Raw genomic sequence first — 226,242 nt, forward strand, 5'->3', positions numbered from 1 at the left:
CAACTCCTTGAATAATCCTAAATCCGACTGATTTTGCCCGGCCTTGGCACTAAAGCTTTGGCCGCTTCTGTCGATAAAAAGATCAAGAACCCGCCATTTTTGCCTGTCACCGTAATGAGGTCGAAACATGAACCCGATGCGCGCCCTTCGTCAGTATCAGAAGGTTAATTCCCACGCTCAAATCTCCGAAGCCAGCCCCCATCGCTTGATTCAAATGCTGATGGAAGGCGGTCTGGATCGTATGGCCCAGGCCAAAGGCGCGATGAGCCGTGGGGATATCCCGCAGAAGGCGATGTTGATCACCAAGGCCATCGACATCATCACCGGCCTGCGTCAGGGTCTGGATGAAGACAAGACCGATGACAAGGAAGCGCTGCAGCAGCTGGACAGCCTGTATGAATTCATGACGGTGCGTTTGACCCAGGCCAATGCCAAGAACGACCCTGAAATCATCGATGAAGTGGCTCGCCTGCTGATCACTGTAAAAAGTGGTTGGGATGCCATTGCCCCGCAATAAGCCCGAGGAGTGCGCCATGAGCCAACTGCAACGAATTCAAGAAACCCGCGTAGCGCTGATTGACGCTCTGGCCGAGCGCAATTGGGATGCCATCGGCGAGCTGGACTCGGCGTGTCGGGTGTGTGTCGAGAGTGTTCTGGATGAGGCGCCGCTGGATGAGGCGGTGTTGCGCGAGAATCTGGAAGGGCTGTTGGTGGTGTATCGCATGCTGCTGGAAGCCGCGACTGATGAGCGTCAGTCAGTCGTTGAGCAAATGGGGCAGATCAATCAAGCAAAAAATGCGTCAAAGGTTTACCATCTATTCGGTTAAGGCCTAAAGATTATGTGGTTAATTGCGTTTTAAACCGCCATAAATTTGACTCTGCACAGTTTTTTGACTTAACTAGCACGTTATTCTGTATTCAGTCGTCTTAGATATCCAACAGGGTTAGGGCGTCTACATATGTCCTGCCATCCGGGGCATTGAGTTGACTAGGGAAGTTGCTATTGCATGTGGCGTGAAACCAAAATTCTGCTGATCGATGACGATAGCGTCCGCCGCCGCGACCTGGCGGTGATTCTGAATTTTCTTGGCGAAGAAAATTTGGCCAGCCCTAGCCACGAGTGGGAGCAAGCCGTCAAAGTCTTGCCGTCCAGCCGTGAAGTGCTCTGCGTGCTTGTAGGCACCGTGAGCACTACGGGTGGTCTTTCTGGCTTGCTTAAGACACTGGCTGTGTGGGATGAGTTCCTGCCGATCATGCTTTTAGGTGAAGTTTCTTCGGTCGACCTGCCTGACGACCAACGCCGCCGGGTGTTGTCCAGCCTCGAAATGCCCCCCAGCTACAGCAAATTGCTTGATTCCCTGCACCGTGCCCAGGTCTATCGCGAGATGTATGACCAGGCCCGTGAGCGCGGCCGCCATCGTGAGCCCAACCTGTTTCGCAGTCTGGTCGGTACCAGCCGGGCGATTCAGCACGTGCGCCAGATGATGCAACAAGTGGCCGACACTGATGCCAGCGTCTTGATCCTCGGCGAGTCCGGGACCGGTAAGGAAGTGGTTGCACGCAACCTGCATTACCACTCCAAGCGCCGTGACGCGCCATTTGTACCCGTTAACTGTGGGGCGATTCCTGCCGAGCTGCTCGAAAGCGAGCTGTTCGGGCATGAGAAGGGCGCCTTCACCGGGGCAATTACCAGCCGCGCCGGGCGTTTTGAACTGGCCAATGGCGGCACGCTGTTCCTCGATGAAATCGGCGACATGCCGCTGCCCATGCAGGTCAAGCTACTGCGGGTGTTGCAGGAACGGACCTTTGAGCGTGTAGGCAGTAACAAGACCCAGTCCGCCGATGTGCGGATCATTGCCGCGACCCACAAAAACCTCGAAAGCATGATTGAAGTCGGCGCTTTTCGCGAAGACTTGTACTACCGCCTCAACGTGTTCCCGATCGAAATGGCGCCCCTGCGCGAGCGGGTCGAAGACATTCCGTTGTTGATGAACGAGCTGATTTCGCGCATGGAGCACGAAAAGCGCGGCTCTATCCGCTTCAATTCTGCCGCCATCATGTCGCTGTGCCGTCATGCTTGGCCGGGCAACGTTCGCGAGCTGGCCAACCTGGTGGAGCGCATGGCGATCATGCACCCGTATGGCGTGATTGGTGTCGTTGAACTGCCCAAGAAATTCCGCTACGTGGACGACGAAGACGAGCAGATGGTCGACAGCCTGCGCAGCGACTTGGAAGAGCGCGTGGCAATCAACAATGTCAGTACCGACTTCGTCGCCAGCGCCAACGCGATGCTGCCGCCCGAAGGGCTGGACCTCAAGGACTACCTTGGCGGTCTGGAGCAAGGCCTGATCCAGCAGGCGCTCGACGACGCCAATGGCATCGTCGCCCGCGCGGCAGAGCGCCTGCGGATTCGTCGCACCACCCTGGTGGAAAAAATGCGCAAGTACGGCATGAGCCGTCGTGAAGGCGAAGAACAGGCTGACGATTGACGCTAATCCTTGTAGCAGCTGCCGAAGGAACGAGGCTGCGTTCGGTTGCGAAGCAACCGTAAAATCTGAATTCGAGATTTCCCTGGCTGCAAGCAGTGTTCGTGATTACGACGGCTTCGCCGCCGGACGCAGCCTCGCGGAGTTCGTCAGCTGCTACGGAGCGCTTACCTCTGCCATTCACCCCTATCAGGCACGGGTATTGCTTCGCTTGGTTCAACGAACCGTTTTATGACGGTCAGCCAAGCGAGAACGCACCATGTCTCAAGCCGCCCTCCAGTTATCCTCCGCTGCTGATCCCTACAGCCTGCTCCAGGCCCGCGTCTCGGAGCTTACCGGTGAGCTGGCGGTGGTCAGCGCGCAGCGCATGGCCGAGCTCGCGGAAAAAGAGCGGCTGGCCAATCGCTTGCAAAACCTTCTTGATCTGCTGCCGGGTGGAGTCATCGTTATCGATGATCGCGGACGGGTGCGCGAGGCTAATCCCGCGGCTTGCGAGCTATTGGGCCTGCCGCTGGAAGGCGAGTTGTGGCGCCATGTGATTGCCCGCTGCTTTGCACCCCGCGAAGACGATGGTCACGAAGTCTCCCTGAAGGACGGCCGGCGCCTGTCGATTGCCACCCGCTCGCTGGATGCCGAGCCGGGGCAGTTGGTATTGCTCAACGACCTGACAGAAACCCGGCGCCTGCAAGATCAACTGGCCCGCCATGAGCGTTTGTCGTCTTTGGGACGGATGGTGGCCTCCTTGGCCCACCAGATTCGTACACCGCTTTCGGCGGCCCTGATTTACGCCAGTCATTTGACTGAGCAGGCGCTGCCGCTGGAAACCCAGCAGCGTTTTGCCGGGCGCCTCAAGGAGCGTCTGCATGAGCTTGAGCACCAATTACGCGACATGCTGGTGTTTGCCCGGGGTGAGTTGCCGCTCACAGATAAGGTCAGCCCCAAAGTCCTGATGCAAACCCTGCAGGCCGCCGCCCAAACCCATGTTCAGGGCGTGCCAATCCGCTGGCAGTGCGACGCGTATACCGGCCAGTTGCTGTGCAATCGCGACACCCTGGTCGGCGCGCTGCTGAACCTGATCGAAAACGCCTTGCAAACCGGGGCCGTGCAGGTGCGGCTTAAAGTCCATTTATACCATCGCGATAACAGCCTGAGGCTGTGTGTAAGCGACAGTGGCACGGGTATTGAACCTCGAGTCCTGGCGCGTTTGGGCGAGCCGTTTTTCACCACCAAAGCGACCGGCACCGGCCTTGGGTTGGCGGTGGTCAACGCGGTGGTGCGGGCCCATCAGGGCCAATTGCAATTACGTTCGCGGCTGGGGCGTGGCACGTGCGCCTTGCTCAGCTTGCCGCTGATTCCCGGTGTGGCGGAGGCAAACTGATGGTGATGCGAATTAACGTGCTGTTGGTCGAAGACGATCATGCGTTGCGCGAAGCGCTGGCGGACACGCTATTGCTGGCCGGTTACGGCTTTCTGGCGGTCAACTCGGGGGAAGAAGCACTGGCGGCGGTCACGTCGCAAGCGTTCAGTCTGGTGATCAGTGACGTCAATATGCCGGGCATGGATGGCCATCAGTTGCTCGCCCGCCTGCGCACCAGTCAGCCGCAATTGCCGGTGTTGCTGATGACGGCCCACGGCGCCGTTGAGCGAGCGGTGGACGCCATGCGCCAAGGGGCGGTGGATTATCTGGTCAAGCCGTTTGAGCCCAGGACCTTGCTCGATTTGGTGGCCCGCCATGCCCTGGGCAGTCTCGGTGTGGCGGACACAGAAGGTCCGGTGGCGGTTGAGCCGGCCAGTGTGCAGCTATTGGAGTTGGCGGCGCGGGTGGCGCGCAGTGATGCCACGGTGCTGATCTCGGGTGAGTCAGGTACCGGTAAGGAGGTCCTGGCGCGATACATCCACCAGCATTCCCGTCGGATTGATCAGCCGTTTGTGGCGATCAACTGCGCGGCCATCCCCGACAACATGCTCGAAGCCACGCTGTTTGGTCATGAAAAAGGCGCGTTTACCGGTGCCATTGCGGCCCAGGCGGGCAAGTTTGAGCAGGCGGATGGCGGCACCTTGCTGCTCGATGAAATTTCCGAGATGCCCTTGGGTCTGCAGGCCAAACTGCTGCGTGTGCTGCAAGAGCGTGAAGTGGAGCGAGTGGGTGGGCGCAAGCCGATTGTGCTGGATATCCGCGTAGTCGCCACCACCAACCGTGATCTGGCGGGCGAAGTGGCGGCTGGGCGGTTTCGCGAGGATTTGTTCTATCGCCTTTCAGTGTTTCCGCTGGCCTGGAGCCCGCTGCGCGAGCGTACCGCCGACATCCTGCCCTTGGCTGAGCGGCTGCTGGCCAAGTACATCAGTAAAATGAAGCACACCGCAGTAAGGTTTTCGGCCGATGCACAGGCGTGCCTGAGCGCTTACTCGTGGCCCGGTAATGTGCGCGAGCTCGATAACGCGATTCAGCGGGCGTTGATTTTGCAGCAGGGCGGCATGATCCAGGCGGCAGATTTTTGCCTGGCCGGGCCGGTGGCTTGCGCGCCCTTGCCGTCTTTGTCGCGTATTGAACCGTTGCCGGTCGATGCCGTGGAGCCGGCAGGGGCCTTGGGCGATGATCTGCGCCGGCGTGAGTTCCAGATGATCATCGACACCTTGCGTGCCGAACGTGGTCGGCGCAAGGAAGCCTCCGAGCGCCTGGGCATCAGTCCGCGTACCCTGCGCTACAAGCTGGCGCAGATGCGCGATGCGGGGATGGATGTTGAGGCTTATCTGTTTGCTTCAGGTTGACAGGTCGCCTCCTGTTTTGTGGGAGCGAGCCTGCTCGCGAAGCGTTTACCAGGTGCATACGGTGATGCCTTCGCGAGCAGGCTCGCTCCCACAAGGTTGAGTGACGTTTTACCTGCGACGTTTTGTAACGTTAATAGTTATAGAACGACAAAGAGCTGGCACTCTTGTTGCTATACCTCGGTAAGCGCTGTGAAAGTGTCAAAAAAATGCGGGTCGTCGGAGGCAGTTGTCCATGAGCCAAGGTATTGAATTTAATCGATTGATGTTGGACATGCGGGCCATGCAGATGGACGCAATGGCTCAGCCTAAATCGGCTGTGCAGGCCGTTCCTGAAGCGGGTGCCAGCAGTTTTTCCGACATGCTCGGCAACGCAATCAATAAAGTCAGCGATACGCAGCAGGCATCGAGCCAGTTGTCGAACGCATTCGAGATCGGCAAAACCGGTGTAGACCTGACGGATGTGATGATCGCTTCCCAGAAGGCCAGCGTTTCTTTCCAGGCGTTGACCCAAGTCCGTAACAAGCTGGTTCAGGCATACCAAGACATCATGCAGATGCCGGTTTAAGGGCGATATCAAGTCATGGCAGATGCACTCCCGGATAACGTTCCGGCCCAAGCAGGCTCAGCCGGCGGCAAGTCGCCGCTGTTTGGCTTGTCTTTTATGGACAACCTGGCCGACATGACCATGCTGCGTCAGGTCGGCCTGATGGTCGGTCTGGCGGCGAGCGTGGCGATTGGTTTTGCCGTTGTGTTGTGGTCCCAGCAACCTGATTACCGGCCGCTGTATGGCAGCCTGGCCGGTATGGATGCCAAACAGGTCATGGAAACCCTGGCCGCCGCCGACATTGCCTACACCGTTGAGCCCAACTCGGGTGCCTTGCTGGTCAAGGCCGACGACATCTCCCGTGCCCGCCTTAAGTTGGCCGCCGCAGGTGTTTCGCCTACCGACAGCAATATCGGTTTCGAGATTCTCGACAAGGACCAGGGCCTGGGCACCAGCCAGTTCATGGAAGCCACGCGCTATCGTCGCGGTCTGGAAGGGGAGCTGGCGCGCACCATTTCCAGCCTCAACAACGTCAAGGGCGCGCGGGTTCATCTGGCAATCCCGAAAAGCTCGGTGTTCGTGCGTGATGAGCGCAAGCCCAGCGCTTCGGTACTGGTTGAGCTCTATGCGGGCCGCTCGCTGGAGCCGGGTCAGGTGCTGGCGATTGTCAATCTGATCGCCACCAGCGTGCCTGAACTGAGCAAGTCCCAGATCACCGTGGTCGATCAAAAGGGCAACCTGCTCTCGGATCAGGGTGAAAACTCCGAACTGACCATGGCTGGCAAGCAGTTCGACTACAGCCGCCGCATGGAAGGCATGTTGACCCAGCGTGTGCACAACATCCTGCAGCCGGTGCTGGGTAATGACCGCTACAAGGCTGAAGTGTCGGCCGACGTGGATTTCAGTGCAGTGGAGTCCACCTCCGAGCAGTTCAACCCCGATCAACCGGCGCTGCGCAGCGAACAATCCACCAGCGAGCAGCGCACTGCCAGCAACGGCCCGCAAGGCGTGCCCGGTGCCTTGAGCAATCAGCCGCCGAGCCCGGCCACGGCCCCGCAGCAAGCCGGTCAGGGTGCTGCCGCAGCGGGCATGATCCAGCCGGGTCAGCCTTTGCTCGATGCCAACGGTCAGCAAATCATGGACCCGGGCACGGGCCAGCCGATGCTGGCTCCGTACCCGGCAGACAAGCGCTCGCAGTCGACCCGCAACTTCGAGCTGGACCGCTCCATCAGCCATACCAAGCAGCAGCAGGGCAGGGTCAATCGTCTGTCGGTGGCCGTGGTGATCGACGACAAGATCAGCGTCAACCCGGCCAACGGTGAAATCACCCAGGTGCCGTGGACCACTGATCAGTTGGCGCGGTTTACCCGTCTGGTGCAGGACGCCGTGGGTTTTGATGCCAGCCGTGGCGACAGTGTGAGCGTGATCAACGTGCCGTTCTCCACCGAGCGCGCCGAAGTGATCGCCGACATCCCGTTCTATTCGCAGCCCTGGTTCTGGGATGTGGTCAAACAAGTACTGGGCGTGCTGTTTATTCTGGTGCTGGTGTTTGGTGTGTTGCGCCCGGTGCTCAACAACCTCACCGGCAACGGTCGCAACAAGCAAGTGGCAGGCATTGGCAGCGATGCCGAGATGGGCGGCCTGGGGGGACTGGATCGTGAGTTGGCCAACGACCGTGTCAGCCTCAGCGGTCCGCAAAGCATCATGTTGCCAAGCCCGAGCGAAGGCTATGACGCTCAGTTGAACGCCATCAAAAGTCTGGTCGCAGAAGATCCGGGTCGTGTGGCCCAGGTAGTAAAAGAGTGGATCAATGCCGATGAGTGATAACCGCGCCGCTGCCAACGCCAAGTTGACCCGTGTCGACAAGGCGGCAATTTTACTGCTGTCCCTCGGTGAGTCCGACGCGGCCCAGGTTCTGCGCCACATGGGCCCTAAAGAGGTTCAGCGGGTGGGTGTGGCGATGGCGCAAATGCGCAATGTGCACCGTGAGCAGGTCGAGCAGGTGATGAGCGAGTTCGTCGAAATCGTCGGCGACCAGACCAGCCTTGGTGTGGGCTCGGACAGCTACATCCGCAAAATGCTCACTTCGGCCCTGGGCGAAGACAAGGCCAATGGCCTGATCGACCGCATCCTGTTGGGCGGCAACACCAGTGGCCTCGACAGCCTGAAGTGGATGGAGCCCCGTGCAGTGGCCGATGTGATCCGCTTCGAGCATCCACAAATCCAGGCCATTGTGGTGGCCTATCTGGACCCGGACCAGGCGGGTGAAGTGCTGGGTCATTTTGACCAGAAGGCCCGTCTGGACATCATCCTGCGGGTTTCGTCGCTCAATACCGTGCAGCCGGCGGCGCTCAAAGAGCTGAACCAGATCCTCGAAAAGCAGTTTTCCGGCAACTCCAATGCGGCGCGTACCTCTCTGGGTGGCGTCAAGCGGGCGGCCGACATCATGAACTTCCTCGACAGTTCGATGGAAGCGCAGTTGATGGACTCCATTCGCGATATCGACGAGGACCTGTCCGGTCAGATCGAAGACCTGATGTTCGTGTTCAACAATCTGGCCGACGTCGACGATCGGGGCATCCAGGCGCTGTTGCGCGAGGTGTCTTCGGACGTGCTGGTACTGGCGCTCAAGGGCTCCGACGAAAACGTGCAGGAAAAAATCTTCAAGAACATGTCCAAACGGGCTGCCGAACTGTTGCGTGACGACCTGGAAGCCAAAGGCCCGGTTCGCGTCAGCGATGTTGAGACCGCGCAGAAAGAAATCCTTACCATCGCCCGCCGAATGGCCGAAGCCGGAGACATTGTTCTCGGCGGGAAGGGCGGCGAAGAGATGATCTAAGTGAGCAGCGGCGAGTCTCCCGGTGATGTGATCCGTGCCAAGGATGTAGGTGCCTTCGATGTATGGGGGTTGCCCAGCTTTGACCCTTGGCGCGAGCCCGAAGAACCTGAGCCCGAACCGGTCGAAGAGCTGCCGGTGGAGAGCGAAGAAGTGCCGCTGGATGAAGTCCAGCCGCTGACCCTTGAAGAGCTCGAAAGCATTCGTCAGGAGGCCTGGAACGAAGGCTTCGCCACGGGTGAGAAAGAAGGCTTTCACAGCACTCAGCTCAAGGTTCGCCAGGAAGCCGAAGTCGCCTTGAGCGCCAAGGTTGCCAGCCTTGAGCGGTTGATGAGTAGCCTGCTGGCGCCCCTTGCTGAGCAGGACCAGCAGCTTGAAAAAGCCATGGTCGGGCTGGTCGAGCACATGACCCGGCAAGTGATTCAGCGTGAACTGAAAACCGATTCGACCCAGATCGAGAAAGTGCTGCGCGAGGGCTTGAAGCTCTTGCCGATGGGCGCCGAGAACATTCGGCTGTTTATCAATCCACAGGATTTCGATCAGATCAAAGCCTTGCGTGAGCGCCACGACGAGCACTGGCGAATTGTTGAAGATGACACCCTGCAGCCCGGCGGTTGCCGCATTGAAACCGAGCACAGCCGGATCGATGCCAGTATCGAAACTCGCATCAAGCAGGCCATGAGCCAGTTGCTCGATCAGCTCCACGAGCAGGCACTGCACCCGGCGGCGCCTGATATCGACATCGACCTCGATGCACCTTAAGCGCACCAGCTTTGCCAAGCGCCTGAGCACCTATGCCCCGGCCGTGACTTTGCCCGTGCAACCGGTGGTTGAAGGCCGCTTGCTGCGCATGGTCGGCCTGACCCTTGAGGCTGAAGGCCTGCGCGCCGCCATGGGCAGCCGCTGCCTGGTGATCAACGACGACAGCTTTCATCCGGTGGAGGTCGAAGCCGAGGTGATGGGGTTTTCCGGTGGCAAAATCTTCCTGATGCCCGTGGGCAGCGTCGCCGGGATCGCGCCGGGCGCCCGTGTGGTGCCCCTGGCCGATAATGGCCGCTTGCCGATGGGCATGAGCATGCTGGGGCGGGTTCTCGACGGCGCCGGGCGTGCACTGGACGGCAAAGGCCCGATGAAGGCCGAAGACTGGGTGCCGATGGACGGCCCCACCATCAACCCCCTCAAGCGTGACCCCATTAGCGTGCCGCTGGACGTGGGCATTCGCAGTATCAACGGGTTGTTGACGGTGGGTCGCGGTCAGCGTCTGGGCCTGTTTGCCGGTACGGGCGTGGGCAAGAGTGTGTTGCTGGGGATGATGACCCGCTTTACCGAGGCCGACATTATCGTGGTGGGTCTGATTGGTGAGCGGGGTCGTGAGGTCAAGGAATTTATCGAGCATATCCTCGGCACCGAAGGTCTCAAGCGTTCGGTGGTGGTGGCATCGCCTGCCGATGACGCGCCACTGATGCGGTTGCGTGCGGCCATGTACTGCACGCGGATTGCCGAATACTTTCGCGATAAGGGCAAGAATGTACTGTTGCTGATGGACTCCCTGACCCGATTCGCCCAGGCCCAGCGAGAAATCGCCCTGGCCATTGGCGAGCCGCCTGCCACCAAGGGTTATCCGCCTTCGGTGTTCGCCAAGCTGCCCAAGCTGGTGGAGCGGGCCGGTAATGCCGAAGCGGGTGGCGGTTCGATCACTGCGTTTTATACCGTGTTGTCTGAAGGCGATGACCAGCAAGACCCTATTGCCGACTCGGCCCGGGGCGTACTTGACGGTCATATCGTGCTGTCTCGGCGTTTGGCCGAAGAAGGCCATTACCCAGCCATCGACATTGAAGCGTCCATCAGCCGGGTCATGCCGTCGGTGGTGACGGAAGAACACATGCGCCGGGCGCAGCAATTCAAACAGCTGTGGTCGCGCTTCCAGCAGGCACGGGACTTGATCAGCGTGGGCGCCTACGTGCCGGGTGGCGACCGTGAAACCGATACTGCGATTGCCTTGCAGCCGGCGATGGTGGCGTATCTGCGCCAAGGGCTGAACGACAATATCAGCCTGGCCGAGAGTGGCGGCCATCTGGGCAGCATCTTCGCTCCGGCAGCGGGCGGTTAATCGACGATGGGCGCAGATTCAAGAGCGGCGCGCCTGGCGCCCGTGGTCGATATGGCCGAAAAGACCGAGAAGGCTGCGGCCCAGCGATTGGGGCACTTTCAAGGGCAGGTCAACCTGGCCAACAGCAAACTGGGCGACTTGGAAAACTTCCGTGGCGAGTACCAGTCGCAATGGGTTGATCGCGGCAGCCAGGGCGTATCGGGTCAATGGTTGCGCAACTACCAATACTTCCTCAGCCAGCTGGAGACGGCCGTCGGCCAGCAGCGCCAAAGCCTGGTGTGGCACCAGAACAACCTCAATAAGGCCCGCGAAACGTGGCAGCAGGCCTATGCGCGGGTTGAGGGGCTGCGCAAGTTGGTCCAGCGCTACGCTGACGAAGCCCGCCAGCTCGAAGACAAGCGCGAGCAAAAACTGATGGACGAGTTGTCCCAGCGGCTGCCGCGTAAAGACGTGTACTGACCCCCAGTCCCGCTCCCACGCAAAGCGTCTATAGTTGCTGGGTCAACCACGGGAGTATCCATATGGCAGTGACGTCTGAAGTCTCCGCAGATGGCAGCAAGCTGACAATCGCAATCAAGGGCCGTTTTGACTTCGCCAAACACCAGGAATTCCGCAGTGCCTACGAGGAGCTGAGACCGCGGCCCGTCTGCGTGATCGTGGATTTGAAAGATGCGACCTACCTCGACAGTTCGGCGCTGGGCATGTTGTTGCTGTTGCGTGAACATGTGGGCGGTGATGATTCCGATATCCGCGTGGTCAACAGCAGTCCGGATGTGCGCAAGATTCTCGGTATTTCCAATTTTGACAAGCTGTTCGATATCAATTGAGCCGTTCAATGGAGCGCTTGCGGCGGTTGCAGCAAACCGTGCTGCAGCAGCGTGACTTGATAGCCGAGCACAACGACTACCTGCTCAATGAGCAGCGGGTAGCCAAGGCTGTTTTTGATCGGGTGGCGCACTCGGGCTGCCTGGATGCACCCAATATCCGCTTTCTGCAATCGCCGTATGCCTTGTTCAATGGCGACCTGCTATTGGCGGCTTACACTCCCGCAGGGGATACCCACCTGCTGCTCGCTGATTTCACCGGCCATGGTTTACCGGCAGCCATTGGCGCAATGCCGCTGGCCGAAGTGTTTTACAGCATGACGGCCAAAGGCTATGGCCTGGCCGAAATCCTCCGTGAAATGAACGCCAAACTTAAGCGTATCCTGCCCGTCGATATGTATTGCTGTGCCACGTTGCTGTGTATCAGCGCCCAGCGCCGCAGTGTCGAGGTGTGGAATGGCGGGATGCCCGACGGCTACTTGCAGGCTGGCGGGAAGCGTATGGCATTGACCTCGCAACACCTGCCATTGGGTGTGTTGCGTGCTGACGCGTTTGACCATGCCACCCAAGTGTGGCCGATGCAGCCGGGCGATCAGGTGTTTCTATTAACCGATGGTGTGATCGATACCTGTGGTCCGGATCAGCAGTTGTTCGGGGTCGAGCGTCTGGAGCGGGTGCTCGATGCCAATCGTCATCCGTTGCAACTGATTGCAGAGGTCGAACAGGCCTTGCGCGACTTTCAGGGGCAGGCCCGGGATGACGTGAGCATGGTGCAGATCACCTCCCAGCTGCCGCAGTTTTTGGGCGTGCCGGCCATCGTCTATTCAGACAGCGGCCTATGCAGCCCGCGGGACTGGTCATCCAGTTTCGAGTTTCGGGCATCAACCCTCAAGCAGTTCAATCCACTGCCTTTCCTGCTGCAGTTGCTAATGGAAGTTCATGGGTTGCGTACCCAGGGGGCGGTGATCCATGCCGTGCTGTCCGAGCTTTACAGTAATGCGCTGGAACACGGTGTGCTGGGGCTCGATTCTCGGCTCAAGCGCGATACAGAAGGATTTGCCCATTACTACCAGCAGCGCAGGGAGCGTCTGGCGACACTTAAAAGCGGATTTGTGCGGGTGTCGTTGCAGGTCGAACCGATCGGGGAGAGCGGGCGGGTTCTTATCCAGGTTGAAGACAGTGGTGCCGGCTTTGATGTCACCAAAGTGATGGCTAGACCCCTTGATGCAGACCGTCTGTCGGGGCGTGGCGTGAGTCTGGTACGTCAACTGTGCCCTGCAGCCCGCTGGGCCCCTGATGGTCGTAGTGCGACCGTAGAGTTTTCATGGGGGGGTCTGGCATAATCCGGCCATTCTTGATCAAGGAGTGAACAAGTGTCTGACATTCATATGGACCCGAAAGTGGTCAATGCATTGCGCGACGTGATGGAGGGAGGTTTTGTGGACTTGCTGGATACCTTCCTATCTGACTCCGAAGAGCGCATTGGCCAATTGCACAACACTCGCGAAGCCGGCGATCTGACACTGGTAGCCCACAGCTTTAAAGGCAGCAGCAGCAACATGGGTGCCATTCGTTTGGCGCACTTGTGCGGCCTGCTTGAAGAGCGTGCGCAAAAGAGGCAACTGGCTGGTATCCAGGAGCTGGTGATCAAGATCGATGACGAATACCAGATGGTACGGCGACTTTATCGCGCCGAGCGCCATCGCTCCGGGCCGTCGCATTTCGCGGTCAGCTGATTCTTCAAAAGCTGGCCCGAACCTTGCTCTGACTCTCTGACCTGTACCCATGCCAGCCGTACAGCGGAGACCCGTTAATGCCCGTTGCCGCCCAACCTCTTCTTCAGACACCTGCCGCCGCTGCCCCCAAAGCAGTGGCGGGCAACCCTGCGCAACCTGCCAGGCCCGAGGCTCAGCCCTTTGCCAAGGTGTATGCCAAGGCGTCTGACCCGGCGCCCTCGGTTGCCGATAGCGGCAACACCTTGCCTGGCGGCAAGCCCAAGGATGCAGCCATCACCGATCAGGATGACAGTGCTGGCCAGTCGGGCGATGACATGGCAGTGGTCGATCCGCTTGCCCCGCAGCCTGTGACGGCAGCTTCCGTGCCGGTTGTTGAGGCCGCACCTGAGGTGCCGGTTACTGCACAGATACAAGCCGCACAACAACAGGTTATTCAAGCACAGCCCCAGTTGCAGCCGGCTGCCGACGACACCTTCGACCCCGAGGCAGATCCTCTCGACGCGATGCCTGCTGTGCGCCTGGCGATGGAGCAGGGTGGGCATGTGTCGGCCAGCAGCCAGAGCCCGGTCAAAAACCAGCCGAGTGAAAGCACGCCTGCCGTGGCTCAGGGGCAAGCCAGCGGCATCGCTATGCTGGTCGATGGGGAGGCCGACGAGCCGGCCACCGGCGAGGGCGGTGAGAAGGCCTTTAAAGGGTTGCTCGAAGACGGCCTCAAGGATCTGAAAAGCACGTCCAGCGATACGCGGGTCGATGACTTCGCCAACCGCCTGGCGGCACTCACCCAGGCTGCAGTGCCCAAAACCGTGAATGCGCTGCCGGTCAATCAGCCCTTGGCCATGCACCAGGGTGGCTGGTCTGAAGAAGTGGTCAATCGTGTGATGTACTTGTCCAGTGCCAACCTCAAATCCGCCGATATCCAGCTGGAACCGGCGGAACTGGGGCGCCTGGATATCCGGGTCAACATTGCCGCCGATCAGTCGGCGCAGGTCAATTTTGTCAGTGGTCATGCGGGAGTGCGCGAAGCGCTGGACAGCCAGATGCACCGTTTGCGCGACATGCTGGCGCAGCAGGGCATGGGGCAGGTGGACGTTAACGTGTCCGACCAGCCGCGCAACTGGCAGGGGCAGCAGGGTCAGGAGCAACAGGACCGCAGTGGGAGCGATGGCCAGCGGCTGGGCAGCGTCATTGATGACGAGCCAGCGCAGGTCGCGGCGGTAACGCCAAGCGTAGTTCTGGGCTCCAGTGCAGTGGATTACTACGCCTGAGTACAAATCCTGTGGGAGCGGGCTTGCTCGCGATGGCATCGGCGCGGTGTAACGGTAGCGCCCCATAGCCTGTATCGCGAGCAAGCCCGCTCCCACAAAGTCACCCACCGTCCTGCTTCTGGCATAACACTTGCTGTGCCTACCCCAGCATCTGTGAAAACCAAATAGTGACGGATTATTGGCATGGCGACGAGCGACGCGGTAAGTGAACCGGCCGGCAAAGGCAAACTCAAGCTGATTATCCTGATCGTCGTGGCTGTGCTGCTGGCGATTGGTCTTTCCGTAGGTGCCACCTGGTATTTCATGCACAGCCCCAAGAGCGAGCCTGTGCCGCAAGTGGATAGCACCGTCAAATTACCCGCGCTCTATGAGCCCATGGCCCCGGCCTTTGTCGTCAACTACACCGCCAATGGCCGTCAGCGTTACATGCAAGTGAGCGTGACCTTGCAGGCTCGCGATGCTGGCGATCTGAAAGCCCTCATGGTGCACATGCCGGTCATTCGCAACAATCTGGTGATGCTGTTTTCCGGGCAGGCCTTTGACGATCTCGCAACGCCAGTGGGTCAAGAAATACTGCGCCAGAAAACGACAGCCAGCGTGCAGGAAGTCGCACAGAAAGAACTCGGAAAAGTGGTTATCGATCAGGTGCTCTTTACTAACTTTGTATTGCAGTAGGATCACGACATGGCCGTGCAAGACCTGCTGTCCCAGGATGAGATCGACGCGCTGTTGCATGGCGTGGATGACGGTCTGGTACAGGCCGAAACAGCTGCCGAGCCCGGCAGTGTCAAAAGCTACGACCTGACCAGTCAGGACCGTATTGTCCGGGGCCGCATGCCGACCCTGGAAATGATCAACGAGCGTTTCGCCCGCTATACCCGCATCAGTATGTTCAACCTGCTGCGCCGCTCGGCGGACGTGGCGGTGGGCGGGGTGCAGGTCATGAAGTTCGGCGAGTACGTGCATTCGCTGTATGTGCCTACCAGCCTCAACCTGGTCAAAATCAAGCCGTTGCGTGGCACGGCACTGTTTATCCTCGACGCCAAGCTGGTGTTCAAGTTGGTAGACAACTTCTTTGGCGGCGACGGCCGTCACGCCAAGATTGAAGGTCGTGAATTCACCCCCACCGAATTGCGGGTGGTGCGCATGGTGCTGGAGCAAGCCTTCATCGATTTGAAGGAAGCCTGGCAGGCGATCATGGAAGTCAATTTCGAGTACATCAACTCGGAAGTTAACCCCGCCATGGCCAATATCGTCGGCCCCAGCGAAGCCATTGTGGTTTCTACGTTCCACATCGAACTCGATGGGGGCGGCGGCGACCTGCACGTGACCATGCCGTACTCGATGATCGAGCCAGTACGGGAAATGCTCGACGCCGGTTTCCAGTCCGACCTCGACGATCAGGACGAGCGCTGGAGCAAGGCCCTGCGCGAAGACGTACTCGATGTCAGCGTGCCGCTCAGTGCCACGGTGGCCCGTCGTCAATTGCGACTGCGGGACATTTTGCACATGCAGCCCGGGGACGTGATCCCGATCGAGCTGGAAGATGAACTGGTAATGCGCGCCAATGGCGTGCCTTCGTTCAAGGTCAAACTGGGCTCGCACAAAGGCAATCTTGCCTTGCAAGTGGTTGAGCCTATCGGTCGACGCTAGGCGTCAGGCCACACGAATTTGCTGTGCTAATGATTGAAATGCTCGCCGAGGACACCCCATGGCTAACGAACACGATACAACTGCTGCAGATCAGGCGCTGGCTGATGAATGGGCAGCGGCGCTGGAAGAAACCGGCGATGTTGGCCAGGCAGATATCGACGCTTTGCTGGCGGCTGATGCGGTCACCAAACCGGCACCCAACCGTCTGCCAATGGAAGAGTTCGGCAGTATGCCGCGCAACAACCAGCCAGTGACGCTGGATGGCCCTAACCTGGACGTGATTCTGGATATTCCGGTATCGATTTCCATGGAAGTGGGCAGCACCGACATCAATATCCGCAACCTGCTGCAACTCAACCAGGGCTCGGTGATTGAACTGGATCGCCTGGCGGGCGAACCGCTGGACGTGCTGGTGAACGGCACCCTGATTGCTCACGGTGAAGTGGTGGTGGTCAACGAAAAGTTCGGCATCCGCCTGACGGACGTGATCAGCCCAAGCGAACGCATCAAGAAGCTGCGTTAAGTGAAGCGGGTTCTCGGCGGTTTACTCGCGTTCCCCGTAAGCGTGCTGGCGGCTGAACCGCTGGCTGGCGCCACGGCAGCGGCCGCGCCGGTTGTGGGCAGCAGCATCGGCGGGCAATTGACACAGTTGGTACTGGGTTTGCTGTTGGTGCTGGGTCTGATTTTTGCCCTGGCCTGGTTGCTGCGCCGTGTCCAGCAAACGGGGCCGCGCCAGGGGCAAGTGATCGAGCTGATCAGCTCCCGGGCCCTGGGGGCGCGGGATCGGCTGGTGCTGGTGCAGGTCGGCAATGAACAGATCTTGCTTGGCCTGACGCCTGGCCGTATTACCCCGTTGCATGTGCTCAAGGAGCCCGTGCAAGTGCCGGCTACTTCAGCGCAGGCAACCCCCGAATTTGCCAAGCGGCTGATGGAAATAATGGGCCAGCAAAAGGACAAGCCGTAATGCGTTTAGTTGTCGCGCTGTTGTTGGCGCTTGTCGCGCCGTTGGCGTTAGGGGCTGATCCACTGTCGATTCCGGCCATCACCCTGGGCACCGGGGCCAACGGCCAGCAGGAATATTCGGTCAGCCTGCAAATTTTGCTGATCATGACCGCGCTAAGTTTTATTCCGGCGTTCGTCATGCTGATGACCAGTTTTACGCGGATCATCATTGTGTTCTCGATCCTGCGTCAGGCCCTGGGTTTGCAGCAGACCCCGTCCAACCAGATCCTGACGGGCATGGCGTTGTTTCTGACGATGTTCATCATGGCCCCGGTGTTCGATCGGGTGAACAACGACGCCCTGCAGCCCTATCTTGCTGAAAAGCTCTCGGCCCAGGATGCGATTCTCAAGGCTGAAGTGCCGATCAAGGATTTTATGCTGGCCCAGACACGCACCAGCGACCTTGAACTGTTTATGCGCCTGTCCAAGCGCACCGACATCGCCACACCGGATGCTGCACCCCTGACCATTCTGGTCCCTGCATTTGTCACGTCAGAACTGAAAACTGCGTTCCAGATCGGTTTCATGATTTTTATCCCGTTTTTGATCATCGACCTGGTAGTGGCCAGTGTGCTGATGGCCATGGGCATGATGATGCTCTCGCCGCTGATCATTTCGTTGCCATTCAAAATCATGCTGTTTGTGCTGGTGGATGGCTGGGCGCTGATTATCGGCACGCTGGCCAGCAGTTTCGGCGGAGTGTGAGTCATGACCCCAGAAGTTGCGGTTGACCTGTTTCGCAGTGCGTTGTGGCTGACCACACTGATGGTCGCCGTACTGGTAATCCCCAGTTTGCTGGTCGGGTTGCTGGTGGCGATGTTCCAGGCCGCGACCCAGATTAACGAGCAAACCCTGAGTTTCCTCCCGCGATTGCTGGTGATGCTGATCACCCTGATCGTGGCAGGGCCCTGGCTGGTGCAGACCTTTATGGAATACATCCTGCAGTTGTACGGCAGCATTCCGCAGTTGATCGGCTAAATGTCTCTGCTCGCTCTGACAGACGCGCAGATCAGTACCTGGGTCGCCAGCTTTATGCTGCCGCTATTTCGGGTGGGTGCACTGCTGACTACCATGCCGATCATCGGCACGACCCTGGTGCCGAAGCGCATCAAGCTGTTTCTGTCATTGGCGATCACCCTGGCGATCATGCCCAGCCTGCCGCCGCTGCCCACTGTCAACCCGCTTGATCTGAGCGGCCTGATGCTGATTGCCGAACAGATCATCATTGGCGCGCTACTGGGGTTTTCGTTGCAGCTGTTTTTCCAGGCGTTCGTGGTGGCCGGGCAAATTGTCGCGATTCAGATGGGCATGGGCTTTGCGTCCATGGTCGATCCGGCCAACGGCGTGAACGTGGCGGTTATCGGGCAGTTCTTCACCATGCTTGTGACCCTGTTGTTTCTGTCCATGAACGGCCATCTGGTGGTGTTTGAGGTGCTCACCGAGAGCTTCACCACATTGCCGGTAGGCGGTGGGTTGCTGACCAATCACTACTGGGAAATCGCCAACAAACTGGGCTGGGTCCTGGGAGCTGCGCTGCTGCTGGTGCTGCCAGCCATCACGGCGTTGCTGGTGGTCAACATCGCGTTTGGCGTCATGACCCGGGCTGCACCACAACTGAATATTTTTGCCATCGGCTTTCCGCTGACCCTGGTGCTGGGCATGGTGATTCTGTGGATCAGCATGGCGGACATTCTCAACCAGTATCAACCGCTGGCCTCCGAGGCCCTGCAGTTTTTACGTGAACTGGCACAGGCGAAGTAGACCGCTATGGCAGAGAGTGAAAGTGGTGCCGATAAAACAGAAGACCCCACGGAGAAACGGAAAAAGGACTCCAGGGAAAAGGGCGAGATCGCACGCTCAAAAGAGCTGAATACCTTGGCCATCATGTTGGCCGGGTCTGCGGGCTTGCTGATTTTTGGCGGTGCGCTGGCGCAGGACATGATGGAGCTGATGCGCTACAACTTCAGCCTGAGCCGCGAGGTGCTGCTCAATCCTGACTCCATGGGCCTGTTTTTACTGCATTCGGGCAAAATCGCACTGCTCGCCCTGCAACCGGTATTGGTCACCTTGCTGATCGCCGCTCTGGTCGGCCCGATTTCCCTTGGCGGCTGGCTGTTCGCCGCTGGCAGCCTGGCCCCTAAATTCAGCCGTATGAACCCCGCTGCGGGGATCAAGCGCATGTTCTCGGCCAAGGCACTGGTCGAGCTGCTCAAGGCCCTGGCCAAGTTCTTCATCATCCTGATTGTGGCCTTGCTGGTGTTGCAGTCTGACATCGACGACCTGCTGCGCATCGCCCATGAGCCGCTGGAGCTGGCGGTGATTCACAGCCTGCAAGTGGTGGCCTGGAGCGCTTTGTGGATGGCCTGCGGGTTGATCTTGATCGCTGCGGTGGACGTGCCGGTGCAGCTGTGGGAAAGCCATCAGAAACTGCTGATGACCAAGCAGGAAGTGCGCGACGAGCACAAGGACCAGGAGGGGCGCCCTGAGGTCAAACAGCGGATTCGCCAGTTGCAGCGCGACATGTCCCAGCGGCGGATGATGGCCGCGATCCCGGATGCTGATGTCATCATCACCAACCCGACGCATTACGCCGTGGCCCTCAAGTACGATGCGGAGAAGGGCGGGGCGCCGATGTTGCTGGCCAAGGGCAGTGATTTTCTGGCGCTGAAGATTCGCGAGATTGGTGAAAAGCACAACATCCTGCTGCTTGAATCCCCTGCGCTGGCGCGTTCGATCTACCACTCCACAGAGCTGGAACAAGAGATCCCTGCCGGGCTGTATCTGGCCGTGGCCCAGGTGCTTGCTTACGTGTATCAGATCCGTCAGCACCAGGCGGGCAAGGGCAAGCGCCCGGATCCGCTCAAGGACCTGCCGATTCCGCCGGATTTAAGGCGTGATGAGTGATGTGGATAAGGTTGGGGTGATAGGTCTTTAGATTCTTACTGGAAGTGGGTGTTAAGATAATAGTGTGTTGTTGTTTTAAAGATAGACATGAAGTGTATATTCAAGTCTGTGTTGAGGCGGGTGTTGTTAACTATAATCAGTTGCTTGCGATATGTTTTTAAGTGAGTGGCCCGTAGGGGGTTGTCGGGGCGGTTTTTTTATCGAGACCAGCAACTTCCTACTGTGAATCTAGAGTGCTCCTTCAATTTTTCAATAAAATCCATTCGGATTAATAGGCAATTTCCTGCATATTCTTGAGTGTTAAATTGTTAGTTTTCCAATGCTCTTTTTGGAGCGTTTGCCAAACTTAATATGCTCTGGACTCTTAATAGACATGAAGGCCCCTACAGGTTTCATGTTGAGTCAAATACTTATGTGCAGGGGATCTTTAATGAATGCTGTAATTAAAAAGGCCATGGCTTCCATGGCGTTGCTGGCTGCTTCTTTATCGGTTGTTCATGCGGCGGGAGCCGGGTCAGGAACAATCACGTTTGAGGGCGAGATTCTGGAAGCTGCCTGCTCCATCAAGCCGGGCAATAGCGACCAGACCGTTCCACTGGGTGAAGTTGCCAAGTCTCAACTGGAAACGGGCGGTGCAAGTACTCCTAAAGTCTTTGAAATTGAATTGACCGGATGCTCTCCCTCGAGTCTTGCCGATAAAACGGTATCGACCACCTTTACAGGTGCCGAATCCGTCGATGTGCCCGGTGCGCTGGGCATTACCGGGACGGCAAGTGGGGCGGGCGTCATGATGATCGATGGCTCCGGCACGGCTGTAACGTTGGGGACACCAACCAAGACGCAACTTATTCAAGCCGGTGATAACACCCTGAGTTTTAGTGCCTTTCTCAGAGGTAAGGGCACGGGAACCATCACCCCGGGCGCGTTCGCTGCAGTGACCAATTTCTCCTTGACTTACAAGTAAGTTATTTGCCCCGTTGCAGTCGGTTCAGTGGCGGGGCAAGTTTCAGCGGGGTCGGGTGTGAGAGTGCTCACGATGTTAGTCATGACTGGTTTTATCGGTATGTTAACAAGTTCGTTGATGTCTATTGCTGCAGCGCGTGAAAATCAAGGTAATGGCCGTATCAACATGGCCGGAGAAATACTGGATTCTGCTTGTGCACTGGATGCGAGCAGCGCTTATCAAGTCATTGATATGACTCCTTTGTCAGTGGGCGGCCTTATTCGCCATAACGCGGGTGAGCCCAGTGTGTTTTCATTGCGCCTGGTCAAATGTTCATTAACGCGTCCCGATCCTGATCGTCCTGGTGCCTACTTGCCCGATTGGCAGCATGTAAGAGTGACCTTTGACGGGTTGACTGACATTAGCGGGCGTCACTTTGCAGCATTAGGTACTTCAAGTGGTATGGCCCTGCGCATAACCGATGTGCAAGGGCAGGAAAGTATACCGGGCGTCCCGATGTCACTCATCGCCCTGACCGAAAATCACCAAGAATTACGTTACTCCCTGCAATTGGTTGGCAATGGCCGCCCCATGGTTGTTGGATCTCACCGCACCGCGTTGCGATTCAGACTGGAGTATTTTTGAATGCATGGGTTGCTTGCATTACGAGATTTTTCAACTGCGAAGACAATTCTGCATACCAGTGTATTAAGTAGTTTGATGTCGATTGCCTGTGAAGTGTCGGCCGCAGAAGACATCCAATTCAATACCGATATTCTCGACCTGAACGATCGCACCAATATTGACTTGTCTCAGTTCTCGCGCAGCGGCTTTATCTTGCCGGGTACTTATCCAATGCAAGTACAGGTGAACACGCTGGTGCTGCCTGAACAGCGCATCACTTTTTATCCTCCGGACGATGATCCCAAAGGCAGCCAGGCCTGCTTGTCATCCAATCTGGCAAGCCAGTTGGGCTTAAAGGAAAACAAGTTGACGGAACTCTCCTGGTGGAAGGAGGGAACGTGCCTGGATATTCGCAGCCTTGCGGGGATGGAAGTGAGCGGCGATCTGGGTACATCTACGCTCTATATTTCTGTGCCCCAGGCCTATCTGGAGTACAACGCTCAGAACTGGGACCCGCCTTCACGTTGGGATGAAGGCGTACCTGGCCTGCTGGTTGATTACAACCTTACGGCACAGTCCATCAATCAAAGAAACACTGCCAGCCGAACCGACCTGACCGGCAATGGTACTTTCGGTGCCAACGCAGGCCCTTGGCGGCTGAGGGCTGATTGGCAGGGTCGTATTGAAGATGAGGCCGTCAATAGCAGGAAGAACCTTGAGTGGAGTCGCTTTTACGCCTATCGCGCTGTTCCCTCACTCGGGGCACGTCTGTCGCTGGGGCAAAACTACCTGTATTCGGACCTGTTCGACAGCTTCCGTTTCACCGGCGCCGCACTCAACTCGGATGACAGTCAGCTACCTCCCAACTTGCGAGGCTATGCCCCAGAAGTCGTCGGGGTAGCTAAAACCAATGCCAAGGTCATCATCAGCCAGCAAGGCCGTGTGCTGTATGAGGCATTGGTCGCGGCCGGCCCCTACCGCATCCAGGATCTGAACGATGCCGTCACCGGCACTCTGGATGTCCGCGTGGAAGAGCAGGACGGCAGTGTCAATACGTTCAAGGTCGAGTCGTCCAGTATTCCCTATCTGACACGCCCCGGCACTGTGCGCTACAAGCTGGCCACCGGTCGGCCGTCCTATCTGCATGATGGAGGGCAGGGCAGTGTCTTTGGTGCGGGGGAGTTTTCCTGGGGTGTGAGCAATGGTTGGTCAGTATATGGAGGGGGTATCAGTGACAGCTACTACAAGGCTTTTTCCCTCGGTGTAGGCCGCGATCTGCTGGCGTTTGGTGCCCTTTCATTCGATGCTTCGCGAGCCAGCGCCACCCTGCAGGACGATACGTTGTCCGGCGCCTCCTACCGCCTGAGTTATTCGAAAAAATTTGAAGAATACGACAGCCAGGTCACCTTCGCGGGATACCGGTTTTCCGAGAAAAACTACCTGAGCATGAGCGAATACCTGGATGCGCGACGCTACGGCGAGCGTGTGGGCGGCAGCAAATCGCTCTACACCGCAACGTTCAACAAGCATTTTCGAGAGGCTGGCCTCTCCGCTTATGTGACCTACACCGACCAGTCCTACTGGGATCGCCCGCGCAGCAACCGCTGGAACGTGTCGTTGGCGCGCTATTTCAATGCGGGGTCGGTCAAGAACATCAATCTCTCATTGAACCTGTTTCGAAATCAGGAACACAACCAGCGTACTCGTACGCAAAATAATAATTCCGGGATGTATCTGTCACTCACTCTTCCCCTTGGCAGATCCGGCACTTTAACCACCAGTGCCAACAATTCGCAGAATAAAAGTACGTATTCGGCACGCTTCAGCGATCAGGTGGATGAACGCAACCACTATCAGTTGGCAGTCAGTAACACCTCCATTGGCGGTTATCTAAGTCATACCGCTGATCAGGCTGATCAGGCTGATCTGACCTTTAGCGCCAGTCGACAAGAAAACAACCACACCAGCCTTGGCATGTCTGCGCGAGGCGGCGCCACACTCACACCGTACGGGGGTGCGGGGCATCGAAGCGCAGGAGCGGGCGGCACTCGACTGATGGTCGACACCAGCGGTGTTCCGGGAGTGCCCGTTCGCGGTTATGGCAACCCAACGCGCAGCAATGCCTTCGGCAAAGCAGTGATCCCTGACGTCAACAGCTACTTGCGTACAGCAGCCAGTATTGACCTTGAAAGTCTGCCGGCCAATGTCGAGGCGGCTCAGTCCGTGACTCAATTGACCCTGACGGACGGGGCCATTGGCTATCGCACGCTGGATGTGATTGCCGGCTACAAGGCCATGGTTGTGCTGCGCCTGTCCGATGGCCGCGTGCCGCCGTTTGGTGGCACGGTGAAGAATGAAAAACAGCAGGAGACCGGCATCATCAATGACGGTGGCAGTGTCTATCTAAGCGGCATCCGGCCTGGGGGAATGATGGTTGTCTCTTGGGGGGGGGCAGAGCGTTGCACGCTGGTAATGCCTGCCAATTTACCGGACGACGGTTTGGCCACCACCCTGGATCTGCCCTGCCAGATGCTGATACCTGACAACGCTGCACCTGCATCGGGGATCCGGCTTACCAACACAGAGATCACACCTTCATGATCAAGATATTCAGCTTTGCACTCTCGGTTCCTGCCCTTGTGGCCATGTGCCTGATCAACAACGCCAATGCAGCCATTGGTCTTGATCGCACCCGGGTTGTGTTTGATGGCAACAAAGAAGCCGTCAGCATGAGCATCACCAATAACAACACACAGTTGCCTTATTTGGCCCAAGGCTGGATAGAAGATGAACAGGGCAACAAGATCACCTCGCCGCTGATCGTGCTTCCACCCGTCCAGCGTCTGGAGCCGGGTAAAAACAGTCAGGTAAAAGTCCAGTCGTTACCTGCAGTCCAGTCGCTCCCTCAGGACAGGGAGTCGGTGTATTACTTCAACCTGCGCGAAATTCCTCCGCGCAGTGAAAAGACCAACAGCCTGCAGATTGCCCTGCAAACCCGAATCAAGTTGTTTTACCGTCCTGCCGCGTTAGTTCAGAGCCGACAAGAGCGGTCTGCACCTTGGCAGGAGGAACTGACCCTCACCCTTGTGGGGGATCAGTATCAAGTCAACAACCCCACTCCGTACTACGTCACCCTGATTGATGCCCGTCGCAGTAAGGAGGCAGAAACCGTGACGGGTTTCGAGCCCCTTATGCTGTCACCAAAAGAATCGCTAAAGCTGGGCGGGAGTGTGGCTGCGCTTGGTACTAAACCGCGACTGACCTATGTAAATGATTACGGCGGTCGCCCACCTCTGGTTTTCAGTTGCGAAGGCAATACCTGCAAGGTGGACGTGGCGGCGTCCTCAGTCAATGAGTAGTGCGCGAGGTGTGTGTACGGTCACGACCCTGTCATGCTGGCTACTGGCGTCGAGTATCCACCAGGCCCGGGCCGAGGCGGTCGACGGCATGAGTGGAGTGCTGGATGTTATTGGCGAATTGCACAACACCCCCTGTGCCGTGGACATGCCTTCGGCCTATCAAGAGGTAAACCTGGGGACTGTATCTCGCAGCCAGCTGCTGCGCCCTGGCGATCAGGGAACGCCTGTGGCTTTCCAGTTGCGCTTTGTCGACTGCCAGCGCGCTTCGGGCAGTATTCAGAGTGAGCGCACTGGCAATCTGGTGTGGAGTGCCTATCAGCCGGTGGTATCGGTTGCCTTTGTGGCGCCAGCCGATGCGGATGACTCAAGGCTGGTCAAGGTGAGGGGGGTAACCGGGATGGGGCTACTCCTGACCGATGCCCTTGGCCGGAACGTAGCTTTGGGCAGTCGCGGCGAGCCTTTGTTTATGCAGCATGGCAACGACACACAGACCTGGCACGTGCAGCCTGTGCGCACTTCGGCTGCGCTGGGCAATGGCGCCTTTCGGGCGGCCGTTGATTTCAGGCTTGTCTATGAATGAAAGCGCAACGATGAGTCAGTTAAAGCATTGGCGGGCACTCATTGCGGTGGGCGGCCTGTTGTCGATGTGCTGTCAGGTTGCATGGGGGGACGTCAGTGTGAGCATCAAGGGGGTCGTCCTTATGCCTCCACCCTGCAAGGTCAACGCAGGGGGCACGTTGAATGTACCTTTTGGAGCCGGCCTTCTGACCACCAGGATCAACGGCGTTAATTACAGCCAAACAGTGGCTTATACCGTCACATGCGGACCGCAGCCAACCAACTTTATGACCCTGGAATTAAAGGGAACTGGCGCCGGGTTTAACAGTGCGTTCCTGGGTACCAGTAAAAGTGATCTCGGCATCAGTTTTACTGTTGGGGGTGTTACCTGGCCCCTCAATAAAACCGTGAACTTCACCTATCCCGCCCTGCCGGTTGTGAAGGCTTATCTCGTCAAAAAAACCGGTAGCACGCTCACGGGCGGGTCATTTTCTGCAGCGGCTACCTTAGTGGTTGCACTGCGATAAGAGAGACATATTGATGAGATTCAAGCAACGATTTGCCCTTTTAACAGTGTCTATGCTTGGCTTTTGCACTAACGCAATGGGCAACCTCACGTTTAGTGGCACCCTGGTAGAGCCGCCGCCCTGCACCATAAACAGTGGTTCCACTATTGCTGTCGACTTTGGGGATATAAGTGTCAAAAGTGTCGATGGGGTCAAGAACCGCAAAGGGCTGAATTACACCATTACTTGCACTTCCAGCACTCTGCCGTGGGGGCTGAACTTGATGTTGACGGGTACGGCAACGAGTTTTGACTCTTCAGCCGTGCAGTCCAGTGTTCCTGATCTTGGCATCAAGGTACTGCGAAATAACCTGGCATTTGTGCTCAACACTAAGCTTTCAATTAGCCTGTCAAGTCCACCGGTACTGGAGGTGGTTCCAGTCAAGAGGTCGGGCTCAACGCTGGGTGAAGGCGATTTTACGGCCACAGCAGTTCTGCTGGCATTTTACGAGTAAGGAGGGCATCCCATGCGAGCCGGGAGCATGAGTAAGCGCTGGCAACCTGCTGTGATCGTGCTGCTGCTGGGTGTGTCCTTGATGCGGTCAGATGATGGCGTGGCGGCGAGCAACTTGACGCTCAAGGGCGCATTGGTTGCGGCAGCCTGCAGGATCAAGGCGGGCGACGAGGCGTTGGCGATTGATCTGGAGGCGGTCACTAACGCAGAGCTTTATCTAAATACCCGGACGGTCGGCAAGACTTTTCAGATCCGCCTTGAAGAGTGCGACACCAGTATCAGTGACGCTGTGACGACTACCTTTAGCGGCATCGAGAACACCAAGCTGCCGGGCTTGCTGGCGCTGGACGCAAGCCCTGAGAAAGGAGTGGCGCTGGGGCTAGAAACACTTGCGGGCTCACCGTTGCCGTTAAATATCGCCAGTGGTAAGCAGGCATTGAGTAATGGCGCCAATGTCATTGCTTTTAAAGTGTTTTTGCAGGGGGAGCCGCAAGCCATTATTAATCAAACGATAGTGGCCGGACACTTTACGGCCGTTTCGACATTTACATTAGCCTACCCTTAAAAGAGTAGTGATTTTAGGGTGCTGTTTTATTAAATATCAGGCTACATGATTGCATTTAAGGTATCGACCAAAGTTAAGCCACGGATCGTTGTTAATCAAATAATAAAGCCTGAGGTATTTGCTGTAGTTCGGTTTTTGCATCGGGCTACGCCCATAAATATGCACAGCTGCAAGGGCTGTTTTATAGCGGAGGGATGTATATGAAGTATCTGATGGGTCTGCTTTTTTTACTGCTGATGCAAGCCGTCAGTGCAACGGAATGCCGATTGAATGGTGGCAACTGGGTAAATCCTGAAAGGCATGGATTTAACGCGTATGTCAATCTTGTGCCGAACCTTGCAGCTGCAAAAGTTTTTCTGGATGGTTACACGTTTGAATGCAGGCATGGATTGCAAACGACTTTTCCTTTTGATCCTTACGAGCAAGTGCTGACCGACCCCGATACGATGATGCTGTATCCGCAACCTGGTTATTTTGCTGAGGGTGGATTGAATGTGACGGGTACTTATTATCCGACACCTGTGAGGGCCGGTATTGTTCTCTCCGTGCAGCGAAATGAGCCCCTCGTGAGTGTGCTGGGGCGGCCATATCTCAATATTGTAAGAGCGCCGGGCAGATACGTTAGAATCTCGTCCGGGGCGCTTGTCGCTACTGTCAGATTAAGGGTACGCACTTATTTGAACGGCTCGACACTTCGGAACTTTGTGACCTTTGTGAATGTGTATGCGCGTCATTCACTTAATTTGAACCCGTCCACCTGCACGATTAATAATAATGCGCCTATTAATGTGGACTTCGGTTCGGTGGATCCCTTGGCGGTCGGGGCGAATCCACTGGCTACGCCAAATAATAAAAATTTCGTACTGATCTATTCATGCCCTGATGCGGGGATTTCCTCACCCATCAAAATCACATTGATGGGCAGTGCCTCTTCGTTCTTCTCAGGTGGCCTTGTGATGAGTAATCCTGATCTCGCGACTGTCATGTACCGTACCAGTACCCGTGCGCTAGTACCTCCGGGCGGCTCATTCGCAGGGACTATCACCAATAGCTCGGGAAGGGACGGTGTGACTTTTGCACTTATTCGAAAACCCGGCAGCTTGCCTGCCGCAGGGCCTTTTACGGGCAGTGCGACGCTGATAATGGGCCTACCTTGAACCTAGTGTTTTATCTCGCAAATACTGATCCTCTTTTAACGGCATCTGTTGTTGCCATACTGCGTTGCCGCTCCTGCCCATAGTTAGCTATGAGTCGTCGCTGCGCCTTGCCTGGCAATAACAGCCACTCGTCAAAAAAGGATCAGTACTTGTGAGGCAGGGCACTAGAAATGCCGTACCCCGACAGTCGGATTTAACCTGGAAACACGTTCGATTAAACGATCCGTTCATGCGCCGTGTTACCAGGATCTCACCCCCACAACTGCTGGTAATTGAACGATCGGCCGCAGTACAGGCTGAGCCAAAGCCGAGTCAATTAGCTGTGCGTCACGCTGAGCGTGACTCATGGCCCACTCCGAAACCCTTGGCCAAATCGGCCATGCTTGAACGAGTGGCCAAAGTTGGAAGGTTTCTTGCAGAGGCAGGCTCTACGGCGCGCATGGCGTCAAAAGTTTGCTAAAGGTTTGACGCAATGTCCTTGGATCGCTCTCAGTTAATCAACACCGCGCGCAGCGGTCTGGCCGGCTTGGGCCAGGGGCAGTTAGGTGTGCCGTTGTTGTTGCTGGTGATGCTGGCGATGATGATGTTGCCCGTTCCGCCGTTTTTGCTGGATGTGTTCTTCACCTTCAACATCGCGCTGTCGATTGTGGTGCTACTGGTCTGCGTCTATGCGCTGCGGCCACTGGATTTTGCTGTTTTCCCCACCATTTTGCTGGTCGCGACCCTGATGCGCCTTGCCCTGAACGTGGCTTCCACCCGGGTGGTGATGCTCCACGGTCATGAAGGCCACGCGGCCGCAGGCAAGGTGATCCAGGCCTTCGGTGAAGTGGTGATCGGCGGTAACTACGTGGTTGGTATCGTGGTCTTTGCGATTTTGATGATCATCAACTTCGTGGTGGTGACCAAAGGTGCCGGGCGTATTTCCGAGGTGAGCGCGCGTTTCACCCTCGACGCCATGCCCGGTAAACAAATGGCCATCGATGCCGATCTCAACGCCGGCCTGATCGATCAGAACCAGGCCAAGATGCGCCGTCAGGAAGTTGCCCAGGAAGCCGAGTTCTACGGCTCGATGGACGGTGCCAGCAAATTCGTACGCGGTGATGCCATCGCCGGTCTGTTGATTCTGTTTATCAACCTGATCGGCGGTATGGCCGTGGGTATCTTCCAGCACGGCATGACCTTCGGCGAAGCCGGCAAGGTCTATGCCTTGCTGACCATCGGTGACGGTTTGGTGGCGCAGCTGCCCTCTCTGCTGCTGTCCACTGCCGCCGCGATCATGGTGACCCGCGCCTCTGGCTCAGAAGACATGGGCAAGCAGATCAATCGTCAGATGTTCGCATCGCCCAAGGCGCTGGCTGTGTCGGCAGGCCTGATGGCCGTGATGGGGATGGTGCCGGGCATGCCGCACTTCTCCTTCCTCAGCCTGGCCGCAGTGGCCGGTGGCGTGGCGTACCTGATGTGGAAAAAGCAGAACGTGGTCAAGGTTCAGGCCCTGCAAGAGGTCAAGCGCCAGCAGGAACTGCTGCCATCGCCTGCCCGCGCCCAAGAGACCAAGGAGCTGGGCTGGGATGACGTGACGCCCATCGACATGATCGGCCTGGAAGTTGGATATCGGTTGATCCCGCTGGTTGACCGCAATCAGGGTGGCCAACTGTTGGCGCGGATCAAGGGCGTGCGCAAAAAGCTGTCCCAGGACCTGGGCTTTCTGATGCCCACCGTGCATATCCGCGACAACCTCGACTTGGCTCCCAGTGCTTATAGGCTGACGTTGATGGGGGTTATTCTGGCCGAGGCCGAGATCTACCCGGATCGCGAAATGGCGATCAACCCGGGGCAGGTATTCGGCACGCTTAACGGCATTACCACCAAAGACCCGGCCTTTGGTCTGGAAGCCGTGTGGATTGAGGTCAGTCAGCGCAGCCAGGCGCAATCGCTGGGCTATACCGTAGTGGACGCCAGCACCGTAGTGGCGACTCACCTTAACCAGATTCTGTACAAACACTCCCATGAGCTTATCGGTCATGAAGAAGTGCAGCAGTTGATGCAGTTGTTGGCCAAGTCTTCGCCCAAGCTGGCCGAAGAACTGGTGCCGGGCGTGCTGAGCCTGTCCCAACTGCTCAAAGTATTGCAGGCCTTGCTGGCTGAGCAGGTACCGGTGCGCGATATCCGCAGTATTGCCGAAGCCGTCGCGAATAATGCCCATAAGAGTCAAGATACTGCCGCTTTGGTTGCCGCTGTACGGGTCGGCTTGTCGCGCGCCATTGTGCAAAGCATTGTAGGAGTTGAGTCTGAGCTGCCTGTGATCACCTTGGAGCCAAGGTTGGAACAAATATTGCTCAATAGTTTGCAGAAGGCCGGACAAGGCCAGGAAGAGGGCGTTTTGCTCGAGCCAAGCATGGCAGAAAAGCTCCAGCGCTCGTTGATTGACGCGGCTCAGCGTCAGGAGATGCAAGGTAATCCAGTGATCCTGTTGGTGGCAGGCCCGGTACGCGCGATGCTTTCGCGCTTTGGCCGTCTGGCGGTGCCCAACCTGCATGTACTGGCTTACCAGGAAATCCCTGACAACAAGCAGGTCACGATCGTTGCGACAGTAGGCCCTAACGGCTGAGGGTTTGGTTTATGCAAGTGAAGCGATTTTTCGCCGCCGATATGCGTCAGGCCATGAAGCTGATCCGTGATGAGCTGGGGGCTGACGCCGCCATCATTGGCAACCGCCGGATTGCCGGGGGCGTTGAGTTGACCGCGGCCCTGGACTACAAGCTGTCCGCGCTGGCACCCCGTGTACCGAACATTGAGCTCGAAGAAGAGCTGCGCAAGACCCAGTCGCGGATTGTCTCGGCCCAGGCCGAGTTGAGTCTGCGCGGTGAGGGCGAGGCGGGCGATAACCGTCAGCTGTTTGCCGGTCTGCCGCTGACCGCCGCCGAGCCATTGATTGAACCGACGCTCGAAGAGCCACCGCGCCCTGCGCCTGCGCCGGCCGCCCCGACGATTGATCAGCGCGCGTTCGACAACATGCGTCATGAGCTCAACGGTTTGCGCGAGTTGCTCGAAGTGCAGCTGGGCTCGCTGGCCTGGAGCCAGTTGCAGGATGCCAAGCCTGCACAAGCCAATCTGTGGCGTCGCCTGCAGCGTATCGGCCTGTCCGGACCGCTGTCCCGAGATCTGCTGGCGCAAGTGGCCGGTATCGAAGAGCCGCGTCAGGCGTGGCGGATGTTGCTGGCGCACTTGGCGCGCATGATTGCCACACCTGAGCTGGAGCCGCTGGAAGAGGGCGGTGTGATCGCGATGGTCGGTCCTGCCGGGATGGGTAAGACCACCACGCTGGCCAAGCTGGCGGCGCGTTATGTGCTCAAGTACGGCGCGCAGAATATCGCGCTGGTGAGCATGGACAGCTTTCGTATTGGCGCTCAGGAGCAACTCAAGACTCTGGGCCGGATTCTTAACGTCCCGGTGACCCACGTGGCCCCCGGTCAGTCGTTGGGCCAGACCCTTGAGCCGCTGGTGCGCAAGCGTGTGGTGCTGGTGGATACTGCTGGCTTGCAAGCCAGCGATCCGGCGTTGCGCCTGCAGCTGGAAAGCCTCGCGGGGCGCGGGATCAAGGCCAGAAATTATCTGGTATTAGCCACCACCAGCCAGAAACAGGTGCTGACGGCGGCGTACCTCAGTTACAAGCGTTGCGGGCTGGCCGGTTGCATCCTGACCAAACTGGATGAAACGGCGAGCCTGGGCGAAGTGTTGAGCCTGGCGATCAGTAACGCGCTGCCGGTGGCATACCTCACCGATGGTCCACGGATTCCGGACGACCTTCACCTGCCGCGTCGTCACCAGTTGGTGAGTCGCGCAGTGAGTGTGCAAATGCAGGAAGAACCCAGCGAAGAAGCCATGGCCGATATGTTCGCTGATATCTACCACAGCCCTCCCAAGCGGGTAGGTTGAGGTAGTCAAGATTACGTTGCAATGTACCTACATCTGATGGTCTGAAGGTTTTGTTCCATTCGGGAACGGGCAGCCAACGCATGTAGCCGCGTCTAAGTAAGACAAGGTAAAAAAAGATCATGGGCAGCATGCATCCCGTACAGGTGATCGCAGTGACCGGCGGCAAGGGTGGCGTCGGTAAAACTAACGTGTCAGTCAACTTGTCCATCGCCTTGGCCGAGCTGGGCAGGCGCGTTCTGTTGATGGACGCGGACCTTGGGCTGGCGAACGTCGATGTCCTGTTGGGCTTGACCCCAAAATTTACCCTGGCCGATGTGGTCGAGGGGCGTTGCGAGCTGCGCGATGTCTTGCTCCAGGGCCCGGGCGGGATTCGTATCGTGCCCGCGGCCTCGGGCACCCAGAGCATGGTGCACTTGAGCCCGGCGCAACATGCCGGACTGATCCAGGCATTCAGTGACCTCGGCGACAATCTGGATGTGCTGGTGATCGACACCGCGGCCGGGATTGGCGAGTCGGTGGTCAGCTTTGTGCGCGCCGCCCAGGAAGTGCTGCTGGTGGTCTGCGACGAGCCGACGTCGATCACCGATGCCTATGCGCTGATCAAGTTGCTCAACCGCGATTACGGCATGAACCGCTTTCGGGTATTGGCCAACATGGCCCAGAGCCCGCAGGAAGGGCGCAATCTGTTCGCCAAGCTGACCAAGGTCACCGATCGTTTTCTGGATGTGGCCCTGCAGTACGTGGGCGCCGTCCCGTATGACGAATGCGTGCGCAAGGCCGTACAAAAACAGCGGGCCGTCTACGAAGCGTTCCCGCGCTCCAAGTGCTCCCTTGCGTTTAAAGCCATCGCACAGAAAGTTGACACCTGGCCGTTGCCCGCCAACCCCCGCGGGCATCTGGAGTTCTTTGTCGAGCGTCTGGTGCAGCAAGCAGGGGGGCGCTTTTAATGACCGCCAGCGGCTATCGCATGTACAGCAAGGCGTCGCGTGACAGCCAGTACGAGCTGATCGAGCGCTACGCCCCCTTGGTCAAGCGCATCGCCTATCACCTGTTGGCGCGCTTGCCCGCCAGCGTGCAGGTGGACGATCTGATCCAGGCCGGAATGATCGGATTGCTTGAGGTGTCGGGCAAATACGACGCGACCAAGGGCGCGAGTTTTGAGACCTATGCCGGGATTCGCATTCGTGGCGCAATGCTCGATGAAGTGCGAAAAGGCGACTGGGCCCCGCGTTCTGTCCACCGCAATACACGGATGGTCAGTGACGCAATTCGGGTAATTGAAGCAAAAACCGGTTGTGACGCTAAAGATCATGAAGTTGCAGCCGAACTCCAGTTAAGCCTTGATGATTATTACGCCATCTTGAATGACACCCTGGGCAGCCGCCTGTTCAGTTTTGACGACTTGTTGCAGGACGGTGAACACGAAGGGCTGCATGAGGATGGCGCAAGTGCTCACCCGGAGCCGTCGCGTGACCTTGAAGACGAGCGCTTCCAGGGCGCACTGGCCGATGCAATTGCCCATCTGCCCGAGCGTGAGCGACTGGTGTTGGCGCTGTATTACGACGAGGAATTGAACCTCAAGGAAATCGGCGAAGTGCTGGGGGTCAGCGAGTCCCGTGTGAGCCAGTTGCACAGCCAGTGCGCCGCACGACTGCGTGCACGCTTGAGCCAGTGGCGAGCGCACTGACGGGAACACGCGTACTTATTGTGGGAGCGGGCTTGCTCGCGATGGGATCGACACGGTGAATCAGAAAAACCGCGCCGCCAGCATCGCGAGCAAGCTCGCTCCCACAGTCGATTCTGGCGGTGTTTGAAAACGAATTGATTGAATGGCGTGTCCCCAGACCGGACGCGTTTAAGACTGCTTGGAGGTCGAATTGGACAAGAACATGAAAATCCTCATCGTTGATGATTTTTCAACGATGCGGCGGATCATCAAAAACCTGTTGCGTGACCTTGGTTTCACCAACACGGTCGAGGCGGATGACGGCATCACGGCGTTGCCGATCCTCAATCTGGGTCACATCGACTTTTTGGTGACCGACTGGAACATGCCCGGCATGACCGGTATCGAGCTGCTGCGCCACGTGCGTGCAGACGAAAAACTCAAGCACTTGCCGGTGCTGATGGTGACCGCTGAAGCCAAGCGTGAGCAGATCATCGAAGCGGCCCAGGCCGGTGTTAACGGTTATGTGGTCAAGCCGTTCACGGCTATCGCACTCAAAGACAAGATCGAGAAGATCTTTGATCGCATCGGTTGATCGGTTGCCTTGGGGGCGCTATGGAGCATAAAGAATCCACACAGGGCGATTTTGAGTCGACCCTGAAAAAACATGCTCACGAATTGGTCGAAAGCCTTGAAAGAGGTCAGTTTGGCGATGCAGTGCAGCTGATTCACGAACTTAACCAGACCCGTGATCGCGGGTTGTATCGCGAAGTCGGCAAACTGACCCGTGAACTGCACAGTGCGATTGTCAATTTTCATATTGACCCGAGCATGCCGCAAGCCGAAGAAGTGTCGCAGATCACAGACGCCACTGAACGCTTGGCTTATGTTGTGAAACTCACCGAAGCGGCAGCCAATCGCACCATGGATCTGGTGGAAAACAGCACGCCGCTGGTCAACGGCCTGGGGCAGGACGCCAAGGCCTTGAGTGCCGACTGGGGTCGCTTCATGCGCCGTGAAATCGGTGCCGAGGAGTTTCGTGAGCTGGCGCGTCGAGTTGACAGTTTTTTGACGCGTAGTGAAGAGCAAAACCAGGTCGTGTCTGCCAACCTCACTGACATTTTGCTGGCTCAGGATTATCAGGACCTGACCGGTCAGGTTATCAAGCGTGTGACGCAACTGGTCACCGACGTTGAAAGCAACTTGCTCAAGCTGGTGCTGATGGCCAGCCAGGTGGACCGCTTTGCCGGCATCGAACACGACCGTGATGCACTGCGCGCTGAAAATAATTCGCAAAAAAACCAGGCCAAGGGTGAAGGTCCGCAGATTCATGCCGATACACGTAATGACGTCGTATCCGGTCAGGATGATGTTGACGATTTGCTGTCCAGTTTAGGTTTTTAGGACTCGATAGACGTGCGGGCGCTGTTGCCTGGCGTCGCGGGCCTATATCAAGGAGCACGTACATGAGCTTCGGCGCCGATGAAGAAATCCTTCAGGATTTCCTGGTTGAAGCCGGCGAAATTCTGGAGTTGCTGTCCGAACAACTGGTCGAGCTGGAAAGCCGACCGGATGATGCGGATCTGCTCAATGCAATTTTTCGCGGTTTTCATACTGTAAAAGGGGGCGCCGGCTTCCTGCAGCTCCATGAGTTGGTGGAGTGCTGTCACATCGCCGAAAACGTCTTCGACATCCTGCGCAAGGGTGAACGCGGCGTCGATGCGGAGCTGATGGACGTGGTGCTTGAAGCCCTGGATGCGGTCAACGGCATGTTCAGCGAAGTGCGCGAGCGTAGCCCGATCACCGCAGCGACTCCCGAATTGCTGGCGGCGCTGGCACGTCTTGCCGAGCCTGCAGCCGCGCAAGCAGTTGGCGCACCTGAGCCTGCGCCGGTGTCTGCGGTTGCAGCCCCGGTGACCGATATCACCGACAGCGAGTTTGAGCAGCTGCTGGAGTCCCTCGATGCGGTCAAGGCCGCTGCGGTCGAGCCTGACCCGGAACCGGTGGTGGCAGACATCTCGGCCAGTGACGAAATCAGCGACGCCGAGTTCGAGTTGCTACTTGATCAGTTGCACGGCAAGGGCCAGTTTTCTGCGGCAACCGCAGTGGTTGCCCCGGTGCCTGACGAAGTGCCTGCAGCTGCAGCCGAAGTCAGCAATGAAATCACCGACGACGAATTCGAGGCCTTGCTGGATCAGTTGCATGGCAAGGGGTCGTTCAACACCGAAGCGCTGGGCGCTGCGGTCGCCGAGACCGTAGCCACTGCCCAGGAGCCGGCTGGCGACCCGAACCTGATCAGCGATCACGAATTCGAAGCCCTGCTCGATGAGATGCACGGCAAAGGCAAGTTCAGCCCCGACTCGGCAGCGGTAGTCGCTGCGGCTGTACCCGCCAAGCCGGTTGCAGCGGCGCGTCCGGCACCGGCACGGGCGGCAGCTGCACCTTCGGAAAAACCGGTTGCTTCTGAGGCGGAAACCACCGTACGGGTCGATACCGCACGCCTTGACGACATCATGAACATGGTCGGCGAGCTGGTGCTGGTGCGTAACCGTCTGGTGCGCCTGGGCCTGAACAGTCATGACGAAGATATGGCCAAGGCCCTGTCCAATCTCGACGTGGTCACCGCCGACCTGCAAACCGCCGTGATGAAGACCCGCATGCAACCGATCAAAAAAGTATTCGGGCGCTTCCCGCGTCTGGTGCGGGATCTGGCGCGTCAGCTGAAAAAAGAAATCAGCCTGGAACTGGTGGGCGAAGAAACCGATCTGGACAAAAACCTCGTCGAGGCCCTGGCCGATCCGCTGGTCCACTTGGTGCGCAACGCAGTCGACCACGGTTGCGAAACACCGGAAGAACGTGCGGCTGCGGGCAAGCCAAGCTGCGGCCGGGTCATTCTGTCGGCCGAGCAGGAAGGCGACCATATCCTGCTGTCGATCTCCGATGACGGCAAAGGCATGGATGCCAACTTCCTGCGCTCCCTGGCGGTGAAAAAAGGCCTGATGGACAAGGATGCAGCCGATCGCCTGAGCGAAAGCGACTGCTACAACCTGATTTTTGCGCCGGGTTTTTCGACCAAGACCGAGATCAGCGATGTGTCCGGACGTGGCGTGGGCATGGACGTGGTGAAAACCAAGATCGCCCAGCTCAATGGCTCGCTGAGCATCGAGTCGGTCCTGGGGCGTGGCTCTAAAATCGTCATCAAGGTACCCCTGACCCTGGCCATCATGCCGACCCTGATGGTGATGCTGGGCAACCAGGCGTTTGCCTTCCCGCTGGTCAACGTCAACGAAATTTTCCATCTCGACCTGTCGCGCACCAACGTGGTTGACGGTCAGGAAGTGGTGATCGTGCGCGACAAGGCGTTGCCCCTGTTCTATCTCAAGCGCTGGCTGGTGGCGTCTGCCGCCCATGAAGAGCAGCGCGAAGGGCATGTGGTGATTCTGTCGGTCGGGACCCAGCGCATCGGTTTTGTGGTCGATCAGTTGGTCGGCCAGGAAGAAGTGGTGATCAAACCGTTGGGGAAAATGCTCCAGGGTACGCCAGGCATGTCGGGCGCCACCATTACCGGTGATGGCCGTATTGCCTTGATTCTGGATGTTCCGAGCATGCTCAAGCATTACGCATCACGGCGTATTTGATTCTGGTGAGCCGGGGCTTTTACGCCCCGCACCGCCTAACGGAGTGTTTATGGTAGTCAAGGTCCTGGTGGTGGATGATTCCGGTTTTTTCCGCCGCCGCGTCTCGGAAATTCTGTCGGCTGACCCGACGATTCAAGTGATCGGCACCGCCACCAATGGCAAGGAAGCGATTGATCAGGCGCTGGCGCTAAAGCCGGACGTGATCACCATGGATTACGAGATGCCGTTGATGGATGGCATCACGGCTGTGCGCCATATCATGCAACGCTGCCCGACCCCGGTTTTGATGTTTTCCTCGCTGACCCATGAGGGCGCCCGCGTTACTCTCGATGCGCTGGATGCCGGGGCAGTGGATTTTTTACCGAAAAACTTTGAAGACATCTCGCGCAACCCCGAGAAGGTCAAGCAAATGCTGTGCGAAAAGGTTCACAGCATCTCGCGCAGCAACCGTCGACTGTCCAGCTACAGTGCGCCAGCACCAGTGGTTTCAGCTCCTGCCCCGGTGCCTCGGCCTGCGCCCGGCGGTTTTGTGTCATCCGCTCCGACGGCTTCGATAGCTCCAGTGCGCACCACGCCGATTGCCAGCCGTGGCGCGCCTGCGCCGTCATCCACGTCCGGGGCTCCCAAGCGCAAAGCTTACAAGCTGGTAGCCATCGGTACTTCGACTGGCGGGCCGGTGGCCTTGCAGCGGGTACTGACCCAGTTGCCGGGCAATTTTCCGGCGCCGATCGTGCTGGTGCAGCACATGCCGGCGGCGTTTACCAAGGCGTTTGCCGAGCGTCTGGACAAGCTATGCCGTATCAGCGTCAAGGAAGCCGAAGACGGCGATATCCTGCGTCCCGGCCTGGCCCTGTTGGCACCGGGCGGCAAGCAGATGATGATTGATGGTCGTGGCGCGGTACGCATCCTGCCGGGCGACGAGCGCTTGAACTACAAACCGTGTGTGGACATCACCTTCGGCTCTGCCGCCAAGTCCTTTGGTGACAAAGTTTTGGCGGTGGTCCTGACCGGCATGGGCGCGGATGGCCGTGAAGGTGCCCGGATGCTCAAGCAGGGCGGCAGTCAGGTCTGGGCACAGGACGAAGCCAGTTGCGTGATTTATGGCATGCCGATGGCCATCGTCAAAGCCAACCTGGCCGATGCGGTGTACAGCCTTGATGACATTGGCAAACACCTGGTGGAGGCCTGCCACTGATGGATGTGCTCAGCCTGATTGGCATCATCATGGCGTTTGTCGCGATTATCGGCGGCAACTACCTGGAGGGCGGTCATTTGGGCGCCCTGGCCAATGGTCCGGCAGCCCTGATCGTGCTGGGCGGGACGGTGGGCGCGGCGCTGTTGCAGTCGCCCATGAGTGCGTTCAAGCGGGCGATGCAGACCGTGGTCTGGATCCTGTTCCCGCCGCGTATCGACATGGCGGGCGGTATTGACCGTGTCGTCAACTGGAGCCTGACGGCGCGCAAGGAAGGCTTGCTGGGCCTGGAAGGCGTGGCCGACACCGAGCCCGACAATTATTCGCGCAAAGGCCTGCAATTGCTGGTCGACGGTGTGGAGCCAGAAACGATTCGCAGCGTGCTGGAAGTCGATTACATGACCCAGGAAAGCCGCGATATCGAGGCCGCGAAAGTATTTGAAAGCATGGGCGGTTATGCGCCGACCATCGGCATTATCGGCGCGGTCATGGGCCTGATCCATGTCATGGGCAATCTGGCCGATCCGGGGCAACTGGGCAGCGGTATTGCGGTGGCGTTCGTAGCGACCATTTACGGGGTGGCCAGTGCCAACCTGGTGTTGCTGCCCATCGCCAGCAAGCTCAAGGCCATAGCCATGCGCCAGTCGTTGTACCGCGAGATGCTGCTCGAAGGCATCCTGTCGATTGCCGAAGGTGAGAATCCACGGTCTATCGAACTCAAGCTTCAAGGCTTTTCGGGTTAACTATGAGCCGGCGCCGTCGCCCTGCGGATGAACACGTCAATCACGAACGTTGGCTGGTGTCCTACGCGGATTTCATCACCTTGCTGTTTGCTTTTTTCGTGGTCATGTACTCGATTTCTTCGATCAACGAAGGCAAGTATCGGGTCATCTCCCAGGCGCTGGTCGGGGTGTTCAGTGACACCGAGCGCAGCATCAAGCCGGTACCCATAGGTGAAGAGCGCCCGCTGACGATTCCGCCTGCCGAACCGTTGATCAAAGACAGTGAACATACCGACGCCGGCCTTGGGCAAGTACCCGATGACCCGCTCAAGACCATTGCCAATGACATCACCCATGCGTTTGGCGACTTGATCGCGACCAAACAATTGACTGTGCGTGGCAATGAGTTGTGGGTCGAGATCGAACTCAATTCGAGCCTGCTGTTCGGCAGTGGCGACGCGATGCCCAGCAATGCAGCGTTCAACATTATCGACAAGGTGGCGGCGATCCTGAAACCGTTCGAAAACCCGATTCACGTCGAGGGTTTTACCGACGATCTGCCGATCCGCACTGCGCAATACCCTACCAACTGGGAGCTGTCGTCGGCGCGTTCGGCGAGCATCGTGCGGATGCTGGCGATGCAGGGCGTGAACCCCGGGCGTATGGCGTCGGTGGGGTATGGCGAGTTCCAGCCGGTGGCCAATAACGCTACGCCAGAAGGGCGCGCGCTCAATCGCCGGGTGGTGCTGGTGGTGTCGCGCAACCTGGAAGTGCGTCGCAGCCTGACCGGTACGGGGACCGCCAACGCCACACCGGATGCGGCCCTCAAGCGTGCTGGCACACAAACTGCACCGCCACAGACACAGCCACTGGTTCGTGGGGATGCCGTCAATTCCCCGTCACCCACCCTATAGTCTCGGCCGGCACGCATGCAGCCGGGAGGAACAACTGAATGAGAGTCTGGGCAGTAGCCAATCAAAAAGGTGGGGTCGGCAAGACCACCACATCCATCGCTCTGGCCGGTTTGCTGGCAGAGGCGGGCAAGCGCGTGGTGATAGTCGATCTTGACCCGCACGGCTCCATGACCAGTTACTTCGGGTATGACCCCGACGGTCTGGAACACAGCGTCTACGACCTGTTTCTGCATCAGGGCCAGGTACCGGAAGGTCTGGCTGCACAGTTGCTGTTGCCCACCAGCCACGAAAAGATTGCCTTGCTGCCGGCAACCACCGCGCTGGCGACCCTGGAGCGTCAGGCGCCGGGGCAAAGTGGCCTGGGCCTGGTGATTGCACGCAGCCTGGCGCAACTGTGGCAGGACTACGACTACGCAATCATCGACAGCCCGCCGATCCTGGGCGTACTGATGGTCAACGCATTGGCGGCCAGCCAGCAATTGATCATTCCGGTGCAAACCGAGCATCTGGCGCTCAAGGGCCTGGAGCGCATGGTTCACACCCTGCGCATGATCAATCGCTCGCGAGCGCAAGCGTTGCCGTTCTGCATCGTGCCGACCTTGTTTGACCGCCGTACCCAAGCCTCGATGAGCACCTTGCGGGTCTTGCGCGATGTGTATCCCGACACCTTGTGGCAGGGCTTTGTCCCGGTCGACACCCGCTTGCGCGATGCCAGCCGGGCAGGGCAGACGCCTTCGCAGTTTGATGACAAAACCCGGGGGGTCATCGCCTATCGTGCGTTGCTCAAACATGTACTGACCCGCCAGCTTGCACCTCAGGTCGCTTGAGGTGGACGGTTATTCAAGTATCGGTCGCGTGTGGCCGATAACGTCTACAAGTCTCTGTCGCGAGGCTGTTGAGTGGGGCACTTTATGACGCAGCCGATAGCACTTTCCAATCGATCGCAAGTGGCGTTGCAGTCGTATCTCGACGACCTGCTGTTTGATGCAACGCAGGCGCTGGAGTCGGTTGAGCCCGTTGCGCTGGAGCAGGAACAGGCCGTTGAGGCGCCTGTTGAAGCGCCGGTGGCGATGCCGGTGGAGCTCTCGCAAGTGGGCGTGCCCGCTGAGGCGCTGGCCCATCCGCTGGTCGAGGTTCATCGGCCAAGTGCGCCCGGTGCGCATTTACCGATACCCGATGATGGCCGCCCCGCGTGGGCCGCAGAACCCTTCGAGTGCCTGTTGTTCGACGTGGCCGGGTTGACCCTGGCAGTGCCATTGGTGTGCTTGGGCTCAATCTATTCGCTGGCCGGGCGTGAACTGACTCCGCTGTTTGGTCAGCCGGACTGGTTTCTGGGGATACTCCCGAGCCAGAGCGGCAAGCTCAACGTGCTGGACACCGCGCGCTGGGTGATGCCCGAGCGCTATCGCGATGATTTTCGCGAAGGCCTGCAATACGTTATTTCCGTACAGGGCTACGAGTGGGGGTTGGCGGTGCATCAAGTCAGCCGCTCATTGCGCCTGCACCCGAACGAAATTAAATGGCGGTCCCAGCGTGGGCAGCGGCCGTGGCTGGCAGGCACAGTGATTGAGCACATGTGCGCATTGCTGGACGTGGCGCAGCTGGCCGAGTTGATCGCCAAGGGCAAAGCATAAGAACACGTGTGGTTGATGCTCATCTGCAAGGGTGAGCCGCCAGTTATCAGCATTCAGCGGTATTTCAGTCAGGGGTTTGGGGTATGAAACAGTCAGCGGCACAGGGTTTGGAAGATCCGATCCTGCAATGGGTTACCTTCAAGCTCGATAACGAGACCTACGGCATCAATGTGATGCAAGTGCAGGAGGTGCTGCGTTACACCGAAATCGCCCCGGTCCCCGGCGCACCTTCCTACGTATTGGGCATTATCAACCTGCGCGGCAACGTGGTGACGGTCATCGACACGCGTCAGCGTTTTGGCTTGTACAACGCAGAAATCACCGACAATTCGCGCATCGTGATTATCGAAGCGGACAAGCAAGTGGTCGGGATTCTGGTCGACAGCGTGGCGGAAGTGGTTTACCTGCGTCAGTCTGAAATCGAAACGGCGCCCAATGTGGGCAACGACGAGTCGGCCAAGTTTATCCAGGGCGTATGCAACAAGAATGGCGAACTGCTGATTCTGGTTGAGCTGGACAAAATGATGACCGAAGAAGAATGGTCGGATCTGGAGAACATCTGATTGATCCTTGAGGTGGCGGTAATCGTCCTGGGCCTGTTGTGGGCTGTGACCCTGTGGCTGTTCGTAAGCCATGTTCGCCGCCAGCGCGTGCTGGCGGCGCAGCAGGTCGCGGGCGATGAACAGCGTGACCGGCGCCTCAGGGAGCTGGCGCGGCGACTGGACACCTATCAGAACGGCAATGTGCAGATGGGGGAAGACCTGCACGAACTGCGGGCGGTGGTAGCGCCGCTGCCCGAGAAGCTGACCCAGCTCGAACAGCGCGACCCTACCAGCCTGTCGTTCAACCAGGCAGCACGCCTGGTCAGCATGGGCGCCAGCGTTGACGAATTGACCCAGTCTTGCGGGTTGACTCAGGCCGAGGCCGAGTTGATGAGCAAGATGCACAAGGGCTGAGGCTAATCCTGTGGGAGCGGGTCATGGCGTCTTCTCCTGCAGCGCCTGCTTCAACGCCTCAACCATTCGTACCCTTGCACCTTGTGCATGGCTGATCAGCACAATCTTGCGGTCATAGCGTTCATCACCCACATCCTCCACCACACAACTTTCTGTCCAGCGCTCAATCCCCGACCAGCAAGGCACCAGACTGACCCCCAGCCCTTGCGAGGTCAGCAGGGCGATGGTTTCCAGGGCATCCAGATCCAGCAGGGCGGCAGGTGTCAGGCCATGGTCTTGCAGGTACTGCACGGCATGGCGGCCACCCCAGGCATCGGGGTCATATTGAATATACGGACAGCGTTGCAGGCGGGCGTCGATAGTCTGCGTCGAGTGCTCATTGGAGAGAAACACCAAGGGCTCCTTGCGCAGCAATACGGCATCGAACGTTCTGGGAAGCGCAAATGGCGGCGCGACCACCAGGGCGGCATCCAGCTCGTTGGCTTCAAGCGCCTGATACAGCGAACGTGACGTCCCTGGGACTATCACCGGTTTCAGTTGCGGAGTTGATCGGGTCAAGCTGCGCAAGGCCTGTGGCAGAAGGCCCGTGAGAACCGTTGAAACAGCACCGATGCGCAAGGGGCCGGTCAGGCCTTGTGTGTCGACGTCACCTGCCAGAAGCGCCACTTCATTGACGATGGCTCTGGCCCTTGGCAGCAGGTCCATGCAGGCCAGGCTGGGTTTGGCTTCGTGGCCAACCCGCACCAGAAGTTCGAGCCCCAGCTGTCGTTCGAGCGCCACAATACGCTGGCTGACCGCCGCAGCCGTCAGGTTTTCCAGGCGGGCTGCCTTGGCGATTGACCCGCATTCCACCACGGCGATCAGGCTTCTGAGATAGCGCGTATCCATAAGAATTTCTTTCGTTGATGGAAAAAATAACAGGTTATCTCTTTTGTACCACCCGTAGCATGATTTCCCGCCTGGTCATTTGGCCAGGTCCGGGTTCAGGAGGTTACTGTGCAATCGCTTTTTCATTTTGCTTACCACGTTCATGACCTGGTGTCAGCGCGCAGCTTTTACTGTGATGTGCTGGGCTGCGCAGAAGGTCGCAGTACCGACACGTGGCTGGATATCGATTTTTTCGGTCACCAATTGTCATTGCACCTGGGTGAGCCATTTTCTGTCAGCAACACCGGGAAAGTGGGTGACCACTGGGTACCCATGCCGCATTTCGGGGTGGTGCTGAGCATGCCTGATTGGTTGGCCCTGAAGCAGCGACTGGTGGAGCGCGGCGTGAACTTTGTTCTGGAGCCTACCTTTCGCTTTGTCGGGACCCCGGGTGAGCAGGCGACGATGTTTTTCCTCGATCCGTCAGGCAACCCTGTCGAGATCAAGGGGTTTGCAGAGTGGGCGGCGGTTTATGCCCAGTAACGTATTCATGAACCGAGGTTGAAAACAGCATGAGTTTTCTCGACACAGCGGATGCCCACTCGATTGTCGAACAGGTCCGCACTGCACGCCTGAGCCCCGGCAGAGTGGCCGAGCATTTCCTGACCCAAGCAAGCGCCCGTGAGTCAGCGATCCAGGCGTTTGTCGCCCTCGACCCGCAGGTCGTGCGCAAACAGGCACAGGGGCTGAGCAGCCCAGGGATCAACGGCTTGCTGGCCGGAGTGCCGATAGGGGTCAAGGACATCATTGATACCCGCGACCATCCCACGGGTTTTTACTCCCCGATCTACGACAACAATTGGCCATCGCGCGATGCCCATGTGGTTGCGCTGCTGCGTCAGGCGGGGGCGGTGATCATGGGCAAGACCCACACCACCGAATTTGCCTATATGCACACCGGGCCGACCCGCAACCCCGTGGACCTGAGCCGGACCCCGGGCAGCTCCAGCGCCGGTTCTGCTGCGGGTATGGCTGCAGGGTTTTTCCCCGTTGCGTTGGGCACGCAAACAGCCGGTTCATTGCTCAAGCCTGCGGCTTATTGCGGTCTGTATGCGTTCAAGCCGTCATACGGGCTGGTGTCCCTGGAAGGGGTCAAACCCCTGGCGCCGAGTTTCGACACGATGGGTTGGTACGGGCGCTCAGTTTGTGACCTGAGGCTGGTCGCACAGGTGCTGATTCCCGGTTTGCCACATGCCACGCGCCCCAGCGGCCCGCGCACGTTTGGTTTTTGCCGCACCGCGCGTTGGGATCAGGTTGAACCTCTTGTGGCTGATGCGTTGCTGGCGGCGGTCGATAGATTAAAAGCCGCAGGGCACAGCGTGACCATGGTGAACCTGCCGGATGATTTTGCGCAGGTGTTTGACGACCACCTGTTGATCAATGACTGCGAGGGCGCACGGTCGCTGTCAAAAGAGTGGCAATCCAGCCCTGAACTGCTGAGCCCGTCCGTCGTGGCCATGATCGAGCGGGCCAAGGGCACAACATGGGAGCAGGAGTCAGCGGCCAAGGCGCGCCTGGCTGCGCAGGCACCGAGACTGCAAGCGATTTTTGCACCCTTCGATGCGATGCTGAGCGTCACCTGCGGCATGGTTGCGCCCCTGGGTCTGGAAACGACGGGTCCATCGGACTTTTGCAAATGCTGGATGGCATTCGGGCTGCCGCAAATCAACATTCCCTTACCCAGACAGCCGGGTGAACTGCCGGTGGGGTTGCAACTGATTGGTGGTTTTCGTCAGGACAGTGTGCTGCTGGACGCGGCCGGGCAAGTAGATTTGGCGTTGCGGGGTTAGTTGCTTGTGTGGGAGCGAGCCTGCTCGCGAAGGCATCACTGCGGTTTGCCGGAAAGATCGCGTCGCCTGCTTCGCGAGCAGGCTCGCTCCCACTTCAAAGGGTGCTGTTTAAAATCTGCTTATTGCCTTTGTCTTTGCTGTAGCCACGGGACTGTTCAAACAACGCGAACGCTCATCACGACTCTCCTGGCCCCGCATCCGGATCAAACCCTTCCGGGAATTTGCCTTTGAGCTGCCAGGCAAATGCAATGATTTCAGCCAGGGTTCGATACAACTCTTGCGGGATGCTGTCGCCCAGCTCCATGCGCGCCAGTAGGTTGACCAGCTCGGCATTTTCATAAATCGGCACCTCATGCTCGCGGGCCAGACTAAGGATGGCTTCAGCCAATTCATCGTCGCCTTTGGCGGTAAGAGTGGGCGCTTGTTTGCCGTCATATTTGAGGGCGATCGCCTGGCGTGGTGCGGGCTCTGTCTTCATGCGGTTTCATCGACCCAGCGTTGTTCAAGTCGGGCAGGGCCACTGTGTGGCGGGGTGCCCTGGTGGCAGTCCAGATCGGTCACGCTCAACCCCGCGTCGTTTAAACGCTGGCGCAAGTCGCCCAGCTGGCTCTCGATCAAGTGCGCCGTAGAGGCCCGTTCGGCCCACAGCTGGCCTGACAGGCTGCCGCGCAGCAGTTGCGCCTGGACATGCAGCGGGCCTAAGGGCGTGAGGTCGAAGGCCAGTTCTACCCGCCACAGTGGGTCCTTGATTTCCCGGGATTCGGGCGGATCGTGTGGCTCTTTTTCGGGCGGGTCTTCTCGCTGAAACTTGACCTGTAAAGGCACGATGTCGTGGGCATTGCGCATGGGGATTTCCAGTTGCCAAGTGGTTAGCACGCCGCCATCGGTGGTTCGCCCGCTTTGCTCCAGACTCGACAGCTGGTGGCTTTGCAGGCGAGAAATGGCCGCCGCGGCCAGTTTCAGCAAGTTTTCCAGGCTGTCTTCACTTTCGCCGTTTTGCACGGAGCGCTGGGGCAGGGGAAAGCCTGCGGGTGGCGGCTTGGCGCTGACCTGACCGAGCATTCCCAAGGCATTACGCACAAAAGTTGGCAGCGCCTGGGCCTGAGTGCTGGCGGCCATGCCGGGGTTGAAGCTGGTGCTGGCCGGCAGGCCGGGCAGAATCTGCGCAATCAGCCGTAGTAGAGAGGCTTTCATGTCCGGGGCCATTGCGTGTGCCTGACCGCTGAGCAACTTGGCTTCCAGGAATGCGCCGCTGTTGAGCAAGGCAGTGCCCAGGGCTTTGGGGTTGCTCAGTTGCGAGGGTGTAGGCAATTGAGCCAACAGCGTGTCGATAGAGGCACGTAGTTCAGGAGGCATCTGTGCGTTGGCCGGTAGTTTTTGCAGGGCGCTGAGCAGTCCCTCCAGTGACCCTTGGCGGCTTAGTTGTGTGGCCAATTGCTGCGCGACGGCCAGTTGTTCCTGGCGTCCGCTGAGCGGGACGAAATTCAAACGTTGCGCATCGAGGACCTGTGCGCTCAACAAGCTGCCGATACGCAAGGGCTGCGGGCTGTCCAGGGTCAGGGTGCTACCGCTCAGGGTGCTGTTGAGCAGGGTCACCAATGAACGATAGATCGCCGGTTGGCCCGCTGGCTGCGCCAATGCCTGAGTCGTCAGAACCTTGCCCTGGAGCAGGGTGCCCACCGGCACTTGCTGAGTATCAAGGCGAGTCAGGGTGGCGACGCTGCTGCTCAGGGCCTGTTGCAGACTGATCGCAAGATTGCCTGCTGAAGGCTGGGTCACGGCCAGTTGTGTGCCCACCGGCAAAGGAAAGTTACTGCTGGCCTGCACGTTGGTTTCCCGGCCACCGGCCAGGGTCAACTTGAGTAGCAACTGGAACGCTAGGTCGTTTTGCTTGAGCGATATCACTTCTGCCTGGGCACTTTGGCCGGGTCTTATCAGACCTTCGGCAGGCTGTAACAACTTGAGTACTTCACCGCCCACAAGACCAGGGCGCACACTGCTGGGGGTGGCTTGCGGGATGGGTGGAATATTCATGTCGCCTTTCATCGTTACAACCTGTCGAAATTGCCCTCTTTAGCGTAGGACATGGCATGTATAATGCTGCCCCGTCGTTCAGAGGGGATGAAAACATTGCAATTGTTTGATCCAGCTCTCTGAAACCGGCCGCAAATGCATTTATTCTGCATCACTTTAACGGCCGCGCCTGAGCCGACTTGAACCGTGAAGGCCTCAATTACGTGACCAGCCCTCTTTTAGAAGCCGTATCGCTCGCCTGCGAGCGTGACTGGCGGATGTTGTTCGAGAACCTCGAATTGCGTCTGGCCAGCGGTGACATGCTGCAAATCAGCGGCCCCAACGGCAGCGGTAAAACCAGCCTGCTGCGATTGTTGGCGGGCCTGATGCAGCCGACGGCGGGCGAAGTACGACTCAACGGCCAGGCCTTGAGCAGCCAGCACCATGAACTGACCACGAACCTGCTGTGGATCGGCCATGCTGCCGGGATCAAGGATTTGCTCACCGCCGAAGAAAACCTCGGCTGGCTGTGCGCCCTGCATCGACCGGCAACCCGCGAAGCGATCTGGACAGCACTGGCTGCGGTAGGGCTCAAGGGTTTTGAAGATGTACCGTGCCACACCTTGTCGGCCGGTCAGCAGCGGCGTGTGGCGCTGGCCCGTTTGTATCTGGAAAGCCCGCCGTTGTGGATTCTCGACGAGCCGTTTACCGCGCTCGACAAACAAGGGGTCGCGCAACTTGAAGAACACCTGGCCCGCCATTGCGAAGGCGGCGGCATGGTGGTGCTTACCACGCACCATACGTTGCTCCGGATGCCGGCCGGTTATCGCAATATCGACCTGGGGCAGTGGGCTGTATGAGTGTGTTTGGAACGTTGGTGGCGCGTGAGGCGCGTTTGCTGTTTCGCCGTCCGGCCGAGTTGGCCAATCCGCTGGTATTTTTTGCAATCGTGATCGCCATGTTCCCCTTGGCGGTCGGACCCGAGACTCAATTGTTGCAAACCTTGTCTCCGGGGCTGCTCTGGGTCGCAGCACTTTTAGCGGTTTTGCTCTCGCTGGACGGGCTTTTTCGCAGTGATTTTGAGGATGGATCGCTGGAACAGTGGGTCCTTTCGTCGCACCCCTTGCCACTACTGGTCTTGGCCAAAGTGCTGGCACACTGGCTGTTTTCCGGACTGGCACTGGTCATCCTGTCGCCGCTGCTGGCCATGATGTTGGGGCTACCGGTAGCCTGCCTGCCGGTGTTGCTGATGACATTGTTGCTCGGGACGCCGGTGTTAAGCCTGCTTGGGGCCGTGGGGGCTGCGCTGACCGTCGGCCTCAAGCGTGGCGGCCTGCTGCTGGCGCTACTGATTTTGCCTTTGTATATCCCGGTGCTGATTCTTGGCAGTGGCGCCTTGCAGGCGGCATTGCAAGGCATGCCCGCAACCGGTTATCTGCTGTGGCTTGGTAGCCTGACCGCCCTGGCAGTAACCCTGACACCTTTTGCTATAGCCGCCGGGCTGAAAATCAGCGTCGGCGAATAATGAGGTCTGGTCCCCGTGGACCAGTAAAGACCCTGGCTGGCATGACACTCAACCCGTCGTGACCGGCACCGTGATGGAAACAGCGTGATGAACTGGACTTGGTTTCACAAACTCGGCTCGCCCAAATGGTTCTATGCCATCAGTGGGCGGCTGTTGCCGTGGTTAAGCATTGCCGCCGTGTTGCTGATCACCTGCGGGGTGGTCTGGGGCCTGGCGTTTGCACCGCCGGACTACCAGCAAGGCAACAGTTTCCGGATCATTTATATCCATGTTCCGGCCGCCATGCTGGCGCAGTCCTGCTATGTGATGTTGGCGGTGTGCGGCGTGGTGGGTCTGGTCTGGAAGATGAAGATCGCCGACGTTGCGCTGCAGGCGGCTGCGCCCATCGGTGCCTGGATGACCGCCGTGGCGCTGGTCACCGGCGCCGTTTGGGGCAAGCCGACCTGGGGCTCGTGGTGGGTCTGGGATGCGCGCCTGACCTCGATGCTGATCCTGCTGTTTCTGTACTTCGGCTTGATTGCCCTGGGCAATGCCATCACCAACCGCGACAGCGCGGCCAAGGCCTGTGCGGTGTTGGCGATTGTTGGCGTGATCAATATTCCGATCATCAAGTACTCGGTGGAGTGGTGGAACACCCTGCATCAAGGTGCGACGTTCACCCTCACCGAAAAGCCGGCCATGCCCATGGAAATGTGGATGCCGCTGCTGCTGACAGTGGTGGGCTTTTATTGCTTCTTTGGCGCGGTGCTGCTGTTGCGCATGCGCCTGGAAGTGCTCAAGCGCGAGGCTCGCAGCAGTTGGGTCAAGGCTGAGGTGTTGAAGGCACTGGAGGGCGCGCGATGAGTTTTGCTTCTTTTGGTGAGTTCATCGCCATGGGCCATCACGGGGTGTATGTCTGGTCGGCCTACGGCATTTGCCTGGCGGTACTGGCGTTGAACGTGGCGTTGCCGATCATGGCGCGTCGACGTTATTTGCAACAAGAGGCGCGTCGTTTGCGTCGGGAGAATGTGAAGTGAATCCGCTGCGTAAAAAACGTTTGATCATCATCCTGGCGATTCTGGTGGGGGTGGGTGCTGCCGTGGCCCTTGCCCTGAGCGCCTTGCAGCAGAACATCAATCTGTTCTACACCCCGACTCAAATCGCTAATGGCGAAGCGCCACTGGATACCCGTATTCGTGCCGGCGGCATGGTTGAAGCCGGATCGCTCAAGCGCACGGGTGATTCGCTGGACGTGCAGTTTGTGGTCACCGATTTCAACAAATCCGTGACCATCACGTATCGCGGCATCCTGCCGGATCTGTTCCGTGAAGGGCAGGGCATCGTCGCGCTGGGCAAGCTCAATGCCCAGGGCGTGGTGGTGGCCGATGAAGTGCTGGCCAAGCACGACGAAAAATACATGCCACCTGAAGTGACCAAGGCGCTGAATGAAAGTGGCCTGTCCGCGCCTGTACCGGGCAACTCAGCACCGGCGAAAGAGGTTAAGTACTGATGTCTGGACTCTATATTCCTGAATTGGGCCATCTGGCCATGATTCTGGCACTGTGCTTTGCCATTGTGCAGGCCATCGTGCCGCTGCTGGGCGCCTGGCGCGGCGACAAATTGTGGATGAGCCTGGCGCAACCCGCCGCCTGGGGGCAGTTCGCTTTCTTGTTGTTCTCATTCGCCTGCCTGACCTATGCCTTTATGGCCGATGATTTCTCGGTGGCGTACGTGGCGAGCAACTCCAACAGCGCGCTGCCGTGGTACTACAAGTTCAGTGCCGTGTGGGGCGCCCACGAAGGTTCGCTGCTGTTGTGGGCCATGATTCTGGGTGGCTGGACCTTCGCCGTTTCGATCTTCTCCCGGCAATTACCGCAGGTGATGCTGGCGCGGGTGTTGGCGATCATGGGCATGATCAGCGTGGGCTTCCTGCTGTTTTTGATCCTGACCTCAGACCCTTTCGTACGTTTGCTGCCACAGATTCCTTCGGACGGTAATGACCTTAACCCGCTGCTGCAGGACATCGGCCTGATTGTTCACCCGCCGATGCTGTACATGGGTTATGTCGGTTTCTCCGTGGCGTTTGCCTTCGCCATTGCCGCCTTGCTCGGTGGTCGACTGGACGCCGCATGGGCGCGATGGTCCCGTCCGTGGACAATCGTGGCGTGGGCCTTCCTGGGTATCGGCATCACCCTGGGTTCGTGGTGGGCTTACTACGAACTTGGCTGGGGCGGCTGGTGGTTCTGGGACCCGGTGGAGAACGCCTCGTTCATGCCGTGGCTGGTGGGTACTGCACTGATTCACTCGCTGGCTGTAACCGAAAAACGCGGTGTGTTTAAAAGCTGGACCGTGTTGCTGGCCATTGCCGCGTTTTCGCTGAGTCTGCTGGGCACCTTCCTGGTACGTTCCGGCGTGCTGACCTCGGTGCATGCGTTCGCCTCCGACCCTGAGCGCGGCGTGTTTATCCTGATCTTCCTGCTGTTTGTGGTGGGCGGTTCGCTGACCCTGTTCGCGTTACGTGCGCCGGTGGTCAAGAGCCACGTCAGCTTCAAGCTGTGGTCGCGTGAAACCTTGCTGCTGGGCAATAACCTGGTGTTGGTGGTGGCCGCGTCGATGATTCTGCTCGGCACGTTGTACCCGCTGATTCTGGATGCCATCAGTGGCGCCAAAATGTCGGTGGGCCCGCCGTACTTCAACGCATTGTTCATTCCGCTGATGGGGCTGCTGATGGTGGTGATGGCAGTGGGCATGCTGGTGCGCTGGAAAGACACCCCGGTCAAATGGCTGTTGGGCATGCTGACCCCGGTGTTGCTGGGCAGCGCGGCCCTGTCGGCGATTGCCGGTGTGGCCTATGGTGATTTCAACTGGGCGGTGCTCACCACCTTCATGCTGGCGGCCTGGGTGCTGCTGGCCGGGGTTCGCGACATCGGGGATAAAACCCGGCACAAAGGCCTGGTCAAAGGCGTTCGCAGCCTGACCCGCAGTTACTGGGGCATGCAGATCGCCCACCTGGGTATCGCGGTGTGCGCCCTGGGTGTGGTCTTGTCGAGCCAGAACAGTGCCGAACGTGACTTGCGCCTGGCGCCAGGCCAGTCGATGGAGTTGGGCGGTTATCAGTTCATCTTTGAAGGTGCCAAGCACTTCCAGGGCCCTAACTTCACGTCAGACAAAGGCACCGTGCGGGTTATCCGCAACGGCAAGGAAGTCAGCGTGCTGCACCCGGAAAAACGACTGTACACGGTGCAGAACTCGATGATGACCGAAGCCGGGATCGACGCCGGTTTCACTCGTGACCTTTACGTCGCGCTGGGCGAGCCTTTGGGCGATGGCGCCTGGGCGGTGCGGGTGCATGTGAAGCCGTTTGTACGCTGGATCTGGTTCGGCGGTCTGCTCACAGGTTTTGGTGGGTTGCTGGCAGCGATGGACCGTCGCTACCGGGTCAAGGTTAAAAGCCGCGTGCGTGAAGCATTGGGCATGACAGGAGCCACGGCATGAGACGTTGGTTAATGCTGGTCCCGCTGGCCGCTTTTTTGGGCATGGCGTGGTTTCTCTACAAAGGCTTGTACCTGGACCCGACCGAGTTGCCGTCGGCGATGATCGACAAGCCGTTCCCGGCATTCAGTCTGCCTGCAGTTGAGGGCGACAAAGTCCTGACCGAAGCTGACCTCAAGGGCAAGCCCGCGCTGGTTAACGTGTGGGCCACCTGGTGCATTTCGTGCCGGGTCGAACACCCGATGTTGACCAAGCTGGCCGAGCAGGGTGTGGTGATCTATGGCGTGAACTACAAGGACGTCAACGCAGACGCGAAAAAGTGGCTCAAGGAATTCCACAACCCGTACCTGCTGGACATCAACGATGCTGACGGCTCCCTTGGCCTGAACCTCGGTGTGTACGGTGCCCCCGAGACATTCCTGATCGACAGCCAGGGCATCATTCGTCACAAATTTGTCGGTGTGATCGACGAAACCGTGTGGCGCGAGCAGCTTGCGGGTAAATATCAGGCACTGGTTGACGAGGCCAAACCATGAAGCGCTGGTTAGCCGCTGTGGTATTCGGGTTGACGTTGACGGGTGTTGCCCATGCCGCCATCGACACCTATGAGTTTGCCAACGACGCCGAGCGCGAACGTTTTCGCGAACTGACCAAGGAGCTGCGCTGCCCCAAGTGCCAGAATCAGGACATTGCCGATTCCAACGCACCGATTGCCACTGACCTGCGCCGCGAGATCTTCCGCATGCTGGGCGAGGGCAAGGACAACCAGCAGATCCTCGATTTCATGGTCGCCCGCTACGGCGATTTCGTGCTCTATAAACCGGCCCTGACCAGCAAGACGGCAGTGCTCTGGTTTGGCCCGCTGGCCCTGCTGGTGGGAGGTATGGTGGTGATTGGCGTCATCGTAGGGCGCCGTCGTCGCACAGAGCAGACCGAAGGCTCGGACACACTTTCTGTCGAGGAGCGCAAGCGCCTCGACACTTTGCTGGATAAAACCAAAGATGATTGATTTCTGGCTCGCAGCCGGCTTGCTGCTACTGATCGCCCTCAGCTTTTTATTGATCCCGGTATTGCGTGGTCGTCGCGCCCAGCGCGAAGAAGACCGCACCGCACTGAATGTCGCGCTGTACCAGGAGCGCGTCGCCGAGTTGCAGTTGCAGCGCGAAGAGGGTGCTTTGACCCCCGAGCAATTTGAAACCGGTCGCGCCGAAGCTGCCCGCGAATTGCTGGCTGACACTGAAGGCGTTGCTCCGGGACGGGTGTCCAGTCTCGGCAAGGCCATTCCATTACTGGCAGCCGTGCTGGTGCCGGTATTGGGTTTGGGGCTGTACCTGCACTTTGGCTCCAGCGACAAGGTCGAACTGACCCGCGAGTTCTCGCAGCCGCCGCAATCCCTTGAAGAAATGGTTGCGCGCCTTGAGCGTGCCGCCGTGGCGCAACCGGAGTCGGCCGAAGGCCTGTACTTCCTGGGCCGTGCCTATATGGCGCAAAACCGTCCGGGCGATGCGGCCAAAGTGTTTGAGCGCGCTGCCAACCTGGCCGGGCGTCAGCCCGAACTGCTGGGCCAGTGGGCTCAGGCGCAGTACTTTGCCGACGATAAAAAATGGAGCGACAAGGTTCAGGCGCTGACCGACGAAGCCTTGAAGGCTGACCCGAAAGAAGTCACCAGCCTTGGCCTGTTGGGCATTGCCGCTTTTGAAGATCAGCGCTACCAGGAGGCCATTGGCTACTGGCAGCGTTTGATGGACGAGCTGCCCGAAGGCGATGCTTCACGTTCTGCCCTCGAAGGCGGTATTGCCAAAGCCCGTGAGCAGTTGCTGGCCAGCGGTGGCAAGGTTGAAGCGGCGCCTGTCGCCAAGGCCCAGGCCTCGATCAAGGTGAACGTTGACTTGGCCGACGCGGTGAAAGCCAGCGCGCTGCCGGGTGATAGCGTCTTCATTTTTGCCCGTGCCGTGTCCGGCCCTCCGGCCCCTCTGGCGGTCAAGCGTGTGACTGTGGCGGACCTGCCGATCACCGTTGAGCTGGGGGACGTGGACGCAATGATGCCGCAATTGAAACTGTCCAACTTTCCTGAAGTCCAATTGATGGCACGCATCTCCCGTGCTGGTCAGCCGACGGCGGGCGAGTGGGTAGGGCGTAGCCAGCCGTTGTCCAGCAGCACCAAAGAGCTGCAACAACTGACCATCGACAGCCCGGATAAATAGAAATGCATCCACTTGCACGCATCACCTTGCTCACACTGGCTTTAGGCCTGAGCGCCTGTGCGGTAAATCAGCCTTACGAACCGACAGCGCCTTCAACACCGATGCCGATGCCGCAACCGTCGCCCCAGCCCTCCGGCAAACCCCTGCCGGACATGCCCATCCCCAAGCCGCCAAAACCGTTGCCGCGTACTTCGGCCACCTTTGCGCCGCCGCCGGGTGGCCCGAGCCATTGGGATGCGCGCATGGGCGTGTACGTGCTGGATAACCAGACCAACATCTTCTACCGCCAGCGTGCCTACTACCGCTGGGACAACGGCTGGAGCCGTTCGGTAAGCCCCAACGGGCCTTGGGAAGAGACTGACATCAGCGGCGTACCGCCGGGTTTGAGTCGGCAGTTCAAGTAACGCAAAACGGCGACCTCTGTGGGAGCGAGCCTGCTCGCGAAAGGCGTTAACAAAAGCCAGTGCTTACTGCCTTCGCGAGCAGGCTCGCTCCCACGGTTTAGTTTGAACGAACAGTTTTACGCCCAAATACGTCTTCTACCGCCAGCGGGCCTTGGGAAGAGACTGACATCAGCGGCGTACCGCCAGGGCTGAGTCGGCAGTTCAAGTAACGCAAAACGGCGACCTCTGTGGGAGCGAGCCTGCTCGCGAAGGGTGTTAACAAAAGCCAGTGCTTACTGCCTTCGCGAGCAGGCTCGCTCCCACGGTTTAGTTTGAACGAACAGTTTCACGCCCAAATCTGTATACTTCCTATCCGTTCGCGTCAGGGCTTTACGCTTCTGATGTAGGACTTATCTTCCGGCACACGCCGGCCATTGCTGCAAGCACCGGGTTCAACGTGCTAGCGCACGCTTTACCTTTTGACGTGGGACGCCTCTTGCGTTCCGTCACTTGCCAGCCATCACTCTGACAACCCACGGACCTCTGTCTGTTATCGCCTGCCTGTCAGGAATTCCGGGTTGTTGCGCTTGCCGTTTTTTGGCCTTTCGTTGCGTCAGTGGCGATTGCGCGCACATAAAAAGGAGAAAGGAATGTTTCAACTTTCCACCCTCACTGTGTTGCTGCTTATGTTCTGTTTTTATGGCCTGACGTTTCTGGTCTCTTTGCGCGTGGGTCGCAAGGAAGAAAATGTCGACGGTTATATGGTTTCCAATAACTCCATCGGTTTTGGCATGTCAGCCGCCAGCATGACGGCGACCTGGATTTGGGCGGCATCGTTTTATGCCGCCGCCACTGCGGGTTACAAATTCGGGATCTCGGGGGCGCTGCACTACGGCTTCTGGGGCGCGCTGATGATCTTGTTCATTTACCCTTTTGGCCGGCGATTTCGGCAACTGGCACCCAAGGCTCACACGCTTGCTGAAATCATGCACGCCCGGCACGGGCGCTCGAGCCAGATGATTCTGGCGGGTTCCAATATTGTCGGCAGCCTCATCAGCCTGATGGTCAACTTCACCGCCGCCGGGGCGTTGGTGGCAGTACTCTCGCCACTGAGTTTCACCCACGGGGTTTTGATTGCGGGTGTCGGGATTCTTACCTACACCATCTGGTCGGGGTTTCGCTCGTCGGTACTCACGGATTTCGGTCAGTTGTTCGCCATGATTTTCGCTGCCGTGGTGATTATTCCGATTATTTTCTTCCAGCTAGGCGGCCCGGAAATCTTTGCCCAGGGCATGCCGAAGATCACGCCTGAGCAAGCCAGTTTCTATTCCAAAACCGCGATTCTTGAACAGGGTGCACCGTACTTCGTGGCCGTGCTGGCCTACGCCATCGGTAACCAGACCATCGCCCAGCGCCTGTTTGCGGTGCGTGAGGACTTGATGAAGTCGACCTTTGTCACGGCCACCATCGGTTATGCCTCAATCGTGATCGGGCTTGGCATGCTGGGCTTTCTGGCGTTGCTGGCCGGTATCGAACCGCTGGATGGCGACCTCAATAACTTGATCCCGCAAATGGCGTCGACCTACTTGCCGCCGTTTGCGGTGGGGCTGTTTTTCATCATGGTGATTGGTTCGCTGTCATCCACTGCCGATTCGGATCTGTCCGCGTTGTCGGCGTTGGTCATGACCGACGTGTATGGCAAGAACATCGCCAAGGGCAAGCCAAACCCCAAAACCATGTTGTTTGTCGGGCGCCTGACCATGGTGCTGGCGACAATGCTGGCAATGATTTTTGCCAGTATGAAACTCGACATATTAACCATGCTGATTTTTGTCGGTGCGCTGTGGGGTGCCATCGTGTTCCCTGTCATCGCCAGTCTGTATTGGGAACGGATCACCAATGCAGCGTTTACCAGTGCGGCAATCGCAGGCTTTGTGATGTTTTTGGTGGCGCGGTTCGAGCTGCTGGAGATGCAAGGGGTGGTGGCACTGTTTTTCGAACTCTGCGCTTCGATTGGCGGCGGGGTGGTGATCGGACTGATGGCATTCGGCTTTTTGGGTAAGCGCGCCGGGTTTGTGCTGGGTGCGCTGGCCTTTATGGTGTTTGCGCCCTTTGCGTTTGGTTTTTTACGTGATTACCCGGTACTGCTCAGCTCACTGACGGCCTATGGCGTCAGTACGGTGGTGTGTGTGCTGGTGAGTTTACGTTCCAACCAGACATTTGATTTTGACTGCATCAACGAGCGGGTGGTGGCGTTTCACCACGACGCTGAACCTGACACTGTGAACGGAGCCTCCCCATGTCCAGTTTCGCTTTGACTGCTTACGTATTGATCTGGCCGGCCATCGCGGCCACGGTGATGGTGACACTGTGCGTCAGCCTGTGGCGCGACATGCGCAAGGCGAAGCGTGACGGTACGGATCTGGTTTAACCCGTGTAACAGCGTTTGAAACGAGGAAGCCGCGATCTGCTTGTAAAGCCGATCGCGGCTTTTGTGTTTCTGCAGCGGTTACAAAACGCGCGATATTTCCCCGGATTGTGTAGGGTGCTTCTGGTCGTTATCAGGAGCTGGCCATGAGCCTATTTGAATTCAAGCAAGTTGATGTCTTCAGTACGGTTGCACTTAAGGGCAACCCGGTCGCTGTGGTGTTGAACGCTGACAGTCTGACCGACGGGCAGATGGCCGACTTTGCGCGCTGGACCAATCTGAGTGAAACCACCTTCGTACTGAAACCGCAAAATCCTGAAGCGGATTACCGCCTGCGCATTTTCACCACCCTTCACGAACTGCCGTTTGCCGGGCACCCGACGCTGGGTAGTTGTCATGCCTGGCTGGAAACCGGGGGCGAGCCCAAGGGTGAAGAAATCATTCAGGAATGCAGCGCGGGCTTGATCAGAATCCGCCGCGACGGGGAGCAACTGGCCTTTACAGCACCGCCTTTGTTGCGTGATGGCGCTGTCGAGGATGAGTTGTTGCAACGTATCTGCGGTGGCCTGGGCATACAGTCCAAGGCTGTGGCGCTGGCGCGTTGGGTCGACAACGGCCCGGGCTGGGTAGCGCTGATGCTGCACGACCGTGAGCAGGTACTGGCTTTAAACCCTGATTATGCACAATTGCTTGGCCTGTCCATTGGCGTGGTCGCTCCCTGGAGCGTCGAGCGCCATGGGGATGAAGCTCAGTTTGAAGTGCGTGCGTTTTGTGCCGGTGAAGGCATGCCCGAAGACCCGGTCACTGGCAGTCTGAACGCCGGGCTGGCCCAGTGGCTGATCGGCGACGGCCTTGCGCCGGCACACTATGTGGCCAGTCAGGGCACGGCCATGGGGCGAGCGGGGCGCGTCTCCATCGAACAGGTTGGCGATGATATCTGGGTGGGCGGTTCAGCCGTGACCTGTATTTCGGGGCAACTCACGCTTTAACATTCATGCCCCTTTGGCTTTCACCGCGCGTTTTGGCTTGGCCTTGCCGGTTGCGGCCTTGCGTTTCTTTTTCCAGGCAGGTGCTGCACCCGCCGGGCTGGCAGGGCCGCTGATGGTCAGCGTCAGGGCGCTGCAGCGCTCGATGTGCTTGCTCATCCAGGCCGCCTGCTTGGCGACGAATACGTCGAGGGTCATCTCGCCGCTTTGCACCATGTCCAATGCCTGTTCCCAGATGGCCGTGGTGCCGGGGTCGGCGATGGCGCGGGGCACGGCGTCGATCAGGCTGAATGCAGGCGCTGTGGCGGCCAGGGCCTTGCCGTTTTTGATCAGGTAGCCGCGGTCCAGCAAGCCCTGGATGATTCCGGCCCGGGTGGCTTCGGTGCCGATGCCCGTGGTGTCCTTGAGCTTTTGCTTGAGCAGCGGATCTTGCACCAGCTTGGCGACGTTTTTCATCGCCTTGATCAGATCGCCTTCAGTGAAAGGCTTGGGTGGCTGGGTCCACAGGTCTTTAAGGTTGACCGCCGAAATTGCGCAGTCCAGGCCTTCGCGCATTATCGGTAAAGGTTGTGGCGCTGGGGCTTCGCGGCCTTTTGCCGGAGCCAGGGCTTCGGGCAGCGCGCGCTTCCAGCCGGGCTCAACGATCTGTTTGCCCACGGCACGCAAGTGCTGACCTGCGCAATCGAAGTCGGCCTGGGTGCGGTCGTACTCGTGATTGGGCAGAAATTGCGCCAGGTAGCGTGCGCGAATCAGCGTATACACGGCGCGGTGTTTGCCGCTCAGACGCTCAAGGTTTTTCGCTGCCACGGTAGGAATGATGCCGTGGTGGGCGCTGACTTTGGCGTCGTTCCAGGCCCGTGAGCGGCGCTGAGGGTCCAGATACCCGGCTAGCGCTCCCAGTGTCGGGTCTGCCTGCTGCAATGCCGCCAGGATCGACGGTGCTTCGCTGTGCTGGCTTTGCGGCAGGTAGCCACAATCGCTGCGCGGGTAGGTGATCACTTTGTAGGTTTCGTACAGTGCCTGGGCGACGTCGAGGGTTTCCTGAGCGCCGAGGCCGAGTTTTTTTGAACACACCTCTTGCAGGGTGCCGAGGTCGAACGGCAACGGCGCCACTTCACGCATGCGCTCGGTTCGCAGCGTGGTCACCCGGGCGCTGCTGGCGCTGTTGATCGCCGCGGCAGCCTGCTGCGCATGGGCCTGGTTGAGGCAACGGTCCTGGTCGTCGCACGTGTCGGGATTAGCGCGCCATTGCGCGGTGAACAACTGCCCCTCGTGTTTGAGTTGCACATCAATGGCCCAGTACGCCACGGGGATGAAGTCGCTGATGCTGCGATCCCGGTCGACCACCAGCCGTAGCGTCGGGGTTTGCACCCGGCCCACTGGCAACACGCCCTGATAGCCGGACTGGCGCCCGAGCAGGGTGAACAGGCGGCTCATGTTCATGCCGATCAACCAGTCGGCCCGCGAGCGTCCCAGTGCCGAGTGGTAGAGGTTGAAGGTTTCGCTGCCGGGCTTGAGTGCAGCCAGTGCCTTGCGAATGGAGGCGTCGTCCAGGGCTGACAGCCACAGGCGCTGGATCGGGCCGCGATAGCGGCAGTGCTCGACCAGTTCGCGGGCGATCATCTCGCCTTCACGGTCGGCGTCGGTGGCGATCACCAGTTCGCTGGCTTCACCCAGCAGGCGCTTGACGGCCTTGAACTGACTGGCAGTCTTGGGCTTGACGCGCATTTTCCATTTGTCGGGAATGATCGGCAGGTCGGCCAGTACCCAGCGCTTGTAGCGCTCGTCGTAGGCGTCGGGCGGGGCGGTTTCGAGCAGGTGGCCGATGCACCAGGTGACGGTGGCATTGGGCCCGACCCAGCAGCCGTCTCCGCGTCGGCTGGCACCGAGTACGGCAGCGATATCTTTGGCCTGGGAGGGTTTTTCACACAAAAACAACCGCATCGCTCAACTCATTCAGGGTGCGCAGAAGACGCACAGCATGGGCAGAGACGGGCGCGAGGGCAAGTGTTTTTACTGTTGATATGTACAGGTTTAATTGTTGAGTAGCCGTTGCCGAAGGGACGAGGCTACGTTCGATTGCGAAGCGATCGTAAATTCTGAGAATTGGATGTAACGGGTACACCCCAGTGCCTGATTCTGCGACGACTGCGTCGTCGAACGCAGCCTCGTCCCTACGGCAGCTGCTACGAGTAAATCCTGTGGGAGCAAGACAGTTGCTCCCACAGGAGGCGGGGATTATTGACCGTTATAGATCTGGTCGAAAACGCCACCGTCGTTGAAGTACTTTTTCTGCACGTCGCGCCAGTCACCGAAGGTTTTCTCAACCGACAGGAAGTCGACTTTCGGGAAGCGGTCGTTGTACTTGTCCAGCACTGCCTTGTCCCGTGGGCGCAGGTAGTTGTTGGCAGCGATTTCCTGGCCTTCAGGCGACCACAGGTACTTCAGGTAGGCTTCGGCTGTTGCGCGGGTGCCTTTTTTGTCGACCACTTTGTCGACCACGGTCACTGGCGGTTCGGCTTCGGCCGATACGCTTGGGTAGATCACTTCGAACTGGTCGCGGCCAAATTCACGGGCGATCATTTCAGCTTCGTTTTCGAAGGTCACCAGCACGTCACCGATCTGGTTGGTCATGAAGGTGGTGGTGGCTGCACGGCCGCCGGTGTCGAGTACCGGAGCTTGCTTGAACAGCTTGGCGACAAAGTCCTTGGCCTTGGTTTCGTCACCGCCGTTTTTCAGCACATAACCCCACGCCGAAAGGAAGGTGTAGCGGCCGTTACCCGAGGTTTTCGGGTTGGGCACGATCACCTGAACACCGTCCTTGAGCAGGTCAGGCCAGTCGTTCAGGGCTTTTGGGTTGCCTTTGCGCACGATAAACACAGTGGCCGAGGTGAACGGCGCGCTGTTGTCAGGCAGGCGTGTGACCCAGTTTTCCGGGACCAGTTTGCCGTTGTCCGCCAGCGCGTTGATGTCGGTGGCCATATTCATGGTGATCACGTCTGCCGGCAGGCCATCGATTACCGAACGGGCCTGTTTGCTGGAGCCGCCGAAGGACATTTGTATGTTGAGCTTTTCGCCGTTGTGCTCTTGTGCCCAGTGCTTCTGGAAGGCCGCGTTGTAGTCCTTGTAGAAGTCACGCATCACGTCGTAGGACACGTTCAGCAACGGCGGAGGGGTAGCTGCGTGAGCAACGCTGCCCAGGGCCAGGCCTACGGCCAGAATTGAAGCACCAAAGAGTTTTTTCACTGCGAATTCCTTGTTATAGGGAGCAATAAGGGCAATTTGCCAGCAACTATAGCGGTTGGCGCATAGTCCTTAAAAGATTAAAAAGTGCTGTGGTTATGCATTTTTAGTAAAGAGAGCATTGCCACAGCGTGAACAAAAAGAAGCCGAGGGTTCGTGGTTGTTCTTCTTGCAGGTGGGGCAGTCGTGCTTGAGCTGTTCGCCGCGCATGGCGTTGGCCAGTTCTGCGGTAAAGATGCCAGTGGGCACGGCAATGATCGAGTAGCCCGTGATCATGACCATGGCCGAGATGATTTGCCCCAGTACGGTTTTGGGCACGATGTCACCAAAGCCGACTGTGGTCAGGGTAACGATGGCCCAGTAAATGCTGACCGGGATGCTGGTAAAACCGTTTTCCGGGCCTTCGACCACGTACATCAGGCTGCCAAACACCGTCACCAGAGTCGAGACGCTGACCAGAAACACGATGATCTTTTGCTTGCTGCCACGCAGGGCCGAGAGCAGGTAGTTGGCCTGGCTCAGGTAGGGTCGCAGTTTGAGGATGCGGAAAATACGCAGCATGCGGATGATACGAATGATCAGCAGGTACTGCGCGTCGCTGTAATAGATCGCCAGAATCCCCGGCACGATGGCCAGCAAATCCACCAGCCCGTAAAAACTGAACGCGTAACGCAGCGGTTTGGGTGAGCAGTACAGGCGCAGGCCATACTCGATGGCAAATACAAAGGTAAAGCCCCACTCGATATAGGCCAGCAGGTTGGCGTAGTCGCGGTGAATGCTGTTGATGCTGTCGAGCACCACCACCACCAGGCTGCACATGATGATCAGCAGCAGCGCGGTATCAAAACGTCGGCCCGCGGGGGTGTCGGCCTGGAAGACCATGACGTACAGGCGTTGACGCCAATCCTTGTTATCCATGCAGGTTGCTCGATGCCCAAATGTCAGAAGGTTCGAGTATTAACGCTCAATGCGCAACCTGCATTGTTCTTCTGCATCGGGCGCCTGGGGGCTGAGTATCCGAATGCTGGCATGCACCAGCCAGCAACTGAGAATAAACGGTGCGGTTAATGGCGCCAGCCCCAGGGCGATAAATCCGGGTGTGAGCAACAGGGTGACGATGATGCCGACCAGTGGAAGCCAGGGCCGCCGTCGTTGCTGGCTCAGGGCCAATGCGGCGAGTGCCGGGTTATAACCCGCCAGACCGCTCAATGCGCCAGCCGTATCCTGTTGATACAGGCCGAATGCCAGACCCGCCAAAGACCCCGTGATGGCCCAGAGTGCTGCCCGCGTGCTGCTCAGCCACACGCCGAGAACAATCAGCAGCCCGGCAATTGGATGCTGCAACAGCATGACTTGGGCTACGCCTTTGAACAGGCCTTGTATCAGCGTCAGGCTGTTGACGGTCTGATCGTGGTTCAAGGCAGTGGCAGAGGCGTTGTTGACGTGCAGCAAAATCCAGCCAATAGCCACGAACGGCGCGGTATAGGCCATCAGGCTTTGCCCGTGGGCGGCGCGTTTTAACCATTGGTGGACGAGCATGGTGCTCAACCCGGCGCTCGCGATAATCAGCAAGGGCAGCAGGGCCGACCATTCCAGTTGGTGGCTCAATAGCAACCCCAGCAAGATGCCGTTGTAACTGTAGATACCTGCCTGGCGTTCGGCTTTGGGGTAGTCGCGGCGTTGCGCGGTAAGGAGCCCCGCAACACCGCCCAGCAAGGCGCCACCGAGCAGGGTGGGCGCACTGAGCAAAATCGCCAGCAGGCACATCACCCCGCACAGTGGATGGCGTTGAAGGAAGATTTGGCTGAAACCGGCGCACAGGGCAGTCGCCCAGTCGGGACAGGGATGTGAGCTCATGGTGATGGCTACGCAGTGTGGCGGTTGGAACCCGTAAACCCTGTAGAAACTATGTGTGGGAGCGAGCCTGCTCGCGAACGTCCTTCGCGAGCAGGCTCACTCCCACGACTGAAGTTTCTCTGCAGAAGTCGTGCAGATTACTTGTCGCGAATCGAGAAGTTGGCCATGTGTTCCAGACCTTTGATCAGCGCCGAGTGGTCCCAGTTGCTGCCACCGATGGCGGCGCAGGTGCTGAACACTTGCTGGGCGTTGGCGGTGTTGGGCAGGTTGATCCCCAGTTCGCGGGCGCCCGCCAGGGCCAGGTTGAGGTCCTTCTGGTGCAGGCTGATGCGGAAACCCGGATCAAAGGTGCCCTTGATCATGCGCTCGCCGTGGACTTCAAGGATTTTTGACGAAGCAAACCCCCCCATCAGTGCTTCGCGAACCTTGGCCGGGTCAGCCCCGTTTTTTGCGGCAAACACCAGCGCTTCTGCCACTGCCTGAATGTTCAGGGCAACGATGATCTGGTTCGCTACCTTGGCGGTTTGACCGTCACCATTGCCGCCGACCAGGGTGATGTTTTTACCCATGCTCTGGAGCAGGGGCAGGGCGCGGGCGAAGGTTTTTTCGTCACCGCCGACCATGATGCTCAGGCTGCCGGCCTTGGCGCCGACTTCACCGCCAGACACTGGCGCGTCCAGGTACTGCGCGCCCTTGGCGTTGATTTTTTCAGCGAAGGCTTTGGTTGCTGTCGGCGAGATCGAGCTCATGTCGATCACGACCTTGTTCGGGCTCAGACCTGCCGCGATACCGTCTTCACGGAACAGTACGTCTTCGACCTGAGGGGTGTCCGGCACCATCACGATGATGAACTCGGCTTCCTGGGCGACTTCACGAGGGCTGGCCAGGGCGATTGCGCCGGCGGCGACCAGATCGGCCGGTGCGGCGCCGTGATGGGTCGATAGAAACAGGCTGTGCCCGGCCTTTTGCAAGTTGCTGGCCATAGGCGAACCCATGATGCCTGTGCCGATAAATCCGATTTTAGCCATGACAAATCCTCTTGTTTTTCTTAAGGCGATTCAGAGTAGGTGGGCTGATGTGGGAGCGGGCTTGCTCGCGAGGGGAGCGCTGTGGAGTGACAGGTACACCGCGTCGTTGCCATCGCGAGCAAGCCCGCTCCCACAGAGTTACACCGCGTTATGGGTCTTGAGCCACGCCAGACCGGCTTCGGTGCTGGTCAGTGGCTTGTATTCGCAACCCACCCAGCCCTGATAGCCAATGCGGTCCAGGTGATCGAACAGGAAGCGGTAGTTGATTTCGCCGGTACCCGGTTCGTGGCGGCCGGGGTTGTCGGCCAGCTGGATATGGTTGATCTGCGGCAGATGGGTTTGCATGGTGCGGGCCAGATCGCCCTCCATGATTTGCATGTGGTAGATGTCGTATTGCAGGAACAGGTTGGCGCTACCGACCTTGTCCTGAATGGCCAGGGCCTGCTTCGTGTTGTTCAGGTAAAAGCCGGGAATGTCGAGGGTGTTGATCGACTCCATCACCAGCTTGATGCCCACCGCTTGCAGCTTGTCGGCGGCGTACTTGAGGTTGCTGACGAAGGTTTTTTCGATCAGGGCCTCGTCTGCGCCTTGTGGGCGAATCCCCGCCAGACAGTTGATCTGGTCGTTGCCCAGTACTTGGGCGTAAGCAATGGCGAGGTCGACCCCGGCACGGAACTCCTCAACCCGATCCGGGTGGCAGGCAATCCCGCGTTCGCCCTTGGCCCAATCACCGGCCGGCAGGTTGAACAGCACTTGGGTCAGCTTGTTGGCATCGAGCTGCGCCTTGATCTCGGCAGAGCTGTAGTCGTAAGGGAACAGGTATTCAACGCCATGGAAACCAGCGTTGGCAGCCGCTTGAAAACGGACAAGGAAATCCTGTTCGGTGAACAGCATGGACAGGTTGGCGGCAAAACGCGGCATGGTGAACTCCTGCAAATAGGTGGCCCCTCTCCCTGAGAGAGGGGCAGTCAATTAATCCAGCATCGAAATGGCGGTCGGTGCATCGTTACCCACCAGCGCCAAGTCTTCAAATTCATTCACGGCGTTAATTTCGGTGCCCATCGAAATGTTGGTCACGCGCTCCAGGATGATTTCCACCATCACGGGCACACGGAACTCCTTGATCAGCTCCTGGGCCTTGCGCAGTGCAGGCTGGATTTCACTGGGTTCGAACACGCGCAAGGCCTTGCAGCCCAGGCCTTGAACGACGGCCACGTGGTCTACGCCATAACCGTTGAGCTCGGGTGCGTTGAGGTTGTCGAAAGCCAACTGCACGCAGTAGTCCATTTCGAAACCGCGTTGCGCCTGACGAATCAGCCCAAGGTAGGAGTTGTTTACCACTACGTGGATATACGGCAGGTTGAACTGTGCGCCCACCGCCAGTTCTTCGATCATGAACTGGAAGTCATAGTCACCGGACAGCGCTACGACGTTGCGGGTCGGGTCGGCCTTGACCACGCCCAGCGCTGCAGGAATGGTCCAGCCCAGTGGGCCGGCCTGGCCGCAGTTGATCCAGTGACGCGGCTTGTAAACGTGCAGGAACTGCGCGCCGGCGATCTGCGACAAGCCGATGGTGCTGACGTAGCACGTGTCTTTGCCGAACACCTGGTTCATCTCTTCGTACACGCGCTGGGGCTTGACCGGCACGTTGTCGAAGTGAGTCTTACGCTGCATCGTGGCTTTGCGTTGCTGACAGTCTTGCAGCCAGGCGCTGCGGTTTTTCAGCTTGCCGGCGGCTTTCCATTCGCGGGCCACTTCGAGGAATACCTTGAGCGCGGAACCTGCGTCGGAAACGATGCCCAGATCCGGGTTGAAGACGCGGCCGATCTGGGTGGGCTCGATATCAACGTGTATGAACTTGCGACCTTCGGTGTAAACGTCGACCGAGCCGGTGTGGCGGTTGGCCCAGCGGTTGCCGATGCCCAGTACCACGTCGGACTTGAGCAGGGTGGCGTTGCCGTAACGGTGGGACGTTTGCAGGCCGACCATGCCCACCATCAGCGGGTGATCGTCAGCAATCGTGCCCCAGCCCATCAGCGTCGGTATGACCGGGATGCCGGTCAACTCGGCGAACTCCACCAGCAGATCACTGGCGTCAGCGTTGATCACGCCTCCGCCGCTGACCAGCAGCGGACGTTCGGCCTGATCGAGCAAGGCCAGGGCTTTTTCGGCCTGGAGCCGGGTTGCCGATGGTTTGGCCAGTGGCAGCGGTTCGTAGGCATCGATGTCGAATTCAATCTCGGCCATTTGCACGTCGAACGGCAAGTCGATCAGCACGGGACCTGGGCGGCCGGAGCGCATTTCGTAAAAGGCTTTCTGGAAGGCGTAGGGCACCTGGCCCGGCTCCATCACGGTGGTCGACCACTTGGTGACGGGTTTGACGATGGTGGTGATGTCGACGGCCTGGAAGTCTTCTTTATGCATCCGTGCCCGTGGTGCTTGGCCGGTGATGCACAGAATAGGGATCGAGTCGGCTGAGGCACTGTAGAGGCCCGTCACCATGTCGGTGCCTGCCGGGCCGGAAGTGCCGATGCACACGCCAATATTGCCGGCCTTGGTGCGGGTGTAACCCTCGGCCATGTGCGAGGCGCCTTCTACGTGGCGAGCAAGGACGTGATCGATGCCACCGACCTTTTGCAGGGCCGAGTACAACGGGTTGATGGCGGCACCCGGGATACCGAATGCGGTATCGACACCTTCGCGACGCATCACCAGAACGGCGGCTTCGATTGCTCTCATTTTGCTCATTTTTTGTGCCTCTTACGTTTTGTAATTGTATACAAGTGGCTGTTGAGCGAGTGTATTCATCCTCCGGCGTGCAGGTCAATGGCTTTTGTTGATTCAGTGATTGATGGCTCTGGAGCCCTGCATTCTGGTCTTTGGTTTGATTTTTGATTTAATGCCCAATAAAAATTGTATACAAAACAGATTTGTATTGTGTTCTATTGGCTGTATTGAATGCGCCTGAAAAAACGCGCGAAAGGCTTTCCATAACAAGATAAGGACGGCAACCATGAGTGCTTTAACCTTGAAAGTCGCTTTAGAACTTACTGCTCAGGCCTTGAGCACAGGGCGCCAGATCAGCGCGGCACCGTTAACGGTGGCGGTGCTCGACTGTGGCGGGCATCTGTTGGCGCTGCAGCGCGAGGATGGTGCGAGCTTGCTGCGCCCCAGCATCGCGATTGGCAAAGCCTGGGGCGCGATTGCCCTGGGCAAGGGCTCGCGTTTGCTGGCGCTGGACGCACAGCAGCGCCCGGCGTTTTATGCCGCCCTTAACGGGATGGGGCAGAGCGACGTGGTGCCAGCGCCGGGTGGGGTGTTGATCCGTGATGAGTCGGGGCAGGTGATCGGTGCGATCGGCATCAGCGGCGACACCTCGGATATCGACGAGCAGTGCGCGATCAACGCGGTCGAGGCACTGGGCTTGAGGGCGGATGCGGGGGTGGTGGTCTAAACGCTTTCGCGAGCAGGCTCGCTCCCACATTTGAAAGGCCATGGTGGGAACGAGCCTGCTCGCGTAGACATTCCTCTAGATACATCATGCTAAAAAACTACCCATCTGAGTCGTACTTACATGGCTAGCCTTTTCATGAACTCACTCTGAAAGGGCAAAGGAATGCCATCTCTGGCTGCTTCACACCGTCTGCGCACAGGCCGCTTCTCTGAAAAAAATAGAATGTACCTGCTGAGCACCAATACGCTCTGTAGAGAACCCATCTTCAATGATTTTGCTTTGGGCCGATTGGTTGTCGCACAATTTCGCGTTGCACAAGACCAGGGTTTTGCTGACTCACTGGCTTGGGTCGTCATGCCCGATCACTTTCATTGGTTGATCGAGTTGCGCCGGGGGACGCTCAGCGGATTGATGCAAAGAACCAAGTCCTTGAGCACCAAAGCGGTGAGCCTGTCCATCGATCGCAAAATCAGTCTTTGGCAGAATGGCTTTCATGATCGGGCATTAAGGCGTGAGGAGGATCTAGTGAAGTTAGCTCGTTATGTTGTTGCCAACCCATTGCGGGCAGGGCTTGTTGAGAAGCTGGGTGACTATCCGTTGTGGGATGCTATCTGGATTTGACCGCGTTGCAGCTTTCGCGAGCAGGCTCGCTCCCACAATGGCTGATCAAGGGTGGGAGCGAGCCTGCTCGCGAAGGCCCCGGCTCGGTCTACCGGTCTGGAGTACAGACCTTGAGCACCAGCCGGATAATGGTCTGGGTCGCGGCCCGGATGCTCCCGCATGGCTGATCAAGGGTGGGAGCGAGCCTGCTCGCGAAGGCCCCAGCTCGGTCTACCGGTCTGGAGTACAACCCTTGAGCACCAGCCGGATGATGGTCTGGGTCGCGGCTTCGTAGTCGCTGTCTTCGAGTTTGGCCTTGCCGGTGATGGCGGTGATCTGCCAGTCAAAGTCGGCGTAGGTCTGGGTCGCCGCCCAGATGCTGAACATCAGGTGATGGGGGTCGATCGGGGCAATCTGGCCACGGTCGATCCAGATCTGGATGCAGTCGATGTTGTGCTTGGCCTGGACGTTGAGCTGTTCGACCTGTTTTTCGCTCAGGTGCGGGGCGCCGTGCATGATCTCGCTGGCAAACACCTTGGAGGCAAACGGCAAGTCGCGGGAAATGAGGATTTTTGAGCGGATGTAGTTGCTCAGCACTTCGTTCGGTTCGCCATCGGCATTGAACGGTGTCGAAGCCCGCAGAATCGGGTCGATAATGCTCTCAAGTACCTCGCGATAGAGGTTTTCCTTGGATTTGAAGTAGTAGTAGACGTTGGGCTTGGGCACGCCTGCCTTGGCCGCGATATCGCTGGTTTTGCTGGCGGCGAAACCCTTGTCAGCGAACTCTTCGCTGGCGGCACGCAAAATCAGTTCTTTATTACGCTCGCGGATACTGCTCATAAACCCGATATGTCCTTGCCTGCTGGGGCGGTCGGGCATGGTAGCACCGGGCTTGCAAGTGGCTCAAGATTGCAGCTTTCGGGCTGGCACGCGCTATGCTTGTGGCCATTCAATCTTAAAGGACGTTTTTCTATGGCTGGCAGTAGCTTGCTGATGTTGCTCGACGATATCGCCGCTGTACTCGATGACGTCGCACTGATGACCAAAGTGGCCGCCAAAAAAACCGCCGGGGTGCTGGGCGACGACCTTGCGCTTAATGCCCAGCAGGTCTCTGGCGTGCGGGCTGACCGGGAGTTACCGGTGGTGTGGGCCGTGGCCAAGGGCTCGTTTCGCAACAAGCTGATCCTGGTTCCCGCAGCACTGGCCATCAGCGCATTTGCGCCGTGGGCGGTCACGCCGCTGTTGATGGTGGGCGGTGCTTATCTGTGTTTCGAGGGCTTCGAGAAGCTCGCTCACACCTTTATGCACAGCAAGGCCGACGCCCAGGGCGAACGTCAGGCGCTGCATGACACATTGGCCGGTACTGACGTCGATCTGGCGGCGTTTGAAAAGGACAAGGTCAAGGGTGCCGTGCGCACGGACTTCATCTTGTCAGCCGAAATCATCGCCATCACCCTGGGGATCGTGTCCGAGTCACCGCTGATGCAGCAAGTGGTGGTGTTGTCGGGGATCGCCATTGTGATGACCATCGGGGTGTATGGCCTGGTAGGGGGTATCGTCAAACTCGACGACGCTGGCCTGTACTTGAGCAAGAAGACCGGCGAAGGCGTGTGGCCCCGTTTTCAGCGCAGTTTCGGTCGCGGGGTGCTGAACACGGCCCCTTACATGATGAAAAGCCTGTCGGTGATTGGCACGGCGGCGATGTTCATGGTCGGCGGCGGCATCCTGACCCACGGCGTACCGGCGCTGCATCATTGGGTTGAAGGCGTGGCGCAAAGCAGCGCGCAATGGCTGGGCGTGGTCTCGGCAATCGTGCCGACTTTGCTCAACGCCGTGGCCGGCATTATTGCCGGCGCGGTGGTGTTGGCGGTGGTGTCTGGTGTGAGCAAGGTCTGGCGCGCGGTCAAAAGCTAAGCTGTCAGGTCGCTACGGCACGCGGTGAGGTGCTGTCCTGCAGCAGGCGATAACCCAGAACGGCAAACAGCAGCATGGCGCCCCCGGCCGCCAGCGACACTGTGAACCCGGTCTGGGGGCCGTAGGCGTCAATTACCCAGCCGCCAACGACTGCGCCCAGGGCAACTCCCATGCCCAGACCGGTAATCATCCAGGTCAGTCCTTCGGTCAGTTTGGCGGGCGGGACTATGTTTTCCACCAGACCCATCGCAGTAATCAGGGTAGGGGCGAAAAACAGCCCGGCGAACAACATTCCCACGGCCAGCGTGGCGATGCTGTCGACCCACATCAGCGGCACCATGGTGATCGCAGTGGCCAGCGCGCCCAGCACAAACAATTTTGGCAGTGGCATGTTCAACTTGAGTGTGCCGAACACCAGCCCGGCGACGCACGAACCCAGGGCATACACCGACAGCACAATGCTTGCAGCGGCGGGTTGGCCCTGATGTTGAGCGAAGGCCACGCTGACCACGTCCACAGTCCCCACAATCGTTCCCAGGCCCAGCAGAGCCATGAGCAAAATCAGCACGGCGCCCTGACGCAATACGCTGCCGCCGTGTTCGCTGCTGCGTGGGTGTACCGGTGGTTCGGTTTTGCGTTGCAGCACAAATGCGGTAACGCCGATAGCCAGCAGGATGGCAGCGACCAGTGGCCCGGCTTGCGGAAACAGCGCCACGCTCAGCCCCACGGAAATCGGCGGGCCGACAATAAAACTCACCTCATCAAGTACTGACTCGAACGAGAACGCCGTGTGCAGTTTGGGGGAGCCGCGATACAGCTCGGTCCAGCGTGCCCGCACCATGGCCGGCATGCTCGGGATGCAGCCCGACAACGCAGCGAACACAAACAGTGTCCAGTCAGGCGCCGCAAAATGGCTACACAGCAACAAGGCCAGCATGGCGCTAACGCCAACGGCAGTGACGCCGGGTAATACCCGGCTTTGACCGTAACGGTCGACCCAGCGCGAGATTTGCGGGGCCAACAAGGCCATGGCCAGGGCAAAGGTGGCTGCGACGGCGCCGGCTAACCAATAGGAGCCGTGCAGTTGTGCAAGCATCGTGATGATGCCGATGCCGACCATGGAAATCGGCATCCGTGCGATCAGCCCCGCGCCACTGAAAGCCTTGGTGCCAGGGGTACTGAAAATCTCGCGGTAAGGGTTAGACATACAAGCTCCGGAACGGTATTGGGGGCGCTTACGTAGCAGCTGCCGCAGGCTGCGTCCGGCGACGCAGTCGACGTAAAACCAGTGAATGCGGTTCTTCAGGAAAACGGCATTCACTGATTTTACGGTTGCTTCGCAACCGGACCCAGCCTTCGGCAGCGGCTACGGGAAATGTGTAATTGCCGAATGTCACATACGTGGCGTATGTAGAAATATACGCATACATGGCGTATGTCAATTAACATACGCCGTGTATCCCAAAAAAAGGTGGCAGACATGGCGCCCAAAGCGCGGTCGCAAATGATCGAAGAAACCCGTGGCAAGCTGATTGAAGCAGCACGGCTGGCTTTCGGTACGGTGGGCTATGCCCAGACCTCGATGGATGAGTTGACGGCTTCGGTGGGCTTGACGCGCGGCGCGTTGTATCACCATTTCGGTGACAAGAAGGGGTTGTTTCAAGCGGTGGCCCAGCAAATCGACGCCGAGCTGGATGCGCAGCTGGCGCAGGTGCTTGAGCTAGCCGAAAGCCAGTGGCAAGGGTTTCAGGATCAGTGCCGGCTGTATCTGGAGATGGCCCTGCAAATCGAAGTGCAGCGCATTTTGTTGCGTGATGCGCCCTCGGTGCTGGGGTCGCAATACGTGCAGAACACTCAGTCAGTGTGCTGCCTGTCCATGGCGGCGATGCTGCAAGGCTTGATGGACACCCACGTGATTCAACGCACCGATCCCGAGGCGTTGGCACGCCTGATCCAGGGCGGCTTGATGGATGCATCGTTCTGGATTGCCGAGGCTGACAACCCGCCGCAGCGTCTGGCGGCTGCGCTGGACAGCCTTGACCTGATGTTGCGGGGTTTGTTGCAGGTGCCTCAGGCGCGCTGACGCGACTGAGGCCCAGGCATCAGAAGTGGTACTTGACCAGCAGGCTTGCAGTGTCCTGGTTGGTTTTGAATGAACCGCTGTCTTCGATACCGTATTTGTTTTTCCAGTAGTCGTACTCAACACCTACGTACAACTGCTTGGCGCCCCAGCTCAACGCCTTGCCCAGGTCATATTTGATCTGTGGGTTGAAGTGCAGGTTGGCGTGGTAGGTGCCGCGGGAATTCTGGTCGTTGTCGACCACCCAGTCCATGTAGCCGTCGATCAGCACATCGGAATTGCCCACGGGCAGGGTGTAGGACCACACCGGGGTGATCTGCCAGACGCCTTTGCCAGCACGGTTGCCTTCAGGGAAACGCTGGTAGAAGTTCAACTGGAAGTAGTCAAAGCCCGGCACGTTCAGGTCGAAACCCGGGCCGATCAGGTAGGCCTCGGTGTCGCCTTCGCCAAACTCGTAAGTCATGGCCAGCAGTACGTCTTTGATCGGGCCAAACTCAAACTTCTGGTCGAAGATTTTGCCGAACGACAAGCGTGGGGTGAATTCGCCGTAATAGGTGTTCGGGCCAACGTTACCGTCTTCTTTACCGTTATAGAAAATACGGTCGAGGAAGAAAAAGTTATCGCCGTACTTCCAGCTGTCAGCGTGCTCGAAGGTGAGGGTTTGCTGAATCTTTGGATTGACCTGGAAGTCTTTGCCATACAAGTAAGTCAGGCTGTTGGTTTGCCATTGCAGCAGGTCGCCGGCGACTGCCGGAGCCCCGCCCAACATGCTCCCCGCAAGCATCAGGCTGGTAAGAGTGCGCTTCATTCGGTTAGCTCCAAAAAAGTAAAAAGGTGTGCAGTAGTGAGAACGTGGCGCTCTGTTTTGGCGCCTTGGTCCGTCTTTATAAAACTTGCCCTTACGGTCAGCTTTATTGTTTAAAGCAAGTACGGGGCCATACCTGTTTGGGGGCCAAAAGAATCCCCCGGCAGTCATCTGACAATCGCGTGAAAGGTGATTGATACAGGCACTAAACCTTTGATTTAAAGGCATTAAGTTGGCTTTGAAGTCAGCTTTAAAACAGCACTCGCGTTTGAGCGGCCGCGGAGAATACTGGCTCAGACGTTTGCACTCAAGCGCTCTGTTATCACCCGGGTCGAGCGATAACAGAGCGTGCACAGCCTTTAACTTAGAAGTGGACTTTGATCAGGGCACTGGCCGTGTTCTGGTTGGTGTCCAGGCGGCTGCTGCTTTCGATGCCGTACTTGTCTTTCCAGTAACTGTATTCAATCCCCACATACAGCTGTTTCTCACCCAGGTTCAGGGCTTTGCCCAGGTCATATTTGATCTGAGGGTTGAAGTGCAGGTTGGCGTGATAGGTGCCGCGTGAGTTCTGGTCGTTGTCGACCACCCAGTCCATGTAGCCATCGATCAGCAGGTTGGAGCGCCCCAAGGGGATGGTGTAGGAAAACGACGGAGTGATCTGCCAGACCCCGGTGCCAGGGCGTGGCCCCTCGGTATGGCGACGGTAGAAATTAAGGGTGAAGTAGTTAAAACCCGGCACTGCCAGATCAAAGCCCGGGCCGATCAGATACGCTTCGCTGTCACCTTCGCCGTACTCATAAGTCATGGCCAGCAACACGTCCTTGATAGGGCCGTACTCAAGCTTCTGGTCGAAGATCTTGCCAAACGACAGGCGTGGGCTGAACTCGCCGTAGTAGGTGTGCGGGCCTTTGTTGGGGTCATCCTTGCCGTTGTAGAAAATGCGGTCGACAAACAGGAAGTTGTCACCGTATTTCCACTTGTCGGCATGCTCGAAGGTGACGGTTTGCTGGATCGAGGGGTTGATCGCGAAATTCTTGCCGTAGAGGTAAGTCAGGCTGTTGGTTTGCCACAAAAACAGATCACCTGCCAGGGCCTGACCGGCAGCCAAAAACCCACCCGCGAGCGTGACGCCCCAGTGTTTGCAGTTCATGGGTAACTCCTTTTTTATTGTTGTTTTCTTAACCAGAAGCGGGTGAATCTGTGGGAGCGAGCCTGCTCGCGATGGCATCAATGCGGACGTTCAGAAATACCGCATCGTTTGCATCGCGAGCAGGCTCGCTCCCACAAGGGGGGTAGTCGGATCAGTGCTGATGCACGTGCCCGCTCATGGCTGCGCGCTCGGCGCCGCCTAGTACGTTGAACATCAAGTTCAGGCAGACCGCGCTGACGGCGGCCATGGCGATGCCGCTGTGGGTGATGGGGTCCATCCACAGTGGCAGGTGGGCGAAGAACTCGGGGCGTACCACCGGGATCAGGCCCATGCCGATGCTCACAGCCACCAGCAATTGATTGCGGCGGTCGGCAATGTCGGCTTCCTGGAGAATCTTGATCCCTGTGGCCGCGACCATGCCGAACATGGCGATGGCGGCGCCGCCCAATACCGCAGGCGGAATGGAGGCCACCAGATACGCGGCCTTTGGCAGCAGGCTCAGGGTGATCAAAAATACACCGGCCATGATCGTCACCGAGCGGCAACGTACGCCGGTCATTTGCACCAGACCAATGTTCTGGGCGAATGAGGAATGGGTGAAAGTGTTGAAGAAACCGGCAATAAACGACGCCCCGGCATCACACAGCAAGCCACGACGCAGCATGCGTGGAGTGACTTCCTGATCGGTGATTTTGCCCAGCGCCAGGAACATTCCGGTGGACTCGACAAAGATGATCACCACCACCAGGCACATCGAAAGGATCGGGGCCAGGTGAAACTCAGGCATGCCGAAGTGCAGCGGGGTGACGATCTGGAACCAGGGAGTGTTGTCCAGGCCGGAGAGGTCGACCATGCCAATGGCGCCTGACAGTACATAGCCCAGGGCCATGCCGATCAATACCGAAATGTTGACCCAAAAGCCACGCATGAAGCGGTTGATCAGCAGGATGGTTCCCAGCACCAGTGCAGCAATGGCCAGATACGTCGGGGAACCGAACTGCGCAGCAGTACTGCCACCACCGGCCCAGTTGACGGCAACGGGGAACAGGGACAAACCGATCGAAGTAATCACGGTGCCGGTGACCAGCGGTGGAAAGAAACGAACCACCTTGGACATGAACGGCGCAATGATCATCCCGAAAAAGCCTGCAGCGATGGTGGCGCCGAAAATCCCGGTCAGGCCGATACCCGGCATCCCGGCCATAGCCACCATGCTGCCGACGGCGGCAAAACTGGCCCCCATCATGACCGGCATGCGAATACCCATGGGGCCGATACCCATCGATTGCACGATGGTGGCGACACCCGCTACCAGCAGGTCAGCGTTGATCAAAAAGGCGATTTCTTCCCGACTCAGGCCTGCGGCTTGTCCGATGATCAACGGCACTGCAACCGCGCCGCCGTACATCAGCAGTACATGCTGCAAACCGACCAGGATCAGTTGCAGCATGGGTAGCCGCGCCAGCGGGGGCGGCGCGGTTATGGCGGGTATGCGCGGTTCGGATAAATCGGACATGCAACACCTCGGTCATTTTTTATTGTTGTGAGCTAGTGGTGTGTTCATGCGGTCGCAGCATGGCTGCGACCGCATAGCGCGTGCGTCAGTTGGTCTGGGCTCCTGCACTGATCCAGGCGCCGACCAGATCACGTTCCTGCTGGGTCATCTGGGTGATGTTGCCCAACGGCATGATCGGGGTGGCGACGGCCTGGGCCTGTATGCGGGGAGCCATGAGCTTGATCTGTTGCGCGGTGTCGAACATCACGCCTGCCGGGGCCGCACTGAACAGCGGGCTGGTGGGGGTGGCGGAATGACAAACCGTGCAGCGCTCCTGAATCACTACATGGACTTTTTCGAAGTCAACGCTGGCCACTGGTGCTGCGGGTGTTGCAGGTGCTGCGGGTGCAGACGGTGGAGCATCCTGCGCCCTGACACCGCCCAGAGCGGTTTCCGGGAGCGGTTGGTATTTGATTACCTTGGCTGTTTCAGGTGCAGTCGACACCGGCTTTGGACCGGTGACGTACGCCAGGCAGATCATGCCCAGTGCCGCGACAGGCAGTGTCCAGGCATATTTGTGGCTGTCGTGACGGGTGTTGAAGTAGTGACGCACCAACACCGCGAACACCGCAATCCCGGCCAGGATCAGCCAGTTGTACTGGCTGCCGTAAGTGCTCGGGAAGTGGTTGCTGATCATGATGAACAGCACCGGCAAGGTGAAGTAGTTGTTGTGACGCGAACGCAGCAGGCCTTTGGCCGGCAACGCCGGGTCGGGTGTGCGGCCTTCCTTGATCGCGGCGACCAGAGCGCGTTGCGCGGGCATGATGGTGCGGAACACGTTACCGACCATGATGGTGCCGATAATGGCGCCCACGTGCAGGTATGCACCGCGCCCGCTGAACACCTTGCTCAGGCCGAACGCTGCCGCAACCAGCAACACAAACAGGACGAAGCCGAGCAACGCCGGGCGTTTGCCCAGGGCGGAGTCGCACAGAAAGTCATAAATGAACCAGCCGGCAATCAGCGAACCGATACCGATGGCAACGGCTTCTGGACCGCTCAGGCTGGAGCCTGGAGCAATCAGGTACAGCGCGGGGTTGAAGTAGAAGACCAGGCAGAGCAGGGCGATGCCTGACATCCAGGTGAAATAGGCTTCCCATTTAAACCAGTGCAGGTTTTCCGGCATGGTGGGAGGAGCCAACTTGTATTTTTCGAGGTGGTAAATGCCGCCGCCGTGAATCGCCCATAGATCGCCGGCCAGGCCATCCTTGGGGTTGGCCCGGTTGAGGTTGTTCTCCAGCCAGACGAAATAAAACGATGCGCCGATCCAGGCCACACCCGTGATCATATGAATCCAGCGCACGCTCAGATTCAGCCATTCCATTAGATGTGCTTCCACAGTCTTTACCTCTTGCCCGTCACTCTTTTATGAGTGTTGGACCTTCTCTTATTGGTGGGGGGCGAGGAACAACAACTGATCCTCTTTGAAGAAATGCTCATCGCAGTTATTGCCTGTGCCACTGCGATCAACCACCAGGAAGTCATCCCGCTTTTCGATCGTCAGCACCGGATGGTGCCAAACGCCGCGATGGTAATTAATGCCCTGCCTGCCATTACTGACAAAGGCGCGGACCAAGCCTGATACAGGTTCATCGCCAACTGGCGCGACCACGATCAGAAAGGGGTTGCCGAGCAGCGGTATAAAAGCCTGGCTGCCCAGCGGATGGCGCTCCAGCATGCGTACGGTAAACGGCATGTCCTGCGCTTGGGCGCGGAAAATGCTGATGATCGCCTTGTCTTCTGGCGTAGCCGTTTCGACCTCTGCCAGACGGTGAAAGCGCATGGTCGAACCGTTATTGATCATGAAGTGGTCGCTGCCATCGGTTTCGATTACGTCACCGAAAGGGGCGAAGGCTTCTTTGGTCAGCGGTTCAATCATCAATGTGCGCATGGTGGTCTTCTTATTCGGGTTTCTGTGGTGTCAGTTTTTGTCGCTATCGCGGGCAAGCCCGCTCCCACCGGGTGAATGCATTTCAAATGTGGGAGCGGGCCTGCCCGCGATGGGTTCAGCGCTTATTTGGCGACTTTACCCAGTACGCGAATGCGGCTTACACCACCGTCCGGGAACAGGTTCAGGCGAATATGAGTAATGGGGCCGAGGTTTTTGAGTTGCTCGCTGTAGGTGTGCTCAGCGTGCATCTCCATTTTTTGGCTCGGCAGCAGCTCACGCCAGAACAGCGACTGGGTTTCGATCTGGCTGTCGGTACCGCCCTTGACGAACGCGCCCTGGATCGAGCAGCTGTCCGGGTAGTTGCCTTTGAAGTGCAGGGTATCAACGATGATTTTTTCAATCTCGCCGGCATGGCCCAGAGCCACGATGACCCAGTCATTGCCCGGAGTACGACGGCGTGCGGTTTCCCAACCGTCGCCCATGTTGATGCCGCGACCCGGGTTAAGGATGTTGCTCATGCGCCCGAAGTGTTCGTCGGAGCAGGCCAGGGCGCGGCCGCCATTCAAGGCAGCTGCCAGGTCGATCTGCTCGTTGTCGCCCACCGCCGACCAGTCACGGAACGGCACGCCATACACACGCAGACGTGCTACGCCGCCATCCGGGTAGATGTTGAAGCGCAGGTGGCTGAAGGCCTGGTCATTGCTGATTTCGTGGTAGTGATGGCTGTTGCCTTGCAGCTCGACAGCCGACAGCACTTCAACCCACTGGGTGTTTTCGTTGGGTTCGCCCGAGGCCAGGAAACAGGCTTCCAGCGAGGCAGACGGCGGAAAGTTGCCGGTGAAGAATGAAGTGTCGATGTCCACACCCTTGATCGAGCCCGGAACGCCAAGGCGGATCACTGCGCTGTCATAGCCTTCGAAGCGCTTGCGACGGGACTCCCAGCCGTCCATCCACTTGCCGTTGTCATCGAAAACGCCCTCCTTCCATACGGCCGGGGTAGGCTGGAACAGGCGGTTGGCGTCGGCGAACCAGTCATCGGTGACCGAAACGATTTTGGTGCCCAGGCGGGCATCGGCCAGGTTGACGAACTTCTCGAAAGGTACGGCGTAAGCTTTCATTCTTCTTGTCTGCCTTTAAATAAGTGGCTGGAGATGCGTCATCGGCAGGTGCCGATTCGGCTTAGAGCTGGAGTAATCGGAACAGGGCAATCTTGTTGATTTCTGCCAACGCGCATTTGAACTCGACGTCTGCCGGGTTATGGATGCGGGTCTCGAACGCGGCGAGGATCTGGTGCCGGTCGCTGCCTTTTACCGCCATGATGAAGGGAAACTTGAACTTGGCTTTGTAGGCCTCGTTCAGCTCGGTGAAGCGTTGAAACTCTTCGGCCGTGCATTGGTGAATACCGGCGCCAGCTTGTTCATGGGTGCTGGCTTCGGTGAGTTGGCCCTGGACGGCTGCTTTGCCGGCCAGGTCCGGGTGAGCATTGATCAGTGCCAGCTGGCTGGCGTGATCGGCGCTCAACAACAGGTCACTCATGCGCTGGTGCAGGGTTTCGATTTGATCGACGCTGCTGTCCAGGCCCAGGTCATAAGCTTTTTCGGCTACCCAGGGCGAGTGTTCGTAGATATCGGCAAAGGCTGCCACGAACGCTTCACGGCTCAGTTGTGAAGGCTTGAGGGTCTTGAAGGCGCTCATTTGGCTGTCTCTGCAACAAAAGGGTGGGTGGCGTGCCAGTGGCGGGCGATGTCCACCCGGCGGGTGAACCAGACCTGTTCATGACCCTTGGCGTATTCAATGAAGCGCTTGAGGGCGGCGAGACGCGCAGGGCGGCCAATGAGGCGGCAATGCAGGCCGATGGATAGCATTTTCGGCGACTCTGCGCCTTCGGCGTACAGCACATCGAAAGCATCCTTGAGGTACTGGAAGAATTGCTCGCCGGTGTTGAAACCCTGCACCTGGGTGAATCGCATGTCATTGGTGTCCAGGGTGTAAGGGATCACCAGATGCGGCTTGCCGGTAGGGTTGTTGGGCTCCCAGTAAGGCAGGTCGTCGTCATAGGTGTCGCAGTCGTACAGGAAACCGCCTTCTTCCATCACCAGGCGCCGTGTATTGGGGCCGGTGCGTCCGGTGTACCAACCCAGCGGGCGTTCACCGCTGATGTCGGTGAGGATGCGGATGGCTTCGAGCATGTGTTCACGCTCAAGGGCTTCATCCATGTACTGGTAGTCGATCCAGCGATACCCGTGGCTGCAAATCTCATGCCCGGCGGCCACCATGGCGCGGATCACATCCGGATGGCGCTGGGCGGCCATCGCGACTGCAAATACAGTCAGCGGGATATCAAACTCGCGAAACAGCTTGAGTACACGCCATACGCCTGCGCGGCTGCCGTACTCGTAGAGAGACTCCATGCTCATGTTGCGCTCGCCTTGCAGCGGCTGCGCCGAGACCATTTCGGACAGGAAAGCTTCAGACTCCTTGTCGCCGTGGAGAATGTTGCGCTCGCCGCCTTCTTCGTAGTTGAGTACGAAAGACAGGGCGATACGGGCGTTGTCCGGCCAATGCGGATGCGGGGGGTTGGGACCGTAACCAATCAGGTCGCGTGGGTAGTCAGCGCTCACTACAGTCTTCCTTATTGTTCGTGTTAACAGTCGATTGGCCAGACCTGGCGTCACTGCGATGGCCTGATTGTATACAACTTTATAATCTATTTGTAACCCTGATTTTATCTATTTCTACCATGCTTCGCGCCTCAAGGGTACTTGCAAGAAACCTGCCTGATTGGTCAGCTTATGGATAAGAAGTCTGCTAACCCTGCGGCTTTGACAGTAAATACCGTGCAGGCGGCGTGGCTCAAGGGTTGGCTGAAATTGTGCTTTTTAATTGTGTACAATTTTTTTGATAAATGTCTTAATCGTGTTCTCGCTGATGCTTTTGGTGCGCCAAAGGGGTGCAGTGGCCATTTTTTTACCGATTCGGGAGGTCGCACAATCTATGGGACGTTTGACTACGCACGTTTTGGATGCCGCACATGGCTGTCCGGGCAGCTCGATCAAGGTCGAGCTGTATCGGGTTGAAGGTTCGGGGCTGGAGTTGGTCGCTACAGCACTGACCAACAGCGATGGCCGGTGCGACGCGCCGCTGCTGGAAGGGGATACGTACCGTTCGGGGGTTTACCAGGTGCAGTTCAGTGCCGGTGACTACTACCGCGCAAAGGGTGTGAAATTGCCTGAGCCGGCGTTCCTGGACGTTGTGGTGCTGCGTTTCGGGATCAGTTCGGAGCAGGATCACTACCATGTACCGCTACTGATTTCGCCCTACAGCTACTCGACCTATCGCGGTAGCTAGAAGCTTTCGATCTGCGCATGTGGTTATTTGCCCGCTCACACTGCGGGCTTTTTTTTGCCTGTCTATACATGACCTGTGGGAGCGGGCTTGCTCGCGATGGCATCGACGCGGTCATCCAGACACACGGCGCTTGAATCGCGAGCAAGCCCGCTCCCACACAGGCGGTGCTGTATCAGCGGCTTAGCAGTGACGCCGTTCCCGCTACACCAAACAACCCGGCGCTGATGCGGTTGAACCAGCTCTGGCCCTTGCCGCTGCGCAGATAACCCGCCGCGCCATGGGCACCAAGGCCGTAGGCCAGCTTGCACAGCAGGTCGAGTACGGTCCAGGTGGCGATCATCACCAGCAACTGGTTAAGGAACGGCAAGTCGGGGTTGAGGAACTGCGGCAGGAAGGCGGCAAAGAACAAAATATCTTTCGGATTGCTGGCGCCCAGTACAAACGCGCGCCCGAACAGGGCGCTGAAGCGTGGTTTTGGTGCAGCTTCAGGCACGTTGGTGACCGTGGCCGGCTGGCGCGATTGCTTCCAGCTTTGCCAGGCAAGGTAAAACAGGTACAGCGCACCGACGATTTTCAGGGCGCTAAAGAGTTTTTCCGAAGCCAGCAGCAAGGCACCCAAGCCGAGAGCTGAAGCGCTAAGCAGGCAAATCGAGGCAAACACTCCCCCCAGAAATGCCGGATACGAACGGCGCAAACCGTAGTTCAAACTGTTGCTGATCATCAATAACGACAAAGGCCCCGGAATCAGGATTACCACCAATGCCGCGCTGCTGAACAGCAGCCAGGTTTCCAGACTCATCACTTCCTCCCATAACACAAAGACCCCGCATCATTGGCGGGGCCGGTTGATATCGCCCGGTCTACAGGTAAATAAACTTGGCGATGAAAATAGCGCAGAGCACCCACAAGCTGACAGAAATTTCGCTGTATTTGCCGGTGCCCGCCTTGAGTGCGACATAGGTGATAAAGCCCAGAGCAATCCCGTCGGCGACCGAGAAGGTCAACGGCATCATGATCATGGTCACAATGGCAGGGATGCAGTCAGTGGGTTCGTCCCAGTTGATGTGGGCCATGCCACCCATCATCAGCATGGCCACGTAAATCAGTGCGCCAGCAGTCGCGTAAGCGGGGATCATGCCAGCCAGGGGGGCAAAGAACATCGCGGCTACAAACAATACGCCCACGGTGACTGCGGTGAGTCCGGTTCGACCGCCGGCGGCAACACCCGCGGCGCTTTCGACATAGCTGGTTACGGGCGGCACGCCCACCACAGCGCCGAATACGCTCGAAGCGCTGTCAGCCTTGAGTGCCCGGGACAGATTTTCGATCTTGCCGTCAGCCTTGACCAGGCCGGCACGCTGGGCCACGCCCATCAGGGTTCCGGCAGTGTCGAACATGTGTACAAACAGAAAGGCAAATACCACGCTGATCATGCTGATATTGAACACACCCTTGAGGTCCATGGCCATCCAGGTGGGAGCCAGGCTAGGCGGCGCAGACATAATGCCGTTGTAGTGGACCAGGTCCAGGCTCCAGCCAGCCAGGGTGACGGCAATGATGCTGATCAGGATCGCGCCGAATACACGGTGATAGCTAAGAATCGCAATCATCAAGAAACACACGGCGGCCAGCAGCGGAGCAGGATCATGCAGCGATCCCAGCTTGATCAAGGTGGCCGGGCTGTCGACGATAATGCCCGAGGTTTTCAGGCCAATAACCCCCAAAAACAAGCCGACCCCCGCACCCATCGCATGGCGCAGGCTGACAGGAATGCTGTTGAGCAGCCATTCGCGTATCCGCGACAGGGTCAGAAACAGGAACAGCACGCCAGACACAAATACCGCACCCAGGGCCGTTTCCCAGCTGTAACCCATGGTTCCGACCACTGTGTAAGTGAAGAACGCATTCAGGCCCATGCCTGGCGCCAGGCCTACTGGCCAGTTGGCGTAAAGCCCCATCAGCAGGCTGCCTAGCGCGGCGGCGATGCAGGTCGCCACAAAGGCCGCGCCATGATTAATGCCTGCGTCAGCCATGATGTTGGGGTTGACGAAGATGATGTAGGCCATGGTGATAAAGGTGGTCAGCCCGGCGATCAGCTCGGTTTTGACCGTGGTGCCATGCAGCGACAGTTTGAACAGGCGCTCCAGCCACCCGCGGGAGGTGGGAGGGGAAAGTTCAACGGCGGGGATTTCTGACTTTTGGCTGTCCACGGTTATTTCCTCAGGCTTTTATTGTTTTTAAGGGCACTGGTGAGGCGAGCGGCAGTTTTCTGACCTTTGGGTCAAGAATGCAGGCGAGATGAATTATGCTTTTGTATACAAAAAAAGCAATTAATGTTTTCGATGTTGTAGACGAAATGCAGGGTGCATGAGGACGTTAAGGTGGGGGCAGGCTAGGGCTGGCGGCTTTGGCCCAAGGCATGGTTGATTGCCAGCCAGCCATTGACGGCGTCGTCACCCGCTTGGGCGAACACCCGCTGCAATAGCTTGACCTGCTCGCGACGCAGGTTTTTCTCGAAGGTGACGCCGTCAGCGGTCAACTCCAGCAGGCGTTTGCGCTTGTCGGTCTCGGGGGCGACGCTGCGCACCAGGTCCATTTCGATCAACTGGCGTAAAGGCGTGTTAAGGGCTTGTTTACTTACGCCCAGCAGCGTCAGCAGTTCCTTGACGCTTACACCGGGATGGTGGGCGATAAAGAAAACGATGCGCTGATGCACCCGACTTAGCCCACGACGTGCCAGCATTTCGTCCGCCTTGGCGGTAAATGCTTGATAGCCAAAGAAGAAGGCTTCCATGGCGGCACGCTGAGTGGTCGGATTTTTAAGGTCAAGCATATTGACGTATCTAGGCTTCGCGGCGTAGTTTCGGTCAACCAGTTTGACTTATTTCCAATTACTTCCGCTACCGGTGATCTGTATGGCCTTCTCCGAACGTGTTTCCCGCCTGAAAAGCTCTTTGATTCGTGAAATTCTGGCTGCGGCCCAACGTCCGGAAGTCATGTCTTTCGCTGGCGGGCTACCGGCCGAAGCCATGCTGCCCAAGGTCGACTGGACCGATATGCCGGCCTCGATGGGGCAATACGGCATGAGTGAAGGCGAGCCGGCATTGCGTGAAGTACTGGCTGCCGAGGCCCGTGCATTGGGCGTTGATTGCGACGCGAGCCAGGTCATGGTACTGAGCGGCTCGCAGCAGGCACTGGATCTGGCTGCCAAGCTGTACATCGACAAAGGCACTGAGATCATGCTTGAAGCGCCGACCTATCTGGCCGCGCTGCAAATATTCCAACTGTTCGGTGCCGAGTGCCTGACGTTCCCGCTGCAAGCCGATGGCCCGGACCTGGCCGCGTTGCGTGTGCAACTGGAAAAACACAGTCCCGCTTTCATCTACCTGATCCCGACGTTCCAGAACCCGTCTGCCGTGCGTTACAGCGAAACCAAGCGCGACGCCGTTGCGGCCTTGCTGGACGAGTTCGGCGTAACCCTGATTGAAGATGAGCCGTACCGCGAACTGAATTTTGACGGCGGCAGCGCCACGCCGATTGTCAGCCGCCTGAAAAAAGCCAGCTGGATCTACACCGGCACTGTGTCCAAAACCCTGTTGCCGGGTTTGCGCGTTGGCTTCCTGATTGCCAGCCCTGATCTGTTCCCGCACCTGCTGCGCCTCAAGCAATCGGCGGACCTGCACACTAACCGTGTTGGCCAATGGCAGGCATTGCAGTGGATCGGCACCGAGAAAATGAGCAACCACCTGGCCGAATTGCGTGACTTCTACCGTGTACGTCGTGACGGCTTTCAGCTGGCGCTCGAAGAGCACTTCTCGGACCTGGCTGACTGGCATGTACCGCAGGGCGGTTTGTTCTTCTGGCTGACCCTCAAGCAGCCGTTCGATACCCGTACGTTGCTCAAGCCTGCGCTGGAGCAGAACGTGGCATTCATGCCGGGTGAGCCGTTCTTCGCCAACCCGGACCAGAACGTTGGCAGCCTGCGCCTGAACTTCAGCCACATCGACCCTGCGCGTCTGCACGAAGGCCTCAAGCGCCTGGCTAACGTTATTCGTCAGGCACAGGCTGCCCAAGCGGCCTAAAGGAGGCGCGATGCTCAAGGTTTATGGCGATTACAATTCGGGCAACTGCTACAAGATCAAGCTGATGCTGCATTTGCTGGGCCTTGATTATCAGTGGTTCGCGGTGGACATCCTCAAGGGTGAAACAGAAACCCCGGATTTCCTGGCGAAAAACCCGAACGGCAAAGTGCCGGTGCTGGAGCTGGAAGACGGTACGTGCCTGTGGGAGTCCAACGCGATTCTCAACTATCTGGCCGACGGCAGTGAGTTCTTGCCGACCGAGCCGCGCTTGCGCACCCAGGTGCTGCAATGGCAGTTTTTCGAACAGTACAGCCATGAGCCTTACATTGCTGTGGCGAGGTTTATCCAGTTTTACCTGGGCTTGCCTCAAGAGCGTCTGGAGGAGTACCGCAAACTGCAGAAGCGGGGTTACAAAGCGCTGGACGTGATGGAGCAACAGCTCAACCGCACACCGTATCTGGTGGGTGATCAGTACTCGATTGCAGACGTGACCCTGTACGCCTACACCCACGTGGCGGATCAGGGTGGCTTTGATCTTAGCGGTTACCCGGGTATTCAAGCGTGGCTGCAACGAGTGGCCAGCCATCCGCGGCATGTGGGCATGCTCGATTGAGTTGATTGCGCACACAAAAAAACCGGCCTAGTGCCGGTTTTTTTGTAAGTGGAGCGTGATGTTTAAACGTTGGCAAAGCGTTGGTTCAAGTACTCAATGATCACCTTGGAGTCGTACATCCAAGTGGTCTTGCCATCTTCTTCGATGCGCAGGCACGGGACTTTGATCTTGCCGCCTTGCTCCAGCAGGGTTTGACGGTCCTGCTCGTTGTTTTTCGCGTCACGCAGGGCTACCGGCACATTCAGGCGACGCAAGGTGCGGCGGGTTTTTACGCAGAACGGGCACGCGTGGAACTGGTACAGGGTCAGGCTTTTGGCAGCGTGATCGACCTGCGCCTGTGCGGCTGCAGGGCGCTGCTTTTTGCTGGGGCGGGTAACAAAATCGCCAGCGATGATGAGCTGACCCAGGCCTACGCGAAGCGCTTTGATAAACACAGTAAAAGCCTCATGGGCAAGTAAGAAGGGGCGCAGCTTACCTGAAAACAGACATACGAAAAAAAACCGGCGATAAACGCCGGTCTTTTTCGGGACGCCAGTTACTTGATCAAGCTGAGAAACTCGCTACGGGTGGCGGCGTTTTCGCGGAACTCACCCAGCATCACCGATGTGATCATCGACGAGTTTTGCTTCTCGACACCGCGCATCATCATGCACATGTGTTTGGCTTCAATCACCACGGCAACGCCCAGGGCGCCGGTGACTTGCATCACTGCGTCGGCGATCTGGCGGCTCAGGTTTTCCTGGATCTGCAGGCGGCGGGCGTACATGTCGACAATGCGCGCCACTTTAGACAGCCCCAGCACTTTGCCGCTCGGAATGTAAGCAACGTGGGCCTTGCCGATAAACGGCAGCAGGTGGTGTTCACACAGCGAGTACAACTCGATGTCTTTCACCAGCACCATTTCGCTGTTGTCAGAGCTGAACAAGGCACCATTGGTGACTTCTTCGAGAGTTTGTTCATAGCCACGGCACAGGTACTGCATGGCTTTGGCTGCACGCTTTGGCGTATCCAGCAGGCCTTCACGGGAAACGTCTTCGCCGAGTTGACCGAGGATGGCGGTGTAGTTTTGTTCCAATGTCACAGGGCTATATTCCATGCGGGTTTCATAGTGGCACCTCGTCGGGTCGTGCCAATTTTGTACCAATCTTGCTGTTTTCGAGTTTCCCGAGCTCGCTCCAGTCTGTGCTGGAAATGAGCCATTTAGCATACGTTGAAAGCAACATTTGTACGCTGTGACTTAGCTGATTGGCGATAAACGCAGGGTTCATGCCTGCCATGAGGCACATGGTAGCGTAGGAATGGCGGCAGTTGTATTGTCAGCGCACTCTGATGATCAGTTTTGATGGCGCTTCTTGGAAAATAAGCGTGATTCGGTCGAGTGCAGGCTCAATGCATTATCGGGATCAGGCCTGCGCGAATCGAGGGCTGACCCCGCTGGAGGCCTGCGAGGGCGTGTTCATCCAGCCGCCTTTACAGCGTCAGGGCGTGGGTCCTGGCCTGGACCACGGCGTGTATCACCTGGGAAACACTGGCCATATCCTCATTGCTTAATATATCGAGGGTTTTGAGCGCTTCGCTAAAGCCTTCTGCGCGCTCACTTGCCAAGCGTACTTGCAGGCTGTTCCGGGCGCTATTGATAGCCTTTAGTTGACGGTGTAAACCGACCCTCACCGCGTCCGGCATGCAAATAGTGATAAAGGAGCCAAAACCTTTGCTGTAGCGTATGTTCATCGCTTTAGAGACTCAATCCATGTGATTTTAAAGCCAGCGCTAACTGTGTTCTGTTGGAGGCGCCTGTTAAGTTCAGTATTTGTGAGATATAGAGCTTTACGGTATTTGGCGTAATGCCCATGTCGCAGGCGATTTCGTAGTTTGTTTTACCTTCGCTGACAAGGTGTGCCGCTTGCAGTTGGCGAGGGGATAACTTGCTGAATAGAAAATTTTTATAATCAGCTTGTTCGGTATTTGATGAGCTTTTAGTGTTCTTTACACGGGTGGGGTGTGTTTTTTTTATATCGCTGTGTATGTCGCTTATGGAATTTATCAAGCCTTGCAAGCGCCTGCTCAAGGCGTCAGTGCTCTGATTGTGTGTGGCGCTTTCTGTTTGCTTTTCTTCCAGTTTTTTTAGCGTTTGAAGCAGCGAGTCGGGGTTAACAGGTTTTTGATGGTAGTCGGAGAAGCCTTCCCGCAGAGCGCGGACCAAATCCTGTTTTTCGCCCTGGGCGCTCAGCAGGACGGCATCGAAGACGCGATGCTTCTTGGAGTATTGCTTGAGCTTCTGGATGAGCTCTATTCCATCGAAACCGGGCATCAACAAGTCGCACACCACCAAGGCGATCGACGGGTCCTCGTTGAACAGGTCAATGGCTTGGCGGCTGCTGTAGCTGGGAATACAGGCGAAACCATTACTCTCAAGAAACTCACACATCTCTTCAACGATAAGCGGTTGGTCGTCGACAACTAATATGCGTGTTTTGGGAGGTCGTGGAGTCACAAAAAGTTATCCATGTGTGGAGGGCTAAAGCAGCGCCGAGTACCCCGTATTATCCAGCAGGTTTAAAGGGGAGGGTAGCCATACTTTTTGTATAGTTAGTTAGTTTGAAACCTATAAAGTTAAGCGGGTAACTTAAGGGTGCCGTAAAACGCTACAGCCAGCCCCGACCACGAGCTCACGAAGTTTTAGTGTGTGCGAGGAGAGTGCCACTGAACTAAGGGGTTATTGAGCAGTTGGAGGGCTGCTCGATATGACGGCTTTGCCTAGAGCGAAGCGGGTTCTACACCCATGCCGGGTTTATTGCTCGTCGCGGCCTTCCATCATGGTGCGTTTGAGCATGACATACACCGCGCCGGCACCCCCATGCTTGGCCTGGCAGGAGCAGAACCCTAGCACCTGTGAGTGTTGACGCAGCCACGTATTGACGTGACTTTTGATCATCGGGCGCTTGCCGTCCAGACGCACAGCCTTGCCGTGGGTGACGCGCACGCAACGTACTTCTAGCCGGGTGGCTTCGCTGAGGAACTCCCAAAGGGTTTCGCGGGCTTTTTCGACAGTCATGCCATGCAGGTCAAGGCTGCCCTCAAAGCTGATCTGGCCCAGCTTGAGCTTGCGCATCTGGCTTTCTTGCACGCCGTCACGGGCCCAGCTCAGTTGATCTTCGGGGCCGACATCAATCACGAATTGGTCTGACAGGCCGTCGATGATGGTCGCATTGGTTCGCACAGTGGCTGACTGACGCAGTTTTGCCAGCTGTGCACGATCAGCTTTGGGTTTACCGGTGTCCGCTCGATCATGCTTGATCGGTTTAACGCCGCGGATCTCGTTTTTGAACAGGGAAAAGTCGTCGTCTTGCATGTCAGCCTCCGTGAAGGGCGGCTAGTTTACCCAAGTCGACGACCATCGGGCGGCGGATATGCTTCAGTCGTGCTTTTTCATGAGGTGTGGAGCCATGTTCAGCCCAAACGGTTTTCGCATCAGGCGCCGACGGCGACGCCACATCCAGATCCCTAGCCAGCAGATCAGCATGCCCGTCACCAGCACCAGCGATGCACCAGCGGGGCTGGCATTGAGCTCGCCCAAGGCATCTGGATGGCCAATCAGGCTGGTAGCCCCCGCCACAAACATTAGTGCGCCAAGCAGCGCCAGCAGCGCCGCAAACATCAGAACCAGGCGCGAGCGCCAATCACTGTGGGCCTTGGGGCGTAAGCGTCGAGCATCAAAACCATCGGAGATCTTCATTCCGATCTTTCCTTAAAGGGTATCGGCCCTTCGACAGGGACTTGGGCAGGTTGTTCCTGGGAGGGGTGAAATAGGAAGCTGCGTGCAGGTGGAAGGTGTTTATTGATGGGCGGTTGGAGAGACCGCCCGTCAGAAGCCGATTCAGATCAAATCAGGTTTTTGGTCAGGGTCAGGGTGGCGAAGTTGTCGTTCATGATCGCCATCTCGGCTTTCTGAACGAGCTCTGCACTGATAATGCCGTCCGGGGTAGGCAGGTCTCGGGTGGCGCAGGCATCTTCGACCAGGGTGCAGCGCAGGCCATAGTCCTTGGCTGCACGCACGGTGGTGCTGACGCTGGAATGGCTCATGAAGCCGCAGACGATCACATCCAGAGAACCCAGGTTTTCCAGTGCCTTTTGCAGACCCGTGTCATTGAAGGCGTTAGGCATGCGCTTTTCGATAATCAGTTCATCGCCCTGGGGCTCCAGGCCCTTGATGAACGCGCCGCGCTCGCCCTGAGGGTCGAACATGCCGCCAACGGTGCCCAGGTGACGGATATGAATCACCGGGCGCTTGGCCTTGCGGGCAGCCTCCAGCAAAAGTGCGATGTTGGCGGTGGCAGCGTCCATCCCGGACAAGGCCAATGGCCCGTTCAGGTATTCATTTTGCGCATCGATGATCAGCAGGCTGGCATTGCTCAGATTGGCCGCGGCATAACCACGTCCAGTGAGTTGAAACATCGTCTTTAAAGCGGGCATTCGGGGGCTCCTTTGAATGGGGCTTTTGCGACATTCTCCACTGGCGGAGCGTTTATGTGAATGGCCTGTCGTGTAAGCGGTGTGGTTGCTGGCCTGTAGCGATGTCAAGGGGTAAGGCAAGAACCGGAAAATGTACAAATTGGAGCGATTTCATGTTTTTCCGGGACGCGTTCTGACGTTTTAAAACAGCGTTGCGTGTAAGCGTAAGGCACAACTTTGGCGCGTCGGAGTTTGGCTGTTAGAATCGCCAATCGATTTTGAGGAGTAAGACCATTGATCACTTCCCGCCTGCGCACTTTGCGCGACCATATTCGCTGGGCCGTTAGCCACTTTCATGGGGAAGAGCTGTTCTTTGGTCATGGCACCGACAACGCGTGGGACGAAGCCCGTCAATTGGTGTTGGGTGCGTTGAACCTGCCCTGGGAAATTGCGGACAGTTACCTCGATTGCCGTCTTGAAGACGATGAGCTGGTCAACCTGCAACACTTGCTCAAGCGCCGTATCGAAGAGCGCGTGCCGACGGCCTATTTGTTGGGCGAGGCGTGGTTCTGCGGCATGTCGTTCATCGTGGATGAGCGTGTACTGATTCCGCGCTCGCCCATTGGCGAGCTGATCGAAAAACGTTTTGAGCCATGGCTGGCACAAGAGCCTGCGCGCATTCTTGACCTGTGCACCGGGTCGGGGTGTATCGGCATCGCGTGTGCCTATGAGTTCCAGAACGCCGAAGTGGTGTTGGCTGACTTGTCCTTTGAAGCCCTTGAAGTGGCTAATCAGAATATTGAGCGTCACGGCGTTGACGAGCGCGTCTATACCGTTCAGGGCGATGGCTTTGATGGCTTGCCGGGGCAACGCTTCGACTTGATCGTGTCCAACCCGCCGTATGTCGATGCTGAAGATTTTGCCGACATGCCTGCCGAATATCAGCATGAACCTGAGCTGGGTCTGGCCTGCGGCGACGATGGTCTGAACCTGGTACGTCGGATGCTGGCCGAGGCGGGTGACCACCTGACCGAAAAAGGCCTGCTGATTGTTGAAGTGGGCAATAGCCAGGTTCACGTTGAGTCGCTGTACCCGGAAGTCGATTTTGCCTGGCTAGAGTTCGAGCGTGGGGGGCACGGCGTGTTCATGCTGACCGCCGAGCAGTGCCGCGAGCATCAGGCGCTGTTTGCTTCGCGGATCTGATGGCTGATGCAGATACGCAGCGTGGGAGCGACCCTGCTCGCTCCCATGGTTGAAGTCTTTCTGTAGCCGTTGTGTTAACGGTGTGTCGCAATCCAGATCAACAAGCCTGCCTGGAACACTGAAAAGGCCACCAGGCAGGTAATGGTAAAGCGCAACCCGGTCTCTTCGCGCCGGAACCTGCTGAGCTTTTCATCCTTGTCCCGCAACTTGACGTCCTGCTCCTGCAGATTCTGTTCGGCCTGCTGCAGCATGTGTGCGGCATCGAGCACTTCCAGGAACTGAAGTTTCTCGACGTTCCAGCTGTCCAGTATTTCGCCTGCCTGGACGTCTTCGATGCGCGCTTTCAGAAACTGGGCGTCGGCATACACCACATCAAACCCATGCACGCGCAAAAAATGGTCGCGGCGCAGGCGGCTGTCTTCGTTCAGGGCATCCCTGCTGGGCAGGTCGGTCCCGTCAATGCGGTAGTGTGACCACTTTTTTTGCACCCATTGAGCGGCTTGAGCCAGCAGAAAACGGCCAATACCGCGGTTCAAGGGTTCAACCTGCAGGCCGCGTTCGGGGCTCAAACGTACACGGTGAGTGACGTGGTCGACCCACACGTCGAGATGGTTTTGCTCATTGCGCACCCGTTGGCCGGGCAAGGTGACAGTCAGGCGCAGGAGGCTGAGTTCTTTGCTGTTGCGCTCGGCATACCCGAACTGCACAAAACGCAGGGGCCGCGCCCCGGTGGTGCGGTCAGTTTGCAGGGGGGCGAGGCGCAGCATCCTGAATTGCTCGGGCTGCACGTCAGCCCAAGGCAGGAGCGGCGCCTCGGGCACTGCCGGTGCCTCAGGCCCGGCGGGGTGTGATGGGGTGTCGCTCATAGCGGCTCAGTCCTGTGCTAGCCCGAAATGTCAGCAAAGCAAAGGCGGCCGACACCGGTTTATCGGCCGTTATGCGCAGGACTGTAGGGCTGGCCAGCGTTCACTTTCGTGATAAAGCGCACAGTTCGATCCCCCAGTTCGCCAGCCAGACGCTGATTGGGGTCGTTGTAGGATTGTATCTGGCGCTTCATGTCCATCGGTACGATGCGCATCACGTGGTTCATGCCATTGATCAGCGTGAGGACGGCATCGGGCTTGGCCGCCTTGAGCAGGCGTGCATCCTTGACCTCGACCTGAATATCGTGAGTGCCTTGAATGATCAGTGCCGGCATTTTCAGTGCAGCAAAGGCAGTCGCAGGGTTGTAGCGCAGAAGGCTGATCATGTAAGGCTGGACGCTGGGACGAAACACCAGTTGCAGGTCGTTGGGTACATTGTCGTCGGTGCGACCGGCTTCAAGTGTACTGATCAATTCAAAACTACGTTTGAGCAGCGCAGGTGGCAGGTGATTGCGTTGCAACTGTTCGCGCAACAATACGCCCACCGGGCGTCCCGTCCCCGCAATGGAAATCACCCCGGCGGCGCCAATTCTGGGGGCTGCCAGGCTTGCGATCAGCGCGCCCTCACTGTGTCCGAGCACAAACACCTTGCCAAAGCGCGGATCGCTTTTGAGCTTCTCGCCCCAGGCCACCGCGTCGGTGACATATTGATCAAGGTTCAACTGTCGTTCGTCAGGCCCGGCTGGTCGGCTTTGAGCAATGCCACGCTTGTCGAAACGCACGCTGGCGATATTGCTCTGGGCCAGGCGCCATGCCAGTTTTTTCAGGGCGTCATTGCGCCCGCCTAGGGGGTTGTTGCCGTCGCGGTCAGTGGGGCCGGAGCCTGCGATGATCAATACCACGGGGACAGGTTTGTCGCTCTTGGGCAACACCAGCGAGCCATACAGCGTGCCGGAGCCGGTATCCAGCTCAATGGGTCGCAGCAAGACATTGGAGGGGGGGGCTGCCAGGGCCTGGGAGCCAAAGCCAAGCAGGGTCAGTGCAAAAAAGAGTATTCGCAGCATCATAGCGCCATCATTGTCTAGTGTGCCGGTTGGACAAACCCGGATGAGTAAGGTTCGAGGATGAACTACGGAGGTAGCCTGCGTATACTGGCGCATTTGGTTATCTGGGATCTGTTCAACTTCTGTTGTGGCTGCAACAAGATTTGAACGGATTCCGGGCTGAATTTTATCGGCTGATTTTCGCGGAGCGCCCTGCATGTCCGGCAATACCTACGGCAAGCTGTTCACTGTCACCACCGCTGGCGAAAGCCATGGTCCGGCGTTGGTCGCCATTGTTGATGGCTGCCCGCCAGGGCTGGAGCTGTCCCTTGAAGACCTGCAGCGAGATCTGGATCGACGCAAGCCCGGCACCAGCCGTCATACCACCCAGCGTCAGGAAGCCGACGAAGTCGAAATCCTTTCCGGTGTGTTTGAAGGCCGCACCACGGGTTGCGCCATCGGCCTGTTGATCCGCAACACTGACCAGAAGTCCAAGGACTACTCGGCGATCAAGGATCTGTTCCGCCCGGCCCACGCCGATTACACCTACCACCATAAGTACGGCGAACGCGATTACCGCGGTGGCGGTCGCAGTTCGGCCCGTGAAACGGCGATGCGTGTGGCCGCAGGTGCAATTGCCAAAAAGTATCTGGCCACCCAGGGCATCGTGATTCGTGGCTACATGAGCCAGCTGGGCCCGATCGAAATCCCGTTCAAGACCTGGGACTCGGTCGAAGAAAACGCCTTTTTCAGTCCTGATCCAGACAAAGTGCCGGAGCTTGAGGCCTACATGGACCAACTGCGTCGTGACCAGGACTCGGTCGGTGCAAAAATCACCGTGGTCGCCGAGGGTGTGATTCCCGGTCTGGGCGAGCCGATTTTCGATCGCCTTGACGCCGAACTGGCCCATGCACTGATGAGCATCAACGCAGTCAAGGGCATCGAGATTGGTGCGGGCTTTGCCAGCGTTGCCCAGCGTGGCACCGAGCACCGCGACGAGATGACTCCCGAAGGCTTCCTCAGCAACAACGCGGGCGGCATTTTGGGCGGTATTTCGTCGGGTCAGCCGATCGTTGCGCATTTGGCTCTCAAGCCAACATCGAGTATTACCACCCCGGGCCGCTCGATTGACGTGCATGGCAACCCGGTGGACGTGATCACAAAGGGCCGTCATGACCCGTGTGTCGGCATTCGTGCCACGCCGATTGCCGAAGCGATGATGGCCATCGTGCTGATGGACCATCTGCTGCGTCATCGAGGCCAAAATGCCGACGTGCGCGTAAGCACGCCTGTGCTGGGCCAGCTGTAATGCAGGGGCTGCTGAGCGCCATGGTCTGACGACCGTGGCGACTCTTCCTTACTGGCGACTGTCAGGGTTCTATCTCTTCTATTTCGCCTTGCTCGGCGCGACAGCGCCGTTTCTGGCGCTGTACTTCCATCACTTGGGCTTCTCCAGTGCGCGAATAGGCGAACTGGTGGCCATCCCGATGCTGATGCGCTGCGTGGCCCCCAATTTGTGGGGCTGGCTGGGGGACTACACTGGCCAGCGCCTGTTGATCGTGCGGTTGGGTGCGCTCTTTACCTTGCTCAGCTTTGCCCTGATTTTTGTCAGCCAGAGCTACGCTTGGCTGGCGCTGGTGATGGCGCTTCACGCTTTCTTCTGGCACGCCGTACTGCCGCAGTTCGAAGTCATCACCTTTGCCCATCTACGCGAGCAGCCCGAACGTTACAGTCAGATTCGCCTGTGGGGTTCGATCGGTTTTATCCTCACCGTGGTGATTTTGGGACGTCTGTTTGAGTGGCTGAGCCTGGATATTTACCCGGTAGCGCTGATCGTGATCATGGGCGGCATCGTGTTGTGCAGCCTCTGGGTGCCGAACGCGCAACCTTCGAGTCAGGGTCGTGTAGCCATCGTCGGCGGCTTTTTAAAGCAATTGTGCAGCCCCGGTGTCCTGGCGTTTTATGCCTGTGTCGCGTTGATGCAAATGAGCCACGGACCGTATTACACCTTCCTGACCCTGCACCTTGAAGACCTGGGTTACAGTCGGGGAGTGATCGGTTTGCTCTGGGCCCTGGGAGTCGTCGCCGAAGTCCTGATGTTTTTGGCCATGCGCCGTATCCTGCTCAGGTTTTCGGTGCGTCGTGTGTTGATGTTCAGTTTCTTGCTGGCCGCATTGCGCTGGCTGTTGTTGGGCTCTTTTGCGGAGCACTTGTGGGTATTGCTGTTGGCGCAACTGCTGCATGCTGCCACGTTCGGCAGTTTTCATGCCTCGGCCATGACCTTTGTACAGCGCAGTTTCGGGCCGGGCCAGCAAGGGCAAGGACAGGCTTTGTACGCCACCCTGGCCGGGATTGGCGGCGCAGTGGGGGCGCTGTATTCCGGCTACAGCTGGAACACCCTGGGCCCCACGTTCACCTTTAGTATGGCAAGCGTCGCAGCGCTGACCGCAGCCGTTATCATTGCCACTCGATTGCAAGAGGGCAGGCGTTAATCACTGTCCGTAACAGCCGAATGCACGCCCAAGTCAAGGAACCACATCCCATGAGCAGCCTGTCCGTTTATCACGTATCGAGCCCTGAATTACCCAACAAAGTGCTGACCCACTTTGAAGACATCGTTTCTACGCTGGCCGAGCAGGGTGTGCGTTATGATCGTTTGCAAACCACGACACCGATCCGGCCGGGAGCCAGCGAGGACGAAGTGGTCCAGGCCTGCCGTGAATCGATTGATCGGCTTATGAGTGAACACGGTAGCGTCTGTATAGAGGTTGTCAGCGTCAACAGCGAACACCCGCAAAAAGCCGAGTTGCGCGCAGGGTTTATGAACGAGCATCGACATGGCGCTGATGAGGTACGTTTTTTTGCCGCCGGACGCGGACTGCTTGCGCTGCACATCGGCGATTACCTGTATGCGGTGCTGTGCGAGCGGAACGATGTGGTCTCGGTGCCTGCCGGCACTGCGCAATGGTTTGATATGGGTGAGCACCCGCACCTTGTTGCCATCAGGATGTACAGCAGCACGCAGGGCATGGTTGCGAATCCGACTGGGGCAGACATCGCCAGCCACTTCCCAGGTCTTGACGATTAGATCGTGCACCTGCCGGACACAACAAAAAGCCAGCAATCGCTGGCTTTTTTGCATCAGTCGTTCTGACTAGCGCGTGTGATAAGTCGGCAGTGCGAAGCGATGCTGGCTTTGCAGCAGCGAAATCGTCGGCAGTTCACTGGCGGTGCCGGCTAGATCGCGGCGAATGGCGCTGATGGCCCACGTCAGTTGTTCGGCGGTGTGCAATTGCGCGTATGAAATCGTGCGCTGAGTCTGCTTCCCGTCGCTGTCACACAGGGTCAACAACACTCCGCCATCTGGACGGGGTTTGACGGTAACTGTGTAATTGGAGAACAACGATGCGAATTTTTCCTGAATCAGGCTCATGTGTTTGGCTCCATAGCTCTTGAAAGGCTTCTATGGAGGGGTAGTTGCAGTGATTGTGCCACTATTCTGATTTTAAAAAATCCTTATTAATCAATGACATAAAATTTATTAAAAGTGAAGGTGTCGTGCAATTTGCATGAAGGGCCATCGTGCATCCTGCATTTTGCCCAGTTGATATGAGGCCTGAATCTGCGATTGATTGCTTCTATGGCCATGTTGAGAAAAAAAGGGATGACACCTTTGCTCTGTCTCAGGAAACTAGGTTTTTTTGTAGCGAAGGTGGAGCCTTACATGTCAGACAACAAGCCAGCAGATCAAGCCCGGCAGATGACCCCGGAAGAGGCCGCCGACTTTGCCGAGCAGGTGTTCAACAAAGCGCGCGACGGCGATGCTGCAATGTTGGCCGCCTTGCTGAGCAAGGGTTTGCCGGCTAACTTGCGCAACCATAAAGGCGATACTTTGCTGATGCTGGCCAGCTATCACGGGCACGCAGAGGCGGTCAAGGTGTTGCTTGAACACAATGCCGACCCCGAAATCCGCAATGACAACGGCCAAAGCCCGATTGCCGGTGCAGCTTTCAAGGGAGATCTGCAGATGGTCAAAACCTTGGTCGAGGGCGGCGCACAAGTTGAAGGTGCTTCGTTTGATGGCCGAACCGCACTGATGATGGCCGCCATGTTCAATCGCACCGAGATCATCGATTACCTGATCAGCAAGGGCGCTGACCCTAAAGCCAAGGATGCCAACGGCATTACTGCGCTGGATGCCGCCAAGACCATGGGCGCAACCGACGCCGTGGCTAAACTTGAGAAGCTGTTGGGCTGATTGCCCGTGAAGGGCGCAATTGTTATATCCTTCGCGCCCTTAAATTTCCCAGTGACAGGCCTCGCCCATGAAAACCACTCTCGTTGAACTCATCAGCAAAATCAGCTCTGGGTGCATGGGCGACGACGAAATCGCCACAATCGCTGACGAGGCGGCTCAAGCTTACGCTGATCAGGATGCGTTTCTGGCTGCCAATCCGGACATCAACTACGACGACAGCTTCCCTATCCCTCTGGGTGAGTGGGTAATTGTGGGTAGCTTGCCGGACACTGTTTTGTTCCAGGCAGATACCTACATGGACCTGTTTGCCCAGATCGTTGCTTCGTTTGGTCCGGACGTCGCGTTCAACATCAAACCCAAGCAGTTGGCCAAGACCGAGCCGCTGACGGCGCTGAACCGCATCCAGATCCAGATGGGCAGCATGAGCGCCGAGAAGGGTGGTTATGTGTTGTTAAACCTGAGCCAGCCGCTCGATGATGAGATTCAAGTGGTGCTGGTGTATGGCAATGACGTGCCTCGCGTGCTGGAGTTGTGTGCCGAAGCGGGTATCGCGGCAGCACCTTCGCTCGAAGCCTTGAAGGTTGCCGTGCACGTCTGAAGCTGTGCCGGTGCAATAAAAAGCGGAACCCTGGCTGCGGGTGACTATCCTATGTGCACACGTACTCACTCAGGAGCGTCATCATGGGTTCAACGTTTAATGGACTGATCGGTTTGATTATTTTGGCCCTGGATATCTGGGCCATTATCAACGTGCTTAAAAGTGGTGCCGGGACCGGGGCAAAAATCCTTTGGATCTTGCTGATTCTGTTGCTGCCGGTGTTGGGGCTGGTCATTTGGGCCATCGCCGGGCCGCGGGGGAATGTGCGCATTTAAGCAACTGGGTTATCAAGCCGCGGTGCCGACACTCAACGGCTGTGCAAAGACTGGAAAGGGCCTGATGGCCCTTTCTTATGTTTCAAGATGTGCTTTGAACGAAATTTTCACGGAATCTTTAAGACAATTCGCACGCAAATTATCGGCTACATAACTTGCAAACACCTCTAGCGCGGTGTTTTGCGGTGAGTGTCGGGCCAAATCCTGCTTAAAGAAGAGCGATGTACCAGTGGAAATCCACCGGTGATCATGCAACATTTGCCCCCCCAATGCGTGACCTCTCTGCCTGTGCCAACGCGCACGGGTGCCAAGGGCAGGGCAATGCTCAATAAAGCCACTTCAACATGAACCAATGGGTCCTAAAACGACATGGCAAACCCGGACGCCCCAAGTCAACAACATGCTGCTACGCGTGTGTTGCAACCGACCGTCAAATCGCATCTGGCGTTTACGCTGCTCTGTGCCTTGATCATGATGGTGATGTTCACCCTGCTGCGGGTGGCATTGCTGGTTTATAACCGGGAAATGATCCTCGATACCCCGGCCTCGACTTTCCTCGAAGCGTTCGCCAACGGCCTGCGTTTTGACTTGCGTATTGTCGTTTACTTCAGCATTCCATTGCTGTTGGCGCTGCTCAGTGCCAAGGCAATGACCATGCGCGGTGTATTGCGCTTCTGGCTGCTTGCTGCTTCCAGTCTGGCGCTGTTTTTGGGCCTGATGGAGATGGATTTCTACCGTGAATTCCATCAACGCCTTAACGGCCTGGTTTTCCAGTACGTTAAAGAAGACCCGAAAACCGTCATGAGCATGCTTTGGTACGGCTTCCCGGTAGTGCGCTACCTGTTGGCCTGGGCCGTTGGCACTGTCATTTTGTATTTCGCATTCCGTGGCGCAGACCGCATCACCCGTTCAAGCACTGCCTCGGGCGCCTCCCGCGCTGTTGCGCCGTGGTATGGCCGTGTAGCCGTGTTTATGGTGTTGTTGCTGGTGTGCGTGGTCGCGGCCCGTGGCACCCTGCGCCAGGGTCCTCCGCTGCGCTGGGGTGATGCCTACACAACTGATTCCAACTTCGCTAACCAATTGGGGCTCAACGGCTCTCTGTCGTTGATTGCTGCTGCCAAAAGCCGCTTCGGTGACGATCGCACCAATATCTGGAAGGCTACGCTGGAGCAACCGGTCGCTCAGCAGACCGTACGCGACATGCTGCTGACCGAGAACGACAAGCTGGTCGACCCGGATACTGCTCCTGTGCGCCGTGATACCACGCCGCCTGCGGAAAAAACCCTGCCGATCAAGAACGTCGTCGTGATCCTGATGGAAAGCTTCGCCGGTCACTCGGTGGGCGCCTTGGGTCGTCCGGGCAATATCACACCGTACTTCGACAACCTGGCGAAGGAAGGTTTGCTGTTCGAACGTTTCTTCTCCAACGGTACCCATACCCACCAAGGTATGTTCGCCACCATGGCCTGCTTCCCGAACCTGCCGGGTTTCGAATACCTGATGCAGACGCCCGAAGGCAGCCACAAGCTGTCCGGCCTGCCGGAATTGCTGAGTGCCCGTAAGTTCGATGACGTGTATGTCTACAACGGTGATTTTGCCTGGGACAACCAGTCAGGTTTCTTCAGCAACCAGGGCATGACTACTTTTGTGGGTCGTAACGATTTCGTTGACCCGGTGTTCTCGGACCCTACCTGGGGCGTGTCCGACCAGGACATGTTCAATCGTGGCCTCGAAGAGCTGAAAAAGCGTGAAGGTAAAGAGCCTTTCTATGCGCTGTTGCAAACCCTGTCCAACCACACGCCGTATGCCTTGCCTACGCCGTTGCCGGTTGAGCCGGTGACTGATCGCGGTTCGCTCAACGAGCATTTGACTGCGATGCGTTACTCGGACTGGGCATTGGGCCAGTTCTTCGAAAAAGCGCGTAAAGAGCCGTACTTCAAGGAAACCCTGTTTGTTGTGGTCGGTGACCACGGCTTCGGCAACGAACAGCAAATTTCCGAGATGGACCTAGGGCGCTTTAACGTACCCCTGCTGCTGATCGGGCCTGGTATTCAAGAGAAGTTTGGTGCCCGCAATGACACGGTGGGTACTCAGGTCGATATCGTTCCGACCATCATGGGTCGTCTGGGTGGCGAGTTCCGTCAGCAGTGTTGGGGGCGTGACCTGCTGACCCTGCCGGAAGGCGACAAGGGCAGCGGTGTGATCAAGCCGTCTGGCAGTGACCAGACCGTGGCGATCATCAGCGGCGACCATTTGCTGGTTCAGCCCAAGGATATGCCGGCCAAGGTTTGGCAGTACAAGTTGGGCGCCAATGCCGAAGCAAAAGTGGTAACCGATTCGCCTGAAGCGACCGAGCTCAAGCAAAAGCTCGAATCCTTCCTGCAAACCGCTACCAAGAGCCTGCTGGACAACACCGCAGGCGTGGCTGATCCGAAGTAATCAGCCGGGTAAATAAAAAAGAGGCCTCAGGGCCTCTTTTTTATTGTGTTGCTGGCGTCAGATCTTGCCGAGCAACAGCAATATCAACAGCACAACCAGTACTGTCCCGATAATCCCCGACGGTCCATATCCCCAGCTTTTTGAGTGTGGGAATACCGGCAGTCCACCGACCAACAGCAAAATAAGAACGATCAGAAGAATCGTGGTCATGAGCATTTCCTTCTTGTTGTGTTGCACCAATATGCAGGTTTTGGGGCGCCGCTTGAGGAGCAAGGATGGGCAGTGCTTATAAAATCCGACTCAACTGACAGGCGAATAATTCAACTTTTATGCGCTTCAGTTGAAAAACACTTCCACCTTGATCGGCAGCAGACCCGCAGGTAGGGTGCGCGCTGCCTATCTGGAGACACACGCATGCTCAACTACGTATGGTTTTTTTTGGCAGCCTTGTTTGAAATTGCAGGCTGTTACGGATTTTGGATGTGGTTGCGCCAAGGCAAAAGTGCATGGTGGGCATTGCCGGCGATCGTGAGCCTGGTGCTATTTGCCTTGCTCTTGACCAAAGTCGAAGCGGCTTATGCCGGGCGAGCATATGCCGCCTATGGCGGTATTTACATTGTTACGTCCATCGCCTGGTTGGCGGTCGTGGAACGTATTCGGCCGCTGGGGTCCGACTGGATTGGCGTAGGGTTGTGTGTGATCGGCGCAACTATCATCTTGCTGGGGCCGCGCTTTTCAAGCCCGTAAAAGGCTTGTTTGTCAGTTAGTCTGTAGGAGGTATCTGAGGAAGCAGTAGGCGTGCGCTGAATTCATTTGTAGGGATTGATGGGGTGTTTTACGCAGTGCAGTCTTTATGCCTACTCAGATCCTAGGATGACAGCCATGCAGATACTCACCCGTGCCGCAGGCGAGCGTATTTCAATCGGATCAGAAATAACGCTGAGCGTTATTGCCGTAAACGGTACTAACGTGCGCTTGGGGGTTGAGGCCCCCAAGGCCATCAGTGTTCATCGCGCTGAAATCTATAAGCGGATAAAAGATGGCAATGCCGGGCACCTGGCAGGTGGCGCGCTTGCAAAGGATTAATCAAAGAACTCTTTTGGCACGGCGTGCTTGGGCATCAGCTGGCACTGCTGGCTTTCGAGGTCGAAAAAAATGACGGCTTGCCCTTTGCTCAGCGCATGCCGGACACGCAGCACGCGGGTTTCCTGGGGTGTGTCATCGCCGTTGTCAGTACCATCACGGCTGACGAAATCTTCGATCAGACTCGTGAGGGTGTCGGGTTCAAGCTGGTCGTAGGGAATTAGCATGGGGCGGTCTCGCAAAAAGGCAGAATTGGGCGGCCAGTTACAGCATCAAATCGATTTGTCACGATTATCCCAATAGCGCTGGGCCAGCTCAAAGGCTTGCTCTCGGGGCGTGCCCAACCCTCTGAGTGCCAAGGCGATGGTTGAAAGCAGAGCCAGTTGGGGGTAGCTGTCTTCGACTTCGCCACGCCATAGCGCCTTAAGGTGCTCCGGCTCCAGCGATGCGGGTTTGACATGGCGTTGTGCAGACAAAGCGGGCCACTCTTCATCCCAGTTCACACCTGCCGTTGTGCCGTAGAGATGGCTCAGCGTGTCGGGGTTGATTTCGACCTCGCCGCCATCACCCTTGATCACGATGCTGGTGTCTCCCAGTAAGCCACTGGCTTCGCGGTGCACACTTTGATAGCCCGGATGGAAAATGCTTTGCAGGCCGCAGCGTGCACTAAGGGGATTAAGAATGCGTGCCAGAGAGTGAATCGGCGAGCGCAGGCCCAAGGTGTTGCGCAGGTCGATCATGCGCTGCAATTGTGGCGCCCAGTCCTGTAGCGGCATAAACGCCGGGTTGCCTGCATCCAGGGCTTCGTTAACGCTCTGCCAGTTGCGGCACAGTGGAATGCCAAGCGTCTCCAGAAGCTGTTCACTGTACATTCGGCCCGCCGTATGGGCGCCACCACCATGCATGAAAATGCGCACGCCGTTCTGGGCCAGGCACTTGGCAGCCAGCAGATACCAAGGCAAGTGACGCTTTTTACCTGCGTAAGTCGGCCAGTCGATGTCGACCTTGATCGCGGGCGCTGTCAGACGCTCCCTCACAGCCTCAGTGAAACCTGCCATTTCTTCGGAGCTTTCTTCCTTGTGACGTAACAGCATCAGGAAGGCACCCAATTGGGTGTCTTCTGCCTTCTCGTCAAGCAGCATGCCCATGGCCTCGCGAGCTTCTTCGCGGGTCAGGTTGCGAGCACCACGTTTACCTTTGCCCAGAATGCGTACAAATTGCGCAAAAGGGTGTTCGGCCGGGGTTTCGAGCGTCAGCGCAGCGGGAGTGTTCATAGGCAATTGGTCGGCTTGGGCAGGCCCGCCAGCTTGGCGGCGAGTTTGGCTGGGGTGCCATTAAACAGTCGGTTGAGGTGCAAGCTGTTGCCTTTTTCAGGCCCCAGTTTGAGAGCGGTGTACTTGATCAATGGGCGCGTGGCGGGAGACAGTTCAAACTCCTGATAAAAGCGGCGCAACAACTCAAGGATTTCCCAGTGTTCGGGACTTAGCTCGATACCTGCTTGAGCGGCCAGTGCCTGGGCAACTTCAGTAGACCAGTCGTTGAGATCAAGCAGGTAGCCGTCTTTGTCCAGTTCGATGCTTTTACCGCTCAGCGTAAGCACATTCATAGCCAGGTGTTGACCTTGTCATAATGAATCGACAGCTCGACAAAGGCCGGGTAATCAACACCAGTCGCCCATATCGGGCACTCAAGGTTGCGCACCAGCAAGTCCTCTTCAAGGATAAAAACGTTTTTGTCTTCCAGGGATGTGAGAGCGCTGCCTTGAAGCTGCAGGGCGTATACCGCATCGCCGCAAAGCAGCAGGGCATCTTCACTGCCCAGCAAGCGCAGGCAGCTACCCAGGCGGGTGTCAGAAAAAGGTGAGTGGCTCACAACGTGTAGGGTCGACATCAGAGGGTGATCACTTGGTCATAACGGTCAATAACTGCACGGACTTCCTCTGCGGACAGTGGCTGCACATCTGCTACCGCAAGGCCTGCGGGCGAGATGCCGCGTTCGTTGAGGCTGTGACGGCAAGCATACAGATCTTCAACACCAAACATGGCCAAGGCTTGCAGATTGGCAGTGAGGTTTTTTTGTTGAAGGGCGGCAGCGTTTTGTTCGGGCACGAGCTGAAAAGTACCGTCATCCATAAACAGCAGGCCAATCGGCAAATCGAAAGCACCGCCAGCCAGAACGATATCCAGCGCTTCTTTGGCCCCGGGGCCAGACCATGGCGCCTGGCGGCTAATTATCAAAAGCGACTTGGTCATTTCAAGGCCCTCCGAAGCAGATCAGTCTATCTGCCGATTGAATGGCATCGTGTAACTGCCCCAGCCCCGACAATTCCCACGGAGCTTTCAGGTTGACCCCGGGACGTTGATAGCGCGCTGCTTCGTCTTCATTAAGCACGCCTCGGCGCAAGGCAGCGGCAATACACACCACGCCATCAAGCTGATGCTGACTTATGAAGGTCGTCCATTGTTGCGCGATATCCTGCTCGTCTTGCGGCGTCACGATATTGCTCGAAGCGCTGTGAACACCGTCTTGATAAAAGAACAGCCTTACAATTTCATGGCCGCCCGCCAGCGCTGCCTCGGCAAAACGCAGGGCGCGACGGGAAGAGGGCGCATGGGCTGCCGAATATAGGGCAATGGCAAATTTCATGGTGGGCTCTGTCAGCAAATCTGCGGTAATGATAAAGCCAGAAGCCCAAAGATGCTTGCAGCAGACAACAAAAAGCCCGCCGAAGCGGGCTTTTGTGTAGCGGTTGTTGATCAGTCGTCGCGGCTCATGATGCCGAAAATTTGCAGCAGGCTGATGAACAGGTTGTAGATCGAAACATACAGGCTGATGGTAGCCATGATGTAGTTGCGCTCGCCGCCATGAATGATGGCGCTGGTCTGGAACAGGATGCACACCGACGAGAACAGTACAAAACCTGCGCTGATCGCCAGTTGCAGGCCACTGACCTGGAAGAAGAAGCTAGCCAGCGTCGCGCCCAGCAGCACAAAGAAGCCGGCAGTGATGAAGCCGCCCAGGAAACTCATGTCCTTGCGGGTGATCAGCACATAGGCGGACAGGCCACCAAAAACCAGAGCGGTCATTGCAAATGCAGAACTGACAACTTCAGCGCCGCCCTGCATGCCCAGAAAACGGTTAAGAATAGGGCCCAGCAGGAACCCCATAAAACCGGTCAGGGCAAAAGCAGACACCAGGCCCCATGCCGAATCACGCAGCTTGTTCGTCAAGAAGAACAGGCCGTAGAAACCGATGAGGACGACAAAAATATTAGGGTAGCCGACTCGCATCTGCTGCGAGACGTAAGCCATCACACCGCTGAAAGCCAGGGTAAGAGCCAGCAAACCGTATGTGTTGCGCAGGACGCGGCTAACCTCTAGCTGCTCGGCCTGCACGCTGTTATTAACTGCGTAATCCTGTTCGCGCATGGCGATACTCCTGTGGTTTGAAATGTTAAGTAGCAAAGATCATAGCAGAGGCTCTGAAACAAGCGATCAAGAGAGTTTGACAACGTGTTTCATTCAGGTATTATGGCGCCCGAAACAACGTTAGGAGGTGTGGCCGAGTGGTTTAAGGCAACGGTCTTGAAAACCGTCGACTGTAACAGGTCCATGAGTTCGAATCCCATCGCCTCCGCCATATTGCTACACCGCAGAGCCCGCCTTTTGGCGGGCTTTGTCGTTTCTGGGGGGTGGGGAAACTCAGCGTTTGCCCCATCCCTTGCTCACCCCGAGCAGTTTTAGAGCCCGATCCAGCGCTCTGGAAAGTAGCTTCTCTATCGCATCGGGCGCGTAAAAAAGCGGCCGCAACTGGATGCGTCTATATCCAGCCCGGCCAACAATTCCGAACTTGAGTCCTGCAAGGGACGGGTGTTTATCTCAAATCATTCTCTAGAGGTCTGAATAGAGGCTCGAAAGAGGTGACAGGATCTCCTTCCACACCTTGTCACGCAGATGAGGCAGTTGACTCTTTTCCAGCTCGGTCAGGCCGTAGTGGTCTGGGTTGCTCAGGACATTTTCGAACTTGACGATGCGGCAGTTGTAGTCGGTCGTGTCCCGTTTTTCGTTAACGATATAGATGGGCAGTACCTTTAGGTTATACAGCCGAGTCACCCCAAGGGTTTTGCCAATGTCGAACTTTACGGAGTAGGCAAGTTTTGAGTTGCGACTCTCTGGATGGAAGCTCACAAAGTCGCCGAAAGCGTAGATGACCAACGCATCCTGTTTGCCATGCCGTGGAATCATTTGCGCTGGCTGGCTGACGTGCGCGTGGTTGCCGAGGATGGTGTCCACGCCGCACTCGATAACCTTGTGCGCGGCATCAACAATTTTTGCATGGGGGTACATTTCGAACTCCCACCCCCAATGGCAGTAGGCGATGATCCAGTCAGCGCCCTTGGCCTTGGCGGCAGCGACCTGTTTTTTGATCAGGGCGTAATCCGGAGGCGGGTCAACGTCGTTGAATCGCACTTCGTTGGCCAGGTAAAGCTCCCCATCCCGTGAGTGACCGTTGAGGTCAAATGTGTAAGACAGGAGAGCGACTTTGATGCCGTTTTTTTCCACCACGACGACATCATCCTGCTCGGCCTGACTGCGGGCAGTGCCGGAATAGTAGGCCCCTGACTTCTCAAGTACTTTGAGTGTGGCCTCCACGCCTTCCTTACCCCAGTCCATCGCGTGGTTGGTCGCTGTGCTGAAGAAGTTGATCTTCGCTTCATGGCGGAACTTGTTGAACATCGCTTCAGAGGTGTTCATTTGCGCCGGCTTGCCAGTTTGCTGGTGGCGCCCTATAGGCTTGCTCTCATCAACGGTCGACTCCAGGTTGGCACTAACGATGTCAGCGGTGCTGTAAAAATCTGTGATGTCGTCGAACAGGTGCGGTGTGTTTTCAGGCGTCAGCACATCCACCGCAAGCAAGTCACCCGCACATGAAACTGAGAGGACGGGAATAACCGGGAACACACCCCCTTGTTCAATTGAGGGGTCACTCAGGTTACGGAACTTCAAGGTCTGGTCAGCGAAGAATCCTTCGAGCCCCGACTCTTTTTCGGCAACTTCAAGTTGATTAAGCCAGTAGCGGTAGAGCCACTTGGTCTTCTGGAAAGTATTGCCCGAGATGTCATACACGCCTGTTTCGGGCTGCGGGTAATGAAACTGCTCATAGCAGATGTAACTCATCAGCAAAACACCAAGTCTGAGCAGGGTGCGCTGGTGTATCGGGTCCTTGAGGGCAGGGGGGAGTACTCCAAATCCGGGATCATCAAGGAATTCCTCGAGCAAGATCTCTGCCTTGAGTAATTGAGATGGATCGGCGAGCACCGGCTCAAGCCTCTCCCAGACCCGCTTCGGGCCCTGTTGTGCAATCCAGCCGAACAACGCCCGCGCGTAAGCCTCTTCCTCGGGGCTGATGGTCTCGACCATTTCCAGGTCGCCATCAGCGACGCGCCGCAGTATGTCGATGGTCTCGGCTTCGTGCCCATCCAGGCAGCATTTGATTGACCGTACAAGCTCCTTTAATGCTTCAAACATATAAGCATTCATCCTGAATATCCTCTGGGTTTGCTTGGTGATTACAGCGCAAGTCGATTTTAACTACGTACTTTCGGGGTGCCGGCCAGCCCGAGCCGGGTGAGTTCAAGCACGTCTTGCGCCTGCTGCAGCACCCGGCGTTTCCATGGGTCGGTATCAATATAGAAGGCATCGCGCAGTTGGCGTTTGATCTGCATTAACCGTTCTGCTGGGACAGCGGCTTGGTTGTGCAACCACTGATCGGCACGCAGCGCTTTGAGCACCATTGGTCCGGGTTTGGTGCCGTACTCCAGGGTCAATCCGTTGTATTGCGCGTCGGGGCATTCCTGCATCACGGCTAAATCAAGGGTGCCGTTTAAAACGGCTGATGAAGAAGTACCTTGTGTGCTGAGGGTGACCTGTTCACCCCACCAGCTTCGTGCCCGTGCAATCGCGTCCGGGGTATCGTGTCCTTTATAAATACGCTCTCCCACGCCACTGGGACCAAGCCCTGTATGCACATCGATCCAGCCTATGCGCCGACATTGGCTGCCATAACGTCGAATGATCTGGCGAACCTGTACGTTGCTCCAGGTGGGCTGGGTGCCCGCAAAAAACAAGCCGTCAGGGTCGTTGTGTTGACCTCGGGTGATGGCTGACTGTAAGGCTTTGGTGCCGTGGCGTAACGCGTACCCAAGGAGCCCGAGGGTACTGAGCAGCGTGGGCGGTTGACGCCGGGGCACCAGTAACGGGGCGATCGAGGTGTATTCGGGGTTACCTGGCAATGGCCGGTTGAAGTCCATGAAGTTGCGATTGATATCGACATTGTCTTCGTTGACGCGACGCAGCCAGGAGAAGCCATAAGGGTTGACCGCATGCACATAAAGCACGGCCATATTCTGATCCCGGCACTGCCTGCTCCAATCATGATTGCGCAGATGATCCACCTGAACAGCCGAGCCGCAAAAGCCTTCAACGCCATGCACGCCGCTACTCACTACCAGCAGGTTGGCTGCTGTGGGTGAACCAAGAAGTGCGACATCAATTGCCAGCTCTTCTCCATCGCGACCGGGTAACGGGTGAGCGCGGGATTCAACTTCCAGATGGGCATAGGCGCAAGCCTGCAGGAATTTTTGCCGAGCTTCGGCGTAGCTTTGTGAAAAGCAGGATACGTCCATCAAGGATGTCCTATTAACAGTCGTGCCAAATTTGGCGATCAGGGAGTGGGGGTAATCACTGCGCGATGTGGGCCGGGCAGGCAGTTGAAGGGGCGGGCTCGGGAAGGTTGGCGTTAAGTTCGCGACGACTGCGCTCAGGGTCGATGAGCACCAGGCCAAGTACGGTGAACACTAAAAGTGCGATCCCGAACAGGCCAATCGCCAGTTCGAAACCGGTGACTAAATCCCCCCCCTGCCAGCCGATGGCCTGACCCACCAGAAGAGGCGCGAGCATGCCTGCGGTGGTCAGCAAGGCGATGTGGATGGCCAGCATACTTCCGCGTTGGCGGGCCGGTGCGATGTGGGCGACGATGCTAAAACCAAAGGCTGACAGCAAGTTAAGAAGGATACTGCCCAGAAGAAACAGCCCCAGCGTGACCGTCAGCGATGTCGAGCTAAAGCCCATGATGATGTAAGCCACGGCTGCGATCAGGCATGCCACGAGGGGCGGAATAACCATCGCTTTGCGGATGCTGGCGCCACGCTTCATCGCTCGTTGGGCCAGGCTGGACACCAGCAAGTTCATGAAGATCACCCCCAGCGTGGTGGCGAGCACCAGATAACCGGACTGCATCGGCGTCATCCCCAGCCCTCTTTGCAGGTAGGTGGGCAGCCAGCTGTAAAGCAGAGCATTGGGCAGATAGCTACAGAAAGCGACCAGAGTAATGCAGACAAACGTGCGATTGAGCAGCAGTCGGCTGTAGGGCAGTGTGGGCAACAGGCTGCCATTGGCGGTTTTTGTATCGTCATGCTGGCCTTCGCGGCCAAACAGTTGCCACAGCAGCAGCCACACCAGGCCAACACCTGCCAGCAGCACATACCCCGTACGCCAGCCGTAATGCTCAATCAAGGTTGGCAGGGACAGGGCGCCTGCGATGGCACCTAACATGATTGCGACTTGAATCAGCGCCGCTGGCAGCACCCGCTCGCGGGTGGCATACCATTTGAAACAGGCGTGCTGGGTGACGGCTGTACCAGGGCCGCAACCGGCGCCCAGCATGACGCGGCTGATGAGCAGGGTGACGAAGCTGCTGGACAGGGCGGCGAGCAATTGCGCGGCCATCCAGACCAAGGCCATGCCCGAAAGGATCCAGCGGCTTGGCATGCGGTTGGCCAGAAAGCCCACCAGTACCCCAGAGATGGAGTACAGAAAAAAGAACGCGCTGCTGATAAAACCGAACTGCTCGGGCGTCAGTTTCAGCTCGTCAATAATCTGCGGGCCGGCGAAGGCAAAAATGGTTTTATCCAGCACGCTGATAATCACCACAGTCATCAGCAAAGCAACAACGAACGGACGTCTTTTATCGGGAAGTAAATGCATGGGTATGGCCTTTAATTGAGGAGCTTTTTTAGAAGCGCATGCCGACACTGGCTTCTAACATGCTTCGGTCTGCAACCATGTTGTAATCGCCACCCCCGGTGTTCAGGTAGTTGAGCTCAAAGTTGTAGTCGCTTTTGTACTCACCCTGCAGTCCGAAAATTTGTGCATAACGCCCTTCGGAAAACACGCCGTCATAGGCGTGCCCTTTAACGTCATACACCAGGGTTAACGAAGGCGTCAGGTCAAGTCCGGGCAAAACGTTTCTATAACGAATCTCCCCTTTGGAACGGGTTCCCCACGAGAAAGGTGTGACGAAACCATCGATTGCACATTTTGCCGCCGGGCCTGTGCATTTCGAACTGTTGCCGTAAGGCGCGCTGCCGAAGCCGGGGCGTCCGTAACGGATGTCGTCAGTGTCGGGCAGGTCGTGGACATATTTGAATCCCGCCTCGGCTGACAACTTCATCTCGCCGCCCAATACAGTGCCAAAAGGATGGCTGGCGCCGAGATTAAGCTGGCTCACTCGAAACCGGTCGAAACCGCTGGCCACATAGCCTGTGGGCGTTTTGGACAGGTAGCCCATGGGCCCGTTGCCTCCTAACAGGCCAGCAATGAAATCGGAACCGTTCCAGGCGATCGGTTGATTGGGACGATAGCTGTATTCAGCGTAGATACCTGTGCCACCTGGCAGTCGCGTTTTGAAATTAAGGGCGTACATCCGGATGCTGGTCGGGAAGGCGCGTTGATAATAAGCAGCAATCCCCGAGGGTTTGGCCTGGCCGAGGTTGGCGGCGGGCGGCGTCAGAACGCCGGGGCCGGTACGTACCGCCTGGGTGACTGCTTCGCGGCTGGTGTAGTCAGCGAAATACAGCCCGAACATGCCGACGTCTTGCCATAAATATTGCAGGCTGGCGCCGAACTGATTGTTACTGGGGCGATGGTCCGGGCCACGGGACACGTAATCCAGAGGGTTGTTCAAGGCCTGGCCGTCGGTGGTGTAAATCGGGCGCCCGGCCAGGGAGCTCAAAATACTGCCATTGAGAAGAAACTGATCGCACCCCGGTTGAGCGTAATCGCTGGTCGATAGAAAGGTACCGCAACCCGGATAAGCGCTGGGACGGAACTCAAACTGGTTGAACGCATCGACCGACAGGTTTTCAGTCAGCGCCAACTTGGCGTAAAGGGTTGGCATCGCCACGGTGCGAGCTTCTGCAATTGAAGTGGCTCGACGTGCCGCGGCCCAATCAAAAGCGTTCACTGCCTGTAAGCCGCCGCCGATGGTGGTTGGCGTGACCCAGGGGATCGCCTGATCGCCGAGTCGCACCAGCAGGTTGTGCCCGCCAGGCTGGAACGTGCCGTAAACATACGCGTCGTTGATGACTGCATTGGAAAACCGCGCCAGCGAATCAAACCCTGCATCGCTCAGCGGCTCACCGGATTGATAGCCGTTCGGAACGCTGCCGTAGTCCACGTTCTGGTGTTTTTGGGTGTAGTCGTACCAGCCTTTGGCGCTCACAAACATGCCAAGGTTTCGGTGGCTCAAATCCGCTTGCAGGTAAGCCTCGGTGGAAGTAGAAACCGCATCGCCGCGCTTGTAGTTGAGGTTGCCGTCATTGAACAAATTCATGCCGTACTCGGTGCTGGTCAATCGATGGCTCGGATTGTCCATGCGCCACACGGAGCCCAGTGAAAAAGCACCTTTCACGTTCAGGCGAGTGTCGTCCTGCTGCCATTCGATACCTTTGCCCAATCCTGACTTGAGATCGCCGAAAACAAGCTCTCCAGCCACAGCGGATGCCGTCATGCCAACGGTCAATAAAGACGTGGCCAGCCCTGCAAATACGGGGTTTCGGGTCGCTGCCCACTGTTTTCTTATTGTTGTTGTCACTGACTAATACCTTTGTTTTTGTTTCTCTTGTGAATGCCAGGCGTTTTTCAGTCTAGCGCTGAACTATTTTTCTTAATACGGCGAATACCGACAGCGATGGGGTCAATATCGCCAGCAGAAAACAGGCATTAAGGCCCCTTATTTGAGCGCTCAAAAGAAGCGAGCCCACCCCTGAGTCAGCCTACTCATACGCTTTGATATCCAGTGTTCTGGCAGGGAGGGGGAATAGGGCAGGGCAGCGAGTACGAGCCGTAGGCAGACAGCATTTGGAAGTAGGGCTAATATCGCCAAAAATAAATCCAATAACGCCAGGTGGACCGATGAACGTCCGAATAGATTTATTGCACAGCCCCCATGGCATGGCCGGGACGCTGTTCAGTGTGATCGACATTCTGCGCACCTTTAATAACCTGTGGCAGATGCGTAATCCGGATAAGCGAGGGGCCTTTTTTCACTGGCGATTGATTGATGCAGCGGGCCATGAACTGCCGCTTCCGGACTGGTTGTCAGGGATGCAATCGCCTGCCGGAGGGCGCAAAGCGTTGCGGCCTTCGCAGACCGCGCTGTTTGTGCCAGGGGTGCAGATGAAAAGCGTGCCGGATCTTAAGCATGTGCTCGATCAATGCACCGAGGAACTGAATTGCATCGCGCGTTATCACTCTCAAGGACGTGTCGTTGCAGCCAGCTTTAACGGCCCGGTGATGCTGGCTCGAGCGGGTGTGCTGGACGGCAGGCGTGCGACGGTCACCTGGATGATTGCCAATTGGTTTGCCTCCAGCTTTCCTGCGGTGCAGTTGGCAATGGAAGGCCCGGTGGTGGTTGACGGGTTGGTCTTTACCGCAGGTGCCCCGGCAGCCGTATGCGATTTGATGGTGGAGTTGATTCGTCATTTTGCAGGCGAAGAAATGGCGCAGATTGCGACCAATGGGTTGCTCTATCATCCAATGCGTTTTGAGCATTCGAGCCTTAATTTCCCTGGCATTTCGGTAAAGACCCGTGACAGCGTGGTGTTCCGTGCCAAGCACTGGATTCAGCAGCACATCCAGACGCCTTACAGCCTGGAACGCGTCGCTCAGGAAGCGGCAGCGAGTCCTCGCACCTTGCTGCGTCATTTCAAAGAAGTAGAAGGCATGACGCCGCTCGACTATCTGCACCGACTGCGGGTGGAACGAGCCAAGCAATTATTGGAAGTCACCCTGGTAGATCTGACTGAAGTGATGGAGTACTGCGGCTATCAGGATGCCAGCGCTTTCCGTCGCCTGTTCCGTCGCGCAACGGGAGTCACGCCTTCAGAATATCGCCGTCGCTACACCATGCGCATATCTAGTCGTTGGTGGCGGGCTGACGAGTCTGGCCCCAAGGACAGAGTCGATGACTTGATAAAGGGACTGAGCATTGGGCCTCAGCTCAGGTCAGATCAGTGATAACGCAGCGGGGGCGGGACAGTCTTTTTGCCCATTGCATCTATCAAATACTGCGGTCATGGCTGACGTTATGCACGATCAGCCCCGGCCAGCAAACATCTAACGACGTCGCTCAACTGGGGGCTATATGGACGAGCTAAGGGTTTTCAGGAATTCCCACTGGGTGGTGAGCCATCGCAGAGACGCACGTCACGACGGGTACTTGATCATTTCATCTGAAGAAACAGCATCGGATCTCGGTGAGTTGAGTTGTGAAGCCCTTTCGTCTTTAGGGTGGGTAATGAAAACGGTGGAGCGTGTACTAATAATGGCGTATTCCCCCTACAAAGTGATGTTCTACAAATTAGGGTTCTCGCCTGGTTTTAATGTCCATTTTCATGTTGCACCTGTCACGCAAGACTTGCTGGCAGCGATATCCAGTCACCCCGGTTATTCCTCAAATCCTGACGGTAATGACGCAATTGTCTTTCTCAGTCGAGAATGCTGCGAAAGACCTCTCAGCGCGCACGAGGCGCAAAAACAACTGTCGGCGGTTCGTCTGCTTAAAGGTCTTTTTGGCTAAGGCATACCCGCATTAACGCCGGAAAAATCAGGCTCAGCGCGCATTCCAGGGTCGATACAACACATCAGTACTTTAGCCTCTGTCAAAAAAATAAAAATGTACTAGAGTAAGATCCGAACAACTCGCGGGTCTGTTTTTTTACAAGTGCCATAGCACTTGCTGGCTAGGTATATGGGGTGATTGGATGTTAGCGTTATTAACCATGCGATCAAAAAAAGAACGAAATATAACAGCGGCTATTCGGGTGGGGGTAGTTGCCGGTATCCTATCCGCGCTCGTGAAATCAGGCGTTGAGACATTGATTCCACCCAGAACCTTCAGTACACCACCGCCCCCTGTAGTGCTTCTGGAAAAGCTTGGCGTTAACGTAGACGTCCTGACTTATGACTGGATGGGATACAGCATTAATTGGGGCGGCAATGGGGTTCATATAATGTTCTCTATGGTGATTGCCGTCATCTATTGTGTCGTTGTTGAGTTTTTACCAAGGGCCAATATTCTTCACGGTATTGTATTTGGCGTGGGTGTTTCTGTTTTTGCCCATGGGTTGGTTGTTCCTCTTCTGGGGCTGTCAGGGTGGTTATGGAGTGCTGGTCCTCAGGCACTGATTTCGGAATTTGTAGGCACGGCTTTTTGGATTTGGACGATCGAGGCGGTGAGGCGTGACCTGCGTGATCGGCTATCACTGAATCGCACTTGATTATCTTCACAACCTGACATTGAACTTCGAGCGGCGTTGGCGGCTTGGAAACTTTAGAAAAAAGGGAACGTTATGAAAACTAAAATCCACAAGAAACACATATTTGTAATTGCGCTGGTTGTGTTTGCTGTGTTCAGTTTTTTAATGACTAACTGGGATCAGTCATTATGACTCGCCTCAAGTTCGCAGGCGCACCTGATGCGTTGACGGTCACAGACGTTCGGCCTCATGGGCGTATTTAAGCGCTTGGCCATACGCATTTGGATATGTTCCGTGGTTTGTTAGCTGTTTATCAGCTCGATACGGGAGCTGGTCGTCGAGGCCTGGTTGCTGCTGCCTGATTGAGGCGGGTGTTCTGGCAATAAAGACCGCCACCTACGGACAAGCGACTCAGGTCGCGAAGTACCGGGTAGGTGGTCAAGGCCTTTAGCCTGTGGCAAGGGAATATCAGTGTCGAGCAAACGGTCGACATGGGCGTCCTTGCTGACGCCAGGGCAGCGTTAACACGAGTGGCCTGTAAATCAACTTTCGCAAGGCGTGGTCGGTTCCTGACTGGTCTCGGCTGCCAGCTTAAGTCGGTCAGCTTTGCTGATGTATTTGGTCTTGTTTTTCGGTGCCAGCTTGGCACTGGCTTTTTTGGCGTGAGCCTTCAATAGCTGCGTTATTTTCTTGCGACGATTCATGTTTTCTACTCAGCATGTATGTTCTTGATTTTTGCCTGACCGTGTCTTCGAGAGTGTGCCGCCACATTGAAGGGAGCCGCTCGACTTACGGTTCCAAAGGTCATCCATCACCCCGTCCCCCCCCTTGAGCCGCCAAGCGTTCGCAGGTTTTGAGTCCCTAGTGCGCACAAAAGTTGATGGGCGTCATGGAGTTGCGCTCTGTAAAGACGATTGTCAGTTATTTTTGCACGGGACGCTCAGCTAATACCCCGATTTTTTGCATCTGGCTTGACCCTGTGAGGGTGGTGCCTCAGGACTGTATCCATGGGTCTGAGCGTCTGGCGTTTTTGCCGATATCGGCTAAGTGCTTGATTTGTAAAAGCCTACTTGTTTCATAATGTTTCAATTGATTTTGCGGTGAATATTGCCATGTTCGGTATCTATTTGCTGTTAAATCATGAAGTGCGCCATGTTTAAGCTGTTATTTGTGATTTTTATGGTGAAAATAACTGCTCAACACTTCCTATACTGCGCTCGGCGTCTGCGTACCTGCACAGTTCGAAAAACCACGATGTTTTTTTGGACTGCTATGGAGATAGTCGCTCTGCGGAAATGTTAAGGCGTAGATGGCCTCACTTTTCCCGTGCACCTAATAAGTCTAAGAATGAGAAAAGTGTAATGAATAAACAGTCGATCCAGATTGCTCTTGCATACATGTCTGTCGTCATTGGCGGTGGCTTCGCCTCCGGGCAGGAGGTGCTACAGTTTTTCACCGGCTATGGGCTGATAGGCATCGTAGGCACTCTGGTGAGCGGTTTGATGTTCGCTTTCCTCGGTATGCAGATCGCTCGAATGAGCTCGAAGATGCAGGCGAAGTCCCACAAGGACGTTCTTTATATTCTGTTCGGCGCTCGTCTCGGCTTGGTAGTTGACGTGGTGCTGTCCTTCTTCCTGTACGGCGTCGGTGTGGTGATGCTGGCCGGTAGCGGTTCGATCTTTTCCCAGCAGTACGGTCTGGATCCGTTGGTCGGCGGTGTGCTGATGACTGTACTGGTGATCGCGACCCTGTGCATGAACGTCAAGCGCATCATTGACCTGATCAGCGCGGTGATGCCTTTCCTGTTGGCGATGGTACTCATCATCACCACCTACTCGATTTTCAGCTACAACGCCCCGATCGAAACCCTCGATGCTGTTGCTCGTGAAAACAACGAGACCGTTACGGGTAACTGGTTTGTCGGTGCATTGCTGTACGCATCGTTCAATATCGCCGTAGGCTTCCCGATGCTGGCTGTGATTGGCGGCATGACCAAACAGCCCAAGGCTGCTGCAATCGGCGGCGTACTTGGCGGTCTGGGTCTGGGTGCGCTGATCCTGCTGTTGAACATCGGCCTGTTTGCCAACATTAACCAACTGCAAGGCATCGAAATGCCATCCCTGGCACTCGCAGGCCGCATCTCGCCAATCCTCTCGGTGGTGATGTCGGTGGCGTTGGTGTGCATGGTCTACAGCACTGCGGTGGGGATGTTCTTTGCTTTCAGTGCACGATTCTCCAAACCTGAAACAAGTCGCTTCAAAATCGTCAGTGCCGTGACCGTATGCGTGGGTCTGGGCTTGAGCCTGGGCGGTTTCAGCAAGCTGGTAGGTACCGTCTATCCGCTGCTGGGCTACGTGGGTTTCGCCCTGATCCTCGCTATCTGCTTCAACTGGCTGCGTGGTCGCTCAATCGCCAAGGCGCAAAAAGCCGCCCTGGACGCCGCGTCCTGATCCAACTGCCGCCGAGCTCAAGCTCGGCGGCATCCTCTCTCAGTCCAACCGGTCAGCACCTCAGACCGATGCAGGCACAGTCGTCCCTTTTGCTGGCGTCGCCACATCATGTAGCGAAATCCGCGAAGTCTCGGGCAATGCCAGGCCACCGACCAGAGCCAGCAATGCCACAGCCATCAGGTAAAACGCAGGCGACAGATTGCTGCCGGTAGAGCTGATCAGCCAAGTGGCTACCAGCGGTGCCGTGCCGCCGAAGAGGGTGTAGGCCATGTTGTAGGTGATAGCCGACGCCGTATAGCGAGTACGTGTAGGAAAGGTTTCCGAAAGCAACGCTGCGGTCACCACGCCACATAACACTGCGCCAATGGCCAGGAGCATCACGCCGATGATGGACGCTGCGAACCCCCCGGAACTGGCCATCATGAACGACGGATACACCGCGATAATCAGCAGGCCGCACGCCGTCACCACTGTAGCCCGACGCCCGACCCGATCCGAATAGAGCCCGGCCAGTGGGCATATTGCGGCGGCGAAGATCAGCGCTATCAACGACACCAGCAGCGCGGTTGCACGACTCAATCCTCCTGCAACTTGCAGATAGGTTGCGAAGTAGGTGGTGAACATATAGAACGACAGCGCCGTCAGCGATACAAAAGCCCCCAGACAGCAGATGGCTGCGCCATGATTGCGCAACGTTTCCTTGAGCGGGGAGTGGGCAACCGCGTGTTCCTCTGTCACCGCCTGAAACGCCGGGGTCTCGTCCAGCCTCCAGCGCATGTAAAGACCCACCAGGCCCAGAGGTGCGGCAATCAGGAACGGCAGGCGCCAGCCCCAGCTACCCATGGCCTCGGCCGATAATGACGCCTCGAGCGCATAGGCCACCACGGCAGCAGCGGCAAAAGCGGAAAATGTCGATACCGGCAGAAAACTTCCATACCAAGCCCTTTTATCGTTGGGCGAGTGCTCCATCAGATAGGCGCAGGCTCCCGCATATTCGCCTCCGGCCGAAAACCCTTGGGCGCATCTGATCAGGGTCAGAAGGATTGGCGCCATAACCCCGATAGCGGCATAACTGGGCAGCACACCGATCAAGGTCGTGGCACCGGCCATCAGCAGGATGGTCATCGCAAGCGTGCGCTTGCGGCCGATTCTGTCCCCCAGCATGCCGAAGAAAATGCCGCCCAATGGCCTGAAGGCGAAAGCCACTGCAAACACGGCAAACGTCTTGAGCAACGCGGCGCTGGTATCGCCACTGGGGAAAAACTGCTGGGCGATGGTTGTGGCCAGAAACCCATACACTGCGAAGTCGAACCACTCGACGAAATTACCGATGGTGGCGGCGGCAATCACTTTTCTCAGCGTTTTCGGGCTGACCTGCTCTGTGGATACGCTCGTCATGCTGAACCTCGACCTGTCATCAGTAAGTCGTGATTATCGAGGCAGCGCTGGAGGTGATTCGCTCCAAAAGTGTCATCGGCATATTCAGCACCGACGATCCTTCGGTTAATACCTGTAGGGCAGGTCTGCGAACTGACAGAATCACCGCACCGGGGACGTTAAACGTTTACCGGTTTGACTGTGGCTGTCAGTCCAGGCTGTTTTGTTCGAGAAATCCGGGTGGTTGAGTATCGTCTTCAGAAACTCACTGACGGGCATGGGTTTGGCGAAGAAATAGCCTTGCATGTAATCCACGCCGCAGGCACCCAGGTAGTCGCGTTGTTCTTCCGTTTCAATGCCTTCGGCCAGCACTTGCAGGTCCAGTTTAAGTGCCAGGTCTAAAATCGAATCAAGGATGTGCACGGACAGGGCATCCGCTCCGATCATCGAGATAAAGCTCTGATCGATCTTGATGAAGTCGACTTTGAAACGCTGCAAATAGCTCAGGCTCGAATGACCGGTGCCAAAATCATCCAGCGCAATTTTTACGCCAAGCTCATGGAGCCTTTCAATGAGTTCAAGTGCGGTGGGTGTCGGTTTTACAAGTTCGCGCTCGGTCATTTCCAGCACCAGGATCACAGTGCCGGGTTTGAACGCTTTCAAAAATAAAATGCATTCATCCACCAGGTCAAAGTTCTCAAAGTGTTTTGCGCACACATTGAATCCGATGTGAAAGGGCTGCTCCAGTCTCGACGCGTGTGGCGCGAGTTGTTGTGCAGTCTTGTGCATAAGGCGCCGGGTGATGGCAATGATCAGATTGGAGCGCTCGGCCAGCGGGATAAAACTATTGGGCGTAATAATCCCTTCATGAGGGTGGTTCCACCTGACCAGGACTTCGGCCCCGATACATTTGCCAGAGGTTGAAGAGAAGACAGGTTGTAAAAAAGGAACGAACTCATCGGCGGACAAAGCCCGCTGAAGCTCAATGCTGGGGGCCAGCACGCGCCCCAGCATCCAGTAGGTGAGCAGGCCGGAAAACATGCCCAAGGCCAGCAATAGGCCAAGAATAATCGAATAGGTCTCAAGTGTATGGCTGAAAAGGGTGCCTGCCGGGTAGGCCGCAGAGACTGTAAACCCATATTCGTTGGACACTACCGAGCGGGGTGCCGTCGGTTCGTTTTCGAACGGAGGGTTATCCACTACCCCGTTTTGGGTCATCCAGTGGTTACCGACCTTAAGTGACAAATTACTTTTTTTATCGATGAGGTGAAGGGCGTCCTGAATATGGCGGCCATCAATGCTGACCAAGGCGCTTTTATGTGCTTGCTGGGTTCTTAGAATGAGGGCTGCGGTTTTGGAGCCTGAGGCTGTCTGGTCAATCAGTCGCAGACGGCCACGCAAATAATCGTGTGGGTTCACGGTAATGTTTACATCGGACCCATACAGCGAACTGCAATAAACCTTGTTGTCAGTGGCCAGACTTGTTGCCCGCAAGAATCGATAGGTGGCAACGGCTTCCCGAAGTGGCTTGGCCGCTTGCGAACAGGGCAACCCGGTTATGTCTGACAGTTCTTTGGCGGCCGCCTCTGCCTCGCTGAGCATCACATTTATCTGCCTGAATGCCTCATGCGCCGCAGTGTTTGATGTGCGAGATAAATCCGAGACAGATTTCAGGTAGACCAGAGGAATGCCCAGGGCCAGTGGAAGAATGCCGATGACAAGCGCTATTAAAAAAACCTTCTTCGAGGAATAACGTATTGCTCGATTCATGGATCATTCCTGCGAAATTCGGTCGGATAGAATACGGGTAAGGTAAGAGAGGGCGAACATGATAAATGGCAGTTTCAGGCTGCAATGTTAAGCGCATCGGACCTTGAATAATACCCGTGCACTGTGTATTTCCGATGCAGTAAGAAGAAGTAAGGTCCGGAAAGTCTATATAAGAGCGATGCCGGGTTAAGGGCGTAGCGCTGTGGGAGCATGGCGTTAGAACTCTTCCTGGGCAGGGCAGCATGCATTCACGTCTATCAATTCCCATCGTGGGCAGAAACTTCGGATTTAAAGCCGCCTTGGCCATTCAGGATGAAAATACCGTCAGGAATATCGATGTTAGAAATGCCTTGCGCTTTCTTGATGTATTGATTCGTCAAGGCTGCCTGGCTAGCGAGCAGGAGATTGAACATGTCGCTAACACGATTGCTGCGCATATTTGTCAGTGCGGGAAGTACCCTCCCTTGGTCTCCTTTACGCAGTACAGCAGTGCGCTAACGAGCGTGGTGAAGTTTGTGCATGGATCAAGTACTGATGTGCCCAGGGCTGCAAGTACTGTCCGGCACTTGTTGTCGGTGCTCGCCAAAGCAAAAAGAGCACGCGTGCCGTTGTACGAGCATGGGGAGAGCACCTGTTTATCCGTATTTGTTCAGCGCGAATGTCTGCAAGGCATCCGCGTATCAACTAGAAAAGAATGGGCGGGTTTGAAGGGTTGCACTTACCCTGCAGTGCTCAAGTGGGGACGTGGCATACACCCGTCAGAATATTATTGATGTTGTAATAATATTCAACGTCCGAGAAACGTGAGAAGGTAATAAGTCCGCCCTCCAGCCCGCGACGCATGAAGAGTGCATGTTTAAGGCTGTTGTCACTTTCGAATACCGTGGCGTTCAGGGTTTTAAACAAAAAACGTGAACTGTCCAGCGTGTCAAACTGCACGTCGAGCCTGCGGTTATATAGAAACTCTTGCTGCTCAGGATCTTTGAGGTTGAAGTAAAGATAGATTTCTTGCGCCTCCATGTTGATCGACATGTCTCCTTTGCCCGTCCAGCGCTGGCCGTTGTCTAACGTGTAGATGAAGTCAATGGCGGCGTAGCACGGTGCCTGAGGCGTGTCCTCATGGTAGGTGTAGGCTTGCAGGGCGATGAGGGTTCCGAACACGAGAGTGGAGGCAAGGCTCAGGAGCAGTATTAATTTTTTTGTTCGATAATGAGGTGGTTTGTGCACAGCGCCTCTCCTTTGCTTTCTGGTTTTTCGCAGTTAACTAACAGTTCGGATAATGTTTTATGGACATAGTAATTTGTTCCCGTTGCACCCACAGAAGAACCAAACCTGGCCATGGTTGAAAGAATGCTGTCTTTGGTTTTTTTCTCTCCCCGTTCGATATACAGTTTCGCCTGGGGGGTTTCCCATAACAGTCGCCACCCTTCCAGTTGGACCGGCTTGTTGAAAAGCATATAGGCATAATAAACAGGCAACGTAATGCCAAGGAAAAACGTCGCGTAAAAAAATGCTTTATAGAAATACTTCCTGAACACGGCACTTGAACGTGGAAGGGCGGGGGGGCTCTGTTCTTCGGTTGTAGCGGTCAAGGGTATTTCACTGTTTTCAAGTGGGTCACTGATGGCGAGTAACGGGGTGGCTACTTCTGAGGGAGGCGTAGCGATTTCAAAGGTTTGACTGTCGGGGCGTGCGGGCTTCAGGTCGCCGGGTACGTCGTGGTTGCTGTTATCGCCGCAAACACGTTCTATGTGCTGCAATAAAACAACGCCTCGTCGTGGCAGTGTTTTTAAGATGGACCTGTCGAGCCCCACTTCGGAGAGGTAATGCCTGAGAGTGTGGAGCGCTTTATAATAACTGCTGTCCGATACAATGAGCCCCCGGTCGCCCCAGACACGGCTAATTAAATCTTCCTTGTCGGTAACCCCCTCAATCAGGGCTAATAATAAATGGCCTTCATTGCTGGTGAGGGTTGTTTGCAGGGGAGGGTAACTCAGTAACAACTTGTCGTGATCATAGGTGCATTTGGCCGTGTGTAATGGTGTTGGCGTTTCACGGTCACCCTGCATCTTACTTACCTTTGATATAGTCTTGTGCAACTACACCATGGTGAGGCGTTATGAGTCAAGTATGGATGTAGGAAAATTCCTATTTTCCCCCTTTGCTGGATTGTTCGAGGTGGTAATGGGGTGAGTTTGGGGGTAAGTAAGATTGATTAAGATTAAAGTGATGTATGAGTAAGGTCGGGTGAGGTGTTGCGTCGCGAGAGTGTTTATACTGAAGTCTTTATTTTTAATCGGGTAGTGTGTGGGGGTGCGGTTGGGGAGTTTAGATATAACAGGTGTGTCCGTTTGTTGGAGTGTCATTATTATAAATAAACACTCCGTGTACAGTTTAAGCGCGATCCGTGACGGAAAAGTGGCTGTCGAACGGTCAGCGCAAGAGAACATTTAGCATTAAACTCCTCGCACCTTGTCAATTAACAAGGTGTCTTAGTTGGCAAATTTCCTGGCCGAAATCACACACAGAATCACCGCTGCTGTCACGCCAAACATGCCCATGCTAACCGTTTCATGCAACAAGGTAGCTGCCAGTGCCAACCCGAAAAAAGGTTGTAACAACTGTAGTTGCCCGACGGCTGCAATTCCGCCCTGGGCCAGCCCCCGGTACCAGAATATGAAACCGATCAACATGCTGAAAACGGATATGTATGCCAGTCCAAACCAGGCGGGGGGGCTGATGCCTGCAAATGAAGACGGGGCACTCAACCCTGCAAGTGGAGCCATGACGGGGAGCGAAAGTACCAGCGCCCATGAGATCACCTGCCAGCCGCCTAGCGTGCGGGACAGCTTTGCTCCTTCGGCATACCCCAGGCCACACATCAGGACTGCCAGAAGCATCAGGATGTCGCCTTCGGGAGCGACTGTCAGGCCTTGTGACAGGGCATACGCCACCACGATCGCGCTGCCCAGCATTGAAAAAATCCAGAACGCCGGTCGAGGGTGCTCACCGCCACGTACGACGGCGAAGGCTGCCGTGGAAAGAGGCAACAGGCCGAGAAAGACAATGGTGTGGGCCGAGGTCACATGCTGCAAAGCCAGTGCGGTCAACAAGGGGAAGCCGACGACAACGCCGGTTGCCACGAGCAACAGCGAGAAGAGATGGCGACGCTCCGGTCGCTTGGCCTTGAGCACCCCAAGCAGGGCCAGTGCGATTACGCCGGCAATGCTGGCGCGGGCCAGGGTCAGAAACACCGGGTCAAACTCCAGTACCGCTACCTTGGTTGCGGGCAGTGAAGCACTGAAAATGACCACGCCAATAAACCCGTTGATCCAGCCACTCAGGTTTTTTTCAGCGCCGGGGTTTTGCAGGTTGGAGGTACGTTCCATCGAGTCTCACGCTCAGGTCTAATCGCGGGATTGCATGCAACGCATCCTAGGGCTGATGATTAATGACAATCAAAATATTGTCATGGATACAAGTCGATGTCTCGATCCCGGTACAAGTCGCTGGTTGACACTTTTGCAGTCGATATTCGTTCAGGATGCTTGCCTCCGGGAACACGCCTGCCTACGCACCGTCAATTGGCGGCCAGTGAAGGGCTGGCCCTGGTCACCGCAAGTCGGGTCTATGCAGAACTGGAGGCTATGGGGCTGGTGAGTGGCGAAACCGGGCGTGGCACGTTCGTCAGGGAAACCTCGCTGCCACCCGGTCACGGCATTGACCAGCCCGACGTGACGGCCGGGATGCTGGACCTCAACTACAACTATCCCTCCTTGCCGGGCCAGGCCGATATGCTGCGCACCGCGTTGCGTCAGCTTGCGTTGTCCGGTGATCTCGAATCGTTGTTGCGCTACCAGCCCCATGGAGGACGCCTGCATGAGCGGGCGTCGGTGGCGCGGCATCTGGCCATGAGCGGCCTGAACGTGCCTGCCGAACAGGTGCTAATCGTCAATGGCGCGCAACACGGATTGACCGTGGTCCTGATGGCCTTGCTGCAACCGGGTGATGTCATTGCGGTCGATGCCTTGACCTACCCGGGGTTCAAGGCGCTGGCGCTCGCACTGCATCTTGAAATCCTGCCCATCCCGACAACAGACCACGGGCCCGATCTTGATGCCCTTGCAAAGCTCTGTTGTAGCCGCTCAGTGCGCGCGATCTACAGCATGCCCACTTTGCACAACCCGTTGGGCTGGGTGATGGGTCTTGAGCAGCGCGAGCAGTTGGTAGCGATCGCACGCAAGCATGATCTGCATATTATTGAAGACGCGGCCTACGCTTTTTTGGTTGAAAACCCACCTAAGCCGTTGGCTGAGTTAGCACCTGAGAGGACGGTCTACGTTTCCGGGTTTTCCAAAAGTGTTGCGGCGGGTCTGCGGGTTGGGTTTATCGTTGCGCCCGCACACAAAATTGGTGCTTTGGAGCGAATCATCCGGGTTACAGCCTGGAACGCCCCCGGCGTGATGACCGCCATCACCAGCGCCTGGCTTGACGATGGCACCGTTAGCCGACTGGAGGCGCAAAAGCGTAAGGACGCACAAGCAAGGCAATTGATCGCTGACGAACGCCTGGCCGGACTGCACACAGTTCGTCATCCATCCTCCTACTTTGTCTGGTTGCCTCTGTCGGAGGACGCCAGAGCCGATCAGGTGGCGGCGGCCTTGTTGCGTGAGCAAGTCTCGGTCTCCACCGCTCAGCCGTTTGCCACCTCAGCCCACGTGCCCCGTGCGATCCGGCTGGCGCTGGGTTCGGTGGACATGAACGCGTTGCGAGAGGGGCTGGCCAAAGTGAAATGGGTGGTTCAAGCCCATGCTTAGGGGCTGGCCATGACCTCAACCGTGGGAGCTCACCCCATGGGTGGCAGGCGGCGTTTAACCGGGCTTTTCTTGATAATTGCGGTATTGGTTTCGGCATAGGCATTCAAGCCATCGAGCAGGCTGTCCAACTGTTCGATGGAACGCACATGCAGTCGAGCGATAAAACAGTCATCCCCCGTGACCTTGTCGCATTCAGTGAACTGGGGCGTGTTCTGGATCTGGCGTTCTACCTCCTGCAACTGACCGGGCAGCGGGCGAATGCGGATGATGGCCTGGAGTTGATAGCCAAATGCTTTGGGGTCGACGTCCACGGTATAACCGGTGATGACTTTGCGCTCCTCCAGTTTATGTATGCGCTGCGCCACACTGGGTGATGACAGTCCGCTGATGCGGGCAAGCGTTTTCAGGGAGCTGCGGGAGTCTTGCATCAAGGCGCTAATCAATAGCTGATCTATCTCGTCGTTCATTTTTGCTCCTTAGGCGAAACCAGCAGAATGCCTCAACACTAAAGGCAAATAGGTCTATTTACCTTTTTTGGATTATGGAGCTGCGAGCGTCGAGATTGCCATACTGTTTCCTACTTTGAGGGAGGCAATTATGGACAAAACAACGCAACGCGGTTCGCTGGAAATGGTCGCCGCCATGCTGATTTCCGGCACCATCGGCTGGCTGGTCATGCTCTCCGGGCAAGCGGTACTGGACGTTGTGTTCTGGCGATGTGTGTTCGGTGCGGCCACGTTGCTGGTGATTTGTGCGCTGATGGGGTTCCTGCGCCCCGGCGTATTGAATCGCCATAGTTTTTTAATGATTGTGCTGAGCGGGGTGGCCATCGTCGCCAACTGGGTACTGTTGTTTGCCTCTTACTCGCGGGCCTCAATTGCCATTGGCACTGCCGTCTATAACGTCCAACCGTTTATTTTGCTTGGGCTGGCAGCGTTGTTTCTCGGCGAAAAAATCACCCTGCAAAAACTGGCCTGGCTTGCGGTGTCATTCGCAGGAATGCTGGCCATCGTCAGCGCCCATCACGGCAAAGGGGAGAGCGGGACTGAATATTTGCTGGGGATTGCCTTGGCCTTGAGTGCGGCGTTGATGTATGCCGTGGCCGTGTTGATCATCAAGCGTCTGCGCGAAGTCCCCCCGCACCTGATCGCGCTGATTCAGGTCAGTACCGGCATCCTGCTGCTGGCTCCGATGGCCAACATCACGGAACTGCCCACTGGCACACAGGCCTGGAGTACTTTGCTGACGCTTGGCGTAGTCCATACCGGCCTGATGTACGTGCTTCTCTACGGAGCAATCCAGAAATTGCCCACGGCATTGATCGGTGCCCTGAGCTTTATCTACCCCATCGCCGCGATATTTGTGGACTGGTTTGCCTTTGGCCATCGCCTTGAGCTTTTGCAATGGATCGGCGTTGCGGCGATTTTGATCGCTGCGGCCGGGATTCAACTGGGGTGGCGAGTGGGAGGGCGGCGGGTGGTGATTTAGTAATGGGTTAGGGTCTCGATTTTAGTTTCAGCATCTCGGCTCTTTCCTACAGCAGTTACTTTCTGCTTACGTTGCCAGGTAAATTTCCCTACCTTGAGTGCCTACGCATAGGTTCATAAGGATAAGGTGATGTCGGACGGTTGGAGTGACAAGGAACTTGCGGCCTCGGTTGAGGCATACCGTGAGATGTTGAAGAAACAGGCTAAAGAACAAACCTTTGTAAAATCTCATATTTATCGTGGCTTAGCTGAGCGGTTTGGGCGCGATGAGGGTGCTTTTGAGCGTCGGATGCAAAACATTTCGGCGATTTATGAAGCCAGCGGCCAGGAGTGGGTTAAAGGGCTAAAACCACAAAGAAATATCGGCACAGCGATCAAGGCTAGGCTGATTGAAATGATTAACTCACGCTCTGATCTCAGCCCTGCAGCTCAAGAGCTTGCGTTAGCCGAAGCCCAAGCAGATCAAGATGACGCGTTCGACCCCATAAACATTGAAGATGCTAGAAACCGAGTAGTGGCGAGTATTGTCCGTCGTCGCGGACAAGCTGCGTTTCGTAAGGAACTATTGGCAGCCTATGGTAAATGCGCCATCACAGGTTGCGACCAAGTCGAAGTGCTAGAGGCAGCCCATATTCATCCTTATATGGGGCAGCAAACCCACTCCGTTTCCAACGGCTTATTGCTTCGCGCCGATCTTCATACATTGTTCGATTTGTACTTGATCGCCATTGAGCCAGGTACTCGGCTTATTCGTCTGGCCCCAGCGCTCAGTCAATCGGACTATGCCCAATACGAAGGCATGCCACTGAATACACCAGCATCGCCTTCAGCGATGGCGAGTCTTAAAGCATTGCAGTGGCATGCGGACCATTGTACTTGGCTTAAATCCCCGACCGACTCATCGGGCTGATCATCCGGACTCCCAAGCTAAGCGCTTGTGTTACCAGGGCTCTGAGGTCCGTGGTGTTTTCGTCCTTGATGCACTGCGCCAGCCTTTCACCCAGGGTCGGGGCGGTGTCTGTGCCTTCAGGGTAGGCGCGCAAGATCAGTAGCCCGCTATTGGTCAGCACGACTTCGTAGAACGCTACGCCAGACATACCGTCGAAGTGGATGTAGCCGATATCGGCCAGCCATTTGACGGTGGCCAAAAACAGGTTTTCTTCCTTTTCCAACGCTTCGCGGTTGCTGTCGCCGAGCGTTTTGTAGTCGATAAAGCTTTCTGCGGTGAGGGTGATCGGCAAGGGAAAGTTGCGGTACAAATGGCCCAGGATCAAGCCGGTATAGCAGTCGAACAATTCAATGTTGTTGGACGGCAGGGCGTTGATCGAGTGGACGTTTTTATCTTTGAGGTGACCGGCTAATCCTTTAAACATGCGAACCTCTGTCAGTTGAGTCTGTATCCCGTGACGGAATAATCTTCCCCATTGGTATAGCACAGTCACACGCATGAAACCTGACCTGCAGCAATTGTTACAAAGTGATGCTGGCAGGCCGGAAAACCCCTAAAAAATCAGATGGATAACTGGCTATTTAGAGTCAGACTGCTATTACTGTTGGGCGCGATAACGCGTGTACAGCCGCTTATCAGGCCTTCTGGCCAGCCTATTTATGATCGGGAGGATAGATGTCAAAGACTGCATGGATGCGTAACACCCTGGTGGCGGCTGCTTTGCTCAGTGTCATGGCAGCGCCGGCTTATTCGTCGCAGGACCGCACTCTGCAACTGGCTATTGGTGATGAGCCGACCGAGGGCTTTGATCCTATGTTGGGTTGGAGCCATGGCAGTTACCTGCTGTTGCACAGCCCATTGCTCAAGCAAAACGAGGACTTGTCCTGGAGCAGTTTTCTGCTGAGCGATTATCAGACCAGCGACGATGGCAAGACCTGGACCTTGAAGCTCAAGCCCGAACTCAAGTTCTCTGACGGTTCACCGCTCACAGCCAAGGACGTGGCCTACACCTACAACAATGCAGCGGCCAGCGGTGGCAAGGTCGACATGGGCAACTTCCTCAAGGCCGAGGCGGTTGATCCGCTCACGGTGCGTATTGAGTTAAAGGCGCCACAAAGCACGTTCGTCAATGTGCTCGGCTCGCTGGGTATTGTTTCAGCGGATAAATACGATGCCAAAACCTACGCGCAAAAGCCGATCGGTGCAGGGCCCTACCGACTGGTCAGCTATCAGCCGGGCCAGCAGTTGATTGTTGAGGCCAACCCGTACTACGCAGGGCAAAAAAACGATTTCAATAAACTGGTGTTCGTTTTCCTGGATGAAGACAGCGCTTTTGCTGCCGCTCAAAGCAAGCAGCTGGGCATTGTGCGCATTGCCCCTTCGTTGGCGGTGACCCCGGCCGCGGGCATGAAGCTGTGGGTGCGGCCCAGCGTTGAAAACCGCGGCATCGTGATGCCGACCATCGCCTCCGGTAAAAAAGACGCCAACGGCTATCCCATTGGCAATGATGTGACAGCAGATGTCGCCATCCGCAAAGCCATCAACTACGCAATCAATCGGCAACTGCTCGCCGATCAGATTCTCGAAGGGCATGCGGTCCCGGCGTATTCCGGCGTCCAGGGCTTGCCGTGGGCTAATCCGGATGCAGCCTTCAAGGATGGCGATATCGCCAAGGCCAAGCAGATTCTGGATGAAGGCGGCTGGGTAGAAACCCCGAGCGGTATCCGGGAGAAAAATGGCCTGCCGGCCAAAATCACCCTGTGGTACGCCAGTGGCGATGTGACTCGTCGTGATCTGGCCCAGGCCGTGCGCTCAATGCTCAAGCCCGTCGGCATCGACGTGGACCTCAAGTCCGGCAGTTGGGAGACCGTCGAGCGCAACATGCACGCCAACCCGACCCTGTTTGGTTGGGGCAGCCTCGACCCGATGGAGCTTTACCATCACTACAGCAGCAAGGCCGCAGGCGTTGAGTACTACAACCCTGGCTATTACAAAAATCCGGTCGTCGACCAGCATCTCCAGCAAGCGCTGGATGCCCCGACCTGGCAGCAGGCGGTGCCGTTCTGGCAGCAAGTGGAGTGGGACGGCAAGACCGGCGTTGGCGTCAAAGGTGATGCGGCCTGGGCCTGGCTCCTGAACGTGCAGCACACCTATTTGACCGATGAATGTGTTGATCTGGGCAAGGGAGCACCGGAAATTCACGGGTCCTGGTCGCTGCTCAACAGCGTTGATGGCTGGAAGTGGACCTGCAAGTGATACGAGGGCTCTCGTTCTTCGTTGTGCGTTTGATGGGCCTGCTGCTGGTGACAGCAGCAGGCACCTTTGCCTTGCTCAGTTTTTCTCCGGTGGACCCGATTCGCGCCTATATAGGCAACGACTTGCTGCACGTGCCGCCCGAGCAATACCCGTTGATTGCTGCGCGCTGGGGGCTCGACCTGCCGTTGTGGGAGCGTTTTTTGCGCTGGTTTGGCCAAATGCTGCAAGGGGACTTTGGCTACTCGATGCTTTATAACGCGCCGGTTTCGCAGGTGATCGGCGAGCGTTTCGCCACCTCATTTGCCCTGTTGTTTTCGGCGTGGCTGTTTTCCGGCATTGTCGGCCTGGTCATGGGGCTGACGGCAGGGCGCTACTTGAATCGCTGGCCTGACCGACTGATTTCGACCTTGTCCTATGTGCTCGCCTCCATGCCAACCTTCTGGATTGGCCTGCTGTTGCTGTCGTTGTTTGCTGTGACCCTCAACTGGGCGCCGATCTGCTGCGCCTGGACCCCCGGCAGCAATGCCGAAACGGCCACGTGGGGTGACAAACTCAGGCATCTGATTCTGCCCATGTTGGCACTAGGCATGCTGGGCGTAGGCAATATCGCCCTGCATACCCGCTCCCGGGTGGCGGAGGTGATGCACAGTGAGTTCATTCGTTACGCCCATGCTCAGGGCGATAAAGGCTGGCCGTTGATCAACTTCCATATCGTGCGCCATGCCCTGACGCCTGCCTTGTGCCTGCAGTTTGCTTCGGTAGGAGAGCTGATTGGCGGCTCGTTGCTGGCTGAAAAAGTATTCGCTTATCCAGGCCTGGGGCAGGCCACGATTGATGCAGGATTGCGCGGTGATATTCCGTTGCTGATGGGGATCGTGATGTTTTGCGCGGTGCTGGTCTTTACCGGCAACAGCATTGCCAACGCGCTGTTATTGCGCCTCAACCGTGGGGCGGCGCGCCAGTCATGACGTACGATCCGAATCGCGCCTTGCTAAGGCTCTGCCTTTCGCTGTTGATGTTGCTGGTGTTGATCGCCTATGGCGTTTCGATCATCAATGTCGATGTCTCCATGGACCTGCTGGCGCGACGTCTGCCGCCGTCGGCCGAGTACTGGTTTGGTACTGACAGCCTGGGGCGCGATCTTTGGTTGCGCTGCTTTCAGGGGATGACCACCAGCTTGCAGATCGGCCTGACCGCGGCTTTTAGCAGCGGTTTTCTGGCGATGCTGGCCGCCAGTTTGTGTTCGCTGAACAAAACCCTGGACTACCTGATTCGCGGCCTGATCGACAGCATGCTGGCGTTGCCGCATTTACTGCTGCTGGTGCTGATTTGTTTCACTCTGGGTGGCGGTAAACAGGGGGTGATCCTGGCGGTGGCGCTGACTCACTGGCCGCGGCTGGCACTGATCCTGCGTGGCGAGATCCTGCGTATCCGTGAGACGGATTTCGTGATGCTCTCGCACCGCCTGGGCAACAGCAGTTTCTACCGCTGGCGCCATCACTTGCTGCCCTTGCTGTTGCCGCAGTGGATCATCGGCACCTTGTTGATGTTCCCCCACGCGGTGCTGCATTCAGCTGCGTTGAGCTTTCTGGGCTTTGGCCTGGCACCCCATGACCCGTCTCTGGGCCTGTTGCTGGCCGATGCGCTAAGGTACTTGAGCAGCGGCGCCTGGTGGCTGGCGTTTTTCCCGGGTTTGATTCTGGTAAGTCTGGTGTTGGTTTTTGACCAATTTGCACGGGCATTGCAGCAGCTCTGGATAAGGATTACCTGATGCTGAAATTCGACCAGTTTTCGATCGATGTTGCTCACTACCACTGGCTGGGCCTCAAAACCTGGCATCCGCTGTTGAGCACTATCTCCCTTGAGGTCAAACCCGGAGAGCTGGTGGCGCTGGTGGGCTCCAGCGGCGAGGGTAAAAGCCTGCTGCTGCAAAGCACCCTGGGCTTGCTGCCCGAGAACATGCGCTGTCGCGGTGACATTGTGCTCGACGGGCAGGTGCTGGGTGATACCAGCAAGGTCGATCAACGCGGCAAAACGGTGTGTTACGTGCCTCAGGGCGTCAGCGCCCTGAACCCGCTGATCAAGGTCGGGCCGCAATTGATGCGTGCCGCGCGCCTGAGCGGGGTCAAGTTGGGAATGGAGGAGGTGGCTGATCAACTCAAACACTACAACTTGCAGCCGCAGTTGGTGGATGAGTTCCCGCGCACCCTGTCGGGCGGGATGGCCAAGCGCGTACTGGCCAGTTGCGCGGCCCTGACCCGTGCGCGCTATATCCTCGCTGACGAGATCACGTCGTGGCTGGATGACGAGCATGCCAGCCAGTTGCTGACGCACCTGAAGGGTTTTTGCCAGCAGGGGCGCGGGATCTTGTGGGTGACCCATGACCTGGCGCTGGCGGCACGTTTTGCCGACCGCATAGCCGTACTGCATCAAGGCGAGCTGCACGAAACCCTGAGTGCTGCAGAGTTGCGCGAGAACGGTGGCAGCCCGTGGTTGCAGTCGCTGTGGGCGGCGTTGCCCGAACAGCAGTTTCTGGCGCGCAGGGTGCCTGAATATGCTTGAAGTCCAGCAGTTGAGTATCGTGCAGGATGGACGCCGGCTCTGGGATTCGGTGTCGTTCCAGGTCCGGCCCGGTGAGCGCCAGGGCATCTCGGCGCCCAGCGGCTACGGTAAAACCACCCTGGGCCGGGTGCTGGCGCAATGGCAGTCAGCAACGTCGGGCAAGGTCACCGTGGGCGGCAAACCGCTTTCACAAAAGGGTTATTGCCCGGTTCAGTTAGTGCCGCAACATCCCGAGCAGACCTTCAACCCTTATCGCACCACGGGCGAAAGCCTGCGCGATGCCTGGTCCCCGGATGCCGCCTGGCTGGAGCGTCTGGCCGTGAAACCCGACTGGCTGGCGCGACGCCCGGATGAATTGTCGGGCGGTGAGTTGGCACGTATCGCCTTGCTCAGAGCGCTTGATCCGCGCACCCGTTACCTGATCGCAGACGAAGTGACGGCCCAGCTGGACCCGCATATTCAGGCGCAGGTTTGGCATGTCCTGCTGGAAGAAGCCCGTCATCGTGAGTTGGGGCTGATAGTGTTCAGCCATAACAAAGTCCTGCTGGAGAAGGTGTGTTCGAGTATCTGGATGCCGCAGCGGGTGCTGGGTGTGAATGCTGCTACGCCCTGCCAGCAGTGAATCCACCACGCCGCTTGCCATTTCGACACCGTATATCAAGTTCCACAGCGGCTCGGCGTCAAAACCCCTGAGGTGGGAGCGGATGTCGTCGGCAGTGGTTTCAGCCCCCTAGAGCAGCAGCGAAATAGGCAGCAAGGCGTCGTGGGCGTTGATACCGGGTTGATGCTGAAGAGTGGCGTGCCCGGATGGGCTGTGGTTTCGAGCGTGTCGAGGGAAAGGGATCAGGCAGGTGCAGGCGTTGCAATTTGTGTGGGAACCACCGCAAATCCACTGTGGGAGCGAGCCTGCTCGCGATGCAGACGCTGCGGTGATTCTGATGACGTGTGGAGCGTATGTAATCAGCGCCCCTCAAGGCCATGCAATTCGCAGTATTCTGCCCAGTCCATGCCCGCCATTTGCGCCACTTCACGGTGAACTTCCAGGCGCTGGGCCTGAAATTCTTCAGCATCGGCACTGGTCAATTGCAGCGTCAGCTCCCAGGCAAAAAAGCCCAGGCGTTCGGCCTCGGCCTCAAAGGCTTCATTCAAGCGTTCCTGGCGATATTCCTTCATGGACTGGCCAACAGCGCGGGCAGCCAGGGGGTTTAACGTTTCAAGTTCTGCAGCCAGATCAGGGTGTTCGTCGAGAAAGCGATCAAGGGCTTTTTGATGATTGGTTCCGGGTTCGGTCACACAAGTCTCCAGATTGAAAAAGGGCGAGAACATAGCGTAGACGCGTTCGACGCCGCTCGTGTCGTTTGCACCCGGGGTCTGGCCATTCAACGGTGTAGTCGTGTTGGCTGCATCGCGGGATGGAGATCAGTTTTTGGTGAGTTGTCCATTGCCGGTAGGCACGATGACAGAGGGCGATCGATACAAGGTGTGGCGACCGTTAAGGATATAGAGCACATCGGTGCCGAGCAGGGTGATCAACGCCAGATAGTCGGCTCGGGGAAGGCTAAGGTCCCGCTCATACAGGCTTTGCGCGTTGCGACCGATACCTCCGGCCAGAGCCATTTGCTGCTGCGTCAGGCTAAGGCGCAGGCGCTCTTCTCTGAGGCGTTTTCCGTAGGTACTCATGTGCGTAACCTGATAGGAGCATGGGTGTCATGCAAAGATTAATTCAAGCGGTGAAAGAGGGAAAGGGCGGTCGTCAATAGTCTCTGCAGGTTGTGTGATTTCAGACAAAAAGAGGCAGGAAAGCGCCAAGCGTTCCTGCCTCTTTTATTTTGCCTACAGCGCCGGCTTTTTCTCGGCTTCCGGCAGGAACCAGTTCAGCAGCAGGGCGCAGATACCGCCTGTGGCCACGCCGGATTCCAGCACGTTGCGCAGGGCAGCGGGCATGTGGGCGAGGAACTCAGGTACCTGAGACACACCCAGACCCAAGGCCAGGGAGACGGCAATGATCAACAGGGCGCGACGGTCCAGGTTGATGCTGGCCAGAATATTGATCCCCGACGCCGCTACGGCACCGAACATCACCATGGCTGCACCGCCCAGTACCGGCTCGGGCACGGCCTGAATGGCACCGGCCACGCTTGGGAACAGGCCCAACAGGATCAACATGCCTGCAATCCATACGCCAATGTGGCGGCTGGCAATGCCGGTGAGCTGAATCACGCCATTGTTCTGGGCAAAAATCGAGCTGGGGAACGTGTTGAAAATGCCCGCCAGGAACGAGTTGGCACCGTTGACCAGAACGCCGCCCTTGATGCGTTGCATCCAGATTGGGCCTTCGACCGGCTGGCGCGACACTTTGCTGGTGGCGGTCACGTCACCAATGGCTTCCAGCGAGGTGACGAGGTAAATCACCAGCATCGGAATAAACAGCGACCAGGAGAAGCCCAGGCCGAAGTGCAACGGCATTGGCACCTGGAACAGTTCTGCTTCGTGCATGCCGGTGAAATCCAGACGCCCCAGATAACCCGCCAGCGCATAGCCCACTGCCAGGGCGATGACGATGGCGCAGCTGCGCATCCACACCAGCGGGATGCGGTTAAGGATCACGATGATTGCCAGCACTACGCCCGACAGCATGAGGTTTTCGCCGTTGGCGAACGTACCGTTGCCCATCGCGGTAAAGCCGCCGCCCATGCTGATCAGACCGACTTTAATCAGGGTCAGGCCAATCATCAGCACCACAATGCCGGTGACCAGCGGGGTGATCATGCGTTTTACGAAGGGCAAAACCCGGGAGATACCCATTTCGACAAACGAACCGGCAATGACCACGCCAAAGATCGCAGCCATCACAGCTTCAACCGGCGTGCCTTGCTTGACCATCAGCGCGCCGCCCGCAATCAGCGGCCCGACAAAGTTGAAGCTGGTGCCTTGCACGATCAGCAGCCCGGCGCCGAAAGGACCAAAGCGCTTGCACTGAACGAAGGTGGCGATGCCGGAGATGACCAGCGACATGGAGACAATCAGGTTGGTATCGCGGCTGGACACACCCAGTGCCTGGCAGATCAGCAGGCCGGGGGTGACGATTGGCACGATGATCGCCAGCAGATGTTGCAGAGCTGCCAGAAAGCCGATCCACGGCTTGGGCCGGTCTTCAAGACCGAAGACCAGCTCGCTGGTCTGGGACTCGGCTTCAGGCGGTGTGTTGAGAGAGGTCATGGCGAGCGCCCTGGAAAAAAGAGCGCGATTCTACTGGTCTTGGGCCATTACGCCCAGTGTTGGTTGGTTATTGACGCCGCAACTCACTTCGGTGGGAGCGAGCCTGCTCGCGAATGCCTGCACGCGACCTTCGCGAGCAGGCTCGCTCCCACATCAGACATTACAGATGCAAGGCATGCCCCAATGCGCGCAGGGCGGCTTCCTGTACGGCTTCACCCAGTGTGGGGTGGGCGTGAATGGTGCCGGCAATGTCCTCCAGGCAGGCGCCCATTTCCATTGACTGGCCAAAGGCGGTCGACAACTCCGAAACACCCGCACCCACGGCTTGCCAACCGACGATCAGGTGGTTGTCGCGGCGCGCCACAACTCGCACAAATCCGGTTTTGGATTCCAGGGTCATGGCCCGGCCATTGGCCGAGAACGGGAAGCTGGCGCTGATAAAGTCCAGCCCGGCCGCTTCTGCCTCGGCCGGGGTTTTGCCCACCACGACAATTTCCGGATCGGTAAAACACACCGCAGCAATGGCCGTGGGGCTGAACTCGCGCTGTTTACCGGCAATGATCTCGGCAACCATCTCGCCCTGGGCCATGGCTCGATGTGCCAGCATCGGCTCACCCGTCAGGTCACCAATCGCCCACACGTTGCGCATGCTGGTGTGGCAGCGGTTATCCACGCGAATGGCCGGGCCGTTCATGGCCAGAGCCAGGGTTTCAAGGTTGAAGCCTTGAGTGCGGGGGCGGCGACCGACCGCCACCAGCACCTGATCGGTTTCCAGGGTTTGGCTCTCGCCCATGGCGTTGCGCATGGAGAGGGTTTTGGTGCTGGCCTGGAAGCCTTCGACGCTGTGGGACAGGTACAGAGTAATGCCCAGCGCCTTGAGGGATTCGGCCACCGGCAGCGTGAGATCCTTGTCGTACGTTGGCAAGATCCGGTCACGTGCTTCAACCACGGTCACTTCGGCGCCGAGCTTGCGGTAGGCGATACCCAGCTCCAGGCCGATATACCCGGCTCCGACCACGGTCAGGCGCTTGGGAATGGCGGTTGGCTGCAGGGCTTCGGTAGACGAAATGATCGCGCCGCCAATGGGCAGAATCGGCAGGTCGACGGTCTGCGAGCCGGTAGCCAGCAACAGGTGTTCGCATTCGATGCGCTGTCCGTCGACTTCAACGGCCTTGCCGTCGAGGATCTTGGCCCAGCCATGAATGACCTTCACGCCATGTTTTTTCAGGAGTGCGCCGACGCCGGTGGTCAGGCGGTCAACGATGCCGTTTTTCCATTGCACGCTTTGGCCGATATCCAGGCTCGGGGCTTGAGTCTTGATCCCCAGCGGTGAATGGCTAGTGCTGTAGCGCTGAGTCGTGTGGAACTGCTCGGCAACGTGAATCAGCGCCTTGGACGGAATGCAGCCCACGTTAAGGCAGGTACCGCCCAGGGACTGGCCTTCGATCAGGACCGTCGGGATCCCCAGCTGGCCGGCGCGGATCGCCGCGACATAGCCGCCAGGGCCGCCACCGATAATCAGCAGCGTGGTGTGTTGTGTTGGCTGCATGTTCACTCCAGAAACAGGGTGGCAGGTTGTTCGAGCAAGCCACGCATGGCCTGGATAAATTGCGCCGCGTCCATGCCATCGACCACGCGATGGTCGAAGGAGCTGGAAAGGTTCATCATTTTTCGCACCACGATCTGGCCTTTGACCACGACCGGACGCTCGACGATGCGGTTAACCCCAATAATCGCCACTTCAGGCAGGTTGACCACCGGGGTGCTGACAATGCCGCCCAGCGCGCCCAGGCTGGTCAGGGTAATGGTTGAACCGGAGAGTTCTTCGCGGGTGGCTTTGCCGGTGCGCACGGCGTTGGCCAGGCGAGCGATTTCATCGGCGGCACCCCACAGGTTCAGGGTTTCGGCGTGACGAACCACGGGCACCATCAAGCCGGCGTCGCTCTGCGCGGCAACGCCGATGTGGGCGGCGCCAAAGCGGGTAATGATTTGTGCTTCGTCGTCATAACGCACGTTGATCTGCGGGAAATCGCGCAAGGCGACGACCATCGCCCGTACCAAGAATGGCAGCAAGGTCAGCTTGCCGCGGCTGTCGCCCCATTTTTGATTGAGCTGGGCGCGCAGTTCTTCAAGGGCGGTGACGTCCACTTCCTCGACATAGCTGAAGTGTGCAGCGCGGCGCTTGGCGTCCTGCATGCGCTGGGCGATCTTGCGGCGCAGGCCGATCACCGGGATCTGCTGCTCGTCGTTGCGTTTGGCGTAACCACTGGCAGGCGCAACGCTGGTGCTGGAGTCTTGTGCCAGATAAGCATCCAGGTCGTCATGCAGCACACGACCCGCAGGGCCGCTGCCCACCACAAAGCGCAGCTCGATCCCGGCATCCCAGGCACGCTTGCGCACGGCCGGGGAGGCCAGCGGGCGTTCATTGGCTTCGCGGGCGACAGGCGCCACACGCTGCATTGTTGCGGTTTTCACCGAAGGCGATGACACCACGGCGACCTCGACCCGGGCCTGGGGCGCAGCTTTAGGGGCGGCGACCGCAGGGGCTGGCGCCGCGGCAGGCTGGGCGCTTTCACGCAGGTTGCCCGCGCCTTCGACTTCGATGCGGATCAATTCACTGCCCACGGCCATGACTTCACCGGGCTGGCCACCCAGAGCCAGGACTCTACCGGCCACGGGGGAGGGAATGTCCACGGTGGCCTTGTCGGTCATCACATCGGCCACGACCTGGTCTTCGCTGACCATGTCGCCGACTTTGACAAACCACTCCACCAGTTCAACTTGAGCAATGCCTTCGCCAATGTCCGGCATCTTGATAACGTGCGTACCCATTCAGACCTCCATAACCCGTTGTAAAGCAGCACCCACTCGCGCCGGGCCGGGGAAGTAGGCCCACTCCTGAGCATGGGGATACGGCGTATCCCAGCCGGTTACACGCTCGATTGGTGCTTCCAGGTAGTGGAAGCAGTGCTCTTGAACCAGTGCGATCAGCTCGGCGCCGAAACCGCAGGTGCGGGTGGCTTCGTGCACGACAACGCAACGGCGGGTCTTCTTCACGGAGGTGACGATGGCGTCCAGATCCAGCGGCCACAGGCTGCGCAGGTCGATGACTTCAGCATCGATGCCGGTTTCTTCAGCGGCCACTTGGGCGACATAGACGGTGGTGCCGTAGGTCAGGATGGTGACTTCAGTGCCGGGGCGCACAATGGCGGCGCAGTCCAGCGGCACGGTGTAATAACCGTCGGGTACGGCGCTGGCCGGGTGTTTCGACCACGGGGTGACAGGGCGATCGTGATGGCCGTCGAACGGACCGTTGTACAGGCGTTTTGGCTCAAGGAAGATGACCGGGTCATCGTTCTCGATGGCGGCAATCAGCAGGCCCTTGGCGTCGTAGGGGTTGGACGGCATCACGGTACGCAGGCCGCAGACCTGGGTGAACATGGCCTCCGGGCTCTGGCTGTGGGTCTGGCCGCCGTAGATCCCGCCACCGCAGGGCATGCGGATGGTCATCGGGGCGATAAATTCACCGGCCGAGCGGTAGCGCAGGCGCGCCGCTTCGGAAACGATCTGGTCGGAAGCCGGGTAGAAGTAGTCGGCAAACTGGATTTCGGCCACAGGGCGCAGGCCGTAAGCACCCATGCCCACTGCAGCGCCGACGATGCCGCTTTCGGAGATGGGGGCGTCGAACACCCGCGAGCTGCCGTACTTGGCCTGCAGGCCTTCGGTGCAGCGAAACACGCCGCCGAAGTAGCCCACGTCCTGGCCAAATACCACCACGTTATCGTCGCGCTCAAGCATCACATCCATGGCCGAGCGCAGGGCCTGGATCATCGTCATGGTGCTGGTACTCACGGCGTTCTCCATCTGAATTTTATTGTTGTCGTTCATCTGGTTATAACCCCAATTCCTGACGTTGCCGGCGCAAATGCTCGGGCATTTCCTTGTACACGTCTTCAAACATCGAGGCAGCGCTGGGTATTTGCCCACCGGCCAGGGTGCCGAAACGCTCGGCTTCCTTTTGCGCGCCAATGATTTCAGCTTCGAGTTCAGCGCTGACCGCGACGTGCTCTTCTTCCGACCAGTTGCCAGTGGCAATCAGGTGCTGCTTGAGACGAATAATCGGATCACCCAGCGGGAAGTGGCTCCAGTCATCGGCAGGACGGTACTTGGATGGATCGTCAGACGTGGAGTGCGGGCCTGCGCGATACGTGACCCACTCGATCAGGGTCGGCCCCAGATTGCGGCGTGCCCGCTCGGCGGCCCAGGCCGAGGCGGCGTACACCGCGATAAAGTCGTTGCCATCAACCCGCAGCGAAGCGATACCGCAACCTACCCCACGCCCGGCGAAGGTGGTGGATTCGCCGCCGGCAATGGCTTGGAACGTCGAAATCGCCCACTGGTTGTTGACCACGTTGAGGATCACAGGGGCGCGGTAGACGTGGGCGAAGGTGAGGGCGGTGTGAAAGTCGGACTCGGCAGTGGCACCGTCGCCAATCCAGGCCGAGGCGATTTTGGTGTCGCCCTTGATCGCCGAGGCCATACCCCAGCCGACGGCTTGCATGAATTGGGTGGCGAGGTTGCCGGAAATACTAAAAAAGCCGTAATCGCGAACCGAATACATGATCGGCAATTGCCGGCCCTTGAGCGGATCGCGTTCGTTGGACAGCAATTGGCAGATCAGGTCGACCAGAGGGACGTCGCGGGCCATCAAAATACTTTGCTGACGGTAGGTCGGGAAGCACATGTCGTCGATATTCAAGGCCAGGGCCTGGGCGCTGCCGATGGCCTCTTCGCCAAGGCTCTGCATGTAGAACGACATTTTCTTCTGGCGCTGGGCGACCACCATGCGGGTGTCGAAAATGCGGGTTTTGAGCATGGCGCGCATGCCTGCACGCAACACCTCGGTGGATACGCCTTCGGCCCACGGGCCAAGGGCCTGGCCCTGATCATCGAGCACGCGAATCAGGCCCTTGGCCAAATCAGCCGTGTCGGCAGGTTCTACATCGATTGGCGGTTTGCGTACCAGACCGGCATCGGTCAGGCGCAGGTAACTGAAGTCGGTCTTGCAGCCTGGGCGGCCAGACGGTTCGGGAACGTGCAGGCGCAACGGTGCATATTCATTCATGGCTTTCTCTACGCTCGATCTTGTCGTGATTATTAGGCGCGGGAGCTAGGTAAAACGTCGAAGATCTGTCTGATATAAGACCAAGATCTTGTCCTACAACAATCATATTCCTGACGCTGAAGAATATTTCTCTGTAGTTCATTGTGCTTTGCAGCATTTAAGGATAAGAATTCTTTATAAACATAAAAAACAGGTGTTTTTATCTCATGCGTAAGCTAGATCGAACGGATATCGGGATTCTCAACAGCCTTCAGCAGAATGCGCGCATCACCAATGCGGACCTTGCGCGCTCGGTAAACCTGTCACCGACGCCGTGTTTTAACCGGGTCAAGGCGATGGAAGAGCGTGGCCTGATCCGTGAGCAGGTGACCTTGCTCGACGCCGACATGCTGGGGCTGCACGTCAATGTGTTCATCCATGTCAGCTTGGAGAAGCAGGTCGAAGAAGCCCTGCAACATTTTGAAGCGGCAATTTCCGATCGCCATGAAGTCATGGAGTGCTATTTGATGGCGGGCGACCCGGACTACCTGATTCGGGTGCTGGTGCCGAGTATTCAGGCACTTGAGCGTTTCATGATGGACTTTCTGACCAAGGTTCCAGGGGTGGCCAACATCCGTTCAAGCTTCGCTCTCAAACAGGTGCGCTACAAAACCGCGTTGCCGCTGCCTCCGGGTGGGCTAATGCTGGAGGAGTGATTCACACCCGCAGCCGCCAGCGCTCAGTGAAGCGCAGGTCAACCACCGACAGCGGCTCAACGTCAATCAGGTTGAAGGACGCCGTATTTGCAGCAAGCGCATGCAATATGGCGGCACGGATGACAAAGGGGTGAGTCACTACGGCAAAATGGCCTTCTTCTCGAAACTCATCGAGCCAGGCGCTGACTCGCAGGCAATGGTCCTGCACGGATTCGCCGCCGTGGGGCGCTGAATACGGGTTGTTGATCCAGCTTGTGAGCACTTGCGGCATGCTTTGCTGCAAGTCCGACAGGCGCAACCCCTGCCAGTCGCCGACATCGTAGTCCCCCAGGGCGGGTACAATTTCAATCTCGCCGCCCAGTGCCTGGGCGGTTTGCAAGGTTCGGGTTTCGGGCCCGCAGAGTATGCGCACCGGCTTTTTCAGCCGCGCCCTCAGTTCAGCTGCCAGCAGCAAACCCTTTGGTTCAGCCGGTTCATCCAGTGCAAAGCGTCCCAGACGCTGGGCTTCAGTGCGGGCATGACAAATAAAGCTGAGGCGGGTGGGCATGCTGGGGTCCTTGCGGGGGAGGCGTCGTGTTGGGTGCCGGGAGACTGCGTGCGCTCGCCCTTGAATCAGTTTAGGCGAGTATTATGACCGCGTATTTCACTCTCAAGGTACTGTGCAATGGCTGCTGCTCTGTTGAAAAAAGTCCTTAATACCGCTGCATTACTGACACTGATGGCCGGTGCCAGTGCGGCGTTCGCCCATGCCCATCTGGAACAGTCGACACCCGCTGCCGGTAGCATCGTCACGAGTGCCAATGAACTGCGACTGGTGTTCACCGAAGGCGTGGAGCAGGCGTTCACCAAGGTCGTGCTGACCCGTGACCAGGCGCCGGTTACTGTGAGCAGCATCAAGACCGAGCCTGCCAACAAGAAAGTCCTGATTGTGACCCCGGCCCATCCGTTGCCTGCAGGTACCTACCAGGTGAAGTGGAACGCAGTGTCTGTGGATACTCACAAGAGTGCTGGCGATTACAGTTTTACGGTGAGCAACTGAGTTGATTGTCAGTGCAATGGTCATCTGCCGTTTTGTGCATTTTTGCGTTGTGCTGCTGATGTTCGGGGCCTGTGCATTCAGGCCTCTGCTGCTGGGTGCCTGGCCTTGCGTCGAGATTGATCGAAAGCTGCGCAAGGTCAATCTCGTTCTGGCATGGGTTGGGCTTGGCAGCGGGGTGGCGTGGCTGGTGTTGACCACCCATTCGATGGCCGGCAGTTGGCCAGAAACACTTGACCTCGGCACATTGTGGCTGGTGCTGGGCAGCACTTTTTTCGGTCAGGTCTGGGCCTTCCATCTGTTGTTCTGCGTTCTGTTACTGATCACTTTGTACGCCCCGGCCCGTTTTTACGTCATCTGGCTGTTGAGCTTTTTGTTGCTGGCCACATTGGCGCCGGTTGGTCACGGTGCGATGCTGGATGGCTGGCGTGGGCAACTGTTGATGCTCAACCAACTGATTCATCTGGTGTGTGTCGCCATCTGGCTTGGCGGTCTGATGGGGTTGCTGCTGATCCTTGGGCGTCCTGCGGGGCATGCCGTGAGTGCGGTTTTACAGCGCTTCAGCAATCTGGGTTTTGTGCTGGTTGCCGGGATCATGCTGACCGGGCTCATCAATACCCGGGTGCTTACGGGGGCGCTCTGGCCTACACCGTTGTTTGAAGGGTTCGCACTGATTCTGTTGATCAAAGTGACGCTGGTGGGGGTGATGTTACTGCTGGCACTGCTCAATCTGGTCATGAGCCGTTTGGGCCGCATCGCACTGTTACGCAGCAGTGTTGCCCTTGAATGGTTTTTCGGATTGGCGGCAGTGGCTGCGGTTTCGTTGCTGGGCACTTTGCCGCCGCTGGTGGTGGGCTAACTGTTTTTAATGCCTGCACTGCCTCGTGGGAGCGAGCCTGCTCGCGATGCAGGCGATGCGGTTTATCCAAATGATCGCGGTGATGCCTTCGCGAGCGGGCTCGCTCCCACTTCAACTTTGGCGCCCTGAAGAGTCGAGCTTGCAGGGATTATTGTGGGAGCGAGCCTGCTCGCGAATGATCTTCGCGAGCAGGCTCCCCAGGGAGAAGTCTAGATCAGTAAAAAAACGCCCAGCAAACCGCCAAACACCAGCCACTTTTCCAGGTAGTAGCGCGCGCGGTTGCGCTTTTTCAGCTCCTTGCCGCGCAGGCGAATCTTGTACAGCTTGGTAAATGCGCGGTTCAGACCACCGGTCTTATCACTGCTACCGTTGGGTGAGCTGGCAGAAGCCATGACCGTTCGGCTGAACCACTGGTTGAAGGCGCTGGCCCAGCGATATTTCATGGGCCGCTCTACATCGCAGAACAAGATGATGCGGTTCTTGTCGGTGGTGTTTTCGGCGTAATGAATAAAGGTTTCGTCAAACATCACCGCTTCGCCGTCACGCCACGCGTAGTTCTGGCCGTCGACATTGATGTAGCAGCCCGGATCATTAGGCGTATCCAGCCCCAAGTGAAAGCGCAGCGAGCCTGCATAAGGGTCGCGGTGACGCACCAGTTTCGAGCCGGGTGGCAACTCGGCAAACATGGCGGCCTTGATGGTGCCGATGCCGTTGAGCAACTCAATGGTTCTTGGGCACAGTTCGACCGCTGACGGGTGGTTGTCGCCATACCACTTCAGATAAAAGCGCTTCCAGCCGCTTTTGAAAAACGAGTTGAACCCCACGTCGTTCGGCTGTTCGGAGCGTTTGATTTCGCCCGCTTGCATCAGGTTTCGCGCTTCTTCGCGGATCTCCTGCCAATGCGCTTGCAGAGGCTGTAGCTCGGGGAAATCTGAAGGTTTCAGGTAGGGCTGGCTCGGTACTTTGGAAAAGAGGTACAGAAAGCAGTTGATGGGGGCCAGAAAGGTGGAATGGTCGCTCAGTTGACGTCCAAGTTTATGGCGCACAGTGCCCCGCAGGTGGACATAGGCAATGGACAAAACATAGAGAGCAATAATGATGAGTTTCAAAAGTATCGTCACAAGTCAGGAGAAACGCAGCCCTGCATACACGCAAATAGCCCGATATCCTGTAGGAGTTATCGGGCGCTGGTGTCGCTTGATGGGAGCCAAGGCGTAAGGTTAGTGCAGCACTTTAGGCATTTTCCAGCTTTTCATGATGTTTTTGAACATATTTGCTTACAGTCTTTGGTCGTGTTGCGGGTGGGGATTTTCTATTTCCCTCAGTAAAGCATCTACTTCGTCGGCACCTGGCGACGTGGCGGGTCCGTGGCGGGTGACGGTCAGCGCCGCTGCGGCATTGGCGCGTGTAGCTGCTTGCACCGAGCTATAGCCCGCCGCCAACGAGGCAATCATCACTCCGGCATGCGTGTCTCCGGCACCGTTGCTGTCGACGGCGTGTACCTTGAACCCGGCCATGTGCTGCGCACCATGGCAATCGCTGATCCAGCACCCCTGCGGTCCGTCGCGCACAATCGTGAGGCAGTGGCGGGGCAAGCGTGCAGGCAGGAGGGACAGGGCGCCTGCCAGCGTAGTGCTGGAGGTGAAGGTCTGTGCTTCACTGCGATTGCTGGTCCAGAGGTCAAGACGCGGTAACAGAAGGTCGAGAAGGTGCGGATCGATGTCGGCCACTAACGGACCGGGGTCGAACGACACATGTACGCTCGACGGCAGGCTCTGTATCCAGTTCATTAGCGCCAGAGCCTTGTCGACATGGAGCAGGCTGTAACCGCTGACATAGACGTAGTCGTCAGGCTGGACGGTGACGTTCGCCAGATCCTGGGCGGATAACCCGCCTTCGGCACCGATACAGGAAATAAACGTGCGCTCAGCACTGGCTTCCGTGAGGGCGACGCACAGTCCGGTGTCCTTGTGCGGGTCGATGGGCAAGGTCATCTGGATGCCCTCGGCATTCATGGCCTGCCGGGCCAAATCACCGAACTGCCCCTGGCCGTGGCGTCCCAAATACAACGTTGGTAGTCCATTGCGCTGGGCCGCGGCCATCACGTTGAAACCACCACCTGCATGAAAGTGGGCGCTGTGGGCCAATGTATCGCCACCGGAACGGGGCAGCGTGTCGAGGGTCATTGCCAGGTCGACGATGACCTGGCCGGTATGCAGCAATCTAGACATGGGCGGTATCCGGAGCAGACTGACGGCGGTCTTTGGCACCGCCCAGCAGTGCGTACAAGCCACCTGCCACGACGAATGTCACCACCCAACTCAAGCCGTTATGGCCCAACCAGGAGTCGGCCAGTGGTCCGACAAACCAGTCCGCGTCACTGCTGCCCACACGGGTAAAGCAAAACCCCAGCACCAGGGCCAGTGCCCAGGCACCCAATGCTCTCCATTCGATGCCGCCGTTGTACCAGTAGGCGCTGCTTGCGCTGACGTCCAGCAGGTCTTTGGGGCTGTAGTACTGGCGGTGAGCAAGGTCGACGACAAAGATGGCCACCCAGGCGGTAATCGGAATGGCGGTGAGTGAGATAAAGGTGATGAAGGGGCCATAAAAGCTGCCAGCAAACAGCATGAAGTAAATCGAGCCACAAAAAATTGCCACGATATCGACGACGACGGCCTGTACCCGTTTGATGTTCACCCCTAGGGTCAAGGTGGTCAGGCCTGCGGAATAGACTGACAGATGGTTGGACAGTAACAGGCCGCCAAAGGCGCTGAGCAGGTAGGGAACAGCCATCCACGAGGGCAGCATGTTACGGATCGCGGCGATAGGGTCGGTGGCGGAGGCCAGGTCGTGGTTGCCGACAGACAGCAAGCCGCCAAGGCTGATCAACAAGACCAGAGGAATCCCGGCACCCCAGGCCGCGCTCGCGATCAGTTGCGAGGCCCTGACGCTGCGCTTCTGGTACCGCGACATGTCGGCGCCGGCGTTGGCCCAGCCAATGCCGGTGCCTGCAGCCATGATGCCGATCCCAATAATCACCGCGCTCAGGGGCGCAGGGCTGGCGCTGAACACGGTTTGCCAGTCGATGGTGGCGCACAGGAAGCCGCCTACCAGCAGGTTGAGCGCGCCAAACACGTAGGTTGCCCATTTCTGAATAAGCAGCAGGGTTGCATGCCCCAGGCCGGAAACGCAGAGGGTAAGCACTGTAAAAATGCCGATACACAGCAGGGTAAGCCACGGTGCGTGTTTGGCTTCGGCAGGGGTGTTGAAGACGATTGAGGACAGTGCGAGCAGCACGAATGCGGCGGTGGTGGTGTTCACTGTTTCCCACCCTACACGTGAAATCAGTGAAACCAGTGTGGGGCCAATATTGCCCCGTACGCCGAAGATGGCTCGCGACAGCGTCAGGCTTGGCGCGCGGCCACGTCGTCCAGCAATCGAGATGACACCGACCACGGCAAACGAGCCGGCAGCACCGATCAGGGCGACGATGACGACTTGCCAAATGGCCAATTGATGAAAGGCCACCAGGGTTGCCCCCAATGGCAGACCGAGAATGCTGATATTGGCTGCAAACCAGACCCAGAACAGTTGCAGGGGATCGCCGTTGCACTCGTTTTCGGGGACGGGCTCAATGCCGCGTGTTTCCAGTTGCCCGGCGCTGTGCCCGGCGTTAGGCGATGTCATGGAGAGTGGCTCCTGATGCTGTGTTCTCGTTGTAAGCCGCGTGCGTCCAGGACGGGCCTCAGAAGCGAGGCCGATCGTTTGCTGTCCATGGCAGATTTTTTACAGGTTACGAAGGGCCAGCAGTTGGTGCACCAACGGCTCCAGTTGCAGGCTGTTGACCGCAGTGATCTGTTCGATCAGCTCAGCCGGCCATTGATCCAGCCCAGCACAGGCGCCCAGCATGGCGCCGAGAATGGCGGCAATGGTGTCGGTGTCGCCGCCAAGGCTGGCGGCCATGCACAGGGCGTCGAAACTGCTGAGGTTGGCGGTTGCCACTCGCTGGGCGATGGCGAACGCTGCGACGACAGATTCCTGGGACGCGACGGACGTACCGATCACGTCATACAACAAGTCGCCAAGGTTGTCAGGGTTGCACTCGGTGCTTGCCTGTCTGGCCCAGCGAATGCGCGGGCCCATGCGCCCGCCCGCAACCCAGTGGCCGTGATGCTCCGCAATGAATGCCATTTCGGTGCCCGCATTAAGGGCGTGTTCCAGTTTTTTGCCATTGATCCCGCTAGAGACCACGGCGGCGACTGCAGCTGCACTGGCGATCCCCAGGCTGGTGTTGTGAGTGACCTGGCACGCCTGAATCACGGTATTGATAAAATGTTCCGGATGGGAAATGTCGCTGGCGATACCCACTGGGGCAATGCGCATTGCGGCGCCGTTGGTGGTGCCGTAGCGGCCTGACTGCTCGGGGCTGTGGCCAGCGAGGATCATCTCGATCGCGCGCTTGGTGGATGGCCCAAGCAGATCTTGAGAGCCTTTTGCCTGCATGCCGGATTCCCAACTGATCAGGCGCTGGGCAAGCTGGTTGGGGTCAATGCTGCCTTTGCCTTCGACCAGTAGTTGCCCAACCAGAATGGCTTGCTCGGTGTCATCGGTGACTGAGCCTGCGACCATGTTCGGGGCAATGGGCTGATCGGCCGGGGCGCCTTCAAGCGTCGTAATGTGCCCGAAGCGGACCACAATTTGCCTTCGGCTCAATGACTGGGTCGGCATGCCCAATGCGTCACCCAAAGCCAGGCCATAAAACGCACCCAGCGCACGATCCGTCGCCGTCATGTGGGCGTTCCAAACGAGTGGTACATGCGAAAGTGCACGGGATCAAGCCAGCTTTCGACCAGCTCCATAAAGCGTCCGTGGCGGTCGTAAGTGGTACGTAGCGCCTTGAGAAAAACGGTTCCGGCAGGGCGCCCAAGCAACAGTGCGTCTTCCTCGTTGAGAGGTTCGGCGCCAATCCATTGATCGCCCCGGTCGCCGACAAAGCCGTACGCCGCCAGGGTGATGGTGAGTGAGTCGTCGATCAGACCTACTCTTGGCAGGCCTTCAAGGCCGCCAGTTGCGGGCATGAGGGAGCGCTCCAGCGAAATCGCGGTGCCATCGTCGCGCCGGCGGCGTCGCTCCAGCATGACAAATTGACTCAAACCGAATTGATGGAGCAGATCCGGGCGCTCAATGGCCTCTAGTCGAAGCAGCTCTGTATGGATGCGGGCGCCCGTATTGGCCAACGCCTGGGTCCAGCCGTTATGTTGGTCGAGCGTAATACCGTCATACGTGACGATGGCGCCGCCTTCGGTCCGCGTAGCGATATATTTTCGCCTTTCCAGTTCAGTCAGTGCTGCGCGCAACGTACTGTGGCTCACACGCAGTTCTTGAGCTAATTGGTCTTCTCCCGGCAGCAGATGTCCATCTGCCAGAAGCCCGCTTTCGATACGGTGGACGAGCTCGTCGACCACGCGTTGTTTTTTAGTGAATCGAACCTGTTTAATCATCCCGCAAGTAATAGCTCAGCAATGCAGGTTCAGCAATGTGAGCCCCCCTGAAAAAGCCATAATTCATTGGCTGTTGGTGGACATTCAATGGCAGGAGAAACGCCTTGAGCCTGCGCTGACATCAGGGCTCAAGGCTGTTGCAGTCGAGCAGAGGGGTTTCAGCCACAGGCCTTGAGGTTGACCGGGCCAACAAACTCGTTGCCGCGACCCATCACGCAGGCGACCGCCTGATTGCGCTGACGCTCCCAGGCTTGAACGGGATAGGACTTGTCCCAGGCCTCGTAGAGCTGACGGTCTTGCTTGGAAAGGCGCAAGTTGTAGCGCTTGCTCATGTAAAAGTAGGTGCGGGCGATCATGCCGCGAATGTTGGGGCGGGGCATGACCTTTTTGGATTTGAAGTCGACCTGTGTCAGGCACGAGCCATATTGGCCCTTTTTCTCGGGTAGCCAGCCAAAGCTGAAGTTGCTTCTGTCCCCGTTGACCTCACCAATGCTGGGCACGAGGTTGTGCAGGTCTGCTTCGGCCACTTTGTATACCGGGTCGTTACGGGTGCAGTTTTTCCGCCCGCCACTTTGCCAGCATTGGCGCTGATGACCGATTTGCCAGGCCGGAACGATGTGTTCCCACTCGATGCGAGCGGCCCGGTTGGCATTTTTGCGTGGGATGTAGCCACAGGCTTTCAGGTCGATGCGGTTGCCGCTGTATTTGCAGCCGCAGTAGAACTCGGTGGACTGCGGTGCGTAGAGTTTCCAGGCGACCTTCTTGGCTTCACTGAAGGTTTGCGGGGCTGCAGCGTGTGCGCTTACAACGGTAAAAAGACTGACCAGTGCCAGTAAACAAAACCTCATCGACTCAGTCTTCCTCGGGCACAGTCCAGAAAATATTGACGCTGCCATCATCGCGATGGGCAACGGTTACGTTGTCGTTTTCACCAATTTCTTCCAGCAGGCGTTCCCAGAACTCAGGATTGTCGCCTTCGAGTCGCTCAAGCACCGCCATTTTGTCTTTTTGAGCTTTGGGCGAACTGATGATTTTTTGTATGCGTGTGCCGAAAATTTCGTAGGGGCTCGGTGGGGTAGGCGCTTTCGCCACTTTTTTAGCCATGATGCGATCCTTGGTGTGCTGTATGCGCATACAGTATTTAACTGTGTCAGATTTGGCAACTGTTTGGTGCACGGGGGAGCGCATCCGGCGGTTATTCAGGCCCCAATAAAAAGGCCGCCTCCCTGAGGGAGGCGGCCTTTTCGAGTTCAACCGCAGGCGTTAACGCGTGCGACTTAGTATTCCCAGAAGATCCGCTGCAGCTCTTTGCTGTCTTGGGTTTTGGTCAGTGCGACCATGGCCAGGATGCGAGCTTTCTGAGGGTTCAGGTCGTGGGCTACAACCCAGTCATTTTTGTCGTCAGGTTGTTCTGCGTTACGCAGTACGAACCCGCCGTTATTGACGTGGGAAGAGCGAATGATTTGTACGCCATCCTTACGCAGAGCTTGCAAGGCCGGAACAACACGTGAAGACACCGAACCGTTGCCTGTGCCCGCGTGGATGATGGCTTTGGCGCCGGATTGTGCCAATGCCTTGTAGGCTGTGTCATCGACGTTGCCGTAGGAGTAGGCGATGCCTACGTTTGGCAGGCTCTTGATGTCTTTAATGTCGAACTCGGAATCCATGGTGTGACGCTTGGCTGGCAAGCGGAACCAGTAGGATTTGCCTTCAACGACCATACCCAGTGGGCCCCATGGGCTTTTGAATGCTTCGGTCTTGATGTTGATGGATTTGCTGACGTCACGGCCGGACTGGATCTCGTCGTTCATGGTGACCAGCACGCCTTTACCGCGGGCGTCTTTGCTGCCGGCAACGGCAACGGCGTTGTAGAGGTTCAACATGCCGTCAGCCGACATGGCGGTGCCCGGACGCATGGAGCCGACAACAACGATTGGCTTGTCTGTTTTTTCGACCAGGTTCAGGAAGTAAGCGGTTTCTTCCAGGGTGTCGGTGCCGTGGGTGATCACGATGCCGTCGACATCCTTGCTGTCAGCCAACTCGGCTACCCGGCGGCCCAATTGCAGCAGGTTGTCGTTGGTGATGCTCTCGGATGCAATTTGCATCACTTGCTCGCCACGAACGTTAGCCAGCTGGCTCAACTCGGGTACACCGGCAATCAGTTTGTCGATACCGACCTTGGCTGCTGTGTAAGTTGCACTGTTTGCAGCGCTTGCGCCTGCACCGGCGATGGTGCCGCCTGTAGCCAGAATGACAACATTGGGCTTGGTGGCGGCTTCTTCGGCTTGTACAGCAGTTGGCAGTGCAAGCAGAAGGGCCAGAGCGCCCGGAACGAAGGTTTTCAACACAGCATTTTTCATTGTTTTTTCTCTTATTAGTGAGTGTGCCGGTGTACGCACACCAAACACGGCACAAGCGATTCATTGGCCGTGAGCGGTGTATGGGAGAGCATTATTTATGCCAGTGCGCGCGGCCCTTGTGTCGATATGTAAGTTATTGATTTATAAGTATAAAAATATAATTTGAAATTTCTTGTATTGAAATTGGCCGGTTTCCCGAACAAAAAAGCTTTTTCCGTTCGGAGATTCGAATGCCAGTCCGTTTTACGCGGTCTTTTTTTCACATTGACAAATAACAAGCGGCTTTCCATAGTGAGGTTCAAGCAAACGTTTGCGCGGCGTTTTTTGAACCTGCCCCGGCAGTTTCTGAATCATGACCTATTGCCAGAACACGGCTGTTGGCACTCAGGCTTGGCGCGAGCAGGACGTTGCTCACAATAATCATAAGATCGGAGTTACTTCCATGAAGCTGCCATTCGCTGGACGCCTTCTTGCTGTCGCCATGCTGGCTGCGGCATCCCTTACCCTCCCTGTTGCTCATGCAGATACCCCTGAAAAACCCAAAGTCGGCCTGGTGATGAAGTCGTTGGCAAACGAGTTCTTTGTCACCATGCAAAAGGGTGGCGAGGACTATCAAAAAGCCCATGCGGCCAGTTTCGACCTGGTCTCTAACGGGATCAAAAATGAAACCGACACCGCAGGCCAAATCGACATCATCAATCAGATGATCATCGCCAAGGTCGATGCGCTGGTGATTGCACCGGCGGACTCCAAAGCCTTGGTGTCGGCGATCAAGAAAGCCAAGGACCGCGGGATCGTGGTGGTCAACATCGACAACCAGCTGGACCCCGACGTGCTGAAAAGCAAAGGTATCGAGGTGCCGTTTGTGGGGCCTAACAATCGCCAAGGCGCCCGTGAAGTAGGTGAGTACCTGGCGACAAAACTTCAGGCAGGCGATGAAGTGGGGATCATTGAGGGCGTGTCGACCACCACCAATGCTCAAATGCGCACCGCAGGTTTCAAGGACGCCATGACCGCAGCCGGCATGAAAATTGTGCCCGTGCAGTCGGGTAATTGGGAAATCGACGGCGGCAACAAGGTTGCGGCGGGCATGCTCAGCGAGTACCCCAATCTCAAGGCCATCCTTGCAGGCAACGACAGCATGGCTCTTGGCGCTGTGTCGGCCATCCGTGCAGCAGGCAAGGTCGGTAAGGTCCAGGTCGTGGGCTATGACAATATCGATGCGATAAAACCGATGCTCAAAGATGGCCGGGTACTGGCCACTGCAGACCAGGCAGCAGCCAAGCAGGCGGTTTTTGGCATTGAAACCGCCCTCAAGCTGGTCAAGAAAGAGCCGGTTGAAAACCTGAAGGATGGTGTCATCGACACCCCAGTCGAACTGGTCATCAACAAGTAACCCCCTTCGGTGTTGCAGGCATCCGCCCGTTTGGGCGGGTGCCGGGAGAAATAATATGTCTGCTCCTGATGCCGGCGTGGTCCTCACGGTCAGCGGGATTGGTAAAACGTACACTCAACAGGCAGTGCTGGCAGGCATTGATCTGTCGCTGTATCGCGGCGAAGTGCTGGCCTTGACGGGTGAAAATGGCGCCGGAAAGAGCACCCTGTCGAAAATTATCGGCGGCCTGGAAGTGCCGACTCTGGGGCAGATGCAATTCAATGGCCAGGCCTATGCCCCGAGCAGTCGCTCACACGCTGAGAAGCAGGGCGTGCGCATGGTCATGCAGGAGCTGAACCTGCTGCCCACCCTGTCAGTGGCTGAAAACCTGTTTCTGGATAAACTGCCCAGCCGCATGGGCTGGATCAGCCGTAAACAATTGCGCAAGTCAGCCATTGAAGCCATGGCCCAGGTGGGGCTGGAGGCGATAGACCCTGACACCCTGGTCGGAGAGCTTGGGATTGGTCATCAGCAAATGGTCGAGATCGCTCGCAACCTGATTGGTGACTGTCATGTGCTGATCCTGGATGAGCCTACTGCGATGCTCACGGCCCGTGAAGTTGAAATGCTGTTTGTGCAAATCGAACGGCTTCAGGCCCGTGGCGTGGCAATTGTGTATATCTCCCATCGACTTGAAGAGTTGGCGCGTGTGGCGCAGCGGATTGCCGTGCTGCGTGATGGTTGCCTGGTGTGTGTCGAGCCCATTGCGGATTACAGCAGTGAGCAACTGGTCAATCTGATGGTGGGCCGTGAGTTGGGCGACCAGCTGGATTTAGGGCCGCGTACTTTGGGTGACACGGCGCTCAAAGTCTGTGGGATCGGTCGTTCGAACAAGGTGCAAGATGTCTCGTTTGAAGTGCGGCAGGGCGAAATATTTGGCATTTCGGGGCTGATCGGAGCAGGGCGCACCGAGCTTTTACGATTGATCTATGGCGCCGATCTACCCGATACCGGCAGCGTTGCGGTGGGCACGCCGGCGCAAGTGGTGAGCATTCGCTCGCCAGCCGATGCGGTAAAGCAGGGTATTGCCCTGATTACGGAGGATCGCAAGGGCGAGGGGTTGCTTTTGACTCAGTCGATCAGTGCCAACATCGGCCTGGGCAATATGCACCGTATCTCCAGCACGGGGGTGGTGAATGGCCAGCAGGAAGCCGCGCTGGCCCGACGCCAGATAGACGCAATGGGGATCCGCAGCAGCGGTCCTGATCAAGTTGTGTCACAACTGTCCGGCGGGAACCAGCAGAAAGTCGTCATCGGCCGTTGGCTGGAGCGCGACTGTACGGTCCTGCTGTTTGATGAACCCACTCGCGGTATCGACATCGGTGCCAAGTTCGATATTTACCGACTGTTGGGTGAACTGACGCGCAAGGGCAAGGCGTTGGTGGTGGTGTCGAGCGACCTTCGTGAGTTGATGTTGATCTGTGACCGCATTGGCGTGCTGTCTGCGGGGCGTTTGATCGATACGTTCGAGCGTGACAGCTGGAGCCAGGAACAATTGCTGGCAGCAGCGTTTGCCGGTTATCAAAAAAGAGATGCGTTGCTTACAGAAGCCGCGCCAAAGGAAGCCTCATGAAAGCCACCCTCGTGCCGCAAAAAAATGCACACAACTACTACGGAATGGGCACTTATCTGGGGTTGGCGGGCGCTTTGCTGGCCATGATTGTGCTGTTCTCAAGCCTCAGTGATCACTTTTTCTCTTATGACACGTTGAGCACGCTGGCCAACCAGATTCCGGATTTGATGGTGCTCTCTGTCGGTATGACGTTTGTACTGATTATCGGCGGCATCGACCTGTCGGTTGGATCGGTATTGGCCCTGGCTGCGTCAGCGGTCAGTGTCGCGATTCTGGGCTGGGGCTGGAGTGTGATGCCTGCCGCCTTGCTGGGCATGGGGTGTGCAGCCCTTGCGGGTACGATTACAGGCTCAATCACAGTGGCCTGGAAAATCCCCTCTTTTATTGTGTCGCTGGGGGTTCTGGAGATGGCCCGGGGTGCGGCCTACCAAATGACCGGCTCGCGCACGGCCTATATCGGTGATGCGTTCGCCTGGCTTTCAAACCCGGTTGCCTTCGGTATTTCACCCTCTTTCATCATCGCATTGCTGATCATTGTTATCGCTCAAGCGGTACTGACGCGCACGGTGTTTGGCCGCTACCTGATCGGTATTGGTACCAACGAAGAAGCTGTACGTCTGGCCGGTATCAACCCCAAGCCCTACAAGATACTGGTCTTCAGCATGATGGGGTTGCTGGCAGGAGTCGCGGCCCTGTTCCAGATCTCTCGCCTTGAAGCTGCCGACCCCAATGCCGGTTCGGGTCTTGAGCTGCAGGTGATTGCCGCAGTGGTGATTGGCGGTACGAGCCTGATGGGCGGGCGCGGCTCGGTAATCAGTACCTTTTTTGGTGTGCTGATTATCTCGGTATTGGCCGCAGGGCTTGCCCAGATCGGCGCGACAGAGCCTACAAAGCGTATTATTACCGGTGCTGTCATAGTGATAGCAGTGGTATTGGACACATACCGCAGTCAACGTGCACAGCGACGGAACTAAGCGATGGCAACTATTAAAGATGTCGCGGCAATGGCGGGCATTTCATATACGACGGTTTCTCATGTTCTGAATAAAACCCGCCCAGTGAGCGAGCCGGTTCGCTTGAAAGTTGAGGAAGCCATCGCGCGCCTCGATTATGTCCCCAGCGCTGTAGCGCGCTCGTTGAAAGCCAAGACCACGGCGACTATCGGTCTGTTGGTTGCCAATAGCCTGAACCCGTACTTTGCCGAGTTGGCGCGGGGGATTGAGGACTATTGCGAGCGCAACAATTACTGCGTGATTTTGTGCAATTGCGACGATGACCCAGACAAACAACGCAATTACTTACGGGTACTGCTTGAAAAGCGGGTGGACGGGCTGGTGGTTGCTTCGGCCGGTGGCGATCTGGGGATGGCCAGCGGCCTGGTCGGGGTTCGAACGCCGATGGTCATCGTCGACCGTAGCCTTGAGGGCGTGGAGGCTGATCTGGTGCGAATCGATCACGAGCTTGGCGCTTATTTGGCGACCCGTCACTTGCTCGATTTGGGGCACCGTGACATTGCCTGTATCGCAGGGCCGGCAATCACTCGCGTTGCACAGCTGCGCATGGCCGGGTATCTGCGGGCGTTGGCCGAGGCGGGCGTTATGGCGGATGAACGCTGGCTGGTCGAAAGCGACTTCAGCAGCGTGGGCGGCTATCAGGCTGCTGTCGGCCTGCTCGAGCACAACCGGCCCTCGGCTATTTTTGCCTGCAACGACATGATGGGTATCGGTGTATTGCGGGCGGCGGCGGAGCGCAACATTCGAGTACCGGAGCAGTTGTCGGTCATCGGCTTTGATGATGTGCAGATGAGTCGTTACGTCTATCCCTCCCTGACGACGGTGGGGCAGTCGATTTTGCAATTGGGTGAAATGGCAGCACAACTGTTGTTGCGCCGCATTGCCTCGCCGGAGCGAGCGATAGAGCAGCGGATCGTGAAGCCTGACATCGTGTTGCGAGAGTCCACCAGAGCCTATGTCGAGGCCCCTTTCAAGTCCCCCCAAAATATCAATGGATGAGTGCCGATACATGCAAGCAAATGTAGTAGTGGTTGGCAGTCTGAACATGGACCTGGTCACCCGCACAGAGAGATTGCCTCGCCCGGGAGAAACGGTTTTTGGGCAGTCCTTTGGCACAGTGCACGGAGGCAAGGGGGCTAATCAGGCGGTGGCGGCTTCGCGCCTGGGGGCCCGCGTGGCCATGGTCGGGTGTGTCGGCAGTGACGCCTATGGAGTGCAACTGCGCGAAGGGCTGCTGGCTGACCGGATTGATTGCCTGGCAGTGCGCACCGTGCCCGAGAGTGCAAGCGGTGTGGCGCTCATCACCGTCGATGCCAACAGCCAGAACACCATTGTGGTCGTGGCTGGTGCCAATGGTTGTCTCGAGCCTGAAGATCTCAAGGCGTGTGATCAGGTTTTGCAAGTCGCAGACGTGATTGTCTGCCAGCTTGAAGTGCCGATTGAGACTGTAGGCTACGTGCTCGGCCGTGGGCGTGAACTGGATAAGATCGTGATTCTAAATCCCGCCCCGGCGAGTGGTCCTTTGCCCAGGCACTGGTACGGCGCCATCGACTATTTAATTCCGAATGAAAGTGAAGCCTGGGCGCTTAGCGGTGTGACAGTCGACTCCCTTGAATCGGCAGAGCTGGCAGCTCGCCAGTTGATCGAGTTTGGAGCGCGCAAGGTGATTGTGACCTTGGGTGCCAAGGGCGCCCTGTTTGTCAGTGCCCAGCGTGTAGAGCACTTTGCTGCGCCCAGGGTTGAGGCGGTAGATGCCACAGCGGCAGGGGATACCTTTGTCGGGGGCTTTTCTGCTGCACTGGCGGCGGGTATGGATCAGGACGATGCCATTCGCTTTGCTCAAGTAGCTGCCGCGTTGTCGGTAACCCATGCAGGTGCTCAGCCTTCGATTCCTTCATTGCGTGATGTCCAGGGCTTTGCCACACCATGAAAAAAACACCTCTGCTTAATATTGCCCTGTCGCGGCTTGTTGCTTCGCTTGGGCATGGCGACATTGTGGTTATTGCGGATGCCGGATTGCCGGTGCCCAAGGGAGTGGAGCTGATTGATCTGGCGCTGACCCAGGGCATTCCGGATGTCGCCAGTACCTTGCGTACGTTGCTCAGCGAGATGCAGGTGCAAAGTCATGTACTGGCCAACGAGCTGCTGCATGCACCGTGTCCTGCACTCTCGTGCATCGAGGCGCTAGCCGGTAGCGGTGAGTTGGGGTCGAGGCTTCTGCTCACCCACAGTGCTTTCAAGGAGTTGTGCCTACAGGCAAAGGTGATTGTTCGTACTGGAGAGTGTCGTCCTTACTGCAACATTGCCTTGGTCTCAGGCGTAACCTTTTAACGAAATAATCCAGGGAGTTGGTCATGTCGCGTTTTACACAGGTTTTTCAGCCATTGCTAAGGAGTGTCCTCTTCTTGTCCGCCATTACGATCTCGAGTGTTCAAGCCGCAGACAAGATTGATTTGATTATCGATACCGACCCCGGTGCCGATGATGTTGTTGCGCTGCTGTTGGCGCTGGCTTCACCCGAGCAATTGAATGTGCGGGCGATCACCACCGTGGCGGGCAATGTGCGGCTGGACAAGACTTCTCGTAATGCCCGTTTGGCGCGGGAGTGGGCAGGTCGTGAGGAGGTTCCTGTTTATGCAGGAGCGCCAAAGCCTTTGGTGCGCACCCCGATTTATGCCGAGAATATTCATGGTCAGGAAGGTGTGACAGGTGTGCCTGTCCATGAGCCTGCAAAAGGGCTTGAATCGACCAATGCCGTTAACTATCTGATCGAGACATTGCGTGCGGCGAAGCCTGGCAGCGTGACGATTGCCATGCTCGGCCCACAGACAAACCTGGCGCTGGCATTGATCCAGGCACCTGATATTACTCAGGGCATCAAGGAAGTCGTGGTCATGGGCGGCGCTCACTTCAATGGGGGCAATATCACTCCGGTCGCCGAATTCAACCTCTATGCGGATCCCCATGCAGCCGATGTGGTGTTGAAAAGCGGCGTCAAGCTGACTTATGTGCCGCTGGATGTTACGCATAAAATCCTGACCAGCGAGGAGCGTCTCAAGCAGATCGCAGCGTTGCGCAATACGGCCGGAAAGCTGGTCGGCGATATTCTTAATGAATATGTCAAAGGCGATATGGCGCACTACGGATTACCGGGTGGGCCCGTACACGATGCCAGTGTCATTGCCTACTTGCTGAATCCGGGTCTGTTTTCCGGGCGTGAGGTCAATTTGGTAGTGGATACCCGTGAAGGGCCGACCTTTGGCCAGACAATTCCTGACTGGTACAACACCTTGAGCCAGCCCAAAAACGCTTTTTGGGTCGAAAACGGCGACGCACAAGGTTTCTTCGATTTACTGACGGCGCGGCTGGGCCGGTTGAAGTGATTTGATGTCGCGCAGAGTCAAGTCAGCTTGGACAGTTCAGTCGGTTTGTACTTTTCGAAAACCTGGCTGACAAACGCTCGGGCAGCCTCTGTCCCGAGCTCCTTGACTAAAAGGTCGATGCCGATGATGGCCAGCTCTTCAGGGCTGCCAGGGCTGTAGGAGCATTGTCCTTGATGCCATTTGGCCTTGATATCTGCATCGATGCTGACTGTTGTCATTGGCTGCTCATGATAAGGGTGCGTGAAACAGGGATTTTAGCAAAAAGTCGTCTCGAAGCTATCAAGAGACCACCGTAAATCGTGTGAATGATATTTCGGGGCCTCAACTTTCCCATGAGACCCATGCCACACTTGCACTTTTTGAAAGTGGGGCAGGCCATGCAAATTGATCTAAACGACCCAGAAGCTTTAACCCTTGCTGCTGTACGTCAACTGCTGGCTTCAGCCAGTGATGATGCGCATACCCAATTGCGTGTTACCAAGGCAGGTATTGCCTACATTTCATCAGGTGTAGTCGGCGGAGTAGATATCGACGGGCTGCTTTTCAGGCTGGAGACCTGGGCGGCAGGTTCCGGCTATGTCGGAAAGGTTGCGGCAAGTGATGAGGTCTGGGTTATGCAGATTTCCAATGCCCTCAAAGACAACTGGCCCAATCCGCCCTTTGACTACATTGATGTGTACTGATTCCTACACATATTTGGCAATGATTGGGTGAGTGCTATAGAGGCCGGCTCGGGCACACTTGTTCGCGCATTGATCTAAGAGAAGATGCTGTCAGGCACCATGCAACCTAATTGCGAAAAAGCTGTCGCAAGGGTTCGGACTTTTTATTTTAAGGAGGCTTCATGTCTTGGAAGCTAGTGTCATTGGGTTCGTTGTTGGCGGTCGTAGCGCTATCAGGGTGCACCACCTCAAATTCGGATAAAGAACCCGCCGTGGAGGCAGGGCATAGCCGCTGTGATGCTAAAGCAGCATCATTTGTGATTGGTCAGAAAGCGTCGGCGCAGCTTCTGGAGCAAGCCCGCGTCAAGGCCGGTGCGCAGAATGCACGCCTCCTGTCGCCACACGACGTCATGACCCTCGAGTATCGGTCGGATCGCTTGAATCTTAATACGGATGACAATGCAGTCATCACCCGCGTGAACTGCGGCTAAGCAGCAGGCCTGGCTTTGTATCAGGCATAAAAAACCCCGTCACATGGACGGGGTTTTTTTGTTCGAGGGAGATTTACTCCGGACGAACCTGTGCAGCTTGCATACCCTTTTGGCCTTTCTCAGCCACGAAGGAAACGGTTTGGCCTTCTTTCAGGCTTTTGAAACCGTCGCTTTCGATAGCTTTGAAGTGTACGAACAGGTCGTCACCGCCACCTTGAGGAGTGATGAAGCCGAAGCCTTTTTCATCGTTGAACCATTTTACGGTGCCGGTTTGGCGATTAGACATGGTGTATCTCCAAGAAACTTATATTTTCAGTAGTACTGTGCTGCTCAGGCCAACTGGGCACACCGAGCTATCATAGTCGAAATGTGCGCTTTGGGAGCCCCCCTGAGTCACAGATTGCTGCAATGTTCGCTCTTTTTTGTGAGTGGCAACACTCTAGGCCCCCGGTTTACGGGGGTTTGAGGGTTAAAAACACTTAGAAAAAAAGCAGTCGCGAATACATTTTTTTTACGCAAAATAGGTTTTTAGGCCTGTTTCGCCCTGAATCAGGACCCAATCAGCCTTGGGGGTGAGGTCTATTTTGTAGCTCTGCAGGCCTGTATTGCATCCAGAGCTTTGGTTCTAAGCTCTGCACTCGGCTGCGTCGTCTTACTCATCAACTGCTGGATCTCTGCAGTCGAAAACTTCTCGGACAGTTTGTCCGCACCGCACGCGCAATGTTGTTGAGCGGTCTTCAGGTCGACGCTTTGGCTTGCCGCCGCTACGCAGTCCTTCATGTAGTCTTTTTTTGCTCCGGCTGGCCAGTTGTCGGCCTGGGCGGTGAGGGGTAGCAGCATTGCCAAAGGTGCTGCGAAGGCGAGTAAGCGGATCTTGCGCATAAGATGCTCCTTGTAAGCATTAAAACCGAGTGTGTATCACTGAGTATCTGAGAGGTTAGTGCAGCTCAAGTTCACCAATATGTAAAAAAGCTGCCTTTCTTTTAGATGCAGGGCCGGGCGCACAACAGTGATCATGCATCTGTGCTAGCATGCCGCCCTTGGCTATTTTGTGTGTTTGCATGCTCTCTGAGTTGCAGGGCAGTGCCATTAACCTTATTGATTTGAACTCCAGTCACTCTGGTTCGGTTTTTGGTTGGCCGCAAGGCTCCTGCCACTGTGAGGCAGGCATACCACCGAATCGCGTACTGGCTCATCCCAACCCACGTGACCTTTGGTAGGGGTCACCACTAGGAGAGGAGGCGCCATGCCAACTATTACTCTTCCCGACGGCAGTCAACGCTCTTTCGATCATCCTGTATCTGTTGCTGAGGTCGCCGCTTCAATTGGCGCGGGCCTGGCTAAAGCCACCGTGGCCGGCAAGGTCGACGGCAAACTGGTGGATGCCTGTGATCTGATTGAAAACGACGCCACCCTGCAAATCATCACGCCCAAGGATGAAGAGGGGCTGGAGATTATTCGCCACTCTTGCGCTCACTTGGTCGGTCATGCAGTCAAACAACTGTTTCCGACAGCCAAAATGGTGATCGGGCCGGTGATCGACGAAGGTTTTTATTACGATATCGCTTATGAGCGTCCGTTTACTCCGGATGACATGGCTGCTATCGAAAAGCGTATGCAGCAGTTGATCGAAAAAGATTACGACGTCATCAAGAAAGTCACTCCGCGTGCCGAAGTGATCGATCTGTTTGCCGCTCGTGGTGAAGACTACAAGCTGCGTCTTATTGAAGACATGCCGAACGAGCAGGCCATGGGTTTGTACTTTCACGAAGAGTACGTCGACATGTGCCGCGGGCCTCACGTCCCGAACACTCGCTTCCTGAAGTCGTTCAAGCTGACCAAGCTGTCGGGCGCCTACTGGCGTGGCGATGCCAAAAACGAGCAGTTGCAGCGTATTTACGGCACAGCATGGGCTGACAAGAAGCAGCTGGCGGCCTACGTTCTGCGTATTGAAGAAGCTGAAAAACGCGATCACCGTAAAATCGGCAAGCGTCTTGGCTTGTTTCATACTCAGGAAGAAGCCCCGGGCATGGTGTTTTGGCACCCTAATGGCTGGACGCTTTACCAGGTGCTTGAGCAGTACATGCGCAAAGTACAGCGCGAGAATGGCTATCTGGAGATCAAAACTCCCCAGGTAGTGGATCGTAGCTTGTGGGAAAAGTCCGGGCACTGGGCCAACTACGCCGACAACATGTTTACGACTCAGTCGGAAAGCCGCGATTACGCAATCAAGCCGATGAACTGCCCTTGCCACGTGCAAGTGTTCAATCAAGGCCTGAAGAGCTACCGTGAGCTGCCGCTGCGTCTGGCAGAGTTCGGCGCTTGCCATCGTAACGAGCCGTCGGGTGCCTTGCACGGCATCATGCGTGTTCGAGGCTTCACGCAGGACGATGCGCATATTTTCTGCACCGAAGAACAGATGCAGGCCGAGTCTGCAGCCTTTATCAAGCTGACGCTGGATGTCTACGCTGACTTCGGATTCAAAGACATTGAGCTCAAGCTGTCGACACGTCCTGAAAAGCGTGTTGGGTCTGATGAGCTGTGGGATCGCGCTGAGAGCGCACTGGCTTCAGCCCTTGATAGCGCTGGCCTGGCTTATGATTTGCAGCCGGGCGAGGGTGCCTTTTACGGACCCAAGATTGAATTTTCTCTGAAAGATTGTCTGGGTCGTGTCTGGCAATGTGGTACCCTGCAGCTCGATTTCAACCTGCCGATCCGTCTTGGCGCAGAATATGTGTCCGAAGACAACAGTCGAAAGCAACCCGTTATGCTGCACCGCGCGATCCTTGGATCGTTCGAACGCTTCATCGGAATTCTGATTGAGCATTACGAAGGTGCGTTCCCTGCGTGGCTAGCGCCGACTCAGGCAGTGATCATGAATATCACTGATAAACAGGCAGATTTTGCTGCTGAAGTTGAAAAAACTCTCAATCAGAGCGGATTTCGTGCCAAGTCTGACTTGAGAAATGAAAAGATCGGCTTTAAAATCCGCGAGCATACTTTGCTCAAGGTTCCTTATCTCTTGGTTATCGGAGATCGGGAAGTCGAGATGCAGACTGTCGCTGTGCGTACACGTGAAGGTGCTGACCTGGGCTCGATGCCCGTCGCGCAATTCGCTGAATTCCTCGCACAAGCGGTTTCCCGGCGTGGTCGCCATGATTCGGAGTAATTATTATTAAGCGTGAAATGAGACAAGATAAACGAGCTGCACCGAAAGCCCCGATCAACGAGAATATCTCTGCACGCGAGGTTCGGTTAATTGGGGCTGAAGGCGAGCAGCTTGGGATTGTGTCAATTGAAGACGCGCTTCTTAAAGCTGAAGAGGCCAAACTGGATTTGGTGGAAATTTCCGCTGATGCAGTACCCCCAGTTTGTAAGCTGATGGACTACGGCAAATCTATCTTCGAAAAGAAGAAACAGGTTGCCGCTGCAAAGAAAAACCAGAAACAGATCCAGGTTAAAGAAATCAAGTTTCGTCCAGGGACGGAGGAAGGGGATTACCAGGTAAAACTGCGCAACCTGGTACGTTTCCTGAGTGATGGGGACAGGGCCAAGGTATCGTTAAGATTCCGCGGCCGTGAGATGGCCCACCAGGAGCTGGGTATGGAACTGTTGAAGCGGGTTGAAGGTGACCTGCTTGAATACGGGACCGTCGAACAGCATCCTAAGATGGAAGGACGCCAACTGATTATGGTCATCGCCCCGAAAAAGAAGAAGTAATCACTAGGGCACGGCAGGCCTTTTGATTATGTTTATCAACTGAATGCGGAGTACCGAACATGCCAAAGATGAAAACTAAAAGTGGTGCTGCTAAGCGGTTTCTGAAAACTGCTAACGGCATCAAGCACAAGCACGCTTTCAAGAGCCACATCCTGACCAAAATGTCGACTAAGCGTAAGCGTCAATTGCGCGGTAGCAGCTTGCTGCATCCGTCTGACGTGGCAAAAGTGAAGCGCATGCTGCGCCTTTGCTAATTTCGGTCAAGAATAGAGGAAGTAACTCATGGCTCGTGTAAAGCGTGGCGTTGTCGCCCGTAAACGTCACAAAAAAATTCTGAAACTGGCTAAAGGCTACTACGGCGCACGCTCACGCGTATTCCGTGTTGCCAAGCAAGCGGTAATCAAGGCAGGCCAATACGCCTACCGTGACCGTCGTCAGAAAAAACGTCAGTTCCGCGCTCTGTGGATCGCTCGTATCAACGCTGGTGCACGTATTAACGGTCTGTCCTACAGCCGTTTCATCGCCGGCCTGAAAAAAGCTTCCATCGAGATCGACCGTAAGGTTCTGTCTGATCTGGCAGTGAACGAAAAAGCGGCGTTTGCTGCGATTGTCGAGAAAGCTAAAGCCACTCTGGCTTAAGTACCCCCGACATTCACTTGGGCTTGCCTGTGTGAGCCCAGGTGCTAAACGTCTTAAATAGGGGAAGAGCCTTCAAGCTCTTCCCCTATTTTGTATCTGGAGTCTGTACATGGAAAACCTGGATGCGCTGGTCTCTCAAGCACTAGAGGCTGTGCAAAGCGCTGAAGATATCAATGCCCTGGAGCAAATCCGGGTTCAATACCTTGGCAAAAAAGGTGAATTGACTCAGGTGATGAAGACCCTGGGCAATCTGCCGGCAGATGAGCGTCCGCAAGTAGGTGCTCTGATCAACGTTGCCAAGGAGCGTGTCACAGAGGTTCTCAATGCGCGCAAGGCACTGTTTGAAGAGGCTGACCTGGCCGCCAAACTGTCTGCCGAGTCCATTGATGTGACCCTGCCTGGCCGTGGCCAGACCTCCGGCGGTCTGCATCCGGTTACCCGGACTCTGGAACGTATCGAGCAGTTCTTTACCCACATTGGCTACGGCATTGCCGAAGGCCCTGAGGTTGAAGACGACTATCACAACTTTGAAGCGCTCAACATCCCAGGCCATCACCCGGCCCGGTCGATGCATGACACCTTCTACTTCAATGCAAACATGTTGTTGCGCACCCATACCTCGCCGGTACAGGTCCGCACCATGGAATCGCAGCAACCGCCGATCCGCATCGTCTGCCCGGGCCGTGTGTACCGTAGCGACTCCGATATCACCCACTCGCCGATGTTTCATCAGGTTGAAGGCCTACTGGTAGATCGCGATATCAACTTCGCGGACCTGAAAGGGACCATCGAAGAGTTCCTGCGGGTGTTCTTCGAAAAAGAACTGGCCGTGCGCTTCCGTCCCTCGTACTTCCCGTTTACTGAGCCTTCAGCTGAAGTGGATATGGAATGCGTGATGTGCAGCGGTAAAGGCTGCCGTGTCTGCAAACAGACGGGCTGGCTGGAAGTTATGGGCTGCGGCATGGTTCACCCGAACGTGCTGCGCATGTCCGGAATTGATCCAGAAGAATTTTCGGGCTTTGCCTTCGGTATGGGCGTTGAGCGTCTGGCCATGCTGCGTTACGGCGTGAATGACTTGCGTCTGTTCTTCGACAACGACTTGCGGTTCCTCGCGCAATTTCGCTAGTCGTAACTAATTCTTAGGAGAGCAGGATGAAATTCAGTGAACAATGGCTGCGTGGTTGGGTAAACCCGCAGGTAGGTCGCGACGAGCTGGTTGCTCGTCTGTCGATGGCCGGTCTTGAGGTCGACAGCGTTACGCCGGCCGCCGGTGTATTCAGTGGTGTGGTCGTGGGCGAGGTGCTGAGCACTGAGCAACACCCTGATGCCGATAAGCTTCGTGTTTGCCAGGTCAGTAATGGTTCTGAGACTTTTCAGGTAGTTTGCGGCGCGCCTAACGTGCGTCAAGGCCTGAAGATTCCGTTCGCCATGATCGGCGCCGAACTACCGGGTGACTTCAAAATCAAGAAAGCCAAACTGCGTGGTGTCGAGTCCAACGGCATGTTGTGCTCCCAGGCAGAGCTGCAGGTGGGTGAAGGTAACGACGGTCTGATGGAGCTGCCGGCTGATGCGCCGGTTGGCGAAGATATCCGCGTTTACCTGAACCTCGAAGACGCTAGTATCGAAGTGGACCTGACCCCTAACCGCGGTGACTGCCTGTCGCTTGCAGGTCTTGCCCGGGAAGTGGGTGCTTTGTACGCGGCGCCGGTGACTCGCCCTGTTGTGGCTGTTGTACCGGCTGTACATGACGAAGTCCGTTCTGTCGAAGTACTTGCTCCTGCCGCATGCCCGCGTTACCTGGGCCGTGTAATCCGCAATGTTGATCTGTCCCGGCCCACGCCGTTGTGGATGGTTGAGCGTTTGCGTCGTGCCGATGTACGTAGTATCGATGCAGCTGTCGACATCACCAATTATGTGATGCTGGAGCTGGGTCAGCCGTTGCACGCGTTTGACCTCGCCGAAATCAATGGCGGTATCCGCGTACGCATGGCCGAAGATGGCGAAAAGCTGGTGTTGCTCGACGGTCAGGAAGTTTCCCTGCGTAGCGATACACTGGTGATTGCTGACCACACCCGGGCCTTGGCGATTGCTGGCGTAATGGGTGGCGAGCACAGCGGTGTAACCACCAAGACCCGCGATATATTTCTTGAAAGTGCCTTCTTTGATCAGATTGCTGTCGCTGGCAAAGCACGTTCATATGGTCTGCATACTGACGCTTCGCACCGCTATGAGCGTGGCGTTGACTGGAAGCTGGCCCGTGAAGCGATGGAGCGCGCCACTGGCCTGCTGCTGGACATCACTGGCGGCGAAGCCGGCCCGATCATCGAAACTGTCAGCGAGCAGTATCTGCCATCGATTGCACCGATCACTTTGCGTGCAGCTCGTATCAGTCAGATGCTGGGTTTGGAAATGGATTCGGCAGAAATTGAGCGCTTGCTCAGTGCCCTGGGTCTGACCATTACCGCTGAAGGGGCAGGGCAGTGGCGTGTAGAAGTGCCTAGTCATCGCTTCGATATCAGTCTGGAAGTTGACCTTATCGAGGAGCTGGCCCGTCTGTACGGCTACAACCGTTTGCCGGTTCGTTATCCGCAGGCCCGCCTGGCACCGCAAGCCAAGGCTGAAGCCCGTAGCGACCTGCCTGAGCTGCGTCGTTTACTTGTAGCGCGTGGTTATCAGGAAGCGATCACCTACAGCTTCATCGACCCGAAACAGTTCGAACTGTTCAGCCCGGGTGTTGAGCCACTGCTGCTGGCTAACCCGATCTCCAACGACATGGCCGCTATGCGTGCCTCGTTGTGGCCAGGACTGGTCAAGGCATTGCAGCACAACCTGAACCGTCAGCAAGACCGCGTTCGCCTATTCGAAAGTGGTCTGCGTTTTGTAGGTCAGCTGGAAGGACTTAAGCAAGAGCCCATGCTGGCAGGTGTGGTTTGCGGCAGTCGTCTTCCTGAGGGTTGGGCGCAAGGCCGCGACGTCGTTGACTTCTTCGACGTCAAAGCCGATGTAGAGGCAGTGTTGGGTTTTGCTGGTGCTCTGGATGCATTCAGCTTCGTGCCAGGTAAACATCCTGCGCTGCACCCTGGTCAAACCGCCCGTATCGAACGTGATGGTCGAGAAGTCGGCTATGTCGGTGCAATTCACCCGGAACTGTCAAAGAACCTGGGTCTTGACCGACCAGTGTTTGTTTTTGAGCTGGTTTTGGCTGAAGTGGCGCTGGGTAAAATGCCTAAATTCCATGAGTTATCGCGCTTTCCTGAAGTGCGTCGTGACTTGGCCTTGTTGGCCGACCGTGACGTTGCAGCCAGTGCTGTACTGGATGTAATTCGTGAAAATGCAGGCGAGTGGCTCACGGACCTAAGGTTATTTGACGTTTACCAGGGTAAAGGTATTGATCCGCATAGAAAAAGCCTTGCAGTTGGCTTGACCTGGCAGCATCCATCGCGCACTCTTAATGACGATGAGGTGAACGCCACGACGCAAAACATTCTCACCTCGCTCGAAAAAAGGTTGAACGCCACGTTAAGGAAGTGACGTATGGGGGCTCTGACGAAAGCTGAAATGGCGGAACGTCTTTATGAAGAGTTGGGCCTGAATAAACGTGAAGCCAAAGAATTGGTGGAATTGTTTTTCGAAGAAATCAGGCACGCTCTTGAAGACAACGAGCAAGTCAAATTGTCAGGTTTTGGCAATTTTGATCTGCGTGACAAGCGACAGCGGCCAGGCCGCAATCCGAAAACGGGAGAAGAAATCCCGATCACGGCTCGCCGTGTAGTCACTTTTCGTCCAGGGCAGAAGTTGAAGGCCCGAGTAGAGGCTTATGCTGGAACCAAGTCATAACGACGAGCTCCCGCCGATCCCAGGCAAACGCTACTTCGCCATTGGCGAAGTCAGCGAGCTCTGTGCGGTAAAACCGCACGTGCTGCGCTATTGGGAGCAAGAGTTTCCTCAACTCAACCCTGTGAAACGTCGCGGAAATCGCCGGTATTATCAGCGTCAAGATGTGCTGATGATCCGGCAAATTCGTGCACTGCTTTATGATCAAGGATTCACCATTGGAGGAGCGCGTTTGCGACTTTCTGGTGATGAAGCCAAAGATGACACCACACAGTACAAGCAACTGATTCGCCAAACGATCTCCGAGTTGGAGGATGTTTTGCTAGTCCTTAGAAAGTAACTTCGGCGTTTAAAATACTTTCGTATTTCAAAAGCTTAGGGTATATTTCTCGACGTTCTAGAAAGTTGTAACGCCTAGTCGGGGCGTAGCGCAGTCCGGTAGCGCACTAGCATGGGGTGCTAGGGGTCGAGTGTTCGAATCACTCCGTCCCGACCATATTATTCAATGACTTAGGCCAATGTCCCCGACATTGGCCTTTTTCATTTTCGGGAGATTTTCGGGGCTTTTCCGCTTTTCATCCCTGCCTCCTCTTCAAAATTGTCAGAACCAGACCTCGTGAGTCGGTTGCTGATACCATATTTGCAGCCTCAATCAGTTGCCCCAGTTCAGCGCCGGAGTAGTGACTGGTGATGCTGCCGTTCTTGTGTCCGAGCAATGCCTTGCGGTCTTCCTCGGTTACACCTGCTGCTCGTAGCCGTCGGCCAAACGTGTGCTTCAAGTCGTGAATCCTGATCGACTGGTAGCCAGGGTCAGCACGGCGAAGGTTTTTCTCCTGCCAGAGTTTCGCCGCTCTCACTCGCGCTTTCTTCTAGGCTGAATCGTTCATTTGGTGCATCGCGGTACCGTTGTAAGGAAACACCCATTCCTTGCTGATACCACGCTGCTTCTCAATGATCGACTTGGCCACGGTGTTGAGCACCACCGGGCGCTCATCACATCGCCCGCCAAAATTGATCAAAGGCATGCCACCGATATACGGATCGAGCTGCGAAAGGTGGTGAGCTGACAACTTGATCAATGGCTGGTCGCGAATATCCAGAAGGAAACGCATGGCTGCGTCCCGCCACGTTCTCACCTGCTTGACGCCATACACCTTTTGCTGCCGGATTTGCTTCAGCCGGTGGATCAGGTACCGCTCTGTTGCTTACCGTTGACTAGCTCCAGTACTTTCGCAAATTCGTTCGCCGTTGATTTTCTTGTCGATATGCCGAGCCCGTTCCTTTGGGAAAGGCCTGTGATTGTTTTGCGCGCCATGTTGTTACTCCGATGCGCCTTTTATATCAATTGCCCTGGTTTCGACGTAAGAATAGGCCCACTCATCAAGCTCCAGCCGGTCAAAGCCAAGGCCGCGCTCGCCAATAAGAAACTCACTGAAGTAGGGCGGACTTTTTCGTTAAACAGGACCAGGGTCTACGGTATCGAAAATCCCGATCAGGAACTGCTCATGAGCAGATGCGAACGGGTTCCAGTCGAGGCAGTGACACTCGCCGTCGTCATACGGGTGAAGACATCGATACCTGGCATGTTGGGTTAACCCACCATCCGTCGTTGTCACGTTCGACGCAAACCGGCTGGATCAATACTGTTTCTTCAGGCATGACTTCGTCCTTGTCGCTGTAGCGGCTGGCTTTGAATTGAGGGCGGGCGAACTGGTATAGCTGGTAATACGCATGTATTTTGTTAGGTTGGATCACAACGCCTATAAGGAATGTAAAGCCATGATTCAGAAAATGTTTTTGTTTCTCGGGGGGGCTTTTTTATTGTCGGTGTTAACGGCATGTAAACAGTCTCAGCCTGTTGGTGATGTAGCTGAATTCCAAGCATCCAAGGCAAGTTCATCTCAGAAAATTGAGTCGAGCGGACTGGTTAGAGAGTTCGTTGCAAGAGGTAATGAACCGTTCTGGACGATCAAATCCAACGGAGCCACATTGACCTGGATAACGCCTGAAAACTTACAGGGTAGTCAGCTCAAAGTTGACAAGGTTATTTCGGCAGATAACGTTAAATACGTCGGTGTCGACGGTGATAGCGACTTTACCTTGCTCATCATCCAAACGCCCTGTGTCGATACAATGTCGGGAGAGACCTTCGACTTCGCATCCGTCTGGACGCATGGTCGCGAAAGGAATGTGGGCTGCGCTGCAACGGGTGGTTGAGCTATAACCGCAATTCACAAAACCCTGCCTTTGGGGCCTTCATCTTTGGGAGGGTGAGTCATCACTTCTCCCGTGCGCGGGTGATTTGCCGCGTTTATAACAGATGGTGTGCAGATCAAGCGGCCGCATGGGGGGCGTCGAAATATTACGATTCGGCTAAGGGCGGTCATGCTGCAACCGCCTGATGCTCAATCGCGCGCCACGGATCGTTTGCCCGGGCAAGCGCTGCCATCGGTGGAGGGGTGACTGAATCGCTCTGAACTTCTTAGAGAGTGAGCGATCGCTTTTGGCCGAAAGCATACTACCGGACCTATGAGGTCATACGGAGTTATGTAGGCCGAAGCCGGACTTGAACTGGCGTAGCCGGATTTGCAATCCGAATTTTTTTACATGCAAATTAGTCATGTATGGATAATTAGATTCCGCAAGCGTTTCAAATTTAATTTACGCGAGAGGACGAGGCATTTGCTTTTTTAAGCCGTTCGATACGGCTTTTTTTAGCGTATTCGTCACGCGCTTGTGCAGCACCCCCCACTGCTTGAATCCAGTCTCTGGTCGTGCATCCTGAAATACTGACAGTGAACATAAGGGCGCCGGCAAGTAAAATCTTAAGTTTCATGATCACTCTCCCGACGACTCAGATACCGATAGCAGCAATAAACGCGTAGCCAACTCCATATCACTAACATCCAGGGCGGGGTTTGACGCCCGCATAGCATTGATTGACGCCTCCAGGTAAGGGCCGTGGATAGCACCACCGCTTGCAACAAAACTGCTCGCATCACCAAGTACCGACACGTTCAGTTTGTTGTCCTTGGACGTGAGATAGGTTGATCCACCGGACGTACTGGATATGAACGTTTCAAGCCAAAAATTATTCATGGCCACTGCCGAACTGGCAAATGTTGCCAGTGCGTAAATCGACATAACCTTAACCCATGCATTACTCATACTGACGCTCATTATTTAATAACCGTTCACTACTAATCCGCAGTCGCGCGAGCCAATTGTCTGCGAGCGTGATGCAGTTTCTCTCGACATACCATAACTTTACTTGGCTCGTCCTCTTTCAGCGCTTTTTCAAGTTGCTCACTTCTGTAAATAACTTCAGCCACAGCGCTCTCTATTTTATTTTGACGACGTTCAATCGCATCGTCCTGACAGTATCGCTTTACGTTGTGCAGGGCTGTTTCCAGCCCCGACTGCTTATACCGATTGCCACTTTGTTTGGCTTGCTCTAATTGATACAGTATTTCATCACGACGCTCAGCACAGGTGCTGTCATTATGACCCGCAGAGTAACCACTCATAAAGAGGCAACCCAATCCAATCCCTATTGTCCATTGGCTGACTACTTTCTTACGCATTGATAGACCTGTTCATGGTAACTTTAATTAAATACACATATCTAACATGACTTTCAATAATGCTCAGGGAACCGTCCGCCGCATGTAGCTGATGAGTACGAGACAACTGTCTACTGCAGACCTAGCGCATCTAATGAGTCCTGGGGGGATTGAACAGCCTCTTTACTAACAGAGTTGCATTCTGGCTATGGCAGGCGCGAATGTTAAAAATGCGAAGCGCTTCCATCACGATAAGTTAAAACCTCAGTCTAGACAGCGGAAAATATTCCAGCAACCAATCCACAGGTACCTACACGTGACCGAAACAGACAAGCGCAGGTACTATCTTGCGCAGGGTTAATAAGACCGATTCTTGTTCTTCCGCGTCGACTGCTGCAGTCACGAACAAAATCCCTTTTTTATTTACGGCCATAGAACACTTCCCGAAAGTGCACCCTCCAATTAGCTTTATTTAGAGTTGCTTTATACCCACTCGACGCTCGTTGCACGCCAGCATCGTAGAAGGCAGTTCTATATAAGTCCTTAAGTGCCTATTACTCAGTATTACTCAATCTTACTGGCTTGCCGTGCGCCCTACACGCACCCGCCATTTGCCTGCTCTGGGCATAGATTGTTCAATCACTTTACCCACTGACGAACAAGGGTTGGTACTGCCTAAAAGTTGCCTACAGTAATACCTCTGAGCTAACGGCACAGGCGTGCGGCATACCAGTATCATTAAGAAATTTACGATAAGCTAATCTGCCCAGTGGGGTAGTGTAAAGGCTAAGTCTTAGGCTGAAAATTATTTTCTCCTGAGTTGTAAATAACCGACTGATCTGAGGTAGGCATATTGCCTTCCAAATTATCAAACATCAAAGCCTTCAGTTGATTAATATATGCTATTAATCTAAAATGGGCTGAAGTATTGGTTTTAATAAAGTTTCACTCTTTCTGATCCTCTTGGCTCAATCCATGAGTTCTTGCTGGCGGTTTGAATCTAGCACTGGCATGTTTTTCCGTGCCGACCTTTAGGTTTTTCTATTTTAAGGAAATAACGCTTGAGTCAAATCTCTCTTGGCTGAGACCTTACTTGACTCAACCTTAGGGAGGGTAAAATCCACTGTGCTATGGTTTTTAGTTTGAGCGGGCAAACGTTCAGTTAGATTTACCGCCTCGCTATGATTTTCCCTTAATTCCCCCATCGTCTGGATCCACCCGACTCTGTTCGGGATTCAGGTGGGCATGCAGGTTTTGCAGAGTCAATATGGGAGTGTTTAATACATTATGTGGAGTTGACTCATTTCGTTGTTCAGCGAGTTAGATTTCGAATTGCCAATGCCATAATTTCTCTGGCTGTGCTCAGTAACCTGAGCTTTTAATAAGCCCCTAGCCTCAGCAGTAGTCTTCAAAACAGCTTTAAGCTCTGGTGTGTTTAGCGGTGGGGGACGTCTCAACAGCTTCCCCAAGTCTTTATATTTAACCCCGCACGGTTGGCCCGGCTTATGCGTCTCTTCGATAACTCTGGAGAGCACCCTTTGTGTACGAATTGGGGCACGTCCAAATAAACTTCTAACGCCCATTTGTTGCTTCAGATGCATGCTCGGTTCAATGAACATCCCACTTCGGATAGCTAAGCAACAACCAACGTCCGGTAGGCTGAAGGGAAGAGTGTTATTAAACGGCTTTGATGCAGATGACACGCGTTGCGCGGTGCCCAAGTATTCTGCATGGGAGTGGGATCTACCTGATGCTTGTCCGACGTTGCTCTCGCGCTGGCGGGCGGCATTCAGATCACACTCCGATGCGACCTCCCGTGAGGGATCGGGCAGTTACCGACAGGCTGTCGTTGGCGCTGGTTGTTCACTGCAAACCTTTATATTCAAGTGAAGCTTGATTACGTGAATCTGCACTGTTTTCAGCATAATTATTTGCATGCGGCCCCTGTCCTTCGGTGCCACAAACACCTCGATGAGGACTTCGTGTGTGATGTGCAGGGCATCTCAAGCAATGCCGGATTTACAGGTGCCAGCAGGCACGGTAGGGGAGATGCCCAGTGCAGGCGGCAGATTGCTTGTTTATAGCTATAGTGAAAGCCCACTGCCTCAATAAGAGAGAGCGTTATGAAACGATCAGTTTTGTTTGTTCTAGCGGGCCTGGTAGCAACGCCTATTTTTGCTGCCGATGATTTATGCACCATCAATCTGCAGAAACTGTCTGACTACAAGGCCACTGCCAGCACTCTTGGCCAGCCGCTGCTTGGGCAAATCCACGACGCGAGAGTTGAGGCTGAAAAAGCGCAGGCTGAAGGTGACACGCAGAAGTGCATCAGCCTCACGAATAAAGCCCTGCAGGATGTTGTCAACTCACAAAAAGGTCAGTAGTCGAGGGGAGGCGGACGGTCATGCTACCAAGGTCGCTAGCCGTCCGCGCTTTTCGGTTGAAGATTGGCTTCTCGACAGGTTGAGTGGCGTATCAAGTTCGCAGCACGGGCTGGGCAATCGCCAAAACGACGCATACATCAGATGAACGCCAGTAAATCGAAGTCGCGCCACGCACTCAGCTTTAGTCTTCGCAATCTCTCTGCTTGAGCTCTTCTGAAATCACCTTAAGCCGGGCAACGTCTTCGTAAAGCTTTGTGATCAGCTTGAGAACTTCTATGAGTTCTGCGCCCTGATATTCCTTCGCTTGGCCAAGCGCATCATTTGCGGCCAGCTCAAGCTTGCTACCTATTATTTCGAGCTTGCGACTAAGCTCCTGATTGGGCTGGATTCGTCTCATGAGCTCTCCTGAGAATGTGTATCACGGTGGATCATTCTGCCGGATTTTTCCGACTGCACCGAATGAACATTCTCAGTGCACAGAAGGGTTCTCGGTCCGCAGGTAAAGCTCCGCCTCCAAAACTTGCACGCGAGTCAGGCTGTGCCTGTCCTTAAGCTCGGAGTGCTCGTTCTTTTCTTCAGGTGTCGCGTTTCTCATCGGCTCGCTTAGAGCAAGGTATCGTCTGGACTCTTCATGGGTGAGCCCCACCAAAACCTCTCTGTCATTCAGGTCGGTGGAGAGCGAATAAATCTTCTTTAAAAACGTTCTATTGCTATCTGTAAGGTTAAGCATGCAGATATTCACACAGGGTATTGGTTGAAGTGTGACCGAGCGCCTGTCCAATAAGTTCAGTGCTCAGGGGGCTGTGCGACCTTGGACGATTCATGACAATCAAGCTGTTCGCCAAGGACGTATGGAAGGTGCCTACTGGACTGAAACAGTCTCTGTTGAGGCTCTGGCAAATTCAAAAGCTGCAGTGATGGCCGCTCGGGCTTGAGGGCTGTTTTTCCAGCAAGTCGATCCGGTTGCCGCGGATGCTTGGGTGAGGATGTCACTGACACTCGCCTTACTCAGGTCAGCCAGGGACTCGATGCCCATTTGCTCAAGCCGAGTGATGACGGTTGGCCCTATACCCTTTAGCCCTAACAGAGCGATTCTTTCTTCCAGTGAAAATGACATCCGTAAAGTCCTTTTTGGTCAGTTATATTCGGGTTCAACCCAATTCCGTGAAGGGTTTTGAAACAGCGTAATAGCTCAGCGCCTGAGTGACTCCAAGGCGCAATTCAAGATTGTGAAACCCAGGCAACGCTGCATCAAGTATTCATTGCACTGGCGCCGGATCAGCGCAGCTGACGTGATCCTCACACGTTGCTGAACCGTCAATGTATGGGCGTCATGCCCAGTCATCCTGGCGCCCGCACGTCTCATCAGAAGCTGACTTGCGCAGACAGGCGCAACGTACGTCCTTCTCCCCAGCTCACTCGCCGAGTGTTGCCACCTGAAGCCACAAAGTAGCTGCGATCGGTCAGGTTGCTGGCATTGAGTTGCAGCGAAGTCTCCTTGCCCAACAGATGGCTAGAATTCCAGGATGCGAAAGCGTCCAGCGTGGTGTAGTCCGGCAGCTCGAAAGAGTTGCTGATATCGCCTGCGCGTTTACCCACATAGCGAGCACCGGAACCCAGGCGCAATCGACCCGCGAAAATATCGGCCGGGACTTCGTAGGTGAGGTAAGCACCGCCCACATGACGTGCCACGTTGAACAACCGATTGCCTTCGGTTTGTTCGGTGTCTTTTTTGATCCGGGCGTCGGTGTAGGCATAGTTGCCAATCACGCTCCATTGCGCGTTCAGGCGTCCGGTCATGCTCCATTCCAGTCCACGAGACTGCACTTCACCCGCCAAGCGCTGCACCATGTTGCCGAACTCGTCCAGTTCGCCGGTGTTCTGCTGCACATTCTTTTTCAGGATGTCGTAAAGCGCCAGCTGGCTGGTCCAGTCGCCGTTGTCATACTTGAGGCCCACCTCGTACTGGCGGCCGGTCTCCGACTTGTAAGTGCCTTCGAAGGTGGTGCCGGACTCCATCTCATTGGGTGCGAACGACTGGCTGTAATTGGCATAGACAGAGAGGTCATCGCGCATCTGATACACCAGCCCCAGAAACGGCAGGAGCTTGGACTCGCCCTCATCAGTGGTTTGCTTGAAGTCCAGACCCGCTCCAGCGTCTATCGAGTAGTGCTGATAGCGCAGGCCTGGCGCCAGGATCCATTTTTCGCCCAAGTGAATAGTGTCTTTGACGTACAGCGACTGGCCCTTGATGTGGCTTTTGCCGTTGGTGTTCGACGGGTTGACCGTGCCTGTCGCAGGCAACAAGCCATACTGCGGATTGGCCGGGTAAAAGCCGCCCACGTTACGACTTTGCAGGAAATCCCCGTTGGCTTCGCGACGGGTTTCATAGTCGACACCCGTGACCAGATCATGGTCGATGCCGTACCAGGTCTTGTTGCCGATCCAGTCCAGAGACAGGTAAGCGTTCTCGCGATTGGCGCCCACATTGCGTCGAAAGCGTCGGGTCAACTCGCCGGTGGCGGGGCGGTATTCGCTGGGGTCGGCCTGATAATCGTTGTAGTGGTCATACACCCAGCCGGTCGTAAGGCGTACCCGTGAATCCGGGGCCAGACGGTACTCGGTGGTGGTGTTGAACGACTGGCGCTGGCCTTGGGCGCGGGTCCATTTTTCGTCCAGACGCTTGTCGCGGCTGCCCACGTGATGGCCGTTGTAAAACACTGCTCCGCGGTCAAGGGTGTTGCTGTAATCGTTGTATTCATAGGCGGCCAGAAATGACAGATCGTCAGACTCATAGGACAACGAGGGGGCGACCAGCTTGGAGGTGTTCTGGCCAAAGTTGCGCCAGTAATTTTCGTCCCGATTTTGCCCGATCAGTCGAAACGCAAACCCTGTCTCACCCAGGGGCCCGGTCACATCGAACCAGCCATCGCCACCGCCCTGGTCACTCAGAGTACCGCCCAGTGCGCTGTTCCATTGGTACTGCGGCTTTTTGGTGATCACGTTGATCACACCGCCCGGCTCCTGCATGCCGTAAAGCAATGAGGCAGGGCCTTTGAGCATCTCAACGCGTTCAGTGGTGACACGCTGGAAGTTACGGCCGATGGGCATGCGTACACCATCGCGTAACACGCCGCCATCGTCGGAGTTGCCGAAACCGCGCTTGATGAAACTGTCCTGGGTGCCACCAAAATTATTGCTGACCACGACCCCTGGCATAAACTTGATCACGTCTTCGAGGGTTTGAGGCGCTTGATCCTTGAGCTGTTGTGGCGTCACCGTATCCACAGTTTGTGACTGCTGGAGGTAGGGCGTTTCGGTCTTGTCTGCTGTCGAACTGTAGCCTGCACGGTAGTCCGTATCGTCCCCGCTGGACTGCACACCGTCGACCTGAATGCTCGGCAGTTGTATGGGGGCGGCTTCGTTCGCCAGCACCGTGCAACTGATCATCAGACTGGTGCACACACCCAGCGGCACAATGCCGGCCCGTTTTAATCCCTGCTTCCTTTGCAACATCCGTAACACTCCACACCATTGACGGCAGATAACTGAATTCGCTGCCGAGCACCGGACACACGCTGGACAAGGTTCCAGGTATTCCAGGTATTCCGGGTGAAACGTCTATTACGGGCGTTTCAGGCGCGTCAGCAGTGCTGAATCGTATCAGCAGCAGGAATGTTTATCATTTACTTTGGGTGTGGAGTACAAAACGAAGCTGTGGAGCAGGGCGATGTGCCCGCACAAAGAGCAATCATTTTCGTGCGCAGTGGCGCGTTCTGCATGTTAGCAATGCATGAGATTATGAAATTAAACTAAACGGCGACTGTCGCTACAGAGGACGTCTTGAAGTTCTTTTTCACGAGATCTGAAATCGGTTTTTCGATCCACCGAAAACTCGAATAGGACACGGCCACAATACCCATGATGATCAAGATAAATGTCACGGCATCACTCAGATTCAATTGTTCCTGGACGTTCATCATGCAGCACATAACCAAGATGTGGCACAAGTAAGTTGAATATGACCAATCCCCTAATCGGCTCATCAATCCTGATTTAGGGCTAAAGCGTTCCAGCGAAACGGCCGCAAAAAAGATCATTGCGCAAGGAAGACCTGACTTTATCGGACTGTGAACGACTTGTCCGTAATAGATAATCATTCCAGTTGCGACAAGAACCATGACGACAGCCCCCAGTGTCGGTAGCTTGTGCATCCATCTTTTCTTATAGGCGATGGCCGTAATGATCCCGAATAAAAACTCATAGATGATTTTGTTGCCATAGAAGGACCAATCGCCACCAAGACGGGATACAAATTTGCAAAGCAGAAAAAGCCCGAGCGCAACCATGAGTAGTTGAATTTTCTTGGGAAAATAAAAGCTCAGCAAAAAAACAGCATAAAATGCCATTTCATAATTCAGCGTCCAGCCCACCGTAATCAGTGGATACGGACCAATGCCTGATGGGTTTTGAGCCGGTATAAACAATAGGCTTTGTAAAAAGAACATCGGTTCAAAGGCGGTCAGTGGCAAGAACGTTGGTGCAATGATGAAGGTAGCGGCGCTAATAAAAGTAAAAACCCAATAAGCGGGTACTACTCGTGCCAGACGATGGACTGCAAAAACGCCAGGTGTAACGTTTCTCCCAACGACTGATAGGTAAATAACAAAGCCGCTGATAATAAAAAATAAATCCACGCCTATGGCGCCATACATATGGAGTGCTTTAGATATGGGGCCGTTTAGCTGGTTGCCATGCACAATCTGAATATAGTGATGAAGTACTACAAGCCAGGCAGCCACGGCTCTTAATAATTGAATTGAGTGGAGCATAGCAAAAGGCCATACGAGGAAAGATTCGATTATAGCCAGCGGATCAGCATTGTCGTTGTTTAAATGAATGTTTTGCCAACTGGATCTTTAATTTGAGCTAAAAGCGATGAACATCCCTTGTCATTGTATTATCGGTATCCAGTCTCATTCGCTTTGATTGGGTGCTTTGTTCATCGATTGAGCATTAAACCCGTCGTGCATAAGGCAATCCTGTTAAGGACGTGCTGGGGTCAGTAAGGGATCCACCACGTCAAAGCCCGCACGTCATTCTTTAAGCACCTGTGGCCCAAACGGCAGCAACTCGCTCATCAAGTTGAACACGGTGCTTTTGACGGCGCTGTTCAAATCCGTCCATGCCAACCCTGTGGTTGCGCGGTAGGTTCCCAGCTCAAGAGGTCTGGAGATGACGTTGGCGGGTAATGCGCGTCCGGCATTGGCGGGCAGCAAGCCAACGCCTAACCCGGCCGACACCAGCGCGAGCATGGTGGTGAACTCGCCCAGCTCCGCCGCAATTTGAAGCTGCACGCCCTGACGTGTGATTGATTGCATCAGTTCATCGTAAAAACCGGGAGCGTAACGTCTGGCCAGGATAAAGACGGGCAGTTGGTCGAGGGTGGTCGGGTGCAGGGTGTCGCAGGCAACCAGCGGGTGATCGCCGGGCAGGGCAACAATAAAGGTTTCCTGCAGCACCTCGCGGGTCTGGATGCCGGGGATAGCGGCTGGCAGGCGCATCAGGCCGAAATCGAGCTGGCCGTTTTTGAGTGCCACTGCCTGGTCCGGGCCAGGCATGTCCTTGAGCTCCAGCTCGATACGCGGGAATCGTGCATGCAGCGAGCGGATCAGTGAAGGCAGCAGTTCAGGCAGCACCGATGACACAAACCCCAAACGTACGCGACCGATTTCTCCACGTCCGCAGGCTTTGGCCACATCTGCTGCATGGGCGCACTGATACAGCGTCGCCTGGGCCTCGGGCAGGAAGAGGGTGCCCACTTCAGTCAGCGTGACCGAGTGCCGGTTGCGCTCAAACAGGCGTACCCCGAGCTCCTCCTCCAGCAGCTTGATCTGCATGCTCAGGGCCGGCTGCACGATGGACAACCGTTGCGCAGCGCGGCCGAAGTGCAGCTCCTCCGCCAGGGTCACAAATGATCGCAGGTGTTTGATTTCCACTGAGCACTCCAGGCTACGTAACGACGTCTTGGCGAGGCTCATGGTAATGGATTACAGGCTTATTGGTGACCATGGATGCATCAATGCCCCGCGATTTCCTTGAGTCGGTACCAGAGCATGCCCAGCGCCAACAAAGGTGAGCGCAGGTGCTTGCCCCCGGGGAATGTCAGGTGCGGTACGCGGGCGAACAGGTCAAAACCCTGGCTGTGTTCAAGGCTGATGGCCTGTGCAACCAGCCGCGCCGCCATATGGGTGGTGTTGATGCCATGCCCGGCATAGGCCTGGGCATAAAACACGTTGGGATGGGCCTGCAACCGGCCAATCTGTGGCAGCCGGTTGGCGCCAATGCCGATCATGCCGCTCCACTGAAAGTCGATGGTTTTGCCTGCCAGCTGCGGAAACACGTCAAGCATTTTGGGGCGCATATACCCCGCAATATCCTTGGGCGTACGCCCGGAGTAGTGACACGCACCGCCAAACAGCAAGCGCCGGTCAGCCGACAAACGATAGTAATCAAGCCCCACACGTTGATCGCACAGTGCCCGGTTCTCGGGAATCAGGGTTTGCGCCAAGTCCTCGTTTAAGGGCTCAGTGGCAATCACGTAGCTGCCTGCGGGCAAAATTTTGCCGCTGAGCGCAGGTTCCAGATCACCGAGATGGGCGTTGCCAGCGAGTACCAGAGTCTTTGCCTGCACCACGCCGTTGGCCGTGTGCACACGAACTTGACTGCCATAGTCGATACGGGTCGCGGCGCTGTTCTCGTAAATCCGGACCCCAAGCTGCTGAGCGACTCTGGCTTCGCCCAGAGCCAGGTTGAGCGGGTGCAAATGCCCCGAGCCTTGATCGATCAGCCCGCCGAGGTAGCGGTCTGAAGCGACAACGCGATGCATGTCCGCGCGCTCGACCAGTTCCACCTTGTGCTGATACCCCAGTCGTTGCAGGGACGCCTGCTCTGCCACGAGATTTTCAACATGGCCCGGGGTATTGGCCAGCTCGCAAAAGCCCCAGCGCAAATCACAATCAATGCCGTGTTTTTCTACGCGCTGGCGCACCAGATCCACCGCGTCCAGCCCCAATCGCTCGAGTACCGTGACGCCTTCGCGGCCGATGGTTTTTTCGTGGGCATCCAGGTCGTGGCCAACCCCGCGGATCAGTTGACCGCCGTTTCGGCCTGTGGCCCCCCAAGCGATTTGCCGCGCCTCAAGCACAATCACCGAATGCCCCCGTTCCGCCAGCTCAATGGCTGTGTTCAAACCGGTAAAGCCTGCACCAATAATGCAGACGTCGGCCTGCACATGGCCTGCAAGGGGCGGGCAGTCGAGCTGCTGGTTGCGCGTGGCGCTGTAATAGGTGTGCGGTAAAGACATCATGGGCGTCATAAAAAACTGCCTACTGAGTTGAAGGGCACCCATTGATGCCCTGCACAGGATTAACGACCGGACTTGAACGTGTTCCACGAACGGGTCATCCAGCGCATAAGGTCTGGCGGCAGCTCCGATGACACATAGAGCTTGGCCTGCACTGACTCGGGCGGATAAATCGACGGGTTGTGGGTGATTTCGTCTTTCATCAAGGCCGTGGCCGCGGTGTTGGCGTTGGCGTAACCCACGTACTCGCTGATACCGGCAATCACTTCGGGCTTGAGCATGTAATTGATAAAAGCGTGGGCTTGTTCAGGGTTCTTGGCATCGGCCGGGATGGTCAGCATGTCGAACCACAGGTTGCCGCCTTCCTTGGGCACCACGTAGGCAACGTTTACGCCGTTACCGGCCTCTTGCGCACGATGGATCGCCTGATACACATCACCCGAATAACCGAAGGCAATGCAGATGTCGCCGTTGGCCAGGTCCGTTACGTACTTGGAGGAGTGGAAGTAGCTGATGTAAGGGCGCAGCGGCTCCAGTTTTTTCTCGGCGACCTTGTAGTCCTTGAGCTCCAGGCTACGGGGGTTGAACCCCAGATAGTTGAGCATCGAGGGCATTATTTCGTCCGCAGAATCCATGAAGGCAACGCCGCAGCTTTTCAGCTTCTTGAGGTTTTCAGGCTCGAACAGCACGCTCCAAGAGTCGATTTTGTCGATGCCCAGCACCTGTTTGACTTTATCGACGTTGTAGCCAATGCCGTTGGTGCCCCACAGGTAGGGCACTGCGTACTCATTGCCCGGGTCGTTGGCTTGCAGCCTGGCCAACAAGGTCGGGTCTAGATTCTTCCAGTTGGGGATCTGCGACTTGTCGAGCTTCTGAAACACCCCGGCCTTGATCTGTCGTCCCAGGAAATGGTTGCTGGGCACCACCACGTCATACCCGGTACGCCCGGCGAGCAACTTGCCCTCAAGGGTTTCGTTGGAATCAAACACGTCATAAATCGGTTTGATGCCGGTGTCGCGCTGGAAGTTGACCAGGGTGTCTTCGGCGATGTAGTCCGTCCAGTTATAGATATTGACCGTGTCTTGCGCCGAGGCCTGGCCGGCGAGGGCGAAGCAGCTTATGAACATCATTTTTTTGGCAATACGTTTCATCCACATGTCCTTTCTGTGAGTCCATTTTGGAAGGCGTTAAGCGCTACACGCTAAACAACAGGAACTCGCGCTCCCAGGAACTGATGACCTGCTTGTAGTTCTCGTGCTCGACCCGTTTGACGGCCACAAAGCCCTTGGTGAAGCGCTCGCCGAGGTACTTTTTGGCCATGTCCGACTGTTCCATGCACTCCAGCGCAGCCTCCAGAGTCAGTGGTAGGCGCAGGTTACGGCGCTCATAACCACGGCCAACGACTGCAGCGCTCGGCTCAATGCCCTCGACCATCCCGGCGTAACCGCAGAGCAGGCTGGCGGCCAGGGCCAGGTAGGGGTTGGCATCGGCACCGGCCAGACGGTTTTCAACGCGACGGTTTTGCGGGTCCGAGTCAGGGACGCGCAGGCCCACGGTGCGGTTTTCTTCACCCCATTCAACATTGACCGGGGCCGAGGTGTCGGGGAGGAAGCGGCGGAAAGAGTTCACGTTTGGGGCGAACAGTGGCAGGGTTTCGGGGATGTACTTCTGCAGGCCGCCAATGTGGTGCATGAACAGTTCGCTCATGCTGCCATCGGGGTTGGAGAACACCGACTTGCCTGTCTCAAGATCCACCACGCTCTGATGTACATGCATCGCGCTGCCGGGCTCGCCGGTCATGGGCTTGGCCATGAACGTTGCGCTCACGTCATGCTTGAGCGCTGCCTCACGCATGGTGCGCTTGAAAATAATGATCTGGTCAGCCAGGGACAGCGCCGCGCCATGACGGAAGTTGATCTCCATCTGCGCCGTGCCTTCTTCGTGAATCAGGGTATCCAGATCCAGCCCCTGAGCTTCGCTCCAGTCGTACATGTCTTCAAACAACGGGTCGAATTCGTTGGTGGCCTCGATTGAATACGACTGGCGTCCGGTTTCCTGGCGGCCGGAGCGACCCACTGGCGGCTTAAGCGGGTAGTCCGGGTCGGGGCTGCGCTGGGTCAGGTAGAACTCCATTTCGGGGGCAACAATGGGCTTCCATCCGCGCGCCGTGTACAGGCTCAACACCTTCTTCAGCAAGTTGCGTGGCGACAGTTCAATTGCATTGCCCCGTTTGTCATAGGTGTCGTGAATGACCTGTGCCGTGGGCTCTGTTGCCCAGGGCACGATAAACACGGCGTCCTGATCGGGACGGCAGTGCATGTCGATATCCGCTGCGTCCAGCAGTTCGTAGTAGATATCGTCTTCTACGTAATCGCCGGTCACTGTCTGCAACAAGACACTCTCCGGCAGGCGCATGCCTTGCTCGTTGAGGAACTTGTTGGTGGGAGAGATTTTGCCCCGGGCGATGCCGCTCAGATCAGAGATCAGGCACTCGACTTCAGTGATTTTGTTTTCTTTGAGCCAGTGACTCAGTCGATCCAGATTGCCTTTCATAACGCCTCTTGCAGGGAAATGCCTGAGCGCCCCCTGGCTGCTCAGTTCCGTGTCGCGAGGTGATAATGCAATCGTGGGACGGCAGGCTTCTATCCGATTTGCGTTTTAATTAATGCCCTGTTTTGGTGCGCTAGCGGGGGCGCAACAGGGTGCTGCTGGGCAGTTCGCCGAACAGTGTGCGGTAGGTTTCCGAGAACCGGCCCAGGTGCCAGAACGACCAGCGCATGGCGATTTCTGCCACAGTGGTTTGGGCGGGACAAAGGCGCAGCAAGTCGCGGCGGGCAAAATTCAGTCGGCGCAAACGTTGCCACTGGCTGGGCGAGACGCCGGTAAAGGACGTGAAACTGTGCTGCAACTGACGCACGGACACCCCGGCGGCATTGGCCAGTTGCAGCACGTTGAAGTGTTCCTGGGGGGCGGTCATGACCAGGTCGAATACGCGCTGGATCAGGCGTCGGTCATGGGCTAGGTGTTTTTGCTGGCTGTGATCGAGGGTCTGGCGCGGGCAGTCGAGGATATACAGGCAATCGTCGACCAGTTGCTGGGCCAGGCTTTCGTCGGGCAGGGGCGAATCATCGACGGCCAGTTGCTGCAAGGTGCTGCTTAACCAGCGACCAAAAATGCGGCTTTGCTGGGACACCAGCGGCGTGAGGAACAGGCCATCGAGGTTGCTCAGGTTTTCCAGTTGCCTGAGGTAGCGGGGGCCGATGACGACCGAGACTTCCTTGTAGTTTTCCGGGGTGATCCAGGTGTTCTGGGTTTCTTCGTTGAGCAGATAGAGCGAGCCGTTTTGCGTGTCAAAACTGAACACCAGCGAGGCAGCGGGTGCATGAAAATGCTGCTCGATGCGGGTGTTCATCTGCTCCTCAAACACCTCGATGCCGTTGAGTTGCAGGTGCACCACCTTGCCCTGGAAATACCCGGCGGACATTTGTTGGTAGTGTTCCTGCCAGCCTGCAATCACCAGTTGCTGATCCACGTCCGCCGTGTTGTGGGATTGAATCTGCATGGCTTGCTTCCTCGTGTTCCTGCTTGGGCAGGTATTGTCAGCAGACCCTATCAGCGGAAAAAAGGCCGCGCAAGACACGGATGGAGCAGGTCTCAGTGCTTAGGCATGTTGTCGTACAACTGCTTGAGCTATGATGGCAGTTCATTCGCCAGCAGAAGTAAAGGCACTTGATGGACAACCCGAACGTCCAACCCCGAGCTCGCCAAAAGCATCGCAGCCTGGCCGAGGATCTGGTTACTGAGCTTTCCCGGCGGATTCGAGAGGGTGAGTTGGCACGTGCTGCAAAACTGCCGACCGAGTCGCAGGTCATGCAGGAGCACGGTGTCAGCCGTACGGTGGTGCGCGAGGCTATTTCCCGATTGCAGGCCAGCGGGCTTGTAGAAACCCGGCATGGCATTGGCACCTTTGTGCGGGACATCCCGAGCGCCAGCGGTTTTTATATCGACCCTGACAGCATTGTGACGCTGCACGACGTGCTGGCTGTGCTTGAGTTGCGCATCAGCCTGGAAGTGGAGGCTGCAGGCCTGGCGTGCTCGCGGCGAACGGATCAACAGCTGCAACTGATGCGCGACTCGCTCGATGCCCTGAATTCACCGGCAGTCAGTGTCGATTACGCCGTGTCTGCGGACTTCCAGTTTCACCAGCAGATCGCGTTGGCCACGGGTAATCGTTACTTCACCGACATCATGTTGCACCTCGGGCTCAGCATCATCCCGCGCACCCGGCTGCATTCAACGCGCCATACCAGTGATGCGGGCCCTTATCTGGAGCGGTTGAGCCGCGAGCATGAGGACATTTACAAGGCCATTGCCCGGCGCGACTCCGATGCAGCCCGTGCGGCGATGCGTTTGCACCTCTCCAACAGCCGTGAGCGGATGCGCAAGGCGTATGAGTCAAGCCTGAAGGGATGAGTGCTGGCGCTTCACTCGCCGAAAGGCCCGGCAACCGCAAAGGCCCCGCCCTGATACAGCCGGTTTGGGTCATCAGCCGCCAGTTCGGGCTGTTGTTCGAACTGTGGGCGAAACGGTTCTGAAGTGTCCTGCGGCGCAAAGCCCAGGTGCGAGGCATGGCGGTTGCTCCACCACACATCCCTGTTATCGGAAACACCGTAGACCACACTATGGCCGACGTCGTGTGCCAGCAAGGCGCGCTCTACCAAGTGTTCAAGGTCGGAGTAGCTCAGCCAGGTCGACAGCATTCGGGTATTGCGGGGTGCGGTAAACGAAGAACCAATACGCAGGCTCACCGTCTCGATGCCATACCGGTGCAAGTAGAAGGTTGCCATGTCTTCGCCGTAAGACTTGGACAGCGCGTAATAGCCATCGGGACGACGTTGGGAGTGGGCATCCAGCGGCGTGTCCTGGGGATAGAAACCTGTCACGTGGTTGGAGCTGGCAAAGACGATCCGCTTGATCCCGTGGATGCGCGCAGCCTCATAAATGTGAAAGGTGCCGCGAATATTGGCCTCGAGAATTTCTTCAAAGGGGCGCTCAACTGAAATCCCGCCCAAATGAACGATGGTGTCCACATCCTTGGCAAGTGCCGTAATGGCGGCTTTGTCGACCAGGTTGCAGGTGATGACTTCCTCATGTTCACCCTGACTGGGCGCCATCGGGCTGATATCCGAGATTCGAACGATGGTGGCGTGAGCCTGCAGGGTTTCTCTGAGTATCTGGCCCAGGCCACCGGCGGCGCCGGTGAGCAGAATGCGGTTGAAGGGTTTGTTAGAAGAGAGCGGTGTTGTCATGGTCAGGTCGTCCTTTGATGGGGATTCAGGTCCGGGTGGCACAGGCCTGCCTGGCGCACGATGCGCGTACGCCAGGCAGCACGCGCATTACATGAAGTTGTACTGGACGCCAAGACGCCAGCGGGCCTGACGGTCGTCGGAGGTTGAGTTGACCTTGACGTCGCCGATCTCCATGAACGGAGCCCACTGCTTGTTGATCTTGTACTTCACGATCAGGTTCTGCTCGTAATCGCTCTTCTTGTTGTCGTAGCGGATGTAGTTGGTTTTGAAATAGATGGCCTGGTATTCAAAAGCCCACTTACCGGCCGGGGTGTAGCCCACCCAACCTTCGATACGGTGAGTGTCCTGGTCATCCTTGATGTGATCGGGCAGGTCGCTGTTGACCTGGTCACGGTCGAGTTTCTTCATGTCCATGCGATAGCGGGTCGCGACGTAGAAGGTGTCGTTGATTTTGTAGGTGTACTTGAGGCCGAACTTGTAAGAGGTCGAGTCCTTCGAACTGTCCATCTGAAACGCTGGTGTCAACGTCGATTGCGGGCTCAACTTGTGGTTGTAGCTGACGGTGAACTCATGGCCGTTGTTGACCATGTTGTCGTAGGCGACGTCTTTGCGATCGCCGGCCGTGCGGTATTTCATTTCTGCTTCAAAGCCCAGACCACTGTCCAAGCGGTAGCCCAGCTTGATTCTGTCGGCGTGGGCGCTGTCTTCCTCAGTCATCTGGTGCCGGTAATTGATGCTGGCGGAATCGGCACTGACGTAGAAGGGCAGGCACAGGGTCGCGACAGTAACGAGCGTACGTAAAGGGTTGTTCATACGGCCTTCTTTTATTGTTTTTTTTGGGGTTCGTTTGAAACGGCTGCTACCAATCAGTTGTTACGGGCGGATCAAATGTTGCGCGCCGATATACGTTATCGTACGACATGTAACGAGTCTATGGGTTATAGGTGCTTTGGTAACATCTTGTTACATATGTTGATGTTTTACTCAGCCGTGGTGATGGATGAGTTATCTCGATGTTGTCCTTTAAGCCCCAGTAAATTGGGGCTTTCATGCGATTTTCAGGAGCGGTGTGCATTTTTAAAGGATGTTTATCAGTGTCTTTTCAATCGTTGTACGATGACTTATGATCATTTCGACAGGCGATTGCTCTGATACACACCCAATAAAAAGGCGAACCACGTCCATGAGAATTACCGCAGTCAACGTCCAGGTTTTTTCCTATCCCACTCGCCGCGCAGTAGACAGCGCCGGCCATGCCCATCCCGGTGATGTCGCCCAGGCACAAATGGCGCTGCTGCGGATCCAGACCGAAGACGGCAACGAGGGGTATGCCTTCGGTGCTCCCGAATTGATCAGGCCGTATGTGCTCGATGGCTTTGTGCGCAAAGTGCTGGTGGGGCAAAACGCATTTGATCGCGAAAAGATCTGGCATGAGCTGGCGCACTGGCAACGTGGCAGCGCCAGCCAGTTGACCGACCGCGCACTGGCACTGGTCGAGCAGGCGTTGTGGGATTGGGCAGGCCGCAAGCTGGGCGTGCCGGTGCACAAACTCATTGGTGGTTTCCGCGACAAGGTGCCTGCGTATGGGTCAACCATGTGCGGTGATGAATTACCGGGTGGTCTGGCGACGCCAGAAGATTACGGCCGGTTTGCCCAGACGCTGGTCGAGCGAGGCTATAAGGCGATCAAGCTACATACCTGGATGCCGCCGGTGTCCTTCGCCCCGAGCCCGCGCATGGATGTCAAAGCCTGCGCCGCCGTGCGCGAGGCAGTGGGGCCAGACATCGCCCTGATGCTCGATGGTTATCACTGGTACAGCCGCACTGACGCGCTGTACATCGGTCGCGAATTGGAAAAACTCAATTTTGCCTGGTTTGAAGAGCCCATGATGGAAGACTCGGCAGAGTCCTACGCCTGGTTGGCGGGGCAATTGGATATTCCGGTGCTGGGCCCGGAAAGCCTGGGTGGCAAGCACCTGAGTCGTGCCAGTTGGGTCAAGAACGACGTGTGCGATATTTTGCGCGCAGGCGTTGCCGGGGTCGGTGGAATTGCGCCGTGCCTGAAGGTCGCGCACATGGCGGAGTCGTTCGGCATGGATTGCGAGATCCACGGCAACGGTGCCGCCAACCTGGCGGTGGTCGGGGCCATCAAGAACTGCACCTGGTATGAGCGCGGCTTGCTGCACCCGTACCTGGATTACGACGAAGTACCCGCGTATCTCAAGCGCCTGGTCGACCCGATGGACAGTGACGGGTTTGTTCATCTGTCCGATTTGCCAGGGCTGGGTGAAGAAATCGATTTCGATTTCATCGAGACCAACACGCTCAAAAGCTTCTGATGTGTACCCGGCTAACCCGGTGAAAACCGGGTTGTCCGAGCGCCCTATAACTATAAGAAAGGCACTCTCACCATGAGCATTTCCCCTTTGCTTTGGGCGCGGGTATTGGCGATGGCCCTGGCGGTCACTGCAGTACCTGTGACGTATGCCAAGACTCCGGCCGACCAGCTGATTGTCGGCATGAGCATGATCAACCTGTTATCCCTGGATCCGGCGGCAGCCACTGGCCTGGATGTGTCGGAGATCAATGCCAATCTGTACGACATGCTGCTGGTGCAGGATGTGGCACAGCCAGATCGTCTGTTGCCCGCGCTGGCTGAACGCTGGCAGGTCAGTGATGACCGCAAGACCCTGACCTTTAACCTGCGCTCCGATGTGAAGTTCCAGTCAGGCAATCCTTTAGGCGCCGACGATGTTGTCTGGTCGTTGCAACGGGTACTCAAACTCAACCTGGCTCTGGCTTCGACCTGGAAGGCTTACGGATTCAGTGCCGACAATGTTGACCGCCTGATCCGCGCCACTGACCCCAACACCGTTGTGATTGAACTGGCGCGGCCCACCGACCCGATGCTGGTGCTCAATACGCTGGCGACGTCCCCCAGTGCCTTTATCCTGGACCGTAAAAAAGTCCTGGAGCACGAAAAGAACAATGATCTGGGCGCCGCCTGGCTGGTGACCCATGCGGCTGGCAGTGGGGCTTTCGTGCTGAACGACTGGCGCGCCAATGACGTGATTCTGATGACCCGTTTCGATGGCTATTGGGGTGGCCCGGCCAAGCTCAAGCGTATCGTCATGCGCAACATGACGGAGTCGCAGTCCTTGCGGCTGATGATCGAGCGCGGTGATCTGGATATCGCCAAAGGCATGTCGGCCCCGGATATCCAGGCCCTGCAAAAAAATCCCGATATACGTACCCAAAGCCTGCAGCGCGGCACCCTTTACTACGTGGCCTTGAGCGTGAAGCAGCCGATGTTTGCCGATGCCCGGGTTCGCCAGGCCGTGCGTTCGCTGATCGATTATCAGGGCATCAACCAGACCGTGATGCCGCACTACGGCGTGATCAATCAGCGGCCTTTGCCCTTGGGGCTACCCGCACGGCTGCCCGATCCGGGCTACCAGTTGAACGTCGATCAAGCCAAAAAGCTCCTGGCCGAAGCGGGCTATCCCAACGGTTTCAAGACTTCTATCCGGGTGCTGACCGAGCCGCCGTTTATCAACATCGCCTCCAGCCTTCAATCGACTCTGGCCCAGGCCGGGATCGAGGCCAGCATCATCACCGGCACCGGCAACCAAGTTTACGGCGCCATGCGCGACAGGTCCTTTGACATCATCGTCGGCCGTGGCGGCGGCGGTGCTGAACGCCATCCCCATTCCAGCCTGCGCACCCTGGTCTATAACCCCGACAACCGCGATGAAGCCAAGCTCAGCAACTTCCAGGGCTGGCGCACATCGTTCTACAGCCCGGAACTGAACACCCTGATCGAAAGCGCCGAAGTGGAGCCCGATGCTGCCAAGCAACTGGCCCAGTACCGCGAGATTCAGGAGCAACTCGACCAGCAGGTCGGGGCCATCCTGCCTGTCTCGCAGATGACTGACACGGTGCTGGTATACGGCGATGTGGTTGATTTCCAGGGCCATACGGCGGCGACCACGCGCTACAAAGACGTCTACAAAAATCGCTGAAAGTGGCGCGGGTAAACGCCCGCGTCCTTGGTGCACCGGTGCCCGATAGATCAGGAGTTCACTATGTTTGTTTCGACAGCCTCTGTGTTGGGAGCGCGTACTTCCAACGCCGCCCGGCGGGTCAGCACGGTCCTGGTGACCTTGCTCGGCCTGCTGGCTCTGACGTTCGTGATTGGCCGGGTCATGCCGCTGGACCCGGTCCTGGCGGTGGTCGGGCCGGACGCGGACAGTTCCACCTATGACCAGGTCTACCGGGCAATGGGCCTGGACAAGCCGATCTGGACCCAGTTCGGCCTGTACCTCAATGACCTGCTGCACGGCAATTTCGGTAACGCGCTGTTAACCGGTCATCCGGTGCTTGAAGACATTCTGCGGGTCTTCCCGGCAACCATCGAACTGGCAACGCTGGCGATCCTGTTCGGGGTGCTCATCGGGTTGCCGTTGGGGGTCTGCGCTGCCAGTAACCAGGGGCGCATGGGTGACCATATTGCCCGGGTCATCACACTGTTCGGTTACTCCACGCCGATCTTCTGGCTGGGCATGATGGGCCTTCTGGTGTTCTACGCCTGGCTTGGATGGGCGGGTGGGGCAGGGCGCATCGACCTGGCCTACGACGGCATGGTGCCCGAAGTGACCGGGTTGCTGCTCATCGACACCAGCCTGGCCCGGGACTGGGATGCGTTTGCCAGCGCCATGCGCCACATCCTGTTGCCTGCACTGATTCTGGGCCTCAACTCGGTGGCCTACATCAGCCGCATGACACGCAGCTTCATGCTCGAACAACTCTCCCAGGAATACATCATTACGGCGCGGGTCAAGGGTCTGTCCCGGCGCCAGGTGGTCTGGGGGCATGCCTTTCGCAACATCCTGGTGCAACTGCTGACGGTCGTGGCCCTGGCTTACGGGTCGCTGCTCGAAGGCGCGGTATTGATCGAGATGGTATTTGCCTGGCCCGGTTTCGGCCAGTACCTGACCAGCAGCCTGATGCTCGGCGACATGAATGCCGTGATGGGATGCGTACTGGTAATCGGCTTGATCTTCGTCGCGCTCAACCTGATCAGTGATGCCTTGTACAAGGTGTTTGATCCGCGCACCCGCTAGTCCGACTGCAGCACCTTAATAACTATAAGAAGAAGGATTTTTGAATGAAGACTGCATTTTCGACAGTGCATATGAGTCTGCTGGCAGCTGTTCTGGCGTTGGGCGCGACGGGCGCGGTCAATGCCAAGACCCCGGCCGACCAGCTGATTGTCGGCATGAGCATGGTTAATTTGTTCTCCATAGACCCGGCCAATGCGCCCGGTCTTGACGCCTCGGGCGTCAATGCCAACCTCTACGACACCCTGATTAAGCGTGACCAAGGCAACCCCGAGCGTCACGTGCCGCAGTTGGCCGAGCGCTGGGAGGTCAGTGAAGACGGCAAGCAGGTGACCTTTCATTTGCGCCAGGACGTGAAGTTCCACTCCGGCAATTCGCTGACCGCCGAAGACGTGGCCTGGTCGCTGTACCGGGTGATGAAACTCAACTTTGGCCTGGCCACGACCTGGAAGGCTTACGGCTACAACGTCGACAACATTCAGTCGCTGATCCGCGCCACAGATGAGCACACCCTGGTCATTGACCTGCCGCAGGTCATGGACCCACTGCTGTTGGTGGACTCCCTGGCGATCTCGCCCAGTGCCGTGGTGGTGGACCGCGTGACGGCCCTGGCCCATGAAAAGAACGGTGATCTTGGCGCAGGCTGGCTGGTGACCAACGAAGCGGGCAGCGGTCCTTTCGTGCTGACCAAGTGGAGCGCCAATGACTCGCTGTTATTGACCCGCTTTGATGGCTACTGGGGTGGCGCGGCCAAGCTCAAGCGTGTGGTGGTGCGGCACATGACCGAGTCCCAGTCCTTGCGTCTGATGCTTGAGCGTGGGGATCTGGACCTGGCCTACGGCATGGCGGCGCCGGACATTCGCGCCATCGACGGTTCACCGAAGCTTCAGGTGCAATCGTTGCCCCGGGGCACCATGTACTACGTGGCCATGAGCATGAAGCAGCCCGAGTTTGCCAAACCCAAGGTCCGTGAAGCGGTGCGCAACCTCATCGACTACAAGGGCCTGGATGAGCAGGTGATGCCTTACTACGGCAAGCTCAACCAGCAACCGATGCAATTGAGCCTGGAAGCACGCTTGCCGGATCCTGGGTATCACATGGACGTGGCGGAGGCGAAAAAACTGCTGGCCGAAGCCGGTTACCCGCAGGGTTTCACCACCACCATCCGCACCTTGTCCGAGCCGCCCTTTATTGACATCGCTGCGCGCCTGCAATCAACCCTGGCCGAAGGCGGGATCAAGGCCAGCATCGTCACCGGTACGGGTAACCAGGTGTATGGCGCGATGCGTGCGCGCAACTTCGACATCATCGTCGCCCGTGGCGCCGAACGTTACCCGCATCCGTACTTCAGCTTGCGCACCTTCGTCTACAACCCCGACAACAGCGATGACGCAGGCTTGCCAAATTTCCAGGGCTGGCGTGCTTCGTTTTTTAGCCCGCAGATCAATAGCCTGATCGACAAGGCCGGGGTGGAGCGTGACGCCAGCCAGCGGGTGAGCCTGTACCACCAGGCGCAGAACCTCTACGACCAGGAAGTGGGCCCGATCATGATGATTTCGCAAATGACCGACACCGTCGTGAGCGCTTCCGATATCAAGGGGTTTACGGGTGATGACGCCGAGGCCACCCGTTATCTGGGGGTCTACAAGGAACGCTGAGTGTTCACCCGCGAAGTGCTGCCGGACGCGCCTGCGGGCGTATCCGGTGAACCTGATTTCAATCCGAGAACATGCCGATGATTCCCACCATGTCTTCTACCGATTCCAGCCTCAAACAGCCGTTGCACCATGCTCCGGCATCCAGTTTCGATGCCCTGTGCAAGAACGGTCTGCGGGTGCTGCGCCATCTGCTGCGCAACCCCATGACATTGGCCGGGCTGCTGGTCGCCCTGTTGCTGATTGTGGTGGCGACGTTCGCACCCTGGATTGCCACCCATGACCCCGTCGCGCAGAACCTGGCCGACGCCCTGCAGCCGCCGGGTGCCGCCCACTGGTTCGGCACCGATGAATACGGCCGCGATGTGTTCAGTCGGCTGGTCTACGGTTCGCGCATCACCCTGTACATCATCACCCTGGTGACGGTGATCGTCGGGCCCATCGGCCTGTTTATCGGCACCGTCTCCGGTTATTTCGGCGGCATCGTCGACACGGTGTTCATGCGCCTGACCGATATATTCATCTCCTTTCCAAGCCTGGTACTGGCACTGGCCTTTATCGCGGCACTGGGCCCTGGCCTGGAGCATGCGGTGGTCGCTATTGCACTGACGTCCTGGCCGCCTATCGCACGACTGGCTCGGGCCGAAACCCTGTCCCTGCGCAAGGCCGACTTTGTGGTCGCCGTCGAGCTGCAAGGCGCCTCGCCTGCGCGGATCATCCTGCGTCACATCGTGCCGATGTGCCTGTCGTCGGTGATCATCCGCCTGACCATGAACATGGCCGGGATCATCCTCACGGCCGCCGCCCTGGGCTTCCTTGGGCTTGGGGCCCAGGCGCCGTCGCCGGAGTGGGGCGCGATGATCTCCACGGGTCGGCGCTACATGCTCGAGTGCTGGTGGCTGGTCGCAGTTCCAGGGGCCGCGATCATGCTGGTCAGCCTGGCATTCAACCTGTTGGGCGATGGCCTGCGGGACATTCTCGATCCGCGTAGCGAGTAACTGGAGGCCCTATGTCTGCGAATACCGTGTCCACCCATAAACTGGTCGTCGAAGGGCTCAATGTGCGCTTCGTCAACGGCCAGAAAGAAACCCATGCCGTGCGCGATGTGTCCTTCACCCTGGGTCGGGAAAAGCTGGCCATTGTCGGCGAGTCCGGTTCGGGCAAGTCGACGGTCGGGCGCAGCCTGCTCAAGTTGCACCCGAGCAGCACCCGGATCACCGCCAACACCCTGCAATTTTGCGAAGTCGACCTGCTCAGTGCCAGTGAAAAGGCCATGCAGAAGATTCGCGGGCAGCGCATTTCCATGGTCATGCAAGACCCCAAGTACTCGTTGAACCCGGTGGTCAAAGTCGGCGACCAGATCGCCGAAGCCTACCTGGCCCATCACAAGGCCAGCCGCAGCGAGGCCCGGGAACGGGTCATGGAAATGCTCGAAAAAGTGCATATCCGTGATCCAAAAAGGGTCTACGGCCTGTACCCCCACGAAGTGTCCGGGGGCATGGGGCAACGCATCATGATCGCGATGATGGTCATCACGCGGCCGGAAGTGATCATCGCCGACGAGCCGACTTCTGCCCTTGATGTTTCCGTTCGCCAGCAGGTACTCAGCGTGCTCGAGGAGCTGGTCGAGGAGCAGGAGATGGGGCTGATCTTTGTCAGCCACGACCTGAATCTGGTGCGCAACTACTGCGACCGTGTGCTGGTGATGTATGCCGGGCGGGTGGTGGAGTCTCTTGCTGCCTGCGACTTGCAAAATGCTCAGCACCCCTATACCCGTGGCCTGCTGGCTGCGCTGCCCAGCATGGATAATCGCCGTGTGCGCCTGCCGGTGCTGCAGCGTGACCCGCTTTGGCTGACCCACTGAGGAAACCTGTCATGTCCATGATTCAAGCCCGTTCGCTGAACCTGAGCTTTGGTGCAGGCGCGGCTCATAACCACGTGTTGCAGGATGTCAATCTGAGTGTCGCCGATGGCGAATCCTTTGGTTTGGTGGGGGAGTCCGGCTCCGGCAAGACCACGGTCCTGCGCTGCCTGGCCGGACAGTACCGGCACTGGAGTGGCGAGCTGAGCATTGCTGGCGTGCCGTTGCAGCACAAACTGTCCAAGGAGCATTTTCGCAAGGTGCAGATGGTCTTCCAGGACCCCTACGGCTCCCTGCATCCGCGCCACACCATCGACACCGCCCTGCGCGAACCGCTGATCATTCACGGGGTTGGGGACAAGGATGACCGGATCAATGAAATCCTGCTCAAGGTCGGTCTGAATGACAGTTTCCGTTATCGCTATCCCCATCAACTGTCCGGTGGTCAGCGTCAGCGGGTGGCCATTGCCCGGGCCCTGATTCTGGAGCCACGGGTGCTGCTGCTGGATGAACCGACCTCGGCCCTGGATGTTTCGGTGCAGGCCGAGATCCTCAATCTGCTCACGGACCTGCGTGAACGGGAAAAACTCACGTACTTGATGGTGACCCACGACCTGGGGGTGGTGACGCACCTGTGTGATCGGGTGGCCGTGATGCAGCAGGGCAAAATCGTTGAACTGCTGGACAGCAAGGCCCTGAGTCAGGACTCGGCGGTCCACGCCTATACCCAAATGCTGGTGCAGGCCAGTCGCGATTTCAGTCAGGCATCGGCTTAAACGGCTCTGGCGTGACGATTCACAACAATAAGGAAGACAACATGTTGGATCAAAACACGACGACTGCTTTACCCAGGCGGGTGCTGACCCGGTCGGCGGTAGCCACCCTGGCGCTGGGGTTCAGCCTGCCGCTGTGGGCCGCGTTGCAGGCGCCAGTGAAGGTGCAAGTGCCGACCCTGGCCTTTGATGATCAGGAGATCATTCTGGTCTGGGAAAAACCGGCAGACCATGCTGCGGTCAAGGATTATCGGGTTTACGCCAATGGCGTGCTGCTGGGCAGCAGCAACGCCAACAACGACCGGGTGTCGCCCGCCAAGCCTTACATCAACCGCTTCTACGAGCAGGACAAGGCCAACTTTCACCATCGCATCGGCATCCACAGCTACACCGCACAGGGCCTCAAGCCGGACACCCCGTACCGTTTTACCGTGCGCTCGGTAGGGGCTGATGGCCAGGAATCGGCCGACAGCCAGGCCGTGGAGCAACGCACCACCCCTGTGCCTGCGGTCTTTGACGTCATGCAGTACGGCGCCAAGGGTGACGGCAGCAGCCTCGATACGCAGGCCATCCAGAGCGCCATCGACGCCTGTACCGTCGGCTGCAAAGTGCTGCTGCCCAAGGGCATCTACAAAAGCGGGGCGCTTTACCTCAAGAGCAACATGACCCTGCAAATGGCTGAAGGTGCCACGTTGCTGGGCTCAGAGCGGGCCGAAGACTATCCGCTGGCGGGTTATATCCAGTATCCGTATTCCACCACCGTGCGGCCGGCATCCTTGATCAACGCGTTGCCCAGAGATCCGAAGCAGCACCAGCGCTTCGAAAATATTCGCATCGTCGGCCCGGGCACCATCGACGGCAATGGCTGGAAGCGCCAGGCCGATGTGCTGGACGAGACGGGTCAGGCGCTGCCGTTCTACCTGCCCAGCGATAATACCCGCTACATGCTGGACGGCGTTTTGGCCAAGGCCCAGGTGGAGCAAGCCGTTGCCCGCGGCATGAACGTCAAGGATGCGTATGGGCAGATGCGTTCCTCATTGATCACCTTGCGTGACGTGAAGAATGTGTTTTATGGCGGCTTCACCGTGCTCAATCCGGCCTACCACGGAATCATGAACCTGGAGACCGAAAACGTGGTGCTGGCCAACACCACGCACAAGACCTACGACGCCAACAATGGCGATGGCATCGAGTTTGCGAACAGCAAGGGCGCCATGGTGTTCAACAACTTTTTCGACACCGGTGATGACTGCGTCAACTTCGCCGCGGGCACCGGGGCCGATGCGGTGCATCAGAAGCCCCAGGAAGATGCCTGGATCTTCAACAACTTCTTCCGCAAGGGCCACGGCATGGTTGTGGCCGGCAGCCATACAGGCGCCTGGATTCAAAACATCCTTGCAGAAGACAACGTCTCGGACGGCACCGATGCGGGGCTGCGCATGAAGAGCACCAACTTCATGGATGGCGGTGCGCGCAACGTCACCTTCCGCGATTCTGCGATTCGCAACACGGTCAAACAGGCGTTTATTTTCACCCTCGACTACAACGACCCGAACGCCAAACTCGACTACCGGCGCTCCACGGTGCCGGGGCAGTTCCGTGATATTCGCGTCTCCGACGTGAGTGTCGAGAACGCCCGGGGAGCGTCAATTGAGGTCAAGGGCGACAGTAAAAACAGCGCTTATCACGAAGGGTTGGTTTTCGAGCGGGTGCGTTTCAGCGGCCCGGCCAAAGCGCGGATTGACGGCTTGAAAGACTCGCAGTTCGCAGAGGTGGTGTTTACCGATACGGGCGGGACCAACCCCTGGCAAGTGAGCGACAGCCAGGGGTTGAGCTTCAAGGGTGTGGAACCCGGACCGTTGTAGCGTTGGGGTAATGTGATCCTGGCAAGGGTTGTCGACGGTGCTGGCACACGCGACAATCCTTGTTTAACTCAAACAAGAGACTCCCATGAGTAATCACGACCTGACGTTTGTTCCCGATCCTGATGCTGACTCCATCTCATCAGATGTTGCCGGTTTCGGCGGCATCCTGATGTCCACCCAGATCCCGACCCGTGCTGACGGCAGCCTTGAGCTGGGCGGGATTGTCGAGCAGAGCGAATGCACCCTGCAGGCGCTCAAGGTAGCGCTGGAGAAGGCGGGCAGCTCGATGGACCGGGTGTTGCACCTGACTATCTACCTCACCGACATGGCTGATCGTGCGGCGTTTAACGAAGTGTACAAACGATTCTTTGCCAAGCCGTGGCCGGTGCGTGCCGCGGTGGGCGTGGCCTCGTTGGCGGTTGAAGGGATGCGGGTAGAAGTGACGGCGATGGCTGCGAAGCAGTCGTAATAACAGCTTCCACGGTTTATCAGGCATACCGCGTGTACCGGTTTTGCGACCGCTTCGCGATCGGCTGCGCAGCAGTCGTAAAATCAGCTTCCACGGTTAGTCAGGCAAACCGCGCGCTCCGGCTTTGCGACCGCTTCGCGCTCGAACGTAGCCTCGTTCTACTCGTCAACTGCTACGAGGCGGGGTAGACGCCAACCCCCGTTCCATCTACACCCCTTACTTGAAGATATTGGACTCGAGACAATAGGTGATCAAATCCTGGTCGCTGGTCACTTCCAATTTACGCATGGCAGAAATTTTCTGAGCACTGATGGTCTTGGAACTTCTGTTTTGCCCTCTTGCGATGTCAGTGACACTTTGCCCTGAGACAAAAAGACGAAGTATTTCGTGCTCTTTGGGTGACAGAGTGGCGAAGCGCTCATTCAAGGGCAGCAGGTTATCAGTCAACGATTTAGCCGTTGCGTCAGCGTTCTGGTATTCCATGCCCTGGATAATAGCGTTGAGCGCGACTTCGATTTCGTTGTGCAAATGCCTTTTTTGAATGATTCCGGCCACTCCCAGTTCGTGCAGGCGAGTGAGAATCAAGGGGCTGGATATCATGGTTAACACCAGAATGCGCACACTGGGGTAGTGACGCTTCAAATACTCCACCAGTTTCAGGCCGTCACCGTAAGGTGATTTTGCCGGCATGCTGAAATCCGTGACGATAAGGTCTACAGCCTGTTTCTCCAGCAGCTGCACCAGCCCTTCAGAGCCTACCGCTTGGCCGACAACATGGAAGCGTCCGTCGCGCTCAATCAATTCAAGCAAGCCCAACAGCACAATGGGGTGATCGTCGGCGATTACAACATTAAGTTTGCGCATGGCACGTTATCCGTGAAACGTCACGAGTAGATTGAATGGCTTCATAAGTCAGGAGCCTCCAGTTTTTTTAGCAATGCATCTATTCGTTCCAGCCAGTCGCTGACATCCTGTGCCAGTTGAGGTGTAACGCCACGTTCTCTTAGCTGGAGTTCAAGTTCACTGCAGGTATCGGCCAGGGCGTAAGACTGTACTGAGCCCAAGGCTCCGCCCATGCTGTGCAACTGATGTGCCAGTGCCATGGCATCGTTACTGTCCAGTGCAACTTGAATCATGTGCACATCTTCGTACATCGTGCTGAAGAACAGCTCGCGCATTCGGGGCGAGAGCTGAACTTGATCGATGCCGCTTGTGGTGGCCGTGGGCTGGTCAGTCGTCATGCCAGGATCAATCAGTACGCCCTTGTAGTGCTTGAGCAGTTGGGCATGCAGGGTATGCATGCTCAAGGGCTTGACCATCCAGGCGTTCATGCCGGCAGCGGCGCAGCGTTTGCCCTCTTCGCGCATGGCATTGGCAGTAATGCCGATAATGGGCAGTTCCGAGTCTTGTGTCCGCAGGGCCCTGGCCAATTCATAACCGTTGAGCACCGGCATGTTGACGTCGGTCAGTACCAGGTCGAACTCGCCGGGCATCCAGAATTCAAGTGCCTGTTCACCATTGATGGCCACCACTACGAAGCATCCCAGCGCCTCCAGCTGCTCCTTGATGATTTCTCGATTGATCGGGTTGTCTTCGGCAACCAGCACGCGCAGTTGCAGCTGTTGGTTTTGTCTGGGGAGTGAGTCACTGACGGGCGTGGCGATTCCTTGCTGTGCAAAGCTCACGGCCCAGGCAATCCCCCGAATGGAATTGGCATCTGCTTCCCAGCCATTGGCACTGAACTCAGGTGGGTTGCGCCCGTCTGGCCTGGCTATAATGCGCGGGCCCGGCCAGTCGTGATGAGTGTCCGATGCCAGGATGTTGAGCGGTCAACCGACTGCATATCGTTCAGCAGCCGAGCGTGTACCCCCATTCGACTTAGCCATGCACAGATATGTTGTGCCAGCTCAGGGGGCGGTGCCCGTACATAAACGGGTACTGGCTGAGGCCCGAACTCAGGGCAGTCGGCCAGCTCTCCAGGCTCGCGTTTGAGCCTCAGTTGCAAGGAAAAACTGCTGCCCAGACCGGGTTCGCTTATCACCTCAAGTGAACCACCCATCAACTCGCACAGCCGTCGGCAAATGGACAGCCCCAAGCCTGCGCCTCCTTCACTGAAGGTAGTGCGCACTTGATAAAAAGGCTCGAACAGTTGCACTTGTTGTGCAGGGGAAATACCGATTCCCGAGTCGCTGACTTGCCATTCCAGAGTGCTGTATTCCTCGTTTTGCTCCAGTGTGCGGACCCACAAAACTACCTGGCCGCTGTCGGTGAACTTGATGGCATTGCTGAGCAGATTATTGAGAATCTGACGGATGCGCACCGGGTCACCCCGTACCCTGGCGGGTATCTGGGCATCAATGCAGGCATAGAGTTGCAAGCCTTTGTTCAGGGCAAAGGCACTGTAGGTGCTCATGGTTTCTTCGGTTATATCCAGGGGGCAAAAGTCCTGGCTGTCGATGGTCATCTGTCCCGCTTCAATCTTGGAGACATCCAGAACATCGCTGATTAGCTGGAACAAGGTCGACGATGAGCGCTGGATGGTGTGCAGATACTCCTGCTGACGCGGTTGCAGAGCAGTGAGCTCCAGCAGTTCCAGCGTGCCCAATACGCCATAGAGGGGGGTGCGGATTTCATGACTCATGGTTGCCAGAAAACGACTTTTGGCTTTGTTGGCCGAATCTGCAGCCTGGCGCGCGTGCTCAAGGATGGTCGCATCTTGAATATGGTTAGTCACATCGTGGAAGGCACAAAGCCAGGCGTCCTCACCGTGGTAGCGGGTAAAAACAACACCCACCTGCAAATGGCGACCGTCAATCTCCAGCTCGGTTTTACCGTGAGCAGACAGCTCATGGTGCTTCTCGAGAGCGGCAACAAGCTTTGCCGAGCTGCACGATTGCTGTGCTAGCTGGTTTTCAAGCAATACCTTGTGATCGCTGCACCGCACCACACATAGACCGGTAGGTGCACTTTCAATAACTGTCTGACTGAAAGCCTCACGCTCGGCAATATCGTCGTGAGCTTGTCGCGCGGGCACGATGACCCGTTTTTTGTACCACCGGTTGAACGCCCAGCCGCAACCCAGTCCCGCCAGCAACAGCGCGAGCAGGCCCAGTAAAGCCCACAAGGCATAGTCCAGAAAGGTTGTAAAATTGATGATGTAAATGCCGGTCCAGGGCTTTGGCTCAGCACTGCTGATCTGAAATACGAGGCCCTCGCTATCAAGGTTCAGCCCGTCATGCAGCGCCAGTTCCGGCTTGGGCGTGCCAATCACTGTCTCGCCAGTGGGAGCGATCAGGATGAAATGGTCATAGATCGACCGCTGCGTGATTCGCTCGACATTGTTGACCTGAGCCAGATTCAGCAACGAAGCAACCACGACCCTTGGGCTGGCACCGGAAATATGCAGTTGCGTGGAGGGCAGATCAATATCGACATAGCTCAGCATGTTTGGGGCGCCGCCACTACCGGGCCTGCCGATATAGGGCAGCCAATGCACAGAGTTGGCTTCTCCCTGCCCAGTGTGTGCGGTTCTGGACGCCAGAATCTGCTGTATGACAAAGGCTGACTCACCTACCTGCGTATGGGCCACACCGCGCAGCCGTCCGTGGGCCGGGACGCTGAGCTCAAAATTGTCCGGGACATTGAACACGTAAATTTGCGGTGACTGATAGTGCGAGGCGGACCAATACGCGCTGTAATAGTTGGCCAGATGGGCGCCCAATTCAGTGATTTTGCTGTTCTGCAGGGCAGGGATGGTGGTCGGGTTGATTCTTACACTGAACGGCAGAGAGAACGAATACTCTCTCCCCACATAGACGTTGTCACCCTGCGCAGGTGCCGGGTCGTGCAGGTTTATCGGTGCATGCAGTTTTTCCAGCAGCCTGCCCTTGGTGCTTTCCCTGGATACGGTGTTGAGAAAAGACTCGTGCTCACGAATTTTTTCCATCAGCCGGGCAAAGTGAAAACTCACATTCTCGCGTTGCTCGTCAAGCATGCGCTGCACGCCCCAATAGCTGATTCCAATCAACAGCAAAGCGAGTGCGAGTAGAACGGTAAGCCCTTTGTTAAGGCGCAGTGAGCTCTTGGTCAACTTATCAAGGAGGGTGTTACGCGCAGTCATCTTGAAGCCCTGAACAAAGCGATTCGTACAAAAGAGTTAACCTTCAAAAAACCCTCAAGCGCCTAAAATGCGCTTGCCGGGCCATCATGAGTCAACAACTGCGCAAACAAGTCGCTAGAGACAGCGTGGGAGATCAAAAAGCCCTGGACCTGAGTGCAGTCGATCTTGTGCAAAAAGGCAAGTTCTTGCGCTGTTTCTACACCTTCCGCGACAACGGTCAGGCCCAGTTGCCGTCCAAGCCCGACGATGCTGGTCAAGGCTTGCGCCAGCTCTTCATTTTCACTGCAGCCGCGCACCAGCGCCCGGTCGATCTTGAGCTCGGTAAAAGGGGTCGAGACCAGGTTGATGTAGGAGCTGTAACCTTTGCCGAAGTCGTCTTGTGACAGCCCGAACCCCTTGATCCGTAACCGGCAAGCACCCGCATAAAAGCTACTCATTTGTTGAGGGGTTGAGCACTCCATCAACTCAAAGAACACTTTTTCCGGCACACCGTTGTGGCGCAGAACGAACGCGTGAATACGATCGGGAAGGTCATCGCTGTTAAGCAGGTGGGTAGGCAGGTTGATCGACACAGGTATGTCATAGCCTTGCCTGGCCCATTGCGCCTGGGCCTCGATACCTTGTTCAAGCATCAGCCATAACAGGCGCTCCTCCAGATTAAAGGTGCTCAGTGCGGGCAGAAACACCCCGGGTAACAGCACCCCGTGTTCGGGATGTATCCAGCGCACCAGTGCTTCGGCAGCCACGATGCGGCCATTGGCCAATGCTTTTTTGGGCTGAAACCAGGCCTCAAACTCTGCGTTGTCCAGTGCGTCAATCAGTGACTGGCGGTCAATATCGGCAAGGGGTGCCGGTGGCGTTTTATCTCGCAGCCTCATGAGCTGGTCGATCAGATCCCGCAGGGCGCTGGCCCGCACCGGCTTTGAAATCAGCCCGATGACGTTGACCTCCAGATTGCGGGCAACCAGGCTTGCGGCCATCAGCATGCGTCGTGAGGACGAGCTCATGATTGCCAGGGCAGGTCGTGAGCGCAGGGCTGCCAGCTTCTGGATGAACTGCACACCATCCATGCCAGGCATCAGCAGATCGGTGAGGACTAAATCGTAATTATGCCGTTGCAGGCAGGCCAGGGCGTGCGCGCCGTCTTGTGCACACTCCAAATAAAAGTCTCCCAACTCGCTGAACAGGTTCTGTAAATACATCCGCTGAAAAGGATGATCCTCAACAATCAAAATGCTAAAGGGTTTCATGGGCTGCTCCTTCGTAAGGCGCTAGGCAGTTAAACAAGGCCTGCAAGTTGAAAGGTTTGACCAGGCAGTGGTTCATTCCGGCCCCAAGACAGAGTTCTTCTTCGCCAAGCATGGCGTTGGCAGTGGCGCCGATGATCGGTGACAGGCAACCTTGGCTGCGGAGCAGGCGGGTCAGTTCATAACCGTTGACTTTGGGCATATTGACGTCGGTGATCAGCAAATCGAACTTTCCTTTGTGCCAAATGGACAGTGCTTCTTCGCCATTGGAGGCCAGCTCGACGCAGCAGCCGAGTTTTTCCAGCTGTGCGCTCATAATCAATTGATTAATCACGTTGTCTTCGGCTACCAGGATCTTCAGGTTGAGCCTTTTCAATTCATTTATTTCATTGGGCTTGTTGGGTTTGAGCACCTGCAAACCCTGTGCCTCGCCGACGGCTTGATGGATGGCTTTTAAATGATTGAGGTTGACCTTCCATGTGCCGTCAATGATCTGTGGTTCGTGGTTGCCGTCTCCAGTGGCCAGCACTACCGGGCCATCCCAGTCAGGTTCCAGCCGTTGCTCAAGGGAGCCTGGGTGTAACTCAAGCAAAACAGCGTCTGTATCACCCTGGTGGTGCGCAGGGTGGCCGATTTGTGGGCGCGCGCCCCACTTGCGCAGCCAACCGCTGACGGTCTCGGCCAGTTCACGCACAGGTGAAACCACATGGATGGTTTCCGGCAGCAGCTCGGGCAGGGCCGCTGACAAGCCGCTGGTGGCTGGCACCTCCAAAGGCAGGCTGAGGGAAAAACTGCTGCCCAGGCCCACTTCACTGACCATGCGGATGCTGCCATTCATTAACTGGATTAAACGCAGGCAGATCGGCAGGCCAAGGCCGGTGCCAGCCACCCCATGGGTGCTGCCTTCGCTCTGGTAGAACGGCTCGAAAATAAAAGGCTGCGCGGCCTGTGGAATGCCTCTGCCCGTGTCTGAAACTTGCCACAACAGACTGGCCCGTTCACCTTCACGACTCTGCAGGCTCAAGCGCAGAACCACTCGGCCGGAGTCGGTGAATTTCACGGCGTTACTCAGCAGGTTGTTGAGCACCTGGCGAATGCGCGCCACATCACCTATAACCCGGTCCGGCAACTTGGGGTCATAGCAGGCGTAGAGTTTCAACCCCTTGCGCTGTGCAGCGGCGGCATAGGCTTGAACAACCTCCTGAGCCAGTTCCAGCACAGAGAACTCGCTCAGTTCCAGCGCCAGTTGCCCTGCTTCGATCTTTGATACATCCAGTACGTCACAAATCAGCTGTAACAACGTGGCGGAGGAGCTTTCGATAGCATGCAGATAATCCTTTTGCTGGGGGTCCAGTTGAGTGCGCCCCAGCAGTTCCAGCGTGCCCAGCACCCCATGTAACGGTGTGCGAATCTCATGGCTCATGGTGGCCAGGAACAGGGTTTTGGCTTCGTTGGCAGCTTCTGCTATTTGCCGTGCCTGTTGCAGCGTTGTTTCAATCTGGGTGCGAGTACTGATGTCGCTGAAGGCGCACAGCAGCACGTCCTCGCTTCTATAGCGGGTCGGTGCACAGCTTAAATACAAGTGGCGGCCGTCGGCCGTTTCAAAGTAGTCGGTAAGCTCTGGCTCGGCACTGCCGAAGGCGTGCTGTATCCAGGTGGCGCTCAACGCTTCGCGTTCACCGCCCTGGCCCATCCATTGTTGGGCCAGGGTGTTTTCCAGCACCACCTGGCCATCGCTGCGACGCAGCACACACAGCGCCACAGGTGCGGTCTGAATGACGTCGCGGCTGAACAGCTCGCTTTCGACCAGCGCCTGGATGCGATGAATCGTGGGGGCGATAAAGCGCTGCTCCAGGCGCCGCATCAACAGCCACACCAACGTCAGGCTGATCAGGCAAAACAGCAGTGCCCCCAGCAACTGCGGCCATAACGACAGCATGACTGAACGCAAGTCGATGAAGTACACCAACTGCCAGTCAGACGACTTGAGTTGTTTGCGGATAACCACATGATCCGGCCACCACCGGCTACCGACCAGGCCGAAGAAGTTCTGGTCTTGCAGCGGCAACAGCCTGTCACCCAATGCATGCACAAGGCTGTTGGTGAACAGCAAAGAGCCCTGCGAGTTGAGCATCATGAATTGCCCGGCGCTCTGATCACTCAGGGCCGTCGAGACTTCGCCGGAATCCATTTCCAGCCCCAGCCAGCCGGATTGAGGGTCGCGCTCATCCAGGCGGATAAAAATATACAGCCGGGCATGGGGGCTGTCCTGCTCCGACAGCCACAGCTCATCCAACTCTCTTTTATCATCGTGTTTCAGTGAATCGAGCTGGCGCAGGATGGTTTCGGAAAACCCGCTCACCGCATCGGTGGCGTTATACAGACGGGATACTTTGGCATGGGCACCTGTGCTGACGTAGACCAGATTGACCTGTTTCTCTTTCATATAATCGCGCAAGCGTTCAGTCAGCCACAGGTTCCATTGCCGCTGTGGCGAAGGCCCCAGGAGTAAATGGATTTCTTCCGCAGAGACGGTGACAAATTCGCCTTCAGGCTGGCGGGTTGCAGAAAGGCTGATGCTTTCCAGCAGTGCCTGGCGGGTAGTGAAAAATGTATGGGCTTCGGCGATGGCACTGCTCATATAGCCGCGGCGCTGGGACAGTTCGGTATTGAATGTAAAGAGCAGAAAGTTATAGACCCCGGCCAGCAGTCCTGCCAACAGGATGGCAGCCACTGTCCATAATAAGCGTCTTGCTGAATGAGGAGAGGAGAGCAGGGGGGTTATGGAGTGCAAGTACATTTTGAGTTTCATTCCGATACTCTATGCCGTGCACAGAGTGCTGGATATAAGACAATCCTTAAACTCGGGCCGTTACTTGTTATCAGGTTTGCATCTGTCTTTAAGTAGTCGGGCTTGTGGGATCGCTGTTTAATAATTGAATGGCGGGAGCTATTAAGATTCGTCTGATTGTGGAGTGTGCGCAGGAATGTCATTCTTTTGTCAGGCAGTAGGAACTGCCTGTTAAACAACTCTTCACCAACAATGCCAGCTGCTTAATATTTGGCGTTTTTGGTAACACTCTATATTGGATACGAATAATGAACTTTAAAGTTGCTTTGATTGCTCTTGGCTTGAGCACTGCGATGGTTGGCATGGTGCAGGCTGCTGATAACACTGTTTCCAAGAAAATCACCTTGACTGCTCAAATCAACGACGCGCTGTTCGTTTCCAAGGCAGACGGTTCAACCTGGTACGGCACCGAAGAGCTGACTGCAAACGACCACACCCAAACTTCTTTCTCGAAAACACTGCCTGTGCGTGTTTGGAGTACGGCTGACGGCTTTAACGTTACTTTGGCTCAGCCACTGAAAATGTCAAACGGCGCTTATGAAATGACCAACGCTGCTGTGAGCCTTGATACAAAAGCGTTGACTTTCGGCACCGTGTTGACCGTTGACCAAACCGTTACCGGTGTTGGCGGCTATGACCAGATTCACCAACTGGCTGTCAGTGTAGATGCACCTACCCAGGTTGGCGCCGTCAGCACCAACGGTAGTTACAGCGGCGACCTGGTTATGCTGTTCGAACCTACTCCAGCACCGTAACGCCGGCATCAGTCTTCATTTAATGCCCAGAGCCCCGAAAGGGGCTCTTCTTTTCCAGTGACGGAAGATCAGGATGTTCACCCATAAGATTCCCTTTCAGTTGCATATATTGGCGGCTTGTATTGTTACGGCTTTTTCTTCCCAGGCACTGGCTGAAGTAAAGATCTCCTATGGGACACCTGAAGGGTTCAGTGCGGTGGAGATGGACAATACCGCAAACTATGTCGCTACTTACAATGGCAAGACATTGCCGGGTTTTATCAGTTATTCGCTGTCTAAAAATGCCCTTGTATTTGATGCGCGTCAGTATGCGGACAATGGTATTGACACTGAAGATCGGCGTGTTATCGAAGACGTGCTGTCAAAGATTGACTATAAACAATGCAAGGACGGTTGTGATCTGCGCGTGGCCGAACACTATGTCACGCTGGACAAGACACGCCGCACCCTGAAAATTCGCTCCACGCGCGAAGATTTTCTCGCGCCTGATACGTCGTGGGGGCTGATCAATAATCAGTCTCTGGATATGCGCGGTTCATCTGAAAGTTATAGTGCTTTCAACCTGAACGGCAACACCTGGTTTGGCTTGCCGGGTCGCAGCTTTGGCTATATGAACTGGTACGCCAACCGTAGCCAAAACCGTGGCCAAAGCAGCCGTGACCAGGGCATTTCGTCCTATTATCTGCAAAAGAACTTTGCCGACACCTATGTGCGTGCCGGTAAGCAAAACAGTATCGACTATGGCTCAGGTTCGGTCAGTACGGTGCTGTCGCCCAGTTTTGACCAGTTTATTACCCTGGGCAGCCAGGACTATATGCGCAGCGACCGGGACGTGGGCTCGCTGGTGCTGTTTTCCACGGCCGAAGGTAACTATGAGTTCTACCGCAATGGTCGCCTGATTCTTAAACGCCCGGCCATTCTGGGGCGTAACGAAGTCAGCTTTACGGACTTGCCCGGGGGTTACTACCCCGTCGAGATTCGCCTGGTCGATCGCAACGGTAATTTGATCAACGAGCAAACCCAGGACATCAACAACCTGAACTTCGGCGGCGCAAACTCTTGGCGCGTTACGGCGGGGCAGGACATGGACGAGGGCGGGCAACTGCTGGAAGGCGCCATCAGCCGCAATATGAGCCAGTTCTATTTAAACGCCGCGGCTGTTTCCGGTGAAGACTCTGACTGGGCCTCTGAAGTCAACGTTACCCGACCTTCCTCTTTTGGCACGCTGAGTCTTGACCCGACAGTGGGGGTATTGAGCGGCGAGAATGGCACGGGCGGTTACTTCAACCTGAGCATGAACGACCCGGTACTGGGCAACTTGATGCTTAGCCGCTATCAGAACACTGACGTCTCGCGTTTTTATTACGGCACCCCCAGCTCCAGCCTTGCTTACAGCAGAAACATTGCCGGCGTCACGCTGGGCTACAACTACCGGGACTATGGCCGTGGGGAGACCCAGCAACTTGAAGCACGCTGGAACTACAAGCCCAACGGTTTGTGGTCGACCTTCGGCCTGGGCGTGCAAAAGGCCAACGGCATGCCCGGGGACAGCGATTACACCCTGTACCTGAACATGACCTGGATGCTCGACAAGTCGCAAGCCAGCGTGCGTGCGGCCCAGTACGGCGGCAAAACCCAGTTGAGTGGCGACTATCGCAAGGACTATGACGACAACTTTGGCACCACCTCGACCGGTGTCACGGTCAACCGCATCGACAGCAGCAACAGCTTCAACGCCTACGGCAGCCGTGCAGGCACCCGTGGCGATGCGTCCCTTAACCTGGGGCACAGTGATGCGGCCAGCAACGTCGACTTCAACTACCGCGGCATGGTTGCCGCCAACCAGGATGGTATTGCGCTGGGACGTTACAGCAACGGTGGCAGCGCCATGCTCCTGCAAACCCCGGCGCTGGGTGAAACGCCTTACGGTTTTAAAGTTGAAGGTCATCCGGTTGCGGGCGACGGCACCTATGCCGTGCCACTGAACCAGTACAGCGATGTGCCCTTTGCTCGCGTCAGCAGTGACAGCGACAACATGGACATGAACATCGAAGTGCCGGCGAACATTGTCCGCGCCCACCCGGGCCAGGTGTACAACGCCAAGGCCAAGGTGGATATCAATATGGTTTACAGCGGCATTTTGGTCGATGCGGCGGGCAAGCCGGTGGGCGGCATCATTCAAGAGACCGGGGATACGGCCTATGCCAATGGCCTGTTCTCGATCAGCAGCAAAGCAGTGCTGGCGAATATTTCGGTTGACGGTGCGGGGGGGCGTTACACCTGTGATCTGTCCAAGCCGGTGCAGCCTAGCCATTACTTGTGCCAGTAAGCGCACAACCTGACAGGAAAACCTTATGAAATTACGTATGTTTTTGCTGAGCCTGATAGGGCTTGGCTCAAGCCTGGCCCAGGCTGAGGGCGAGTTGATGGTCATGCCGGCCACCCTCAAGGTGTACAACAATCACGAGCACTCGGTGAATGTTAAAAACCTCGGTGACGAGCCGCTGTATTTGTCCATCAGCTTGCAGAAGGTGATGAACCCCGGTGTGTCGCCGGAAATAAAACAGCCGCTGAGTGCCCTGACGCATCCGGGCATGCTGGCCAGCCCTGACAAACTCACATTGGGGGCGGGGCAGAGCCGCGCCATCAGCCTCAAGTCGCTGGTCGAGCCTGAGGCTGAGACCTTGTACCGCCTGTATATCGTGCCGGTGCGGGCCATGCAGGTAGAGCAGGCGCCTGAAGACAAAATCACCGCGCCGATGTCAGTTGCCATTGGCTACGGGGTATTGGTTCGGCATATGCCGCCCCCTGCCAAACAGCAGGCGGGCTGGACTTATCACTGTAAAGACGGCGGTGTGACGCTAGAAAATACGGGCAACATAAGCTTGCAGTTATCGGAAATTGAGAGTGCAGGAAGTCAACAGCCAAAAGCCAAAGTTGCTTTGTTTCCGGGAAGCCCACAACACTTCGCCGGTAAACATTTGACATTTACCGTGGGTGAGAAACCGCAGGTGCTGAAATGTCCATAAAAAAAATTCGACCCGATAGCGCGCCAGTTGCGATTGATCATTCACACATTCAGCGGTCAAAAATTCGGCATATTGATTTTTATGCTTATTTGTTGGTTGTCAGTATGGCTCTCTTTTCGGGCGGGGCATCAGCAGCTTACAACCTGATCTTGAGCGATCTCAGTAGTGGTTATAGTAATTGTAGCTATACCGATACCAGCGAGACCTACGCCACGTTCAATTTGACGATTCAATACAAAAGTACATCGGGTCATCTGGGGGGTAGAAACTTTTGGAGTCGAGGTGTCATGCTCTACACCTATGATGCAAATGGCGTGCTTCAAGAGAGTAGCGCTGTAGCGAGTGGTATGTGGCTTAATAATGTGGGGTATTCGTTTTTTTATGAGGGTAATGGTTACACAATGTACCAGGGGCAAAACTCAGGCGGTTCGTGGATTAGCCCTTCTGCAATGACCGCTAATGTATCATTCAGCGTGTTGAAGTCAAAAATTGCAGCATGGCCAGCGGTAGGTGTGCGCGCAGGCAACTATACGAACATGAACGATGTCGGCGAAGTGGCGGGTGTCGCGTATATAGGCCCTAAGTCAAAGGGCAGTTGTACAGTGGTTGTAGACCCGGAATTTCCCCCTCCTGCTGTCCCCCCAACCGTCACCATGACCGCACCGGACTGGGACCTAGGTGAGTTGCCCGCGGGTGAAGAAACCGTATTGACGTTACCGGCGACCAAAGACCAGTTGTGTTTCAGTTACGAAGGTTCAACCGCTATCACCAATCAGAAGTATCTGATCAATGCGACGAATAGCAATGGTTTTTCGCCGACGGGTGGTTATCTGCTTAAGAGCCTTGAAGACAGTTCGCAAACGGTTCCTTATACATTGACGCTCGACAATAGCATCGACTCGGTATCATTGCCCAATGCTCAAAGTCGTTTGTTTTCGTTAGATGCGGGGGGGCGAACCTGCTTCACACCTACGTTCAAGGCTCAACCTGACAAGAAAGTAAAAGCGGGGGCTTACAGCGATATTTTGACCTTCACTGTGGTCACTAAACCTTAAATGGGCCGGTATATAAAATATCCCATTGCCTTGCTGTTGGGCTGGTTATCTATCAGTCCGTCAAATGGCATGGCTGCGGGTGTATTGAAACTCTCGACCCCTGAGTTGCGCTTGGTGCCCGACCAACGTCAAGGCGCGCTCTACGCCCTGAACACCGGGGATTCGCCCCTGTATCTGGATGTAGAGCAAGCACTGGTGCTCAACCCCGGTGAGCAGCCGGAGCAGTTACAGGCAATCAGCCAGGTATCCAAGCCAGGCTTGTTGGTAACACCTACCCGTTTAGCGTTGGCGCCGGGGCAAAAATACCGGATGAACATCAAAACCCTGGGTACACCTGCCAGCGATCAGGTGTGGCGCGTGACCTTCAGGCCCAAAGAACAGGTGACCGTACACGTACAAGGGGCGGACGGCTTATCGGCGCCCCTGTCGGTCAGCGTCGGGTACGGCATGGTGATTTACCAGAACTCGGCAACTTCCAGGATTCATTCTCAATCGGAGTAACACATGAACAACGTAGCACTGGCTAGCCTGCTGGCCGTCCTGGGCACTCTGCCGGCCATGGTCTTTGCGGATGTAGAGTTGCTAGGAAAAGTCACCAGCAGGATTACCGCCACGGTCACCAACCCAAACAACTTTTTCGTGACCAGCGACACGGGCGGGTGGTTTGACCAGGGTTTGGAAATGTCGCAGCCGGGGGGGTGGGACTCAGCCTATGGGGCGCAAGCCCGCTTGAAAGTTGTCGCCACTGACAGGGATTTTCAGGTGCGCCTGGACGAGCCCCTGGTCATACGCAACACCAGCAATGCCGCGCAAGTTTTCCTGCAGCCCATCGTGGAGCTGAATGCAGATGGCCAGGCGCCAAAAACCCTGGCAGTGGCAACGCCGACAGTCTTTAAAAACCCTGTGTCGGGCGGGGCGGGTATGGATTCCATCGGCTATTACGACCTGTCAATTTCGGCCTATCCGCCAGCTGGCACATTCAAGGAAACCAGCGGCACCTACACAGGGGTGTTATCCCTGACCTTCGAGCCGGTAATTTCCAACCTTTAAGGTTCGCCTGCTGTTAACAGGCATGCCCACGTCACAAGGGCATGCTTCAGTTATTTCGAGAAACCTATGAAACCATTCACTAACGGCCTTGTTTTTGTTCTGTGCGGGCTTGTTTTGGCATCGCCTGCGTCGGCGTTGATCAACGTCACGCCGGCGGTCACTGAAGTATCGGATAAACCTGTAACGCTCGATATTTCCAACGACGGCGAGCGCCCCGAGTTTGTCTCCATCTCGCTGTCGCGCCTGTTTAATCCGGGGGTCGAGTTTGAGGATGAACGCCTGGAGTCCATCGTTCAGGTGACGCAACCCAAGCTCTACGCCACACCCTTCAAGCTGATGCTGGGCCCGGGGCAGAGCAAGAAAATCACCATCAAGCCTCTGGTTTCCATTGAAGAGGAACAGGTTTACCGCCTGGAAGTAAAACCGGTGGTCAACCTGATCGACCCCAAGCACACCAGCGTGGCGGGCAATGTGGTGGTCAACCTTGCCTTTAGCTCACTGATTCGCCATATGCCGCAGAAAGAAACCTCGACGTTAACGGTTAAATGCGAAGCGGATGGCGCGCGGTTTTACGCTTCGGGCACCACGCGTTTTGCGGTGAAAGATGTGACTGTTGATGGCAAACCCAGTGAGTCATTCAACGTGTATCCCGGCGTGCCGTTATTGGTTAAAGGCTCAAAGATTAAAGTTCCTAAGCAGGTGGGGTGTTAGGCCTCTATTGCCATACTTGCTGTTCAGAGCGGCTAACTGAGCAGTCACCAGTTTTTAAGACATGTCTTAAAGAATTGATTGATGGTCTTGGTTAAAATTATTCAGGCCATTACGTGGCTTATATGTACTTTTTTGACATCAAAGGATTTGACATGAAGACGTTCAAAGTTTCCTTGGCTATTGTTGTTGCTTCTGGTGTTGCTCTGCTTTCAGGTTGTACGGGGCAAGTCTATAACCAGCAAAAAAACTGTTCCTATGACTATCTGTTCACGCCAACGGTGTCCATCTCCAAAATGATCGGCGGCTGCGGTCCAATTGATACCATCACTCCGCAAAAATAAGCGTGGGGCTGACTAAACTTTAAAGTTTGCTTGGCGGGTCCATCTACTATGAAAGTAGTAGGTGGATTTAATGCTTCGGGGGGAATGTCAATGTATCAGTCATCTGGTTGCTGGAAGGCGGGTGCTGTACAGGACAGAGTTTAATAATTTTCGAGATTCAATAGAGCAAGATAACAGGGCCTTTAGGGCTTTTTTATCGTTTTAGTTTTATTACTATCATCCACAGGATGAGTTTAAACATTACGTTGGGTACTTGTCCTGAGACCCGATTGAAAGACGGGCGCGCTTGTAATTGGATACAACGCGGGGTTGGCGGTGAATCTGTAGTCGCTGACGAGCCGTGCGAGGCTGCGTCCGGCGGCGCAGCCGTCGTAAAATCAGCGTTCACGGTTAATCAGGCATACCGCGTGTACCGGTTTTGCGACCGCTTCGCGCTCGAACGCAGCCTCGTTCTACTCGTCAACGGCTACAAGGGTAGGTGACGAACTGTAGCCGCTGAGGAGCCGTGCGAGGCTGCGTCCGGCTGCGCAGCAGTCGTAAAGCCAGCGTCTACGGTTAATCAGGCAAACCGCGTGTACCGGTTATGCGACCGCTTCGCGATCGAACGCAGCCTCGTTCTACTCGTCAACGGCTACAACGCGGGGTAGGTGATGAATCTGTAATTACACAGCGGTCAGGTGGTGACCGCTGACGAGATCTTCCTGTTAACCGCCCGACAACGGCGGTGTACGCGGCGGGATCACTCGCTTGGAGCCCGTAGCCTCAAACGCCGAAGCAAAACGCAGCAACGCCGAATCGTCATACGCACGGCCCGCAAAGGTCAGCCCCACCGGCATGCCGATATCCGCCATCACGCCCATTGGCACCGTGACCGTCGGCACGCCCAAGTGCCGAATGGCCAGGTTGCCGTTGGCCACCCACACGCCATTGCTCCAGGCGATGTCCGCCGAGGCCGGATTGACATCCGCATCCGCCGGACCCACGTCGGCCACGGTCGGGAACAGCACGGCATCGAGCCCCAACCGGTCCATCCAGTCTTCCAGGTCGATTCGACGCGTCTGCTCAAGACCGCGCAGGCCGTCCGGAACGGTGCTGATCTGGTCCCACGGGGTAATCCCGCGCTCGGCCATGCGCACGTATTCGTCCATGCCCGCCGCCAGTTCGTCTTCGCGATTGGGCAGGGTGCCCGGGTCGTGAGGGAATATCTGCGGGCCATCGACATCGGCCAAACGGTTCAGTTTTGGATCGCCGTTGGCCCGCAGGAAGTCGTCAAACGCCCAGGCCGACAGCTCCCACAGTTCATCATGCAAAAACGCTTTGGACACCAGCCCACGGGTAAACACCGTCGGAGCACCAGGGCGGTCGCCTTCGCAGTTGGATACCAGCGGGAAGTCGACTTCGATCACTTCGCCGCCCTGGGCTTCGATGGCTTTGCGCGCGGCTTGCCACAGGTCGATGACCGAGGCGCGGGTGATGATGCGCTGCCCCGTAGGGCCGCCGATACCCGGTGCTTCACTGGTACCCGCCTCTGGGTCGGCATTGATGTACATGCGCGGAACGCCAAAGCGCTTGCCCGCCAGTGCGTCGCTTTTGGTATTCAGTTCGGCATAAGAGGCAGGACGCACCGAAGCGACACTTGGGATGGGCACCCAGGGTTGCAGGCGCCACAAATCGCCACGGGTGTCCGGGTCTTCAGCCACCACCACATCGAGCACTTCCAGAAGGTCGGCCATGGTTCGGGCAAACGGCACCACCACGTCCATGGTCGGCGTCAGCGGCCAGTTGCCGCGCACCGAAATCACGCCCCGTGAAGGCGTGTAGGCACACAAACCATTGTTGGAGGCCGGGCCGCGTCCGCTCGACCAGGTTTCTTCCGCCAGGCCGAATGCCGAGAAGCTGGCCGCCGTGGCCGTGCCTGCGCCGTTGGACGAACCGGAAGCGAAGGGGGCCGTGAGGTAGTCGGCGTTGTACGGGCTTTCGGCACGGCCATAAACGCCGCGCTGCATCCCGCCGTTGGCCATGGGCGGCATGTTGGTCTTGCCCAGACAGATGGCACCGGCGGCGCGCAGCCGCTCGATGGTGAACGCATCGCGATACGCCACCAGGTCCTTGAAGGCCGGGCTGCCTGACGCTGCGGTCAGGCCCTTGACCAGATAACTGTCCTTGGCGGTATAGGGGATGCCATCCAGCGGGCCAAGGGTCTGGCCCTTGGCTCGGCGGGCATCGGATGCCTGAGCCTCGATCAGCACTTGCGGGTTGCGCACCACCACCGCATTGAGCGCGGTAGGGGTGTCCGGGGTGTCGTAGGCGTCGATCCGTGCGAGATAGGCCTGCACCAGCTCGACCGCCGTGGTTTGGCCGGATTCGAGCGCGGCGCGCAGTTGGGCTATGGAAACCTCGGTGACTTCAATCATGCGCTTACCGCTGGTTGCTGATGGGGGTGGCAGAGCTTATCTAAAGTCCTGCCTGCTCAGCCAGCCCATGTCGCAATTGTTGTCGTAAATCGTCACCACAGCTTCCAGGTGTAATCGATATTGACCCGCAGTTCGTTGTCATCCCGATGGCTGGCCTGTGCCGTGAAATCGTTGCGGTACCAGGCGTTGCGCAACCGCAGGGAGAGGTCCTTGAGCGGTCCGCTCTGCAGCACGTATGACACCTCGATGTCCTTTTCGCTCTCGCTCAGGTTCGAGCCGCCGAACCGGGCCAGCTCGATATTGTCGCCGCTCACGTAGCGCAGCATACCGTTGAGGCCTGGCGCACCCATTGCGGCGAAATTGTAGTCATAGCGCACCTGCCAACTGCGCTCCTTGGGGTTGAGGAACTCCGAGCTCAGGGTGCCTTCGGTGATCACCAGCGGTTCGGTGCCAAACAGATACGGCATGCCGCTCTTGCCGGTCAGTTGCATGTAGCCGGCGCCGATTTTATGGGCGCCCAGGCTGTAGGTCAGCATCAGCGCCGCATTGCGGTTGTCCACCGTTCCGGCTTTGGCTGCGCCGTCTTCGCCGGTGATAAACAGGCGAAAATCGCTTTTCAGGCTACCGGGGCCCATCGGCCGATTATCGACAAGGCCGTAAAAATCCTTGCGGTACAACTGCGCGAGTTCGGCGTGGTAGTACTTGAGGGTCAGGTGCGGCGACCAGGCATAGTCGCCGCCGATGAACATGAAGCGGTTTGACTCGGCCGCGCCATTGAAGCGGCCATTGGGTGAGCCGACCGACATTTTCTGGTAGTCGGTCGAGTCGCGCAGGTTGATGCGGTCCAGCCAGCCGACATGCAGCGTCAGTTGGTCAATGTCCTGAGACTTCAGATACGCGCCGCGAAACGTTTGCGGCAGCAGGCGGGTAGGGCTGGCGAATGCGATCGGCAAAAAGGTGCTGATGGTGCCCAGTTGCAGCTCGCTTTTGGAGGCGCGGGCCTTGGCTGTCAGCCCCAGCTCCGAGTACTCATCGGCAGGTTCGCGGGTGGTGGCGTTGTAAGGCAACAGGCCGGTGCCGGTGCGTGCGCGTGAGGAGTCCAGGCGCACGCCTAGCAAGCCTTGAGCGTCCAGGCCAAACCCGACCGGACCTTCGGTGTAGCCCGAGCGCAGGTTGAGGATAAACCCCTGTGCCCATTCCCGGGCAGCGGCCTGGGGTGTTGCATTGACGTAGTTGCGATCGAAGTAATAGTTGCGCATCACCAGGTCTGCGTGGCTGTCATCGATAAAGCCGCTGGCCAGGGCAGGGCCAATGGATAAAACGCAGGTGCAGGCGCTGAGCGCCCGAAGAACAGTCTTGAGCATGGCGGTTTCACTTTTATTGTTATGGGGGGTGGAGCACTGCGCGCCTTTCGACGCGCAGGTTGTCAGTCCGGCGCTGCTGCGTTGCGCCGCACCGACAGGTAAAACATGGCCACGGCCGCGATCACGATGCCCGGCGCCGACGCCAGCATCACCCCGGCGGTACCGGTACCCAGCGCGAGCATCTTGCCGGCTACCAATGGGCCGCTCATGGCACCGAGACGACCAATGGCCACCGCGCTGCCCACGCCCGTGGCGCGTATCGAAGGGCGATAGAAATGGGGCGCCAGGGCGTAGAGCACGCATTGGCCACCGGTGGCAAAGAAACCGGCGATAAAGCCTGCGGCCAGCATGCCCGGCAGATGACTGGCCAACCCGAGGGCGCTCAGGGACACGAGGATGCCCAGATAGATCAGTACAGACAGTGCCCAGGCAGGCAGGCGGTCCATCACCCAACCCAGAAACAGGGTGCCGATGGCTGCGCCAATTTGCAGGGCGAGCATCACCCAGCTGGCTTGACGCCCGGTGAAACCCTGGCCGATCACCAGGCTGGGCAGCCAGTTGATCAGGATGTAAACCACCATCAGGGTGAAGAAATAACTGACCCAGATCAGCGCAGTCGGCAGTGCCGCGCCATCGCGAAACAGGCCCTGAACCACACCGACAGGCGTCTCGCCCTGAGCGTTGCGAAACTGCTGCGACTCGGGAAGGTAGAGCCCCAGCAGCGGCACGATCAACAGCGGCACCACGCCGCCGACGTAGAACACCACCTGCCAGCCACCGGTCAGGTCGGCGATGCCGATAATGGCGGCCAGCGCAGCGCCCAAAGGCACGCCGCAATACATCAGGCTTACCGCCGTACCGCGCAAGCGCGGGCCAGCCACTTCGCTGGTGAGGGCGATCAGGTTGGGCAGGGCGGCGCCAAGGCCAACACCGGTCAGGCAACGTGCGACCAGCAGGCTGTTAAAGTCCCAGGCCAATGCGGTGGCAAGTGAAAACACCCCGAACAGCACCACCGAGGCCATCAGCACGCGTTTGCGACCAATGCGGTCAGCCAGCCATCCACCCGCGAACGCACCGGGCAACAGGCCGAAAATGCCGGCGCTGAACACCCAGCTCATGTGTAATTTATCCAGTTCGAACGCGGCAGCCATGCCTTGAGCAGCGATCCCTGCGGCCTGTAGATCGAGGCCTTCCATGAGGGCAACGAGAAAACACAGGCCGATGGTGCGGGCCATTTGCAGATTGAGTGAAGTCATGGGCTGTACCCGTTTTATTGTTGTTATGGATGAAGCAGCGATAACCCCTGTTTCTGTGGGAGCGGGCTTGCTCGCGACTGGATCAATGCGGTTCGTCAGGTAAACCGCGTTATCTGCATCGCGAGCACGCTCGCTCCCACAAGGGGGGTAAGGAAGGCCTTAGCGTTTGAGCAGGTCCAGCGCCACGTCGACGATCATGTCTTCTTGACCGCCCACCATCCGCCGTTTACCCAGCTCGACCAGGATGTCCAGGGTCTTGAGCCCGTACTTGGCCGCAGCGATTTCGGCGTGGCGCAAGAAGCTCGAATACACGCCGGCATAACCCAGCGCCAAGGTCTCGCGGTCGACCCGCACCGGGCGATCCTGCAACGGTCGAACAATGTCATCCGCCGCATCCATCAGCGTGTAAAGGTCCGTACCGTGGTTCCAGCCCAGGCGCTCGGCGGCGGCGATAAACACTTCCAGCGGGGTATTACCGGCCCCGGCCCCCATGCCCGCGAGGCTGGCGTCGATCCGGTCGCAGCCTTCTTCAACCGCTGTAATCGAGTTGGCTACGCCCAGCGACAGGTTGTGATGAGCATGCATGCCGGTTTCGGTTTCAGGCTTGAGCACGGCCTTGAACGCGCGGAAGCGATCGCGAATGTCCTGCATATTCATCGCCCCGCCCGAGTCGGCCATGTACACGCAGGTCGCGCCGTAGCTCTCCATCAGCTTGGCCTGGGCCGCCAGCTGCTCGGCCGGGATCATGTGGCTCATCATCAGAAAGCCCACGGTGTCCATGCCCAGTTCGCGGGCATATTCGATGTGCTGCTTCGATACGTCGGCTTCGGTGCAATGGGTGGCGATGCGCACCACCCGGGCCCCGGCGTTGTACGCGGCCTTGAGGTCGTGAACCGTACCGATGCCGGGTAGCAGCAGGGTGGTGATTTTTGCGTGGCTGATCACGTCCGCCGCCGCTTCGATCCATTCCAGATCGGTATGGGAGGCAAAACCGTAGTTAAAGCTCGAACCCTGAAGGCCGTCACCGTGGGCCACTTCGATGGCGTCGACGCGGGCCTTGTCCAGCGCGCGGGCGATGTCTTGCACGTTCTGCAACGAATACTGGTGGCGTACCGCGTGGCTGCCGTCGCGCAGGGTGACGTCGCTGATGTAGATCTTTTTACCGTTCATGGTTTTCCCCTCAGGCGTTGAGCATCGACAGCGCCATGCGCTCGGCGGTGGCCAAGGCTGCGGAGGTCATGATGTCGAGATTTCCGGCGTAGGCCGGCAGGTAGTGGGCGGCGCCTTCAACTTCAAGAAACACCGACGTCTTGAGGCCGGAAAACCTGCCCAGGCCGGGAATGGTCAACGGTGCGTCTTCAGGGATGACGTCGAATTGCACGCTCTGCTTGAGGCGATAGCCCGGCACATAGGCGTTCACAGCGGCGGCCATTTCGACGATAGAGGCCTCGACCAGCGCTTGGTCTGCGGCTTCGCTGAGCACAAAAACGGTGTCGCGCATCATCAGCGGCGGCTCGGCCGGGTTCATCACGATGATCGCCTTGCCCTTGGTTGCACCGCCAATCACTTCGAGGGCCTTGGAGGTGGTTTCGGTGAACTCGTCGATATTGGCGCGGGTGCCGGGGCCGGCAGATTTGCTGGCAATCGACGCGACGATTTCGGCGTAATGCACCTTGGCCACTCGAGACACGGCAGCGACCATCGGAATGGTCGCCTGCCCGCCGCAGGTCACCATGTTGACGTTGAGCTGGTCGAGGTTCTGTTCCAGGTTGACCACCGGCACACAGTACGGACCGATGGCAGCCGGTGTGAGGTCAATCAGGCGGATGCCGGGTTTGATGGCCCGCAGAAAGGCGTCGTTCTTGACATGGGCACCGGCGGAGGTGGCATCGAACACGAAGTCGATGTCCTTGAACACGTCCATGCGCGACAGGCCTTCAACCCCTTCGTGGGTGATTGCAACTCCCATGCGGGCAGCACGGGCCAGACCGTCGGAGGTCGGGTCGATGCCGACCATGGCGCCCATTTCCAGGTGCTTGGCATTGCGCAGGATTTTAATCATCAGGTCGGTGCCGATATTGCCGGAGCCGATGATGGCGACCTTGAGTTTCTTGTTCATTATTGTTGCCTCATTTGCACGCAAGTCGCCGATTACTCGGCGCTGCTGTGTTGCGAGAAGTCCACACCGACACTGCCGATGCCTTCGATATGCGCCTCGAAACGATCACCGGCGGCCACGGCCACCATCGGCCCCAGTGCGCCGGTCAGGATGATGTCGCCCGCTTGCAGCGGATTGCCCAGGCGCGCCATGGTGCAAGCCAGCCACACGGCCGCATTGAGCGGATGGCCCAGGCATTGCGCGCCGCTGCCACTGGAAACCTCTTCACCATTGCGGGTCATGCGCATGCCCGCATTGCGCAAGTCCAGCCCCTCGAGGCTGCGGGCCGGGCCGCCGAGTACGTAGCAGCCGCTGGAGGCGTTATCGGCCACCGTGTCGACAAAGCGGATGTTCCACTGCTGCACGCGGCTGCCGACGATTTCCAGGGCCGGGACCACCCATCCGGTGGCGGCCATGACTTCGTCAAAGGTGGTGTCGGAGTGGGGCAGGTCATGTTTGAGGATCAAGGCGATTTCCGCCTCGATCTTGGGTTGCAACACGCGATCGATGGGTACGGTCTGGTTGTCGCCGTAGCACATGTCGGCGAACAGGGTGCCGAAGTCCGGTTGGTCCACGCCCAGCTGCGCCTGCACCTTGGGATTGGTCAGGCCGATTTTTCGGCCCACTACCCGGCGCCCGTTGGCGACGCCGTGGGCGACATTGAGCTGCTGGATGGTGTAGGCGGCTGTCGCGTTGTCTTCACCGATCAGCTCGCGCAGCGGTGCGATGGCGTTGCCGTGAGTTTCGGCGTGACGCAGGTCGGCGGCCAGTTGGGCCAGTGTTTCGGGAGTCGGGTTCATGGCGGTCTCGGTCATCAGTGGGTCAGGAAGTCCAGCACCATGCGGTTGAAGGTGTCGGCGTGTTCCCACTGCGCCCAGTGGCCGCAGCGGTTGAACACGTGCAACTGAGCCTTGGGCAGCCCTGCCAGCAGGCGCAAGCCGGTGTCCATCGGCACAAAGCGGTCTTCGCGCCCCCAGACCAGCAGGGTTTCGGCGCTGATTTCGTGCAGGCGATGGCTGAAGTCGGGGAACTGCTTGGGATTGAGGGTGCTGCTTTTGACGAAGTTTTCCAGATGGTCGCGGCGCGCCAGGAGGTTATCCAGACGGGTCTGGAACAGTTCTTCGGTCAGGCTGCTGGTGTCGAAAACGAAGACGCTCATCATCTTCTTCAGGTTCTCGATGGTCGGCTCGCGGTACAGCGCACCGATCAGCTTGATGCCTTCGGTGGGCTGGGGCACAAACGCGCTCGGGCCGCCGGTGCCGCCGCCCATGAGGATCAGTTTGCCGATGCGCTCGGGGTTTTCCAGAGCGAAGGCCACGGTGCTGTGGGCACCCATCGAGTTGCCGATGATGTGCACCCGGTCAAGGTCCAGCACATCGAGCAGCCCCTTGAGCGCCGACGCATTGAGGTTGGAACGTGAGCCTTCGCTGACCACCGGATCGCTTTTGCTCCAGCCCGGGCAGTCGAGCAGGATCACCCGGTAACCGGCAGTCACCAACGGTTCGATATTGCGGTTGAAGTTGGCCCAGCCGCTGGCGCCAGGCCCGGAACCGTGGAGCATGACCACAGTTTCGGCACCCTGGCCGACGTCGTTGTAGTGCAATTGCAGGTCCAGGTCGCCTTCCTTGATACGGACAAAGCGGCTGGTCGACGCTTCAGTGAATACGCTGGCAGTCATGGCAGTGTTCCTTGAATTCAAAGGGTGGTGTTCAGCGGCTGTGCGCCAAGGGCGCCGAAGCCTGCGATCCATTCGGGAATCGGGCGGTAGTAGCGGCCTTCGGTTTGGTAAGGGCCAAAGGCGGACAGTGCTGCGAACGCGGCGACCCAGGTTTTCACCTCGTGGGTCGACTTGCCGGCCAGCGCCGACAGCGCGTCATTGCCCAGCGCATCGAGGTCGCTCAAGCGACCCTGCTCCAGCGTGTCGAGAAACTGTTGGTCCCAAACCGGGTTGAGCGGATGCAGGCTGTTCTGATCTTCGACGAAGTGCCGTGCGGCCTCGATGACTCGCTGCTGGCGTGCGGCGCGCTCATCAGCGGGCAACTGGCGGCCGCTGCCCATCAAGCGGTCGGCCATGCGCGCATCGACCTTGGCCAGTTCGGGCACTGGAGGCTGATGAGACAGTCCTCCGGACGCCAGAAACAGCACGCGCAGGTCCAGTGACTTGGCCCATTGGCCGATGGCCTCACCCAGCAAGCGCGCACGCTTGAAACCGGGCAGGGGCACCGCCACCGAATTGATGAAGACCGGAATCACCGGGCAGGTGCGCAACCCGCCCAGCAGCAGCTCCAGGGGTTGGGCAAAGGCATGATCGACTTGCATGCGGTAGGACACGGCGGTGTCTATCCCGGCATCCATAACCGCTTGTGCGCAAGCTTCGGCCAGCGCTTTGGGTACGTCGAGGGGGCCGGCTGCCGTGTCGAAATCACCGATGGCATCGGCGGCCATGCCAATACAAAAAGGCGGCATGACGTCGTAGAAAAAGCCGTTGTAGTGATCGGGCCCCAGGAGCACGATCAGCTGCGGGTCGAAGCGGGCGATGCGTTCGCGGGCATCGCGGATCATGCTGTCCACTTCGGCCAGCACGTCAGGTGTCGGGTCGACGTAGCCCACCAGCGGCGTGTGTGACAAACAGTGCAAATAGGCGCTCATCTCAAGCCACCTTGCTGACGGCTGGCGTCACCTGGATGTGTGGCTGCGCGTTGAGCGCCAGGGCCAGTTCATTGCAGGCCTTGCCGAGGGTTTGCGGTGTGGCCAGCCCGGCGAGGAAGCGGTCAGGGCGCAACAGGGCAATGGACGATGAGCCGCGAGCGAACCACTCGCGCAGGCGGCCGCTGCTGTCGCCGACGCGAATCACGTCGTTGCCGGCGTCGCTCGGGGCCCTGAGTTGGACATCCGGCAGCACTTGAATAAACCGCGTGCCCAGGGTTTTCCATTGCGCAATCTGCGCCGCCGTCAGGCCCCAGGTCGGGTCGCAGCCCCAGGCGATAATGGCGAAATTCTCGCCGATCACTTCATCGAGCAATACGGTTTCACCCGCGTCGGTCATCACCTTGGGCTGAATGAACATCTTGCCCACCGGCGAGCCTTTTTCGCTCGGCACGATCAGGGCGCCACGGGTGTATTGCGGCATGGGCTTGAAGCGCATTTCGACGAAGTAGCGTTTGACCGGCGGCACATAGTTGAGCAGCCACGACACACCATCGCGCAGGGTGCCCTGCCAGCGCTTGGGTGGCGCCAGCACGTGGCCGGCCAGTACCGAGAGGTCGATCATGGCCTTGGCGTGATCCCGGCGCTCCAGCTCATAGCTGTCGAGCAGGCGGTCGCTGGCCAGGCCCTTGATCACCAGCGACAGCTTCCAGGCCAGGTTGGAGGCATCGCGCATGCCGCTGTTGTAACCCTGGCCCTGCCAGACCGGCATGATATGCGCGGCATCCCCGGCCAGCAGTACCCGGCCCTGGCGGAAGCTGCCTGCGAGGCGGGCGTTGTGGGTATAGACGCGGCTGCGAATCAGCTCGATGCGGTCCGGGTCCGGCAGCACCTTGGCCAGCAGCTTGCGCATGTTTTCGGGCTTGCTCAGCTCAGCTTCGGTCTCGCCGGGCATCACCATAAACTCAAAGCGGCGCACGCCGTGGGGCAGGGCGGCGGACACGTAAGGGCGCACCGGGTCGCAGCACAGGTACACATGGGGCGTGCTCAGGGGGTCGTTGGCGATATCCACCACGATCCACTGATTGGGCGCGGTTTTGCCTTCAAAACTGATGTCCAGGCTGCGGCGCACCAGGCTGTTGCCGCCATCGCAGCCAATCAGGTATTTGGCCTGCAAGCGCTCGCTGCGGCCCTCGGCGTTTTTCAGTGTGAGTTGTACACCGCTGTCGCTTTGCTCGAAGCCTTCGAGTTCGCGGCCGAACAGCACCTTGACGTTGTCAAAGCGTTCCAGCCCTTCGAACAGTACCCGGTCTGCCAAGGGCTGGATAAAGGCGTTGCGCCGGGACCAGCCGAACTCATCGGTCTTGGGCTGGATATCTGCAAAGCAGCGACCCTTGGGTGTCATGAAACGCATCGCATGCCAGGGCGTGGTGTGCGGCAGCACGTTTTCGGCAAGGCCGACGGCCTGGAATGTGCGCAGGCTTTCGTCATCCAGGCCAATGGCGCGTGGGTAGTCGATCAGGCTGTCGAGCTTTTCCACCAAGGTGACGTTTACACCACATTGGCCCAGGTAATTGGCGATCATCAGCCCGACAGGGCCAGCCCCGACAATGGCGACATCGGTACTCAGGTCCAAGGGGGAAGCAGTGGGTGCAGAACTCATGGGTATCTCCGTACAGCGCTTTTTTTGGATTTCTTGTTGGGCGCAGTATGGAAATCACGAAGCTGGTGAACAACGACAACCCTTGCTAGGGTGCACTCAGTGCACATCGTTGATTTACCGATAAAAATAATGGGAAACACATGAGCGAAACCGAATATAAGGCCGTGCGGGGCTTGATGCGCGGGCTGTTACTGATCAACGGTCTCAACCGTTTCGACGGGGGCGCCAGCACGGCTCAACTGGCCGACCAGAGTGGCCTGCACCGTACGACCGTGCGTCGTTTGCTGGAGACATTGCAGGCTGAAGGCTACGTGCGCCGCAGTGAATCCGATGACAGCTACCGGTTGACGCTGAAGGTACGAGAACTGAGTGAAGGCTTTCGCGATGAGCAGTGGATTTCATCGATTGCTGCGCCCTTGCTCGGCCAGTTGCTCCAGCAAGTGGCGTGGCCCACCGACTTGTGCACCCTGGACGGTGACGCCATGGTGATTCGCGAAACCACTCACCGTTTCAGTCGCCTGTCGTTTCACCGTTCGATGGTGGGTCGCCGCTTACCCTTGCTGATGACCGCAACCGGGCGGGCATATTTCGCGTTTTGCCCGCCTGCCGAGCGAGAAGAATTGATCGAATTGATGATCAGTCGAGACGACGTGCAATCACCGCTGGCGGCGGATCGACGATTCGTCGAGCGACTGGTGGAGCACACCCGCAGCAAGGGTTATGGCGAAAACAACTCGCACTGGGGCGAAGAGCGCAAGATAGCGGCGATTGCGATCCCGGTGATGCATGAGGATAGGGTGATGGGTTGCCTGAACCTGGTCTATATCGCCAAGG

At 57.1% G+C, this 226,242-nt stretch carries 231 protein-coding genes, 2 tRNA genes and 4 pseudogenes (2 of these 237 cut by a window edge); 135 read left to right on the top strand and 102 right to left on the bottom strand.

The window, feature by feature from the left end; all coding sequences use genetic code 11:
• The 47 genes and pseudogenes from fliD to TU76_RS09815 form a co-directional block, all read left to right on the top strand.
• A protein-coding gene (gene fliD, locus TU76_RS09585) for a flagellar filament capping protein FliD (RefSeq protein WP_048351551.1) crosses the window boundary here: on the top strand, positions 1–31 show its end. The gene continues 1,331 nt to the left of window position 1, outside the view; the window shows 31 of its 1,362 coding nt (coding positions 1,332–1,362); its start codon lies beyond the left edge, outside the window; it ends in the stop codon at positions 29–31.
• A gap of 96 nt (positions 32–127) precedes the next feature.
• On the top strand, positions 128–517 hold the full coding sequence (gene fliS / locus TU76_RS09590; RefSeq protein ID WP_046809730.1) for a flagellar export chaperone FliS: 390 nt from the start codon (positions 128–130) through the stop codon (positions 515–517).
• Between the two features lie 16 nt (positions 518–533).
• Positions 534–827, top strand: coding sequence for a flagellar protein FliT (fliT, locus tag TU76_RS09595; RefSeq protein WP_019828807.1), 294 nt, complete (start codon positions 534–536; stop codon positions 825–827).
• A 180-nt stretch (positions 828–1,007) separates the two neighbouring features.
• On the top strand, positions 1,008–2,489 hold the full coding sequence (locus tag TU76_RS09600) for a sigma-54 dependent transcriptional regulator (RefSeq protein WP_048351552.1): 1,482 nt from the start codon (positions 1,008–1,010) through the stop codon (positions 2,487–2,489).
• Between the two features lie 295 nt (positions 2,490–2,784).
• Positions 2,785–3,864: pseudogene (locus TU76_RS09605) on the top strand (sensor histidine kinase); the annotation flags it as partial.
• Between the two features lie 5 nt (positions 3,865–3,869).
• Complete coding sequence (locus TU76_RS09610) at positions 3,870–5,255, top strand: sigma-54-dependent transcriptional regulator (protein WP_048351666.1); 1,386 nt, start codon at positions 3,870–3,872, stop codon at positions 5,253–5,255.
• Between the two features lie 232 nt (positions 5,256–5,487).
• Positions 5,488–5,820, top strand: a complete 333-nt coding sequence (gene fliE, locus TU76_RS09615; RefSeq protein ID WP_019828811.1) for a flagellar hook-basal body complex protein FliE — start codon at positions 5,488–5,490, stop codon at positions 5,818–5,820.
• Between the two features lie 15 nt (positions 5,821–5,835).
• Positions 5,836–7,623 carry a flagellar basal-body MS-ring/collar protein FliF gene (gene fliF, locus TU76_RS09620; protein ID WP_019828812.1) on the top strand — a complete coding sequence of 596 codons (1,788 nt, stop codon included), beginning with the start codon at positions 5,836–5,838 and terminating at the stop codon, positions 7,621–7,623.
• Complete coding sequence (gene fliG, locus TU76_RS09625) at positions 7,616–8,638, top strand: flagellar motor switch protein FliG (RefSeq protein ID WP_019828813.1); 1,023 nt, start codon at positions 7,616–7,618, stop codon at positions 8,636–8,638. Before fliF ends, fliG begins: the two co-directional genes overlap by 8 nt.
• Positions 8,639–9,397 (top strand): flagellar assembly protein FliH, encoded by a 759-nt coding sequence (gene fliH, locus TU76_RS09630; protein ID WP_019828814.1) that lies wholly within the window; start codon positions 8,639–8,641, stop codon positions 9,395–9,397. It begins immediately after the preceding gene.
• Entirely contained in the window at positions 9,387–10,745 is a 1,359-nt protein-coding gene (fliI, locus tag TU76_RS09635; protein ID WP_019828815.1) for a flagellar protein export ATPase FliI, read from the top strand. The genes fliH and fliI overlap by 11 nt, the downstream gene beginning before the upstream one ends.
• Before the next feature lie 6 nt (positions 10,746–10,751).
• Positions 10,752–11,204: a flagellar export protein FliJ gene (fliJ, locus tag TU76_RS09640; RefSeq protein ID WP_019828816.1), complete on the top strand. Its 453-nt coding sequence runs from the start codon at positions 10,752–10,754 to the stop codon at positions 11,202–11,204.
• Between the two features lie 62 nt (positions 11,205–11,266).
• On the top strand, positions 11,267–11,572 hold the full coding sequence (locus TU76_RS09645; RefSeq protein ID WP_019828817.1) for an STAS domain-containing protein: 306 nt from the start codon (positions 11,267–11,269) through the stop codon (positions 11,570–11,572).
• Positions 11,573–11,574: 2 nt separating this feature from the next.
• Positions 11,575–12,912, top strand: a pseudogene (locus TU76_RS09650) (ATP-binding SpoIIE family protein phosphatase); the annotation flags it as partial.
• 30 nt (positions 12,913–12,942) lie between these two features.
• Positions 12,943–13,305 carry an Hpt domain-containing protein gene (locus TU76_RS09655; RefSeq protein ID WP_019828819.1) on the top strand — a complete coding sequence of 121 codons (363 nt, stop codon included), beginning with the start codon at positions 12,943–12,945 and terminating at the stop codon, positions 13,303–13,305.
• Positions 13,306–13,382: 77 nt separating this feature from the next.
• Positions 13,383–14,570 (top strand): flagellar hook-length control protein FliK, encoded by a 1,188-nt coding sequence (locus tag TU76_RS09660; RefSeq protein WP_048351555.1) that lies wholly within the window; start codon positions 13,383–13,385, stop codon positions 14,568–14,570.
• A gap of 183 nt (positions 14,571–14,753) precedes the next feature.
• Positions 14,754–15,245 carry a flagellar basal body-associated protein FliL gene (fliL, locus tag TU76_RS09665; protein WP_019828821.1) on the top strand — a complete coding sequence of 164 codons (492 nt, stop codon included), beginning with the start codon at positions 14,754–14,756 and terminating at the stop codon, positions 15,243–15,245.
• A gap of 9 nt (positions 15,246–15,254) precedes the next feature.
• Positions 15,255–16,223: a flagellar motor switch protein FliM gene (gene fliM, locus TU76_RS09670; RefSeq protein ID WP_019828822.1), complete on the top strand. Its 969-nt coding sequence runs from the start codon at positions 15,255–15,257 to the stop codon at positions 16,221–16,223.
• Positions 16,224–16,281: 58 nt separating this feature from the next.
• Positions 16,282–16,746, top strand: coding sequence for a flagellar motor switch protein FliN (fliN, locus tag TU76_RS09675; protein WP_019828823.1), 465 nt, complete (start codon positions 16,282–16,284; stop codon positions 16,744–16,746).
• Positions 16,747–17,187 carry a flagellar biosynthetic protein FliO gene (gene fliO / locus TU76_RS09680; RefSeq protein WP_046810411.1) on the top strand — a complete coding sequence of 147 codons (441 nt, stop codon included), beginning with the start codon at positions 16,747–16,749 and terminating at the stop codon, positions 17,185–17,187.
• Entirely contained in the window at positions 17,187–17,930 is a 744-nt protein-coding gene (gene fliP, locus TU76_RS09685; protein WP_019828825.1) for a flagellar type III secretion system pore protein FliP, read from the top strand. Before fliO ends, fliP begins: the two co-directional genes overlap by 1 nt.
• 3 nt (positions 17,931–17,933) lie before the next feature.
• The gene (gene fliQ, locus TU76_RS09690) at positions 17,934–18,203 is read left to right on the top strand and encodes a flagellar biosynthesis protein FliQ (RefSeq protein ID WP_019828826.1); all 270 of its coding nucleotides are present in this window, start codon (positions 17,934–17,936) and stop codon (positions 18,201–18,203) included.
• Positions 18,204–18,986 (top strand): flagellar biosynthetic protein FliR, encoded by a 783-nt coding sequence (gene fliR / locus TU76_RS09695; protein WP_019828827.1) that lies wholly within the window; start codon positions 18,204–18,206, stop codon positions 18,984–18,986.
• 6 nt (positions 18,987–18,992) lie between these two features.
• On the top strand, positions 18,993–20,129 hold the full coding sequence (gene flhB, locus TU76_RS09700; RefSeq protein WP_019828828.1) for a flagellar biosynthesis protein FlhB: 1,137 nt from the start codon (positions 18,993–18,995) through the stop codon (positions 20,127–20,129).
• A gap of 430 nt (positions 20,130–20,559) precedes the next feature.
• The gene (locus tag TU76_RS09705) at positions 20,560–21,093 is read left to right on the top strand and encodes a fimbrial protein (RefSeq protein ID WP_048351667.1); all 534 of its coding nucleotides are present in this window, start codon (positions 20,560–20,562) and stop codon (positions 21,091–21,093) included.
• 81 nt (positions 21,094–21,174) lie between these two features.
• Positions 21,175–21,717 (top strand): fimbrial protein, encoded by a 543-nt coding sequence (locus tag TU76_RS09710; protein WP_048351556.1) that lies wholly within the window; start codon positions 21,175–21,177, stop codon positions 21,715–21,717.
• A complete protein-coding gene (locus TU76_RS09715) occupies positions 21,718–24,297 on the top strand; it encodes a fimbria/pilus outer membrane usher protein (protein ID WP_151121054.1) in 2,580 nt (859 codons plus the stop codon).
• Positions 24,294–25,055, top strand: a complete 762-nt coding sequence (locus tag TU76_RS09720; protein WP_048351557.1) for a fimbria/pilus periplasmic chaperone — start codon at positions 24,294–24,296, stop codon at positions 25,053–25,055. Before TU76_RS09715 ends, TU76_RS09720 begins: the two co-directional genes overlap by 4 nt.
• Complete coding sequence (locus tag TU76_RS09725) at positions 25,048–25,635, top strand: fimbrial protein (protein ID WP_037032763.1); 588 nt, start codon at positions 25,048–25,050, stop codon at positions 25,633–25,635. The genes TU76_RS09720 and TU76_RS09725 overlap by 8 nt, the downstream gene beginning before the upstream one ends.
• A complete protein-coding gene (locus TU76_RS09730; protein ID WP_231984112.1) occupies positions 25,628–26,140 on the top strand; it encodes a fimbrial protein in 513 nt (170 codons plus the stop codon). Before TU76_RS09725 ends, TU76_RS09730 begins: the two co-directional genes overlap by 8 nt.
• Positions 26,141–26,153: 13 nt before the next feature.
• Positions 26,154–26,633: a fimbrial protein gene (locus TU76_RS09735; protein WP_048351558.1), complete on the top strand. Its 480-nt coding sequence runs from the start codon at positions 26,154–26,156 to the stop codon at positions 26,631–26,633.
• A gap of 27 nt (positions 26,634–26,660) precedes the next feature.
• A complete protein-coding gene (locus TU76_RS09740) occupies positions 26,661–27,197 on the top strand; it encodes a fimbrial protein (protein WP_231984111.1) in 537 nt (178 codons plus the stop codon).
• Between the two features lie 200 nt (positions 27,198–27,397).
• Positions 27,398–28,354 (top strand): fimbrial protein, encoded by a 957-nt coding sequence (locus TU76_RS09745; protein WP_048654686.1) that lies wholly within the window; start codon positions 27,398–27,400, stop codon positions 28,352–28,354.
• 478 nt (positions 28,355–28,832) lie between these two features.
• Positions 28,833–30,962 (top strand): flagellar biosynthesis protein FlhA, encoded by a 2,130-nt coding sequence (gene flhA / locus TU76_RS09750; RefSeq protein WP_019828839.1) that lies wholly within the window; start codon positions 28,833–28,835, stop codon positions 30,960–30,962.
• An 11-nt stretch (positions 30,963–30,973) separates the two neighbouring features.
• Positions 30,974–32,290 (top strand): flagellar biosynthesis GTPase FlhF, encoded by a 1,317-nt coding sequence (gene flhF / locus TU76_RS09755; protein WP_019828840.1) that lies wholly within the window; start codon positions 30,974–30,976, stop codon positions 32,288–32,290.
• 119 nt (positions 32,291–32,409) lie between these two features.
• Positions 32,410–33,237, top strand: a complete 828-nt coding sequence (gene fleN, locus TU76_RS09760; RefSeq protein ID WP_016781547.1) for a flagellar synthesis regulator FleN — start codon at positions 32,410–32,412, stop codon at positions 33,235–33,237.
• Entirely contained in the window at positions 33,237–33,977 is a 741-nt protein-coding gene (fliA, locus tag TU76_RS09765; RefSeq protein WP_019828842.1) for an RNA polymerase sigma factor FliA, read from the top strand. Before fleN ends, fliA begins: the two co-directional genes overlap by 1 nt.
• A gap of 202 nt (positions 33,978–34,179) precedes the next feature.
• Positions 34,180–34,551, top strand: a complete 372-nt coding sequence (locus TU76_RS09770) for a chemotaxis response regulator CheY (RefSeq protein ID WP_019828845.1) — start codon at positions 34,180–34,182, stop codon at positions 34,549–34,551.
• 20 nt (positions 34,552–34,571) lie between these two features.
• On the top strand, positions 34,572–35,360 hold the full coding sequence (locus tag TU76_RS09775) for a protein phosphatase CheZ (RefSeq protein WP_019828846.1): 789 nt from the start codon (positions 34,572–34,574) through the stop codon (positions 35,358–35,360).
• 62 nt (positions 35,361–35,422) lie between these two features.
• Complete coding sequence (locus TU76_RS09780) at positions 35,423–37,594, top strand: chemotaxis protein CheA (protein ID WP_048351560.1); 2,172 nt, start codon at positions 35,423–35,425, stop codon at positions 37,592–37,594.
• Between the two features lie 49 nt (positions 37,595–37,643).
• A complete protein-coding gene (locus TU76_RS09785) occupies positions 37,644–38,789 on the top strand; it encodes a protein-glutamate methylesterase/protein-glutamine glutaminase (protein WP_019828848.1) in 1,146 nt (381 codons plus the stop codon).
• Positions 38,789–39,529, top strand: coding sequence for a flagellar motor protein (locus tag TU76_RS09790; protein WP_019828849.1), 741 nt, complete (start codon positions 38,789–38,791; stop codon positions 39,527–39,529). Before TU76_RS09785 ends, TU76_RS09790 begins: the two co-directional genes overlap by 1 nt.
• Before the next feature lie 2 nt (positions 39,530–39,531).
• On the top strand, positions 39,532–40,422 hold the full coding sequence (gene motD, locus TU76_RS09795; RefSeq protein WP_019828850.1) for a flagellar motor protein MotD: 891 nt from the start codon (positions 39,532–39,534) through the stop codon (positions 40,420–40,422).
• A gap of 38 nt (positions 40,423–40,460) precedes the next feature.
• Positions 40,461–41,249, top strand: a complete 789-nt coding sequence (locus tag TU76_RS09800) for a ParA family protein (protein ID WP_019828851.1) — start codon at positions 40,461–40,463, stop codon at positions 41,247–41,249.
• Positions 41,250–41,333: 84 nt separating this feature from the next.
• Positions 41,334–42,056 (top strand): CheW domain-containing protein, encoded by a 723-nt coding sequence (locus tag TU76_RS09805; protein ID WP_019828853.1) that lies wholly within the window; start codon positions 41,334–41,336, stop codon positions 42,054–42,056.
• Between the two features lie 83 nt (positions 42,057–42,139).
• Positions 42,140–42,619 carry a chemotaxis protein CheW gene (locus tag TU76_RS09810; protein ID WP_019828855.1) on the top strand — a complete coding sequence of 160 codons (480 nt, stop codon included), beginning with the start codon at positions 42,140–42,142 and terminating at the stop codon, positions 42,617–42,619.
• Positions 42,620–43,012: a DUF2802 domain-containing protein gene (locus tag TU76_RS09815; protein ID WP_019828857.1), complete on the top strand. Its 393-nt coding sequence runs from the start codon at positions 42,620–42,622 to the stop codon at positions 43,010–43,012.
• 21 nt (positions 43,013–43,033) lie between these two features.
• Here the strand turns inward: TU76_RS09815 and TU76_RS09820 are convergent, their stop codons facing one another.
• Positions 43,034–43,900 carry a LysR family transcriptional regulator gene (locus TU76_RS09820; RefSeq protein WP_048351561.1) on the bottom strand — a complete coding sequence of 289 codons (867 nt, stop codon included), beginning with the start codon at positions 43,898–43,900 and terminating at the stop codon, positions 43,034–43,036.
• A 108-nt stretch (positions 43,901–44,008) separates the two neighbouring features.
• Here TU76_RS09820 and TU76_RS09825 point away from each other — a divergent pair, with 108 nt between their 5' ends.
• Together TU76_RS09825 and TU76_RS09830 are read left to right on the top strand one after the other, a co-directional pair.
• Entirely contained in the window at positions 44,009–44,422 is a 414-nt protein-coding gene (locus TU76_RS09825; protein ID WP_048351562.1) for a VOC family protein, read from the top strand.
• A gap of 29 nt (positions 44,423–44,451) precedes the next feature.
• A complete protein-coding gene (locus TU76_RS09830) occupies positions 44,452–45,729 on the top strand; it encodes an amidase (protein ID WP_048351563.1) in 1,278 nt (425 codons plus the stop codon).
• Between the two features lie 175 nt (positions 45,730–45,904).
• On the opposite strand, the gene TU76_RS09835 is transcribed toward TU76_RS09830, so the two are convergent.
• Together TU76_RS09835 and fliK are read right to left on the bottom strand one after the other, a co-directional pair.
• Entirely contained in the window at positions 45,905–46,207 is a 303-nt protein-coding gene (locus tag TU76_RS09835; protein WP_019828863.1) for an EscU/YscU/HrcU family type III secretion system export apparatus switch protein, read from the bottom strand.
• Positions 46,204–47,775 (bottom strand): flagellar hook-length control protein FliK, encoded by a 1,572-nt coding sequence (gene fliK / locus TU76_RS09840; protein WP_048351564.1) that lies wholly within the window; start codon positions 47,773–47,775, stop codon positions 46,204–46,206. Before fliK ends, TU76_RS09835 begins: the two co-directional genes overlap by 4 nt.
• Before the next feature lie 191 nt (positions 47,776–47,966).
• Between fliK and ccmA the strand changes: the two genes are divergently transcribed.
• The 13 genes from ccmA to TU76_RS09900 all read left to right on the top strand — a co-directional run bounded on the left by ccmA (position 47,967) and on the right by TU76_RS09900 (position 58,742).
• Entirely contained in the window at positions 47,967–48,602 is a 636-nt protein-coding gene (ccmA, locus tag TU76_RS09845) for a cytochrome c biogenesis heme-transporting ATPase CcmA (protein WP_048351670.1), read from the top strand.
• The gene (gene ccmB / locus TU76_RS09850) at positions 48,599–49,267 is read left to right on the top strand and encodes a heme exporter protein CcmB (protein ID WP_019828866.1); all 669 of its coding nucleotides are present in this window, start codon (positions 48,599–48,601) and stop codon (positions 49,265–49,267) included. The genes ccmA and ccmB overlap by 4 nt, the downstream gene beginning before the upstream one ends.
• A gap of 84 nt (positions 49,268–49,351) precedes the next feature.
• Positions 49,352–50,110, top strand: a complete 759-nt coding sequence (locus tag TU76_RS09855) for a heme ABC transporter permease (protein WP_173667401.1) — start codon at positions 49,352–49,354, stop codon at positions 50,108–50,110.
• Entirely contained in the window at positions 50,107–50,283 is a 177-nt protein-coding gene (gene ccmD / locus TU76_RS09860) for a heme exporter protein CcmD (protein ID WP_019828868.1), read from the top strand. The genes TU76_RS09855 and ccmD overlap by 4 nt, the downstream gene beginning before the upstream one ends.
• Positions 50,280–50,756: a cytochrome c maturation protein CcmE gene (ccmE, locus tag TU76_RS09865; protein WP_019828869.1), complete on the top strand. Its 477-nt coding sequence runs from the start codon at positions 50,280–50,282 to the stop codon at positions 50,754–50,756. The genes ccmD and ccmE overlap by 4 nt, the downstream gene beginning before the upstream one ends.
• On the top strand, positions 50,756–52,741 hold the full coding sequence (locus TU76_RS09870) for a heme lyase CcmF/NrfE family subunit (RefSeq protein ID WP_019828870.1): 1,986 nt from the start codon (positions 50,756–50,758) through the stop codon (positions 52,739–52,741). The genes ccmE and TU76_RS09870 overlap by 1 nt, the downstream gene beginning before the upstream one ends.
• Positions 52,738–53,274: a DsbE family thiol:disulfide interchange protein gene (locus tag TU76_RS09875; protein ID WP_019828871.1), complete on the top strand. Its 537-nt coding sequence runs from the start codon at positions 52,738–52,740 to the stop codon at positions 53,272–53,274. Before TU76_RS09870 ends, TU76_RS09875 begins: the two co-directional genes overlap by 4 nt.
• Entirely contained in the window at positions 53,271–53,747 is a 477-nt protein-coding gene (locus TU76_RS09880; protein ID WP_048351565.1) for a cytochrome c-type biogenesis protein, read from the top strand. Before TU76_RS09875 ends, TU76_RS09880 begins: the two co-directional genes overlap by 4 nt.
• Entirely contained in the window at positions 53,740–54,942 is a 1,203-nt protein-coding gene (gene ccmI / locus TU76_RS09885) for a c-type cytochrome biogenesis protein CcmI (RefSeq protein ID WP_019828873.1), read from the top strand. Before TU76_RS09880 ends, ccmI begins: the two co-directional genes overlap by 8 nt.
• A gap of 2 nt (positions 54,943–54,944) precedes the next feature.
• Entirely contained in the window at positions 54,945–55,346 is a 402-nt protein-coding gene (locus tag TU76_RS09890) for a hypothetical protein (RefSeq protein WP_037032771.1), read from the top strand.
• Between the two features lie 629 nt (positions 55,347–55,975).
• On the top strand, positions 55,976–57,643 hold the full coding sequence (locus TU76_RS09895) for a sodium:solute symporter family protein (RefSeq protein WP_019828875.1): 1,668 nt from the start codon (positions 55,976–55,978) through the stop codon (positions 57,641–57,643).
• Positions 57,625–57,756, top strand: a complete 132-nt coding sequence (locus tag TU76_RS25580) for a putative transporter small subunit (protein ID WP_019828876.1) — start codon at positions 57,625–57,627, stop codon at positions 57,754–57,756. The genes TU76_RS09895 and TU76_RS25580 overlap by 19 nt, the downstream gene beginning before the upstream one ends.
• Positions 57,757–57,899: 143 nt before the next feature.
• Positions 57,900–58,742, top strand: a complete 843-nt coding sequence (locus TU76_RS09900) for a PhzF family phenazine biosynthesis protein (RefSeq protein ID WP_019828877.1) — start codon at positions 57,900–57,902, stop codon at positions 58,740–58,742.
• Between the two features lie 3 nt (positions 58,743–58,745).
• Here TU76_RS09900 and TU76_RS09905 read toward each other — a convergent pair whose 3' ends face one another.
• The 7 genes from TU76_RS09905 to gcl form a co-directional block, all read right to left on the bottom strand.
• A complete protein-coding gene (locus TU76_RS09905) occupies positions 58,746–60,683 on the bottom strand; it encodes a DNA topoisomerase III (protein ID WP_048351566.1) in 1,938 nt (645 codons plus the stop codon).
• A 294-nt stretch (positions 60,684–60,977) separates the two neighbouring features.
• Positions 60,978–61,985: a sulfate ABC transporter substrate-binding protein gene (locus TU76_RS09910; RefSeq protein WP_019828879.1), complete on the bottom strand. Its 1,008-nt coding sequence runs from the start codon at positions 61,983–61,985 to the stop codon at positions 60,978–60,980.
• A gap of 93 nt (positions 61,986–62,078) precedes the next feature.
• On the bottom strand, positions 62,079–62,900 hold the full coding sequence (locus TU76_RS09915; RefSeq protein WP_019828880.1) for an ion transporter: 822 nt from the start codon (positions 62,898–62,900) through the stop codon (positions 62,079–62,081).
• A 39-nt stretch (positions 62,901–62,939) separates the two neighbouring features.
• A complete protein-coding gene (locus TU76_RS09920) occupies positions 62,940–63,839 on the bottom strand; it encodes an urea transporter (RefSeq protein ID WP_048351567.1) in 900 nt (299 codons plus the stop codon).
• 137 nt (positions 63,840–63,976) lie between these two features.
• On the bottom strand, positions 63,977–64,867 hold the full coding sequence (locus TU76_RS09925; RefSeq protein ID WP_046809691.1) for a 2-hydroxy-3-oxopropionate reductase: 891 nt from the start codon (positions 64,865–64,867) through the stop codon (positions 63,977–63,979).
• 138 nt (positions 64,868–65,005) lie between these two features.
• Positions 65,006–65,788: a hydroxypyruvate isomerase gene (gene hyi, locus TU76_RS09930; RefSeq protein WP_048351568.1), complete on the bottom strand. Its 783-nt coding sequence runs from the start codon at positions 65,786–65,788 to the stop codon at positions 65,006–65,008.
• Positions 65,789–65,839: 51 nt separating this feature from the next.
• Positions 65,840–67,615, bottom strand: a complete 1,776-nt coding sequence (gcl, locus tag TU76_RS09935; RefSeq protein WP_048351569.1) for a glyoxylate carboligase — start codon at positions 67,613–67,615, stop codon at positions 65,840–65,842.
• 265 nt (positions 67,616–67,880) lie between these two features.
• On the opposite strand from gcl, the gene TU76_RS09940 reads away from it, so the two are divergent.
• Positions 67,881–68,321 (top strand): GlcG/HbpS family heme-binding protein, encoded by a 441-nt coding sequence (locus TU76_RS09940; protein ID WP_048351570.1) that lies wholly within the window; start codon positions 67,881–67,883, stop codon positions 68,319–68,321.
• Between the two features lie 162 nt (positions 68,322–68,483).
• Positions 68,484–68,942 carry an REP-associated tyrosine transposase gene (locus TU76_RS09945; RefSeq protein ID WP_048351571.1) on the top strand — a complete coding sequence of 153 codons (459 nt, stop codon included), beginning with the start codon at positions 68,484–68,486 and terminating at the stop codon, positions 68,940–68,942.
• A gap of 210 nt (positions 68,943–69,152) precedes the next feature.
• Here the strand turns inward: TU76_RS09945 and TU76_RS09950 are convergent, their stop codons facing one another.
• On the bottom strand, positions 69,153–69,761 hold the full coding sequence (locus tag TU76_RS09950; RefSeq protein WP_046809288.1) for a TetR/AcrR family transcriptional regulator: 609 nt from the start codon (positions 69,759–69,761) through the stop codon (positions 69,153–69,155).
• 132 nt (positions 69,762–69,893) lie between these two features.
• Between TU76_RS09950 and TU76_RS09955 the strand changes: the two genes are divergently transcribed.
• Positions 69,894–70,835, top strand: a complete 942-nt coding sequence (locus TU76_RS09955; RefSeq protein WP_048351572.1) for a DUF808 domain-containing protein — start codon at positions 69,894–69,896, stop codon at positions 70,833–70,835.
• A gap of 4 nt (positions 70,836–70,839) precedes the next feature.
• Here the strand turns inward: TU76_RS09955 and TU76_RS09960 are convergent, their stop codons facing one another.
• A complete protein-coding gene (locus TU76_RS09960) occupies positions 70,840–72,042 on the bottom strand; it encodes an MFS transporter (RefSeq protein ID WP_048351573.1) in 1,203 nt (400 codons plus the stop codon).
• A gap of 273 nt (positions 72,043–72,315) precedes the next feature.
• Between TU76_RS09960 and TU76_RS09965 the strand changes: the two genes are divergently transcribed.
• A complete protein-coding gene (locus TU76_RS09965; RefSeq protein ID WP_019826628.1) occupies positions 72,316–72,918 on the top strand; it encodes a TetR/AcrR family transcriptional regulator in 603 nt (200 codons plus the stop codon).
• Between the two features lie 19 nt (positions 72,919–72,937).
• Here the strand turns inward: TU76_RS09965 and TU76_RS09970 are convergent, their stop codons facing one another.
• The 8 genes from TU76_RS09970 to puuE all read right to left on the bottom strand — a co-directional run bounded on the left by TU76_RS09970 (position 72,938) and on the right by puuE (position 80,937).
• Complete coding sequence (locus tag TU76_RS09970; RefSeq protein WP_019826626.1) at positions 72,938–73,723, bottom strand: outer membrane protein OmpK; 786 nt, start codon at positions 73,721–73,723, stop codon at positions 72,938–72,940.
• 361 nt (positions 73,724–74,084) lie between these two features.
• On the bottom strand, positions 74,085–74,870 hold the full coding sequence (locus TU76_RS09975) for an outer membrane protein OmpK (protein ID WP_019826624.1): 786 nt from the start codon (positions 74,868–74,870) through the stop codon (positions 74,085–74,087).
• Between the two features lie 151 nt (positions 74,871–75,021).
• Positions 75,022–76,386 carry a nucleobase:cation symporter-2 family protein gene (locus TU76_RS09980; protein WP_037032474.1) on the bottom strand — a complete coding sequence of 455 codons (1,365 nt, stop codon included), beginning with the start codon at positions 76,384–76,386 and terminating at the stop codon, positions 75,022–75,024.
• Positions 76,387–76,471: 85 nt separating this feature from the next.
• On the bottom strand, positions 76,472–77,764 hold the full coding sequence (locus TU76_RS09985) for a urate hydroxylase PuuD (RefSeq protein WP_048351574.1): 1,293 nt from the start codon (positions 77,762–77,764) through the stop codon (positions 76,472–76,474).
• A 48-nt stretch (positions 77,765–77,812) separates the two neighbouring features.
• Positions 77,813–78,316, bottom strand: a complete 504-nt coding sequence (locus TU76_RS09990) for an ureidoglycolate lyase (RefSeq protein ID WP_019826617.1) — start codon at positions 78,314–78,316, stop codon at positions 77,813–77,815.
• A 122-nt stretch (positions 78,317–78,438) separates the two neighbouring features.
• Positions 78,439–79,434, bottom strand: coding sequence for an allantoicase (gene alc, locus TU76_RS09995; protein ID WP_019826615.1), 996 nt, complete (start codon positions 79,432–79,434; stop codon positions 78,439–78,441).
• Positions 79,435–79,495: 61 nt separating this feature from the next.
• Positions 79,496–80,011 carry a 2-oxo-4-hydroxy-4-carboxy-5-ureidoimidazoline decarboxylase gene (gene uraD / locus TU76_RS10000; RefSeq protein ID WP_019826613.1) on the bottom strand — a complete coding sequence of 172 codons (516 nt, stop codon included), beginning with the start codon at positions 80,009–80,011 and terminating at the stop codon, positions 79,496–79,498.
• A complete protein-coding gene (gene puuE / locus TU76_RS10005) occupies positions 80,008–80,937 on the bottom strand; it encodes an allantoinase PuuE (protein WP_019826611.1) in 930 nt (309 codons plus the stop codon). The genes uraD and puuE overlap by 4 nt, the downstream gene beginning before the upstream one ends.
• A gap of 373 nt (positions 80,938–81,310) precedes the next feature.
• On the opposite strand from puuE, the gene uraH reads away from it, so the two are divergent.
• Positions 81,311–81,664, top strand: coding sequence for a hydroxyisourate hydrolase (uraH, locus tag TU76_RS10010; protein ID WP_019826609.1), 354 nt, complete (start codon positions 81,311–81,313; stop codon positions 81,662–81,664).
• A gap of 172 nt (positions 81,665–81,836) precedes the next feature.
• On the opposite strand, the gene TU76_RS10015 is transcribed toward uraH, so the two are convergent.
• The 3 genes from TU76_RS10015 to TU76_RS10025 form a co-directional block, all read right to left on the bottom strand.
• Entirely contained in the window at positions 81,837–82,463 is a 627-nt protein-coding gene (locus tag TU76_RS10015) for a LysE family translocator (RefSeq protein ID WP_019826607.1), read from the bottom strand.
• A 61-nt stretch (positions 82,464–82,524) separates the two neighbouring features.
• Positions 82,525–83,874, bottom strand: a complete 1,350-nt coding sequence (locus TU76_RS10020) for an NCS2 family permease (protein ID WP_019826603.1) — start codon at positions 83,872–83,874, stop codon at positions 82,525–82,527.
• 182 nt (positions 83,875–84,056) lie between these two features.
• Positions 84,057–84,497: a MarR family winged helix-turn-helix transcriptional regulator gene (locus TU76_RS10025; protein WP_019826601.1), complete on the bottom strand. Its 441-nt coding sequence runs from the start codon at positions 84,495–84,497 to the stop codon at positions 84,057–84,059.
• 82 nt (positions 84,498–84,579) lie between these two features.
• Here TU76_RS10025 and TU76_RS10030 point away from each other — a divergent pair, with 82 nt between their 5' ends.
• On the top strand, positions 84,580–85,746 hold the full coding sequence (locus tag TU76_RS10030) for an aminotransferase-like domain-containing protein (protein ID WP_019826599.1): 1,167 nt from the start codon (positions 84,580–84,582) through the stop codon (positions 85,744–85,746).
• Between the two features lie 10 nt (positions 85,747–85,756).
• Complete coding sequence (locus TU76_RS10035; protein WP_019826597.1) at positions 85,757–86,359, top strand: glutathione S-transferase family protein; 603 nt, start codon at positions 85,757–85,759, stop codon at positions 86,357–86,359.
• A gap of 62 nt (positions 86,360–86,421) precedes the next feature.
• Here TU76_RS10035 and TU76_RS10040 read toward each other — a convergent pair whose 3' ends face one another.
• The 8 genes and pseudogenes from TU76_RS10040 to TU76_RS10070 form a co-directional block, all read right to left on the bottom strand.
• Positions 86,422–86,793, bottom strand: a complete 372-nt coding sequence (locus tag TU76_RS10040) for a glutathione S-transferase N-terminal domain-containing protein (protein WP_019826595.1) — start codon at positions 86,791–86,793, stop codon at positions 86,422–86,424.
• 101 nt (positions 86,794–86,894) lie between these two features.
• Positions 86,895–87,440, bottom strand: a complete 546-nt coding sequence (gene folE, locus TU76_RS10045; RefSeq protein ID WP_019826593.1) for a GTP cyclohydrolase I FolE — start codon at positions 87,438–87,440, stop codon at positions 86,895–86,897.
• 22 nt (positions 87,441–87,462) lie between these two features.
• Positions 87,463–87,675: pseudogene (locus TU76_RS25585) on the bottom strand (site-specific integrase); the annotation flags it as partial.
• A 154-nt stretch (positions 87,676–87,829) separates the two neighbouring features.
• A complete protein-coding gene (locus TU76_RS10050; protein ID WP_019826587.1) occupies positions 87,830–88,090 on the bottom strand; it encodes a hypothetical protein in 261 nt (86 codons plus the stop codon).
• 4 nt (positions 88,091–88,094) lie between these two features.
• The gene (locus tag TU76_RS10055; protein ID WP_048351575.1) at positions 88,095–88,853 is read right to left on the bottom strand and encodes a response regulator transcription factor; all 759 of its coding nucleotides are present in this window, start codon (positions 88,851–88,853) and stop codon (positions 88,095–88,097) included.
• Between the two features lie 297 nt (positions 88,854–89,150).
• Entirely contained in the window at positions 89,151–89,711 is a 561-nt protein-coding gene (locus TU76_RS10060) for a Smr/MutS family protein (RefSeq protein ID WP_019826584.1), read from the bottom strand.
• A gap of 63 nt (positions 89,712–89,774) precedes the next feature.
• Entirely contained in the window at positions 89,775–90,095 is a 321-nt protein-coding gene (locus tag TU76_RS10065; RefSeq protein WP_019826583.1) for a hypothetical protein, read from the bottom strand.
• A gap of 146 nt (positions 90,096–90,241) precedes the next feature.
• A complete protein-coding gene (locus TU76_RS10070) occupies positions 90,242–90,832 on the bottom strand; it encodes a cysteine hydrolase family protein (protein ID WP_019826582.1) in 591 nt (196 codons plus the stop codon).
• 273 nt (positions 90,833–91,105) lie between these two features.
• Between TU76_RS10070 and prmB the strand changes: the two genes are divergently transcribed.
• A complete protein-coding gene (prmB, locus tag TU76_RS10075) occupies positions 91,106–92,014 on the top strand; it encodes a 50S ribosomal protein L3 N(5)-glutamine methyltransferase (RefSeq protein WP_019826581.1) in 909 nt (302 codons plus the stop codon).
• Between the two features lie 74 nt (positions 92,015–92,088).
• Here the strand turns inward: prmB and TU76_RS10080 are convergent, their stop codons facing one another.
• On the bottom strand, positions 92,089–92,880 hold the full coding sequence (locus TU76_RS10080; RefSeq protein ID WP_048351576.1) for a hypothetical protein: 792 nt from the start codon (positions 92,878–92,880) through the stop codon (positions 92,089–92,091).
• Positions 92,881–92,939: 59 nt separating this feature from the next.
• The gene (locus tag TU76_RS10085; protein ID WP_019826579.1) at positions 92,940–93,944 is read right to left on the bottom strand and encodes an alpha/beta hydrolase; all 1,005 of its coding nucleotides are present in this window, start codon (positions 93,942–93,944) and stop codon (positions 92,940–92,942) included.
• A 193-nt stretch (positions 93,945–94,137) separates the two neighbouring features.
• On the opposite strand from TU76_RS10085, the gene aroC reads away from it, so the two are divergent.
• Genes aroC through TU76_RS10100 form a run of 3 tightly spaced genes read left to right on the top strand, consistent with a single transcriptional unit; the run spans position 94,138 to position 97,008 of the window.
• The gene (gene aroC, locus TU76_RS10090) at positions 94,138–95,229 is read left to right on the top strand and encodes a chorismate synthase (protein WP_019826578.1); all 1,092 of its coding nucleotides are present in this window, start codon (positions 94,138–94,140) and stop codon (positions 95,227–95,229) included.
• A 34-nt stretch (positions 95,230–95,263) separates the two neighbouring features.
• Positions 95,264–96,412, top strand: a complete 1,149-nt coding sequence (locus TU76_RS10095) for an MFS transporter (RefSeq protein WP_048351577.1) — start codon at positions 95,264–95,266, stop codon at positions 96,410–96,412.
• Positions 96,413–96,462: 50 nt separating this feature from the next.
• A complete protein-coding gene (locus tag TU76_RS10100; protein ID WP_048351578.1) occupies positions 96,463–97,008 on the top strand; it encodes a 1,2-dihydroxy-3-keto-5-methylthiopentene dioxygenase in 546 nt (181 codons plus the stop codon).
• Between the two features lie 66 nt (positions 97,009–97,074).
• Here TU76_RS10100 and TU76_RS10105 read toward each other — a convergent pair whose 3' ends face one another.
• Positions 97,075–97,353, bottom strand: a complete 279-nt coding sequence (locus TU76_RS10105; protein WP_019826575.1) for a DUF3509 domain-containing protein — start codon at positions 97,351–97,353, stop codon at positions 97,075–97,077.
• Positions 97,354–97,644: 291 nt separating this feature from the next.
• Here TU76_RS10105 and TU76_RS10110 point away from each other — a divergent pair, with 291 nt between their 5' ends.
• From TU76_RS10110 to TU76_RS10125, 4 genes are all read left to right on the top strand, one after another.
• Positions 97,645–98,178: an ankyrin repeat domain-containing protein gene (locus tag TU76_RS10110; protein ID WP_019826574.1), complete on the top strand. Its 534-nt coding sequence runs from the start codon at positions 97,645–97,647 to the stop codon at positions 98,176–98,178.
• A gap of 67 nt (positions 98,179–98,245) precedes the next feature.
• On the top strand, positions 98,246–98,776 hold the full coding sequence (locus tag TU76_RS10115) for a hypothetical protein (protein WP_019826572.1): 531 nt from the start codon (positions 98,246–98,248) through the stop codon (positions 98,774–98,776).
• Positions 98,777–98,859: 83 nt separating this feature from the next.
• Positions 98,860–99,051 (top strand): PLDc N-terminal domain-containing protein, encoded by a 192-nt coding sequence (locus TU76_RS10120; RefSeq protein ID WP_019826570.1) that lies wholly within the window; start codon positions 98,860–98,862, stop codon positions 99,049–99,051.
• A 369-nt stretch (positions 99,052–99,420) separates the two neighbouring features.
• A complete protein-coding gene (locus TU76_RS10125) occupies positions 99,421–101,490 on the top strand; it encodes an LTA synthase family protein (protein ID WP_019826568.1) in 2,070 nt (689 codons plus the stop codon).
• 57 nt (positions 101,491–101,547) lie between these two features.
• On the opposite strand, the gene TU76_RS24675 is transcribed toward TU76_RS10125, so the two are convergent.
• On the bottom strand, positions 101,548–101,706 hold the full coding sequence (locus tag TU76_RS24675) for a DUF3309 family protein (protein WP_088500097.1): 159 nt from the start codon (positions 101,704–101,706) through the stop codon (positions 101,548–101,550).
• Between the two features lie 198 nt (positions 101,707–101,904).
• On the opposite strand from TU76_RS24675, the gene TU76_RS10135 reads away from it, so the two are divergent.
• Complete coding sequence (locus tag TU76_RS10135; RefSeq protein ID WP_019826565.1) at positions 101,905–102,237, top strand: YnfA family protein; 333 nt, start codon at positions 101,905–101,907, stop codon at positions 102,235–102,237.
• A 135-nt stretch (positions 102,238–102,372) separates the two neighbouring features.
• Positions 102,373–102,576: a carbon storage regulator CsrA gene (gene csrA, locus TU76_RS10140; RefSeq protein WP_019826563.1), complete on the top strand. Its 204-nt coding sequence runs from the start codon at positions 102,373–102,375 to the stop codon at positions 102,574–102,576.
• On the opposite strand, the gene TU76_RS10145 is transcribed toward csrA, so the two are convergent.
• The 7 genes from TU76_RS10145 to TU76_RS10175 all read right to left on the bottom strand — a co-directional run bounded on the left by TU76_RS10145 (position 102,573) and on the right by TU76_RS10175 (position 106,001).
• Positions 102,573–102,800 carry a YheU family protein gene (locus tag TU76_RS10145; RefSeq protein WP_019826561.1) on the bottom strand — a complete coding sequence of 76 codons (228 nt, stop codon included), beginning with the start codon at positions 102,798–102,800 and terminating at the stop codon, positions 102,573–102,575. The two genes, csrA and TU76_RS10145, sit on opposite strands and share 4 nt — an antisense overlap.
• Before the next feature lie 45 nt (positions 102,801–102,845).
• Positions 102,846–103,847: a glycosyl transferase family protein gene (locus tag TU76_RS10150; RefSeq protein WP_048351579.1), complete on the bottom strand. Its 1,002-nt coding sequence runs from the start codon at positions 103,845–103,847 to the stop codon at positions 102,846–102,848.
• On the bottom strand, positions 103,844–104,179 hold the full coding sequence (locus TU76_RS10155; RefSeq protein WP_019826557.1) for a TusE/DsrC/DsvC family sulfur relay protein: 336 nt from the start codon (positions 104,177–104,179) through the stop codon (positions 103,844–103,846). Before TU76_RS10155 ends, TU76_RS10150 begins: the two co-directional genes overlap by 4 nt.
• Complete coding sequence (gene tusB, locus TU76_RS10160) at positions 104,176–104,463, bottom strand: sulfurtransferase complex subunit TusB (protein ID WP_019826555.1); 288 nt, start codon at positions 104,461–104,463, stop codon at positions 104,176–104,178. The genes TU76_RS10155 and tusB overlap by 4 nt, the downstream gene beginning before the upstream one ends.
• A complete protein-coding gene (tusC, locus tag TU76_RS10165) occupies positions 104,463–104,825 on the bottom strand; it encodes a sulfurtransferase complex subunit TusC (RefSeq protein WP_019826553.1) in 363 nt (120 codons plus the stop codon). The genes tusB and tusC overlap by 1 nt, the downstream gene beginning before the upstream one ends.
• Before the next feature lies 1 nt (position 104,826).
• The gene (gene tusD / locus TU76_RS10170; protein WP_046810454.1) at positions 104,827–105,219 is read right to left on the bottom strand and encodes a sulfurtransferase complex subunit TusD; all 393 of its coding nucleotides are present in this window, start codon (positions 105,217–105,219) and stop codon (positions 104,827–104,829) included.
• Positions 105,220–105,329: 110 nt separating this feature from the next.
• The gene (locus tag TU76_RS10175) at positions 105,330–106,001 is read right to left on the bottom strand and encodes a Bax inhibitor-1/YccA family protein (protein ID WP_019826549.1); all 672 of its coding nucleotides are present in this window, start codon (positions 105,999–106,001) and stop codon (positions 105,330–105,332) included.
• A gap of 123 nt (positions 106,002–106,124) precedes the next feature.
• Here TU76_RS10175 and TU76_RS10180 point away from each other — a divergent pair.
• A tRNA-Ser gene (locus TU76_RS10180) sits at positions 106,125–106,212 on the top strand.
• Positions 106,213–106,463: 251 nt separating this feature from the next.
• On the opposite strand, the gene TU76_RS10185 is transcribed toward TU76_RS10180, so the two are convergent.
• The 4 genes from TU76_RS10185 to TU76_RS10200 are packed head-to-tail and all read right to left on the bottom strand — an operon-like array spanning position 106,464 to position 112,506.
• The gene (locus TU76_RS10185) at positions 106,464–108,101 is read right to left on the bottom strand and encodes a CapA family protein (RefSeq protein ID WP_231984110.1); all 1,638 of its coding nucleotides are present in this window, start codon (positions 108,099–108,101) and stop codon (positions 106,464–106,466) included.
• 59 nt (positions 108,102–108,160) lie between these two features.
• Positions 108,161–109,258, bottom strand: a complete 1,098-nt coding sequence (locus TU76_RS10190; RefSeq protein ID WP_046808956.1) for a M14 family metallopeptidase — start codon at positions 109,256–109,258, stop codon at positions 108,161–108,163.
• 55 nt (positions 109,259–109,313) lie between these two features.
• On the bottom strand, positions 109,314–110,618 hold the full coding sequence (locus tag TU76_RS10195; RefSeq protein ID WP_019826544.1) for an MFS transporter: 1,305 nt from the start codon (positions 110,616–110,618) through the stop codon (positions 109,314–109,316).
• Positions 110,619–110,646: 28 nt separating this feature from the next.
• The gene (locus TU76_RS10200; RefSeq protein WP_331716294.1) at positions 110,647–112,506 is read right to left on the bottom strand and encodes a DUF1302 domain-containing protein; all 1,860 of its coding nucleotides are present in this window, start codon (positions 112,504–112,506) and stop codon (positions 110,647–110,649) included.
• 320 nt (positions 112,507–112,826) lie between these two features.
• Here TU76_RS10200 and TU76_RS10205 point away from each other — a divergent pair, with 320 nt between their 5' ends.
• From TU76_RS10205 to TU76_RS10210, 3 genes are all read left to right on the top strand, one after another.
• A complete protein-coding gene (locus TU76_RS10205) occupies positions 112,827–113,930 on the top strand; it encodes a GlxA family transcriptional regulator (RefSeq protein ID WP_173667400.1) in 1,104 nt (367 codons plus the stop codon).
• Between the two features lie 202 nt (positions 113,931–114,132).
• Positions 114,133–114,492, top strand: coding sequence for a hypothetical protein (locus TU76_RS24680; RefSeq protein WP_231984109.1), 360 nt, complete (start codon positions 114,133–114,135; stop codon positions 114,490–114,492).
• Positions 114,493–114,676: 184 nt separating this feature from the next.
• Entirely contained in the window at positions 114,677–115,192 is a 516-nt protein-coding gene (locus TU76_RS10210) for a DUF1440 domain-containing protein (protein WP_048351582.1), read from the top strand.
• 521 nt (positions 115,193–115,713) lie between these two features.
• Here the strand turns inward: TU76_RS10210 and TU76_RS24685 are convergent.
• A complete protein-coding gene (locus tag TU76_RS24685) occupies positions 115,714–115,875 on the bottom strand; it encodes a DUF2986 domain-containing protein (RefSeq protein WP_019826534.1) in 162 nt (53 codons plus the stop codon).
• 657 nt (positions 115,876–116,532) lie between these two features.
• On the opposite strand from TU76_RS24685, the gene TU76_RS10215 reads away from it, so the two are divergent.
• Positions 116,533–117,621: a YkvI family membrane protein gene (locus TU76_RS10215; RefSeq protein WP_019826533.1), complete on the top strand. Its 1,089-nt coding sequence runs from the start codon at positions 116,533–116,535 to the stop codon at positions 117,619–117,621.
• 60 nt (positions 117,622–117,681) lie between these two features.
• Here TU76_RS10215 and TU76_RS10220 read toward each other — a convergent pair whose 3' ends face one another.
• Complete coding sequence (locus TU76_RS10220) at positions 117,682–119,019, bottom strand: MFS transporter (protein ID WP_046808952.1); 1,338 nt, start codon at positions 119,017–119,019, stop codon at positions 117,682–117,684.
• Positions 119,020–119,160: 141 nt separating this feature from the next.
• Positions 119,161–120,768 carry an EAL domain-containing protein gene (locus TU76_RS10225; protein WP_048351583.1) on the bottom strand — a complete coding sequence of 536 codons (1,608 nt, stop codon included), beginning with the start codon at positions 120,766–120,768 and terminating at the stop codon, positions 119,161–119,163.
• Positions 120,769–121,010: 242 nt separating this feature from the next.
• Between TU76_RS10225 and TU76_RS25355 the strand changes: the two genes are divergently transcribed.
• Entirely contained in the window at positions 121,011–121,541 is a 531-nt protein-coding gene (locus TU76_RS25355) for a hypothetical protein (RefSeq protein WP_151121056.1), read from the top strand.
• On the opposite strand, the gene TU76_RS10235 is transcribed toward TU76_RS25355, so the two are convergent.
• The 3 genes from TU76_RS10235 to TU76_RS10245 form a co-directional block, all read right to left on the bottom strand.
• Positions 121,501–121,995, bottom strand: coding sequence for a hypothetical protein (locus TU76_RS10235; protein WP_037032467.1), 495 nt, complete (start codon positions 121,993–121,995; stop codon positions 121,501–121,503). The genes TU76_RS25355 and TU76_RS10235 overlap by 41 nt on opposite strands.
• Positions 121,959–122,837, bottom strand: coding sequence for a winged helix-turn-helix domain-containing protein (locus TU76_RS10240; protein ID WP_046808950.1), 879 nt, complete (start codon positions 122,835–122,837; stop codon positions 121,959–121,961). The genes TU76_RS10235 and TU76_RS10240 overlap by 37 nt, the downstream gene beginning before the upstream one ends.
• Before the next feature lie 423 nt (positions 122,838–123,260).
• Entirely contained in the window at positions 123,261–124,157 is an 897-nt protein-coding gene (locus TU76_RS10245) for a DMT family transporter (protein WP_019826524.1), read from the bottom strand.
• Positions 124,158–124,253: 96 nt separating this feature from the next.
• Between TU76_RS10245 and TU76_RS10250 the strand changes: the two genes are divergently transcribed.
• Complete coding sequence (locus tag TU76_RS10250; protein ID WP_019826523.1) at positions 124,254–125,585, top strand: aminotransferase-like domain-containing protein; 1,332 nt, start codon at positions 124,254–124,256, stop codon at positions 125,583–125,585.
• A gap of 29 nt (positions 125,586–125,614) precedes the next feature.
• Here TU76_RS10250 and TU76_RS10255 read toward each other — a convergent pair whose 3' ends face one another.
• The gene (locus TU76_RS10255; protein ID WP_019826521.1) at positions 125,615–126,052 is read right to left on the bottom strand and encodes an Lrp/AsnC family transcriptional regulator; all 438 of its coding nucleotides are present in this window, start codon (positions 126,050–126,052) and stop codon (positions 125,615–125,617) included.
• A 130-nt stretch (positions 126,053–126,182) separates the two neighbouring features.
• On the opposite strand from TU76_RS10255, the gene TU76_RS10260 reads away from it, so the two are divergent.
• Together TU76_RS10260 and TU76_RS10265 are read left to right on the top strand one after the other, a co-directional pair.
• Positions 126,183–127,073, top strand: a complete 891-nt coding sequence (locus TU76_RS10260; RefSeq protein ID WP_048351584.1) for a DMT family transporter — start codon at positions 126,183–126,185, stop codon at positions 127,071–127,073.
• A 129-nt stretch (positions 127,074–127,202) separates the two neighbouring features.
• Positions 127,203–127,982, top strand: a complete 780-nt coding sequence (locus TU76_RS10265; protein WP_048351585.1) for an HNH endonuclease — start codon at positions 127,203–127,205, stop codon at positions 127,980–127,982.
• Here the strand turns inward: TU76_RS10265 and TU76_RS10270 are convergent.
• A complete protein-coding gene (locus tag TU76_RS10270; RefSeq protein WP_019826515.1) occupies positions 127,954–128,445 on the bottom strand; it encodes a hypothetical protein in 492 nt (163 codons plus the stop codon). The genes TU76_RS10265 and TU76_RS10270 overlap by 29 nt on opposite strands.
• A gap of 251 nt (positions 128,446–128,696) precedes the next feature.
• On the opposite strand from TU76_RS10270, the gene TU76_RS10275 reads away from it, so the two are divergent.
• The 5 genes from TU76_RS10275 to TU76_RS10295 are packed head-to-tail and all read left to right on the top strand — an operon-like array spanning position 128,697 to position 133,461.
• Positions 128,697–130,277, top strand: coding sequence for an ABC transporter substrate-binding protein (locus TU76_RS10275; protein ID WP_046808948.1), 1,581 nt, complete (start codon positions 128,697–128,699; stop codon positions 130,275–130,277).
• Positions 130,274–131,245, top strand: a complete 972-nt coding sequence (locus TU76_RS10280; RefSeq protein ID WP_231984108.1) for an ABC transporter permease — start codon at positions 130,274–130,276, stop codon at positions 131,243–131,245. Before TU76_RS10275 ends, TU76_RS10280 begins: the two co-directional genes overlap by 4 nt.
• Positions 131,242–132,048 (top strand): ABC transporter permease, encoded by an 807-nt coding sequence (locus TU76_RS10285; RefSeq protein WP_019826512.1) that lies wholly within the window; start codon positions 131,242–131,244, stop codon positions 132,046–132,048. Before TU76_RS10280 ends, TU76_RS10285 begins: the two co-directional genes overlap by 4 nt.
• Positions 132,048–132,839, top strand: coding sequence for an ATP-binding cassette domain-containing protein (locus TU76_RS10290; protein WP_048351587.1), 792 nt, complete (start codon positions 132,048–132,050; stop codon positions 132,837–132,839). The genes TU76_RS10285 and TU76_RS10290 overlap by 1 nt, the downstream gene beginning before the upstream one ends.
• The gene (locus tag TU76_RS10295; RefSeq protein ID WP_048351588.1) at positions 132,832–133,461 is read left to right on the top strand and encodes an ATP-binding cassette domain-containing protein; all 630 of its coding nucleotides are present in this window, start codon (positions 132,832–132,834) and stop codon (positions 133,459–133,461) included. Before TU76_RS10290 ends, TU76_RS10295 begins: the two co-directional genes overlap by 8 nt.
• Positions 133,462–133,799: 338 nt before the next feature.
• On the opposite strand, the gene TU76_RS10300 is transcribed toward TU76_RS10295, so the two are convergent.
• The 7 genes from TU76_RS10300 to TU76_RS10330 form a co-directional block, all read right to left on the bottom strand.
• On the bottom strand, positions 133,800–134,132 hold the full coding sequence (locus TU76_RS10300; RefSeq protein ID WP_037032463.1) for a DUF6388 family protein: 333 nt from the start codon (positions 134,130–134,132) through the stop codon (positions 133,800–133,802).
• A 126-nt stretch (positions 134,133–134,258) separates the two neighbouring features.
• Positions 134,259–134,519 (bottom strand): helix-turn-helix domain-containing protein, encoded by a 261-nt coding sequence (locus tag TU76_RS10305; RefSeq protein WP_019826505.1) that lies wholly within the window; start codon positions 134,517–134,519, stop codon positions 134,259–134,261.
• Between the two features lie 153 nt (positions 134,520–134,672).
• Positions 134,673–136,058, bottom strand: coding sequence for a nucleobase:cation symporter-2 family protein (locus tag TU76_RS10310; protein WP_019826503.1), 1,386 nt, complete (start codon positions 136,056–136,058; stop codon positions 134,673–134,675).
• A gap of 160 nt (positions 136,059–136,218) precedes the next feature.
• Complete coding sequence (gene lpdA, locus TU76_RS10315) at positions 136,219–137,607, bottom strand: dihydrolipoyl dehydrogenase (RefSeq protein WP_048351589.1); 1,389 nt, start codon at positions 137,605–137,607, stop codon at positions 136,219–136,221.
• Between the two features lie 2 nt (positions 137,608–137,609).
• The gene (locus TU76_RS10320; protein WP_048351590.1) at positions 137,610–138,890 is read right to left on the bottom strand and encodes a dihydrolipoamide acetyltransferase family protein; all 1,281 of its coding nucleotides are present in this window, start codon (positions 138,888–138,890) and stop codon (positions 137,610–137,612) included.
• Complete coding sequence (locus TU76_RS10325; RefSeq protein ID WP_019826497.1) at positions 138,891–139,946, bottom strand: alpha-ketoacid dehydrogenase subunit beta; 1,056 nt, start codon at positions 139,944–139,946, stop codon at positions 138,891–138,893.
• Between the two features lie 4 nt (positions 139,947–139,950).
• Positions 139,951–141,183 (bottom strand): 3-methyl-2-oxobutanoate dehydrogenase (2-methylpropanoyl-transferring) subunit alpha, encoded by a 1,233-nt coding sequence (locus TU76_RS10330; protein ID WP_046808942.1) that lies wholly within the window; start codon positions 141,181–141,183, stop codon positions 139,951–139,953.
• Between the two features lie 206 nt (positions 141,184–141,389).
• Here TU76_RS10330 and TU76_RS10335 point away from each other — a divergent pair, with 206 nt between their 5' ends.
• Positions 141,390–141,878: an Lrp/AsnC family transcriptional regulator gene (locus tag TU76_RS10335; RefSeq protein WP_019826494.1), complete on the top strand. Its 489-nt coding sequence runs from the start codon at positions 141,390–141,392 to the stop codon at positions 141,876–141,878.
• 1 nt (position 141,879) lies between these two features.
• On the opposite strand, the gene TU76_RS10340 is transcribed toward TU76_RS10335, so the two are convergent.
• The gene (locus TU76_RS10340; RefSeq protein WP_019826492.1) at positions 141,880–142,425 is read right to left on the bottom strand and encodes a histidine phosphatase family protein; all 546 of its coding nucleotides are present in this window, start codon (positions 142,423–142,425) and stop codon (positions 141,880–141,882) included.
• 117 nt (positions 142,426–142,542) lie between these two features.
• Here TU76_RS10340 and copC point away from each other — a divergent pair, with 117 nt between their 5' ends.
• Both copC and copD read left to right on the top strand, forming a co-directional pair.
• Entirely contained in the window at positions 142,543–142,917 is a 375-nt protein-coding gene (copC, locus tag TU76_RS10345) for a copper homeostasis periplasmic binding protein CopC (protein ID WP_048351591.1), read from the top strand.
• A 4-nt stretch (positions 142,918–142,921) separates the two neighbouring features.
• Positions 142,922–143,773, top strand: coding sequence for a copper homeostasis membrane protein CopD (gene copD, locus TU76_RS10350; RefSeq protein WP_048351671.1), 852 nt, complete (start codon positions 142,922–142,924; stop codon positions 143,771–143,773).
• Positions 143,774–143,982: 209 nt separating this feature from the next.
• On the opposite strand, the gene lpxO is transcribed toward copD, so the two are convergent.
• From lpxO to TU76_RS10390, 8 genes are all read right to left on the bottom strand, one after another.
• Positions 143,983–144,882 (bottom strand): lipid A hydroxylase LpxO, encoded by a 900-nt coding sequence (lpxO, locus tag TU76_RS10355; RefSeq protein WP_048351592.1) that lies wholly within the window; start codon positions 144,880–144,882, stop codon positions 143,983–143,985.
• Between the two features lie 168 nt (positions 144,883–145,050).
• Positions 145,051–146,004 carry a PfkB family carbohydrate kinase gene (locus TU76_RS10360; protein ID WP_048351593.1) on the bottom strand — a complete coding sequence of 318 codons (954 nt, stop codon included), beginning with the start codon at positions 146,002–146,004 and terminating at the stop codon, positions 145,051–145,053.
• Entirely contained in the window at positions 145,997–147,460 is a 1,464-nt protein-coding gene (locus TU76_RS10365) for a purine-cytosine permease family protein (protein ID WP_048351594.1), read from the bottom strand. The genes TU76_RS10360 and TU76_RS10365 overlap by 8 nt, the downstream gene beginning before the upstream one ends.
• A gap of 99 nt (positions 147,461–147,559) precedes the next feature.
• Positions 147,560–148,564 carry an ADP-ribosylglycohydrolase family protein gene (locus tag TU76_RS10370; RefSeq protein WP_048351595.1) on the bottom strand — a complete coding sequence of 335 codons (1,005 nt, stop codon included), beginning with the start codon at positions 148,562–148,564 and terminating at the stop codon, positions 147,560–147,562.
• Positions 148,561–149,274, bottom strand: a complete 714-nt coding sequence (locus TU76_RS10375; protein ID WP_046808937.1) for a GntR family transcriptional regulator — start codon at positions 149,272–149,274, stop codon at positions 148,561–148,563. Before TU76_RS10375 ends, TU76_RS10370 begins: the two co-directional genes overlap by 4 nt.
• 158 nt (positions 149,275–149,432) lie before the next feature.
• Positions 149,433–150,122 carry an endonuclease gene (locus TU76_RS10380; protein ID WP_019829178.1) on the bottom strand — a complete coding sequence of 230 codons (690 nt, stop codon included), beginning with the start codon at positions 150,120–150,122 and terminating at the stop codon, positions 149,433–149,435.
• A 4-nt stretch (positions 150,123–150,126) separates the two neighbouring features.
• Positions 150,127–150,378, bottom strand: a complete 252-nt coding sequence (locus TU76_RS10385) for a DUF1654 domain-containing protein (RefSeq protein WP_019829179.1) — start codon at positions 150,376–150,378, stop codon at positions 150,127–150,129.
• Positions 150,379–150,551: 173 nt separating this feature from the next.
• Positions 150,552–151,634, bottom strand: coding sequence for an asparaginase (locus TU76_RS10390; RefSeq protein WP_048351596.1), 1,083 nt, complete (start codon positions 151,632–151,634; stop codon positions 150,552–150,554).
• Between the two features lie 442 nt (positions 151,635–152,076).
• Here TU76_RS10390 and TU76_RS10395 point away from each other — a divergent pair, with 442 nt between their 5' ends.
• From TU76_RS10395 to TU76_RS10425, 7 genes are read left to right on the top strand one after another with little or no spacing between them, the layout of a single operon-like run.
• Entirely contained in the window at positions 152,077–153,030 is a 954-nt protein-coding gene (locus TU76_RS10395; protein ID WP_019829182.1) for a sugar ABC transporter substrate-binding protein, read from the top strand.
• Between the two features lie 55 nt (positions 153,031–153,085).
• A complete protein-coding gene (locus tag TU76_RS10400) occupies positions 153,086–154,642 on the top strand; it encodes a sugar ABC transporter ATP-binding protein (protein ID WP_046808935.1) in 1,557 nt (518 codons plus the stop codon).
• Positions 154,639–155,616, top strand: a complete 978-nt coding sequence (locus TU76_RS10405; RefSeq protein ID WP_019829186.1) for an ABC transporter permease — start codon at positions 154,639–154,641, stop codon at positions 155,614–155,616. Before TU76_RS10400 ends, TU76_RS10405 begins: the two co-directional genes overlap by 4 nt.
• 3 nt (positions 155,617–155,619) lie before the next feature.
• Positions 155,620–156,654: a LacI family DNA-binding transcriptional regulator gene (locus TU76_RS10410; RefSeq protein ID WP_046808934.1), complete on the top strand. Its 1,035-nt coding sequence runs from the start codon at positions 155,620–155,622 to the stop codon at positions 156,652–156,654.
• A 10-nt stretch (positions 156,655–156,664) separates the two neighbouring features.
• A complete protein-coding gene (gene rbsK / locus TU76_RS10415; protein ID WP_048351597.1) occupies positions 156,665–157,585 on the top strand; it encodes a ribokinase in 921 nt (306 codons plus the stop codon).
• Entirely contained in the window at positions 157,582–157,986 is a 405-nt protein-coding gene (gene rbsD, locus TU76_RS10420) for a D-ribose pyranase (RefSeq protein WP_046808932.1), read from the top strand. The genes rbsK and rbsD overlap by 4 nt, the downstream gene beginning before the upstream one ends.
• Before the next feature lie 23 nt (positions 157,987–158,009).
• Positions 158,010–159,038 carry a nucleoside hydrolase gene (locus tag TU76_RS10425; protein WP_048351598.1) on the top strand — a complete coding sequence of 343 codons (1,029 nt, stop codon included), beginning with the start codon at positions 158,010–158,012 and terminating at the stop codon, positions 159,036–159,038.
• A 17-nt stretch (positions 159,039–159,055) separates the two neighbouring features.
• On the opposite strand, the gene TU76_RS10430 is transcribed toward TU76_RS10425, so the two are convergent.
• Positions 159,056–159,256 (bottom strand): hypothetical protein, encoded by a 201-nt coding sequence (locus TU76_RS10430; protein WP_019829192.1) that lies wholly within the window; start codon positions 159,254–159,256, stop codon positions 159,056–159,058.
• A gap of 159 nt (positions 159,257–159,415) precedes the next feature.
• Between TU76_RS10430 and TU76_RS10435 the strand changes: the two genes are divergently transcribed.
• Both TU76_RS10435 and TU76_RS10440 read left to right on the top strand, forming a co-directional pair.
• Positions 159,416–159,721, top strand: a complete 306-nt coding sequence (locus TU76_RS10435) for a hypothetical protein (protein WP_037032894.1) — start codon at positions 159,416–159,418, stop codon at positions 159,719–159,721.
• A gap of 161 nt (positions 159,722–159,882) precedes the next feature.
• A complete protein-coding gene (locus TU76_RS10440) occupies positions 159,883–160,191 on the top strand; it encodes an I78 family peptidase inhibitor (protein ID WP_019829196.1) in 309 nt (102 codons plus the stop codon).
• Positions 160,192–160,264: 73 nt separating this feature from the next.
• Here TU76_RS10440 and TU76_RS10445 read toward each other — a convergent pair whose 3' ends face one another.
• A complete protein-coding gene (locus TU76_RS10445) occupies positions 160,265–160,477 on the bottom strand; it encodes a cold-shock protein (RefSeq protein ID WP_003179963.1) in 213 nt (70 codons plus the stop codon).
• Positions 160,478–160,770: 293 nt separating this feature from the next.
• On the bottom strand, positions 160,771–161,073 hold the full coding sequence (locus tag TU76_RS10450) for a hypothetical protein (RefSeq protein WP_019829198.1): 303 nt from the start codon (positions 161,071–161,073) through the stop codon (positions 160,771–160,773).
• Between the two features lie 364 nt (positions 161,074–161,437).
• Between TU76_RS10450 and thrS the strand changes: the two genes are divergently transcribed.
• From thrS to TU76_RS10495, 9 genes are all read left to right on the top strand, one after another.
• Entirely contained in the window at positions 161,438–163,360 is a 1,923-nt protein-coding gene (gene thrS / locus TU76_RS10455) for a threonine--tRNA ligase (protein ID WP_048351599.1), read from the top strand.
• Complete coding sequence (infC, locus tag TU76_RS10460; protein ID WP_171970586.1) at positions 163,360–163,911, top strand: translation initiation factor IF-3; 552 nt, start codon at positions 163,360–163,362, stop codon at positions 163,909–163,911. The genes thrS and infC overlap by 1 nt, the downstream gene beginning before the upstream one ends.
• Positions 163,912–163,970: 59 nt before the next feature.
• Entirely contained in the window at positions 163,971–164,165 is a 195-nt protein-coding gene (rpmI, locus tag TU76_RS10465) for a 50S ribosomal protein L35 (RefSeq protein ID WP_003442181.1), read from the top strand.
• A 28-nt stretch (positions 164,166–164,193) separates the two neighbouring features.
• Positions 164,194–164,550 carry a 50S ribosomal protein L20 gene (gene rplT / locus TU76_RS10470; protein ID WP_003442184.1) on the top strand — a complete coding sequence of 119 codons (357 nt, stop codon included), beginning with the start codon at positions 164,194–164,196 and terminating at the stop codon, positions 164,548–164,550.
• A gap of 109 nt (positions 164,551–164,659) precedes the next feature.
• Positions 164,660–165,676 carry a phenylalanine--tRNA ligase subunit alpha gene (pheS, locus tag TU76_RS10475; RefSeq protein ID WP_048351600.1) on the top strand — a complete coding sequence of 339 codons (1,017 nt, stop codon included), beginning with the start codon at positions 164,660–164,662 and terminating at the stop codon, positions 165,674–165,676.
• Between the two features lie 26 nt (positions 165,677–165,702).
• Positions 165,703–168,081 (top strand): phenylalanine--tRNA ligase subunit beta, encoded by a 2,379-nt coding sequence (gene pheT / locus TU76_RS10480; protein WP_046808930.1) that lies wholly within the window; start codon positions 165,703–165,705, stop codon positions 168,079–168,081.
• Between the two features lie 3 nt (positions 168,082–168,084).
• Positions 168,085–168,387 carry an integration host factor subunit alpha gene (gene ihfA / locus TU76_RS10485; RefSeq protein ID WP_002553164.1) on the top strand — a complete coding sequence of 101 codons (303 nt, stop codon included), beginning with the start codon at positions 168,085–168,087 and terminating at the stop codon, positions 168,385–168,387.
• Positions 168,368–168,724, top strand: a complete 357-nt coding sequence (locus TU76_RS10490) for a MerR family transcriptional regulator (protein ID WP_019829202.1) — start codon at positions 168,368–168,370, stop codon at positions 168,722–168,724. Before ihfA ends, TU76_RS10490 begins: the two co-directional genes overlap by 20 nt.
• Before the next feature lie 79 nt (positions 168,725–168,803).
• A tRNA-Pro gene (locus TU76_RS10495) sits at positions 168,804–168,880 on the top strand.
• Positions 168,881–168,959: 79 nt separating this feature from the next.
• On the opposite strand, the pseudogene TU76_RS10500 reads toward TU76_RS10495, so the two are convergent.
• Positions 168,960–169,699, bottom strand: a pseudogene (locus TU76_RS10500) (tyrosine-type recombinase/integrase).
• 464 nt (positions 169,700–170,163) lie between these two features.
• Between TU76_RS10500 and TU76_RS10510 the strand changes: the two are divergent.
• Positions 170,164–170,601: a hypothetical protein gene (locus TU76_RS10510; RefSeq protein ID WP_048351602.1), complete on the top strand. Its 438-nt coding sequence runs from the start codon at positions 170,164–170,166 to the stop codon at positions 170,599–170,601.
• A gap of 439 nt (positions 170,602–171,040) precedes the next feature.
• Here TU76_RS10510 and TU76_RS10515 read toward each other — a convergent pair whose 3' ends face one another.
• From TU76_RS10515 to TU76_RS10525, 3 genes are read right to left on the bottom strand one after another with little or no spacing between them, the layout of a single operon-like run.
• The gene (locus TU76_RS10515; RefSeq protein WP_048351603.1) at positions 171,041–171,220 is read right to left on the bottom strand and encodes a hypothetical protein; all 180 of its coding nucleotides are present in this window, start codon (positions 171,218–171,220) and stop codon (positions 171,041–171,043) included.
• 2 nt (positions 171,221–171,222) lie between these two features.
• A complete protein-coding gene (locus TU76_RS10520; RefSeq protein WP_048351604.1) occupies positions 171,223–171,552 on the bottom strand; it encodes a DUF2388 domain-containing protein in 330 nt (109 codons plus the stop codon).
• A 32-nt stretch (positions 171,553–171,584) separates the two neighbouring features.
• Positions 171,585–171,968: a DUF1090 domain-containing protein gene (locus TU76_RS10525; RefSeq protein WP_048654687.1), complete on the bottom strand. Its 384-nt coding sequence runs from the start codon at positions 171,966–171,968 to the stop codon at positions 171,585–171,587.
• A gap of 2,102 nt (positions 171,969–174,070) precedes the next feature.
• On the opposite strand from TU76_RS10525, the gene TU76_RS10535 reads away from it, so the two are divergent.
• Entirely contained in the window at positions 174,071–174,331 is a 261-nt protein-coding gene (locus tag TU76_RS10535; protein WP_019829272.1) for a hypothetical protein, read from the top strand.
• Positions 174,332–174,512: 181 nt separating this feature from the next.
• Here TU76_RS10535 and TU76_RS10540 read toward each other — a convergent pair whose 3' ends face one another.
• From TU76_RS10540 to TU76_RS10585, 9 genes are all read right to left on the bottom strand, one after another.
• Positions 174,513–174,728, bottom strand: a complete 216-nt coding sequence (locus TU76_RS10540; protein WP_019829273.1) for a hypothetical protein — start codon at positions 174,726–174,728, stop codon at positions 174,513–174,515.
• Positions 174,729–175,193: 465 nt separating this feature from the next.
• Positions 175,194–175,448, bottom strand: coding sequence for a helix-hairpin-helix domain-containing protein (locus tag TU76_RS25590; RefSeq protein ID WP_048351606.1), 255 nt, complete (start codon positions 175,446–175,448; stop codon positions 175,194–175,196).
• A 248-nt stretch (positions 175,449–175,696) separates the two neighbouring features.
• Complete coding sequence (locus TU76_RS10555; protein ID WP_046808975.1) at positions 175,697–177,847, bottom strand: TonB-dependent siderophore receptor; 2,151 nt, start codon at positions 177,845–177,847, stop codon at positions 175,697–175,699.
• Between the two features lie 296 nt (positions 177,848–178,143).
• On the bottom strand, positions 178,144–179,163 hold the full coding sequence (locus TU76_RS10560) for an acyltransferase family protein (protein WP_048351607.1): 1,020 nt from the start codon (positions 179,161–179,163) through the stop codon (positions 178,144–178,146).
• A 264-nt stretch (positions 179,164–179,427) separates the two neighbouring features.
• Complete coding sequence (locus TU76_RS10565) at positions 179,428–180,330, bottom strand: LysR family transcriptional regulator (RefSeq protein ID WP_048351608.1); 903 nt, start codon at positions 180,328–180,330, stop codon at positions 179,428–179,430.
• Positions 180,331–180,410: 80 nt separating this feature from the next.
• Positions 180,411–181,709: an NAD(P)/FAD-dependent oxidoreductase gene (locus TU76_RS10570; RefSeq protein WP_019829279.1), complete on the bottom strand. Its 1,299-nt coding sequence runs from the start codon at positions 181,707–181,709 to the stop codon at positions 180,411–180,413.
• Positions 181,710–181,759: 50 nt separating this feature from the next.
• Positions 181,760–182,854, bottom strand: a complete 1,095-nt coding sequence (locus tag TU76_RS10575; protein WP_048351609.1) for a polyamine ABC transporter substrate-binding protein — start codon at positions 182,852–182,854, stop codon at positions 181,760–181,762.
• Positions 182,855–182,891: 37 nt separating this feature from the next.
• Positions 182,892–184,250: a glutamine synthetase family protein gene (locus tag TU76_RS10580; RefSeq protein ID WP_019829281.1), complete on the bottom strand. Its 1,359-nt coding sequence runs from the start codon at positions 184,248–184,250 to the stop codon at positions 182,892–182,894.
• Positions 184,251–184,380: 130 nt separating this feature from the next.
• Positions 184,381–185,259, bottom strand: a complete 879-nt coding sequence (locus TU76_RS10585) for a helix-turn-helix domain-containing protein (RefSeq protein ID WP_019829282.1) — start codon at positions 185,257–185,259, stop codon at positions 184,381–184,383.
• A 170-nt stretch (positions 185,260–185,429) separates the two neighbouring features.
• On the opposite strand from TU76_RS10585, the gene TU76_RS10590 reads away from it, so the two are divergent.
• Positions 185,430–186,170 (top strand): FadR/GntR family transcriptional regulator, encoded by a 741-nt coding sequence (locus tag TU76_RS10590; RefSeq protein ID WP_019829283.1) that lies wholly within the window; start codon positions 185,430–185,432, stop codon positions 186,168–186,170.
• Positions 186,171–186,181: 11 nt separating this feature from the next.
• Here TU76_RS10590 and TU76_RS10595 read toward each other — a convergent pair whose 3' ends face one another.
• On the bottom strand, positions 186,182–187,006 hold the full coding sequence (locus TU76_RS10595; protein WP_019829284.1) for an NAD-dependent epimerase/dehydratase family protein: 825 nt from the start codon (positions 187,004–187,006) through the stop codon (positions 186,182–186,184).
• 87 nt (positions 187,007–187,093) lie between these two features.
• Positions 187,094–187,819 carry an oligogalacturonate-specific porin KdgM family protein gene (locus TU76_RS10600; protein ID WP_019829285.1) on the bottom strand — a complete coding sequence of 242 codons (726 nt, stop codon included), beginning with the start codon at positions 187,817–187,819 and terminating at the stop codon, positions 187,094–187,096.
• A gap of 370 nt (positions 187,820–188,189) precedes the next feature.
• On the opposite strand from TU76_RS10600, the gene TU76_RS10605 reads away from it, so the two are divergent.
• From TU76_RS10605 to TU76_RS10645, 9 genes are all read left to right on the top strand, one after another.
• The gene (locus tag TU76_RS10605; protein ID WP_019829286.1) at positions 188,190–189,344 is read left to right on the top strand and encodes a mandelate racemase family protein; all 1,155 of its coding nucleotides are present in this window, start codon (positions 188,190–188,192) and stop codon (positions 189,342–189,344) included.
• Between the two features lie 72 nt (positions 189,345–189,416).
• A complete protein-coding gene (locus tag TU76_RS10610) occupies positions 189,417–191,027 on the top strand; it encodes an ABC transporter substrate-binding protein (protein WP_048351610.1) in 1,611 nt (536 codons plus the stop codon).
• Positions 191,028–191,090: 63 nt separating this feature from the next.
• Positions 191,091–192,128 carry an ABC transporter permease gene (locus TU76_RS10615; RefSeq protein WP_019829288.1) on the top strand — a complete coding sequence of 346 codons (1,038 nt, stop codon included), beginning with the start codon at positions 191,091–191,093 and terminating at the stop codon, positions 192,126–192,128.
• A gap of 44 nt (positions 192,129–192,172) precedes the next feature.
• Complete coding sequence (locus tag TU76_RS10620) at positions 192,173–193,783, top strand: ABC transporter substrate-binding protein (RefSeq protein WP_048351611.1); 1,611 nt, start codon at positions 192,173–192,175, stop codon at positions 193,781–193,783.
• Between the two features lie 77 nt (positions 193,784–193,860).
• Complete coding sequence (locus TU76_RS10625; protein ID WP_019829296.1) at positions 193,861–194,778, top strand: ABC transporter permease; 918 nt, start codon at positions 193,861–193,863, stop codon at positions 194,776–194,778.
• A gap of 26 nt (positions 194,779–194,804) precedes the next feature.
• A complete protein-coding gene (locus TU76_RS10630; protein WP_046808990.1) occupies positions 194,805–195,644 on the top strand; it encodes an ABC transporter ATP-binding protein in 840 nt (279 codons plus the stop codon).
• 11 nt (positions 195,645–195,655) lie between these two features.
• Positions 195,656–196,417, top strand: a complete 762-nt coding sequence (locus tag TU76_RS10635) for an ABC transporter ATP-binding protein (protein ID WP_019829298.1) — start codon at positions 195,656–195,658, stop codon at positions 196,415–196,417.
• Between the two features lie 41 nt (positions 196,418–196,458).
• Positions 196,459–198,279, top strand: coding sequence for a glycoside hydrolase family 28 protein (locus tag TU76_RS10640; RefSeq protein ID WP_048351612.1), 1,821 nt, complete (start codon positions 196,459–196,461; stop codon positions 198,277–198,279).
• An 85-nt stretch (positions 198,280–198,364) separates the two neighbouring features.
• Entirely contained in the window at positions 198,365–198,748 is a 384-nt protein-coding gene (locus TU76_RS10645; protein ID WP_048351613.1) for a RidA family protein, read from the top strand.
• 216 nt (positions 198,749–198,964) lie between these two features.
• Here the strand turns inward: TU76_RS10645 and TU76_RS10650 are convergent, their stop codons facing one another.
• The 5 genes from TU76_RS10650 to TU76_RS10665 all read right to left on the bottom strand — a co-directional run bounded on the left by TU76_RS10650 (position 198,965) and on the right by TU76_RS10665 (position 206,927).
• On the bottom strand, positions 198,965–199,612 hold the full coding sequence (locus TU76_RS10650; protein ID WP_048351614.1) for a response regulator: 648 nt from the start codon (positions 199,610–199,612) through the stop codon (positions 198,965–198,967).
• A 41-nt stretch (positions 199,613–199,653) separates the two neighbouring features.
• Positions 199,654–200,433, bottom strand: a complete 780-nt coding sequence (locus tag TU76_RS25795) for a response regulator (RefSeq protein WP_231984107.1) — start codon at positions 200,431–200,433, stop codon at positions 199,654–199,656.
• Between the two features lie 86 nt (positions 200,434–200,519).
• Positions 200,520–202,868 (bottom strand): ATP-binding protein, encoded by a 2,349-nt coding sequence (locus TU76_RS10655; RefSeq protein WP_231984106.1) that lies wholly within the window; start codon positions 202,866–202,868, stop codon positions 200,520–200,522.
• A gap of 62 nt (positions 202,869–202,930) precedes the next feature.
• Complete coding sequence (gene pvrR / locus TU76_RS10660) at positions 202,931–204,118, bottom strand: response regulator cyclic di-GMP phosphodiesterase PvrR (protein ID WP_048351615.1); 1,188 nt, start codon at positions 204,116–204,118, stop codon at positions 202,931–202,933.
• Complete coding sequence (locus TU76_RS10665; RefSeq protein WP_048351616.1) at positions 204,105–206,927, bottom strand: ATP-binding protein; 2,823 nt, start codon at positions 206,925–206,927, stop codon at positions 204,105–204,107. The genes pvrR and TU76_RS10665 overlap by 14 nt, the downstream gene beginning before the upstream one ends.
• Positions 206,928–207,214: 287 nt before the next feature.
• On the opposite strand from TU76_RS10665, the gene TU76_RS10670 reads away from it, so the two are divergent.
• The 8 genes from TU76_RS10670 to TU76_RS10705 all read left to right on the top strand — a co-directional run bounded on the left by TU76_RS10670 (position 207,215) and on the right by TU76_RS10705 (position 213,907).
• Complete coding sequence (locus tag TU76_RS10670) at positions 207,215–207,721, top strand: CS1 type fimbrial major subunit (RefSeq protein ID WP_048351617.1); 507 nt, start codon at positions 207,215–207,217, stop codon at positions 207,719–207,721.
• A gap of 73 nt (positions 207,722–207,794) precedes the next feature.
• The gene (locus tag TU76_RS10675; protein ID WP_082136519.1) at positions 207,795–210,050 is read left to right on the top strand and encodes a TcfC E-set like domain-containing protein; all 2,256 of its coding nucleotides are present in this window, start codon (positions 207,795–207,797) and stop codon (positions 210,048–210,050) included.
• A gap of 25 nt (positions 210,051–210,075) precedes the next feature.
• Positions 210,076–210,750, top strand: coding sequence for a pilus assembly protein (locus TU76_RS10680; protein ID WP_048351618.1), 675 nt, complete (start codon positions 210,076–210,078; stop codon positions 210,748–210,750).
• Positions 210,741–211,805, top strand: a complete 1,065-nt coding sequence (locus TU76_RS10685) for a hypothetical protein (protein WP_048351619.1) — start codon at positions 210,741–210,743, stop codon at positions 211,803–211,805. Before TU76_RS10680 ends, TU76_RS10685 begins: the two co-directional genes overlap by 10 nt.
• Positions 211,806–212,306: a hypothetical protein gene (locus TU76_RS10690; RefSeq protein WP_048351620.1), complete on the top strand. Its 501-nt coding sequence runs from the start codon at positions 211,806–211,808 to the stop codon at positions 212,304–212,306.
• Between the two features lie 3 nt (positions 212,307–212,309).
• On the top strand, positions 212,310–212,855 hold the full coding sequence (locus TU76_RS10695; RefSeq protein WP_048351621.1) for a hypothetical protein: 546 nt from the start codon (positions 212,310–212,312) through the stop codon (positions 212,853–212,855).
• Between the two features lie 66 nt (positions 212,856–212,921).
• Positions 212,922–213,566, top strand: a complete 645-nt coding sequence (locus TU76_RS10700; RefSeq protein ID WP_048351622.1) for a hypothetical protein — start codon at positions 212,922–212,924, stop codon at positions 213,564–213,566.
• 152 nt (positions 213,567–213,718) lie between these two features.
• The gene (locus TU76_RS10705) at positions 213,719–213,907 is read left to right on the top strand and encodes a DUF4223 family protein (protein ID WP_048351674.1); all 189 of its coding nucleotides are present in this window, start codon (positions 213,719–213,721) and stop codon (positions 213,905–213,907) included.
• 704 nt (positions 213,908–214,611) lie between these two features.
• Here the strand turns inward: TU76_RS10705 and TU76_RS10710 are convergent.
• From TU76_RS10710 to TU76_RS10750, 9 genes are all read right to left on the bottom strand, one after another.
• Positions 214,612–216,321, bottom strand: a complete 1,710-nt coding sequence (locus tag TU76_RS10710) for an amidase (protein WP_048351623.1) — start codon at positions 216,319–216,321, stop codon at positions 214,612–214,614.
• A gap of 92 nt (positions 216,322–216,413) precedes the next feature.
• Positions 216,414–217,685 carry an OprD family porin gene (locus TU76_RS10715; RefSeq protein WP_082136520.1) on the bottom strand — a complete coding sequence of 424 codons (1,272 nt, stop codon included), beginning with the start codon at positions 217,683–217,685 and terminating at the stop codon, positions 216,414–216,416.
• Between the two features lie 62 nt (positions 217,686–217,747).
• Entirely contained in the window at positions 217,748–218,941 is a 1,194-nt protein-coding gene (mhpT, locus tag TU76_RS10720; protein WP_046808983.1) for a 3-(3-hydroxy-phenyl)propionate transporter MhpT, read from the bottom strand.
• A 159-nt stretch (positions 218,942–219,100) separates the two neighbouring features.
• Positions 219,101–220,111 (bottom strand): 4-hydroxy-2-oxovalerate aldolase, encoded by a 1,011-nt coding sequence (gene dmpG / locus TU76_RS10725; RefSeq protein WP_048351624.1) that lies wholly within the window; start codon positions 220,109–220,111, stop codon positions 219,101–219,103.
• 10 nt (positions 220,112–220,121) lie between these two features.
• Positions 220,122–221,060 carry an acetaldehyde dehydrogenase (acetylating) gene (locus TU76_RS10730; protein ID WP_048351625.1) on the bottom strand — a complete coding sequence of 313 codons (939 nt, stop codon included), beginning with the start codon at positions 221,058–221,060 and terminating at the stop codon, positions 220,122–220,124.
• Between the two features lie 32 nt (positions 221,061–221,092).
• Positions 221,093–221,899 carry a 2-keto-4-pentenoate hydratase gene (gene mhpD / locus TU76_RS10735; protein WP_046808992.1) on the bottom strand — a complete coding sequence of 269 codons (807 nt, stop codon included), beginning with the start codon at positions 221,897–221,899 and terminating at the stop codon, positions 221,093–221,095.
• Between the two features lie 14 nt (positions 221,900–221,913).
• Positions 221,914–222,777, bottom strand: a complete 864-nt coding sequence (locus TU76_RS10740; RefSeq protein WP_048351626.1) for an alpha/beta fold hydrolase — start codon at positions 222,775–222,777, stop codon at positions 221,914–221,916.
• Positions 222,778–222,794: 17 nt separating this feature from the next.
• Entirely contained in the window at positions 222,795–223,748 is a 954-nt protein-coding gene (mhpB, locus tag TU76_RS10745; RefSeq protein ID WP_019829308.1) for a 3-carboxyethylcatechol 2,3-dioxygenase, read from the bottom strand.
• Between the two features lies 1 nt (position 223,749).
• Positions 223,750–225,408, bottom strand: a complete 1,659-nt coding sequence (locus tag TU76_RS10750; protein WP_048351627.1) for a bifunctional 3-(3-hydroxy-phenyl)propionate/3-hydroxycinnamic acid hydroxylase — start codon at positions 225,406–225,408, stop codon at positions 223,750–223,752.
• Positions 225,409–225,548: 140 nt separating this feature from the next.
• Here TU76_RS10750 and TU76_RS10755 point away from each other — a divergent pair, with 140 nt between their 5' ends.
• A protein-coding gene (locus tag TU76_RS10755) for a DNA-binding transcriptional regulator (protein WP_048351628.1) crosses the window boundary here: on the top strand, positions 225,549–226,242 show its 5' portion. The gene runs 95 nt beyond the window's last position; only the first 694 of its 789 coding nucleotides appear in the window; its start codon is at positions 225,549–225,551; the stop codon falls past the right edge of the window.

The sequence above is a fragment of the Pseudomonas psychrophila genome (assembly GCF_001043005.1).
GTDB classification, from domain to species: Bacteria; Pseudomonadota; Gammaproteobacteria; order Pseudomonadales; family Pseudomonadaceae; genus Aquipseudomonas; species Aquipseudomonas psychrophila.

Excerpts from the sequence above, each read along its gene's own strand:
- hyi (WP_048351568.1), bottom strand. The coding sequence starts at position 65,788 with ATGCCGCGTTTTGCCGCCAACCTGTCCATGCTGTTCACCGAACAGGAT.
- TU76_RS10695 (WP_048351621.1), top strand. The coding sequence starts at position 212,310 with ATGAACAACGTAGCACTGGCTAGCCTGCTGGCCGTCCTGGGCACTCTG.
- TU76_RS09800 (WP_019828851.1), top strand. The coding sequence starts at position 40,461 with ATGAGAGTCTGGGCAGTAGCCAATCAAAAAGGTGGGGTCGGCAAGACC.
- fliP (WP_019828825.1), top strand. The coding sequence starts at position 17,187 with ATGCGTTTAGTTGTCGCGCTGTTGTTGGCGCTTGTCGCGCCGTTGGCG.
- TU76_RS10050 (WP_019826587.1), bottom strand. The coding sequence starts at position 88,090 with ATGAACATACGCTACAGCAAAGGTTTTGGCTCCTTTATCACTATTTGC.
- TU76_RS10175 (WP_019826549.1), bottom strand. The coding sequence starts at position 106,001 with ATGCGCGAACAGGATTACGCAGTTAATAACAGCGTGCAGGCCGAGCAG.
- TU76_RS10515 (WP_048351603.1), bottom strand. The coding sequence starts at position 171,220 with ATGAAACTTAAGATTTTACTTGCCGGCGCCCTTATGTTCACTGTCAGT.
- TU76_RS10150 (WP_048351579.1), bottom strand. The coding sequence starts at position 103,847 with ATGAACACTCCCGCTGCGCTGACGCTCGAAACCCCGGCCGAACACCCT.
- fliS (WP_046809730.1), top strand. The coding sequence starts at position 128 with ATGAACCCGATGCGCGCCCTTCGTCAGTATCAGAAGGTTAATTCCCAC.
- TU76_RS09785 (WP_019828848.1), top strand. The coding sequence starts at position 37,644 with ATGGTAGTCAAGGTCCTGGTGGTGGATGATTCCGGTTTTTTCCGCCGC.
- TU76_RS10650 (WP_048351614.1), bottom strand. The coding sequence starts at position 199,612 with ATGCGCAAACTTAATGTTGTAATCGCCGACGATCACCCCATTGTGCTG.
- TU76_RS09830 (WP_048351563.1), top strand. The coding sequence starts at position 44,452 with ATGAGTTTTCTCGACACAGCGGATGCCCACTCGATTGTCGAACAGGTC.
- TU76_RS10100 (WP_048351578.1), top strand. The coding sequence starts at position 96,463 with ATGAGCAGCCTGTCCGTTTATCACGTATCGAGCCCTGAATTACCCAAC.
- TU76_RS10265 (WP_048351585.1), top strand. The coding sequence starts at position 127,203 with ATGTCGGACGGTTGGAGTGACAAGGAACTTGCGGCCTCGGTTGAGGCA.
- TU76_RS09945 (WP_048351571.1), top strand. The coding sequence starts at position 68,484 with ATGCCATCTCTGGCTGCTTCACACCGTCTGCGCACAGGCCGCTTCTCT.
- TU76_RS10105 (WP_019826575.1), bottom strand. The coding sequence starts at position 97,353 with ATGAGCCTGATTCAGGAAAAATTCGCATCGTTGTTCTCCAATTACACA.
- TU76_RS10275 (WP_046808948.1), top strand. The coding sequence starts at position 128,697 with ATGTCAAAGACTGCATGGATGCGTAACACCCTGGTGGCGGCTGCTTTG.
- TU76_RS09890 (WP_037032771.1), top strand. The coding sequence starts at position 54,945 with ATGCATCCACTTGCACGCATCACCTTGCTCACACTGGCTTTAGGCCTG.
- fleN (WP_016781547.1), top strand. The coding sequence starts at position 32,410 with ATGGGCAGCATGCATCCCGTACAGGTGATCGCAGTGACCGGCGGCAAG.
- TU76_RS10065 (WP_019826583.1), bottom strand. The coding sequence starts at position 90,095 with ATGAAGATCTCCGATGGTTTTGATGCTCGACGCTTACGCCCCAAGGCC.
- TU76_RS10580 (WP_019829281.1), bottom strand. The coding sequence starts at position 184,250 with ATGAAAGGCAATCTGGATCGACTGAGTCACTGGCTCAAAGAAAACAAA.
- fliQ (WP_019828826.1), top strand. The coding sequence starts at position 17,934 with ATGACCCCAGAAGTTGCGGTTGACCTGTTTCGCAGTGCGTTGTGGCTG.
- TU76_RS10070 (WP_019826582.1), bottom strand. The coding sequence starts at position 90,832 with ATGCCCGCTTTAAAGACGATGTTTCAACTCACTGGACGTGGTTATGCC.
- TU76_RS10430 (WP_019829192.1), bottom strand. The coding sequence starts at position 159,256 with ATGACAACAGTCAGCATCGATGCAGATATCAAGGCCAAATGGCATCAA.
- TU76_RS09870 (WP_019828870.1), top strand. The coding sequence starts at position 50,756 with ATGTCTGGACTCTATATTCCTGAATTGGGCCATCTGGCCATGATTCTG.
- TU76_RS10215 (WP_019826533.1), top strand. The coding sequence starts at position 116,533 with ATGAATAAACAGTCGATCCAGATTGCTCTTGCATACATGTCTGTCGTC.
- TU76_RS09955 (WP_048351572.1), top strand. The coding sequence starts at position 69,894 with ATGGCTGGCAGTAGCTTGCTGATGTTGCTCGACGATATCGCCGCTGTA.
- TU76_RS10285 (WP_019826512.1), top strand. The coding sequence starts at position 131,242 with ATGACGTACGATCCGAATCGCGCCTTGCTAAGGCTCTGCCTTTCGCTG.
- TU76_RS09940 (WP_048351570.1), top strand. The coding sequence starts at position 67,881 with ATGAGTGCTTTAACCTTGAAAGTCGCTTTAGAACTTACTGCTCAGGCC.
- TU76_RS10250 (WP_019826523.1), top strand. The coding sequence starts at position 124,254 with ATGTCTCGATCCCGGTACAAGTCGCTGGTTGACACTTTTGCAGTCGAT.
- motD (WP_019828850.1), top strand. The coding sequence starts at position 39,532 with ATGAGCCGGCGCCGTCGCCCTGCGGATGAACACGTCAATCACGAACGT.
- TU76_RS10435 (WP_037032894.1), top strand. The coding sequence starts at position 159,416 with ATGCAAATTGATCTAAACGACCCAGAAGCTTTAACCCTTGCTGCTGTA.
- TU76_RS10185 (WP_231984110.1), bottom strand. The coding sequence starts at position 108,101 with ATGTTTGAAGCATTAAAGGAGCTTGTACGGTCAATCAAATGCTGCCTG.
- TU76_RS10330 (WP_046808942.1), bottom strand. The coding sequence starts at position 141,183 with ATGAATGAATATGCACCGTTGCGCCTGCACGTTCCCGAACCGTCTGGC.
- TU76_RS09705 (WP_048351667.1), top strand. The coding sequence starts at position 20,560 with ATGAATGCTGTAATTAAAAAGGCCATGGCTTCCATGGCGTTGCTGGCT.
- TU76_RS10240 (WP_046808950.1), bottom strand. The coding sequence starts at position 122,837 with ATGCAGGGTGACCGTGAAACGCCAACACCATTACACACGGCCAAATGC.
- TU76_RS10395 (WP_019829182.1), top strand. The coding sequence starts at position 152,077 with ATGAAGCTGCCATTCGCTGGACGCCTTCTTGCTGTCGCCATGCTGGCT.
- TU76_RS09660 (WP_048351555.1), top strand. The coding sequence starts at position 13,383 with ATGCCCGTTGCCGCCCAACCTCTTCTTCAGACACCTGCCGCCGCTGCC.
- TU76_RS09975 (WP_019826624.1), bottom strand. The coding sequence starts at position 74,870 with ATGAACTGCAAACACTGGGGCGTCACGCTCGCGGGTGGGTTTTTGGCT.
- pheT (WP_046808930.1), top strand. The coding sequence starts at position 165,703 with ATGAAATTCAGTGAACAATGGCTGCGTGGTTGGGTAAACCCGCAGGTA.
- TU76_RS10310 (WP_019826503.1), bottom strand. The coding sequence starts at position 136,058 with ATGACCTCTCTCAACACACCGCCTGAAGCCGAGTCCCAGACCAGCGAG.
- rpmI (WP_003442181.1), top strand. The coding sequence starts at position 163,971 with ATGCCAAAGATGAAAACTAAAAGTGGTGCTGCTAAGCGGTTTCTGAAA.
- tusD (WP_046810454.1), bottom strand. The coding sequence starts at position 105,219 with ATGAAATTTGCCATTGCCCTATATTCGGCAGCCCATGCGCCCTCTTCC.
- fliA (WP_019828842.1), top strand. The coding sequence starts at position 33,237 with ATGACCGCCAGCGGCTATCGCATGTACAGCAAGGCGTCGCGTGACAGC.
- TU76_RS10665 (WP_048351616.1), bottom strand. The coding sequence starts at position 206,927 with ATGAAACTCAAAATGTACTTGCACTCCATAACCCCCCTGCTCTCCTCT.
- TU76_RS10625 (WP_019829296.1), top strand. The coding sequence starts at position 193,861 with ATGATTCCCACCATGTCTTCTACCGATTCCAGCCTCAAACAGCCGTTG.
- copC (WP_048351591.1), top strand. The coding sequence starts at position 142,543 with ATGGCTGCTGCTCTGTTGAAAAAAGTCCTTAATACCGCTGCATTACTG.
- TU76_RS10445 (WP_003179963.1), bottom strand. The coding sequence starts at position 160,477 with ATGTCTAATCGCCAAACCGGCACCGTAAAATGGTTCAACGATGAAAAA.
- fliT (WP_019828807.1), top strand. The coding sequence starts at position 534 with ATGAGCCAACTGCAACGAATTCAAGAAACCCGCGTAGCGCTGATTGAC.
- TU76_RS10535 (WP_019829272.1), top strand. The coding sequence starts at position 174,071 with ATGAAACGATCAGTTTTGTTTGTTCTAGCGGGCCTGGTAGCAACGCCT.
- TU76_RS10260 (WP_048351584.1), top strand. The coding sequence starts at position 126,183 with ATGGACAAAACAACGCAACGCGGTTCGCTGGAAATGGTCGCCGCCATG.
- TU76_RS09770 (WP_019828845.1), top strand. The coding sequence starts at position 34,180 with ATGAAAATCCTCATCGTTGATGATTTTTCAACGATGCGGCGGATCATC.
- TU76_RS10035 (WP_019826597.1), top strand. The coding sequence starts at position 85,757 with ATGCTCAAGGTTTATGGCGATTACAATTCGGGCAACTGCTACAAGATC.
- TU76_RS10520 (WP_048351604.1), bottom strand. The coding sequence starts at position 171,552 with ATGAGTAATGCATGGGTTAAGGTTATGTCGATTTACGCACTGGCAACA.
- TU76_RS10730 (WP_048351625.1), bottom strand. The coding sequence starts at position 221,060 with ATGAACAAGAAACTCAAGGTCGCCATCATCGGCTCCGGCAATATCGGC.
- TU76_RS10030 (WP_019826599.1), top strand. The coding sequence starts at position 84,580 with ATGGCCTTCTCCGAACGTGTTTCCCGCCTGAAAAGCTCTTTGATTCGT.
- TU76_RS10585 (WP_019829282.1), bottom strand. The coding sequence starts at position 185,259 with ATGCAGATTCAATCCCACAACACGGCGGACGTGGATCAGCAACTGGTG.
- TU76_RS10360 (WP_048351593.1), bottom strand. The coding sequence starts at position 146,004 with ATGTCTAGATTGCTGCATACCGGCCAGGTCATCGTCGACCTGGCAATG.
- TU76_RS09745 (WP_048654686.1), top strand. The coding sequence starts at position 27,398 with ATGAAGTATCTGATGGGTCTGCTTTTTTTACTGCTGATGCAAGCCGTC.
- TU76_RS10555 (WP_046808975.1), bottom strand. The coding sequence starts at position 177,847 with ATGTTGCAAAGGAAGCAGGGATTAAAACGGGCCGGCATTGTGCCGCTG.
- TU76_RS10375 (WP_046808937.1), bottom strand. The coding sequence starts at position 149,274 with ATGATTAAACAGGTTCGATTCACTAAAAAACAACGCGTGGTCGACGAG.
- TU76_RS10540 (WP_019829273.1), bottom strand. The coding sequence starts at position 174,728 with ATGAGACGAATCCAGCCCAATCAGGAGCTTAGTCGCAAGCTCGAAATA.
- TU76_RS09735 (WP_048351558.1), top strand. The coding sequence starts at position 26,154 with ATGAGATTCAAGCAACGATTTGCCCTTTTAACAGTGTCTATGCTTGGC.
- fliG (WP_019828813.1), top strand. The coding sequence starts at position 7,616 with ATGAGTGATAACCGCGCCGCTGCCAACGCCAAGTTGACCCGTGTCGAC.
- TU76_RS09950 (WP_046809288.1), bottom strand. The coding sequence starts at position 69,761 with ATGAGCAGTATCCGCGAGCGTAATAAAGAACTGATTTTGCGTGCCGCC.
- TU76_RS10370 (WP_048351595.1), bottom strand. The coding sequence starts at position 148,564 with ATGACGGCGACGGATCGTGCGCTGGGTGCGTTTTATGGCCTGGCTTTG.
- TU76_RS09780 (WP_048351560.1), top strand. The coding sequence starts at position 35,423 with ATGAGCTTCGGCGCCGATGAAGAAATCCTTCAGGATTTCCTGGTTGAA.
- TU76_RS09980 (WP_037032474.1), bottom strand. The coding sequence starts at position 76,386 with ATGTCCGATTTATCCGAACCGCGCATACCCGCCATAACCGCGCCGCCC.
- TU76_RS10255 (WP_019826521.1), bottom strand. The coding sequence starts at position 126,052 with ATGAACGACGAGATAGATCAGCTATTGATTAGCGCCTTGATGCAAGAC.
- TU76_RS24685 (WP_019826534.1), bottom strand. The coding sequence starts at position 115,875 with ATGAATCGTCGCAAGAAAATAACGCAGCTATTGAAGGCTCACGCCAAA.
- ccmI (WP_019828873.1), top strand. The coding sequence starts at position 53,740 with ATGATTGATTTCTGGCTCGCAGCCGGCTTGCTGCTACTGATCGCCCTC.
- TU76_RS09820 (WP_048351561.1), bottom strand. The coding sequence starts at position 43,900 with ATGGATACGCGCTATCTCAGAAGCCTGATCGCCGTGGTGGAATGCGGG.
- TU76_RS09915 (WP_019828880.1), bottom strand. The coding sequence starts at position 62,900 with ATGGATAACAAGGATTGGCGTCAACGCCTGTACGTCATGGTCTTCCAG.
- TU76_RS09925 (WP_046809691.1), bottom strand. The coding sequence starts at position 64,867 with ATGGCTAAAATCGGATTTATCGGCACAGGCATCATGGGTTCGCCTATG.
- fliN (WP_019828823.1), top strand. The coding sequence starts at position 16,282 with ATGGCTAACGAACACGATACAACTGCTGCAGATCAGGCGCTGGCTGAT.
- TU76_RS09805 (WP_019828853.1), top strand. The coding sequence starts at position 41,334 with ATGACGCAGCCGATAGCACTTTCCAATCGATCGCAAGTGGCGTTGCAG.
- TU76_RS10210 (WP_048351582.1), top strand. The coding sequence starts at position 114,677 with ATGTTAGCGTTATTAACCATGCGATCAAAAAAAGAACGAAATATAACA.
- TU76_RS09965 (WP_019826628.1), top strand. The coding sequence starts at position 72,316 with ATGGCGCCCAAAGCGCGGTCGCAAATGATCGAAGAAACCCGTGGCAAG.
- flhB (WP_019828828.1), top strand. The coding sequence starts at position 18,993 with ATGGCAGAGAGTGAAAGTGGTGCCGATAAAACAGAAGACCCCACGGAG.
- TU76_RS10710 (WP_048351623.1), bottom strand. The coding sequence starts at position 216,321 with ATGATTGAAGTCACCGAGGTTTCCATAGCCCAACTGCGCGCCGCGCTC.
- TU76_RS10675 (WP_082136519.1), top strand. The coding sequence starts at position 207,795 with ATGTTCACCCATAAGATTCCCTTTCAGTTGCATATATTGGCGGCTTGT.
- fliL (WP_019828821.1), top strand. The coding sequence starts at position 14,754 with ATGGCGACGAGCGACGCGGTAAGTGAACCGGCCGGCAAAGGCAAACTC.
- TU76_RS09880 (WP_048351565.1), top strand. The coding sequence starts at position 53,271 with ATGAAGCGCTGGTTAGCCGCTGTGGTATTCGGGTTGACGTTGACGGGT.
- TU76_RS10145 (WP_019826561.1), bottom strand. The coding sequence starts at position 102,800 with ATGCTAATTCCCTACGACCAGCTTGAACCCGACACCCTCACGAGTCTG.
- tusC (WP_019826553.1), bottom strand. The coding sequence starts at position 104,825 with ATGACCAAGTCGCTTTTGATAATTAGCCGCCAGGCGCCATGGTCTGGC.
- mhpB (WP_019829308.1), bottom strand. The coding sequence starts at position 223,748 with ATGAGCGCCTATTTGCACTGTTTGTCACACACGCCGCTGGTGGGCTAC.
- TU76_RS09810 (WP_019828855.1), top strand. The coding sequence starts at position 42,140 with ATGAAACAGTCAGCGGCACAGGGTTTGGAAGATCCGATCCTGCAATGG.
- ccmD (WP_019828868.1), top strand. The coding sequence starts at position 50,107 with ATGAGTTTTGCTTCTTTTGGTGAGTTCATCGCCATGGGCCATCACGGG.
- TU76_RS10685 (WP_048351619.1), top strand. The coding sequence starts at position 210,741 with ATGTCCATAAAAAAAATTCGACCCGATAGCGCGCCAGTTGCGATTGAT.
- fliR (WP_019828827.1), top strand. The coding sequence starts at position 18,204 with ATGTCTCTGCTCGCTCTGACAGACGCGCAGATCAGTACCTGGGTCGCC.
- TU76_RS10705 (WP_048351674.1), top strand. The coding sequence starts at position 213,719 with ATGAAGACGTTCAAAGTTTCCTTGGCTATTGTTGTTGCTTCTGGTGTT.
- TU76_RS10575 (WP_048351609.1), bottom strand. The coding sequence starts at position 182,854 with ATGTGGATGAAACGTATTGCCAAAAAAATGATGTTCATAAGCTGCTTC.
- TU76_RS10510 (WP_048351602.1), top strand. The coding sequence starts at position 170,164 with ATGATTCAGAAAATGTTTTTGTTTCTCGGGGGGGCTTTTTTATTGTCG.
- TU76_RS09960 (WP_048351573.1), bottom strand. The coding sequence starts at position 72,042 with ATGTCTAACCCTTACCGCGAGATTTTCAGTACCCCTGGCACCAAGGCT.
- TU76_RS10655 (WP_231984106.1), bottom strand. The coding sequence starts at position 202,868 with ATGACTGCGCGTAACACCCTCCTTGATAAGTTGACCAAGAGCTCACTG.
- thrS (WP_048351599.1), top strand. The coding sequence starts at position 161,438 with ATGCCAACTATTACTCTTCCCGACGGCAGTCAACGCTCTTTCGATCAT.
- TU76_RS10620 (WP_048351611.1), top strand. The coding sequence starts at position 192,173 with ATGAAGACTGCATTTTCGACAGTGCATATGAGTCTGCTGGCAGCTGTT.
- TU76_RS10410 (WP_046808934.1), top strand. The coding sequence starts at position 155,620 with ATGGCAACTATTAAAGATGTCGCGGCAATGGCGGGCATTTCATATACG.
- TU76_RS10750 (WP_048351627.1), bottom strand. The coding sequence starts at position 225,408 with ATGAGTTCTGCACCCACTGCTTCCCCCTTGGACCTGAGTACCGATGTC.
- alc (WP_019826615.1), bottom strand. The coding sequence starts at position 79,434 with ATGAAAGCTTACGCCGTACCTTTCGAGAAGTTCGTCAACCTGGCCGAT.
- TU76_RS09875 (WP_019828871.1), top strand. The coding sequence starts at position 52,738 with ATGAGACGTTGGTTAATGCTGGTCCCGCTGGCCGCTTTTTTGGGCATG.
- TU76_RS09970 (WP_019826626.1), bottom strand. The coding sequence starts at position 73,723 with ATGAAGCGCACTCTTACCAGCCTGATGCTTGCGGGGAGCATGTTGGGC.
- TU76_RS10295 (WP_048351588.1), top strand. The coding sequence starts at position 132,832 with ATGCTTGAAGTCCAGCAGTTGAGTATCGTGCAGGATGGACGCCGGCTC.
- TU76_RS09645 (WP_019828817.1), top strand. The coding sequence starts at position 11,267 with ATGGCAGTGACGTCTGAAGTCTCCGCAGATGGCAGCAAGCTGACAATC.
- TU76_RS10590 (WP_019829283.1), top strand. The coding sequence starts at position 185,430 with ATGGACAACCCGAACGTCCAACCCCGAGCTCGCCAAAAGCATCGCAGC.
- TU76_RS10600 (WP_019829285.1), bottom strand. The coding sequence starts at position 187,819 with ATGAACAACCCTTTACGTACGCTCGTTACTGTCGCGACCCTGTGCCTG.
- TU76_RS10320 (WP_048351590.1), bottom strand. The coding sequence starts at position 138,890 with ATGGGTACGCACGTTATCAAGATGCCGGACATTGGCGAAGGCATTGCT.
- TU76_RS10405 (WP_019829186.1), top strand. The coding sequence starts at position 154,639 with ATGAAAGCCACCCTCGTGCCGCAAAAAAATGCACACAACTACTACGGA.
- TU76_RS10440 (WP_019829196.1), top strand. The coding sequence starts at position 159,883 with ATGTCTTGGAAGCTAGTGTCATTGGGTTCGTTGTTGGCGGTCGTAGCG.
- TU76_RS10225 (WP_048351583.1), bottom strand. The coding sequence starts at position 120,768 with ATGAATCGAGCAATACGTTATTCCTCGAAGAAGGTTTTTTTAATAGCG.
- TU76_RS09990 (WP_019826617.1), bottom strand. The coding sequence starts at position 78,316 with ATGCGCACATTGATGATTGAACCGCTGACCAAAGAAGCCTTCGCCCCT.
- pheS (WP_048351600.1), top strand. The coding sequence starts at position 164,660 with ATGGAAAACCTGGATGCGCTGGTCTCTCAAGCACTAGAGGCTGTGCAA.
- TU76_RS10115 (WP_019826572.1), top strand. The coding sequence starts at position 98,246 with ATGAAAACCACTCTCGTTGAACTCATCAGCAAAATCAGCTCTGGGTGC.
- TU76_RS10340 (WP_019826492.1), bottom strand. The coding sequence starts at position 142,425 with ATGCCCACCCGCCTCAGCTTTATTTGTCATGCCCGCACTGAAGCCCAG.
- TU76_RS10680 (WP_048351618.1), top strand. The coding sequence starts at position 210,076 with ATGAAATTACGTATGTTTTTGCTGAGCCTGATAGGGCTTGGCTCAAGC.
- TU76_RS25590 (WP_048351606.1), bottom strand. The coding sequence starts at position 175,448 with ATGTCATTTTCACTGGAAGAAAGAATCGCTCTGTTAGGGCTAAAGGGT.
- TU76_RS10305 (WP_019826505.1), bottom strand. The coding sequence starts at position 134,519 with ATGAGTACCTACGGAAAACGCCTCAGAGAAGAGCGCCTGCGCCTTAGC.
- TU76_RS10245 (WP_019826524.1), bottom strand. The coding sequence starts at position 124,157 with ATGGAACGTACCTCCAACCTGCAAAACCCCGGCGCTGAAAAAAACCTG.
- TU76_RS10125 (WP_019826568.1), top strand. The coding sequence starts at position 99,421 with ATGGCAAACCCGGACGCCCCAAGTCAACAACATGCTGCTACGCGTGTG.
- TU76_RS10135 (WP_019826565.1), top strand. The coding sequence starts at position 101,905 with ATGCTCAACTACGTATGGTTTTTTTTGGCAGCCTTGTTTGAAATTGCA.
- mhpD (WP_046808992.1), bottom strand. The coding sequence starts at position 221,899 with ATGAACCCGACTCCCGAAACACTGGCCCAACTGGCCGCCGACCTGCGT.
- TU76_RS10570 (WP_019829279.1), bottom strand. The coding sequence starts at position 181,709 with ATGACGCCCATGATGTCTTTACCGCACACCTATTACAGCGCCACGCGC.
- TU76_RS10690 (WP_048351620.1), top strand. The coding sequence starts at position 211,806 with ATGGGCCGGTATATAAAATATCCCATTGCCTTGCTGTTGGGCTGGTTA.
- TU76_RS09895 (WP_019828875.1), top strand. The coding sequence starts at position 55,976 with ATGTTTCAACTTTCCACCCTCACTGTGTTGCTGCTTATGTTCTGTTTT.
- TU76_RS09900 (WP_019828877.1), top strand. The coding sequence starts at position 57,900 with ATGAGCCTATTTGAATTCAAGCAAGTTGATGTCTTCAGTACGGTTGCA.
- TU76_RS10560 (WP_048351607.1), bottom strand. The coding sequence starts at position 179,163 with ATGCTCCACTCAATTCAATTATTAAGAGCCGTGGCTGCCTGGCTTGTA.
- TU76_RS10595 (WP_019829284.1), bottom strand. The coding sequence starts at position 187,006 with ATGACAACACCGCTCTCTTCTAACAAACCCTTCAACCGCATTCTGCTC.
- uraH (WP_019826609.1), top strand. The coding sequence starts at position 81,311 with ATGGGACGTTTGACTACGCACGTTTTGGATGCCGCACATGGCTGTCCG.
- fliI (WP_019828815.1), top strand. The coding sequence starts at position 9,387 with ATGCACCTTAAGCGCACCAGCTTTGCCAAGCGCCTGAGCACCTATGCC.
- TU76_RS10425 (WP_048351598.1), top strand. The coding sequence starts at position 158,010 with ATGTCGCGTTTTACACAGGTTTTTCAGCCATTGCTAAGGAGTGTCCTC.
- TU76_RS10715 (WP_082136520.1), bottom strand. The coding sequence starts at position 217,685 with ATGCTCAAGACTGTTCTTCGGGCGCTCAGCGCCTGCACCTGCGTTTTA.
- TU76_RS10110 (WP_019826574.1), top strand. The coding sequence starts at position 97,645 with ATGTCAGACAACAAGCCAGCAGATCAAGCCCGGCAGATGACCCCGGAA.
- TU76_RS09835 (WP_019828863.1), bottom strand. The coding sequence starts at position 46,207 with ATGAAGACAGAGCCCGCACCACGCCAGGCGATCGCCCTCAAATATGAC.
- TU76_RS10155 (WP_019826557.1), bottom strand. The coding sequence starts at position 104,179 with ATGAATGTGCTTACGCTGAGCGGTAAAAGCATCGAACTGGACAAAGAC.
- fliM (WP_019828822.1), top strand. The coding sequence starts at position 15,255 with ATGGCCGTGCAAGACCTGCTGTCCCAGGATGAGATCGACGCGCTGTTG.
- TU76_RS10205 (WP_173667400.1), top strand. The coding sequence starts at position 112,827 with ATGAACGTCCGAATAGATTTATTGCACAGCCCCCATGGCATGGCCGGG.
- mhpT (WP_046808983.1), bottom strand. The coding sequence starts at position 218,941 with ATGACTTCACTCAATCTGCAAATGGCCCGCACCATCGGCCTGTGTTTT.
- TU76_RS10080 (WP_048351576.1), bottom strand. The coding sequence starts at position 92,880 with ATGAGCGACACCCCATCACACCCCGCCGGGCCTGAGGCACCGGCAGTG.
- TU76_RS10290 (WP_048351587.1), top strand. The coding sequence starts at position 132,048 with ATGCTGAAATTCGACCAGTTTTCGATCGATGTTGCTCACTACCACTGG.
- pvrR (WP_048351615.1), bottom strand. The coding sequence starts at position 204,118 with ATGAAACCCTTTAGCATTTTGATTGTTGAGGATCATCCTTTTCAGCGG.
- TU76_RS10490 (WP_019829202.1), top strand. The coding sequence starts at position 168,368 with ATGCTGGAACCAAGTCATAACGACGAGCTCCCGCCGATCCCAGGCAAA.
- TU76_RS10670 (WP_048351617.1), top strand. The coding sequence starts at position 207,215 with ATGAACTTTAAAGTTGCTTTGATTGCTCTTGGCTTGAGCACTGCGATG.
- TU76_RS10015 (WP_019826607.1), bottom strand. The coding sequence starts at position 82,463 with ATGAGTCTGGAAACCTGGCTGCTGTTCAGCAGCGCGGCATTGGTGGTA.
- TU76_RS09775 (WP_019828846.1), top strand. The coding sequence starts at position 34,572 with ATGGAGCATAAAGAATCCACACAGGGCGATTTTGAGTCGACCCTGAAA.
- TU76_RS10085 (WP_019826579.1), bottom strand. The coding sequence starts at position 93,944 with ATGATGCTGCGAATACTCTTTTTTGCACTGACCCTGCTTGGCTTTGGC.
- TU76_RS10450 (WP_019829198.1), bottom strand. The coding sequence starts at position 161,073 with ATGCGCAAGATCCGCTTACTCGCCTTCGCAGCACCTTTGGCAATGCTG.
- ccmB (WP_019828866.1), top strand. The coding sequence starts at position 48,599 with ATGAGTGTGTTTGGAACGTTGGTGGCGCGTGAGGCGCGTTTGCTGTTT.
- TU76_RS09610 (WP_048351666.1), top strand. The coding sequence starts at position 3,870 with ATGCGAATTAACGTGCTGTTGGTCGAAGACGATCATGCGTTGCGCGAA.
- TU76_RS09600 (WP_048351552.1), top strand. The coding sequence starts at position 1,008 with ATGTGGCGTGAAACCAAAATTCTGCTGATCGATGACGATAGCGTCCGC.
- TU76_RS10025 (WP_019826601.1), bottom strand. The coding sequence starts at position 84,497 with ATGCTTGACCTTAAAAATCCGACCACTCAGCGTGCCGCCATGGAAGCC.
- TU76_RS10120 (WP_019826570.1), top strand. The coding sequence starts at position 98,860 with ATGGGTTCAACGTTTAATGGACTGATCGGTTTGATTATTTTGGCCCTG.
- csrA (WP_019826563.1), top strand. The coding sequence starts at position 102,373 with ATGCAGATACTCACCCGTGCCGCAGGCGAGCGTATTTCAATCGGATCA.
- lpdA (WP_048351589.1), bottom strand. The coding sequence starts at position 137,607 with ATGCAGCCAACACAACACACCACGCTGCTGATTATCGGTGGCGGCCCT.
- TU76_RS10740 (WP_048351626.1), bottom strand. The coding sequence starts at position 222,777 with ATGACTGCCAGCGTATTCACTGAAGCGTCGACCAGCCGCTTTGTCCGT.
- TU76_RS10380 (WP_019829178.1), bottom strand. The coding sequence starts at position 150,122 with ATGAGGTTTTGTTTACTGGCACTGGTCAGTCTTTTTACCGTTGTAAGC.
- TU76_RS09710 (WP_048351556.1), top strand. The coding sequence starts at position 21,175 with ATGACTGGTTTTATCGGTATGTTAACAAGTTCGTTGATGTCTATTGCT.
- TU76_RS10400 (WP_046808935.1), top strand. The coding sequence starts at position 153,086 with ATGTCTGCTCCTGATGCCGGCGTGGTCCTCACGGTCAGCGGGATTGGT.
- TU76_RS10220 (WP_046808952.1), bottom strand. The coding sequence starts at position 119,019 with ATGACGAGCGTATCCACAGAGCAGGTCAGCCCGAAAACGCTGAGAAAA.
- TU76_RS10195 (WP_019826544.1), bottom strand. The coding sequence starts at position 110,618 with ATGCATTTACTTCCCGATAAAAGACGTCCGTTCGTTGTTGCTTTGCTG.
- uraD (WP_019826613.1), bottom strand. The coding sequence starts at position 80,011 with ATGAGCGCCTTCAAGACCCTCAAGCCTTCACAACTGAGCCGTGAAGCG.
- TU76_RS09790 (WP_019828849.1), top strand. The coding sequence starts at position 38,789 with ATGGATGTGCTCAGCCTGATTGGCATCATCATGGCGTTTGTCGCGATT.
- rplT (WP_003442184.1), top strand. The coding sequence starts at position 164,194 with ATGGCTCGTGTAAAGCGTGGCGTTGTCGCCCGTAAACGTCACAAAAAA.
- TU76_RS10605 (WP_019829286.1), top strand. The coding sequence starts at position 188,190 with ATGAGAATTACCGCAGTCAACGTCCAGGTTTTTTCCTATCCCACTCGC.
- TU76_RS09730 (WP_231984112.1), top strand. The coding sequence starts at position 25,628 with ATGAATGAAAGCGCAACGATGAGTCAGTTAAAGCATTGGCGGGCACTC.
- TU76_RS09720 (WP_048351557.1), top strand. The coding sequence starts at position 24,294 with ATGATCAAGATATTCAGCTTTGCACTCTCGGTTCCTGCCCTTGTGGCC.
- TU76_RS10365 (WP_048351594.1), bottom strand. The coding sequence starts at position 147,460 with ATGACATCGCCTAACGCCGGGCACAGCGCCGGGCAACTGGAAACACGC.
- fliF (WP_019828812.1), top strand. The coding sequence starts at position 5,836 with ATGGCAGATGCACTCCCGGATAACGTTCCGGCCCAAGCAGGCTCAGCC.
- TU76_RS10385 (WP_019829179.1), bottom strand. The coding sequence starts at position 150,378 with ATGGCTAAAAAAGTGGCGAAAGCGCCTACCCCACCGAGCCCCTACGAA.
- dmpG (WP_048351624.1), bottom strand. The coding sequence starts at position 220,111 with ATGAACGGTAAAAAGATCTACATCAGCGACGTCACCCTGCGCGACGGC.
- aroC (WP_019826578.1), top strand. The coding sequence starts at position 94,138 with ATGTCCGGCAATACCTACGGCAAGCTGTTCACTGTCACCACCGCTGGC.
- TU76_RS25355 (WP_151121056.1), top strand. The coding sequence starts at position 121,011 with ATGCATTCACGTCTATCAATTCCCATCGTGGGCAGAAACTTCGGATTT.
- fliE (WP_019828811.1), top strand. The coding sequence starts at position 5,488 with ATGAGCCAAGGTATTGAATTTAATCGATTGATGTTGGACATGCGGGCC.
- fliJ (WP_019828816.1), top strand. The coding sequence starts at position 10,752 with ATGGGCGCAGATTCAAGAGCGGCGCGCCTGGCGCCCGTGGTCGATATG.
- TU76_RS10270 (WP_019826515.1), bottom strand. The coding sequence starts at position 128,445 with ATGTTTAAAGGATTAGCCGGTCACCTCAAAGATAAAAACGTCCACTCG.
- TU76_RS09725 (WP_037032763.1), top strand. The coding sequence starts at position 25,048 with ATGAGTAGTGCGCGAGGTGTGTGTACGGTCACGACCCTGTCATGCTGG.
- TU76_RS09905 (WP_048351566.1), bottom strand. The coding sequence starts at position 60,683 with ATGCGGTTGTTTTTGTGTGAAAAACCCTCCCAGGCCAAAGATATCGCT.
- TU76_RS10190 (WP_046808956.1), bottom strand. The coding sequence starts at position 109,258 with ATGGACGTATCCTGCTTTTCACAAAGCTACGCCGAAGCTCGGCAAAAA.
- TU76_RS09920 (WP_048351567.1), bottom strand. The coding sequence starts at position 63,839 with ATGAGCTCACATCCCTGTCCCGACTGGGCGACTGCCCTGTGCGCCGGT.
- TU76_RS10610 (WP_048351610.1), top strand. The coding sequence starts at position 189,417 with ATGAGCATTTCCCCTTTGCTTTGGGCGCGGGTATTGGCGATGGCCCTG.
- TU76_RS10325 (WP_019826497.1), bottom strand. The coding sequence starts at position 139,946 with ATGAACGACAACAATAAAATTCAGATGGAGAACGCCGTGAGTACCAGC.
- ihfA (WP_002553164.1), top strand. The coding sequence starts at position 168,085 with ATGGGGGCTCTGACGAAAGCTGAAATGGCGGAACGTCTTTATGAAGAG.
- TU76_RS09740 (WP_231984111.1), top strand. The coding sequence starts at position 26,661 with ATGAGTAAGCGCTGGCAACCTGCTGTGATCGTGCTGCTGCTGGGTGTG.
- fliK (WP_048351564.1), bottom strand. The coding sequence starts at position 47,775 with ATGAAAGGCGACATGAATATTCCACCCATCCCGCAAGCCACCCCCAGC.
- TU76_RS10640 (WP_048351612.1), top strand. The coding sequence starts at position 196,459 with ATGTTGGATCAAAACACGACGACTGCTTTACCCAGGCGGGTGCTGACC.
- rbsD (WP_046808932.1), top strand. The coding sequence starts at position 157,582 with ATGAAAAAAACACCTCTGCTTAATATTGCCCTGTCGCGGCTTGTTGCT.
- TU76_RS10615 (WP_019829288.1), top strand. The coding sequence starts at position 191,091 with ATGTTTGTTTCGACAGCCTCTGTGTTGGGAGCGCGTACTTCCAACGCC.
- TU76_RS09715 (WP_151121054.1), top strand. The coding sequence starts at position 21,718 with ATGCATGGGTTGCTTGCATTACGAGATTTTTCAACTGCGAAGACAATT.
- TU76_RS10525 (WP_048654687.1), bottom strand. The coding sequence starts at position 171,968 with ATGCGTAAGAAAGTAGTCAGCCAATGGACAATAGGGATTGGATTGGGT.
- TU76_RS10335 (WP_019826494.1), top strand. The coding sequence starts at position 141,390 with ATGCGTAAGCTAGATCGAACGGATATCGGGATTCTCAACAGCCTTCAG.
- TU76_RS10645 (WP_048351613.1), top strand. The coding sequence starts at position 198,365 with ATGAGTAATCACGACCTGACGTTTGTTCCCGATCCTGATGCTGACTCC.
- TU76_RS10635 (WP_019829298.1), top strand. The coding sequence starts at position 195,656 with ATGTCCATGATTCAAGCCCGTTCGCTGAACCTGAGCTTTGGTGCAGGC.
- TU76_RS10390 (WP_048351596.1), bottom strand. The coding sequence starts at position 151,634 with ATGAAAAATGCTGTGTTGAAAACCTTCGTTCCGGGCGCTCTGGCCCTT.
- flhF (WP_019828840.1), top strand. The coding sequence starts at position 30,974 with ATGCAAGTGAAGCGATTTTTCGCCGCCGATATGCGTCAGGCCATGAAG.
- rbsK (WP_048351597.1), top strand. The coding sequence starts at position 156,665 with ATGCAAGCAAATGTAGTAGTGGTTGGCAGTCTGAACATGGACCTGGTC.
- TU76_RS10700 (WP_048351622.1), top strand. The coding sequence starts at position 212,922 with ATGAAACCATTCACTAACGGCCTTGTTTTTGTTCTGTGCGGGCTTGTT.
- TU76_RS24675 (WP_088500097.1), bottom strand. The coding sequence starts at position 101,706 with ATGCTCATGACCACGATTCTTCTGATCGTTCTTATTTTGCTGTTGGTC.
- gcl (WP_048351569.1), bottom strand. The coding sequence starts at position 67,615 with ATGAGCAAAATGAGAGCAATCGAAGCCGCCGTTCTGGTGATGCGTCGC.
- TU76_RS10060 (WP_019826584.1), bottom strand. The coding sequence starts at position 89,711 with ATGCAAGACGACGACTTTTCCCTGTTCAAAAACGAGATCCGCGGCGTT.
- tusB (WP_019826555.1), bottom strand. The coding sequence starts at position 104,463 with ATGTCGACCCTACACGTTGTGAGCCACTCACCTTTTTCTGACACCCGC.
- TU76_RS25580 (WP_019828876.1), top strand. The coding sequence starts at position 57,625 with ATGTCCAGTTTCGCTTTGACTGCTTACGTATTGATCTGGCCGGCCATC.